The following is a 170,329-nucleotide window of genomic DNA, read 5'->3' as shown; positions in this document are numbered from 1 at the left end:
CTGACGCGCAAGCAGGATGTGCTCACGGGTCTGAGGCATCGGGCCGTCAGCAGAAGACACAACAAGAATGCCGCCGTCCATCTGCGCTGCGCCGGTGATCATGTTCTTCACGTAGTCGGCGTGGCCAGGGCAATCAACGTGAGCGTAGTGACGGTTTTCCGTCTCATACTCAACGTGCGCCGTGGAGATGGTGATGCCGCGAGCCTTTTCTTCAGGCGCGCCATCGATCTCGTCATAGGCCTTCGCAGTCGCTCCGCCAGCCTCGGCAAGCGTCATCGTGATTGCAGCAGTCAGCGTCGTCTTGCCGTGGTCAACGTGGCCAATCGTGCCAATGTTGACGTGCGGCTTGTTGCGCTCAAATTTTTCCTTCGCCATCGGCGTCGCTCTCTGTCCAATACGCAGTTCAATCGATAAAGGCTCGAGGCGGGACGCTTTCCGGCGCATCTTGCTGGTCAAGAGCGACGAATTGCTTCCCTAAGAACTTTTCAGGATTTCCGGGCGAAAGCAGCTTCCGATCCGGACATTCCGATCAGCTCCCATGATGGAGCGGGTGAAGGGAATCGAACCCTCGTCGTCAGCTTGGAAGGCTGCTGCTCTACCATTGAGCTACACCCGCGCACCGGCATTGGGCGGGACGGTGGTGGAGGAGGTTGGATTCGAACCAACGTAGGCATAGCCAACGGATTTACAGTCCGTCCCCTTTAGCCACTCGGGCACTCCTCCATCTCGTCCTACTTCACGCCGAAGCGGTCAGGATGGCTTGACCGGAAAGCCCGTCCGCGAGGGGCGAGCAATCCCGTGGCGCGTGTTATGCAGATGAGGGCCATCGGTGTCAACGCCGTTTTGAAACAGAAAATGACAAAATCGCATATCGGCAGCGCGTAGGCTGCAAATTCGGCTTGCACTCGGACAGGATAACGCAGCGTTCACCGCGTCAGAGCCCGAGAATACGCCTTTTCAAACCAGTTTGCGACCGCGCCGTCCGTCAAAGCCCGAGGCTGTGGACGAACGGAATTTCTTTCGGTTTGACAATGCACTCCTGATCTCTGGCGGGCGCTGAGCAAACTTTGTCACCGCTTCTTTGTTGCAACTACAACAAAACATGTCTAGTCATGTTGTAGTTGCAACAGCGAGGAGGCATGGCATGGAACTGGAATGGATGCGCAATGTGTGTCTGGCCCATGCAGCGCGCAGCACCGCGAATCTGGTGACCCGTCATTACAACCGGTTTCTGGCGCCCATTGACCTTGAAATCACACAGGCAATGCTGCTCGGCCTGATCGGGGCCGGTGAAGCCGACTCGCTTTCAGAGCTTGCCCGCCTCCTCGGCGTCGACCGGTCGACGCTCCAGCGAAACCTGAAACTGCTTGAGGAGGCCGGGCTGGTAAACAAGGTCAGGATCGCACCAAACCGCATCAAGCCGGAACTGAGCGCTGCCGGGCAAACAAAAATCAGGGAAGCTTCTGAGGCCTGGCAGCAAGCGCAGGACAGCCTAACGGCCGAATTGGGAGAAGCCGGGGCCGATACAATTCGGACCCAGATGAAAACCCTGCGCAAAGCCGTTCACAAAGCCGGAGCCTCCTGAGCGCACTCCCCGGCAAAACACTACATCTTTCAGAAACCTTCAAACATGATGGAGCCCTCATGAGCGACACTCTTACCGCTCCCAAAGATACCACGCGTATCCCTGACGCCCATCCTTTGGGCGCCCTTCCGCTCGACCAAATCGCCAAAATGAGCGGCATGGACATCATGCAGGCTATGCTGAACTCACAGCTCCCGGCACCTCCGATCATGGTCACCATGGATATCCTCATGTCGGAGGCCGAAAAGGGCCGTGTCGTGTTTACAGGGACGCCAGGCCGCAACCACATGAACCCGCAGGGCACGGTTCATGGCGGCTGGCTCTCCACCATCTTGGACAGCACGCTGAGCTGCGCCGTGCATACCGAGCTTGAACCGGGCGAATTCTACACAACAACCACGCTGAACGTGAATATGGTCCGTCCGCTGATGCCGAACGGCAAACAGGCGATTTGCGAGGGCCGTGTCGTGCACAGGGGACGGCGGCTGGCCACGGCCGAAGGCACCCTGGTCGATCACAACGGCAAGATGATTGCGCATGGCTCCGTGAGCTGCATGATCACTCGGATTGGAGCCTAGTCACAGGCGATAAAGCCTTCCTAAAACGCAGATTAGGAGGTAGGGATGCGCCATGACGCAAGATCCCTCCTCCAAACCCTCCTTCGCCAAAAGAGCAGGCGGAAAAAAGCCTGGATACAAGGGCAAGCCGAAGCCGCCCCCGCGCCGACCCGGCCTGCCCCCAGAAGGCCCCATTCTGCTCTACGGTCTTCATACGGTAGAAGCTGCATTTGCAAACAGTGATCGAAAGCGGAAAAAGCTGTTCGCAACGGACAATGCGCTCAAGCGGCTGGAAGAGCGCGGCGTAAAAATCGATGTGCCGGTCGAATCTGCCATGCCGAGAGCACTGGACCGCATGGTCACCAAGGACGCGGTCCATCAAGGCATGATCCTGGAGGCGGATCCCCTGCCCGCCTATGGTCCGGAACATTTGAAAAAAGGCAGGCTCATTCTGGCGCTTGATCAGGTCACCGATCCCCACAATGTGGGTGCAATTCTGCGGTCGGCCGTGGCTTTGAGCGCCGATGCTGTTGTCACGACTGAACGCCACGCCCCGGAAGAAGGGCCCGTCCTGGCAAAGTCAGCAAGCGGCGCTCTCGACATGATCAAGCATGTGCGGGTCAAGAACATGGCAAAGTTCATCGCGGAAATGCGCGAAAATGGCTACACGAGCATCGCCCTTGACAGCGACGGTCCGGAAAGCCTCGAAAACACCATGTTTGGTGAGCGCACTGTCCTTGTACTTGGGTCTGAAGGCAAGGGGGTGCGCCACGGCGTCCGTGAGGCTTGTGATCATCTGGCCCGCCTTGACATGCCAGGAGAAATCCGTTCGCTCAACGTTTCGAATGCAGCTGTGCTCTCGCTTTATGTCGCGCGCCAGAAGATGGGCCTTTAGGCCCGCTTCCTGTCCGGATTGGCCGCGTTGTCCGGCAAAACCTCCGGTGTCCAAATGCGCGCGTCAATCCGGTCTGACAATTCCGGGAACATGTTGGCATCGAAATCCGGGCTTATCCCGGCCTTTCGCTGCCGGAAATAATCGCGTGTTAGTTTGGCGACCGTCCCCGACATCAAGACAACACCGATCAGATTGATAACCGCCATAATGCCAATGCCGGCATCTGCCGCCGCGAAGGCGGTGCTTACGGTGACCGTTGATCCCCAGACAATAAGCGCGAAGACTGCGAGACGCATCAGCGTCAGAACACGTTTGCCGGCCAGCTTCAAAAACACCATCTGGCTCTCTGCATAAACATAGATTGCGATGATCGTTGTGAACACAAAGAAGCACAAAATGACTGCAATCAGACTGACACCCCAGGACCCAACGTGAACGGCCATAGCGGCCTGAACCAGCTGTGCCCCGACAGGCGCCCCCTCAAGTTCCGTCACACCTGACAACAAGATGATAAGCGCTGTCGCAGTGCACACGAGAATCGTGTCGATGAACACGCCGAGGGCCTGCACAAATCCCTGACTGGACGGGTGGTGCGGGGTTGGAACCGCGCTTGCAGCGATATTGGGTGCGGACCCCATGCCGGCCTCATTTGAAAACAGACCGCGCTGAACGCCATTGAGCAGTGCGGCGAGAACCCCGCCCGCGGCCCCGCCTGCTGCCTGATCAAGCCCGAAGGCTCCACCAACGATGTGCCACAGCAGGGCTGGCACGTCCGGCAGGTGCAAGAGAATGAGAACCACTGCAAAGCCGATATAGGCCAGCGCCATAACGGGCGCGACGACCGCAGCAACGCTTGCGACCTTGCGCAATCCGCCAAACAGCACTGCAAGAACCACCAGGCCAAGGCCGATCCCTGTGTAAATCTGCGGCACACCGAAGGCACCTTCAAGCGAATCGGCAAGCGAGTTTGACTGCACCGCCGGGATGAGCCCCGCGAAAGAAACCGCTCCAACTATGGCAAAAACCACGCCCAGCCAATGCCAGCCCATTCCCTTGGCGAGGTAGAACGCCGGACCGCCTCGATACAAGCCCTCAGGGCCTTTGATCTTGTAGAGCTGAGCGAGCGTTGCCTCGGCATAGGCTGTTGCCATCCCAACAAGGGCGACCACCCACATCCAGAAAATCGCTCCGGCACCTCCCCACGACAAGGCAACGGCAACACCAACGATGTTTCCCGTTCCAACCCGTGATGCCAAGCTGACGCTAAGTGCCTGAAATGGCGTTATGCCCGCATCGTTCTGCTTGCCAGCGCCAAACAACACCCGAAACATCTCGCTGAAATGCCGGAACTGCAGAGCGCCTAGACGAACTGTCAGATAAAGGCCGGCGCCAATCAGCCCGTATAGCAAGACATATTGCCAGATGACGGTGTTCAGCGCCGATATGATCGTGTCCATACTCTGTTCTACCCCGGGTTTCGCCGGGCGACCGCGCGAACCGCATTCTTGTTTTTAAAAACTGCTTTGTGCCGCATTGGCAATCAACGGGTGCAAGTCATGCCAAATGCACGCTCGACAAGAAAGCACGCGACGACTGTCTGGCGCCGATATTCATGAGTATCCACATGAAAGGGCGCGGACCCGAGTTAAAAATACTTAATTTCAATAACTTGAAAACTTGAAACCGAACAACATCCAGCCAGCGCATCATACCAGTGGCCACCCGGAGCCGCGGCATGGCCGCCCATGCCGCGGGCTTGATGCCGTACCTAAAGCACTTTTTCAAAACCCTCGAAGGACGGCGGACCGTCATACAGTGTCTTGTTGTTGCCAGCATTCTTGTGCGCTTGGCGAAAGTGCTCGGACTTCGTCCAGTCGACAAAATGCTGATGGCTCTCCCAAATCGTATGTGACGCGTAAAGCGTCGTTCCGTCGTCCAACGGAGCCCCTTTCAAGAGATCAAAGCTCTTGAAACCAGGAACCTGCTCCAGATGGGAATCGCGGTTTCTCCAGACCTCTTCGAAAGCCTCCTCCTGATCCGACTTCACCCGGAACCGGTTCATAGCGACATACATGCTCAGCACCTTTCTTCAATCTGCAGCGTCGCCAAGCCGTATCTCGGATATTCTGAGCTTTCAACTCATATAAAAACCGGGCAGATCGCTCCGCCCGGCAATTCGTGTGATGCTACACTTCAAACAAACGAGAAGTCGTCAGCTGTCAGGGATGCAAGCGCAACATTTTGCAGGGTTACAGAATTGTTTGCATCATAAGTGATCACCGTATCGGCACCCACCTGAGCCGCAGCGGCAAAGACCGCAGCCGCATCTGCGAAGACATCGGTCGTGAACTGGATCGTGTCTTCGTCGGTGAAATCGGTCACCGTATCGTTGCCAAAATCCTGATTGTAGTGTTGTTCGAAGTGGAACGTATCGGCCCCGTCGGCACCTGTCAGGGTATCGCTGTTTGTCCAGCCATCGATCAGGTCGTCGCCATTGCTTGCGATGATCGTATCGGCCTGACCGGCGCCTCGAATGCCATCGATATTGACGAGATTGACATCCCTCAGATTGAGGAAGTCAGGGTTTTCACCGCCGCCAGTGGGATTATTGCTCATCTCCGGCAGAAACCGGCCCATGTAAATATAGGTGGGAGCGGTTGTCACATCGCTCCGGATTTCCTCGATCCCCGTGATTGACAAGATCTCGATGGCAGCAAAAATCTGGTATGGGCCGAGCTTTGTGACGTGAATGACGTCAGTGCCATCGCCGCCGCTATACACATTGGAATTCGTAGCGGATTCAATTAAGAACGTGTCGTTGCCGGCGCCGCCAAACATGAAGTCATTGTAGAGCGAACCCTTGAAGGTGTCGTTGCCGGCGCCTCCGAACCAAAACGCGCCTTCGCTGTCGAGCGTATCAATGTACATTGCGTTGTCCTTCTAAAAATAACATGATTTTTAAAGCGGTAGCCATCGGCGCAGGGCTTCGATCCTGAACCGCTCTTCACAAACACGTGCGGATATATCCGCAAAATTGACAATTGAACGCAACTCTTGCGCGAACCTTACGTCACAACCAATTTATCCTCGGAATGCGAGACGCTGGAGGATGAAAAATGAGAGACGCATCCCAAACCGGATCTGACGACGACCTCAATCAACGGACGGTTTGCGCGCAAAGTCGGGCCGTCCATCTGTCTGACGGCTTGCGCGAATACTGCCCAGGTTTCCAACTTTTTGATGGCCGTAAAATATGAGCTCTTGAGAGCCGAAAAAATGGAAAGGTTGGCTTTCGCTCCGAAAAAGCCGGGCAGATTGCCGGAGCGAATATCAAGCAAAAACCAATGTCGGGCACGCGTGATGCGATCAGGCGGTTTTAAAGGGACAACAGAGTCGTGAGAGGTTTTTCATGGTCCGGCAAAGCCGAAAAACACGCATTTTCTGTCGCTTAGCTATTTCTCCACATGGAAAGTGCAAAAATTTCATCCCCCTATGGACATCACCGCTCAATCTGATAGAAGCCCTCCCCAGCGCCGGTATAGCTCAGTTGGTAGAGCACGTGATTTGTAATCTCGGGGTCGCGGGTTCGAATCCTGCTGCCGGCACCACCTCCCAAAAATCGGCCGTGTTCGGAGAGTACCCTGGTGTGACTTCATGCGGGCCTCCGTCGCCGCAATTCGCCGGGCTGTAGGTCCTCCGAATTTTAGGCAGCGTCGCATTGCCGGTCCAGGCTGATGGGCACTCCCCCTCTGCACCGCAGGCGCACGATACTCTCTGAGGCGCGCCGAGCTCTGGGTGTCAGCACACTTAACTCGTTCTGACTTGTCTTGAACTCGTTCTGACTAGTCTCGAAAAAGCAACCGGAGACACATTCCGAAGGGTAATTGCATTTAAACCCAAAAACGAAAAAGGCTATTCTGATATTTTCCGCAAAGGTCGACAAAGCATAATGACCTGTATGCCTGCTTGCGATAAGGTTTTTTATGGGCCGGCGTCCCACTCTCGAAGGGAAAGCGCATCATCGTTGAGCAGATTCATAAGCCGAAGGACCGGGAGCAGTGTCCTACTGTGCACCAACCGCACTGGGCAGGTGCGTGTTCCCCTGCCTCGAACGCCAACATGCCAAGCCCGTTTCAAACGGGGTATATCCTGCTTTGGAGACCGGGATGTAAAAACGGCACCGCGCAGTATGCTTGGCGCGGCCAGTTGTTGTGGCAGATGGCAGACACGCTCCTCAAGCCGATGAAAGCCTCTGACGCAGCTGGTACTCTTTTCTACAACCTTTTGCCGCCAGTCCCGCACAGAGGGGCCATCCTTACCGCCAGGACATACCGGGAGACAGCATGACGCGGTTTTTGCAGTTGCTGAGAGCAAGCTGTTTTGGAGTGTGCCTCAGTGGAACCGGAGTTGCGGCCGAACCGGTCGTGATCGGTGTTCCAGCCTGGCCGTCCGCTCAGGTCACGGCACATATCCTATCAGCGACCCTTCAAGACGAACTCGGCGTCGAGACCGAGTTGCGCGAACAGGGAACCATGACAATCCTGGGCGGGATCGGCAGTGGAAAGGTACATATCCATCCCGAGATCTGGCTGCCAAACCTGGAAGCCTCGGTCGATCGCCTGTCCGCAGAGCCTGCAAAACTTGTGCTTGGCCAGCATGGAGTTGCTGCAAGCCAGAATGTCTGCACGACACACCAGACCCGGCAGGAAACCGGCCTGACATCCGTTTCCGACCTGACAAATCCGGATATCGCAGCCCGATTTGACACGGATGGCGATGGTAAGGGCGAAATCTGGATCGGAGCGCCGACCTGGTCATCAACAGAGATCGAACGCATCAGGGCCCGCTCCTACGGCTATGATCAGACCATGACATTGCTCGAAATGCCTGAACAAGTTGCAATGGCGGCTGTCGATGCGGCAGCAGCGCTCGGCAAGCCAATCGTGTTCTACTGTTATGGCCCGCATCATGTATTCGATCTGCATGATGTGGTCATGCTGGACGAACCCGCACATGATTCTGATCGTTGGACCATCGTGAAACGCGCGGATGACCCTGACTGGCTTACCAAATCGCGCGCAGACACCGCCTGGGACGAAGGCCGGTTTCATATCGGCTTTGCCGCGTCTCTGGGGCAAGATATGCCAGCTGTCGCAACCTTCCTGAACGCGGTAAAACTGACGGCCTCCGATGCGACAACCATGAGCTATGCTGTTGAGGTGGAGGGGAAACCTGCTGATCAAGTGGCCCAGGAATGGATCGCAGCCAACAAAAGCCGCCTCGAGGAGTGGACCAAATGACGTTGTTCCAGATTTCAAAGTGGAAAATGGCCAAGCCCGCTGCGGCTGCGGCGACGCTTATAGCCTGTGTTATGGCCGGAGCAGCAATGGCACAAACCTTCGGAACCCAGATTTATGACCATGTCAACAAACGCTGGGTCCCTTACACTCCACAAGCGGCGGTTCGGTACTACCGCGCCCATGGCAAGACACCCGAGGAGTTTCAGCGTCAGCTTGTGACGTTTCGTACGGCCGAAAAACCCGGAACCATCATCATCGATGGCGACCGCCATTTTCTCTATCTTGTCCTGCCGAATTTTCAGGCCATCCGCTACGGCATCGGTGTGGGCCGCGACGGATTCGGCTGGGCCGGCATTGTTGAGGTCGGCCAAAAGCGGGAATGGCCAACCTGGACTCCGCCAGCTGAGATGATTGCCCGGGACCCGGAAGCCGCGAAGTGGAAAAACGGCATGCCAGGAGGCGAAGACAACCCGCTCGGAGCACGGGCGATGTATCTCTACGTCGATGGCCGGGACTCGATTTATCGGATCCACGGCACCACTGAACCCTGGTCGATTGGCCTGAATATTTCATCTGGTTGCATCCGGATGAACAATGAGGATGTAATCGATCTCTATGAACGGGTCGAGGTGGGCGCCAAAGTGATCGTCCTGATGCAGGGCGCAGCGCTTTATAAAGGCGTGTGAGAAAATAGTTGTGCGGTGGGGATATCTATGAAACACAGCCAGACTTTTCCGCGGACCGTGCGCATTGCGGGCGGGGCTGCGCTTCTAGGGTTGGCCCTTGCAGGGTGCAATACATCCGGTTCCGGAGGCCAGACGGCCCAACCGACCGTACGCGCAGGAGCCAACACAGCCCCAGCGGACCTACAGCTGTTATGCGCCTCAACGGCGGCACAGCAGCTGCAGGTCGAAGGGGACAGTGTGTTGCCGATCAATTCAGGTCCGTCCGGCGGCAACGCCTATCAGGTCACTCTAACAGTGCCGAACGGACAGGCCGTTTGCATCATCGACAACAATGGCATGGTTCAGTCTGTCACGCCTGCTTGACGACCGGCCACTAGGTGGAGCCGACCAGCGAGCTGCCTTGGGCATCGCCGAACCGTCTTGATCCCGCTTCTCTTAACGGGCGGGAACCGGCGCCGCCTGTGCAGCTCGTTGGTGGAAATCTAAGCATATCCGTAGAGCACAGCCCCCAAGCCGACAAGCTGCAGCATATTGAGGACAACAGAGCCACCGTGCAGCCAGGCAAAGCGTTTTTTTGCGGAGATGTCTCCCGCAAGGTCCTGATCCCGTGCGTCGTTGATACGCGGCATCAGGAGCTCCCTAGCGGCAAGCCCGGTGAGCGCCACGACAAGCAAACCGGCTGCCGGGCGCCAATCGACAAACGCCAACAGAAAGGCCGAAAAGCCGGCGCAGCCCGTGACAAACAGGTAATACCAGGGAAAAGCGGCTCGCAGGAACCGGCCGGCCGTCTCGCCATCAAGCGCATGAAACACCAACGGCGCAAACCCGAACGAATACAGCATCATGCCACCAAACAAGGTCGACACGGCAAGCAGGGACAAATACTCCAAGATCGCGTCCTCAAGTTGTTGAACTGCGAAATTTACGCATTCATTGGCTTGGCGGATGTGCCCTCGTATTTTATGTATTCTATTCAATTCAGGGGCGGTTAACCCGAACGTGCAACGGTGGCAAACTTGTTCCGGCAAAAGCTTGAGACAGACCCATGCCCTTTTGGAAAACACAGCGTGCTTGGTCCAAACTTCGCATGACTGCAGCAATTGCCGTTGCCGGATTTTTCATCTTCGGCGACGTCCCGGCCCAATCTACGGAAGCGGGTTTGAAACAGCTGACCGTGATCGATAGCACCGCGGCCCCGTGGCCTTCCATCGGCCGGGTCAACGTCGCCGGGTTCAGGCGCACCTCCATGTGCACCGGCACGTTGATTGCACCCAATCTTGTCCTCACTGCCGCGCACTGCCTTTTTTCCCGGGTCAGCGGCAAGCCGTTCAACCCCGAAGACGTCATCTTCGTCGCGGGGGTCAGGCGCGATGCCTATTCTGCCCGAATCCATGCATCCTGCTTCAAAATCCCCGAAGGCTACGTGTTTTCCGAAACACCACAGCTTAAAGACATCCACAATGATGTTGCCATTGTGGTTTTGTCCGAGGCGGCCAAGCTGCCGCTCGTACCGCAAATCGGCGGCGGTGAAGAGCAAAAAGTGACGCCGAATTCCAGCTTCATGGCGGTTGGTTATCGGCGCTCGCGCCGTTTTTTACCGACAGCCGACCCTCAGTGCCGCGTCATTGGCACCGTGAATGGAAGTTGGGTCACCGACTGCGGCACGGAGCAAGGGGCATCCGGCGGGCCGATTTTTCTTCAGGAAAACGGCACCATGAAAGTTGCCGCAGTGATGTCGGCGAAAATCGACAATGTCCGATCGGCAGTTGTGCCCCATGGCAAGTGGCAGTCCCTCCTCAAAAACCCGAGCTGCACGCCTGTCCAAGATGCCGGAGCTTCGGATTTGACCGAACAAGCGGCAGTGACCTCTGCAGAGACACCGGCACGTCCGGGGCAGGCCGCCGGTGGTTTCTCACTGCGCCCAGCGTTCGATTTGAACGAAAGCGATTAAACCGCGCGCGCCATTTCGCACCTCCCCGCTCTCCCCCTAAAGGCGAAGAATGCGTTTCAAAAAAGTCATGGCGGTCAACAACATCCTACAGTTAAAAAGGAGAAAGGCAGCAACGCTGCCGGGCTTCTTTTCATAAATGACCGTTTGAGCTTGTTGTGATGTCCCCTGCGACCGTTTCCCGCCATGCCACTGCACCAACGCGGCTGAGCTTTGTCGCCAGCGAAACAGAAGAAGCTCAATTTGCCCGGCGCCTGCTCGCCGACAAGTACGGCGATTTGCCGGCCGAAAATGCAGAGGCCATCGTGGCCCTTGGCGGCGATGGCTTGATGCTTCAAACATTGCACCGGTTTATGGGGTCCGGCATCCCGATTTACGGGATGAACCGCGGATCCGTGGGCTTTTTGATGAACGAATTTCGCGAGGACGGACTTCTGCAGCGCCTTGCCGCTGCAGACATCACGCCGATCCATCCGCTCTCGCTGACGGCCACGGTCGATGAAGACGGCATTCAGGATGCCCGCGCCATAAATGAAGTGTCTTTGTTGCGGCAAACCTCCCAGGCTGCCCGCCTTCGGATTTCTGTCGACGGACGGGTCAGGCTGGAAGAGCTGGTCTGCGATGGCATCATCGTGGCAACCCCGGCAGGCAGCACGGCCTACAACTTATCGGCCCACGGACCAATCTTGCCGATCTACTCACCTCTTCTCGCCCTCACTCCGATCAGCGCTTTCCGTCCGCGCCGGTGGCGCGGCGCGCTTCTGCCGAACCACACCCGCGTTGATATAGACATTCTGGAGCCCAAAAAACGCCCGGTAAGCGCCTCTGCTGACCATCGCGAAATCCGGCATGTCACCAAAGTCTCAATCCATGAGGACAGTGAGCTTGAGGGCCTGATCATGTTTGACTCAGACCACGGCTGGGACGAACGGATCCTGACAGAGATGTTCAAATACTGAGCTTTTCTTGAAAAGAACCTGTTAAGCATACTGGCCCATGATATTGTCATGGACAGAATCCCGCTTGTGGGCAGTCGTTGCGGGCCTGACCGACAAAACACCAAACAAGAGAGCGTGGATCGCAATGGCTGCAAAAACAGCTGAAGGTGAAGAGTATGAAGTCCTCACACCGCCGACTGACCTCCGCCAAAAGGTGCGGATCTTGACCAAGCGCGAAGCGGCGAAATTCGATCCTGTGGCTGCAGCAGAGGCCGCAATCCAGCGGCTTTCGTCAAATTTCGGCACTTGGATGGACAAGGAAACCGAGGATTTGCTTGGTGCCATGCAACACTTGCGTGACGGCGGCGCTGATGCAGAGCGGCTGGACCGACTCTACCAATCCGCCCACAACATCAAGGGACAGGCCCTGACCCTTGGCTATCCGCTGGTTGGCTCGGTGGCAGCGAGCTTCTGCCATTTGATCGAGAACCTACCCGAACCTTCAGACTTTCCGATGGAGCTGGGAGAGCGGTACGTCGAGGCTATTCGAGCCATGGTGAGCGAAGGAGCCAAGGATGCGGACAACCCGACAGGCAGCAAGCTGCTTGAGAGCCTGACCGAGGTCAGCGACGCATATCTTGAAAAATTCAAGTGATCCAGAACCCCAGCCCTTGCAACAAGACTAGGCCGCGGCCAGCTGTTTCTGCAAAGCGCCGCTGACATAGGCTCTTGCCTCTGTGCGGGCGACATCAACCGCAAACCGCCTGATGAAGGCCATGATGTCACTGTCGGTCCCGCCTAGAGCCTCATCTTGAAGGACGCTCATAACAGCTTCCGTCAACGTTCGGGCCAGAGCAATCGGCAGATCTTCACAAAAATCAACATCACCTGACCGGGCAATATCAACCGCAACCATGAAGGCCTCATGGCTACGCGCTGGAAGTCCGGCCTTGCGCAACACGGCCTGGAGCGCAGGACGGCGCACGCTTGCCAAAATGTCCCGCAGGCGAGCTTCGGGAATATTGCCCAATAGGGATAGAGAGCAGACAAAAAATCTCAGCCGGCCCGTGCAAACCGCACGGAGCAGCAAGCGCGTATTGATTTGCCCGGTCTCCCGCAGATAGGCGGTAAGGTCTGTCAGCCCCTCTCCGGTTGCTTCGGAGGCCAGCCGGAGTGTGACCTTGTCGGTCGCATCCAGCAGAAAGTGACTGCGGGCATGAGCCGGAACACTTTCCAGCACGAAGGGATGATCGATCAAGCCGTCAGCAATTTGTTTCAGCAGCGCGTGGCGGAGCGGGATTGGAAGATCGCGCCGATCCAGCATCAAGTCCCTGACCTCGCACACGTCAGAAAACCTTTGATTGATGCGATGAAAGGTAGATGCAAGCAGCGTCTGCTCATGGTTCTTCAAAAGTGCCGCACAGGCGGAAGGCAGCCCAACCTCGGAAACGGCAGCAGCGACGGTCGGAGACAGATCCTGCCGGCCGGCAATGGCGATCTGAATGCGTTCGGATGCACTCGCCACTGCATCGACCAGCTCACAGTCGCCAATCAGCGGCGACCGCGCGAAGACTGTCTCGGCCACCTCATCGACGTCTTGAGACAAGGCCAGGATCAAATGCACCGGAGCATCCGGACTTCCAGAAAGGCTGTCCGCCAAAGCTTGCCGAACGGCAACCACCGGATCATCGAGCAGGTAGATCAGCGCGGCACCAGCTCCTTGCCGGTCGTCGTCGGACAGGTTCGAGTAAAGCCAGGCGCGGGCCAAAGCCCCGGCCGCCTCAGCCCTCGGACCGTCCGGTGCTGTTGAAACCCAATTTAGAAAGTCCTGTATGATCATGACAACGCGCTTAGCCAGTGTTCTTCACCAAAACACTGGCACCAAAGGTTTAACGTTCGGTTCACTATAAAAATACTGAGGCGCGCCCGACGTGGCCAGAGGGCATTGAACTATGCCGGCGGCAGCAATTCGCGTTTCGCTTTTTCTTCGTCGTACCGCAAGAATCGGGTCAGATCGAGCGGCCCAGGGGCCTCAACACGGGCCATCTGCTGGGCAACAACCCGTGACGAGGCTCCCGACAAACCCGAATAAGGCGTTTGCTCTACTGCAGAAAAAGCAGAAGCGAACCGTGCACTGACAACTGCATTTTGTGCGCCGGTATCATTGCGGAACAGCGCCTTGAACGGATCGGCGGTTTCTGTTGCCCTGAAGGCGGACAAGACACGTTCGGTCGCCTGATCCAGCGACATTTCGCTCTCGGCAGTGGCCGTCTGGGTTGCTGGAGCTGGCGGCGTTGGCGGCGGTGCGGTCACCGTTGCCGTAACCGGTTCCGGCGCCGGGAACAGTGGCGACTGGTCCAGCCTTTGTTGCGGCGTCAACCGTTGCGCCTCTTCAGCAAGAGCCAGAAGATTCGTCGGTTGTGACGGCACGTCCGGCTTGGCATTCGGAAGTGCTGCCACTTTGGTGATGCCCTCTTCCTTCAGAGGGTTGACGCTCGCAATCATCGTCACAGCGTCATGCTTTGACACGATCACCTCATACACCTCGGCCATGGACCGCGGTGCGCCGTTTCTGTGATAAAAAATCGGCTTGTTGGCCCGCGCCTGCGCTGAGAAAAGTGCATCTGCCCGCATGTCCGCATTGCTGGCAGCGGCATCTATGAGCCGTGACGCGCCTGTCGCTCCCAGAAAATGCGCCATGTAAAGCTCACCATCGGTCGGATCCCGGCCGATCTTGCTGCGCAGATGATCTGCGTTTTTCTGTGTAAGTGCGCCAGCCATTAACGAGGAGATTTCCGGGTCTTTGCGCAGATCCAAAATCTCCCGCCGCATATTCGGGTCGGACACGCGGTATCCCCGCGACGTTCGTTCAATGGCATTAGCGTATTTGTCGAGACCGTGCTTTGGCCCGGCCTCTTTCATCGTCTCCAGCCACGTGGATTCAATGAATTGGAAAAGACCTGTGGCGCTGGACGTCCGGGCTTTCGCCGTCGGATTAAAGGACGATTCCCGCTGCGCTGTCTTCACCAGGTAGTCAAATGAAATGCCTGTATCCGTACTTGCGGACTGGAATGCCTGCTCGATCCGAGACGCGATCGAGGGGGATTCTGCAACGCGCATGATCCGTTACTCCTCGATTTTTACCGTTAACTGATGGTTAACGTCGCATTACAAAGGTTAACGAAAGGTTAACGAGCCAAGTTCATCTAGCCCCGTGAATGGATATTCCCGAAATACACAGACATCACCGTCAATATTACCGATGTCAGCCGTGGATAACTTCAGGGGCACAATGAAAAAAAGTCGCTTTTTCACAAGACAAATCAAGGAAACCCTCTGAAGAACCCGGACATCAGGTCGCGGGACGTCCCATTTCAAACACGGATTCGATCACGGCATAATCTTTATAGCCCAAACGGGCGAGCGGCTTAATCTTGGTCACATCAACCCGTCCGTTGGAAACGATGTTGTCGTCTATGTGAACCGCCACCACTTGACCGAAAACCACGTAGCTCTCGGTTTCCTCGCCCTCCAGCGATGTCATTCGGACCGTGTTGAGATGCTTGCATTCCAGAGCGGTAAGCGCATGCGCGACACGCGGTGCCTTGACCAGGCGGCCGGGTGCCATTGTCAGCCCTGCCAATTCAAACTCGGATGTATCCCGAGGCACGGAAGCAGACGAGGTGTTCATCTGGTCCTTCAGATCCCAGCCCGCCATGTTGCAGACGAATTCACCGGTCTCATCGATGTTCGCAACCGAATCCTTGTAACCGGTCGACGAGAACATCACCATTGGCGGTGTGTCTCCGACTGCATTGAAGAAGCTGTATGGAGCAAGATTGGCGATGCCATCCTTGCTGAGCGTTGATATCCAGCCGATCGGGCGCGGCGAGACAATCGCCTTGAACGGATTAAAGGGAAGGCCGTGGTCGTTCTTGTCTGTCTCGTAATACATGTCAGGCCTGTCTTTCTGTCCAATATGAAACAATTTCGGAGAGTTCGGGTCGCGCCCGCTCAGTCGGCGGCAGTGTGGGCGTTCCAATATGAATGAATCCGGCGAACCGCTCTCCTTCAGCACAGCCGAGGTATTGGGCAGCTTCCTCATCGAAGGCAAACCATTCGCTCAGCCATTGACTGGCAAATCCCGAGGCAGCGGCCGCGGAGACCATGTTCATACAGACCGCCCCAGCCGAAAGCTCCTGCTCCCAAACGGGGATCTTCGGATGGATCGCCGCGCTGCTGATGACGCCTATAACGACGGGTGCCCGGGTAAAGCGCGTCAACTCCTGGTCACGCCTTGCCTCGTCCAAAGGGCCTTCCCGCCGCTCGGCAATTTCCAGCAGCTTTTGGCCGATAGCCGGCGTTTTTTCCGGTGGGTATATTACAAACCGCCACGGAGCCAGTTTGCCATGATCCGGAACCCGGCTTGCGATCGACAGTAACTTTTGGAGGGTTTCGTCATCCGGCCCGGGCCCGGTCATCGTCTTTGACGGATGCGATCTGCGTTTGGACAAAAACGCGAGCACTTCGGGATGCGCCGTTGCATAGTCTGACATGGGAGCGGCCTTAAATTGCAAATGTAACGCTCTGGACGTAGCCGATCGGAGAATAATGTCAATGCAGGCGGGCGTCGTCTTATTGATGCCGGATTGCCAGCCAAAAACGCGCGCCGCGAAGCAGTTGCCAAGCCCATGGCAGACACAGTATTTATGCGATAGCAATTTGATTAAAAAGCAGGGAATAAACTTGAAAACACAACCGGCACTTTGGTGGGCACGTATCGTTGGAGCGCTCTGGTTTGCGCTCGCGGTAAGCTTGTCCGGAGCCGCGATGGGGCAAGACGTACCGCTTCCGCCGAAGGCAAAGCCTGATCCCAACGCCCCGATTCCCGAACCGGAAACACCGATTCAAAATCTCTTGGACCGCGAACCGGAACCGCTGTTTTCAGACACCCTTGTTCCCTATGCCCCGGCAACCGGCGGCAACACCGGTTTTTCTGGCTACCAGGACCAGGGCGCTCTCTATCTGATGGCAAAGCTCACACGCGATACTCAACCTATCGAAAGCGGGCTGATCTGGCGCATTTATAGCGAAACAATGAATACGGACGGCCGTTTGGAGCTTGTCGCAACCGCCCGCGGCGGCGATGCGGAATTCCGGCTCGATCCCGGCTCCTACTTGATCCACACCGCCTACGGTCATGCAACCGCGACAAACCGGATCGTCATCGGGCGTGATGTCCAATCTAAGATGGTGATCTTGAATGCTGGAGGTATCAAACTCGATGCCGCGCTTGCCGACGACACGCCGTTGGTCAGCCCGGAGCTGCGGTTCGACATCTACGGAACAGAATTCAATGAACGCGGTGAGCGCAATTTGATCGCCGAAAATGTGCAGCCGGACAAGATCATCAGACTTGCCCCCGACACCTATCACATTGTCAGCAATTACGGCTCTGCGAACGCAATCGTTCGCGCAGATGTGCAAGTCATACCAGGACGGTTGACTGAGGCGACCATCTATCACAACGCCGCGGACATCACCTTGAAGCTTGTCAACGAAGAGGGTGGCGAGGCGATTGCAAACACCTCTTGGTCTGTGCTCAGTCCTGGCGGTGATGTGGTTGTGGAAGCCAATGGAGCGTTTCCCGATTTTGTTCTGGCTGCCGGTGAATATGAAGTCGTTGCCCGGAACAATGGCCGACTGTTCCAACGGACATTTGTCGTGGAAGCAGGATTGAATCGCGAGGTCGAAGTGTTGGCGCGCGTTAAAAAAGACAGCCAGCGGGCTGGAGCGCGCAAGTGACTGACCGCGGCTTGCTTATTTTGATGATTTTTTCGATCTTCAGAGCCTGAACTTCAGCCCCCGGCGCTGGCGCTCGGTGGGGCGCATCTGCATCACCTTGGTCTGCAGAAAATCCATGATTTCTTTCTGGTCCTTAAATCCTGCAAGCGTTTCGAAGGTGATCGGCGTTCCAACCCGCGCTGTGATCACCGATCCGAGGATCCTGCGGAATTCTCGAACATAAAGCGACAACCGAAGTGTGAGTGAAAACCGGCTCACCAGATGGAAAATCCAGGAGTTCTGCCCGTCAAAATACAGCGGCAGTACAGTTGCTTTGGATGAGCGGATCATCTTGGCCGTGAATGTCTTCCACGGGAGTTCTTCGGCTCGGCCGAATGGTTTTGCTGCGGTTGCGACCCCGCCCCCCGGAAACACGATAATAGTCACGCCTTCGCTCAACAGCCGTAGCGCTTCCCGGCGTGTTTCCATATTTGTTTTCAAAGCTTCCTTGGTTTCTTCAAAATCAACCGGAAGCGAAAACGGGCGAACCTCGGGAACTTTAAGCAGCTCATTGTTGATCATGATCCGAAACGGCCGGCCAAGCTGTTCTGCGAGCGAGAGAATCGCCAGCCCGTCACCGATTCCGTAAGGATGGTTTGCGATCATCACCAAAGGGCCATCCGGAAGGTTTTTCGGCGGCCACTCGCCGTCGGACACCGACACGTTCAGATTGATCAGGCTGAGGAGATCGCTCCAGATGTGGTCGGAGGTCCCGACCATCGACGTTTTCCAGAGCTCATAGGTGCTCAGGAGTTTCCGCCGTCCCGACAGGGATTCAATCGACCGGATGAGCCACCGCTTGAGCGGAGGATGATCGGGATTCGCATAACTGAATTCGGTATAGTCCACAGGCGAACCGTCTATTTTTCTGGTTTGGCAGCTAAAAGGTTACACCCTTTAACAGCCGCCCTATTTCACTTTCGTGACAGGACATTGCCCCAAGGGAAACTGAAGCGCAATTGCGGCAAATTTCCCTTGGGTGTTTTAGACAGGTTTTCGCGCTTCGCGCCAGAACTCTTTTAGCGAAGATCCGGCGGGATTGCTTCCGTCTTCAAAGCGTTGATCGCCTCATCGAGGCTCATCGGCGTCTGGTCCTTGGATCCAAGCCGGCGGATGTTTACCGACCGCTCTTCTGCCTCCCGCATGCCGCAGACGACAATCACAGGCACTTTCGCAAGCGAGTGTTCACGAACCTTGTAGTTGATCTTCTCGTTCCGGAAGTCCGTTGCAACACTCAAGCCGGCGGCTTTGAGAAGGTTGGCAACCTCCTGCCCGTACTCATCCGCCTCGGTGGTGATGGTCGCAACAACGACTTGCTGAGGCGCAAGCCAGAGCGGAAAATGGCCCGAGAAGTTTTCGATCAAGATGCCGAGGAAACGCTCCAGCGACCCGCAGATTGCCCTGTGAATCATGACTGGAGTTTTCTTTTCGCCGTCTTTGTCGACATAGAATGCACCGAAGCGTTCGGGCAGATTGAAGTCCACCTGAGTGGTGCCGCATTGCCACTCCCGGCCAATGGCGTCCCGCAAGGTGTATTCAAACTTCGGACCGTAAAACGCCCCTTCACCGGGTAGAATATCGGTCTTTACCCGCCCGCCGGCCTCGTCCTCAATCTGTTTGAGCACCTTTTCCATGACAGCTTCGGCATGATCCCAAAGCTCATCCGACCCGACACGCTTTTCCGGACGGGTGGACAGCTTCACAACGATCTCCTCAAAGCCGAAGTCCTTGTAGACCGACAGAATCAGATCATTGATCTTCAAGCATTCCGCCGCCATTTGGTCTTCGGTGCAGAAAACGTGAGCATCATCCTGTGTGAAGCCGCGTACGCGCATCAGCCCGTGCATGGCGCCAGAAGGCTCGTAGCGATGGACCACGCCGAATTCCGCCATGCGCAGCGGCAGGTCGCGGTAGCTTTTGAGACCATGTTTGAAGATCTGGACGTGGCCCGGGCAGTTCATCGGCTTCAACGCGAATACCCGATCGTCTTCGGCCTCCTTGTCCGCGCATTGCACGGAGAACATGTTCTCCTTGTACCAGGTCCAGTGACCGGAGGTCTCCCACAACGACGTGTGCAGCACTTGCGGCGCATTCACTTCGTCATAATCACCTTCAAGACGGCGGCGCATATAGGACACAAGCTTCTGAAACAGCGTCCAGCCCTTGGCGTGCCAGAACACCACGCCCGGCCCCTCTTCCTGGAAGTGGAACAGGTCCATCTCGCGGCCTAGCTTGCGGTGGTCGCGCTTTTCGGCTTCCTCCAGCATGTGGAGGTAGCCTTTCAGCTCTTTTTCGCTCGCCCAGACGGTGCCGTAAATCCGGGTCAGCATCTCATTATTGCTGTCGCCGCGCCAATACGCACCGGCAACTTTCATAAGCTTGAATGCGTCGCCAATCTGCTTCGTGGAAACCATGTGGGGGCCACGGCAAAGGTCCAGCCATTCCCCCTGCTTGTAGATTTTCAGTTCCTGGTCTTCAGGAATCGCATCGACGAGTTCGACCTTGTAGACCTCGCCCTGGTCGGCAAAATACTGTCTTGCTTGATCGCGGGACCACACTTCCTTGGTGAACGGCGCTCCGCGCTGAATGATCTCCCGCATCTTTTTTTCGATGACCGGCAGATCTTCCGGGGTAAACGGCTCGTTCTTTTTGAAGTCGTAGTAGAACCCGTTTTCGATGACCGGTCCGATGGTGACCTGCGTGCCCGGCCACAGTTCTTGAACGGCTTCAGCCATCACATGCGCCGCATCGTGGCGGATCAGCTCCAGAGCGCGCGGATCTTCACGGGTCAAAATCTCGATTTTGGCATTGGCGCCAACCGGATCGGAGAGATCACGAAGTTCGCCATCAACCGCCATGGCGACCGCTTTTTTTGCCAGCGATTTGGATATGCTTGCAGCAACATCGGACCCGGTGATGCCAGGTTCGTATTCGCGCACGGAATTGTCGGGGAAAGTCAGATGTATCATCATTATCTCCAGCTCACTCCTGCAGACAAGGCAGGTAAGCGTTTTGGTGGTTTGAAACACCGCATACCTTAAGGGATTTAAATCTGCCGGGCAACCGCTGGCGGGCAAAACACGCGCGCTGTCACGAGCCCGGTACAAGCTCAATCGAGGCGGACATCCTGGGGGATGTGCGCCCCGCTCCAACGCCCGTAACGCCAAGGAAGATACCATCTGGCATGGGCCGGCAACTCGGCGGGGATCGGGTCAAACCCGGATGCCCCCCATGGATTGCATCTCAGGATCCGCGACAAACCGATCCATCCCCCGGCCCATAGTCCATACGCCTTAAAGGCTTCGGCAGTGTAATCGGAACAAGTTGGCGCGTATCGGCATCCCCTGCCCATAAACAAAGACAGCGAGTGTCTGTAGATCCAAATCAGGCCAAGACCAATGCGTGCAGGGAAACTGACATATGCCCGTTTGCTGCCAAGACTGTATTCCGGCTTTTGCGCGTGATGACAGGGATCGGAGCACATGGTGTCAACACCCGGTCAGGCGACTTCGCCGGCTGCTTTGCCGCTTGCACCTGAAGCAGCGTCAATCTGATCAAGTGCATCAACGACCGCGTCGAAGGCCAGCAGCGTCGAGGCGTGGCGCGCTTTGTATTCACGAACCGGCTCCAGGAACTTCAGGTCTGCAAAACGGCCTTCGGGAGGGTTGCCGCCTTCTTTCAGCATGGCACGCATGGTTGTCTGAAGATCACGCAGATCCCCAACCGGCGTCCCAACAATATGTCGCGCCAAAATCGAGGATGAAGCCTGACCGAGTGCGCAGGCTTTTACGTCTTGCGCAAAGTCTGTAACAACACCGTCCTCCGTCACAAGTTCGACAGTGACCGTTGAGCCGCACAGCCGCGAGTGGGCGGTCGCCGAGGCCTGGGGATTGTCCAAACGTCCGATGCGGGGAATGTTCCCGGCAAACTCCAGGATTTTGGAATTGTAGATGTCGTCGAGCATTCTCGCCTCTTCGTGAAACTTCTTGTGCAACAGCCGCATTGCGGCGGTACACCTTCTGCCTATATACATCAGTCCTCGCGGATATTCCGCAAGGGGTAGAGTGGTCGCGGACGGCTGGCAGGCGCGGTTTTGTCGCGTTTGAAATCCTCGCGGTGCATTCAGAAACTGTGCGTTCGAATTTGGGTGGACTATGTTTGGTGTCAACGCTTTAGTACAGCGAACCACATGATCCGCTAAAATGAGAATGCCGTATGACGAGTGACCAAAGCAAGTTAGCGAGGATCCAAATGGACGCTGTCCTCAAGCCGGTACAAAAAAAGGTCGACCGGAAAACTCCCGACCAACTTCAAAGGCCCAGCAAAGAAGAAGCTGAAGCGGCAGTGAAAACTCTGCTGGCGTGGACCGGCGATGATCCCGATCGCGAGGGTCTTTTGGAGACGCCCAAGCGTGTGGTGAAAGCCTTCACGCAACTCTATGGCGGCTATTTTGAGGATCCAATCGAACATCTGGAGCGCACATTTGAAGATGTGGGCGGCTACCAGGACATCGTGATGGTTCGTGGCATTCCATTTCACTCGCACTGCGAACACCATATGCTTCCCTTCATTGGGCAGGCGCACATCGCCTACTACCCGGCGGAAGGCGTCGTCGGACTTTCCAAACTGGCCCGTGTCGTAGACATCTACGCAAAACGGCTCCAGACGCAGGAAAACTTGACGGCTCAGATCACTTCAGCCATTGACGACACGCTCGCTCCGCGCGGCATGGCGGTGATGCTCGAAGCCGAACACCAGTGCATGACGATGCGCGGCGTGCAAAAACCGGGGGTCTCCACGATCACCACCCAGTTCACTGGCGTTTTCCATGACGACCCGGCCGAACAGGCCAAGTTCATGACCATGGTGCGCGGCGGGATGCGATAGATCCCGCCAAACGGCGAGGATCATTTTCCGTGTGTGACATTTGTTTCGCGGAACGCGGCGACAAGGCCGCTGTCGAGACAGGCTCTTATCTCATGCCAAAATATGACAGCGACGGCCTGATCGTCGCGGTCGTGACCGACTTTGAGACAAATGAAGTGCTCATGGTCGGCTACATGAATGGAGAGGCTCTCAAGCGTACCCTTTCGACCGGTGAGGCTTGGTATTGGAGCAGGTCGCGTCAGGCCTATTGGAAAAAAGGCGAGACGTCAGGCCAAGTGCAGACTGTGCGTGAAGTTCGCACGGATTGCGATCAGGATGCTTTGGTTCTTAAGGTGACCGTGGGCGGCAATGGTGGCACCTGTCACGTCGGCTACCGGTCCTGCTTCTTCCGCAAAGTCGACAAGTCGGTCAGTGGCGACGTCCGGCTGGTCCGGACCGAACAGGAGAAAGTCTCAGCCTCGATCCGCTCCACCTGAACATAAAAACGGCCGCGCAAGCGGCCGGTTGTTGTCCTGTATTCGGGCCATGGTGCCAGACTACGCCATCGTGATGTAACTGCGCATCTGTTCGGCTTCCTGCTCGACCTGAGCAATCTTGTGCTTGACCACGTCGCCAATCGAAATAACGCCGGCCACTTTGCCGTCCTTGACCACCGGCACGTGCCGGAAGCGTCCCGCGGTCATTTTTGCCATGACCTGACTCACGGTGTCGTCTTCCGAGCAAGTCACGACGCTCTTTGTCATGACGCTCGATACGGGCCGGGTGAGAGCAGCGGAACCATCTTCACCGACTGCACGGACAATATCGCGTTCCGAAACAATGCCTTCGATATGCCCATCTGGATCGGTAATCAAAATCGCACCGATTTTGTTTTTGCCCAGGACCTTACAGACTTCGGCAAGCTCCGTTTCGCCGCGTTCGGCGATGACATCCCGGCCTTTTTCTTTCAGGATTGCGGCAACTGTCATTTGCGAACTCCTCCCATGACGCTGCGGTGGGCGCGGATAAACTGCGCGTCGCTGCATCATGGCAAAAATTCCAGCAGACGCAAATGCTTCTATCGGAAACGCCTCGGAACCGGATCGAGCAAGGGGAACAGTGCAAGTCCTGTTATAAAACCGCCAATATGGGCCTGCCAGGCGATCGAACCGCTGCCGCCGCCGCCGACAAGACCGAAAAACAGATTCAAACCAAACCAAACTGCTGTAAAGCCAAGGACTTGTGGGTTTTGAAAACAGGCATTCAGTGGCATTGCGGGGACGCGGTAAGCCGCGTCGTCGGATCGCCGAAATGCACCAAGCGGGCCACCGAGTTCAAAAATGAAACGGATGGCAACCGCCATCTGTCCCGAAACGGCAGCAGAGGCCCCGATCATTGGCGCAGATTCGCCCCAGTGAGTCATGAGATGCAAGACAGCACCGCCCGCGGCGCAAGCTGCAGACAGAATCAGAAAGCGCGCAATTCCGAACCGCCGGGCAACCGCGCTGCCAAAGATCGCCATCCAAAGCAGATTAAAAATGATGTGCATCGCACCGCCATGCAGAAGCCCGTAGGTCACGAAACTCCAGATATCGGCACCAAATCCGCCGGGCGCGGATCCCGATAACAGCAGATCGGGCTGATAGCGCACCGGCCAGAACGCGAAGTACAGCAGGATGTTGCCATTCCAACTGTCGGGCAACAGGAAGGTGCGGGCCACATGGATAGCAATCATAACTCCGGACAACCACACGATTACCGGGGGAAGGTTGAGCGCCGGAGTGTGCGCGGGTGGCTCCGGTTGCCGCTTTTTGAATTCGTAGACGTTCATTCTTGTCCCTTCCAAGTCTTTCCTAGACATGTACGGTTCGTGACCGGACTGACAAGCCGAAACACAGCCTTGGGGCTGAGTCTGTCAAGACAGGGTGAACGCCGCCCCCCATGCCTGCACCCAATCGCAATGACTGCACCTAATCGCAATAAACCGGGAATTTGGCGACAAACCGGTGAACCGCGCGTTTCTCGGAGGCTTGCCAGCCTTTTCTGTCCCAAAGGATCTTTGGAGATACCCAGATACAAAATGAAAAAGCGCAGCCAGATCCTTCCCTGGCTGCGCTTTGCCCCCATTCACCAGCCGCGTCCCCACGCAACTCTGATCGTCAATTGCCGCCCCCTGTTGTTTTTATTGGGCGCCCGGTGTCGGCTTTTGCGCCACCAATCGTTAACGTTTCGTATATTTGCCCAATCTTGACAACCAACGCAATCTTTAGGTTTCATTAACCTTAATGTATCCTTTCGCTGCTTTGACATCCGGTCACGCCTTCGGTTTGGCATGCCCCCTGCTTTGTAAGAGGCGACACAAGCGATCAAGACCTCAGCGTCCCGCTTTGAAACAGGTTCGACAAATATCGAGACACCGGACGCAACGCAGACGGGGAACGAAATGAAAAACGGCGTTACACGGACCCTTTACAGCTACTGGGATGATTTGCGCGGATTGCGGCCTTCGCCGAACCGCAGCGAAATAGACCCAGGGCAAATCCGCGGCCTTTTGGGCGACACCTTTATTCTCGAAACAAACGGGGTAAAGGATGTCCGATACCGGCTTGCCGGCACCCGGCTATGCTCGGTTCACTGCCGCGAGCTGAAGGGTCGGAACTTCCTGCGTGGCTGGAACGACAAGGATCGCGAGGCGCTTGAAAGCCTCATCACTGCCGTGATCGAAGATGCGGCGGTTGCTGTGGTCGGCGTGAACGGCCACACGGAACGTGGCCAGCAGCTGCCTATGGAAATGCTTCTGTTGCCATTGAATGTCCCTGGTGAAGGCCGTGTGCGCATTCTCGGCTGCTCGTCAGCAATGGAGCGGCCCTACTGGATGGGGCTTCACCCTCTGCTCCAGCAGTCGATCTCCAGCCTGCGTTTGATCTGGCCGGATGAGCGCCCGCATTTTGTCGATAGCGATCGGGCCAGTCATGGCGCAGTTCCGCGTTTGAACCCGGAACGCGTTGCCATGCCTGCACAGGCGGTATTACCACAAGGTGCCGAACGTCAGGTCGGACATTTAACGGTCTATTCCGGCGGAAAGTCTTGATTGCAAGGCGATAAAACGCACTTCTTCATAAAAGGAAAAACAGATCGTTAACCCGAGCGCACTAAGCTAAATTGCCGGGACTGGTGCCAAAACCGCACCGGTAGGGTATAAATGCGGTGACGCACACTACATGGATATTCAGGCATGGATGCTGGTTTGGCCGCAGCTACCGACACACACAGAACGTTGAACGCGGCCGACAAGCGCCGACATCAGCGTGTTAAGGTCAACATTCTCGGCCGGTTTATGCTTGAAGACCGCAGGGAATACCCATGTCAGGTGGTCGATATGTCCCCAGGGGGCATGGCAATGATAACCCCTGTGCCAGGCCGGATTGGCGAGCGTGTTGTTGCCTATCTTGATCATCTGAGCCGCGTTGAAGGGCGCATCGCCCGTGTGTTCGAGGGCGGATTTGCGGTGGAACTGCGTAACACGCTGCGCAAGCGAGACAAGATCGCAAACGTATTGACGTGGCTTGCCAACCGCGACGAACTGAATCTTCCAGAAGATCGCCGCCATGACCGGTTTGTGCCAAAAAATCCAATGACGAAGATCGTCATGCCCGACGGTACCGAACACGTTTGCCGGATTATCGACGTGTCCCTGTCAGGCGCGGCGATCGCGATCGACACGAAGCCTGAAATGGGCGACAGCATCGCTATCGGCAAGATGCGGGCGCGGGTTGTCCGGCACATCGAAGGTGGTATTGCGGTCGAGTTCGCAGCCATCCAAAACCGGCAGTTGCTTGAGCAACACATTTCCGGCAGCGACGAAGATCAAGTCTAAAGCGCCCGCGAAAGCGCGGCGCTCACCGCTGTCCTTCTTCCAAAATCAACCCTGATGGTCTTCTCAGCGCAAATTGTACTGAGCAGTTTGCGTATCTGTGAGTTTTGACAAGGCGCGTATGTTGCCTGGTTCGGGCAAGCCTGCCGAACCATGCCGCGCAGGCATTTTTTTGATCAAAATAATGGGCCCAAATTACTGAGCGGCTCCGCTCGGTTATGCAATATGGGCTGCTTCGGCCGACAGTGTTTTTCAGTTTTGATTAAAGCTCTTGAAGCCATTAAACCCATCAAAACCAGCACCTTGCGGGAGATAGATAAAATTTTATGCAAATTTTCTGAAAGTTAGATTTAACTTTGATTTTCATTTAAATTAAGTTTTATTACTATTCGATTTGAATTTTATTACTTTTTGATTTTCAGAATTATTCTGAGATAAAAAACAGTATGACATCGTTACGCCAGCCTTGGGGAGGGCGTTACGATGAATTTACTTGAAACTACTCTGATTTTAACCGGAGCGATGCTTGTATCGCACCTCGGGCCGCAAACTGCAGCGGCATCGCCTTCGCGTTTCATGGAGATGGATGCCCCGGTTACGGCTCCCATCGGACACCAGCAATTCTGCGCTCAAAATGCAGCTGCCTGTGCCGGAGAAACAAATTCTCCTGTGGTGGTCAGGCTGACGGAAGAACGTTGGAATGAGCTCATAGCGGTGAACAACCGGATCAATCGCAGCATCCAGCCGGTGACCGACGAAGATCTTTGGGGCCAGCCGGAATTCTGGACCTACCCGACGGTTGGGGCAGGCGATTGCGAGGAATACGTCCTTGAAAAGCAGAGAGCTTTGTTGGCTGCGGGATGGCCGGCAAGCGCCCTGCTGATCACTGTGGCAAAGGACATCAACAATTCTGGTCATGCTGTACTGACGGTCCGCACGGACCTCGGCGACATGATCCTGGACAACCAAATCGAAGCTGTTTTGCCTTGGTATTCAACGCCTTACCGCTACATTAAGCGGCAATCGACAAAGGCACCGGCCAAATGGACCGGTATTTCAGACAAGCGGGTCACCACCGTCAGTAGCGTTGGCGGCTGATCGCGCAGGGAATTGGGATTTGCGCGCCCAGCGCGCGCAAGCGGGAAGATCCGGTCGCGTCCCCACCCTCCCCATCCCTACCACGACCGGATCCAGGGAGTCGGCCAGCCCCCGCAGGCCGGCTCCCGTTTTTTCTGGATATCCATGGTCGGGACACCGCTCTTTGTAGTGTCACACGGGTTTCAGGCCGGCCTTGAAGCGGCGCCAGTTTCGGACATACCCCTCGGCCGATTTGAGGATACCGGCGGCAGCTTCCCCTGTCAGGGTTCGGACGACTTTGCCCGGAACACCGACGACGAGCGAATTGTCTGGGATGATCTTACCCTCGGCGATCAGGGCGTTCGCACCAACGATGCAATTTTTGCCGATCACAGCCCCGTTCAGGATGGTTGCCCCCATGCCGACAAGGCTGTTCGCACCGATCGTGCAGCCATGAAGAATTGCCTTATGGCCAATCGTGCAGTCGGCTCCGATCGAGAGCGGAAACCCCATATCCGTGTGGCAGACGCAGCCATCTTGTATGTTCGATCTGGCGCCCAAATGAATGAGTTCATTGTCGCCCCTCAAAACGGCACCGAACCAGACGCTTGCGTCTTCTTCCAGGCGAACCCGTCCGATCACTTCTGCGGACGGAGCAACCCAGTAATTCCCGTTTCCGGGGAAAACAGGCGCGACATCATCAAGGGCAAAGACTGCCATGAAACACTGGCCTTGGACTGAAAATCAGATTGTTTTTGCGATGCTTACGGCGATGTGTACCACAAAGAGACCGGAGAACATGCTCCACATGCCAGCAATCGTCGAAGAGGCGACAAGCCACCCAAGCGGCCGCCCTTCGATCCGACGCCCCCGAATCGCATTGCGCATGATGATAAACGGCCCGGTGATGAGACACAGGGCGACCGATCCGATCGTTCCGACCACTGTATCCACATCAAAATTGAACCGTGGCGGCTGACTGGTGACGAGCTGATAAAGGCTGGCGATCAAGCCTGCGGCCGCAAACCCTGCGCATGCAACAAAGAAAACAAGACCTAAATCTGCCATCACCCTGTTAACCCCCTGTTAACCTTTAAGCACTGAAGCTGCTCCAGATTAATCAAAGGGTCAAGAGCAAACGCCGTGCCGTTTCTGAGTCTCGGCCGTTTATGGGCGGTTTTCTCGTGAGCATGCAGGAATTGCCAAGGGCACAGGATCAACAAGGGACAGCCACTGTTCCAGGCTGGCACAACACCATTCGTAGAGTCCGAAAGACGGTTTCAGAGTGGTGCTTGACATGATTCCGGCAAGCCATGGCCTTTTGGACACGCAGGGGCTGACAGCATTTTCGTATGTGACCAAGGTGCTTGCCGGTATTTCTGGCATCTACCTGCTTGCTATGGCCGGGAGCTGGAGCAGCATTTTAGATACAGAAGGCGGGCAAACACACCATACGCGACCTGGACCTTCGGTTGCTGTTCAGCTTCAAGCCACGCGCCTTTCAATCCCGGTACCCCTCATGTCTGCCGGTGACCAGGCCCGGCTTCAGGGAAAAGGCAGTCAAGGGCGCCGCGCAACCACCGTTACCTTGAACGCACGCTGGCCTGATATGGCGCCGATAGACAGCGCCCCACTCGGGAGCGACGGCAAGACTGCAAAAGACAGCTGGATTGAAATAACACTGGCACCGCTAGGGAAACAGGAGACAATCCGCGACCGGCTGTTTCCGGTCTATGCGCAGCTCGCCCAGAGTCCGCATCAACGCGGCCCGGCGGGCCTGAGAGAATACATACTGACCCCGCCCGGCAGCAGCGCACGGGACGGCGTTGTGTTTGAACCGGGCCAAAACGGAAGCTATGCGGCGCGCTGCACCCAGCGCAGCAGCAGCTACATATCGGTCTGTACGCGCAATTTCAGAACACCGGACGGCTTGTTCGTGAGTTACCGTTTTGACCGGGCCCTGATCAACAGTTGGGGACGGCTTGAACGAAAAGTAAACCAGCTGGTGGCAAGCCTCACCCATGACAATACGTAAAAAGCCCGCAAATCGCGGGCTTTTTATCCGGATATTTTGCGCAGCAGCGACGCTTACACGTCCTCCAGATCGATCTCCAGAATCGCCATCTGAAAGTTCCAGCTCAAGTCCTCATCTTCATCGTCACGGAAAATGACTCCGATGAATTCGTCACCAAGATAGACTTCAGCGGAATCATCTTTCTTGGGCCGCGCGCGAACCTGCAGACGGTCGTTGCCGAACAGCTTTTTCAAATAGGCTTCGAGTTTGCGGATCTCATCAGGCTTCAAAATACATCTCCTGGTCGGTCTCGTCCGTTTTTGGTGGGCGGAACCTACATGACACAGCGCACAATCCAACCGGCGGAATGCGCTTTCCCCCGGTTCCTATGTGTTTTTCCCCGAATCTGGATCGGCGAACGCGCTTGCAAGCAGCTGGTTCATGGTTCTTGCCGGCTCGGAGCATCCCGCTTTGCCGACAATTTTCGCGGGCACACCGGCCACGGTGGTGTTTTCCGGCACAGGTGTGAGCACAACAGACCCGGCGGCTATGCGGCTGCAATGGCCGATCTCGAGGTTGCCAAGGATACTTGCGCCAGCGCCGATAAGAACCCCGTGACGGATTTTCGGGTGCCGGTCGCCGCCCTCCTTGCCGGTACCACCCAGTGTGACGCCTTGAAGGATCGACACATCGTCATCGATTACGGCCGTGCCCCCCACCACCAGTCCGGTGCCGTGGTCGATGAAGATGCCGCGTCCAACCGGAACAGCCGGATGAATATCAACCTGAAACACTTCAGACGCTCGGCTTTGTAGATAGAGTGCGAAATCCTTCCGCCCCTGGCGCCAAAGCCAATTTGCCAGCCGGTGTGTCTGGAGCGCATGAAATCCCTTGAAATACAGAACCGGCTCCAAGAAACGCGTGCAGGCAGGATCCCGGTCATAAACGGCCACGATATCGACACGGAATATTTCTCCGAGTTCCGGCTCCATTGTCAGCGCCTCAAGATAGGTCTGACGGATCAAGGACGCAGAGACAATGTCCCGGCCGAGCCGGTCGCCAAGCCGATGCACCACCGCTTCTTCGAGACGTTCGTGGTTCAAGACCGTTTCATAGACAAAGGAAGACAGCGCCGGCTCGGACGCCACCATCGCTTGGGCTTCCTCGCGTAATTGCCGCCAGACAGGATCGTGCTGCGCGACCGCTGCTGCGTTTTCAGCCCGGGTAGGGTTCGCCATCTTGGTATCCTTGGCCGTGTATGCTCGTGGAACGTAACATAATGCGCACGCCGAATAATTCCAAAGTCATTCTTGCCCCTGGACGGTTCTGCTGGTTTGGTCTGGCAGTCCATTTGGCGGGAGATAAGTGTGTCATCTTCAAAAACTCAACTGACGGCAACCCTTAAAACAGAAATCCGAGGTTTTACGGGGCGGCTGATTTTTGACAATCAGGCCCGCAAAAACGCCCTGACACTGGAGATGTGGCAGGCGCTTCCGAGCGCGGTCGCCGAGCTTGTGAGCAACAAGGATGTGCGGGTGATTGTTCTCAGCGGCACGCAAGCAGGACCCTTTTCTGCTGGTGCAGACATTTCTGAGTTTGAAGAGACCCGTTCGAACGCCGAAAAAGCCGCCCACTACGACGCCATCAACGTTGCCGCATTTAAAGCCGTCAAACACTGCCGGCTCCCGACACTTGCCGAAATCCGGGGCCATTGCCTTGGTGGTGGTCTGGGCCTTGCCTTGGCCTGCGATCTAAGGATCGCAGATGATACCGCCCGCTTTGCCGTGCCCGCAGGCCGGCTAGGACTGGCCTACCCTGCCGAAGCTGTTTCGGACATCGTGGCGGCGGTCGGCAGCATGGCGGCCAAGCGGCTGCTGTTCACCGCCGAGGTTTTCGGAGCCGCGCAAGCCCAGTCACTCGGCATCCTGTCTGAGGTTACAAACGGTGATGGCCTTGCTGACTTGACGGAGAAGATTTGTGCCCAGATCGCGGCGAATGCCCCTCTTACCCTGCAGGCCGGCAAGCTGGCCATCAATGCTCTGCAGCCCGGCGCTGAAAAAGGCTTGATGGACGCGGCACACGCGGCCGCAGCGCAGTGCTTTAACAGCGCCGACTTTTCTGAGGGCCGCGCTGCGTTCAAGGAAAAACGGTCACCCGACTTCAAGGGAATATGAGCGTACTTGAATCAACGCTTTAAGTCGCGCATCCGTCTGGCTTGGCTGAATCAGACCCTCAAAATCCTCCTCTAAAACCCTGAACCATCTTTCTTTTCCAAGCACCGGACTGTCAGCGGCAACCGCTTTGAAGCTTGCCGTTGTGCGCTTAGGCGCAGGCCAATACAAGGCTGACGGGAAACACTTGAAAGACTCACCTTGGTAGGAAATCAGCGCAATATGCTGATTTGACTTTTGGTTTTCATGAGACGGCAAAAAGGTCATTCAAGAAGTCCTGCACGGCCGCCGCGAAGATGTCATTCCGGTCGCCCGCCACCATGTGCCCGGCGTTTTGGACATCGACGAATTTCGCATGCGGCACGAGCTGCAGAAACTCTTCAACATGCTCCATGGACACCAGCTCCGAATTCTGCCCTCGAACCAGAAGCACCGGAAGTTTCAGATTTGCCGCCGCATCTATGATTTCCTGCTGCAATTGCGTGCGCGCCGCCGCGTCTTGATTGTTTTTGGCTGACAGGAAATTCGGATCCCAATGCCAGCGGTAACGCCCGTCCGCGTGCAGCCTCAGATTTTTCGACAGGCCCGAAAGGTCTTTCGGACGTTTGCGGTTCGGGAGGTAAAGCGAAATGGCATCGGCCGCCTCCTCGACACTTCCAAACCCTTCCTCAACCTTGGCACTCATGAACCCGAGGATCTTTTCGACACCACTCATGTCCATCCGCGGGGTGATGTCGACCAAGACCAATGCTGCCAGTGATCCCGGGGCGAGGTGCCCCTCTGCCAGCATACCTGCGAGGCCGCCAAGCGACGCGCCAACCACCACGGGCGCGGCCCCGTCTTTTTCCCGGATCGTCTTTGCAACCACCGCCAGGTCTTTGGCAAAATCGGCGAACATGTAGTTCTGCGAGCTGACCCAGGCACTCTCGCCGTGACCGCGCTGATCCATGACATAGACCACATGCCCCTGCGCCGCGATGCTTTCGGCGGCAGCATCCCACGAGTGACGCGTTTGCCCTCCCCCATGAAGCATCAGAACCGGTTGTCCAGCAAGACCGACCCGATCTGCAATCAGCTCATTTCCTTCTGCACCTTCAAAACGCAAACTGTCGGCTGTCATGCAGCAACCTCCGATAAAAAGTCCAAAACACCCTGCTTGTAGACCTTGTCGCCAACGGCGACCATGTGGTCCCGGTTCGGGATCTCCAAGACCCGCGCGTCTTGCATCAGGGCGGCGAGTTTTTGCGGTGACCCAGCAATATCGTCTTTGGTTCCCACAGCGACCAAGGCCGGCCGGGAAATGCGTGCAACATCTGCCTCTGAAATTTTCTGCCGGGACGAGCGCATGCAAGCTGCAAGTGCCAGCCGGTCAGATCCGGTTTGATCTGCAAATGCGCGAAAAGCACGCCCGGTGCGATCCTGAATATCTTTCAGGCTGTCCGCTTCAAGCGCCGACGCAATTGGCTCGGGATCGCCGACACCTGAGACCATGCCATATCCAAGCCCGCCGAAAACAACCGATCGGACCCGGTCCGCGTGGTTCAGCGTCAGGAAGGCGGAAATACGGGCTCCCATGGAGTACCCCATGACATCGACCTGCGGCAGGTCCAGATGGTCAAGCAGACGGCGGGCGTCCTCAGCCATGATTGGCGCGCCGTAGGCGGCCGGATCATAGAACTTGGAACTTTCACCATGCCCCCGATTGTCGATTGCTATCACCCGACGCCCGTCCTTGATCAGGAGATCCACCCATCCCGGGTAGGCCCAGTTTACCGACTTGTTCGACGCAAACCCGTGGATCAGGAGAATCGGATCTCCCTCCCCTTCGTCGAAATAGGCGAGATCAACACCATCCATTTGAAACTGAGGCATCAGCTTAACCTGACTTTTACGTAAAGGGAAGTTTTCATTGGATCAAGCTTAGGATGCGGGCGTTGAGCGGTAAAGGGCACTGACGGGACAGATCGCCCAGTTTCTGTCAATCACTGCAGAAACATGCGGGACGCCCCTACCCAATTTCGCTGCACATGGCTATTGTGCCGCAAAATACGAATGAGAGATGGAAGGCCCCACCATGGCGGATCACGTTGTCCCGCATTTCCAGAACACGAGCGGCCACGATTCGGTGGCGATTGGCGCGAAGGAATTCATGTGTATTGGCGCTAATCCTCCGTTCGATCATCCGCATGTTTTCCTGGACATGGGCGATGAGAACGAGATCGTCTGCCCATACTGCTCAACCCTTTACAAGTTCGACGACACCTTGAAGGCCACTGAATCGTCGCCGAACGACTGCGTATTCACGCCAGAAGCCGCTTAGCTGCCACTGCATGCCGCATTCCAAAGACAGCGGGCCGATTATTATTTCCGGTGCAGGTATTGCGGGTTTAACAGCTGCGCTGGCAGCGCGGAAAGCAGGCTATGAAGTGCTTGTTTTGGAGCGTGCCCGCGAACTGACTGAGGTCGGCGCGGGTTTGCAGCTATCACCCAATGCGTGCCATGTGCTGCGCAAACTGGGCGTCCTTGAGGACATCAGACCCCATGCGGTGGCACCGGAAGCAATCCGCATAAGATCCGGCAAAACCGGAAAGGAATTGAGCCGGCTGCCGCTGGGACCGGCATTTGCTGAACGCTATGGCGCACCCTATTGGGTGGTCCATCGCGCGGATCTGCAGCGCGCACTGGTGGAAAAGGTAAAAAACACCGCTGGTATCGACCTGTGGCTGTCGAGTGAAATTCACGACGTGAAACAGGATGACGGCCGCCTGACCTGTTTGTTCGAGACACCGGACAGCACAGGCTGGATCGACGGCACGCTTTTAATCGCCGCTGATGGCGTTTGGTCCAAAAGCCGGGCCTTGATTCCGGGGCACAATGACGCGCGTTTCAGCGGCCGAACTGCGTATCGCACAACCATCCCCGGAAAAGCTGTCCCCTGGGAGATGATGCTCAGTACGGGCTTGTGGCTGGGACCTGGAGCGCACCTCGTCCACTATGCCATCAGAGGCGGAAAAGAGCTTAACATTGTCGCCCTTGTCGACGAAGCCTGGACGGAGCGGTCCTGGTCCTCAAAAGCGCAATTCTCGCAGCTGAGGCCGCATTTCGCGAACTGGCACTCTGACGCGAAAGAGCTCCTTGCCTTGCCTGAGCATTGGACCAAGTGGGCACTGTTTGCCGTTGATGCGAGTGGCCCATGGGTTCATGAACGCACCACCCTCATCGGCGACGCAGCCCATGCCATGCTTCCCTTTGTGGCTCAAGGCGCAGCTATGGCCATTGAGGACGCCGGGATTCTCGGCGCACTTTTGGAAGCAGCCGTTGCACCGATACCCGCTCTCTTGCTGCATTTTCAGGAGCTTCGTCAGTCACGCGTCGTACAGGTTCAAAACCAGGCCGAGACAAACGCCTATATTTATCACCTTGACGGCCCGCTGGCGTTCGGCCGCAACGCGTTTATGCGACTGTCGAAACCTGAAGGACTGCAGGGCCGCATGGACTGGATTTACAGCTGGACACCGGATCTTCCGGGCTAGGGGCAGCACCTGGCTGTGCACTTGCGGGGTTGAGCGGGCTGGCGAGCTGGGCTAAAGGCTTCCCCCATTCAATCCCAGGAGACAGCCATGTCAGAAGCAACGCCAGACACCTTTGTCACTGCTGGGTTTCTTGTGATTGGCGACGAAATCCTGTCCGGACGCACCAAAGACAAGAACATCGGGTTTCTCGCCGACTATCTGACGGCAATCGGCATCGATCTGAAAGAGGTTCGGGTTGTTCCGGATGAGACCGACGAAATCGTTGCGGCCGTAAACGCGCTGCGGGCGAAACACACATATGTTTTCACGTCCGGCGGGATCGGCCCGACCCATGATGACATCACCGCAGACAGCATCGCAGCCGCATTCGGAGTGACAATCGATATCGACCCGCGCGCACGGGCGATTTTGGCCGCGCACTATCCTGAAGGCCAGCTGACGGACGCGCGCCTGCGGATGGCCCGCATTCCGGACGGCGCCGACCTGATTGAAAATCCGGTTTCCAAAGCACCCGGCTTCCGCATTGGCAACGTGCATGTCATGGCAGGTGTTCCCGCCATCATGCAGGCAATGATGGACGCCATTGCCCCGACACTCAAGACGGGCAAGAAACTGATGTCCAGGACAGTGGATGCGGATGTTCCGGAAAGTCGTGTCGCAGATCGCATCCGCGCCATCCAGGAGAATTATCCCGAAACGCTGATCGGTTCCTACCCGCGCACCAACGATGGGCGTTTTACCACTCAAATTGTAATCCGGGCCCGCGATGAAGCTCAGCTCGAAATGGCGACTTCGGCTGTCGAGACGGCGGTCCGCGAAGTTACAGCCTGACCACCGACAAGGAAAATTTTATGGAAACCGCACCTGAAAACAAAGCCTTTCCCGTGTCTTGGGACATGTTGCACCGGGATGCACGCGCGCTCGCTTGGCGCCTGTCAAGCCTTGGCGAATGGAAGGCGATTGTTTGCATCACACGCGGCGGACTTGTTCCGGCTGGGATTGTGGCAAGAGAACTGGGCATCCGCACCATCGAAACCGTCTGCATCGCCTCCTACCATGACTACGAAAACCAGGGCGAGCTGCAGGTGATCAAACCGGTCGATCCGAAGGTGATCGATTTGGAAGGTGGCGAAGGCGGCGGTGTTTTGGTGATTGACGACCTGGTCGACACTGGCAAGACTGCCAAGGTCGTTCGGCAGATGTTGCCGAAAGCACATTTTGCAACCGTTTACGCAAAACCTGTCGGCGTACCGATGGTCGACACATTTGTCACCGAGGTCTCGCAAGACACCTGGATCTACTTTCCCTGGGACATGGGCTGGCAGTTCCAGCCGCCGCTTTCCAAAGACACCCGCGGGTAAACGGCCGCCAACGCCTGGCGCATGGCTTTCTGTAGCGCGAATGCCACAGTAAACGCACCGCAGGCATTTTTTCACTCCTACTCACTCCAAGGTGAAGGTACCGCCGCTTTTCCGGCGCATTTATCCGAATATCAAGAGCGCAGTCGGCCGCGGCAACGTGGCTGGCTTTTTTTGTCCGGTCCAGCTCCGGCCAAGATCAAGACGCTAGTGTCATCACAGAAAGAATACCCAAGGGCCAGAATGCTTTCGCGCCGAACATTCATACTCTCAGCTTCAGCCGCCGTGTTGGCGGGTTGTAACACGACCGCCAATCAGCCTGTCCCCGCGCACAATCCCGCATTTGCGCCGACCGCACCGGCCACCCGGCGGATCGCCCCCGAATACCTGCAAATGTACCGTGCGATGCCGGAAGAAAAGTTCCCAATCCCGGCAGCCAATCTGCAAAAAATCGATCCGGTCTATTACCGGCAAATGGTCGACTATGCATCCGCCGAACCAACCGGAACCATTATCGTCGATACGCCGAACCGGTTTCTTTATCTGACCATGGAGAACGGCAAGGCCATGCGCTATGGCGTCGGCATTGGCCGGGCCGGTTTCGGCTGGGGTGGAAGCGCGCGCATTGCCTATAAACGCCAATGGCCAACCTGGACGCCGCCCAAAGAAATGATCGCGCGCCAGCCCGAAACCGCACAGTGGGCAAACGGCATGCCTCCGGGCCTTGAAAACCCACTGGGAGCACGCGCGCTGTACATCTTCGAAGGCAACAAAGACACACTGTACCGGGTTCACGGCACCAACGAAGAATGGTCCATTGGCAAGGCCGTGTCATCAGGCTGTGTCAGACTTCTCCAGCAAGACATCATCGACCTTTACAACCGTGTACCGAACAATACGCGGATCGTCGTGTACCAGGAAGCGCAAGCGTATGGTTAACGAATTGTTGGCGGAGCGGTAATAGTTTGGATGCTGAACGGCCGCAGCACCGGCCGTCGGCTCGGATACCGGGGGTTTGAATGCTATCGCGCCGCCATTTTTTGCTCGCCGCCTCCAGCAGCTTGCTGTTGGGGTGCAACAACAGCTCCGGACGCCTTCCCCCGCGCCCCGGCACGCTCGCCGCACAGCAAGCCGATACGCCGAACCCGGCCCTGTCGTTCCAATCCACGGACTATGAACGCATCTATGGCGCGATGCCCAACGAGCCTTATCCGATTCCGGCGGTCGACCTGACGGAAATCGATCCGATCTACTATCGTCAAGAGGTTGACTTTGACACTGGCGAACCAGCCGGATCCATTCTGGTCGATACTCCGAACCGTTTTTTGTACTTTACCAAGCCGGACGGCAAGGCGATCCGCTACGGCGTCGGCATCGGACGGGCCGGGTTTGCGTGGGGCGGCACGGCCCGGATCGGCGCGAAGCGCGAATGGCCGAAATGGTTCCCGCCGGCCGAAATGCGCGAACGTCAACCTGAACTTGAAAAATACGCCGGTGGAATGGAGCCGGGCCTGAAAAACCCCCTCGGTGCGCGGGCGCTGTACATTTATGAAGGCCAGAAGGACACCTTGTACCGCGTCCATGGCACCCCGCAAGCCTGGTCAATTGGGAAAGCCGTGTCTTCCGGCTGTGTGCGCATGCTGCAGCAAGACATTATAGACCTCTACCAACGGGTGCCGATGAATGCCAAGATCGAAGTGGCTCAGGCCTGAGTGTCCAGCGGAACCAGCCGGTTCACAGTGATCGCCTCGGGTGTGACATCGCAGCCCACCGCATAAGCTTCAACACCCGCATGGACAGCGCGTTGAAAGGCTGCTGCGTAGTTCGGATCGATGTCACCCGCCAATGAAAGCCGAAAGCAATCCGGCCGCTGGACAAGGAAGACCATCGCCGCCCGATGGCCCTGTGTCACCATCTCGCTCATTTCATCAAGATGCTTTGCGCCCCGCACCGTAACCGAATCCGGGAACTCCGCCAGCCCGGCTGTGCGCATGAGGTGAACGTTTTTCACCTCGACATAGGTTTGCGGCGCGTTGTCATACTCCAGCAGAATGTCGATCCGCGAGTTTTTGCCGTATTTCACCTCACGCCGCAGCTTGGAAAAACCGGCGAGCTCCGGAACCTGCCCGGCGATCAGCGCTTCTTCAACCAGCCTGTTGGGATGGGCCGTATTGATGCCCACCAGTGCGCCGTCTGCCTCAATGATCTCCCAGGAATATTTGAGTTTCCGTTTCGGATTGTCCGACACCGAAAGCCACACTGCTGATCCTGGCTCTTTCAGACCCATCATGGAACCCGGGTTGGCACAATGCGCCGTCACTTCCGACCCGTCTTCATCAAGTATGATATCGGCCAAAAAGCGTTTGTAGCGCTTGACCAGTTTGCCGCGCACAAGGGGAGCGGGAAGCTTCATGGCAGTCTCTCTTCGCCGTTTCTTGACATCATTTGGACCAGAAATCCGGGTCAAGCAGCACAAGGACGGTGAACAGTTCCAGACGGCCGAGCAACATTGCAAAGGACAAAAGCCACTTGGCTCCTTCTGGCAAAGCGGCGAAATTTCCGGCAGGGCCGATAATCGGTCCAAGGCCGGGCCCAACGTTTCCAACGGATGTTGCAGCGGCGGAAACAGCCGTCACCAAATCGAGGTCAAAAAACGACAGCGCAAGTGTGATGATTCCCACCGAGCCGAGATAAACGACGAGAAACGCCAGAACCGAAAACGATAATTCGGGGGTCAGCCGGGTTCCGCCGTACTCTTCGGACATCACCCGGTTTGGCCGGACCATGCGGCGCAGATGAGCGCGAACCGTGCCGAAAAACACCAAGAACCGGAACACCTTGATCCCGCCCGTTGTGGACCCCGTGCAGCCGCCGACAAACTTGAGCAAAAGCGCAATGCCGATGACCGGCGCGCCCCACTGCGTGTAATCACCCAGCGCATACCCTGTGCCGGTGACAATCGACACGACGTTGAAGGTCGCCCGCAACAATGCCTCGTCGAAGGGAAAATGCATGGTCACACCGAGATAGACGGTGAGTGTCAGCGAGACCAGGGCCAAAAACCCGATGAGTGCGCGCACCTGCGGATCGCGCCACAAAAGCAGCGGCTGGCCTCTCAGCGCCTGAATTAAAAGAACGAACGGCATCGCGCCGGCAATCATGAAGACCACTGCAACCCAACCGGATGCTGGATTGGTGAAATAGCTGAAGGAGGCGTCGTGCGTTGAATACCCTCCGGTCGAGACCGTGGTCAGCGCGTGATTGACGGCGTCGAAGAGGTCGATGCCGGTCGCCAAATAGCCCAGCATGCACAGGAAGGTCATGAACAGATAGGACAAACCGATCAAGCGGATCAGCTCGACCGATCTGCTGACGATTTTTTCGGACCTGTCGGAGTTCTCGCTCTGGAACAGCTGCATCCCGCCGATCCGAAGGAACGGAAGAAGCACGATCGCCATGACAATGATGCCAACGCCGCCCATCCACTGCATCAGCGAGCGCCAAACGAGCAGTCCCGGCGGCAAGCCGTCCAGCCCGGACAGGACTGTGGATCCTGTTGTCGTAAAGCCGGATACGGCTTCAAACACCGCGTCCGCATAGCCAACCCCCAGCCACAGAAACGGGAGCGCGCCAAAGGCTGGCAGTGTTGCCCAAGCCAGCGTTGTCAAAATGAAGGTCTGCCGGGTATCCAGGCCCTTTTCCAACGAGCCTCCGACTGCAATGCTCAAAAGCATGCCGATCAGCCCGGTCAATAGGGCTGAAAACACAAATGCCTGCCAGTCGGCGTTCTTTTGCGCAACGTCGACAATTGCCGGCACAAGCATTGCGGTTGCCAGCCCGACATATAAAAACCCAAGAACATTCAAAACGGGGCGAAGGGAAATCAAACGGTCGGCTTCCGGCGGTTTTGGTCGATGCAAGTCCGCATTCGTCGTAACCCCTTTCAAGCTGTTTTCCAATGCTTGGGGCGAAAAGCTGCGACATATGCACCGGCAAGTCGCGAAAAACCGCCAGCCCATTTTTGCAAAAAGTATAAAAAATAGACAGCACTGTAATGTGCTTGATATTTGAGCAAACACCCGACAGACTGCCGCAACGCAAATTCTATCACTGGTGAGGGGTCCATGAAAAAACTGGTTGCAAGCGCGATCGCCATGATGATGGCTGTGCCGGCGGCTTTCGCCGACACTGATGTTAAATTCACACTGGACTGGAAGTTCGAGGCGCCGTCTGCGCCTTTCTTCATTGCACAGGACAAAGGCTACTTCGCTGAAGAGGGCGTGAACGTCACCATCGACAGCGGCGCAGGCTCACGCGAATCCATTCCCCGGGTCGCAACCGGAGCCTATGACATGGGTTTCGGCGACATCAACGCCCTGATCAAGCTGATGGATGAACAGCCGGACCTGAAGGTAAAGGCCGTCATGATGGCCTATGAAACCCCGCCATTCGCGGTCATCGGCCGCAAGAGCCAAGGCATCAGCGAAGACCCGAAAAGCCTTGAAGGCAAGACACTGGGTGCCCCGCCGCCCGATGCTGCATTCGGCCAATGGCCAGCCTTTGTCGAGGTCGCAGAGATCGACACCTCCGGCATCACGATCGAAAATGTTGGCTTCCCCGTGCGAGAACCGATGCTGGCACAGGGCCAACTGGATGCCATATTCGGCTTTTCCTTTTCATCGGTCATAAATCTGAAAGCCCAGGGTGTTCCTGAAGAGGACATCACACTGATCATGATGGGTGAACACGGCCTTGATCTTTATGGGAACGTCGTTATTGCAAACACCGACTTTGCGGCTGAAAACCCGGAGGCGGTCAAGGGTGTTATCCGCGCGCTGGTTCGCGGTTACCTCGACACCATCGCCGATCCCGCAGCTTCCGTTACGTATGTCATGAAGCGCAATGAGGTTCTCGACGAGGCTGTCGAAACCGACCGGATCAACATGGCGGTTACCGGATCAATCGCAACGGACGCAGTCAAGGAAAGCGGTTTTGGCGACGTGGACATGGCCCGGCTCGGCAAATCCATCGAGTTTTTGAAAACCTCTATGGGGATCAGCGACACACCTCCTGCCCCGGAAGATGTTTTCGATCCGTCCTACTTGCCGCCACTCGAAGAACGTAAGGTCAACTAACCGCTACCCAATTGCCGGACAGAGCGGGCATGTCCTGTCCGGCACCTTCCAGACACACCAAGCCATCGGCGGAAGATTGCGTGACCGGATTTGTCGACTTAAGGAATGTACGCTTGTCCTACGGCGGGGCCAGCAGCGCCACACTTGCGCTTGAAGACCTCACGATATCCGTTGCAAAGGGCGAATTTGCCGCTGTTGTGGGCCCGTCCGGATGCGGCAAGTCCACGCTTATGAAACTTGCAACCGGGTTGATCAGGCCAAATGCCGGTACAGTCGAGGTTGCAGGCCACGAGGTTGACGGCCCCGTATCGATAGCCGGCATGGCCTTTCAGAACCCGTCCATGCTGCCTTGGCGCACGACACTGAAAAACGTCATGCTGCCACTGGAAATCGTGCAACCACATCGCAAACGTTTGTCCCGCGAGAGAAGTCGCTACGTGTCGCTGGCGGAAAGCCTTCTGGAGCTGGTTGGCCTGAAAGGTTTCGGCGAAAAATATCCGTGGCAGCTTTCCGGCGGGATGCAACAGCGGGCAAACCTGTGCCGCGCGCTCATTCACGACCCAGCCCTCTTGATGCTGGATGAACCGTTCGGCGCGCTCGATGCATTCACCCGCGAAGAGCTCTGGCAGGTAATGCGCGATCTTCATGCGGAAAAGCAATTCACAACGATCCTGGTGACCCATGATTTGCGCGAGGCTGTCTTTCTGGCGGACAAGGTGTTCGTCATGAGCGCCAGGCCCGGCCGGATCATTGAAACCAAGGACATCACGTTTGCCCGGCCAAGGCCGATCGATCTGACATATGAGGCAGGTTTCAATGATGTGGTGCACGAGCTGCGCGAACACATCGCCGATGCGAGGGCTGCCGCATGAGCGAAGACCGCTGGATCAAGCTGGCCCCATGGATTTGGACCATCGGACTGTTCGTCATTTGGGAAAGCGCCGTCCGGATGTTCGACATTGAGGTCTTCATCCTCCCTGCGCCAACCGACATCTGGCAGGCGATCGTCAAATACTGGTCTCCAATCTGGAAGAACTCGCTTCAAACCCTTTGGACGACGAGCCTTGGCTTCCTGATGGCCGTGGTCGGCGGACTTGCGCTGGGGCTGGCGATCGGCTGGAGCCGGAACATTTATGCCGGGCTTTATCCGTTGATGATCGGGTTCAACTCGATCCCGAAAGTGGCGGTTGTACCGATCCTGGTGATCTGGTTCGGCATCGGTACGGTCCCGGCTGTTCTGACTGCTTTTTTGATCGCGTTTTTCCCGATCGTCGTCAATGTTGCGACCGGCATCGCGACCATTGAGCCGGAAATGGAGGATGTCCTGAGGGCCCTCGGGGCAAAAAAGCTCGACATCATGCTGAAGGTCGGGATTCCCCGCTCAATGCCGTATTTTTTTGGATCATTGAAAGTTGCGATTACGCTTGCCTTTGTTGGCTCGGTGATTTCCGAGACCGTCGCCGCGAATTCCGGCATTGGCCATATGATGCTCGCTGCACAGTCCCAGTTTAACGTACCACTTGTTTGGGCCGGACTGGTCGCACTGGCTGTTCTCGGTATTGCAATGTATGCGATTATGGCACTGATAGAGCAGAAAATGACCGGCTGGGCGCACAGATCAACGGCTAAGTAAGTCTGCACTCGACGTAAATACCAATGATAACTTGAATAATTGAAACTTAGGTAATCTTCGGTTTACCCTACGACAAAATGAGAGCCATCTTAAGACTATTTAGCCGGCGCCTCGGGTAGAATAGAGACAAACAGCACTTTTCTCACCCCGAACAAGGGTAAGTCGAGACCATATGACGTTTAAGGTCCGAAGCCTGAACTCTCTGGTATTTCGAGTGACCGCCATTCTCGTGACGGTTGTAACCCTTTCGATCGTCCTCATTTCTTCGCTCGGGTATCTTGAGCTTTACAACACTGCGGAAGAGCACGCCTCCATTCGCGTTGACCGGGCGGGACGCACCGCAGCGACTGCGCTTTATCATGCGTATTCCGGTCAGTTCGAGATCGAGCGCGACGATAATGGTCGGCCCGTACGGATACGCCTCACGGAAAGCACGCAAGCGGACATCCTGTCCTACACGGACGCCTATGACAGGCTGCTTGCTGACATTGGCCAAGCAAACCAGGGCGCAGCCAACTTGTTCCGCTATAACGAACAGACCCGGCATTTCGACCGTTTTGCGACCACCTTTCGGAAACCGGACGGGTCCCTGCCACCGCCCATGTCAATCACTGGCGATCACCCGGCTTACAGCGATTTGGCGAACGGGGTGATGCATGTCGGCGAAGTCCCTGTCATGGGCCGCCAGCGGCTTGCTTATCTGACACCAATCGTTACAGCCGAAAACGGGCTTGCCGGAGCACTCGCGGTCGATGTCGGCTGGGCCGATGACCTCAAACTTGCGGAAGAAACCCTGCAGAACAAAGTGCTCACCGTGTCTGCACTTATTCTCGCTCTGGCGGGCGTCACCGGCATCGTAATGATGCGGCGTGAAATGCACCGTATTCGGCGCCTTGCCGGCTATGCAAATGCCGTTGCGGCGGGCGAGGATCCTGGCGACGTGCCCTATACCAAACGCGGAGATGATGTCGGACACCTTGCCCAGGGTCTGGCAAAGGTCATTGATTTGCGCGAAAAGCTTGAAACGCTTGCCTTTACGGATCCGGTCACCGGCTGCGGCAACCGGGCAAAATACCTTCACGACCTCACGGCGGCGGTGGACCGGGCAAAAATTGGTGAGCGAACCGCTCTGGTTCACATGGACATCGATGGATTTGCGAAGGTCAACGATGCATTTGGCCAACAGCTCGGCGATAGGGTTCTAGAGCAAACCAGCAAACGGCTCAAACAGGGGTTTGGCCCGCATGCCAAGATCGCCCGGCTGTCCGGTGACGATTTTTGTATTCTCTTGCCGCTTGGTCACGATGAATCGCAGGCAGCCCGCCGGGTCAATCATGCACTCGATTTGCTGTCGCAACCCATTGTGCTGCCCGAAGCCGAGGTTTATGTCGAGCCCGCCATGGGCATCACGCTTCTGCCGGATGATGGGCCCGATGCAGACACGGCTCATCGCAAAACCTGCCTCGCACTGCGCGCCGCCAAGAGCGAGCTTAGCCCGCGGTTTTCCTTTTTCTCCGAGCACTTGAATGCCCGCGCACAGCGCGAACTTGCGCTTGAGGGCATGCTGCGCGACGCCCTTCGCACCGGCGCCCTAACCTTGCATTACCAGCCGCAAGTGTGCCTGCGGCGCATGTGCCTTAAAGGCTTCGAGGCTCTCGCCCGCTGGCCCCAAAAAGATGGCGGCTATATCCCACCATCTGATTTCATCCCGATTGCAGAAAAAACCGGCCTGATTGTTGAACTCGGCAATTGGGTGCTCGACCAGAGCTGCCGCCAAGCCAAGGAGTGGCGCGATGAGGGGCTTTCATTCGACTATGTGTCTGTGAACGTGTCGCCAATCCAGATCTGGCAACCGAATTTCGAGCACATCGTACAGGCCAGCCTCAGCGCTCATGATCTGCCGCCGAATTGCCTGGTCCTTGAGGTCACCGAAAACGTTTTCGTCGGACATGACGAAAACCGTGTTCTGGACGTATTGCGCCGGATCCGCGAGCTTGGTGTTTTGCTTTCACTGGATGATTTCGGCTCGGGATATTCATCGCTAAGCTATTTGAACCGCCTTCCATTCGGGCAGCTGAAAATCGATCGCGCCTTCGTGGCCGGGATTGATCTGGACGTGAACAAGGTCAAGTTGCTCAAGGGAATGGTCAATCTTGCGCACACGCTCGGCTTGAAAGTCATAGCCGAAGGCGCAGAGGAAGCGCCGGAAGTTTCAATTGTCCGCGAGCTTGGATGCGATGGCATTCAAGGATTCTACTTCGGGCGCCCGGCTCCGGCAGAGGAGATCCGGAGCCTCATGGACAACATTGTCACCCTCGCCCCTGCTTTCAACACCAAACACCTTCAAAGCACAGGTTAGAAAGCCCTTCGCTCCAAAATTCCATATGAAACCTTGGCAAAAACCGCAGGACAAGGCGCTCACAGAGATGCCAAGGCCCTGCTCAGGTTCTTAGAATAGGTCGGTAAATAGAAATTTGGTGCGGACGACGGGACTCGAACCCGTATGACCGAAGTCGAGGGATTTTAAGTCCCTTGCGTCTACCAGTTTCGCCACGTCCGCGATAGCTACTCCCTAGCCAAAGGCTGGGGCAACCGCAAGCGCCAACTGACTATTTTCACATGGCAGGCGCTATGCGCGTTCTGATTGCTCTGGAAATCCTGGCATGAGTTCAGTATGTGATGTCTAATGAAGGCGCATGCGGCCCTTGCGGCCGACCGGCACAGCTGGCCGGTGCACACAATTGTTCAGGCTAGTGAGTTTCGACACCCGACATGGTCACCTATATCGATGCAGCAGAGGCCCCGCTCAAGAACACCGGCCAAGTCAGGCTCTACGGCCCGGATGATTTTGCCGGCATGCAGGCAGCCGGACAATTGACCGCCCAGTGCCTTGACGATCTCACCGATCTGGTCAAGCCCGGGGTGACCACGCAAGAAATCGACGATTACGTCTATGAATTCGGCATGAAGCACGATGCCATTCCCGCGACGCTGAATTACCGGGGCTACACGAAGTCGTCCTGCACTTCGATCAACCACGTTGTGTGCCATGGGATTCCAAACAACAAACCTCTGCGCGAGGGCGATATCGTCAACATTGATGTGACGTATATCCTGGACGGATGGCACGGGGATTCCAGCCGGATGTACGGGGTTGGAAAACTGAAACGCGCGTCAGAACGTTTGATCGATGTGACGTACGAGTCCCTTATGCGCGGCATCGAGGCTGCAATACCGGGCAACACCACGGGGGACATCGGCGCCGCCATCCAGACCTATGTCGAAGCGGAACGCTGTTCCGTGGTGCGTGACTTTTGCGGCCACGGTGTCGGCCAGCTGTTTCATGACACGCCGAACATTTTGCATTACGGCCGTCCGGGAGAGGGTGTTGAGCTGAAACCCGGCATGATCTTCACCATTGAGCCGATGGTCAATCTGGGCCGCCCGCACGTCAAGGTGCTGAGCGACGGCTGGACGGCCGTCACACGCGACCGGTCTCTATCGGCGCAATTTGAACATTCTATCGGCATCACGCCGGACGGTTGTCAGATTTTCACCACTTCGCCCCAGGGCCGTGACAAGCCCGCAACCAGCAGCTAGACCCTTCATGAGCGACCAGGCGAGCGGATTTAACGATAAAGCGGCCCGCCCGGACCAAGAAGGCCATCGAGATCGCTTAAGAGCCCGTTTCAAATCCGCCGGACCGTCTGCCCTTCCCGATTACGAGCTTTTGGAACTGCTGCTGTTTTCGGCTCTGCCGCGCCAGGACACAAAGCCGATCGCCAAGGACCTGCTCCGCCGCTTTCGGTCGCTGTCGGGCGTTTTGGGTGCAAAGCCCGAACGGCTCAAGGAAGTGCCGGGTGTCGGCGACAAGGTCACGGATCTTTTGAAGGTCGTCGATGCAGTTCTGGTGCGCAGCGCGAAAGAAGAGATCAACGAACGCACCCCCTTGGACAGCTGGTCGAAGGTGACCGACTACCTGGGCATTGCCATGCAACACGCCGAGGTCGAACAGTTCCGAATCCTGTTCCTCGACAAGCGCAACGGATTGATTGCCGACGAAGTTCAGCAGACCGGAACGGTGGATCACACACCGGTCTATCCGCGCGAGGTCATCCGCAGAGCGCTGGAACTATCGGCCACCGCCCTGATTCTGGTTCACAACCACCCGTCAGGCGATGCCACGCCGTCCCGTGCGGACATTCAGATGACCCGGCAAATCGCGGATATCGCGAAACCACTCGGTGTGGAAGTGCATGATCACATTGTTGTCGGCCGCGGCCACACCGTAAGCTTCAGGGGCTTGCAGCTGTTGTAGTCTGTTTTTGATTCAAGGTCCCGGCCAACCGGATTTGGGCCGTATTTGTCATTTTAGTGAGTATTAGCGGAAATTGAGGTGTTTGTTTTTACAATTTTTGAAGTCTTTCCACCCACATTGTGCCTTTCATTAACCGGTTTTTGGCATGCTCGCCCATCATTTGAGGTGTGTGGATGCAACTGAGCGGGCGGTCTTCTGGCGGAAATCTGGCAAACGCCATCGTCATTCCGATGATTGTTGTCGTCGGGGTCGCGGTTGCCTGTGTCTTCGGCCTCATGATTTGGTCTTCCAGTGTGTCCGACCGTGCAGCTGCAGAGGGCGAGCGTCAGCTCCTGCAAGGTGCGCTCGAGCTTGAACTCGACCAGATGTCGAAACAGCAGATTAGCCGTGTGGTATCGGACCAGGCCTATTTCAAAGCCTCCAGCAGTCTGGTCGACCATGCCTGGCTTCGGCAAAACATTACCCGCCGGCTGGATGAGCAGCATGGTATGAGCCGGGCCCTGTTGATCGGCCGCGATTTGCAGCCTGCGTTCAGCTACGACCGGGCGCTTGAAAGAGACTGGATCACCAGTGAAGCAGTCTCTGACCTGGCTCCCTCCCTGGAAAACATTCGCGTCCGTTACTACGCGGCCTTCAAGGAAACACCATCCGGTCTGTTTCTGTTTGCGCCCGATGAAACAGGTCATGGCCGGACGTTCTCAGAATCAGGCCTGATCGCCATGGAGAACGGCGTCTACCTGTTCGCTGCCAGCGCGATCGTACAAGAGGTTGCAGCAGTTTCGGCCATGCGCAAGCAACCGGTAATACTCGTCAGCTTCAAGCCACTTGCAACCCGAAGCCTGGCAGAGATTGCCAGCATCTCCGGCCTCAAGGGGCTTAAATTCGTCCGCACCGAAGAAGAACTGATCGCGCAAGACAGCCTGACCGGCCTGAAACTGTATGATCCGCGCGGCACCCCGATCGGCTATCTGGCATGGACGCCAAGCAAACCGGGCTCGCAGATGCTGCACCGCCTCACACCGGTCCTGCTGCTGCTGGCACTTGCGCTGATCGGCCTGACCCTCGGTGTGATCGATTACACCAGGCAGACCGCCCGCCGCATCACCCGAAGCCAGGAACAAGCGGTCTATACGGCAAAACACGACGCCCTGTCGGGCCTGCCGAACCGGGAGCACTTTTCCCAATTGCTGAAGGCTGCACTGAAACAGCCCCAAACGGAAAAAGACAGTACGGCGGTCATTTATATTGATCTCGATCACTTTAAGGACATCAACGACACACTGGGTCATGCGGCAGGCGATGAAATTATCCGTGCTGTCGCGTCCCGGCTTCAGGGCGTCATGCCCCCCGACTCCTACGTGGCCCGAATCAGCGGTGATGAATTCGCCATGCTTCTGGCGCATTGCGACGGCCAAGAATGGATCGAGCACATTCTGACCCGCATTCAAGACCAGCTGGTGCACCCGGTCCGCGTTCATCAGAGCGAGAGTTATGTCAGCTTGTCCATTGGTGCAGCTGTGGCTCCGCGCGACGGGACGGAACCAGGAGAGTTGCTGCGCAAGGCCGACATTGCTCTTTATGACGCCAAAGAAAACGGCCGCGGCCGCTGGTCCTTCTTTGATCCGCGTATGCAGGAAGTGGTTCAGACCAAAGACAAGATGAGCCGCGACTTGCGCCAAGCCATTGATAAGGACGAACTGGAGGTCGCTTACCAGCCTCAATACGACCCTGTCGAAAACAAGATTGTTGCAATTGAAACCCTTGCCCGCTGGACGAAACCAGGCGTTGGTGCGATTTCCCCGGCCGTGTTTATTCCAATCGCGGAAGAAACCGGTTTGATCAATGATCTTGGGATCTGGATCCTGCGGCGCGCCTGCCGCGATGCGCACCGCTGGCCGGATCTCGTCGTGTCGGTCAATGTGTCGCCGACCCAGTTCCGGCATCCGCGATTTGTCGAGAAACTGATTGCGACCTTGGAAGACTTTGATTTGCCTCCGCAAAGACTGGAAATCGAAGTCACTGAAAACGTGTTCGCCGGACGTGACGACATCATTTTGCGGTCGCTGCAAAGAATCAAGGATCTGGGGGTCAAGGTTGCGCTTGACGACTTCGGCTCCGGCTATTCCAGCCTAAGTTACCTGCGCCGCTTTCCCTTCGACACACTCAAAATCGACCGGGACTTCATTCTCGGAATGGATCAAGGGAACGAGGCCCGGGCGATCCTCAAGTCGATCATCCAGCTTGGCAACGCCCTTGGCATGACCATCGTTGCAGAAGGGGTCGGAACGGCCGAACAGATCACGTTCTTGAAAGACAACGCCTGCCACCGGATCCAAGGGTTCTACATTTCCCGCCCCTTGAATGAAGAGGCTCTCATAGAGTTTTTGGCCGACTTCGATCTGGAAGCGCATATGGCATCGCTCAACCATTTTTCCGGTGACAAGCTGGCTGCCGAGAGCTGATCTGCGTTCGCGCGGCCTCAGCCGGATGCGAACTTGGCATCCAGCCGCTGTGAAATGCCATGAAAAACGGAAAACGGCTTGGCACTCCATCGGTCATGATCCGCGTCCGCCCAGTCGATTCCCGCCGATCCATAACGGGTGCGCACCATGTCCGAGACCCAGGCGCGGTGCTGGTGCGCGCGCTTTGCTCCAAGCCGGTTGCCGTCTGCCAGATAGGTTTGATGTGTGCCGACGGCAGCACAAAGATAGTCCACTCCGGTTCCGGTCTTGGAGGAAACCTCTACTACCGGAACAGTCCAGCTGGCATCTGATGCGCGGGCCAGTGACAAGGCTCCGGCGACATCCGAAGCCGCCCGTCGCGCCAGCGCCCCCATATCCGCCTTGGTAATGGCAATCACATCGGGCAGTTCCATGATCCCGGCTTTCATGAATTGCAAACTGTCGCCGGAGCCCGGTTGAATGCACAAAACGACTGTGTCGGCCGCCTGAACGAGATCGCTTTCCGATTGCCCAATCCCCACCGATTCCACTATGACCCGATCGCTTACCGCGCGCAGCAACGCAATTGCTGCAATGGCATGATCGGATAATCCGCCCAACCTGTCACGGGCCGCCATGGAGCGCACGAAGATCATCGTGTCTTCAGGATCGGTTGAAAGCCGTGTCCGGTCCCCCAGTAGAGCACCGCCCGTAAATTGTGAGGACGGGTCGATCGCCAGGACGCTGACGCGTTCGCCGCAGGCGCGGTAGGTGCGGATCAGACTGTCGGTCAGGGACGATTTTCCAACTCCCGGCGGGCCGGTCAGCCCAAGTACATGTCCGCCCGTCTGAGCAGCAGCGTGGTCGAGAAACCCAGCCAAGCGACCATTTCCGGCTTCCGTCTCCAACCGCGTTAGGGCGCGCGACAACGCCCTTTTCCCGCCCTTGCGGAGCTGCTGCAACTCCGCAGCAAATTCAGCCGTGTCTTTCGCCACCCGGACCTCGCTTGGCAAACTAAGCCTTGTTGCGCGCTTTCAATGCAGCCTGAGCTGCTGCAAGGCGGGCAATGGGCACGCGGAACGGAGAACACGACACATAATCAAGACCCACGCCTTCACAGAAGTGGATCGATGACGGATCCCCACCGTGTTCCCCGCAAATACCGAGCTTGATATCGGACCGCGTCTTGCGGCCGCGTTCGGCACCGATCTGAACAAGTTCCCCAACACCATCCTGGTCAAGCGAGACAAACGGATCCTGCTCAATCAACCCCTTGTTCTGATAGGTCCCAAGGAAGGACGCGGCATCATCGCGCGAAATTCCAAAAGTGGTCTGTGTCAGGTCATTGGTTCCAAACGAGAAAAACTCAGCCGATTTGGCGATCTCAGCCGCCTGCAAGGCTGCGCGTGGCAACTCCACCATCGTTCCGACCTGGTAGTCAATTGTCGAGGCGGTTTCATTGGCAACGGCTTCCGCCATTGCATCGATTCGGCTGCGGACCAGATCAAGTTCGCCTTTCAAACCGACAAGCGGAACCATGATCTCCGGCACGACCGGAGCTCCGGTCTTGCGGCCTGCTTCAACTGCGGCTTCGAAAATCGCCCGCGCCTGCATTTCCGCTATCTCGGGATAAGACACCAGCAGACGGCAGCCACGGTGACCCAGCATCGGGTTAAATTCTTCCAGTGACAGCGCCCGGTCGCGCAGCAGTTCCGGAGCGATGTTCATGGCCTTGGCAACTTCGTCCAGTTCTTCATCGGTCTTCGGCAAGAACTCGTGAAGCGGCGGATCCAGCAACCGGATGGTGACCGGCAGCCCCTTCATGATCTCGAAGATCTCCGTGAAGTCCTTCCGCTGCATCGGCAGCAGCTTGTCGAGGGCAGCCCGCCGTCCCTGCTCGCTGCCTGCGAGGATCATCTCCCTCACCGCAATGATGCGTTCGCCCTCAAAGAACATGTGCTCCGTACGGCAGAGGCCGATGCCTTCAGCGCCGAACTCCCGTGCAACCTTGGCATCTTGCGGGGTTTCCGCATTGGTGCGGACACGCATGCGCCGCGCTCTGTCCGCCCAGGCCATAAGGGTTCCGAAATCGCCCGACAAAACCGGCTGAAGCATGGCGACTTCGCCGGAGAGGATCTGCCCGGACGCACCGTCGATGGTGATGATGTCCCCCTTGTTGAGGGAGCGTCCGCCGACCGTCATGGTTCCGTTCCGGTAGTCAATTCTCAGACCGCCGGCGCCGGCAACACAGGGCTTGCCCATACCGCGCGCGACGACCGCCGCGTGGCTGGTCATGCCGCCACGGCTGGTCAGGATGCCTTCGGCCGCATGCATGCCGTGAATGTCTTCCGGGCTGGTTTCAACCCGGACCAGAATGACCGGACGGCCAGCAGCCTTGGCCTCCTCGGCTTCGTCGGAGGTAAAAACGATCGCACCGGATGCAGCGCCCGGTGATGCCGGCAAACCGGTGGCCAAAATGTCCCGATCGGCCTTGGGGTCGATGGTCGGGTGCAGCAACTGATCCAGCGCCCCGGGCTCAACCCGGCCAACAGCTTCCTCTTCGCTCAGGAGACCTTCGTCGACCATGTCGACGGCAATTTTCAGGGCAGCCTTCGCGGTGCGCTTGCCGGCCCGGGTCTGCAGCATCCAGAGCTTGCCTTTTTCAATCGTGAATTCCAGATCCTGCATGTCCCGGTAGTGTTTTTCGAGCTTATCGCAATAGGACTGGAACTCGGCAAATGCCTCCGGCATCAGGTTTTCAAGCGATGGGCGCTCAGAGCCTGCTTCGATACGCGCTTTTTCGGTAATGTCTTGCGGCGTGCGAATCCCCGCAACGACATCTTCACCTTGTGCGTTGACCAGAAATTCGCCGTACAGTGTCTTTTCGCCGGTCGATGGATTGCGGGTAAATGCCACACCCGTCGCGGACGTCTCGCCCATATTGCCGAACACCATCGCCTGCACGTTGACCGCTGTGCCCCAATCCCCAGGAATTTCGTGGAGCCTGCGGTAGGTCACGGCGCGGGGCACCATCCAGGAACTGAACACCGCGCCGATTGCCCCCCAAAGCTGTTCCTTGGCGTCCTGAGGAAACGGGTTGCCGAGCTCTTCTTCAACCAGCGCCTTGTATTTTTCGATAATGCCGACCCAATCGTCTGCGGAGATTTCCGTGTCGAGCGTCAGGCCTTTTAGCTGCTTATGGTCTTCAAGAATCTCTTCAAATTCATGGTGATCGAGCCCAAGCACGACGTCGGAATACATCTGAATGAACCGGCGGTAACTGTCATAGGCAAAGCGCATATCATTTGCGTCCGCGCCGATCGCCTTAACGGTCTCGTCGTTGAGACCAAGGTTCAATACCGTATCCATCATTCCCGGCATCGACACCCGGGCGCCGGAGCGGACCGAAACCAGCAACGGCAGCTTCTCGTCGCCGAATTTGCGACCTGTCGCCTCACCCACCGCATCCAGCGCCGCTTCCACCTGGGCGGTCAGCTCATCCGGATAGGATTTGTCGTGGTCGTAATACCAGGTGCACACGTCGGTGGTGATGGTAAACCCTGGGGGAACGGGCAAGCCAAGGCTGCTCATTTCCGCAAGGTTTGCACCTTTGCCACCGAGCAGGTTCCGCATGTCTGCGGCGCCTTCCGCGGCTCCATTACCGAACGTGTAGACCCATTTGGTCATGTGGGAACTCCGTTTGATGACCTCACAAGCGCTCACAATTGCGCGGGTTCTGCCCTGCCCATTGCTGCGCTGCACCTTCCTGCTACGCCCACACGTCAGCTTCAAGTTATTTTTTAGCAGTAGAACCAAGCAAATGCGGCTGAATGCGTCGATCGGACCCAACGTCATCAGAATTTAATGGGTTTAATTTCGAACCTGTGACTTTCCCCGGTTTTCCTTGCTCAGTGGCCGCAAAGTCGCCATTGTCAGCGTAATGATTAAGAACGCCGTCGACGAGGACGGTACGATTTGCGAGGTGATATGAAAAAAGCCCCCGGCGCGCGCGCCCGCTCAACAAACATTAAGAGCTGGCTCAAAACTTTTGCGCTGATCGGAATTGTGGCCGGACCAGCAGCTCACCAGGCGCATGCAGAGACGTCCGCTGTCGTGACCGAACCGAGCAGCGCGCAATTTGGTACGCCAGCTGATCTGCCCGTGACGCTTGCCGGCAGCTACCTGGCCGGGCGCCTTGCAGGCTTCAACAAGGACTACGCCCAAGCCGCAGCGTTTTATCAGGAGGCCCTGAACACTGATCAGGACAATCCGATGCTGTTGGAACGCACGTTTATTCTCAAACTGGCACATGGCGATGTCATCGAGGCAGAGCACTACGCCAATGAGATGGAGCGGGTCGGCAACGACAACTTCCTTGCGCATCTGACCCAGGCAAGCAGCGCGATGCTTCAGGGCGACTATGGCGATGCCGAAGCGGATCTTGGCAAACCTGGAAATGCAGGCCCCCTTGCCCAACTGACAATCGGAATATCCAAAGCCTGGGCTCTTTATGGCGCAGGCCAGGTTGACGCTGCACTTCAGACAATTGCGGATTTGCGCGGTCCCGAGTGGTTCGAAGTGTTCAAATCAACCCACCGGGCGCTGATTGCCTTTGCCGCCGGGCAGAACGAGCTCGCGCTTTCAGAGATCGAGGCCGCCTATGCAGCGGATCAGGGAGCCATTCGCACCGTCGATGCCTATGCCCGGCTTCTGACGGTGAACGGGCGCAAAGCCGACGCACTGGAAATCCTGGATGACTTCGACCGGCTTTTGAGTGGCCATCCGCTTCTCGTCAAAACACGGCTTGATATTGAATCCGGCGCACCGATCGATCCGATCGTGATTGATCCTGCAGCCGGCATGGCGGAAATCCTCTATGGTCTTGGATCGGCTATTGGCCGCGACGGTGCCGAAGAATTGTCAGCGGCCTATCTGCAGCTGTCTTTGCATCTCGATCCGTCGGCAGAGTTCGCCGCAATAGCTCTAGGCGGACTGTTTGAACGGCTGGAACAACCGGCGCGGGCCATAGACGTTCTCAAGATGGTGCCCGGCGACTCGCCGTTGAAGCGGGACGCGGAAATCCAGATAGGTCTCAACTACAATGCACTGGACGATATCGACAGCGCCCGGGCGCATTTGGAAGCGTTGATCGCACAAGACCCAAATGAGCTGGAGGCCATCACCTCGCTTGGCAACATCTTGCGCAACCATGAAAAGTTTGAGGAAGCCGAGAAAATCTACAGTCAGGCTCTGGCGACGATCGACACGATCAACGACGAACACTGGCTGCTGTTTTACTTCCGCGGGATCTGCCGGGAGCGGCTTGGAGAATGGACTGATGCGGAGGCAGATTTCCGCAAGGCACTGGAATTGAATAAAGACCAGCCGCTTGTCCTGAACTACCTGGGATATTCACTTGTCGATCAGGGCCTCAAACTGGACGAGGCGCTGGCGATGATCGAAAAGGCTGTCGAACTCCGTCCCAATGATGGCTACATCGTCGACAGCCTCGGCTGGGTCTATTACAAGTTGGGCCGCTATGAAGAAGCGGTGCGCGAGCTTGAACGGGCCATCGAGTTGCGCCCGTCCGATCCCGTGATCAACGACCACCTTGGGGACGCCTACTGGAAAGTCGGCCGCCGGAACGAGGCCCGGTTCCAATGGAACCACGCACGGGACCTTGAGCCCGAAGAAGACGAGCTGCCGAAAATCCGGGAAAAAATCGCAAACGGCCTTCCCGATGATCCGGAGACCAATGCGGCCCAGGCCACAGGCGACGACCAGAACGGCGGATAAGCGCTCTTTGCCATGACTTTATCTGCAATGAATCGCCCGGCGCCGCAACTGGCCAGGGCGAAAATCAACCTTGCGCTCCACGTGACCGGGCAGCGGGCCGACGGATACCATCTGCTTGATTCCTTGGTCGTGTTCCCCGAAATCGGCGACGTGTTGACATGCCGGCCGGGCCGCCGCTTGGAGCTGAGCCTGACGGGACCGTTTGCGCAGGCCCTGGCAAGTGATCAGGATAATCTGATCCTCAAGGCCGCAAGGACGTTTTCGGAAGCCGCCGGTACACCGGAACCGGACTTGGTATTTGATCTGGAGAAGAACCTGCCCGTCGCCTCGGGCATCGGTAGCGGTTCGGCAGACGCTGCAGCGGCTCTCCGGTTGTTGCAAGAGGCCATGGGCACCAGTCTCGCACCGAACAAACTGGCCGGTGTCGCGCTGTCTCTGGGCGCCGACGTTCCGGTGTGCCTGGCGTCCTGTTCTGCGCGGATGGGCGGAATCGGAGAACTCTTGACACCTGCGCCGGCCATGCCCGAAGCGGATATCCTCCTGGTCAATCCGGGTGTTGGCATTTCAACGCCCGCCGTCTTCAAATCAATGGAAAGCCGTGCGAACCCGGAGATGCCAGACATTCCGGACCGCTTTCAATCGCTCAGTGTCCTTGTTTCCTACCTGCAGCACACGCGCAACGACATGCAGGGCGCAGCGGAACGGTTGTGCCCAAGCGTGACGCAGGTGATCGAAACCCTGAAACAGGACAATCACATCGCCATTGCCCGCATGTCGGGATCTGGCGCGACCTGTTTCGGATTGGCTGAAGCAGGCAAAGGCGCGACAGCAGCGCAAAGGATCCGCTCGGTGCAGCCCGGTTGGTGGGTGGCTTCAGCCCCTTTGGGCTGACCCTCAGCTCACTCTGGCAATGCAGAAGGCGACGGCCTCGGCCAGCGCGTCCCGGTGACTTCCCGCAGGCAATCGGTCAAGCGCCTTGATCGCGTTTGCACCATAGGATTTGGCGCGCTCGACTGTGTCCGCAATCGCATCGTATTTTTTCATCAAGGCGATTGCTTCTTGCAGATCGGCATCCGTTACGTCATCGCCTTCCAGGCATCGTTGCCAGAAGGCGACCTCTTGATCCGTGCCACGCTGAATTGAGAACACAACAGGTAGCGTGATTTTGCCTTCGCGGAAATCGTCGCCAATGTCTTTGCCCAAATCTGCGGACGAACCTCCATAGTCGAGCGCATCATCAACAAGCTGGAACGCCAGCCCAAGCTCCATGCCATAGGTTCGAGCCGCGGCACGCATGGCTTCGTCCTGACCGGCAATGATTGGCCCGACTTCGGCTGCCGCTGCGAACAGTGCTGCGGTCTTTGCCTCAATCACCCGCAAATATTCTGCTTCGGATGTCTTGATGTTTTTAGCCGCGCCAAGTTGAAGGACCTCCCCCTCGGCGATAATGGCTGAGGCTTCGGAGAGAACCCTGAGCGCTTCAAGCGATCCAACATCGACCATCATCTTGAAGGCTTGCCCAAGAAGATAATCGCCGACAAGCACGCTGGCCTGGTTTCCCCAGAGCTTACGAGCTGCCAGCTTGCCGCGGCGCATGTCGCTCTCGTCGACAACGTCGTCATGCAGCAAGGTCGCGGTATGCATGAATTCTACGCTGGCCGCCAGGACTACGTGGCCGTCTCCCCGGTACCCGAACATGTTCGCACAGGCGAGCGTTAGCATCGGGCGCAGGCGCTTTCCTCCGGACGAAATCAGGTGCCTTGCGATTTCGGGGATTAATTCTACGTTTGACCCGGCTTTCGACAGGATGATCTGGTTGACGTCTTCCATACCCTTGGAAACAAGATCAACAAGCGACTGGATTCCGGGCTGTGACGGTGTTTGGTTCGACAAGGATGCAACGACGGCCACTCAAGGCACTCCTATTATGAATTGAGCGGACAATATGGCGGCTCGCAGTCTGGGGCAAGGGACCAATTGTTTGACAAACTGTTGAAAGCGCAGCACAGGCCATACCAACAGCTGTTCGCAAGTCAATTTCCTGCCACAGTGGACCGGCAACAATCAAAGAGCTCCTATGGAAGAACTCATTCGAACGAACGACCCGGTGCTGATTTCCTTTCTTGAGTCGCTGCTCGATGAGGCGGGCATTACGCACTTTGTCGCAGACGGCAACATGAGCATTCTCGAAGGCTCGCTGGCGATGATACCCCGGCGTGTTCTGGTTGACGGCGATCAGTTGCACAAAGCCCGCATGCTTGTCGAAGATGCCGGGCTTGCGCACGAATTGCGCCCGTTGCGCTCGCAAGACGGATCATGAGCGAACGGCCGGCAGATCGGGACGCAGCCACCACGCGCGATGCGTTTTTGGGGGGAAAGGTCCATATCCGGCAACCGAAGGATGGCTGGCACAGAGCCGGGCTCGATGCGGTTTATCTGGCCGCAGCCTTGCCCGAGAAAACGCAAGGCCATTTGGTTGACCTTGGCGCGGGGGTCGGCACAGCCGGATTTTGCGCCGCCGCCCGGCTTCCGGATCTGACCGTCACGCTGGTTGAAATCGACCCCGTGGTCCAGGACCTGTGTGGAGCGTCTCTGCGCGATCCTGAAAATGCGGGCTTTGCAGGCCGTGTGAACATGCTGACTGCAGACGTAACGGCAAAGGGCGCAGAGCGCCATGCCTCGGGACTGGTGCCGCGTCTTGCCGACCACGTGATCATGAACCCGCCTTATTACGAAATCGACCGCTTTCGCTCATCGCCCAAAAACGAACGCGCGAGCGCGCATATGCTGGATGACCGCGGGCTGGAACCTTGGGTGCGCACAGCCTCGGACATTTTGCGGGTTGGCGGCAGCCTGACGGTGATTTTCCGCGCAGACGGCCTGCAACATGCGTTAACTGTCCTGGAAGGCAGGTTTGGCGCGATCGACGTCATCGCCATACGACCAAGAGCGGATGCGCCCGCAACCCGCATTCTCATCCGCGCAATTCGGGGCAGCCGGGCACCGCTGCAATTGTTGCCTGGCCTGGTTCTCCACGGTGAAAGCTCTGACTTTCTGCCAGATGCCAAAGCGGTCTTGCGGGATGGCGCGGGTCTTGGCCTGACCGCGCGCCGCTGATGAGTGCTGCCGAACCGGCCAAGTTTCTAGTGAATAACAATCTCGCCATCGGCAAAGCGGTAATCGACGGGTTCGACCAGTTTTTGATGCGCAATCCGGACGGAATGAATGCGGCCCTCGATTTCCCGCTCCCAGTAACTCAGGAACTTCGTCAGTTCCGGAAAATGCGGTGCCAGATCTTCGGTTTGCCACAAGAAGCTTTGCAGCAGTTTGGGATGGTCTGGCAGTCGGTACAGGATGTCAGCCGTAAGAAGGCCGTATCCCAGGATGCGTTTTTGAAAATCAGAGCTTGCTTTCATGATCTCCTCACTTTCCCGGTGAAAGAAAAAGTTTCGCGGAGATCAGGTTAACCAAATCTGAATTTTCAGAAAACTAGTCTATTTCCCAATATGTTAGCAGCATATAATAAAGAGTGCTGCCACGCTAATGAGTCACTTGCCGTTTGCCGATTATTGGCTCTGGATAGAGGTGAGATAGCCCAAAAATGCATCAATATCTTCCGGCGCGAAGGCAAATTCCGGCATGCCGTCGTGGCCGGTTACAATACCTTCGGCAAGGCTTTCCTCGAGCGTTTCCAGGGGATAACGCTGTGAAAGGTCCCGAAACGCCGGCGCGCCGTCCTGAGCACTGACGTCGCTTTCGGAGACTGCGTGGCACGTGGCACAATGAATTTCAGCGATTTCCCGGCCACTAGCCAGACTGGCGGCATCCGAGGGATACGGCGATCCGCTGGCCAATGCGCTGCTGCTGAAAATTGCTGAAATCGTTAGTGCCAGTGCCGCGTGCCGCATGTGTCCTCTCCTTGATTCGCCATCCTTATAAAGCGAAGCCCTGCCGCGCGAAATACGCGGCACTACGATCTGGAGAAACAGGCGCTAAATGCTGGCGAACACGAAGCCTTCATCGGCCCAGCCGGTCATGCCGCCAAGCATAACTTTAACCGGCCTGCCAAGCTCCGCCAGCTTGAGCGCGGCCTTGTCGGCGCCGTTGCAGTGTGGCCCGGCGCAATAGACCACAAACAACGTGTCCTTCGGCCAAGCGGCCATTCGTGTCTCCGTGATCTCTCTATGGGGAAGATGAACTGCACCTGGAACATGCCGCTTTGCATACGCTTCGTGGGAGCCGATGACATGCAACACAATGAAACCGGTCTCCTTGTCCGCAAAGGCCGCGGCAACATCGGCACAATCGGTTTCAAACGATAAGCGGCCGGCAAAATGCTGTCTTGCGGTTTCGCTGGAGGCGGCAGGTGGGAAGCTGACGTAACTCATAGGATGTCCTTGGTGGTTTTACAGAGCAAGACTTACAGACTGGACTTCCCTCTCGCGATTGGCATGTATGACATGTATAGTTCAATTCATGCCAAATCATCGCTCCCCTCCTCCCCTGCCTCCGAATCTAGAGGTCGTTGCCCTCGCCTATGACGGCCTATGCCTGTTCGAATTTGGCATTGCCTATGAGGTTTTCGGACTAAACCGCCCTGAAATGGGCGAAAACTGGTACAGCTATTCAATTGCCGCGGTCGAACCGGGTGTCATTTCGACCGCTGTAGGACTTTCCATGAAAATCGAAAACGGCGTTGAGGCGCTTGAGAACGCAGGTACGGTCATTGTCCCCGGCTGGGCCGGGCTGGATGTACCGGTGCCCGATGCCGTCAAGGCGGCTTTGATCAAGGCGCATTCCCGGGGCGCCCGGATTCTATCCATATGCTCCAGCGTGGTCGTTCTGGCCGAGACCGGACTTTTGGACGGTCAGGAAGCAACCACCCACTGGCGCTACGCGGACACGCTTCAAGCACGGTATCCCAGACTGAAGGTCCAACCGAACGTCCTGTACACCGACAATGGCCAGATCCTTACATCTGCGGGCAGCGCGGCCGGAATCGACCTCTGCCTACATCTCGTGCGGAGAGATTTTGGCCCCAAGGCTGCCAACATGGTTGCCCGGCGTCTGGTCGTGCCACCGCACAGGGACGGAGGCCAGGCGCAATTCATCAACGCACCGGTGCCAGCGCCCCATGAAGCCGGTAGGCTCAGCCCGCTTTTTGCCTTTTTGCGCGAAAATCTTGATCAAACCTTCACGTTGGAGACGCTGGCTCAGCGCGCCGGCATGAGCCGAAGAACCTTTTTGCGAAGATTCGAAGAGGCAACCGGGACCACACCGGCGCGCTGGCTCACACTGGAACGGCTCAAGCGGGCCAAGGAACTTCTGGAGCTGGCAGACATTCCGGTCGACCAGGTGGCCCTTTCCTGTGGTTTCGGAACGGCCATGACGCTTCGGCACCACTTCCGCCAGCACGTTGGCACCTCACCGTCCGCCTACCGGAGCCGGTTCCAGCAGGTGCCAACAGCGTAGGCAGCGGCTGAAGCAGAGTTGAGACAAACGGCCGGTCTTGAGCATTTGCTGTGCCTTGCCACCTGCCCTTTGCCTGACTTAGCCTATATGTGACTGGAAGAACAAACACACGCCGTACCGGGAGCTATATCCACATGTCGACACCGCCCCTGCCCGCCTCGATTGACGAAACGCTCGGGCTGCTCGACACGGCAGGCTACGTTGCCGACCGGTCTCTGGCCACTGTGCTGCATCTGGCCTTGCGCATGAACCGCCCACTTTTTCTGGAGGGAGAAGCCGGTGTCGGCAAAACGGAAATTGCCAAAGTCCTGAGCAAAACCCTCAATCGCGACCTGATCCGCCTGCAGTGTTACGAAGGACTGGATGTGGCTTCGGCAGTCTATGAGTGGAATTATCCGGCCCAGATGGTTGAAATCCGGGTTTCCGAAGCTGCCGGCCACACCGATCATGCCGAGTTGTCGAAATCGATCTTTGACGAACGGTTTCTGATCAAAAGACCCGTGCTTCAGGCGCTCGAACCGTCCCTCAATGGCGCGCCGGTGTTCTTGATCGACGAACTCGACCGCGCGGACGAGGCGTTTGAGGCGTTTCTTCTGGAGGTTCTTGCCGACAATCAGGTGACCATTCCGGAGCTCGGCACGATCAAGGCGGAAGAGCCGCCAATCGTGATCATCACAACAAACCGAACGCGCGAGATCCACGACGCGCTCAAGCGCCGCTGCCTGTATCATTGGGTCGACTATCCCGATGCAGCGCGTGAACTTGAAATCGTCCGACGCAAAGTGCCGGGCGCCAACGCGCGCTTGTCTGAGGAAATCGTCGCTTTCGTGCAAAAGCTGCGCGAATCGGAAGACCTTTTCAAACAGCCCGGCGTGGCCGAAACACTTGACTGGGCGACAGCGCTGTCGGAACTCAATGAAATCGCGCTCGACCCGGACATGGCTTCGGACACATTGGGAGTTCTTCTGAAATATCAAGACGATATTGAGCGCGTACGCGGTTCGAAACTGCGTCAAATCATTGATGATATCCGCAAGGACGAACCGCAACCTCTTGGTCAGTCTTCCGGGCAATCTATTCCGGCCATCTAGGACCCACCATGACCCGCGCCGAATTGGCCTCCTCGGACGGCCGCATCGTCGACAATATTGTTTTTTTCGCCCGCACCTTGCGCAAGGCCGGCGTTCCAGCCGGTCCGGCCTCCGTTGTGGATGCGGTGCGGGCCGTCGAGGTCTCTGGTATCCAAAACCGCGAGGATCTGTATTGGACCCTGCACGCCGTTTTTGTTCGCAAACGCGAGCACCGCATCTTGTTTGACGAGGCTTTCCGGATTTACTGGCGCAATCGCGGTCTGATCGAAAAAATGCTGGCCATTCTGTCGCCGGTCGCACCACCGCGCGGCACGCCGGAAAAACCAAAGGCGGGTCAAACGCGCGTCTCTCAGGCGTTTCAGGCCGCGAAGGACAGGGTGAGCGAAGAAACCCGCCCTGAAGTCGAGGTTGATGCCAAATTCACCGTTTCGGGCAAGGAACTGCTGCAGTCCAAGGATTTTGCGCAGATGACCAGTGAAGAGATTGTACTCGCCAAGCAGGCCCTTCGCGATCTCGCGCTGCCCATGGACATGATCCGCCAGCGCCGGCTGACCACCGCGTCGCGCGGCCGTATCGATCCGCGCAGGTCACTAAGAGCCTCGATGCGCGCTGGTGGGGACATCATCGATCTCAAATTTCGCAAACCCGTTGAAAAGCGCCCGCCACTTGTTGCGCTGTGTGACATTTCCGGATCCATGAGCCAATACACCCGGCTAATCCTGCATTTTCTGCATGCCGTGACCGAAGAGCGCCGGGATGTACACACCTTCCTGTTCGGCACACGGCTGACAAATGTCACCCGGCAGCTGCGCATGAAGGACCCGGATGAAGCGCTGGAGGCCTGCGCGGAGGGCGTTGAAGACTGGTCGGGGGGGACCCGCATCGCTACGGCACTTCACGCGTTCAACCGGACGTGGTCGCGCCGCGTGTTGTCCGGCAGCCCGTCAGTCCTCCTGATTACGGATGGTTTGGAGCGAGACACCGACGAGGACCTAGAGCGGGAAATGGACCGGCTGCACCGGTCCTGCCGCCGCCTCATCTGGCTCAATCCACTGCTCCGGTTTGACGGATTTCAGGCCAAGGCAAAAGGCATCCGGGCCATGCTGCCTCATGTCGACGAGTTCCGCGCCGCGCACTCACTCGATGCCATTGAAGACCTTGTGGCTGCCCTGTCCGGTGCCGGAAACGGCATTGCTACGTCAAATCCGCGTACCTGGCTTAAAGCCGCCGGCTAGTTCAATGGCGCCTCTCAAGCGGATGTGAGCACAAGTGCACAGCACTCATGGCTCCGTCCTCCATTTTGAAGCGTATCATGATCATCAACAGTTTGGAGGACTTCGATGGTCAAGATATCATGCGGTGCACCTGATCAGCAGACCGTAGCTTTCAGCCGCCCGCGCAGCGCTTTTGCCGTGTTTGGACTTTGTTTTGCACTTCTGGCGGCCCCGGCATCTGCGAGCGGGCTGGGCGTCAATGGCACCTATATGCTGAACAAGCGGGACCTTACGACCCAATTTCAGGTGAAACTGCTGACCGGATCAGCGATCACGGGCCGATTTGAACAGGTCAGCGGCAAAATGGCTCTGTTTGAACGTCAGCCAGAGCGGAGCCGGATCGAGGTTGTTGTCGATCTATCCAGCGTGGTGACCAACAACCAGCGCGTTACAGACTTCCTGAAAAGCCCGGCCATGTTCGATGTCGAAACCAACGCGACGGCTGTGTTCACGAGCACCCGGGTCCGCAAAATCAATGACCGTCAGGCGGAAGTCGACGGTGTTTTGCAGTTGAAAGGCCAGACCCGCCCAACATCGTTATCGGTCTCACTGCAAGATGGCTCCACCGCGCAAAAAATTAATTTCCGCGCCGATGGCGGGTTTTTCCGGAGCTTGTTCGGCATGGCCGTCGGTCAGCCACTCTACGGGGACCGCGTCACCTTGAGCATTCAAGGTACCGGCCACCGCAGCTAAGCAGCATCATTTCTGAGAGTGCTGGATTGTGTTCTGAGCCGATGAAACGCGCTGTTTGATCGGCTTTTCCCATCCCGGCTTCTCCGGCGGCTTTACCTCGATTTGCCAAAGTTTCATAACTTCACCGTTGGGCAATTGAAGTCCGACGATTTTTGAAGTGAGAAGCCGTCCTTCGGCCCTTATTCGATGCAGTGTACCCCCGCGATCGGTCCGCCCCGGATCCAACGGCCGCCGTTTCATGATTTTATTATTGCCATAAGGCTGCGGCCGAAAAGGCTGATAGTCCATGCTGCTCAAGATGTCAGATCGGCCGCCGCCATACATTTTCAGGATGTCCTGTTCCGTGACTTTTGACGGCATTTTGTGAAGCGACGTGGCAATCTGCGTCTTGCTGATTGAGCCTTTCAGCAGTTCTCCTGGCAATGGGATCAGTGCCATGCCGCCATATTGCTCCAGCATGGCGGCTGTCATCGTATATTCCGGGATCGCCTTACCCATCAAAAGGTCAGTTTCCAGATTGGCTGTGGGCGACTTGAGGACGTGACCGGCTCCGTTAAGGATCGCCGAGGGCAATTTTTCTTCCGAACCCTTTTTGTATGCTGCATCGAACGCTGACAAATACGAGTCTTCAAATCCCTGCTGCTGGGTCCGCAGGCGCTGCTTTTCATTTAATTGGCTGACCGTTTTGTCACCGAATGAAAAGAACTTTTTCACACGGGTGTCCGTTTGTTTGAAAACATTGTCCACTGATGCCAGGTCGTTGCTTTTTCCGGACCGCTCCAGCCAGACTTTGTCGACCATGCCCTTGGCTGCCAGGGTCGCGACCAGTTCATGTGTTGCAACGGAGCCGTGCTTTTCGCCGATCATGATCACCCGGGCTTTCGGGTTCTGCTTGCAATACGCCTTCAGATCCTGATCAAGCTGTCCCCAGCCGGTCTTGAGTTTGGACAGATCCTTTGCACAAAAGGGCACGCTCTTCGCCTGTTTTGAATTTGGAGCGTAAGTGGACCAATCCACCGCCTTGGGAAACACAAACCGTGTGTGATGCGCGTCGGTTTTGGCGTTCGGAGACCCGTTGTTTTTGCCCAAGGCTATGTCATCGGCATTCAATTGATTGTTCACCACGCGCAAGCAGGTGTCATGAAGTTTCAGGAGAGCTTTCTGCGGGTCGAGGTATTTCGCAGCGAGACCGCTACCAACTTGGATCATAGGACGCATCGCAGCATCAAGTGCGTCCTTATTGTTTTGTGACGATTGCTGCTGCTTTGGATAAACGATCCGCGCACCCCCAAGTCCAGCTGCCGAAAGCAGAGCTTCGTTTGTGTTAAGCACACGATGAGCGCAAGCCTGTGGGTCCAGCTTTTTGTCCGTGAGGCCTTTCATGTCCCCAACGAGTGCTGTGGCATCCTGTGAAACAGCCTTGCCAGGTTGAAAACCGGTTATCAGACCTCCTTGGTTCTTGTTGATGCTTGGTTCAGCCTGTTTTTCTTCAAACACAATTGTCTGTGCGCTCTGCAATGGCTTGCGCTGCAGTGATGGAACGCTGTTGGCTGGCAAGCTTTTTGGCGCTGTTGGCGGGGGACCGGGCGGTCTTTTCCGGTGTTTCACTGAACCGGTGTGAGATTTCTGCGGCGTGCTGCCCGGCGGAATGGGCGGCGCCGGCATTTTGGGCAACTTGCGCTTTGTTTTTTGGCCCAGACTGTTCTGCATCAGGCTGCCAGCCCCAGGTGACGGATTCGAAGGAGGGGCCGGAGCTTTCTTCTGCTGGACTTTCTTTCGTCCAAAACCACCAAACCAAGACATACAACACTCCAGTCATCAAAAAGATTGACCGAAGACTGACGCCCCAAGTAATTTATCTCTAATACATGTATATTTTAACAATATAAAATTTAGCGATAATTTATGAGCGGATCCGCAGCTGAGTAATACTGGCTTTGCCCCGGTTCATTCCGGAACGCCTCAAGGAAGTGCGACAACTGCCGTGCGGACGCCTACGCGTTGAAAGAGATCCTGCACGTCGCGGTTGGACATGCGGATACAGCCATAAGAGACAGCACGGCCGATGGATCCGGGGCGGTTTGTACCGTGAATCGCATAGTTGCCGTTGGACAGCGTCATAGCGGCAACACCCATCGGATTGTTCGGAGCGCCCCCGCGGATCACGGCCGGAAGATTCGGGAAGTCGCGCCGGACCTCCGGCGACGGCGACCAGGACGGCTTGACGTATTTAGCAGTGATTTGCGCAGTGCCCGTCCAAGCTTTTGCGGGCCTGCCCACCGCCACCTTGTAGCGGATTGCCCGGTTGCCGCGCAGGACAAGATACAGCCGCTTTTCCGAATTCTTGATAACGATTGTGCCCGGGCGAAACCGTTTGTCAGAGAAGCCAACGAGTTCAGCCGCTTGGCCAGCACTAGGCATCGCAACGGCGAGCAATGTGAGAATGGCGAAAAACAACGTGCAGTGACGCAACACCATGACAAGCTTCCAAAACAGATCGGGAGCCTGACCTTAAACAACGGTGACCTTCGTGGAAGCCACCTGCGGAAATTCCTCGATTTAACCTTAAGCAGCGTGGTTAAGCCGGCCGAAGCGCCAAATAAAAACCCCGCCCGGAATATTCCGGACGGGGCTTGAGACAACCTGCCTCTTTGGGTTTGCTAACCCTTATTTGTAGTCGTATTGGCCATCGCTCCACTCGTACCAGACATAGCCTGGCAGGGAGACGTCGCCTTTGTCGTCGAAAGACAGATCACCGAGAACCGTGGCGAAATTGCCTTCATTGAGCGCGCCGACCACTGCGTCGTAGTCGGTAGATCCGGCTGCCTTTGCAGCATCCGCCCAGGCCTGGATCGCAGCATACGTGTAAAGGGCATAGCCTTCAGCTGTCTTGCCTGCGTCCTCGAGAGCCTTCACGACCGGAGCAGCAATCGGGTTCTTGCGCGGATCTGGTGAGAAGGTCATAAGGGTGCCTTCGCCCGCCGGGCCAGTGATCGACCAATATTCGTCAGTCACAAGCGCATCACCGGATACGAGGAGCGTTTCCATGCCCTGGTCAACCATCTGACGCTTCATCAGGCCCGCTTCCGTGTGGTAGCCGCCGACATAAAGCACATTGATGTTTTCCTGCTTCAGCTTGGACACAAGCGCGGTGTAGTCCTTTTCACCGGCTGTGTAGGCCTCGTAGAGAGTCTCATCTTTCCCAAGGCTGTTCATCACGGCCTTAGTCGCGTCTGCAAGACCCTTCCCGTAGGCGGTCTTGTCGTGAACAACGGCGATGTTCTTGTCACCATACTCTTCGGCAAGGAAGGTACCGGCAACCTGGCCCTGCTGGTCGTCACGGCCGCAAACCCGGAAAACGCCCGGTCCCGGACGCTCATCGGTGAACTTCGGGTTGGTCGATGCCGGTGAAATCTGAATGATACCTTCCTCGGCATAGACGGCAGAAGCCGGAATGGAGGAACCGGAACAGAAGTGTCCGGCCATGAACACGACGTTCTTACCGACCATTTGGTTGGCAACAGCCACAGCCTGTTTCGGGTCGCAAGCATCGTCGCCCACTTCGAGAACGAGCATTTCACCATTGACGCCGCCAGCCGCATTGATGTCGGCAACAGCCTGCTCGGCCCCGGCTTTCATCTGCGCACCGAAGGAGGCGTATTGCCCGGTCATCGGACCCGCAGTTGCGATCACGATGTCCGCAAGAGCTGCCGTGGACATCGCCACGCCGGCTACTGCAGCAACACTCGCCAAAAGATACTTTTTCATCATCTACTCCCCTGGTTCCAGTTGTCTGGACCACTTTGGACAAGAAGCCCGGCGCCAATCGTCTTGGTACGTGCTTCCGGTTTTGGCAGACCCTTGTACGCATTGTGTTTTTGTTCGCACAATGGCCTGCCGGTTCCCCATGGGCGCGCTGTTACAGGCGCCCCTGGAATTCGATCAGCCTTCAGCGTAGCGGTCAGTCTGGCCTTCGCGCAACCGCCAAGTGAAGGGCCCGGTCTTTTCGTAAAGCCACACATATTGCGTGGTCATCTGCTTTGTCCGGGTGAACCGCCATCCGGCAAGGCCGAAGCCGAGCAACACCAGATAATCAACCACCAGGAACTGAACCGACAACAGTGTTCCTTCAAACAGCGCGAAGGTCAAAAAACGGATCGCCAACGTCAAAAGGAACAAGAACCAGCACAGCACCCAAAGCGGGCGCCATGTGTTGGCGCAAGCCCGGCCCGTCATCCAGGCGGCGCCTCCGCCCAGCGCGCACAGCAGGATCAGAAAAACGCCGAAGTATGTTTCGTAAAGAATACCCATGCCGCTCCCCTTAGTGCCGTCCGCCTTCAAGATAGGCCGCCTGAACGTCCTCTCTTGCCAGCAATTCTTTGCCGGTGCCTGACATGGTGATCTTGCCATTCACCATGACATATCCCCGGTGCGCGAGCTTCAGCGCATGATAGGCGTTTTGCTCAACCAGAAAAACGGTCAGGCCGTCAGTCTTGTTGAGGTCCCGGATAGCGTCAAAAATCTGTTTGACAATCAAGGGCGCCAAGCCGAGCGACGGCTCATCCAGAAGCAGGAGACGCGGCTTGGACATCAGCGCACGTGCAATCGCGAGCATTTGCTGCTCGCCGCCGGACAAGGTGCCGCCGCGCTGGTTACGCCGTTCCTTCAAACGGGGGAACAGGTCGAAGGCCTTGTCGAGACTGCCATCGACATCGTCATTGCCCGCAGTCTCCGCGCCCATGATGAGATTTTCCATCACACTCATGCGTGGGAAGATCCGCCGTCCCTCGGGAGACTGCGCAATCGACTTGCGCATGATCTCATGGGTCGGCATGCCCGTTATGTCCTCGCCGTCATAAAGGATCTGACCCGAACTGGCGCGCGGTGTGCCGCAAATCGTCATCATCAAGGTCGACTTCCCGGCACCGTTCGCACCGATAAGCGTGACGATTTCGCCCCGGTCGACCGTCATGTCGACCCCGCGCAAGGCAATGATCTTGCCATAGTGCGTTTCAACGTTTTTCACTTCCAGGAGGTGGTTTGCAGAGGTCATATGCCAACCTCCTCTTCAACGGCGTCCACCTCTTCGTCCGGCACTCCCAGATAGGCGGCGATCACCTTTGGATCGTCCTTGACTGCCGCCGCGGTTCCGTCGGAGATCTTTTCACCATAGTCCAGCACCACAACGTGGTCCGATATTTCCATCACAACGCTCATGTCGTGTTCAATCAGAAGGATCGAGGTTTGATGTTCCTTCCGGATGTACTGCAAAAGGGCATTGAGCTCTGCGCTTTCCTTGGGATTCAGACCCGCCGCAGGCTCATCGAGACATAGCAGTTCGGGCCCCGAACACATCGCCCGGGCGATTTCCAAACGGCGCTGGTCGCCGTAAGGCAGATCTGCGGCGGGAGCATCGGCCCGGTCAACGAGCCCGGTCTTTTCCAGCCAGTAGCAAGCGCGTTCGACCGCTTCACGCTCCGCCTTGCGGAAAGACGTAAGCCCAAAGATGCCCCCGATCGTGTAGCCGGAGGCCACCATCAGCGGATTGTGCTGGGCAACCATCAGGTTTTCCAGCAAGGTCATACCGCCGAACAACCGGATATTCTGGAATGTCCGGGCGACTTTGGCATGGGCCGAAATCTGGAAATCCGGCATGCGCTCAAGCAAGAAGTGCTCGCCGTTCAGCCGGTTCATCACGATCCGGCCTTCGGTGGGTTTGTAGAACCCGGTCAGGCAGTTGAAGACCGTTGTCTTGCCGGCACCGTTCGGGCCGATCAAAGCGGTGATATCGCCGCGGCCGACATTGAAAGACAGATCATCAACCGCAACCAGGCCACCAAAGCGCATGGTCAGGTGCTCGATCGTCAAGACAGGATTTATGTCCCAGGAACTCATCCGTGGCCCTCCTGCACGAGATCTGCGCTGATGCCCTTGCCCTTCTTGCCACTGAGCGTGATCGACGGCGCACGTGTTGAGATCAGACCGCGGGGTTTCCATACCATGATGATGACCATCAGCAGGCCAAAGACCAGCATGCGGTATTCCTCAAGGCCGCGGAAAAACTCGAACCCGCCAATCATCACGATCGCAGCGATAACGACGCCGATCTGGCTGCCAAGACCGCCGAGCACAACGATCGCAAGAATCACGGCTGATTCAATGAACGTGAAGCTTTCCGGCGAAATGAAGCCCTGGCGCGTTGCAAAGAACGAACCGGCGAACCCGCCGAACATCGCCCCAAGCGCAAACGCGGTCAGTTTCGTATTCGTCGTGTTGATACCCAGCGACCGACAGGCGATCTCATCCTCGCGCAAAGCTTCCCAAGCGCGTCCAACGGGAAGTTTGCGCAGCCGCATGGTCACGAAATTCGTGATCAAGGCCATGATCAGGATCAGGTAGTACAAGAAGATGATCCGGTGGATCGAGCTGTAATCAAGCCCGAACACATCGGCAAAGCCCCCCTCGCCGCGTGTGAATTCGATTCCAAAAAAGCTCGGGCGCGGAATGCCGGAAATACCGTCGGGGCCGCCAGTAAACTCGTACCAGTTGAGCAGAACAACACGGATGATCTCACCGAATGCCAACGTCACGATGGCAAGATAGTCACCCCGCAATCGCAGCACCGGGAAGCCGAGGATGATGCCCCAGAAAGCGGCAAGAATGCCGGCCAGCGGTAGGCAGATCCAGAAGGAAAAGCCGAAATACTGGGCAAGCAGCGCATAGGAATACGCGCCGACCGCGTAAAACGCGACATAGCCCAGATCAAGAAGACCTGCGAGCCCGACCACGATGTTCAAGCCCCATCCGAGCATGACATAGGTGGTCACCAGGATCGCCAGATCGAGATATTGGCGCGATCCGCGCGCGCCATAAGCCGACATCAACAGGAACGGGAGCAAAACCGCCAGAACCAAAAAGACCGGCATGGCATATTTTCCGAGCGGCGCAAGCGAGCTCATGCTCGGCATGAGACTCCCGGCCTTTTCGGTGACCGGCGTCTTTGTTTTCCATACGAAAAGATTCAAAAGCAGCCGTCCGCCGAACACGACCGCCACGGCGATTGCAACGGCAGCCCAGCGGTACTCGATCCCAAGCCCGCCGCCGAGGCCGCTTGCGACCTCCGCTTTCATCCCGATCAGCACGCTGAACAAGGCCAGGGCAATGAGCCCGCCCATTGCAGCGTCCTTCACGCAGTCAGTGAAGAAGTTTTCCGATTTCGAAGACATGGATCAAACCTTCTCCACTTCCGGTTTGCCGAGCAAACCCTCGGGCATGAAGATCAACACGATCGCCAAGATCGAGAAGGCCGCCACGTCCTTGTATTCAACAGAGAAGTATCCTGACCAGAAAGTCTCGATCAGTCCGATCAGCAGACCGCCGAGCATGGCACCAGGCAGAGACCCGATGCCGCCCAGAACCGCTGCGGTAAACGCCTTCACACCGGCCAGAAAGCCGATGTAAAAATCGATGACACCGTAATAGAGCAGGAACATCAGGCCCGCGACCGAGGCAAGCGCCGCCCCCATCACGAAGGTGAGCGAAATCGTCCGGTCGACATTGATGCCGAGAAGCGACGCCATCTTACGGTCCTGCTCGCAGGCACGCTGCGCCCGGCCGAGCGAGGTTTTGTTGATCAGCAGCGTAAATCCGATCATCAGGGCAAGTGTCACGACAATGATCAGGATCTGAGAGTAGGACAGCTGCACGGCAAAGCCGGACCCGTCCGCACCGCCGTCGCTGAGGCTAAAACCACCCGGAATCAGAGGTTGAAGCGGCTTGTTGCGCGCCCCTTGAGAAATCTGAACAAAGTTCTGTAGAGCGATAGACGCCCCGATTGCCGTGATCAGCGGCGCCAACCGGAATGAGCCCCGCAACGGGCGATAGGCAATCCGTTCGACCGTCCACCCCCAGGCGGCCGTCAGCGCCATCGACACGATCAGTACGCCGATCAGCGCAAGCACCAGCAATGCAATCGGCATCGCGGCCGTAATGCTGAATGCAACGATAAAGATAAGAGCGATGAATGCGCCGACCATAAAGATGTCGCCGTGCGCAAAGTTGATCATTCCGATGATGCCGTAGACCATCGTGTAGCCGATGGCGATGAGGCCGTAGATCGACCCCAGCGTGACACCATTGATCAGCTGTTGAAAAAAGTATTCCATGGTTTTTGTTATTACCCCCGGAGGCTCATGCCACTTCGTACAACGAGGCTTTCCGCCTTCATTACAAAATCCTTACCAAGCTGAATGAATTGAGACAATTCATCTCGCATTTCATGGGTCAGAAAAACAGAAGATTTCAAATTTGAACACATATGAGAAATTATATTTTCGATTGCGAAATCTTTGATCCTCAGAAATGAGGAGATTTCGTCTCTGAGTGCCGTCTTGACGAAGAACAGAGTCGGGATCCCGGTTGCAGCCCCGCCCTGCAAGCCTATAAACGAGGCGGCCGACCGGTTTAAACCTCCGCTGCAGCGCGGGCATAACCTGAGCCACAGGCATTTACCGGCACGGCCGGTGCAAAACCAGAACCCAGGAACCAGCATATTGGCACCAAACTCCGCCCGAACCCCAGCCGACAGCCTGCCGCTCGAAACCGAAACCTTTCGCGAAGCCATGAGCAGGATCGCGACGGCTGTTCACGTTGTGACGACAGATGGCACGGGCGGCTGCTTCGGAGCCACCATATCGGCTTTCGCCTCGGTCACCGACGAGCCTGCAAGCGTTCTTGTCTGCGTGAACCGGAGCAGCCGGGCCCATGATGCCATCATTGCGAATAAGGCATTTTGCGTGAACACCTTAGATGCTGGTCACGAGACAATTTCTGATGCTTTCGCCGGACGCGGGAAACTGGAGATGCACGAGCGGTTTGCACGCGGAAATTGGACAAAACTGGCAACTGGCTGCCCGGGTCTGGACAACGCCCGCCTCTCGGTCGATTGCGAAGTTTTCAGCGTGACAGAGGTCGGTACGCATTCGGTCATCATCGGCAGTGTTGTGGACCTGCGCATGCGCGAGCCTGGCAAGTCGCTGATTTACATCCGGCGCGGTTATGAGAAGGTCGAGAAATAACTCTTCGACCTTTTGGCCAAGTTGGGTTTACACTCTGCGACGTCATTGCTTCCATAAAGGGTAGCAGATCTTGCCTGGCCCCAGAAACCTCATCACGGACGTCCCCGGCCTTAAAGTTGGCAACGCCTCCGACCATGCGCTGAAATCCGGTGCGACCGTCCTCTTGCCAGACGATCCGGCTGTCGCATCCGTCGCGATCCATGGCGGTGCACCGGGCACACGGGAAATCGCCTTGCTGGAACCCGAGCAAACCGTCGACAAAGTCGATGCGGTCGTGCTGGCGGGAGGGTCGTCATTCGGCCTTGATGCGGGTGCAGGCGTTCAGGGGCGGCTTGCCGAACTGGGTTACGGTTTTGCGGTTGGCCCCGTGCGGGTCCCTATTGTGCCCACAGCAATCCTATTCGATCTTATCAATGGCGGTGACAAGAGCTGGGGCGAAGCGGCGCCCTATCGGGATCTCGGGCGCGCCGCGCTGGACGCGGTCAGTGAAGACTTTGCCCTTGGATCAGTGGGCGCCGGCGCAGGGGCAACAACAGCAAACCTCAAGGGCGGATTGGGGTCGGCCTCCATCGTTCTGGAGAATGGCGTCACGGTTGGCGCGCTCGTCGCGGTCAACGCCCTTGGCAGGGGGACGGTCGGCGACACGCGTCATTTTTGGGCTGCTCCTTTTGAACAGTCCAACGAATTCGGAGGTTATGGCCTGCCCTCGCCGCTACCGCTCGATGCCACCCATGTGCGCACGAAGCTTGACGCGTTGAAGGCGGGCGCAAACACAACGATCGCGGCCGTTGCCACCGATGCTGTTCTCACCAAGGCGGAAGCCAAGCGCCTGGCCGTGATGGCGCATGACGGGCTGGCGCGGGCGCTCTGGCCGGCTCACACCCCTTTGGATGGCGACCTGGTATTTGCGCTCTCCACCGGTCAAAAGAAACTGGATCGCGCCTTGGAAGACATGGTCCAAATCGGCGCGGCCGCAGCCTCTTGCCTGGCAAGGGCCGTCGCACGCGGGATCTACCATGCAACGGCTGCCGAAGGCGACCCGGTCCCAACCTGGCGGGGCCGGTTCGGATAGGCGGCAGGCCTACTCTGCGGCTTCAAGGAAGTCGCCGCCCTCACTCTTGCCGTTTGAATCACCACCGGACGATGACAGCTGATTCAGCAACGCTTCGCGCTTTTGAGCGGCTTTTTCCATGTTGGCTTCCTTGACCGGACCGAACCCGCGGATCAGATCCGGGATCCGTGCCAGTTCGACGAGCAAACCGTAATTGGCACTGCCCATGCGGCTCAATATCCGGTGCAAATCCTCCTGATACCGGGTAATGAGTTCCCGTTCGGCACGCCGTTCTGCGGTTTTCGAGAATGGGTCAAACCACTTGCCGCGGGCCCACTTGAACTTTGACATCAGGCCGAACGCCTTGAAGATCCAAGGACCGAAGGCGATTTTCATCGGGCGCCCGGTTTTCGGGTCGATCTGCCGGGCGATGAGCGGCGGGGCCAGATGCACTTTCAGTTTCTTCGGGTCGGCGAAACGGGCTGCAATTTTCTCCCGGAAGGCTGGCTCCGAATAAAGCCGTGCGACTTCGAATTCGTCCTTGTAGGCCATCACCTTATAGAGCATGTCGGCCACGGTCTCGCTCAACCGCATCGTGCCGGCCCCTTGTTGCTTGTCGGCCTCTTGGATACGTTTGACCAGCCCTGTGTATCTAGCTGCGTAGGCAGCATCCTGGTAAGCGGTCAGTTCATCTGCATAGAACGCGATTTTTTCGTCCAGCGTCCGCTCTACCGGTTTTTGCTCGCTCGGCAGAGCCTGCAGGATCTTGTCAGCATCCGCGGCCAGCACGCGGCCTGCACGGAAGGCCTGTATATTGTTTTTGACCGCTGCGCCATTCAGCGTCAGTGCGCCCTCAATCGCATCGGCTGAAATCGGCAAGGCACCCGACTGATAAGCCATGCCGATCAACAGCATGTTGGCATAGATCGCATCCCCCAGAAGTTTTTCGGCAATCCCGGCCGCATCCATCGCAAGGTAATGAGCGGACGCCTCGTTCAACGATGTGTTCATGCGGATTTCATCGAAAGACAGCGTCTGTTTCAGGACGAACTCAGCCGTCGGCGCAACGCGCGTGTTGGCGAAGGTTTTCGTCGCCTTGCGGTTTGCAAGAGCAAGCTGTTCGGCATTGGTCGCAACGACCATGTCACTGGCGATCAGCACATCCAGACTTGCCGTAGGAACCCGTGGCCCTTCGATGCTCTTGTCGCTGGCGGCAAAACGCACATGGGATGTTACCGGACCGCCCTTTTGCGCAAGACCGGTCATATCCAGTGTCGAGGCCTGCTTTCCATCGAGATGCGCTGCCATCGCGATAACGGCACTGATGGTTGTCACCCCCATACCGCCAATACCGGCAACAAGCAGGTTTTGCGTGCGGTCAAGCGGTGCCAGCCTGGGTTCGCTGAGCGCCGCGGCCAAGGCATCGATGTCAACCGATGCCTTTTCGGCCTTACGCAGGGCCGCACCTTCGATTTCAACAAACGAGGGACAAAATCCCTTTACGCAGGAATAGTCCTTGTTGCAGCTCGACTGGTTGATCTGCCGTTTTTCGCCGAACGGAGTGGCCAGCGGCTCGACGGAAAGACAGTTGGACTGAACCGAACAATCGCCGCAGCCTTCACACACCCGGTCATTGATGAACAGACGCTTGTCAGGGTCCGGAAACTGTCCGCGCTTGCGGCGGCGCCGTTTTTCAGCAGCGCATGTTTGATCGTAGACGATCACAGACACGCCCGGGAACTTCTGGAAGTCCTCCTGAACATCCATCAGATGATCGCGGTGGCGGACTTTGACACCCGGCGCCAGATTGCTCCAGCCGCCATAAACTTCTGGGTTTTCGCTGACAATCGCGATCTGCTCGACACCTTCGGCCTCAAGCTGGCGGGTGATCTGCGGCACTGTCAAAGTCCCGTCCACATCCTGACCGCCGGTCATCGCAACAGCATCATTATAGAGGATCTTGTAGGTGATCGGCACTTTCGACGCCAAAGCCTGGCGGATCGCAAGAATGCCCGAGTGGAAATAGGTGCCATCGCCCACATTGGCGAAGACATGCTTGTCCTTGGAAAATTCGCTTTGGCCGACCCAAAGAACGCCTTCGCTGCCCATGGCGATCTGTCCATCGCTGACGCGTCCTGCCAATTCGGCCATGGCATGGCAACCAATCCCCGGCATGGCCCGTGAGCCTTCCGGAACAACAGTTGAAGTGGAATGCGGGCATCCCGAGCAAAAATAGGGCGCGCGGGCGGCCCGCTCGGCGTGTCCTTGTGCCCACATCACCTGTTTGGTCATGCGATCTGCGACAGCGCGCATATCAGAGGTGACCGATTCTTCCGGCAGCCAGTTCAACAGCCCCTGGATGATTTCAGCAACAGAGAGTTCCAGAACATCCGACAGGAACGGCGCGCCGTTCGGGCGCCTTTTGCCCCAGATTTCCGGTCGGCTGCCCTCCGGCCAGTGATAGGAAATGTCCTTGATCTGCGGCTCGAGGAAGGCGCGCTTGTGCTCAACAATCATCAGGCGCTGCGCACCGCGGGCGAATGCGGACAGCCGCTCTGGCTCCAGCGGCCAGGGCATCGCGACCTTGTAGACCGCAAGACCCAGCTCGCGGGCACGCTTTTCGCTCAGCCCCATCAGATCCAGGGCCTGGCGCAAGTCCCGATAGGCCTTGCCAGTCGCAACGAGGCCCAGCTTGACGCGTTTTTCAGACCCGAAGGTCACATGGTCCAACTTGTTGGCGCGCACATAGGCCTGGGCCGCCGGCAGCCGAAGCTCGCGGACGAGCCGCTCAGTTTCCAGCCGGTTGCCCAGCAGGAGGTCGCGGTTTTGGCGATAATCAAGCCGCGGATCAAATTCGTTCGGGCGGATGAAGCTCAGTCTGTCATCGGAAACGTTGATCGTCGCCGAGGCGTCCATTGTGTCGGCAACACAAATAAAGCCCGTCCACAAGCTAGCGAACCGGGACATTTCCAAACCGTGCAGGCCGTAGTCCAGGACATCCTGGATGTCGCTCGGATTCAGAATCGGCATTTCCGCATGCTGGAAAAAGAAGTCGCTCTGGGCCGGCAAAATCGATGACTTTGCGAGGTGATCATCGCCAGCAAGCGCCAATACACCGCCGTTGCGGTCCGTTCCGGAAGCGTTTGCCTGTTTGAGAACGTCGCCGGCCCGGTCTACCCCCGGCGCCTTGCCATACCAAATGCCAAACACGCCGTCATAGCCATCGAACGTCTTGTTGACGGCCAATTTCTGGCTACCCATAACCGCGGTTGCGCCCAGCTCTTCGTTGACACCGGGCTTAAAAACAATATTCCAGTTCGCGAGATGGCGCTTAGAGCGCATCAGTTCGGTGTCATATCCACCCAGCGGCGATCCGCGATAGCCCGATATAAAACCTCCGGTTTTCAGAGATTTCAGCCGATCAAGGCGGGCACGATCGAATGTCAGGCGAACAAGTGCCTGGATGCCGGTCAGGTAAACTTGCCCGCTGGTCGCGACATACTTGTCGTCGAGCGTCACTGTCGGCACATGTACATTCATCCGTTTTCCCTCCTCACCGAAAACATGATGGCATGCGGCCACGTTCCAGACCGCTTAATATAAGACTAATATCATCCTTCCTGGCGGCAAATTCTGTGCTATCGTCCTCCCAAACAGGATAAACAACGCAGAATTATTTCCTTCCAGAGCTATGACCGAAAAATATCTTCTCGACCCTTCAGACATCCGCGTGTTGCGCGTTCTCCAACGCGACGCCTCTCTTTCAATTGCCGAAATCGCAAAGGAAGCGGGGATGAGCCAGACCCCGTGCTGGCGGCGCATAAAGAAGCTTAAGGAACAAGGCGTCATCAAGCAAATCACGGCCGTGATAGACCGTGAAACCGTCGGCTTGGGTTTTGTCGCTTATTCGTTCGTCAAACTTGCCGTGCCCAGCCGCGAAAACATGGAAACCTTTGACAAGCTGGTGCATCGTTGGCCGGAGGTCGTGACATGCGAGCGCATCACGGGTGCAGTCGACTACCTGATCAAGGTGGTGACGGACGACATCAAGACCTACGACAATTTTCTCCGGCTGAAGCTGCTGGACAATACGCTGGTGTCCGATGTGCAGTCACGCATCGTGGTCAACACGGTCAAAGACACGGTTGCCCTGCCGTTGCGGGAAAATTAAGGATGGAGCGCCCGAAGGCTATAGACGGCGCAACAGCGCCGCCCAAGCAGACCTTCGCGCAATTCAGGGAACTGCCCCGCACTGTAAATAGGTTCGTAAATTCCTGGCGCAGACTTTTCGACATACGGCCTGATCACGTCGACATGTGCGGAAAACTCATCTCTGTCGCGCCATTCGTTATAGGCGGCAAGGCTCTCGAAAACGGCGGGATTGAATCATGCCCGGCGGCACCGACGCTGCGCCGCCACCGCAGAGGTTCGGGCGGTCAGTCCGTGTCAACCTTCACGACAGATCCCGTGTTCCGGTCGATATCGAATTCCAAGCGTTTGCCTTCCAGAGACGCTTCGACTTCCACAACATTGCTTGACACATCAATTTCGCGGATCTCGTAGCCCTTGTCCTCAAAGGCTTCTGCAATCTCCGAGACAGTCGTGCCGACGGCATCACCAACTCCAAAAGCCAATGCGGGACCGCTGGCCATCACCACGGTCAATCCAACGCCCGCAGCGGCGCTTGAGCGGATCCTGGCAAGTAGTTTCATAGTGTTTCTCCACACGGGTTTAGTTCAAGCCCTTCACCAAGGGATTTGACCGGGAGATTGTGGCATAAAGAAGCAAAACTCCCTTAAGTTTCGGTAATGTAGACAGATGACCGCTTGGCAGCATGATGGCCTGTCCTGTTAGGTATGCGTCTGCCCACGTAGAGCAGAACGGCTGCCCTTCGTGCTGGCCAACCCGACAGGGAGGCGGCCTCGACCGCTGCGCCAATGACCGAAGGCCTTAAACCTCTCCTTCCAGCAAGGTTTAGAACCGCGGGTTGATGGATTTCCGGCAAATCCGGGCGCTTTTACTTTCAAGCGCTGTTCAAGCGAGAAGGCAACCGCACACTGACACAGATCGTTTTGTCGAAAGCGCGTCATTCCAAAACGCAGCAAGGCAGGGCGGCATATTGCTGCCCTGCTGGAGTCTCGAAGATGAGACCCACCCGGCCTCAGTCAAGCCCGCGGTTTTGCAGGTTTTCCATCGCAATTTCGGCGATGTAGCCCAGATCGTCATTGTCGACCACATCCTCAAAAAGCGTGTAGAGGTGTTTCGCCTCAATATGCGGGTTCTGGGCGAAAGCCGCTTTCGCCTCCTCAGGCACACTTGGATCGCGGGCTATAAAGTCCTTCACTGACGAAGATGGAATCTGGACGCTGTCCAGGCCGAACGAATTCGTAAAACCGCCACCCAGGACAATGGTTCCATCATCATCTTCAAATGCGCCGCCGAAGGTTTCGGTCAGCCCGGGCGAGTTCATCACATTCCGAACAGTATCGGGTGTCGCATTCTTGTGGAACGTGAGTTCACGTTTCACCTCATCGGGAACACTGCTATTGTTCGCAAGATTTTCGAGTGTTTTCGTGTCGCAATGCGGGCTCTTGAGAATGCTTCTGAACAGGCCGCTGCCATCAGTCTTATGCTTCGCCGCCTGATCAACAACATTTTTCTGCAGGCCTTGGTCAAGGCTAGAATATTTGTCAGATGCAAAAATCTTCGCAGCCTCATTTGGTTCGACAGAGCCAAATTTTACATACTGGTTACTTGTAATATTGTACCCCTGTTTCGAGGTCTGACTCAGACTTATCGTATCTTTCATATTTAAATACGATGCTGACTTGCTCTGAACATCATTCGGCAGCGTCTTGTCTGGATCAGTTCCGATCAGTTTGCCGTAGGTCTCCGCATCTTTTTTAAATGCGAAGAGTTTTGACTGCGCACCGAGCTTGCCTTTTTGCGGCTTGTTTTCATTCGGCGAAAAAGCAGAAGATTCCGGCGCTGAATCTGAATTTTTATTTGAGCTATACTGCATCCCGTTGGGATTAACACCCTTAAGACTTGCCATTTTTAAATTTCCCATCATTGAAACTCGGATGGGGTATAAATCAAAGTCTTCTATTCATTGAAATCAGATTTCTTTATTGCTTGATACGTCGTGTGGGCGCACCGGCGCACTCATCGGAGCGTTGAGGTTGTTCTGCTGCGCCATTGACCAGATGGCGGGCATTGCATTATCCGGGCACTTGACGGACTAAAGCTACGCCAAAACCGCCAGTGTCACGACCGAGAGTGTCGTTGAGATCAAAATCGCGCGCATCAAACGCGTGGCATCGATTTTGTACCGCAACGCGAGCACAAAGGGCATGGCGCCGCATGGGCCTGCTGCCACCAGTAAGACCGCGTGATCCCATACCTCTCCGGACAGACGTACAGCCTCAGGCAAAAACGCCGCCAGCGCGGCTGCGAACAGGACGGGATGCAGAAACAGCTTGAGCACGACCGGCCACAGGCTGGCCCCGTCTATCTCGCGGATGCGGACCGCGGACAACATGATGCCCAGACCAAACAAAGCAGCGGGTGCCGTTGCGCCTCCAACAAAATCGACGTAGCGCGCCAACCCTTCTGGCAACGGCAGCGCGAGAAGATTGACGGCCGCCCCCGCGGCGAGCGACAGGATCAATGGATTGCTGCCGATCTGCCTACCGATTTTGACAAGCGACCCGGAGCCTGCGGTCACGACATCCAGCAACAATATCGTCGCGCCATACAGCACGACCGCGTCCATCGCCATGATGGCCGCAACCGGGAGGGCCGCTTCCGGGCCGATTACCTTCACGGCAATCGGGAACACGAAAAACACATGGTTGGCGAAACAGCCTGCCATCCCGAGAAGGAGTGCTTCGGTCGCCGGACGCTTGAACAAATAGCGGGCAAGACAAAAGCCCAGCGCGTAGACAAAAACCTCGCTGGCCAGATAAAGCATCATGACCCGCATATCGAAATCATTCAGCGGCGCCCTCGCTACGAGCCCGAACAACAGCGCCGGCAGCGCGGCAAGGATCACAAACTGATTGATCGATGCCGCGTCCCGCGGAGCCAGAATCTTCCGCCACCCGAGCACGTACCCGAGCAGCAAGGCGGCAAAAACCGGCAAAATTGCCGTTTGCAGCGCGTCCAGAACAGATGTCATCAAATAAATCTCAAAGGGGAATAAGGCACCGGATCAACGCAACATGGCTGACCGGTCATGAGCTCTGCAAGCAAGCGGCCGGTGGCCGGCCCGAGCGTGAATCCCGCGTGGCCATGGCCGAAATTAAACCACAGGCCCTCCGTACGCGGTGACAGGCCGATGACCGGCAGGCCATCCGGCATGCAAGGACGGCAGCCCATCCACGGATCTTCGTCGAGTGCACGGCCAAGTGTGAGAAACGAACTGGCTGCGCGCTTCGCCTGTATCAGCTGCACCGGTGTCGGCGGCGCATCACGCTGCGCAAATTCCACACCGGTGGTCAGCCGGATTCCCTGGTCCATCGGCGTAAGGGCATATCCGTTGTCCATATCGACCACCGGCCGGGATAGCGAACCACCAGAGACCGGCCGGAAATGCTGGTGATACCCGCGCTTGACCGCCATCGGATAGTGCTCATCCATCTGCGCGAGCCAGGTTCCAGACCAGGGTCCGAGCGCCACCACAAGTTCCTTGGCATCGATCACGTCCCGTGTTGCCGTCAGCCGCCAATGACTTCGCTTGGCCTCCAGCCTCTCACCATCGCCATAGAAAAACTGGCCGCCGATCTGTATAAAATACCGCCAAAAGGCGTTTGTTACGGCGCCGGGGTTGGACACCGATTCCGTCTCGGGCCAATGAACACCGAGCATTTTGCCTGCCCGGATGCCCGGCTCGACGGAATTGATCTCGCCGGCCGAAAGCTCCTGATACTCGACGCCAAAAATCCTGGCGTAGTGCCGCTCAGCCTCATCGGCGTTGAAGCTTCGCAGCGAGCGGTAAAGGCTGAGCCAGCCGGTGCTGCGGTAGAACCGGTCCGCATTGGACGGACGGGCAAGCGCGCGATGCTCATCCAATGCGACCTTGCGCAAAGCACCTGCCGCATGCGCATAAGCCTGCACTTGCTCCTTGCCGCCCTGCTTGTAGAGCTGCCAAAGCCATGGTGCGCGCTTGAAGACCGTGCCCAAATCGTAGTTGGCTGCAATTGATTGCTTAAAAATAATTGCCGCCAAAACACTTGGCGATCTGGGAAACCCATGCGGCACAAACCCGTTGCGTTCGATGATACCGGCGTTTCCGTAAGATGTCTCTTCACCGGGATGTGTACGGTCGACAAGTGCAGTGCGAACACCGCGTTTTTGCAGGTGAACGGCCGTTGAGACGCCGACTATTCCAGCGCCGAGAACGATGGCGTCGAATTTCTGCACGTTGCCCTCTTGGAAAAGACCAGTATTCGCTCTTAACCTAAACGCCCTTAAAACAACAATCTTTCGCTGCGTCATCAACAGAACACCGCAGAAAAAGAGATCTCCAGGCTCCGGAGCTCATGATTTACGCCCCTTTGCATCTGCTTGGCTGGATCGGCCGCCGTGGAACTGCGGCTGTTGCAGCCAGCGTTCTGATCGGCATGACCTTGCCGTCTTTTTCAGCGCTGGCCCGCCCTTATCTGACCGAGGCGGTTTTTGTTCTTCTGGTGCTCGCGTTTTTGCGGGTTGATCCGGTGGCGGTTGCCGCCAGGCTGCGCAAGCCGATGCTGCTGGCCGCCGCCTCGGCCTGGATGATGATCGGGCTTCCGGCCTTCTCCGTGCTCGGTGCCCACGTGGTTGGCCTGACCGAACTCGGGCCCGACATCATGCTGGCGGTGTTTATTGCCACCGCCGCGCCATCGGTCATGTCGGCGCCAGCCTTCATCTACCTGATGGGCCTGGACGGTGCGCTCAGCCTGACCATTCTGATCGCATCGGTCGTTGCAACGCCCCTGACCGCACCTATCCTCGGCGAGTTAATGCTTGGGGCGGCCCTGCCCATCAACGGGCCCAAACTGGCCTTGCAACTCGCTTTGCTTTTGGGCGGCGCCTATGTCGTTGCGGCGCTCATCCGCAAAATATCCGGTCCGCAGCGCATCGTCGCCTACACCCACCAAATTGATGGCCTCAACGTTCTTGTGCTCTTGTTCTTTGCAATTGCCGCGATGGACAGTGTGGCTGCCAATTTCGCATCGCGGCCGTTATTCTCGGCCGGCCTTGCAGCGCTTACCTTTGCCGTTGCTCTTGTTCAGATCGGCCTCACCCTGGCGGTTTTTTACCCGGCGGCCCGGGCGGACGCCTTTGTCATCGCCCATTCGGCCGGCGCCAGGAACATGGGACTGATGGTGGCAGCCCTTGGCGGAACCCTGCCTGAATTTGCTTGGCTCTGGTTCGCCCTCGGCCAGCTTCCGATCTATATGCTGCCCATGATCCTGAAGCCGGTCGCGCGGCGGTATTTTTCACCCGCGCCCGCGCCGACGCTCTAAGCCCGCCTGACAGCCCGGCCGAACCGGGCTAGACTGCCACGTCACCGGATTTGGGAGGTGGAAGATGCTCATCAAAACCCTGTTCCGCAGAGTATTCGGTCTTGGCGCCGCATGCCTGCTTTCAGCCATGCCCGCGGCCGCAGGCGATCAGGCAACACTCGAGGTGCTCGGGTTTTCGCAAGACGGCCGGTATTTCGCCTTCGAACAGCACGGCATTCAGGACGGTTCTGGCTTTCCATATTCGGAAATTTACGTGATCGATGTCCACGCCGATAGTTGGGTCAGTCCCTCGCCGTTCCGGCAAAGGGACAAGATCGACGACAGCCAAGGCTATGACCCGGTCGCGTTGTTGAACAAGACCCGCGGTGAAAACCGGCTTGCAGCGCAATCGCTTTTGGCAAGCACGGCAATCGCGGGGTTTGGCGCGACGGTTGGCAGCAACCCCGTGACCGAGCTGTCGGCCGATCCTTTCAACATGACAGTCAATATCAGGCCAGTTGTTCCGCCAATTGACGGTCCCATGGAAATTGAGCTCGCCGAATTCGAACTGCCCGATGCGACATGTGCAAGTTATGGCGTTCAAACCAAGGGGTTCCAGCTCAACACCGTCTATGGCGGAGAGGCCCGGGTGCGCCACTTCGACAAGTCGCTTCCAAAAAGCCGGGGCTGCGCAACCGGATACCGGATCGAACGTGCGGTGTCTTTTTTCCCGGATGGCAAGCCACCGGTGATTGCGATCATCGTTCATATTGCAAAGCATGGATTTGAAGGGCCGGATGGGCGATTTCTTGCCATAACGGGGCGGTTATAGACCGCTAAACCGATTTGGAGCCGCAGCCGCATCTTGTCCTTCACGCGGCAGCGTGATAGCGCGCTGACAAATAGCCTTCGCACGCTTTTGGAGCCCTGCCTCAATGACCAAAGACCTCTTGATTGCCCCGTCCATTCTTGCCTCTGACTTTTCCAAACTGGGCCAGGAAGTTCGCGACGTGGTCGAGGCCGGCGCCGACTGGATCCATCTTGACGTCATGGACGGCCATTTCGTTCCCAACATCACCTTCGGCCCGGATGTCATTGCCAAGCTGCGACGGCACACGGACAAGATATTCGACACCCATTTGATGATCGCTCCGTGCGACCCGTATTTGGAAGCCTTCGCAAAAGCAGGCTCGGATATCATCACCATACATGCAGAAGCCGGGCCGCATCTCGACCGCTCGCTTCAGGCAATCCGCAATCTGGGCAAGAAAGCCGGCGTCTCTTTGAACCCGTCCACGCCGGAAAGCGTTTTGGAATACGTTCTGGATCGTCTCGATTTGATCCTTCTCATGACGGTCAACCCGGGTTTTGGCGGTCAAAAATTCATTGAAGCCGTTGTCGACAAGGTCGCCCGTGTCAGGGACATGATTGGTGACCGGCCGATCGACATCGAGATCGATGGCGGCGTAACACCCGAAACCGCTCCGCTTGTTACCAAGGCAGGCGCCAATGTTCTTGTGGCCGGTTCCGCGGTTTTCAAAGGCGGAACTGTCGAAAGCTACCGCGCCAACATAAATGCGATCCGGTCTTCTGTGGCGTAACAGTTTTTCACGCTTCCAAAATTCGGCAGATCGCTGTTTGATGCGGGAATCCGGGTGGCCTCTCGTCGCCACTGGACAACTCCGGGAGCCGCTTCTTGGCCCATATGCAGCGTAGCATCGGTCTGTTAAGCCTGACCTTTATTGCCATTAGCGGCATTTTGGGTTCCGGATGGCTGTTCGCACCGCTTCTTGCCGCAAAGGCAGCAGGTCCATCTGCCCTCATCGCCTGGATCATAGGCGGTTTTGCCATGCTTTTGCTGGCGGCCACATTTGCGGAAATCGCCTCGATACTGCCGGTCGCGGGAGGGATCGGCCGTGTACCGATGTTTTCACATGGCTCGGTCGTCTCGATGGCCATGGGCTGGACGGCCTGGGTCGGGTACAGTACGACTGCAACCATCGAGGTCGAGGCCATTCTGCGGTATTCAGCCGGACTTGCCCCATGGCTCTACGCCGATGGGCACGATCTGACCGTTTGGGGGCGGGTCACCGCGTGCCTTCTGCTGCTGTTTTTTGTCGTTCTCAATGCGTTTGGCGTGCGCCTGTTTGCCCGTTTGAATACCGGCCTTACCTGGATAAAGATCATTGTGCCGGCACTGCTTGCGCTGGTGATTTTATCCGCCGAATTCCGCTATGCGAATTTCAGCGCCTATGGCGGCTTCGCTCCGGAAGGGCTGAAGGGCATTCTGGCCGCGGTTTCCAGCGGCGGGGTCATCTTTGCGCTGATCGGCTTCCGCCACATCATCGATATGGCCGGCGAAGCGCGCAACCCACAGGTCAATGTACCGCTCGCGCTGGTTCTAAGCCTGGTTGTTTGCGTGGCAATCTACGCCGGACTGCAAATCGCGTTTGTCGGCGCCTTGAGTGAAAAAGAGCTGGCCGATGGCTGGGCAGGACTGCATTTTTCAAGTGAGCTTGGACCAATGGCCGCGATCACCACTGCGGTCGGCGCGCTATGGCTTGTCAGCATCTTGAACATCAGCGCGCGCATTTCCAGCTTTGCGTCCGCACTTGTCTCGGTCGGATCGAACGCCCGGCTTGGTATGGCCATGGCGCAAAACGGCCTGTTCCCGAAATTCATGCAGCATTTGTCAGACCGTGGTGTTCCGATGTTCGCGCTGTTCATCAACTTCCTCGCGTCCGCCGCGTTTTTCTTTGCCCTGCCCTTTCGAGAAGTGATAGCGCTCAACACCGTTTCGATCGTGTTGTCCTTCATTGTAGGGCCAATCGCGGTCGTCGCCTTCCGCAGTCTGCTCTCGGACACAAAACGTGCATTCAAGCTGCCTTATGTGCATGTGACAGCATGCGCGGCATTCATTGTGGCAACACTGATCATCTACTGGAGCGGCTGGCATACCATGCTTCATTTGAGCATCTGCATTGCGGTTGGTCTGCTCTTGTTGATGTACAGGAAACTGCGAGGCAAACTCGAAGAGCTCGACTGGCGGGAAGCGGCTTGGCTTGTTCCTTATCTGGCCGGGATTGTTGGCCTGTCATATGCAGGCTCCTTCGGCGGGGGAAGCGGCATGATGCCGGTCGGCCCGGATATGCTGGTCATCGCGGCATTTGCAACCGCCATTTTTGTGCTGGCGGTCAGATCCAGTCTGTCCCAGGAAAAGTTCGACCACTACATGGCCGAAGAAAAAGCGGACGAGATCGACGAATACGGAGCGGATGGCGGCGGTCCAATCGAAACCACAGGCGTTCAACGGTAGGCGCACAGGGTTCGGCGGCCGATGCATTGAGATAAACCCGCCCTTCTGATACATCCGCGCCAACATCTCCTTAAACAACGAGGACGGTAGATGATTCCGCGCTATTCGCGGCCGGACATGGTCGCAATCTGGTCTCCTGAAACGAAATTCCGCATCTGGTTCGAAATCGAAGCTCATGCCTGCGATGCGCTGGCGGAACTCGAGGTTATCCCGAAGGAAGCGGCAAAAACGATCTGGGAGAAGGGCAATGCCGCCACATTCGACATTGACCGGATTGACGCAATCGAGCGCGAAACCAAGCACGACGTCATCGCCTTCCTAACCCATCTGGCCGAAATAGTTGGTCCTGATGCACGGTTTGTGCACCAGGGCATGACATCGTCAGATGTGCTCGACACCTGCCTGAACGTCCAACTGGTCCGGGCAACGGATCTTTTGCTTGCTGATCTGGATGACCTGCTTGCCGCGCTCAAGCGGCGGGCGTTTGAATACAAGGAAACGGTCTGCATCGGACGCTCGCACGGCATTCACGCCGAGCCGGTCACATTCGGCCTTAAAATGGCCGAAGCCTATGCTGAGTTCGACCGTTGCAAAACCCGGCTTCTGAACGCCCGGGAAGAGATCGCCACCTGTGCAATTTCCGGCGCTGTCGGCACCTTTGCCAACATTGATCCGCGGGTAGAGGAACATGTCGCCAAGGCCATGGGCCTGAAAGCGGAACCCGTATCGACCCAGGTGATCCCGCGTGACCGGCATGCCATGTATTTCGCAACACTCGGCGTCATCGCCTCTTCGATTGAGCGGGTGGCAACCGAAGTACGCCACCTACAGCGAACAGAAGTGCTCGAGGCGGAAGAGTATTTCTCAAAGGGCCAAAAAGGCTCATCTGCGATGCCGCACAAACGCAACCCGGTCCTGACGGAAAACCTCACCGGCCTTGCCCGTCTGGTGCGCATGTCCGTGACACCGGCCATGGAAAACGTTGCCCTGTGGCACGAGCGGGATATCTCACACTCCTCAGTGGAGCGCATGATTGGACCGGACACGACCGTCACCTTGGACTTTGCGCTGGCACGCCTGACCGGGGTCATCGACAAGCTCCTGGTCTACCCGGAGCGGATGATCGGCAACATGGACCGGCTTGGCGGTCTGGTTCATTCCCAGCGGATTCTACTTGCCCTCACCCAGGCAGGCTCTTCACGCGAAGACGCCTATCGCCTGGTGCAGCGCAACGCCATGAAGGTTTGGGACAGCTACCAGGTATCCGGTGATGCCAAGGTGGACTTCCTCACCGAGCTCTTGAATGACGAGGACGTACGCGAATACCTCTCAGAAGAGGAAATTCGCAGCCGTTTTGACCTTGGCTATCACACCAAGAATGTCGATGTGATCTTTGAACGCGTTTTCGGAGAGAGCTGATCACTTCATGAAAATCGCAGTTGTTTCCGACATCCACGGCAATCTTCCGGCCTTGGAAGCTGTTCTCGACGATCTGGCCCGGGAAGCGCCGGATCAGATCGTCAATCTCGGCGATTGTGTGTCCGGGCCTTTGTGGCCCGAAGAAACGGCTGCGATTTTGCGCGAAACCGGCTGGCCAACGGTCCGCGGCAACCATGATCGTATTGTGGTGAGTGACAAGCCCCTGCCGCGGCGGACCGCAGACGGTTTCTCGGCCCTTTTGTTGTCCGAAGAGAGCAAAGCGTGGCTCCGTAGTCTGCCCGCCACGATTCGCCTCAGCGACGATATTTTTCTTTGTCATGGAACGCCCACTTTGGACGACGTCTATTTGACAGAGGAAATCACCGGACCCAAAGGGCACCTGCCGGACGAAGAAACGATTCTCGAAGCCTTGGCAGGAGAACAGTCTCCCATTGTCTGTTGCGGGCACACCCACATCCCGCGTGTGGTGCGGCTATCGAACACCGGTCAGACAATTCTCAATCCTGGAAGCGTTGGCTTGCCGTCTTACGACGATGCCCATCCGCTGAAACACAAGATGGAAATCGGCAGCCCGCATGCACGCTACACGCTGATGCAGGAATCGCCCTCAGGCTGGTCTTTCAGCGAAAAAGTCCTCCCCTACGACTGGGACAAGGCAGCCAACAAGGCGGCAAAGAACGAACGCCCGGACTGGGCCAGATCGCTGCGTCACGGCTTTTTCGGCCCATTGTCTTGAGATCCGAACGCAAGTTCAGCTGAACAAGGGCAGCTTCAGACAAGCCTCATCCTCTAGGTCTGAAAGCAATCGTCAGAACCTGAGGCCCGGTCTTCGCATCACTCGGCGACCGTGCATGTCACTGGTTCTGGCGGACTTTTGATCCGACCGGAGGAACGCATGCCGTCGAAACAGTTCTGGCTCGCCCCCTTTGCCGCTCTGGTGCTGCCGGCAGTCCAAGCGGTCTCGGCCCAGGCTGCGGACCTTCTGGCCAACCCGCCGGCTCCGGCCCCTGCACCGCCGCCACGCGTTGTTTATGTGCAGCCACCGCAGCCTAGGGTCTATATTCCGCCCGCATATGACCAGCCGGGCGTCCGCTGGCGCAACGGCTACTGGGGACACGGGTGGAAACGCTATAATGGCTGGTGGTTCCCGCCCCAAGGCTTCACGTTTAACACCGTGCCGCCAAACTATGCCCCTGCCCCGCCGTTCAACCCAGGGCACACAGCACAGCAGCCTTCGACCACCACCGTCATTCAGGAAACCGACGTTGTAACTGTCGCTCCGATTCCTGCGCCCGGCCCGGTCTATGCCCAGCCGCCGGCGGCACCGGTTCAACCGCCGGCATTGACCGGCGATGTTCGGGTGCAGCACGTCAATTGGTGCCTTGAGCGCTACAGGTCCTACCTTGTTGCGGACAACACCTACCAGCCCTACGAAGGGCCTCGTCAGATCTGTAATTCCCCGTTCTGGCCCTAGCCGGCTGGATCGCGCCCGCGCGGCGCTCCCCTCCCACCTTGTGACCGGGCCCGGATATTTGTTCCTGCCCGGTCTTTTTTTACCGGTCGCGTTTGACATGCACGGGCCCGTTCTGCGAGGAAGCAAACGAAGATCCTGATAAAACGAAAGCCGCTTCCCGTGAAGATTTCCGATACCGATATTCTGCTCGTCCCCGGCTATGGAAACACACCCGAAGGCCACTGGATGAAACGCTGGCAGGCCAAGATGGCAAATGCCTGGGTCGTGGAGCAACGGGACTGGTTTCTTCCAGTTCTTAAAACCTGGCAAGATGCCCTCACCGAGCGCATGGAAAAAACAACTCAGCCGGTCGTTCTGGTCGGACATTCACTCGGGTGCATCCTTATTGCGCATGCGGCGCATCACATTCCCAAGGACAAGGTGGTTGGCGCTTATCTGGTGGCTCCGATGGATTTGGAGCGCGACACCCCGGCCTTGGAATTTGACGCAAGCAGTTTCCTGCCCGCGCCAAAAGCTCCCCTGCCGTTCCGGAGCCACGTCGCCGCAAGCCGAAACGACCCCCATTGCAGTTTTCAGAAGGCCGAAGAACTGGCGAAAGCCTGGGGCGCGACCTTTCAAGATGCTGGCGAAGCCGGACACATCAATATGGCAAGCGGCCATGGGCCATGGCCGGAAGGCATGATGTCGTTTGCAGGTTTCATGAAGCGTCTTGGCTAAACCGCTGCCGCTTTGCGCCGGGTCTTCACGGATTCCGGCGTAAACGTTATTTTACAGTCACATAAATCGCTGCAATCTTTCCTTTGAAGCATGACAAGATGGGAGCGCGCGGCGTGTTCAGACTTCTGATTTCATTAAGCTTTTTGGCGGGTGCCACACTCCCCGCCCTGTCCGCTACTGGAGAACGTGTTCAGATCACCGGCGAAGTGATCGATACCTGGTGTTACTATTCCGGCGTGATGGGCGGGCCCGACGCGGTTACCGGTACAGCACACCACACATGTGCGCTGTGGTGTGCGGCTGGCGGAATACCTGTCGGCATGCTGACCGAGGACGGCAAGGTGTACATGGTCCTCAAGTGGGAGGGCCATGATCAGGTCGGCGACGGCAAGACGCTGCTGTCCGTTCAAAGCCACAAGCTGGTTGCTGACGGCATTCATTATGAGCGTGACGGCATAGACTACATTCTCGTTGAGAACATCGTCTCCGATGAAGGAATCACACTCCGCAATCATGAGGATTACGGGTTTGTCCCACCCTTCGCAGAGCCCGGCCAGTAGGAGACGCTACAATGAAAAAGATTGCATTCACATTGGCCGCCTGCTGCGTTGCCACGCTCGCTCATGCGCAGGATGAAGGGCCCTACTCGGCGAACAGCCAAGCAAATGAGTGGGGCTTGTTTGGCGAAGAAAAAGCCCGCTTTGAAGCCCGTGTCACGGACGCGCTGTGTGCCCTGACCGGCGATTGCCCGGACGACTGCGGCGCGGGTGAGCGCCCAATGGTCGTCATCCGCAAAGACGACGACCGGATGCTTTTGGTGAACAAGTCCGGCGCGCCAAACTTTACCGGGGCCAATCACCGGTTGGCAGAGTTTTGCGGACAGGATGTTGAAGTCGACGGTTTGCTGGTCGGCGAGCCGGAGTTCACACCTGGTATCGGCGCCAAGGTTTACCAGGTGCAACTGATCCGCGCTGCCGGTTCAGATGACTGGGTGAAGACGGATGCCTTCGTGCCTCAATGGCAGGAAAAATACCCGGATGCTGACGGGGAAGGTCCATGGTTCCGGCGCGATCCGAATGTAAAGGCCGCGATCGAGAAAGACGGTTATTTCGGCCTTGGTCCGGACGTTGACAAGAAATGGCTGGAGGAAAACGCCCAATGAAGCGTTTCCTGCTTGGGGCAGTCTTGCTGATCGGTGCCACCTGTACTGCCGGCTGGGCACTCGCCAAGCTTCGCGCGGAACCGGAAATCGACAGCGCTTCGGCGGCGGTTGCCCATCTTCTGGCACTGCCGTCCTGCGAGATCCACCAGGCGAGATCTGAAAAAGCGCTTGATCGCGCGGCCATCGAATCCAAAATGAACGCGCGGCGCGACGCGATGAGCACTGCCTTGCCCGGCTTTGCCGAGATGTCTGCGCATGGTCCATCGCCGGTCACACCGGATGCCCCGTTTCCGATTGCCTTAAAAGCGGAATTTGATCTGGTCGATCAATATGGCAAGCGCCGGACGGAACAGGAATTCCTGGGGCAGACCTATGCGGTTTTCTTCGGGTATGCCAGCTGTGAGGCGATCTGTTCCGCCGTGTTGCCGGACATTGCCAATGCCATGGACCAATTGGCAGCCGCGGGACATGACATCGAGACCGTCATGATCAGCGTGGACCCTGAGCGGGACACTCCGGATGCCATGGGGGCGAACCTTGCAAAATGGCACCCCAACCTGACAGGCCTCACCGGCTCACCAGAACAGCTTGAGGCGGCCCGCCGACTGTTTCAAGTCGCCGTGTCGGAAGTTGGCAAGGACGATATCGGAGAGCCGATCTACGCCCATGGCAGCTTGATCTATTTGGTCGGGCCAGATGGAACTTTGCAAACCATATTGCCGCCGGTTTTTGCCCCTGAGCACCTGGCCAAGGTCATCAAGGGCTATATCGAACGGTCGCAGACGGAAAATCGCAAGGACACCCGAGGCAATATCAGGGTTTGCAGGCTTTCAGCGCGTCCGTTGCTGCTTGGGAGAACAGACCCATGTCCATCCCATAGGCCATGAGCTGGAAACCTGCCTCGCGCGATTCATGCACTTTTTCCGCAGTCAGACAGAAGATGGACGCGATTTTGCCCGCTTCACGTGCGCGAGAGGCGATTTCGGCCGCGATCTTTGCCGTTGCCGGGGAATTCGGCTCAAGCGCGGCTCCGTTTGACAGCGTCAGCGACAAGTCACTCGGACCGACGAAAACGCCGTCGATCCCATCAACGGCCAGAATATCGTCCAGAGCCTCAATCGCCTCTTTGGTTTCGATCATCGCAAGTGCGAGGAGATCCTGATTTGCCCTTTGGAAGTAGGTTTCGACATCCTGCCCGGCCAGCATGGCTGCCCGGTGTGGAGACCAGCTCCGTCTCCCCATTGGCGGAAACTTCATGAAGTCGGCGAAAGCCTGAGCTTCTTTTGCGGAGTTGATCATCGGGGCAATGATTGCCTCTGCACCGAGATCCAAGAGGCGGCTCGCCGTCGCAAAATCACCAACCGGGATACGCGCAATACGGTGGGCATTCAAACCGCTCATGGCCGCGAAGGCGTCGCGCGCGCTGGCAAGGTCGTGCTGGCCATGCTGGAGGTCCATGGTCACGGCCTCATAGCCGCTACGTGCCAGCAGTTCCGAGAGAATTGGGACTGCAAGTCCGGACCAGGCAGTCACGATGGTTTGGCCATTTTTCAGTTTTTCGGCGAGCGATGCCATGGTCTTCTTTCGTTTGCAGGAAGGAGCAGTGCAATCAAATCAATTGTACGTTCCCGTGCAAGCCCTGTTCCCGTCAATTCCGGTGATGACAACAGCCGATTAGACACAAAAAACCCCCGGGGTCACCCACGGGGGATCTTGCTCCCAAGCCCGGAAAGCGCGTTGTTCGCTCAGCTGCCGCTCTGGATCTGTTGAGCCGCGGTGGCCAACAGCTCTTCCATTGTGCGCCGGATCTGGTGGTCCGACTGGTCGATGTTGTTTGCGTCAAAGTCAGAGCGGATCTTGCGGAACACGTCGTCGTCGCCCGGTTCTTCGAAATCGGCCCGAACAACTTCCTTGGCATAGTCTTCGGCATCCGTGCCGGTCTTCCCCAGAAGCTCTGCGGCCCACAGCCCCAAAAGCTTGTTGCGGCGTGCGATGGCCTTGAACTTCAGCTCCTCGTCATGCGCGAACTTGTTTTCAAAGCCCTCTTCGCGCTTGTCGAATGTGCTCATTCTGGTGTCTCCCAAACTGCGGATGGCGATGTGCCATTGATATAGGAATGATCTCGGCCATTCCATATCCCCCGAACCGCCTCAAATCAACGAATGATCGCATTTTTGCCCTGAAAGCGTACCTGGACCTGAAATGCAAGAACAGCGCCGATTGTACTTTGGCTGCTCTTCGGGTAAGTTCCGCGCCGCGAATGCGGGGCTAAGGCAGTGTTGCCAACCCGAGCAGCGCGGCGAACGCGCCTTGGGAGGAACAACCGAATGCCAAGGACAAACCCCGATCGATGGATTTTCTCAAACACTCACGGTACGTGCCAATGAACCGCCGCCGGCGTATTTATGAAGGCAAAGGCAAGATTCTTTACGAAGGTCCTGAGCCTGGAACTTTGATCCAACACTTCAAAGACGATGCAACCGCATTCAACAACAAGAAACACGAGATTGTTGATGGAAAAGGTGTGCTGAACAACCGGATCTCCGAGTTCATTTTCAATCATCTGAACAATATCGGCATTCCGACTCACTTCATCCGCCGCATGAACATGCGTGAACAGCTGATCCGTGAAGTCGAAATCATTCCGCTTGAAGTGGTTGTACGCAACGTCGCTGCCGGGTCGATCGCCAAGCGCCTCGGCCTCGAAGAAGGCACCCAGCTGCCCCGCTCCATCATCGAGTTCTATTACAAGAACGACGAACTGGACGACCCAATGGTCGCAGAAGAACACATAACCGCGTTCGGCTGGGCCAACCCGCAGGAACTCGATGACATGATGGCGCTTGCCATTCGGGTCAACGATTTCCTGTCCGGCCTTTTCCTGGGCGTTGGCATCCGTCTTGTCGACTTCAAGATCGAGTGCGGCCGGCTGTTTGAAGGCGACATGATGCGTATTGTTGTTGCCGATGAAATTTCACCGGACAGCTGCCGCCTCTGGGACATCGAAACAAACGACAAGATGGACAAGGACCGGTTCCGCCGGGATCTTGGAGGCATGCTTGAAGCCTATCAGGAAGTCGCCAAGCGCCTTGGCATCTTGAACGGCAACGACCGGCCGACGGCAAGCGGGCCGACCCTGGTCCAGTAGGACGTCTGCGCGCAGCACTCGGACTATTGTCAAAAATACCTAAATCCTCTATGGCGGCCACATCGTCACAGGGGATTTTTTTATGCGTGGATACGTCAAACAGCTTCGAGCACTGACGCTCGTAGCAGCTGCTTCTTTGGCATTGGCAGCCTGTCAGACGGCAGGGCTTAAACCTGGAAGCATTCAAACCAGCTTCCCGCCAGCGGGATGGAATACCGAGCGCAAAGGCAACGAAATCGCGTACGTGTGCTCGCCAAACACCTGCAGAACGAAGCAGGCCGTTTTCGTGAGCCCAATCAAGGTGAAAGGCGACGCCGAGGCAGCAGTGCGCTCCGATATCTTCAGCGCCGGTCTGATGCGGGAATTGGGGAAATCCCTGAACAGGGCAAGCAAAGGCGGAATCCAAACGCTCTCGACCCAAAAGGTAACCACTTCAGCCTATTCCGGGTTTGACTTTGTCTATCGGATCACACCGAACTTCGGCGAACCTCAATACCTTGCCGCGCGCTTCATCATCCAGGCAGACCGCGGCGTTGCGATTGGCTCGATCTCGCCGTCACGGCAGACGGCCCAAGCCAATCTGCGCAAGTATCTGGCCAGCACAACGGTCCGCCGGCTGCCGTAATTCCCGGCTTCCGCACATTCTGCTCTTTTTTTGCTGGGGTTCCTCGTGTAAGTGAGCCCCAACAATTTTCCATAGTCCGAGATGGCAGTACCGCTGCGGAGACCCAATCATGAAAGCACGTGTAACCGTCACTTTGAAAAACGGTGTTCTTGACCCTCAAGGCAAGGCAATCGAAGGCGCTTTGGGCGGTCTCGGCTTTGACAGCATTGCGGCCGTCCGGCAGGGCAAGGTTTTCGACGTGGAATTGGCGCATACCGATGCAGGCGCTGCGAAAGCGGATCTCGAACAAATGTGCGAAAAGCTTCTGGCCAACACGGTGATTGAAAACTTCGCCATCGAAATCGTGTAACCCAGACATCCGGAGGGTCCGGCAATGGATGAAGATGCTGCCAAGGCCCTGCGTTTCATGGCCATCAAGGCCGCCATGTTCATTGCTCTTCCAGCCGGCGCCGCACTGCTCGCGGTCTACTTTCTCTTGTGACTGACAACGGGACGCTCCTCATGAAAACCGCCGTCATCGTTTTTCCAGGCTCCAACCGGGACCGCGACATGTTCCATGCGCTGGAACTGATCACCGGCTCGCGGCCGCAATCAGTCTGGCATACCGAGGCCACGCTGCCGGATGTTGATCTCGTCGTTGTGCCCGGCGGTTTTTCCTACGGAGATTACCTGCGCTCAGGCGCGATCGCAGCCCGCTCGCCGATCTTGAAGGATTTGGTTGCGCAGGCAGACAAAGGCATGACTGTTCTCGGCGTGTGCAACGGGTTTCAGATTTTGACCGAAGCCGGTCTGCTGCCCGGCGCTCTAATGCGCAATGCCGGGCTCAATTTCGTCTGCAAGGAAGTCATGCTGGAAACTGTGAGCGACGGCACGCGGTTTTCGTCAAAATTTGAAAAAGGCCAGGTCTGGCGCTGCCCGGTGGCCCACCATGACGGAAACTACTTTGCCGACGGGGATACCTTGAAGGCTCTGGAAGACAACGGCCAAGTCGTGTTCCGCTATGCAAACGGCACCAATCCGAACGGATCGATCAACGACATCGCAGGCATCACCAACGCGAAGGGCAACGTTCTAGGCATGATGCCGCATCCCGAGAACCTCGTGGAACCGCTTCATGGCGGAACAGAGGGGCGGATACTGTTCGAAAGCCTTCTGGAGGCTGCGGCCTGATTGAGGAGACGCCCGTGTCAGAGCTCAAATTGTCCCGCGAACAGAAGGTTGCTCTTGCAGCGAATCTGAAACGGTTCTTGGAAGATGAGCTCGACACGGAGATCGGCAACATGGATGCTGAACGGCTCGTGGACCACCTCGTCAAGCGCTTTGCGCCGCGGTTTTACAACCAGGGCATTCGCGACGCTCATGCCCTCCTCAGCAAAAAAATCGATGATTTGGCCGACGATTTTTATGGTCTCGAGCAGCCCGAAATCGACTGATTCCCCGCTCCTTCAAGCGGAAACGCGGCGCTCTTGTGTCGGTGCATGGCCATATTGGCGGGTAAATGCGCGGGAGAATGACGCCGCGCTGGAAAAGCCGCACATCTTGGCGACCACCTTGACCGGCGCCCCGTTTTCCAGCTCGATGCGCGCTACGTCCAACCGCCAGCCGGAGAGATAACCTCCCGGCGTAACGCCCACTACATCCTTGAATGTCACGGCAAACTGGGTCCGCGACATACCGGCAACGGAGGCCAATTGCTCGAGCGTCCAGGTCCGGTCCGGAGCCTCGTGCATGGCGACAAGTGCGGCAGCCAGCCGCGGATGCGCCAGACCGGCAAGCAAACCGACATCGGCCGCCCCGGTTTCAAGCGCATGACGCAAGAGCCGGATGACCACCACTTCGCACAAGCGATGAAAGACGGCCTGGCCGCCGCACCGCGGCCGAACAACCTCTTCCACCAGTGGCGCGACCACGTTTGCAAGATCGGGAGCGTCGCGGAGTGAAATCTCTATCCGTTCTGGCAGCGCGCAAACAAGGTGGTTGCCAGCCCCGGAGATCTGGATATCCGCTGCAACCAAGGTCGTTGCCATAGCATTCGGGACCGAAATCCCGTCCACCTCCTGCACAGCCCCCCCATGCGGCAGAAAAACGAGCTTCAAACTCTCGTCCGGCATTGCGAGCACAAAGAAATTGGAAGAAATCGCGCCCTGAACGTTCCCATCAATGGGTCCAAGAACAGCGTGAACCCGGAATCTCTCGATCAGGGAAGACAAACGATCAAGCCTTCCAGAGAAGCTGGTTCGCAGAATGCTGTCCATTTACCGTACCCTCGATCATGAATATAGAACAAAACAACACTGACCGTTCGATACAGTATCGTCAATACCCTGAGCGGCCAGAATGCCGCCCCCCGAAAGGACAACAGATGTTAACGCCACGTCAAGCAGTTCCCACACTCCGGGTCTCCACATTGGAGCACGGATCATTCGATCTGGGAAATGATCAGGCCGAATTCGCGACACTCGTCGTGTTTTATCGCGGTCTGCATTGCCCGATCTGTGCAACCTACCTCAAGGAGCTGGAACGCCTGACACCGGAATTTGCGGAACGCGGCGTCAAAACGATCGCGGTTTCTTCAGATGGCGAAGAACGTACGAAGCAGATGGCGGAGAAAATCGGTGCGCACAGCTTGCGCTTCGGTTATGGGCTGCCACTTAGTCTTGCCAAGGAGTGGGGCCTTTACATTTCAACCAGCCGGGGCACGACCTCAATCGGCATTGAAGAACCCGCTTTGTTTTCCGAACCCGGCGTTTTCTTGGTCAAACCGGACGGCACACTCTATTTCGCGTCCGTCCAGACCATGCCGTTTGTCCGGCCGCATTTTAAAGAAATGGTCGGTGCACTCGATTTCGTGATCAAGAACGAGTACCCGGCCCGCGGCGAGTACACCGGCGCCGTCTAGTCGCACGGCCCCAGCAAAGACAATTGACCCCGGCTCTGCGCCGGGGTTTATTTTTTCTGCGACCTTGCGAAGGCGTGTGCGGCTGTCCATCTGCGCAACATACCTCCTTCAAAGGCTCTGCCGTGCTTTATCTTCAAGTTGTTTTGGGTCTCGTTCTGCTGGTCGCAGGCGGTGACACATTGGTTCGCGGATCTGTCGGGATTGCGCGCCACTTCGGTATGTCCCCCCTTCTCATAGGTCTCGTTCTGGTCGGCTTCGGCACATCCATGCCGGAACTGATGACCAGTATTCTGGCCGCGTTAAACGACGCGCCCGGCATCGCTGTCGGCAACGTGGTTGGCTCCAACATTGCGAACATTTTGCTTATTCTCGGCATTTCGGCGGTAATCGCGCCACTGGCAACCGATCCGGCGGCCATGCGCCGCGATGGCGCCGTCGTGACACTTGCAGCCATCGCCGTTGTTGCCCTTGCCCTGCTTGGCGAAGCGGGACGGATATCCGGCAGCATGCTGCTCGCCGGCCTGGCTGTCTACCTTGTTGTCACCTACCGGATGGAGACCGGCCAAACCACACCTTCAGCGGAATTTCACCGTGCGGAAGCGGAGGCCAGCACGGCGCAGCCTTTTACTGAGAAGCTGCCGTTTTTGATCTTCCTGACGATCGCAGGCCTCGCCATGACACTTGGCGGCGCCCACTATCTGGTAGCAGGGGCAACGGGGCTTGCGCGACAGGCCGGGATCAGCGAGGCAGTGATTGGTCTGACGATTGTCGCGGTTGGCACATCGCTTCCCGAACTGGTGACGTCAGTGGTCGCTGCATTCAAAAGGCAATCCGACATCGCACTCGGCAACGTGATCGGCTCGAACATATACAACATCTTGGGCATTTTGGGCGCTACAGCCTTGATCAAGCCCATCGCAATTCCTGCTGAAATCATGGACCGGGATATTTGGGTTATGCTGGCGGCAACGCTCGCACTGGTGTTTTTCGCTTTTACCGGTTGGAAAATTACCCGGCGCGAAGGGGCTGCGATGTTGTTCGGATATGCGCTGTACATGGGCTATCTAGCCACGATCGCGCATTAATCAGGTTCCGTGCCACCATCAGCGGAAAGGCACGAAACAAGGCTCCCAATCCGGCAAACGATCTGCTAAACCGGCGCCAAACTCCCAAAGGCGCACGCGCCGCAGATTCCCGGACCGACATGATCCAGAACGACATCAAGATCACGCCCGAGCTCATCGCATCCCACGGCTTGAAGCCGGACGAATACGACAGGATCCTCGAGCTGATCGGCCGTGAGCCGACCTTTACCGAACTCGGCATCTTTTCCGCCATGTGGAACGAACACTGTTCCTACAAGTCATCAAAAAAATGGCTGAAAACCTTGCCCACGGACGGACCCCGGGTATTGCAGGGGCCGGGCGAGAATGCCGGCGTTGTCGACATCGGCGACGGACAGGCCGTGGTCTTCAAAATGGAGAGCCACAACCACCCGTCCTATATTGAACCCTATCAGGGAGCCGCAACCGGTGTCGGCGGCATTTTGCGCGACGTCTTCACCATGGGCGCACGCCCCGTCGCGGCGATGAATGCGTTGCGGTTCGGAGAACCCGATCATCCGCGCACCCGGCATCTGGTCTCCGGCGTCGTGTCCGGGGTTGGGGGCTATGGCAACTCTTTCGGTGTTCCGACAGTAGGCGGTGAAGTGGAGTTCCACGCCCGCTATAATGGCAATTGCCTGGTCAACGCGTTTGCAGCCGGTCTGGCAAATTCAGACGCGATCTTTCTGTCCAAGGCCGAAGGTGTCGGTCTGCCGGTCGTCTATCTTGGCGCGAAGACCGGCCGCGACGGTGTCGGCGGCGCGACCATGGCGTCAGCCGAATTCGACGACACGATCGATGAAAAACGTCCCACTGTTCAAGTCGGCGACCCGTTCACTGAAAAATGCCTGCTCGAAGCCTGTCTTGAATTGATGGAAACCGGCGCCGTGATCGCCATTCAGGACATGGGGGCGGCAGGTCTGACCTGCTCCGCAGTCGAGATGGGCGCCAAGGGCGATCTGGGTGTGGAACTCGATCTTGACAAGGTGCCGGTGCGCGAAGAGCGCATGACCGCCTACGAAATGATGCTGTCGGAAAGCCAGGAACGCATGCTTATGGTGCTGCGTCCGGAAAAGGAAGCGGAGGCGGAAGCCATCTTCAAGAAATGGGGCCTCGACTTCGCTATCGTCGGGGTTACGACCGATACGTTACGGTTTGTGGTCAAGCACCAGGGCGAGACTGTCGCCGATCTTCCGATCAAGGAACTGGGCGACGAAGCGCCCGAATATGACCGGCCATGGGTTGCACAGGATCCGCGCCCTTTCTTGACTGCCGAAGATATTGCCGAACCAGACGACTACGCCGGTGCGTTGAAGGCGCTGGTCGGCTCAGCCAACGGCTGCTCCCGCCGCTGGGTTTATGAGCAGTATGACACCCTGATCCAGGGCAACACCGCTGCCTCTCCTGGCGGAGATGCCGGCGTGATCCGGGTTGAAGGCATGCGCAAGGGCCTTGCCTTTTCCGTCGATGTCACACCGCGGTATTGCGAAGCCGACCCGTTCGAAGGCGGCAAGCAGGCTGTCGCCGAAGTCTGGCGCAATCTGACCGCCGTTGGCGCCGAGCCGCTTGCGGCCACGGACAATCTGAACTTCGGCAACCCGGAAAAACCCGAAATCATGGGTCAATTCGTCGGCTGCATCAAAGGTATCGGAGAAGCCTGCCGGGAGCTGCATTTCCCGATCGTTTCCGGCAATGTCTCGCTCTACAACGAAACACATGGCGAGGCCATCCTTCCAACCCCGGCTATTGGCGGCGTCGGCCTTCTGCCCGACGTGACGGTACGCGCCGCGGCAGCCTTCGCCAATGAGGGCGACGAAATCATCCTGATCGGCGGCAAAGGCACGCATCTCGGTGCGTCTATGTATCTGGCGGAAATCCTCGGCCGCGAAGAAGGCGCTCCACCACCGGTCGATCTGGCTGCGGAAAAGCGGCGAGGCACCCTCGTTCGCCAACTGATCGGCGCAGGCCGCGTTACATCAGTGCACGACGTATCGTCGGGTGGACTTGGTGTTGCACTTGCCGAAATGGCCATTGCCGGGAACCAAGGCGCAAAGATCAAAGTGGACGGGCCCGCCCACGCAGCTCTCTTCGGCGAAGATCAGGGCAGGTATGTCATTACCGTACCGGCCGGAGATCTGGATGGCACCTTGGAAGACATTCTCGACGAAGGCGTTGAAGCCAATCACATCGGCACGGTCGGCGGCGAGCAATTGACTGTTGAGGGCATCCTCACCATATCCGTTGCAAACTTGGCCGAAGCACACGAAAATTGGTTTCCGTCTTACATGTCGGTTGCCTAACCGTTCGGGAACACAACAATAATTCTTTGAGGGACAGACCCCATGCCAATGAACGCAAACGAGATCGAGACCCTGATCAAAGAGGCTCTGCCGGACGCTCAGGTTGAGATCCGCGATCTTGCAGGAGATGGCGACCACTATGCGGCCAGTGTTGTCTCCGAAGCCTTCCGCGGCAAGAGCCGCGTTCAACAGCACCAGCTGGTTTACGAAGCTTTGAAAGGCAATATGGGCGGGGAGTTGCACGCTCTCGCCCTGCAAACCAAAGCGCCGGAATGAGAATGCATCTAGAGGAGGTTTGCTCCGCTACGTAGTTTCGCGTAAAACCGGATCAAACACGCGGTCGAAGGGCCGGCAATCGAATTTGGAAAGGACTGATCCCATGAGCATCCAAGAGTGGATCAAGAACGAAGTCGACACAAATGACGTCGTGCTCTTTATGAAGGGTACCCCGAATTTCCCGCAATGCGGATTTTCCGGTCAGGTCGTTCAGATCCTCGACTACATCGGCGTACCATACAAGGGCATCAACGTTCTTGAAGACGACGAATTGCGTAACGGCATCAAGGAGTTCACCAACTGGCCGACAATTCCGCAACTCTATATCAAGGGTGAATTCGTCGGCGGCTGCGACATTATCCGCGAAATGTTCCAGAATCAGGAGTTGCAGTCGGCGTTCTCCGAAAAAGGTATTGCGACCAGCCAGACCGCGTAACAGCGAGCGGCGTCTTCGGTTAACCTTGAGTTAACTTATCCAAAGGCGGTCCGGTTTCCGGGCCGCTTTTTGTGTGTTCAGCTCGGCAAATTTTGCCGAATCGCCTAACCTGAACGCAAGGTGAATGCCGGATTCAGGGACAGTACAACCGCGTACCGCCATTTTCCGACCATGACGTAACGGCGCACCGCCGCAATGGATTGGGACTGGGGATGATGAACAAACTACTGATCGCTGCCGCTGCATTCGTTGTTGCTGGCATTTCTGTCGCGGCCACGACGCCGAAACCGGCGGAGGTTGAACTCCGTCGCGTTGACTGCACCGACTTGACCGTTTTCGCACCCGACAATGGCAAGACACCCAAAGACCTCTGCAAGTCCTATGGCGGCCTGGCCCGGGCCGGGGGCACACCAAATTCTGAAGGTCTTGTGATTTTGGTGCGCAATCAGCCTGTGGGCGGATTTGAGGGGCAGTCCGCGCTGCAATAGCGCTGTCCCGCCTAGCTGCCGACTTGCACTGCGAAGGCCTCGACCGGCGCCCGCACATTGTGCAGTTCCAAGCGGCCCAAAGGCAAAGGTGGGCGTTCCGGATCCTGACAGACATCTTCTGCAACCACGATCGGATGCCCTGTCCGCTTACCGTGATCTCCTAACCGGGCGGCAACATTGGCCGCACTGCCAATCACCGTGAAATCCAGTCGTTCGCGTGAGCCGACATTTCCGTAAGTCACCTCACCAAAAGCAATTCCGATGGCGCACTGTATTTTCGGCTGATCCCCCTCATCCGGTGCGGCGAGCGTTTCAACAATCCGCCGCGCACTGGAGACAGCCCGGCTGCAGGCCTGCGCCCGGTCATCGGTTGCCGGAAAGATCGCCAGCACCGCGTCGCCGATAAATTTAAGCACTTCCCCGTCATTCTCATTGATCAGATCGGTCGTCACTTCGAAGAACCGGTTGAGCAGCGCGACATAGTCGGGACGGCTCAACTCCGATTCCAGGCGCGTCGATCCGCGCAGATCGCAAAACAGGATCGCTGCTTCAATCACATCGCCGTCGCCTCGCCGGATTTCCCCGCCCAGAACCCGGGCGCCAGTGCGCTTGCCCAGATAGGTCTCCAGCAAAGCGGTCGCATTGGACCGTAACGCGAAAACCTCGTATAGACGGCTGATCATCGGGGCGCATTCGAACACGAGGCCGAGATTGGCCGTGGTGAAACCGTCCGGGTGATCGCTCGCCATGGTCAACACGTTGATTTGCCCATTGGAGAAGGGCAGCGGCATCGCAACATAGTCGGTTGCCCCTTGCGCCCGCAAATCCTCCATAATGGGAAAATTGAACTCGTCCGGGTTCGCATCCAGTCTTTGCCGGACGCCGCCAAGACCGTTGGATACATGTTGAAGCGGGCTGTTTACAAAGGCGGGATTCTGAAAGATCCCGTGAGAGGGCGAAGCGACTTTCACGTGGTTGTCCGTGCGCGTCCAGATATAGTGCCTCCCGGCAATCATCGGATGGAGCGACCAGATCAACACGCTGAAGCGGCTGACGGCTATCCCGTCTTCCACCAGCCGTCGGCCGATGGCAGCCGTCAGATCTTCCGGGTTCAGCAGGGTCCAGGCCTCTCGCAGCAACCAATCGACCGTTGGTCCGGAGATGTTGCCGCTCGGGGATGCGTGAAGGTGCAGACCGCTCAGTTCGTAATCCGTTACGGTATCCGGCATGAAGGCAACATATCCATCAACTGCCCTGCCCTCCGGTAGCGCGTTCTCATAACACCAGACGGCGTTTTTAAGTGTGGTATCGCCAATTTTTAGATCGGCATAGCTGGCTGTACCCTTAAATGGACAGAACGTCCGGTGATCGGGCGCAGGCACCAAATCGGCAATCACGTCTTCGCGCGGGAAATAGATGACTGGCGGCAAACGGGTTTCATACATGACCTTGGCCCTATCGGACCGGGCAATCACCGTATCACCACGCCGCGCGGTCACCGGGCCATCGAGCGGCTCGACCAGGATTTGGTAGTCATTTGCTGTGCGTTGTTCGAGTATCTCCATTCCGAGACGTTACGAACGGTTCTTAAACCTGTCCAGCTTGGTAAAAAACCGCAGGACGCTTGGTCATTCGGCGGCAAACAGGTTCGCCGTCATAGCCAGACTGGCGCCGCAAGGCGCCTCTGCCTCCCCCTCACTGTTTGAGGCTGCACCAGGGCGCAGGTTCACAAAGTCGTAGAGTGTGCGATCGAGCAGATGTGAGGGCCTCGTATGGGCGAGCGCACGGGCCATGACGCCCAGCCGTCCCGGAGTTTCCTTCTCCCAGGTCTGTAGCATCTGCTTGACCTCTTCGCGTTGCAGACCGTCCTGCGAACCACACAGGTTGCATGGAATGATCGGAAAATTCATACCGACCGCAAACTTGGCTATATCGGTCTCGGCCGCATAGGCCAGCGGACGCAGCACCAGAAGGTCGCCTTCATCATTGATCAGTTTCGGTGGCATGGACGCGAGCCGCCCACCGTGAAACAAGTTCATGAAGAAGGTTTCCAGAATGTCCTCGCGGTGATGGCCCAGCACAACCGCCTCGCAGCCTTGTTCCCGGGCAATCCGGTAAAGGATCCCGCGCCGCAGGCGCGAGCACAGCGAGCAATATGTTTTGTGAGCCGGGATCTTGTCGGTCACGATCGAGTAGGTATCTTCGCGCACAATGAGGTGCTCGATGCCGTTTTGTTCAAAAAACGCGGGCAGAATATGCGCAGGAAAACCCGGCTGGGCCTGATCGAGATTGCAAGCAATCAGATCCACGGGCAAAAGCCCGCGCCATTTCAACTCGATCAAGACAGCGAGCAGTGTGTAGCTGTCCTTGCCGCCCGACAGACAGACAAGCCATTTGGGTTTTTTCGCCGGCTCCGCTGCGTCACCGAGCATGCCGAAATCGCTGATCGCCTCACGCGTCTGGCGCAGCAGCCGCTTGCGCAGTTTTTTGAATTCGACACTCGACGGCGCACCGCGCAGGAGAAGCGGAACATCGATGTCGTTCTGATCTGCAGCAATATCGTTCATGGGAGTGGCTCGGCGCTCGCGATTTTTGGAATCTGCGCTGACATAGCGGATTGCCGCTGCAGAGCCAAGCAGCGATGACATTTTGGAAAGCTCGCCGAGAATCCAAATCGCTCACACCAAGCAATGATCCTCATCTGAACATAAACATTCATGGTGAATTATTACAATTTTTAGTTGCATGTAAAATATATACACTTCAACGGCCTGCAACCCGAATGGTGTTAGGCGCAAGGACACTAAGATTTTGGGAGACTGTGATGACAGATGCCGCCTTGATCGTAGATCATTCCGAAACCCAAACCGAGAACGCACCTTTTTTGCCTGGAAGTCCAGCACTTGGTTTTGGATATGACGTTAATGGAGAATACGCTGAGCCGGAGAGTATTTTGGACGGCGCACTTTTTGATTTTCCTGACGAAACCAAACCCGTAAACATTGGCGGACAAGACTATATAATAAATAAGTTATTTAACCATCACATGATTGAACGGTCCGATTACTATGAAGTATTTGGAAATACGATTGACATCTACAGAGAGTCCCAAAATCATGAAATCAGCGTTGAAGGAAAATACAAACTGTTTTCGGGTTCACTCAGCACATCTTTCAGTTCAAAATCCTTGAGCCAAGAGGAAACAACGTATTCCACAATCCGGCAAATACACAAACTTTGGTCTGTTAATCTGCCACGGACCAGCGACATTCTACAGTATTTGAAACCGTCCGTCGCTGCTGAGATCAACAACAAAAGTATTTCTCCAAATAAAATATTCGACAAGTATGGGGCGGTGTTCCTTGGCGAGGTAATCGTAGGCGGCCGAATTGATTCCAACAGCGCAACCAAGTCCCTCAAAGTCGATAGATCAATGGACATTCGCGTTGTTGCAAAGGCTTCCTATCAAGCACTTATCGGTGAAATCCACGTAAAGTCTGACAGCCATCTTGCAAAAGAGATTGAGAGCTACAGGGCTAATTCAGAATTGAGTCACCATGTTATTGGTGGCGATCAGCAATATGTATCCGCAATATTTAAAGGTGATACCGAAGCTTATGCGGCATGGGCAAAAAGTCTCAGTGATCGCGCTGTTATGATGGATTTCACCAAAGAAGGCCTTCGGCCTATCTGGGAACTCGCGACAGAGAGCACGCGCAGATCGGAGCTCGAAAATGCCTTTGCCGATTGGGTGCTCAGCAAGGAAACTAAAATTGTCAAAGACAAAACCGTGCTTGCTCTCAACCAGTTCCCAGCCATGCAAAATGTCGGAACTGACTCAGGCTCGGGCGCAAAAATGGACCTGTCGGTATGGCGGCCAGTCATCGCGGAGCACGACAGCTATTTCTACGGTGGGCAATGGGGTCAGCACAACCATAATCCTACCGCCGATGGCCGCGCAGCTGTCTTTCGGGACCTGGAAGACCTTGGGCTGCTGAAAGAACCGGTGAGCTTTATAAAAATCTGGGACGATGCAGGCTCAGGCAAGAGCCACGACTATTCCTGCTGGCGACCTGCTCCCCCACAGGGCTATCGCGCCCTCGGAGACTTCATGGTGCTCAGGGAATCGAGCGGCCACTTTCCGGACCATCTCGCATACAAAGTGATGTGCGTGCATGAAAGCTTGTGCAGGGATGTCACTCAAGATGACTTTGGAAGCAGCTACATGTGGCAAGATCATGGAACCCACGCCAACAAAGATCTTAGTCTTTGGCGGCTTGAACCGGCCAGCACCACTGGCGGTGTAAATGTTGGCTCGTTTATCGGATCTCCCTATGAGAACAGCATCCCGCACTCCGTCATAGACGGCCTTAGAGGAGTCGTGGGCGTGCTGAAAGATGACTTTATAAAGGCCTACAAAAACCCGCTTCATTTGGTCAGATAGGATGGAAGAGGTCATCCCCTCGCCGTTGTGAGTGAGGGGATGACGTCAACCTGTTCGAGTTGTGATTACTGCTATAGATGGATGTAGAATGATATAAACGCTGCCCGGAGCGGTGGCTGTAAGTATTGAAGGCTTATGTCCCGGCATCAGCCTGCGACCTGCTTGGCAGTAAGATCCATATCCTGCACAGTCCGGTTCCGGCCGTTTGTCTTGGCATGCATCAAGGCAACGTCCGACCGGGTGCGGACTGTCGAAACCGAACCGCCGTTCCGGGTATCTGCCAAGCCGATGGAAACCGTGATCGTGCCGAGGATTCGGCCCGAATGCGACAATGCCGTCGTTGCCGTCCGGGTGCGGATATGCTCTGCAATTTCAAGCGCTTCCTCCCGGCTAATATCCGAAAACAGAACCGAAAACTCCTCGCCACCGAACCGATAACACAGGCCACGCTCGCCAACGATCTCCGCCAGAATGCCCGCGAACGTTATCATTACGGCATCACCGGCATCATGGCCGAATTCATCGTTGAAGCGTTTGAAATAGTCGATATCGATCATCATGCAGGTGAGTGGAACGCCATCGTTTTCACGGCTGAACGTTGCCAGGGATTCATCAAGCGATCTTCGATTCAAAAGACCGGTCAGCGGATCGCACACCGCCATTCTGGTGAGCCGGTCACGCAGCTGCAAATTGGCCAGCGCCAGGCCAACGTTTTCCGCAATCATTCCAAGATAAGCGGTGTAATCGTCCACGGGGGTGGCGTCGTTCGAAAGGCTCGAAAACACGAGCAAGCCAAGCGCATCGCCATGCGCCATGAGCGGGATGCAAAGACCGGCCGAGCGGGGATCTGGAAAGTGCTGGCATTGAACATCTTCCTTGTCTGGAAGGCTGTGATGAGCCCGCCCACGCCGAAGGCTCCAGCACGCTTCCGGATCGAACCGCTCGGGAAAATCTTCAGGCATTTGCCAGGTTGAGGCCCGCCAAAGAACCGTCTTCGTTTCGTTCAAAATGAAGAACGCGCCGCCGAGATCGGCGAACACCTGCGGCCCAAAGCACGCCACGACCTCTGCAATTTCCTCTGTTTTCTGGCAGGCCTGCATCCGGCGCATCATTTCAAGAATGAGCCCCTTCATCTTCAGATCGCGTTTGCGCTCGGCATCGAGGCGTTCCCGCTCAAGGCCGTTTTCCCGGAAGATGCGGATCGCGTTGGTGAGATCTCCGATTTCATCCCGGCGGGTGTCGGCGGGAACCTCAACTTCAAAATCCTGTTTCGCAAGGCGCCGGACGACTGAAGACATATGTGTCAGCGGCAGCGCAACACGGCGGCGCAGCACAAAATAAAGCACAGCGAGGAAAACAAGGGCTGTCACCCCTAAAAGAACACGGGCAATCACGTTGTAGAGTTCGCTTCGGATCTGCGCCTGCTGCAGAGCCAGCGCGGTTCGTGCCGTCACTTCGTTTGTGAATGCTTTTATCTGGTCGACCAGCCGGACATGCATGGTGTAGTGCTCATCACCAAACAGGATCTCCCGGGCTGCTTGCGGGTTTCCGGATTGATAGGCCGTGATCGCCGCCACCTCCAGCTCTTCAAGACCATCAATCAGGGTAGTGATGCCGGCAAGCAACGCCAGCTCAGCCTCTGTGCCGGCCAAATCCTTCACATGCCGCGCCTGCTCCTCCAGCCGGTGCTCTTCTTCGTTGATGGTCTCAAAGGCTGCCAAGTGCTTGAGATCGCCGCGCATCACATAAAGACGGGCTTCATCGGTTCTCAGTTCAGCATCGAGTTCAAGCTGTGCGCCGAGATCTGCAAGCGCCAGATGCACCTCAACCGCTTGCCGTTCTTCATGTGCCATCCGGATCGACAAAATGAAGGCAAGGCCGGAGAAAAAGGTCAGGGCCAGGGTGATTCCATAGGCCAGATTCGTGAGGGTATTTATCTTCATCTCAATGACCCAAAAGGCCGCGACACGGCCCGGCAGGAGGCAGACGTCAGGATCAAAAGGTGCGATTCAAAGCAAGATAACGCAGCGGATTCGGTTGTTTGGCTAATACTATCATATTCAGTGGCCACGTAGCTGACCAATTGGGTGGGACGAAGGGTATTTCCGCTACATGCGTCGACTTTGCAGGACAAAAAAAAGCCGCCCGGAGGCGGCCTTTGAAAGTCCCGTGAGACTGGTTAGCGCGAGTAGAACTCGACCACCAGGTTCGGTTCCATCTGTACCGGATACGGTACGTCGGAAAATGCCGGAACGCGGTTGTAGGTTGCGGTCATCTTGCTGTGGTCAGCTTCGATGTAGTCTGGAACATCACGCTCAGCGGACTGAACGGCTTCCAGAACCAGTGCCATCTGCTTGGACCGGTCGCGAACTTCAATGACATCGCCCGGACGCACGCGGTAGCTCGGGATGTTGACACGCTTGCCGTTCACCTTCACGTGGCCGTGGTTGATGAACTGACGGGCAGCGAAAACAGTCGGAACGAACTTTGCGCGGTAGACGATCGCGTCGAGACGGCGCTCCAGAAGACCGATGAGGTTTTCAGACGTATCGCCCTTCAGCCGGGACGCTTCGTCGTAGACCTTGCGGAACTGTTTTTCGGAGATGTTGCCGTAATAGCCTTTGAGCTTCTGTTTGGCGCGCAGCTGCACACCGAAGTCTGACAGCTTGCCTTTGCGGCGCTGACCGTGCTGGCCTGGTCCGTATTCACGGCGGTTCGCCGGGCTTTTCGGACGGCCCCAGATGTTTTCGCCCATCCGGCGGTCAATTTTGTATTTAACGCTATGGCGCTTTGACATCGCGGTTTCCTTTGTGTAACGCGTTGTTTTTTATCAAGGAAACGCGCCCTCCTTTATCCAGTCGGATCTCTTTAAGACCAAACGGGATCGACAGGGACCCAGCTAGACGGCGCCGGCTGAATGCCCACGGGTGCGTGACAACCAAAAACAATATGTCCTTGGAACGCGCGGTAGTTACTGAAATCCCGGCTAAAAGTCAATCGCCAGACAGCCTTTCCGCAGCCGAGGCGCACATTAAGATCGGACCGGTTTCGTCTCTACGTCAGCAGCCCTATGGGAACGGTTAACAACCCCTTATACCCCAACGGCAGATTTACAATAAAAACAATGTATGCATTTAGAGATTTTTAATGCGGGATTTAGCAGTATGCACCCCGTAGAAATAACGGTTGATAAAAATCGGGAGCGGCATGGGGCACGCTACCCGTTTGTCTTTGCAGCAAGCCCTCCGGAGGGATTTAAATGGGCCCAGCCCGCCATCCCGCAGTTTTTACCCCGCGCAATCTGGAAGATGCCCTTGCTGTCGGCTGCCCGGTCGATCATGTACTGACCGTGATCGACTACGCTTTCCAGCCCATTGTCGATATGGCAACCGGCGTTGTCTACGCCTACGAGGCGCTTCTGCGAGGGACCGAAGTTCTCGGTTTCAAAACCCCTGCCGACCTCTTTGAGTTCGCCTTCGACAAGGGTTTCCTTGCTGAACTCGAGGCCCGCCTCGCATTCGTCGCACTTTCAAAATTCGGCACGCTGACACTTGCCCGCGGCACCAAGTTCTTTTTCAACCTCGACGGACGCGGCCTTGGCCTCGATGATGATCCGCGCATGGGTCTGCCGCACATCATCAAGTCGGCACGTCTGTCACCGAGCCAAGTCTGCATCGAACTGACCGGCCGCCACCGCGACACGTTCTGCGATATTACGGAACATGCCCTTGAAACCTTGCGTCAAACTGGTGTGCTTTTGACCCTGGATGACTTCGGCCGCGGTTTTTCCGAACTCCGCCTGCTGCATGACCTTGCGCCCGACTACATCAAGATCGACCGGTTTTTCCTGAACGGAATCGACACCGACCCCCGCCGCAAACTGTTTGTCACCACCGTCGCAAATCTTGCACATGTGCTTGGCTCACGCGTGATCGCCGAGGGTGTTGAAACCGATAGCGAATACAAGGCCTGCCGGGACGCGGGGTGCGATCTGATCCAAGGCCATCACGTCGCACGGCCGTTCCAGCAAAAACGCGAAGCAAAACTCTTCTACGACCACATTCGCTTGCCGATGTTCGGCTCAAAGCGCAAGGACGAAGAGGCACGGATCCGCAACGAATTGATCCCGCTGCGCACCACGACCTTCGACGCGTCCATGAAGAAGGTTTTGGACCTGTTCATGACCGCGCAGGACGTCAGCATCATCCCGGTGCTGGATTCCAATCAGGAGCCCAAGGGCATCATTCATGAACGCGATCTGAAGGCCTATCTCTACGCAGGCGGTTCGGACGAGGCCGACTACAGTGCAGCTCTGGACCTCCCTCTGCGCAGTTTCGTGCGCCCCTGCCCGATCGCCGACATCGATTCGAATGCCGATATGCTGCTGGTGACGTTCGCTTCATCATTAAATTCCGATGGCATCATCATCACGCAGAATTTCCGCTATGTGGGCTTCCTGTCAGCCACATCGCTTTTGAAGATCATCCATGAAAAGCGGATCGAAGAAGCCCAGGACCAAAACCCTCTGACCCGCATGCCTGGAAATGGTGCTGTATCCAGATTTATCTCGGAGGCGGGCCGCAAAAAAAATGCGTCGCGTCACCTGTGCTATTTCGACTTCGATAATTTTAAACCGTTCAACGACACTTATGGCTACCGCCAGGGTGACCGGGCCATCATCCTGTTCGGAGAGCTGCTGCAAAGGCATGTTTCCGGGAACAGCACGTTCCGCGGGCATATTGGCGGCGATGACTTTTTCGCCGGCTTCATGTCCGGCGATCAGACCGACGTTGCGGCGCATATTCTCGCACTGAAGCGGGCCTTCAAAACCGATGTGGAGAGCTTTTACTCCGCCGAACACAGAACCCAGGGATACATGGAGGCCGCCGACCGGTTCGGCGCCACCCGAAAGTTCCCGCTGCTGGATTGTTCGATCTCCATCGTCACTGTTCCGGAAGGGATTTGCGTTCACCCGGACCGGCTGAATCGTGAAATCGCGGACCTTAAGAAAGAAGCCAAGCGTTCAGATGACGGGCTGGTGGTCAAAACACTCACAGAGGCGGACGCCGCCTAAACCTCGAGCCCAAAACCGGTCATAAGCCGCCGGGCATCGGCATCCTTTCGCCCGGATGTAAACACCGCGGTATCGGCTGCGGAAAGCGGCGCTGAAAGCACATCCGAGCCGAGCACCCGTACAACTTGCCGGGCAATTGCCTCGGCCGGGTCCAGCCAGTCCACCGGCCAGGGAGCGACTTTTCGCAAGCGATTTGCCAGAAACGGATAGTGCGTGCAGGCGAGGACGACAACATCGGTTCGCCGGCCGTCTTTTTCCAGAAAGCAATCCGCCACCTCTGCAAGCAATTCGCTATCTGAAACCGGTTCGGCACGTATATGTGCTTCAGCCAGGGCAGCCAGGCGTTCAGACCCGACCAGCCGGACATGGCAGGAAGACGCATATTGCTCGATAAGATCGCGGGTATAGGCGCGCCGGACAGTGCCGGGCGTCGCCAGAACGCTCACAAGCCCCGAGGCGGTGCGTTCGGCGGCCGGCTTGATTGCCGGAACGGTGCCGATAAACGGAGTTTCGGGATAGGCTCGGCGCAGCGCCTCACCGGCCAGCGTGAACGCAGTATTGCAGGCGATGACAACCGCCTTAGGCTGGCGGGCTCCGATCAGCTTTCCGAAAAGCGCCACAAGATGCGACTGAAGCTCACCATCCTCCCAGTTTCCATAGGGAAAGGCCGCATCATCTGCCAAATAGACCAGAGGTTCATACGGCAGAAGCAAACGCAGTTCGCGCAAGACCGTCAGACCGCCAATACCGCTGTCGAACACCAGAACCGGTCGGTCTTCCTTGCGCATTCTGTTTGCCTCACTCTTCTTCGGACTTCTCCTGACGCCGTGGCCGCGTTTCGCGTTTTTCCAAAGCCGCCACAACGCCGCGCAACGCCCGCACCTCCTGCTCGGTCAAGGAGGCCTTCTGGAAGATGTTGCGTAAAGTTCTGACCATATGAGGGCGGCGTTCGGGCGGCCGGAAAAAAGTCGCCTCGTCCAGCGCACTTTCCAAATGCTCGAACAGGCGCAGGACATCCTCTTTGGTTGCCGGGGGATGTTCCTCTTCGTCTAGGCGGAACGGTAACTCGCCCTGGCTTGCCGTCTTGCGCCACTCATAGGCACACACCAGCACGGCTTGGGCAATGTTGAGTGATGCGAAATCCGGATCGACAGGAAGTGTCACAATCTCGTCGGCCAGCGCAACTTCTTCATTGTTGAGGCCCCAGCGCTCCCGGCCGAAGATATAGCCAACTGCAAGATCTTTCGTGCCAAGTTCAACCGCCTTCACCGCAGCCTCGTCGGGACCGCGCACGGGCTTCGGCACTTCACGCGAGCGGGCCGTGGTCGCGAACACGAAGGTCAGATCGGCAATCGCCGCTTCAAGCGTCTCGAACACCTGCACATTGTCGATGACGTGATCCGCCCGGCTTGCTGCGGCGCGCGCCTTTTCGCTGGGCCAGCCGTCCCGCGGATTGACGATGCGCAGGTCAACCAGGCCGAAATTGGCCATGGCCCGCGCCGCTGTGCCGATGTTTTCGCCCAGCTGCGGCTCGCACAGGATCACCGCCGGCGCGCGCCCGCGTACCCGGCGGGCCTCTTCTCTGATTTTTGCATTTTTGCTCATGGGGCGGGGATTTAACCGACCGGCCGCCGATTGAAAAGCCTTTTGCCCGGCGGTTGGCTTCATCCGGGCAGCTGCTTGTAAAACAGAGTGGTTGCGTCCCAGCCGCCATGGGCCGAGACCGCGTATTTCGGAATGACGCCGGCCCTTGTGTAGCCCAGCTTTTCATACATCGCTTCGGCCGTATCGCCAGTGACCGTATCCAGCACCAGCAGCGGACGGTGCAGCTCCAGTGCCAGGCGCTCGGCTTCCGCCAGCAACGTGCGTGCAATGCCCCGTCTGCGGAAATCCGGATGGACCATCAACTTGGCGACTTCCGCGCGGTGCTGGCTGTTCTGTTTTCCGGCTAGCATCAGCATCACGGTCCCGGCGATCCGGGCGCCGCTGCGGACGATGACCAGATGGGCACTGCCGGTTTCAAGCCCGGGTTTTTGCTCCAGCCAGAAATCCGCCGCGGCCCTCTGTGTGATCGGCAAAACAAAACCGATGCCCGCCCCGTCCTCGACACAGGCTTTCAGCACCGCGCCGAGCTCACGGGCCTCTTTCTCAAGATCGGAAGCAAACAGTTTCTTGATATGCAGGGACAAAGGCTCTTTCTTGGTCATGGAGCCACCACGCACAACACATATCTGGCAGGATCCCGGCCAGGGGCATGGTAGGAATTGCCCTGATCAAGCCGGAAACGCAGGCAGTCTCCGGCGCGAAGTGTGTGGATTTCATCGCCCTGGCGCATTTCAAGAACGCCTGAGAGCATCACCAGGTGATGTTCCAGGCCGGACAAGGGCGGCGCGTCGTAGGATACGGATTGACCTGCAGGAAGTTCCCCTTCGATCACCGAGGCTTTGAACCCGGGTGCAGGCGGGGAAACGCTGCGGCGGACAAAGCCCGAGCCAGGATCAATCCAAACCGCTTGATCCGCGCGGGGAAGATGGTTTCCTGCCGCGATTTCAGACGCGCCGAACAACTCGGCCATCGGAACCGCAAAAACATGTGCCAACTGGCCCAGAACCGATGCCGTCGGGCTGGTTTCAGAACGCTCGATCCGGGACAGGGTCGCGCGGCTGATGCCGCTTGCCGCGGCGAGCCCATCCAATGTGAGCCCGCGCGCCCGACGAAGCTCGGTAATCCGCAAGGCAAGTGCCTTGTCAAAGTCGGTCATATTAATTCCCTATTTAGATCTTAATTTCTCATATTTGGGAATTTGCTGTTTTGTCAAGTGCGATCGGCGTTCGAGAAAACGGCACTTGCGTTCACGCCGCCAAAACCGAAACCGTTGCTGAGGACATGATCGACGTGCCGTTCGATCCCGACATCCGGGATCAGCTCGAATTCGGCCGCCAAAGGATCAGGGATTAGCAGGTTGCGCGAAGGCGGCAACATGCCGGTTTGCAGGGCCATGACGCAGGCGATCGCTTCAACGGCCCCGGCCGCGCCGAGCAAGTGACCGGTCATGGATTTGCTGGAGGACAGCGCCAGGTCTTTTCCGCGGCCGCCAAACAACGTGTTCAATGCTGCAAGTTCTGCCGCATCGCCGACCGGTGTCGAAGTTGAATGGGCATTGACATAACCGATGTCTTTCGGCGCCAGTCCGGCGCTTTTCAGCGCGAGCTGCATCGCGCGAAGACCACCTTCGCCGTTTTCCGGTGAGGCTGTCACGTGGTGCGCATCTGCTGTCGTGCCATAGCCGCTAACCACGGCCAGAGGTTTGGCGCCGCGGGCCCTTGCGTGGCTCTCGGTTTCCAGCACGAGGATACCTGCCCCCTCGCCCATGACAAATCCGTCCCGGTCCCGGTCAAACGGACGGGAGGCATGCGCCGGGTCCTCGTTGAATTTGGTCGACATGGCGCGCGCAGCGCAAAAACCGGCATAAGACACGCGGTCGAGACAAGCCTCCGCCCCGCCTGCGACCATCAGATCGGCTTCGCCGCTGCGAAGATATCGCACGGCATCGCCGATCGCCTGAAGACCAGCCGCACACGCTGTCACGGGCGCACCGAGCGGACCTTTCAAACCGTGACGGATCGAAACCTGGCCGCTCGCAAGGTTTGCCAGAAAGGACGGCACGAGAAAGGGCGACACCCGCCGGGGGCCCATTTCATCAACAAGCCGGGTTCCGGCAGTCATCGCCGGGAAGCCGCCAACCCCTGAAGCAATGATCGTTCCGGCCCGGGCTGGGTCGGAATCGGTTCCCTGTCGCCACGCCGCTTGTTCAAGCGCTTCTTCAGCGGCGGCAAGCGCAAAGTGAATAAACCGGTCCGATCGCTTTTGGTCCTTTGGCTCCAAATAGCGGTCCGGGTCGAAACCGGCCGGGTCTTCTGAAATGTCCGGCACTTCTCCCGCAATGCGGCAGGCCAGATCACCCGCCTCGAACTGGGTTATTGCGCGAATGCCGTTTTCACCATTTTTTAACCGATCCCAAAACCGGTCAACTCCGACGCCGAGGGGTGAGACCACTCCGATGCCGGTCACCACAATCCGTTCTATCATCGACTACTCCTGTTATGTGTAATTGCACACTATAAATCACATGACGCTTTCTGCGATCATCCGGTCAGCTTTAGACGGAGGAAAGCCGCTTCAAGACTGCCAGTGTATGTGCGAAGTTTTCTGGCCCCATCTCGGCTTCGAGGTCCTGTTGCGCCTGGCGCCAATGTGGCGTCATCTCTTGGATCACCAGATCACCCATGGCTGTGAGCTCGTAGGTCCGGCCAGCGCCCTTCTCGAAGCGCTTCGGCGCAACCAATCCCTTTTTTTCCAGAAGAGTAAGATTCCGTAACAGGGTCGTTCGATCCATGCCGGCAAGGATCGCCAATTGGGTCATTGTCTCACCGGAGTGCCGCTTGATCAGGCCGAGGATCGCAAATTGGGCGGCCTTGATGCCGAACGGCTTGGCCAAGCGGTCGTACCGCCGGCTCACCGCCCGCGCAGCCTTGCGCGCGTTGTTCATCATGCAGAGTGAAAAATCATCTTCAGCAGCCATGCCGGCGTTAAATCGTGTAATTACACAAATATCAACCCCCCTCGCACAATCGGGCTTTGAAACCACAAATCCTCATCGATATTTGGCACCTGTCACAGGGCTTTTGCAACGGCCGGCTTATGCCTATGATGCACGCCATACCTTTATCAATTACGGAGACCGCCATGTCACAGGCCGCACCGAATATGGACGACATTAAAGCCAAGGTTCAGGATAATTGGATTTGGTTCTTGATTCTGGGCATCGTTCTTGTGCTGGGTGGCATGGTGCTGATCGCGGCACCGCTTGCCTCCTCCGTCGCCGTCACACTCTTGATCGCGGCCGTGTTTTTTGTCGGCGGTCTCGTGCAGATCTACCATGCCTTCAAGACACAAGGCTGGTCCGGCTTCCTGTGGAACCTGATTACCGGCATTATCGCGGTAATTGGCGGTATCGTGATTTATGTGAACCCGCTGGCCGGGACATTTGCGCTAACGTTGGTGATTGCGGCGATCTTCATTGCTCAAGGCGTCAGCCAGCTGCTGCTCGCCTTCAAAATCAAACCGCATGATGGCTGGGTGTGGGTTGCGATTGCAGGCGCCGTGTCGCTGGTGGCCGGCATCCTGATCTGGATCGACCTTCCTGGCTCTGCGGTCTGGGCACTTGGTCTGATCGCCGGGATTTCCGTCCTCATGAACGGATGGAGCTATATCGCCATCGCGCTGGCGGCTCGGGCCTCAAAAAAGGCCTGACTCCGACACTATGCTCTCTGGGCGCGCTGAGCACGGTTTCAGCGCACCCATTTTTGATGTAGCTTACCAACAAGTCCGCAGGCTCGCTTCGGCGCGCCTTAGGTAAATCGAACCTAGAGGGTGGTCATGGTCGCTGGCCTTGGCAGAAATCAGGGACAGCCCCACGCCAAAGCCCACTGGTGGTGGCCGCCACCCCGATTTGCGTGAACTGACGGCTTGAGCCGTAACTCAATCTGACTTCAAAACGCAAATCGGACTTCAAAACCATGACATCAGTATCCCTGCGCGGTGATCACCGCGCCGTATCCGTGCGGCTTCCAAACGGCACCTACGCGGACTTCCCCGCTCTTTTCCTGCGGGACAACTGCGCAACCGGCTTTCACCCGCAAACCCTGGAACGGGAATTCGATCTCACGAGCGTTCCGGCCGGCATTTCGATCTCATCTGCTGAGATCGAGGGCAATGAGCTTGTCATTTCCTGGGCCACGGAAGACCTTCAAAGCCGCTACACGCTCGACTGGCTTTGCGCCCATACACCCGGCAAGACCATGACCGATCCGGCCAGTGTCGAGCCGATCGTTTGGCGCGGCGACCTTCAGAAAAACGATCTGCCACGGGCGGCTGCGTCCGACCTTCTGTCAAACGATGCTGCTCTTCTGGAATTCCTCATCGCAACCAAGAAAACCGGACTGGCCATTGTCGAAGGCATGGCCGACGACGTGGACGCCGGCATGACCGTGGCGCGCAGGATCGGCTTTTTGCGCGAGACCAATTTCGGCGTGACCTTCGAGGTCATGTCGAAACCGAACCCAAACAATCTGGCCTATACCAGCCACGCTTTGCCGCTGCATACGGATCTGCCAAACCAGGAGCTCGCGCCCGGTTTTCAGTTCCTGCATTGCCTGGCGAACGAAGCGCAAGGCGGCGGGTCGACCTTTGCCGACGGGTTTGCGATTGCCGAAGACCTGAAAACCCTGGACAGGGAAGCCTTCGACCTCCTGGCCAAAACCCCGATCCCGTTCCGCTTCCAAGACGGCGAATATGACATCCGCAAGCACCACACGGTTATCCAGCTCGACCATTTCGGCACGGTGAGCGAAGTGCGCTTCAACGCGCATATTGCCTCGGTGTTCGATATGCCGGCAGATCAAATGGATGCTTATTATCGCGCCTATCGCACGATCATGGCGATGACCCGCGATCCGGCCTATGTCATGACCACCAAGCTGAATGGCGGCGAGATGGTCATCTTTGACAACCGCCGGGCGCTGCACGGCCGCGCGGCCTTCGACCCGTCCACCGGCTTCCGCCACCTGCGCGGCTGCTATGTCGACCGGGGTGAATTCGACAGCCGGATCCGGGTGCTCGCCCGCGGCGTCGAGGCTGCGAAGGCGGCCTAACCTGGGCCGCACCCTCGTTCAAAAGCACTCCAAACCGTCCCGGCTTCAGACCGGGACGGTACCTGCTTGTTTTTTAAGTCCCTTGATCCGCGGGCATTCCCACCACCGGGGTTCCGCTATCGGCCTCCGTACCTCGTCACGATGGTCATCCGTGCCCTGTCCGGCGCTGACGCCCCACAGATGCATCTGCCACACTGTTCAAGCCGGGATGGGACTTCACAGCTATCGAACACCTTGGCCAGTATCCTGCGAACCGCAGAGACGGACGTCCGCTTTGCGCTTGACCGAATCGACCAACAGTCGTCAGAGTCTTCAAGAGCACGCAAAAGATGAGTCGGCCATGCCAATGCCGCAGACATATTTTCTCGCGTCCCGCGAGTTTGATACGTTCATTCAGGACGTGCGCGACACCTGCATGCTTCAAAGCCACCATCAGGCCTATCATACGCTGCGCGCCGTGCTGCACACTTTCCGGTCGCATTTGACCACGGCAGACGCGCTGCGTTTTGCGGATATCCTCCCTGCTGTTACGAGGGCGATCTTTGTCGAGGATTGGAGGCCATCTGATGTGCCCCTGCCGTTCCCGGACCGGGAAGCGCTTGTTCGGGAAATGAAGTCGGTGCGCAAGGATCACAACCTGGCACCGCAAACCGCCATTGAAGACGTTGCTGCCGCGCTGCGCCGGTCTTCGATCTACGAACGCGAGCTCGACCGTGTGCTGCGAAACCTTCCGGAAGGTGCAGCCGCGTTCTGGGCGTGATCCCTGCAGACGCTCTCGCTCAGTCGATTGCGTTTTCTCCCGCCTTTGCTAGAACTCACCGGCGTCCGCCGGCTTCGCCTTTGTGAGGGCTGGCAATTGATTGCGTACAATTGTATACGCTTTTTGGATTTTCAATCGGGGCACACCGTGGCCCTGTCCGCACCTGCCAGACCATGAGGAAAAGGGAGTACCATGGCCGATATCATCTACACCAAGGTCGACGAAGCGCCGGAACTGGCGAGCGCCTCTTTCCTGCCGATCATTCGCTCCTTCACCAAGGCGGCGGATCTGACCGTCGGCACCAAGGACATTTCCCTGGCCGGCCGGATTCTGGCAACCTTTCCGGATTTCCTGACCGAAGACCAGAAGCAGTCGGACGAACTCGCGCTTCTTGGCGACATAGTCAAGCAGCCGGACGCCAATGTCATCAAGCTGCCGAACATCTCCGCGTCCCAGCCGCAGCTGAACGCGGCGATCAAGGAACTGCAGGGCCAAGGCTACAAGCTGCCTGACTACCCGTATGACCCGGCAACGGACGCGGAAAAGGACATCAAGGCCCGTTACGATGGCATCAAGGGATCTGCCGTGAACCCGGTGCTGCGCGAGGGCAACTCCGACCGCCGCGCGCCGAAAGCGGTCAAGGAATACGCCAAGAAGAACCCTCACCGGATGGGCGAATGGGTGTCTTCCTCCAAGACCCACGTTGCCACCATGGGTGAAAACGACTTCCGCTCCAATGAGAAGTCCATCACCGTTTCCGCAGCTCAAGCCGGAACCGCAAAAATCGTCTTTGCCGGCAAAGACGGCAGCGAGACTGTTTTGAAAGCCGACTGGCCGCTGGAAGACGGTGATGTCATCGACGGCACTTACATGAGCGTCAAGGCACTCAGCGCGTTCCTCGAGAAGGAAGTCCAGAACGCCAAGGACCAGGGCATCCTGTTTTCGCTGCACATGAAGGCCACGATGATGAAGGTCTCGGACCCGATCATCTTCGGCGTCTGCGTGAAGGCATTCCTCAAGGACGTGTTTGAAAAGCACGCGGCAACACTGAAAGACCTCGGCGTCAATCCGGACCTCGGGATCGGCGATCTGGAAGCCAAGGTCGCCACCCTGCCTGCAGACAAGGCCGCCGAAATCCAGGCCGACATCAAGGCGGCACTCGACGCCGGCCCCGACATGTACATGGTGAACTCCGACAAGGGCATCACCAACCTGCATGTATCGTCCGACGTCATCATCGATGCCTCGATGCCGGCTCTCATCCGCGCGGGCGGCAAGGGTTGGGGTCCGGACAACAAGGAACACGATGCGAAATGCGTGATCCCGGACAGTTCCTATGCGGGCGTCTACTCTGCGGTCATCGATCATTGCAAAACCAATGGCGCGCTCGACCCGGCCAAGATGGGCACTGTGCCGAATGTGGGCCTGATGGCGCAAAAGGCCGAGGAATACGGCTCGCACCCGCAGACCTTCAAGGCGCCTGCCGATGGCACCATCAAGGTGGTCAGCGCCTCCGGCGACACCCTGATCGAGCATGCTGTTGAAGAGGGCGACATCTGGCGCGCATGCCGGACCAAGGACGCGCCGATCCGCGACTGGGTGAAGCTCGGCGTCAACCGCATGCGCCTGTCCGGTATGCCAGGTGTCTTCTGGCTCGACAAGACCCGCGCCCACGATGCGCAGCTGATCAAGAAGGTGGAAGCCTATCTGCCGGATCACGACACGTCCGGTCTGGACTACCGCATTCTGGCCCCGACCGAGGCCGCGAAATACTCCACCGAGCGCATTGCCCGCGGTGAAGACACGATCTCCATCACCGGCAACGTGCTGCGCGACTACCTGACAGATCTCTATCCGATCCTGGAAGTCGGCACCTCAGCCAAGATGCTCTCCATCGTTCCGCTGATGAATGGCGGCGGCCTGTTTGAGACAGGTGCTGGGGGATCTGCACCGAAACACGTCCAGCAGCTGCAGGAAGAAAACTACCTGCGCTGGGATTCCCTTGGAGAATTCTGCGCACTTGGTGCCTCGCTCGAGCACCTTGCCAACGTCAAGGGCAATGCGAAGGCCCAGGTTCTGGCCGATGCGCTCGACAAGGCGATCGAAGGCCTGCTCGACAATGACAAGTCGCCTGCCCGCAAGGTCGGCGGCCTCGACAACCGTGGCAGCCACTTCTACATCGCGCTCTACTGGGCTCAGGCGCTGGCAGCTCAAGATCAGGATGCCGATCTGAAGGCCCAGTTCGCTCCGATTGCCGAGGCGCTTTCTTCCAACGAAGACAAGATCGTTGGCGAGCTGAACGGCGTCCAGGGCGCCCCGGCCGATACCGGTGGCTACTACCACGCCCCGCAGGCGAAGGTCGACGCCGTGATGCGCCCAAGCGCAACGCTGAACGGCATCATCGGCTAAGCCACACAGACTTTAGAAAAAGGCGGTCCGAATGGCCGCCTTTTTTGTCTTCCGGCTTGAGAGATCGAGATGTCACACACCATCAAAGCCATTCTGTTCGACAAGGACGGGACCTTGCTCGATTTCGACGCCACCTGGGCCAAACCTCAGGAACAGGCCGCACGCTGGGCCGCTGATGGCAACGCGGCGCTGAGCGAGGTTTTGCTTCGGGCTGGCGGTATGGACCCGGCGACACGGAAGACCGCAGCGGGCAGCCTGTTCGCAGCGGGCAATGCCGAGGAAATTGCCAAGGCCTTCATTGCCACCGGTTCGGCTAAGGATGAGCAGAGCCTGACAACAAAGCTCGACGAGATTTTTGCGGACGGAATGAAAAACGCTGTTGTTCTTGCCGGTCTGAGCGCAGCCGTGGCGCGGCTGGGCGGCGCCGGATATCGCCTCGGCGTTGCCAGCAGCGACAGTGAAGCCTCAATCCGGGTGTTTCTCAAACATGCCAGACTGAACAGCTGCATGCGGTTTGTCGCCGGTTATGACAGCGGTTACGGGCCGAAGCCGGAACCGGGCATGGTCCATGCGTTCGCGGATGCCCTGCGGCTGCCCATGTCCTCAATAGCCATGGTCGGCGACAACACCCACGATCTGGAAATGGCGCGTGCGGCCGGTGCCGGTCTTGCCATCGGTGTTCTGTCCGGCACCGGGACCCGGGATGATCTGACCCCGCTCGCGGACGTCATTCTGGACAGCGTGGCCGACCTGCCGGGCTATCTTTCCCGGACCTAGCATCAGCCAACCTCCAGCATCCTGCCATATTCTTGCTGTAGCCAAACCTTCATTCGTTCAGCTAAATCTCAGGCATCTTATGTTTGGACGCATCGATATGCCCAGTTCGCGCTCTCTTGTTGCAGTAACCGCCGCGGTTCTGATCTCTCTTGTGACGCCCGTTTCGGCCACGCCGTCGCTTGTGATTGATATGGAGACGCGTGCGGTTCTCCACGCCGACGACGCTGGTCATCCCTGGTTTCCGGCCTCGACGACAAAACTCATGACGGCTCTGGTGACCTTCAAGGCGATTGAAAGGGGGGATGTCACGCTCGACACTCCGGTGGTCATGTCGAAAAACGCAGTGGGCCTGTCTGTGGCAAATTCAGGGCTCGGGCTGGGCCGGACCATGCGTCTGGAAGATGCGCTTTATGCAGTTCTCGTTGGATCGGCAAATGACGTTGCCGTCGCGCTCGCGGAAGCCGTTTCCGGAAGCGAGAAAGCATTTGTTGCGCGTATGAATGAGGAGGCCGCCCGCCTCGACATGTCGGCCAGCCGGTTTGTCAATCCAAACGGTTTGCATGCTAGGGCACAAACGGTCTCAGCGCGCGATCTGGCGATCCTCGGGCTCACCCTTTATGAAAACTACCAGCAATTCCGGCCAATTTTCCAAACGTCCGAAGTTTCGATCGACGGCAAGGAAATCCAGTCATTCAACACGCTTTTGACCCAGTTTCCTGGAACGGTCGGTATGAAAACCGGATTTGTTTGCGCATCTGGCCGGAATATCGTGGCACTCACAGAGCGCGGCGGAAAACGGTTCTTGACGGTTGTTCTTGGCGCGACCACGGGGCGCGAGCGCAGTGAACGCGGCGCGAAACTGATGACAGAAGCATTCGAAGGCAGCTTGATGCCGACAGGGACAACGCTGAACGACCTTGCAAACGAACCGGAGATCAGACCGCAGGACATGCGCATGCGGCTGTGCAGCGACCAAACCGCTCCCTACGAAGCCAAACAGCAGGCCCTCTATCCCATGGGGCTGCCCAGGCACACGTCTTATTTGAAAGACCCTACCCCGCACGTGGGCCGCGTGATCACCACCTGGCAGACGGATTTAAGTCCGGTTCCGCCGCGCCCCGCGCCCAAACCTGCGTTCGCCCGGCGTGCGCCTCCCCCTGCTCCTACGGACGCCGGTTGGAGCTCGGTCCGGCCGGCCCCGAAGCCCGCCCTCTAGGGATTAAAGGCGGGTCGCTTGGTATCGGCCCCGGCGAGCAACCACTGCCGGAAAACCTGCATGGCTGCTGTTTCACGGCGGGAATGAAGCCATGTGATCCAGTAGCTACCCAGATCAACACTCAACGCCAGCGGCTGAACGACATACTGTGCCGCAAGTTGCCTTTCAAACATGTCGAGAGGAACCAGCGCGACCCCCGCCCCTAGGGATGCTGCTTCCACAAGAGCATGGGACGAGTCAAACATCACACCGCTCGGGCGCGGCGCATCCAAACCGGCTGCGTGAAACCAAGCGGACCATTCGTCCCGCCGATAGGATCGCAGCAAGGGCAAACTGGCCAAATGTTCGGGTGAGTGGATATCAGTTGCCAGGCATTTTGAGCAGACCGGAGCGAATCGCGGGGTCAGGACTCTTTCGGCCGCGGTGCCGTGCCAGGCGCCATCACCAAACCGAATGAAACAATCAAGTCCGTCTCCCAAAAAATCGGCCCGATTGTTGTTCGTCTTGATCCGGAGATCAATTTCCGGATGCGCCTTTTTGAAGGCTTCAAGCCGCGGCATAAACCATCCAAGCGCAAAACTACTGACCATGCCGACGGTCAGCACCTGGCGAAAGTCTCCACCACGGAACTGAGTAAGCACGGTGCTCATGCGCCGGAACGCATCGTTTAATACTGGAAGCAGCGCTTCACCTTCGTCGGTCAGTGTCACCCCTCTCGGCATGCGTTTGAACAATTCAACGCCCAACATGTCTTCCAGCGCTTTGACGTGGTGGCTCACTGCAGTCTGGGAGACATGCAATTCAAACCCTGCACGGGTGAAGCTCTCCAAACGGGCGGCGGCTTCAAAGGCACGCAGCGCATTCAGCGGCAATTGTGGAATATCCATCCGCTTCCTCATGACCAAGTTTTTCTCATGTCTAATAGCATAAATGAATAATTGTCTGATGCGTAATTCGCGGCAATATGTGCCCTGCCCGCAAGCGGGTGTCTGGGTAGCCAACAGCCAAACGCTTGCTTTCACTCACATTTGGAGAATGAATTGAATTTCGCTCTTAAAGTCCAAAAGCTGCGTTCTGTTGTCTTTCAAGCCGCGGCCGCCGCTGTCATTGCCTTTCCCATCGCACCTGCGGCATATGCTCTCGATGAGGCTGCCCTTGAGAACAAACTCAACGAGCTCGAACAACGTGAAGATGCTCGGATTGGGCTGGCACTGATCGACACACAAACCGGCACAGAGTTTTCTTTCCGGGGGACCGAACGATTTGCGCTGAACAGCACCTTCAAGGCATTCGCATGCGGTGCCTTGCTGTCGCAGGCCGAGGCGGGCGGGCCCAATTTGAGCGAAAGCCGGTCGATCCGCGAAGATGACCTGGTTTCATGGTCACCGGTTACAAAAAACCGCGTCGGCACCGACACCATCACACTTCGCGAATCCTGTGAGGCGACAATGGTCTATAGCGACAACACTGCTGCAAACATTGTTTTGCAGGCGCTTGGTGGCCCGGCGGCGTTCACAGCCTTCATGCGGGATATTGGAGACAGGAGTACACGTCTCGACCGGATGGAACCGGACCTCAATGTCGTGCCCGCCGGAACGGATCAGGACACAACCACCCCAGAAGCCGCGGCCAACAGCTTGAAGGAGCTGATAACCGGGGAGCTGCTGGCCGCACCATCAAAAGCGCAGTTGATCGCATGGCTGTCGGCCAACACAACCGCAAAACATATGCTCCGCCCTCACCTGCCCGAAGGCTGGACGATCGGCGACCGGTCGGGCGCTTCCCGCGACCGCAAACGATCTGTGATTGCTGTGATTTATCCACCCGATCAGGCGCCGGTCTTTGTAGCCGTCTATTTACATCTCGAAAAGCCGGCCGGGATCGCCGAACGCGACGCAATCATCGCAGAACTGGGCAAGAGCATTTTCGACAGTCTCTAGCGCGGCATCGATCCTGACGGTTTGCCTCAAAGCCTGAAGCCGCCGAAAACCGGCGGCTTCAGCATGGAATTGCACCGAATATCGGAGCATCTACCGCCTGTCCCTGTCGTTTGGTCCAAGGGCATCAAAAAGCGGCTGCAGCGGATTTGTTGATGCAAAGCCGTCCCTCGCAGAAGGCAGTCCAAACAGGCTGCCTCCCTCTTGGACCGCCAACAGCTCGGACCTGAAGTGAGATGCAAAGCCGGTGTTCACCTTAGACATCAGCCTCGCCTCGACCTCGGGCTTGCTTATTTTTCCATCGCCATCCGCATCGAACTGGGCAATTACTTCCGAAGCAGCGGAACCACCGGCAGAACTTGCCGCTGCGGAGATTCCAGTCTCTGCCGCGAGCGTGAACGCGCTGAGCGAAAACCCTCCATCGCGCCCACCATTTGCGGTTCCATAAAGGTCCGCTAAGCGGTTTTTCAGCTGTGTCTGCATGAATGACGGGTCAAAATTGGCCATCAACGCATTGTTCAGCGACATCTTGGATGCTCCTTTACTCAACGACCGGCCTGAAGTGCGTCACGGGCTCCGGTCCTACTTGTCGAGCTAAGTTTGGCAAATTACGTGCCAAACTGGGCAAACAGGATTGTATCAGGACTGAAAGACGCTTGTTTCGGCCTCCTTGGGCCCTAACAAAAGGGGACCCGGAGGTCTCCTTCAAACACTGTGTCATGCACCTACCGTCATGCGGCCCGGTGGTGCAGCCGATCGTAGAAAATCGGATTCTTGGCAAACGGGGCCAATGCCTTTGCTCCGGCCAGAACAGCGAGGTCCAGCAAGGGTTCTCCCAAGACAACGAGCATGTAAGCGATGCCAAAGGATCCGACGGACGACAGGTTTTCTGCGCCAAAGCCCTGGCCGTAAAAAGCCCAAAACGCGACCCAGGCAACAATGCCGCCCTGATAAACCGTCGAAAGCGCCAACGCCTGTTTGTAGCTTACGTCAACATAGGCCGTATTTGCCGGTATCATTTTCTTGGCCAGCACGCTGACGGCAAACAAGGGCACAATCAACGTTGTAACGTTCATGCCGTATTGTGGCAGATCGAAAGGCGCGATCAGAGCCCCTTGCAACAGGAGCCCCAACGCCAACCCGATTGCCGCGGGCCCAGCGCCAAAGACCAGATAAAGCGTCGACCCGAGAATGAAATGAACCTCAGAGACACCAACCGGATAGTGCGGCAGGATTTCAAAGAAACAAAAGACAAGCGCGGTTGTGATCAAGCTGCGCAGAATAAGTGCCGAGCCCCCCCCATCCGTGCGGACAGTGTCCAGCGCCATTTTTCCCAAAAGGCCGAAAGACGCAGCTGCGGTTGCGTAGCTCAAAGCGATTTTGGCACCGTCAACGATGCCCGGTTCAATATGCATGTTTACCCCCAAGCGCACCCTCCGTGCGCGAGATGTTTTCAAAAGGATGCCCGAACTGGGCCCATGCATACGGCAGGTCTCCTGGCTTGCGTGTCTCTGCTTCTCCCCGCCTTCCCGGCCAACCGGCCAGTGGCTTTGTGGGGTATCGCTCGCCGCTCACAGTTGCGGGGGCAGCCACGGATTTGGTCCCTGTTGGGTACGCCGCACCGTGTTCCCATTTCATCCGCCGGCCCATTCGCTCCGGCGAAACCTATGCATTCGGGCAGTCTTGCAGGGTTTAAGCCCGCTCCACAAGACGTATTGTCACCTATTCAGTACAGAATATACGTTATTGATCAAAGCCCTACGTCAACCAAAGCGGGCAGCTGACCACTTTAGGACAGACCATGGACAGGGGAAGCCGCCAGCGGTAGCCTTCCAAATCTACGGTCATTTTTTTATGGCAGCCCACCAAAACGGATCCAGCCCAATGCACGCAATTGAAGTCGATGCTTTTGCAGCCCTGACCCTTGGCATCGTCGTCTACTTCATTGGGAAACATTTGACCGGGCGGGTCAGTCTGTTGCGCGATTTTTCCATTCCGGAGCCCGTCAGCGGCGGGCTGCTTGTAGCCTTATGCGTGCTCGTTATTGTGGTGCTCAGTGGCCGCGAAGTTTCCTTTAACCTGGCAGCCCGCGATGCACTGCTTGTCTATTTCTTTACGACCGTTGGTCTGAATGCGCGGCTATCGGATCTCATCAAGGGTGGGCCATTGCTGGGCATCATGCTGGCGCTGACCGTGGTCGCCATGCTGTTCCAAAACGGTGTCGGCACCTTGGCCGCCGTCCTATGGGGGCTGCCGGCACAAGCCGGGGTCATGCTGGGCACTGCGTCCCTCATTGGCGGCCACGGCACCGCGATAGCCTGGGGGCCGGTTGTTCAAGACCAGTATGGCGTCGCAGGAGCTGCCGAACTCGGCATCGCAACGGCAACACTCGGTCTGATCGCTGCAAGTTTACTGGGCGGCCCGATCGCGCGGTATTTGATCACCAAGAACCAACTGACCGCGGACACTGCCGACGCCCAGTCCGCAGCCGGCGCCGAAACCGATGAGGCCACGGCAGACGACCCCATAACGAATGATGGCGTTTTGCGCAGCCTTTTGTGGCTTCATGTCGCCATTGCTGTCGGGTACTCCGGGCACGAGGCTCTACAGGCGGCCGGGGTCATGCTCCCGCTGTTTGTACCGTGCCTGCTTGCTGGAATACTGATTTCAAACAGCGTCCCGCGGATTTTCACCCGCCTTGCCTGGCCCGCCCACACTGCTTCTCTGGCCCTTATTCAGGAGATCAGCCTGTCCGTTTTCCTGGCCATGTCGCTCATGAGCATGCAGCTGTGGACCCTGGGGTCCAGCGCGGGCGTCTTGGTAACGGCGTTGCTGCTCCAAACTCTCTTTGCGACGCTGTTTATCGTGTTCGTGCTGTTCAAGGTCATGGGCAGCAACTACTTTGCGGCGGTTCTTTCCGCAGGGTTTGCCGGTTTTTCGCTCGGCGCAACACCGACAGCGATTGCCAACATGACCGCAGTCACGCAAAAATACGGTCCCTCGCCGCTGGCTTTCATCATTTTGCCGCTTATCTCCGCCTTTTTTGTCGATCTTGCTAACGCGGTCCTGATCCAATGGTTTATAAGCCTTTAGATGTCACTACCTGTCCCGGCAAATGAGGCAGAGCGCTTAAAGGCCCTGCACGACCTTGAAATCCTTGGAACGGAGGCGGAGCCCGCTTTTGATGCCCTGGTCGAAGCCGCGCGCGAGATCTTCAAGGCACCAATCGCACTGGTGTCGCTGGTCGGTGAAGACCAGCAGTGGTTCAAGGCCAAATGCGGCTTGAGCGTCGACAGCACATCCCGGGATCTTGCGTTTTGTGCCTACACGATCATGGACGACCGGATCACAATTGTTCCCGATGCGACGAAAGATCCGCGTTTCAAGGACAACGCGCTGGTCACCGGAGATCCGAATATCCGGTTTTATATCGGATGTCCGATTGCACTGAAACAAGGCGAGGCGCTTGGCAGTCTTTGCGTGATCGACAGGGTTGCCCGCATGCCAACGCCGCATCAGGTCCAGCAGCTCAAACGCCTTGCTGTTGTGCTTGAGGGATTATTGCGCGCCCACCACGATGTAAAAAATGCAGAACGGCTGCTCGCATCAGCAAGATCGGACGGCCCGGCGGCTTGAGGCAGCCGGGTCGTCAAATTCCGAACATGCGTCAAAGATCAGCGTAGGTGATCTTTTCGCCGAACCCGCCGGGTTGGGTCACAGCACCGTCCTTCGCAGGGCCCACCGTCTGCGCGAATTTCCAGATCGCGCCTGAGCCATACCCGGTTTCGCGGGGCTGCCATTTGGCGCGGCGGGCTTCAAGCTCTTCATCGGAAAGCTGGACCGCCAATGTGCCTTCAACCGCGTCGATTTCGATGATATCGCCGTCCTGCAAAAGCCCGATCGGCCCGCCGACCGCCGCCTCCGGCCCGACATGGCCAATGCAAAAGCCGCGTGTCGCACCGGAGAACCGGCCATCGGTGATCAGCGCAACCTTGTCGCCCATGCCTTGGCCATAAAGTGCGGCCGTTGTTGCCAGCATCTCGCGCATCCCAGGGCCGCCTTTCGGCCCCTCATAGCGGATGACCAGCACTTCGCCTTCCTTGTAATCTTTGTTCTTCACCGCCTCGAAACAGGCCTCTTCCTTGTCGAAGCAGCGCGCCGGACCGGTGAATTTCTGATTGGCAAGCCCTGCCACCTTCACGATGGCTCCATCCGGTGCAAGATTACCCTTCAGGCCGACGACACCACCCGTTGGGGTGATCGGCGTGCTCGCCTTGCGGACAACGTCCTGGTCATCGTTCCACTTCACACTGGCCATGTTTTCCGCGATTGTGCGGCCGGTCACGGTCATGCAGTCGCCATGCAGGAAGCCCTCATCCAGCAGGGTTTTCATCAGCAAGGGAATGCCGCCCGCCTCGAACATGTCCTTGGCGACATACCGCCCGCCCGGCTTTAGATCCGCGATATACGGCGTCTTTTTAAAAATCTCCGCCACGTCGAAGAGATCAAACTTGATGCCGCACTCGTTGGCGATGGCAGGTAGGTGAAGCCCGGCATTGGTCGATCCGCCAGATGCTGCCACAACGGTGGCTGCATTCTCCAACGCCTTGCGGGTGACGATGTCACGCGGGCGGATGTTGCGCGCGATCAACTCCATCACCTTTTCGCCCGACATGGCACAAAACTGGTCGCGGAATTCATAGGCCGCAGGCGCCCCGCAGGAATAAGGCAGCGCCAGGCCGATGGCCTCGGCAACGGTCGCCATGGTGTTGGCTGTAAACTGGGCGCCGCAGGACCCGGCCGACGGACAGGCTACCTGCTCCAGCTCCTCCAGATCCGCATCCGACATGTTGCCGACGGAATGCATGCCGACCGCCTCGAACACATCCTGGATCGTGACCGGCTTGCCCTTGAACTGGCCAGGCAGGATCGAGCCGCCGTAAATGAAGACTGACGGCACATTCAGCCGGCACATGGCCATCATCATGCCCGGGAGAGACTTGTCACACCCGGCAAGCCCCACCAGCGCGTCATAGCCATGGCCGCGCATGGTCAGCTCGACCGAATCCGTAATCACATCGCGGGAGACAAGCGAGGACTTCATGCCTTCGTGCCCCATGGCGATGCCATCGGTCACCGTGATGGTGCAGAATTCACGCGGCGTGCCGTTGGCCGCGGCCACTCCGTGCTTGACCGCCTGCGCCTGGCGCATCAGGGAGATGTTACAGGGCGCGGCCTCGTTCCAGCAGCTGGCGACACCGACGAACGGCTGGTTGATCTGGTCGCGCGTCAGCCCCATCGCATAGTAGAACGAGCGATGCGGGGCGCGCTGCGGCCCCATGACCACATGCCGGCTCGGCAGCTTGCTCTTGTCGATTGCTTTCTTGTCCATCCCGCTCTCCCTCGGCATGCGTGATCACGGATTCCGGCCACGTCAGTCTCCTGGTGCGCAGATCGTAGAGCGTGGCGGACGGAGTGCAAGCGGATTTGAAAGAGCTGTTTCTTTCGCCTGCGCGCATACGTGAGATTGGTCCAATGTCCGCCATTTAGTGTTTACAACATGGTAATGCGCGTCCTCAGGGAAACAGCTTCACCACCGTCTTCAACCAACAGCTGGTTACCGACTAGACGTACTTGAGTTTCGTTAACATCAACCCCCGCTCTTTCCGCTCGCGCACCACCTCGCCAGACCTTGACTTGGTCCAATTGGAGATTAACCCCGGTAATCGCGTTACGAATGGTATCGAGTTGAGTTCTCCGCACAGACTTGTTAACGTTATTCACGGACAGGTTAGCGCGAAAAAAGTCGAAGCTCGCCGTAAGTATGCTCCCGAGTACTCGGACCGTATATATTTGACCGGTCAAACTGCCGGAAACCTGCAACAAGCCCCCCACAAAAACATCCAGCGAACCGGCGATCGTGATGGATTTCAGATAACCCTCCGTGTACGAGTTGATATGACCTTTGACATGAGTCGTGCGATCTCCGGCAATGTTCGTCTGAACGTGACCTATTAGATCCTCATCAAGATTGTTGGCCTTCAATTCGATGTCGCCGGTCTGATCCGAGGCGTTGAGGGTGATTTTCTGCTCGCCGCCACTCTTGACGGACACAGCTTCGCCGGCTGTCACTGTCACGCTTCCCGTGGCATCCAGCTTGTAGTTACCGTGGACCTTCACATTCTGATCGCCGCTTTCGACATACATCTTTTCGCCGGATTTCAGCAGCACCCGGCCATCGCACGCCAGAAGGATGCCGTGATGCTTGCCGCTGTCGGATCCGGCCGCGTTCTTGTAGATCGCCTCGTTGCCAAGCCCGCCTTCATCCTGAATGTGCTGCAAGGGATAGTAGTGTTTTTGATCCTCTTGCAGCCGGTGGGCCTGGCTTTCGAGATCCGAGTAGGAACCAAGCCGCAGAATGGCCCCCAGATCGATGTTGTCCGAGACCTCGTCCGAGTTGGCCGGCACCCGCGGGACATAAAGATAGGCATGCAATGGCAGCTGATTGCGCCGCGCTGGTTCTTTGGCATCCTTGCGTCCACCCGGCGGTATGTTGTGTTCAACCATGCTTGCCGTCTCCTCTTCCGGACTGCGTCCGGCCTGACCTGATTGACGTTACGGTACATAAGAAAACCGCCCGTGGCACTCCTTCCCTGCACACCGCGCCTTTCCGCCGCCCCTGTCAGCCGTTGACTGCAAAAGCCGAATAGTTGCCTTAGGTTGCATTTATTCCGCTCTTTACCCTTTTGAGTGTTGAGTCTGATGACCCGAACCCAATACGGCTCCAGCAGCAAACTCGCCGCCCGCGCAAACCTGCACAGCAAGTACACGATCACAGAAACACCCTGGTTCGACTGGGTGGCCGGTCAACTGCCCCTTGAGCCGGACCAGGCCATTCTCGACATCGGCTGCGGGCCCGGATGGTTCTGGGCATCTGTTCCGGAGTTTCTGCCGTCCGGTCTGGCCCTCACGCTTGCCAATCAATCCTCCGGCATGGTCGAAGAAGCCCTCGACAACTGCCAAAGCGCCCCGTTTGCAAAGATCGAAGGAAGAGCAGCGGAGGTCAGCGCCATGCCGTTTGAAGACGGCACGTTCGACGGGGTCCTCGCCATGCACATGCTGTATCACGCATCAGACCCGGCCAAGGCCATCGCGGAATGCCATCGAGTGCTCAAACCCGGCGGGTGGTTTGCCGCGACCACGAACGGGGCCGGGAACATCAAGGCGCTTTATGAGCTGGCGCGTTCAGTGGGCGGCAGTGGAACGGAACCCGTTGCAGCCGTGTTCGGCTTTGATCATGCACACCAGCTGATAACCCGGACCTTCGGCACCGTCAGGAACCACGTGCACGATGCACGGCTTCGCATCACCGACCCGGAAGACGTGTTTCTGGCGCTGACCTCCTTCCTGCCGGGCGAAACCGCCTCAGAACAGCAGCGCAAGATCTTCCGGACGGATCTGGAGACCGCGTTTGCGGAGAATGGTGGTGTTCTGGAGGTCGGGAAGCAAATGGGCCTGTTTCTCGGCCATAAACCTGTTTGACGCTTTTTGGCCGCTCCAACCGGCCAGTCCAACCGGCCGGTCCAAACCCCGTTCCTTCCACCTGCCTTGCGCTTTTGGTCCAAATTGTATACAACCGCGCACAATTACCGCCTTCAGCGCCAGTGATGGCGAAAAGCACCGGATCTGAAGGTAAATTCGGCCTGTTCTGTTCTGAAGGACAAAGTCCAGCCGGATTTATCGTACTGACATCGTTCTTTAAACCGAACGCGGTAGGCACACACTGCTCATTCAAAAACGAGGCGCGTGGCACACATGGCGAAAATCAAGGTCGACAATCCGGTCGTTGAACTCGACGGCGACGAGATGACCCGCATCATTTGGTCCTTCATCAAGGACAAGCTGATCCACCCCTATCTCGACATCGATCTCGACTATTATGATCTTGGCATGGAAGAGCGCGACCGGACCGACGATCAGGTGACGGTCGACGCCGCCAACGCGATCAAGAAACATGGTGTCGGCGTCAAATGCGCGACGATCACTCCGGACGAAGCGCGCGTCGAAGAGTTCGGCCTTAAAAGGATGTACCGGTCGCCAAACGGAACCATCCGAAACATTCTCGGCGGTGTGATCTTCCGCGAACCGATCATCATGTCCAATGTCCCACGGCTTGTGCCAGGCTGGACCCAGCCGATCATCGTTGGCCGTCATGCATTCGGCGACCAGTACCGGGCAACCGATTTCCGCTTTCCGGGCAAGGGCAAGCTGACCATCACCTTCACCGGTGAGGACGGCGAGGTCATCGAGCATGAGGTCTATGATGCGCCAGGCGCAGGCGTTGCCATGGCCATGTACAATCTCGACGATTCGATCCGCGATTTCGCCCGCGCCTCGTTGAACTATGCGCTCCAGCGCGGCGTGCCTTGCTACCTCTCGACCAAAAACACGATCCTCAAAGCCTATGACGGCCGCTTCAAGGATCTGTTCCAGGAGATCTATGAGGCAGAGTTCAAGGACGCCTATGAAGACAAGAAGATCTGGTACGAGCACCGCCTGATCGACGACATGGTGGCTTCCGCCCTAAAATGGTCGGGCGGCTATGTGTGGGCCTGCAAGAACTATGACGGCGACGTTCAGTCCGATACGGTGGCGCAAGGCTTCGGGTCCCTCGGCCTGATGACCTCCGTTCTGATGACGCCGGACGGCAAGACCGTGGAAGCGGAAGCGGCCCATGGCACGGTGACACGCCATTACCGCCAGCACCAAAAGGGTGAAAGCACCTCGACCAACTCCATCGCCTCGATCTTTGCCTGGACGCGCGGCCTTGCCCACCGCGCAAAGCTGGACGGCAATGACGAACTGGCAAAGTTCGCAAGCACACTGGAACAGGTTTGCATCGATACGGTCGAAAGCGGCTTCATGACCAAGGATCTGGCGCTGCTGGTCGGGCCGTATCAGAGCTGGCTGACCACCACAGGCTTTCTCGACAAGATCGACGAGAACCTGCAGAAAGCGATGGGATAGCTTCCTGCCGTTTCTGAGATTTCATTTTCAAGAAAGAGGGCGTCCGCACACAGCGCGCCCTTTTTCTGACAGCTGCGTCACAACACCCCGCGGGAAATACGGTATCCTTGAGGTGATCAAACCTTCAGGAGGTGTCAATGCGCTTGCTCCGCCCGTTCCCGGCCCTTTTGGCCCTGGTGTTTGCCTTCACATGGATGAGCCTTTCCAGCCCGGGCAGCGCGGCCCCCGCCTATGAACCGCCGCGCGGGTCCCAGGAACGCCGGGACATCCTCAACGCCCTCCGGCCTCTGGTCGAGGCCCGTCTCAATCCGCCGGTCGAGTTCGTGGTCAACTACATGCAGGTCTCAAGCGGCTGGGCGTTCTTGCATGTCTCCCCGCAGCGCCCGGGCGGCGCGCAGATCGACTTGCGGACGACCACCTTCTCTGAAGACGCGGACTACATGGACGGAGCAGAGACCTACGCGCTCCTGCGCTACCAGTATGACCGCTGGAACATCGTTGATTACGCCATCGGCCCGACAGACGTTTTCTGGCAAGGTGACCCGCTTTACCAGACCCTTCCGGCAGGCGTTGCCCCGCGCTAATAGTAGGGCACAATTATCTGCACCTTAAACAACCTTGACGGGTGCCACACGAAGGCACTAGACCAAAACGGAACGCTTTTGGGGGCCGGAATGACTGATCTTGTTTTCTATACAAATCCCATGTCTCGCGGGCGCGTGGTCCGCTGGATGCTGGAAGAAATCGGACAGCCCTACGAGACCAAAGTGATCTCCTATGGCCCAGAGATGAAGTCTGACGCGTACCGGGCGATCAATCCGCTGGGAAAGGTTCCGGCACTCGTCCACAGTGGCAAGGTCATTACAGAATGCGCGGCGATATGCGCCTATCTGGCCGACGCGTTTCCCGAAGCGGGATTGGCCCCGGCCCTGGATGCCCGCGCCGACTACTACCGGTGGCTGTTCTTTTCTTCCGGCCCCATGGAGACCTGCCTGGTCAACCGCTCCATGGGTTTCGAGGTATCGCCGGAACGCCAGCGTCAGGCCGGATATGGTGTTTACGAGGATATGCTCGATGTTGCCGAAATGGCGGTCAGCGGCAAGACCTACATTGCCGGCGGTTCGTTCTCTGCTGCCGATGTCTATTTCGGGATGAACCTAGAGTGGGCAATGCAATTTGGAACTGTCGAGCCACGTCCAGCCTTCAAAGCCTATGTCGCAAACCTGAATCAGAGACCGGCTTACAAACGAGCGACGGAGCTCGATGATTCCCTCATCCCGGCCGATGGCGCTCAACCTGCCTGAACAGTCCCGGTTCTCTGGCCGTCGTTTTGTCTGGCTGAATCGCCCTTATGCCGTTTTCGATTGCATCTTCGACACCAATTTCAGCATCAACCGGCGCGGCACCAGAGGCACGATCCAGTTCATTGCCAGGTTCAAACCCATTTCATTAATCGCAACGAGTTTGCCTTGCATCATGGCGTCGTAGCCGATCTTGGCAACGCTTGCGGCCGTGGCGCCTGACTTTGTAAGCTGAGTGCCCTCAAGATCAGCCACTTTAGCGAATTCGGTCTCAACATATCCCGGGGCAAGAACAGTAACCGTAATCCCCTTGGAACGCAGCTCTTCGTTGAGGGCTTGGGAATAGGAATTCACAAAGGCTTTGGTCGCGAAATACACTGCTTGTTTTGGACCCGGCATAAAACCGGCAGTCGAGCCGACGTTCAAGATCTTGCCGCCGCGGCGCTCTGCCATGTCTTTTGCAAACAGATGTGTCAGCGTGACCAATGCCATTACGTTCAGGTCGATCATCGCCTGCTCACTGGACAGATCGCGCTCGATATGATGGCCGCGCCCGCCAAACCCGGCATTGTTGATCAGGATGCCCACTTCGATGCCAGCCGACTTGACCTGATCATGAAGACTTTGGGCGGCTTCCGCAGACCCGATGTCTTGAGCGAACACATGCACAGAGACGCCATGGGCAGCCTCAAGTTCTAACTTCAGCGCGTCAAGCGGATCTTTACGCCGGGCTACAAGCACCAGGTCGCCCCCATTGGCGGCGTGATAGCGGGCGAGCTCCGTGCCGATGCCGGCGGATGCGCCGGTGATCAAGGCGGTGGCGGTCATGAAACTGTCCTTTTCTCCAAATGCAAGCGAACACCAATCAAGTAAACTCACCAGTTTACATTGGACAGGAAGTGTTGGCTCGACCGGCTGGTTTCAAGAGCCAACGCTTTTTTTCTTCGCAAGTTTTAGCAGGCTGATCGGATTGGCCCCAACCACGCCGCCCAAAGCGTTGAACGAAGCAAGCTGTATGGAGCCTTCACGGCTGATCAGCGGGCTTTTTGGAGGTAGGTTCGGCGAGAGGGTCTTTGCCCGGTGCGTCCGGCTCGAACAATCCTGGTTCCGCATCCGCATCCGCTGGAACGATATCCGCCTGTGCCAATTCTTCCTGGGCAAGATCACCGAGAACCTTCAGGTTTTCCGCTACACGGTTTTCCGCTTCGTTGAGGATTTTCTTCGTAAGTTCCGGGTTCCGGTCCATGAGCTTTTGCAGTGCTGCCGCTTCCAGAACCAAAAGCTCGCAGTCCTTGAACGCGCGGACGGTGGCGGTGCGCGGTTTTTGATGGATCAGTGCCAACTCACCGAAAAAGTCTCCGTCATCCAGGTAGATCGTTTGATGTTCGAGGCGGATTTCCGCCGCCCCTTCCGAGATGAAGTACATCTTATCGGCAACATTGCCTTTTTCCGCGATGATCGTGCCGGCACGCACCTTTTGAGCCTGGAGCAGTTTGGATACCTCGGCGATTTCTGACGCCGTCAAATCCTCAAACAGCGGCACCCGGGCGACCATGGACCAGGTCACCACAAAATCACGGCTGTGAATTTCGCGCGCAAACGCAGATGCAATGATGCCGACCGGGAGCGCGATCAAGCCATAGCCCAGCAACATTACAAACCCACCGATCGACTTGCCGAGGTTTGTGACCGGGACGACGTCTCCATAGCCCACCGTGGTGATGGTTGTGATGGCCCAGTACAGCGCATGCGGAATACTGCGGAACTTGTCCGGCTGGGCCGTGTTCTCGATCAGGTACATGACCGTCGCGGACAAGAGCACGATGCCGCAAATAATCACCGTTGACCCGATCAACGCGTGACGCTCCGAAGCGATTGCCGAGAATAGGGAGCGCAGTGCCGGCGAATAACGTGCAAGCTTCAAAAAGCGCAAGAGGCGCAACACGACAACAGCAGTGAAGGCTGTATTGGGCAGAAAAAGAACAAGCAGCAGCGGGAGTGCCGCCAAAAAGTCTATAATAGCGTCCGGGTGCAGCGAGTACCGCACTCTGGCCATGACAGGCCCGTAGCGGCGCAAGGGCGGGTGCAGGTCGGCCACGTAAAGCCGCAAGCAGTATTCGGCCAGGAACACAAACCCGGACATCAACTGAAACAGGTTGAGCAAATGGCCTTGACTGGCCTTGATCTCCGGAACCGTTTCCAAAATCGCAAAGACGATGTTCAAGACAATCAGGAAGACAAGAAAATGGCGAACGGAGCGTGCCGTGACGCGGTATCGGCCCGCATCCTCCAGGACGTCATAAAGATATCTTTTCACCGTCGTGTGTTCCACGGTTCCCTCTCAGCGCCAGGCCGCAAAAGGCTAAGGAATTCAGCATTATGATTAGCGTGTTCCCGCCCCTGATGTCCAATCGCCCAAGTTCGATGCTCTCTGCTTTGTGAACTCGCGGTAGGCTGAGGTGAATTGTCGCAGCCTATAGCTGCCCCATTTAAGACGTGTGGGCGCAACGCCCTTGCATCTACGGAGGACATGAAATGGTTTTCAAGACAGACGCCGTGCGCGGTGGTGAAACGACCAAACGTCATATCGTGTTGAAGATGCTGGTTGTCTCAACGGTGCTCGCGGCATGTGCGCTGGCGATTGTCGCCGGGATCAGCTAACGCAAAAAGGCGGGCAAATTGCTTTCGCTGCCCGCCTTTGAAGGGATTTTCAACCGCCCTAGAGAGCTGCCAGGTGGCTTTCTATCGCAGAAACTGCGGCGTCAGCCTTATTTCCGTCCGGTCCTCCAGCTTGCGCCATATCGGGTCGTCCGCCACCGCCCCGTCCACCGAGCGCCTCTGACCCAAGCCGAACCAGGTCAACAGCGCTGACCTTGCCGGTCAAGTCGCCGGTTACGGCGGTCACGATTGCAGCCTTTTGTTCTTCACCTACGCTGATCAGCACAACAATTCCGGACCCGAGCTGTTTCTTCGCGTCGTCCGCCATGCCCTTGAGGTCTTTCGGATTGATGCCCTCTACCACCCGGGCCATCAGCTTGAACGGGCCGACCTCTTTTACCGGGGCGCCGGCACCATCTGAACTCCCGCCGCCCATCGCCAGCTTCTTCTTGGCGTCCTGAAGTTCTTTTTCCAGCCTCCGCCGCTCATCGACCAGTTGCGCGACGCGCGCGAGCACATCATTTGCGCTCACCTTCAAGAGTCCGGCAACCTCACGAACGCGCTTGTCCTGCGTGTCCAGATAGGCCCTCGCTTCAGCCCCGGTCAGTGCTTCGATCCGGCGCACACCGGCGGCAACCGCGCTTTCATTCACCAGAGTCACCAGGCCGATATCGCCGGTCCGGCGCACATGGGTGCCGCCGCACAGCTCCAGAGAATACGGTTTTCCTTCCTTGGCGCCATGAAGCGCGGTGCCCATGGAAACGACTCGCACTTCCTCGCCGTATTTTTCGCCGAACAGCGCCATTGCCCCGGCTTCAATGGCATCGTCGACCGCCATCAACCGGGTATCGACCGGCGCGTTCTGCAAGACAATTTCATTTGCATAGGTTTCAACGGTTGCCAGCTCTTCATCCGACATGGGTTTTGGGTGCGAGAAGTCGAACCGGAGGCGTTCGGGCGAAACCAGCGAGCCTTTCTGAGCCACATGGGTTCCCAGCACTTCGCGCAGTGCCTCATGAACCAGGTGGGTCGCCGAGTGGTTGGACCGGATCGCCCCGCGCCGGGTTTGGTCAACGGTCAGTTCCAGCGCCAGATCCCGCGTCACCGTGCCTTCTTCCACCAAGACACTGTGGACGAACAGACCGTCAGCCTTCTTTTGGGTATCGGTAACCCGGATTTTCACACCCGGTGCGCTCATCGTGCCTGTGTCGCCAACCTGACCACCGGATTCACCATAAAACGGTGTCTGGTTGAGGATCACAAAGCCTGATTTGCCAGCCTCGAGGGCATCGACTTCTTTGTCTTCGGCGACAAGACCCGTCACAACGCCTTCCGCGTTTTCAGTCTCGTATCCGAGAAAGTCCGTGGCTCCGGTTTTTTCCTTGAGCGCAAACCAAACCGCCTCGGTCGCCGCACCGCCCGATCCGGACCAGGCAGCGCGCGCTTCGGCTTTCTGGCGTTCCATTGCAGTCGCAAACCCGTCCGTATCGACGGCAATGCCCCGGGCGCGCAACGCATCCTGGGTCAGGTCCAGCGGGAAGCCGTAAGTGTCGTACAGCTTGAAAGCGGTTTCGCCATCGAGCTCACCGCCTTCGGACAGGTTTTCGGTGGCGCTGTCCAACAGACCGAGCCCGCGTTCCAGAGTTTTGCGGAAACGGGTTTCTTCGAGCTTTAGCGTCTCACTGATCAGGGCTTCCGCCCGGCCAAGCTCGGGATACGCGCGGCCCATCTCCCGGATAAGAGCCGGCACAAGTTTATGCATCAGCGGCTCGTGTGCGCCCAGCAAGTGGGCATGGCGCATGCCGCGCCGCATGATCCGGCGCAGCACATAACCGCGGCCTTCATTCGACGGGAGCACGCCGTCTGCGATCAAAAAACTGGTCGAGCGCAGATGATCGGCAATCACCCGGTGGCTGTTGAGCGCCGCCCCCTCCGCATCAACGCCGGTTGCATTCACCGAAGCGGCGATCAGCGCGCGGAACAAATCAATGTCGTAGTTGTCATGAACGCCCTGCATAACGGCGGCGATGCGCTCGATCCCCATTCCGGTATCGATTGACGGGCGCGGCAGATCCAGGCGCGCCTCGGGTGTTTGCTCATACTGCATGAAGACGAGATTCCAGATCTCGATGAACCGGTCCCCGTCTTCGTCGGCAGATCCTGGAGGACCGCCCCAGATGTGGTCACCGTGGTCGTAAAAGATCTCCGAACACGGACCACACGGTCCGGTATCTCCCATCGTCCAAAAGTTGTCGGAGGTCGGTATCTTAATGATCTTGTCGTCGCTGAGACCGGCGATTTTTTTCCAAAGCCCAAACGCCTCATCGTCTTCGGAGTAAACGGTCACAAGGAGTTTGTCCTTCGGCAGACCGAATTCCTTCGTAATCAGGGTCCAGGCAAGCTCTATCGCGCGGTCCTTGAAATAGTCTCCGAAGGAAAAATTGCCGAGCATCTCAAAAAATGTGTGGTGGCGCGCGGTGTAGCCAACATTGTCCAAATCGTTGTGCTTGCCGCCGGCGCGGACGACCTTCTGAGCTGTCGCGGCCCGGCTGTAGTCGCGCTTTTCAAGGCCGGTAAAGACATTCTTGAACTGGTTCATCCCTGCATTGGCGAACATCAATGTTGGGTCGTTGCGCGGGACGAGCGGACCGGACTCGACGATTTCGTGGCCGTTCTTCTTGAAATAATCCAAAAAGGAAGATCGGATTTCATTTACACCGGTCATTCGGATCTCGCTCTGCCTGTCAGCCGGGCAAAGGGCTGACGATTGTCTTGTCCAGTCGCTATGGGCTGGGCCCGCCCAGCGCCGAGCAAGCCTTTTATCTTTCACCCGCACGGCTGTCCAGACGAACGGATATGACCAGACCACGGTTCCGCCGCACTTTGGGTTGCGTCAAATGAAAAACGCCCCCGCCGGAAACCGGCCAGGGGCGCCATGTAAAGTACATCTCGACGCTAAACAGCTACTCAGCGTCATCCTCACCGCCGGACGGATCAATAATCGCCTCGGCGATCAGCCCGGCGTTTTGGCGGATCGCAAGTTCGATTTCATCGGCAATCTCAGGATTCTCGCGCAAGAACGTTTTGGCGTTTTCCCGCCCCTGACCAAGGCGCTGACTGTTATAGGAGAACCAGGCGCCCGACTTTTCGACAATGCCGCCTTTTACGCCAAGGTCGATCAACTCGCCCATCTTGGAGACGCCCTCCCCGTATACGATGTCAAACTCCACCTGGCGGAAGGGAGGCGCCAGCTTGTTCTTGACTACTTTCACGCGCGTCTGATTGCCAACAACCTCGTCGCGGTCTTTGATGGCGCCGATGCGGCGAATATCAAGCCGGACAGAAGCGTAAAACTTGAGCGCATTGCCGCCCGTCGTGGTTTCCGGCGACCCGAACATCACACCGATCTTCATACGGATCTGGTTGATGAAGATCACCATGCAATTCGATTTTGAAATCGACGCGGTCAGCTTGCGCAGCGCCTGGCTCATCAAACGGGCCTGCATACCCGGCAGGCTATCGCCCATTTCCCCTTCGAGTTCGGCTTTCGGCGTCAAGGCCGCAACCGAGTCAATGACCAGGACATCGATAGCGCCGGAACGCACGAGCGTATCGGCAATTTCCAGCGCCTGTTCGCCCGCGTCGGGCTGCGAAATCAAAAGATCGTCGATATTGACGCCGAGCTTTCTGGCGTAAAGCGGGTCAAGCGCATGTTCCGCATCGATAAATGCGCAAATACCACCGGTTTTTTGCGCTTCTGCCACCGCATGCAAAGCAAGGGTCGTCTTGCCTGACGATTCAGGGCCATAGACCTCAATGATCCGGCCGCGTGGCAAACCGCCGATTCCGAGTGCAATGTCCAGCCCGAGAGACCCGGTTGAAATTGCCTGCACCTCGACGGCCTGGCCCTGCCCCATCCGCATGATGGAACCTTTGCCGAAAGACCGTTCGATTTGCGAGAGCGCTGCATCCAGCGCCTTTGTCTTGTCCATCTGGCTGCTTTCTACGAGACGAAGTGAGTTTTGAGACATGGATCCCGCTCCTTATTCCATGATGGACGCGCTGTTTCAATTGAACGCTTTGTACATGATATGTTCTCTTTTTTCAATGCAATTTAACCACATGTTTTTTCTGAATAATTTCAATATGTTCTTCTATTGTTCCAAACTGACGAACCCATTTCTGACCATGGGGAATAAATTATCGAGAATAGGCAAACACGAGAATCATCGCCGAAGTTGAAAAATCGGGGGCACCCTGCTACGGGCCAATCTTCTCAAGGCTGAGGAGACCCGTACTTGACACCCCAAGAGATCCCGACTGCCAACGCTGCTCATCCCGCCATCGCATGCTTTGGCGCTGTGCATATGGACACGATCACCCATGCAAGGCGGCCAATCCAGGCCGATACATCGACACCCGCAACGATGAGCGACACGCCCGGTGGGGTTGCCACAAATGTTGCGCGAGCCCTCGCCCGTCTGGATGTCAATGTTCAGCTCTTTGGAACTTGCGGAGACGATCCGGCCGGCCAGTCCCTGAAGATCTTGCTTCAAGACGACGGCGTCCGAACACTACTGACGCAGCGGCCGGGCATGACAACCGGCCGGTACATTGCTTTTCACAATCCAGATGGCGGACTGATATCAGCCTGCGTCGACGACCTTATCCTTGAGACAGCGCCCGCTCACCTGTTCGATGAAGCCATGCAGACCGCAGCCGGCCTGGCTACTGCAGCGTGGTGGTTTGCGGACGCGAACCTGCCAGCCGCCCTGCTCGAAAGGCTTTCGCAGATGTGCCCAGCCGGAAAACTCGCGGTTGACGGCGTATCGCAAGCCAAGGCCGGCCGCCTTGTTCCGATCCTGGATCGGATCGGCATCTTGTTCTTGAACGTCGCAGAAGCCCGCGCGGTTCTGGCGGCTGCGACCAAGTCTGATTTTCATGATGTCGATCGATGTGATCGGAAAGAACTGGCGGCCCGTCTTTTACAACTCGGACCCGATACCGTTTTGATCACCGACGGCGCTTCGGGCGTCTATTGGACCACCACCAAGCAAGAAGCTAATCTTCCGGCGGAACCAGCGAAAATCGTCGACACAACGGGAGCCGGAGATGCGTTAATCGCAGGGACACTTGCCGGGCTCGCTCATGGCGCCCAGTTTGCAGATGCGGCTGTGATGGGAATCGGGGCTGCCCGGCAAACGCTGGCGAGCGCCGGTGCGGTGGCTCCAACCTTGTCTCTGTCCAGCCTGAAATGACGGACAATTGACCGCAGTGTTATAATTTGGAAACCATACGGGCCTACGGTACTGTTCAGCCTGATCACATGGTGACACGTTAAGGAGCGGCCACTGTTTTCTGTCTGTCTTCATAAGTCAGCAGCTCTAAGCGCCGGCGCAGTCGTCCTGCTTTGCTGCCTGGCGTCGGCGACCTTGGCGAATCCGGCACAAGCCTCCTCGCAAACTTCGGAAGCCGCGTCATCTGCCTCCAGCTCTGGCAGCAGCGCTTCTGAACCCAACCGGCTCCACGGTCTTCTCCAACAGGTTCCCTCTGAAAAGCGCTGGAATCTCCTGTTTTTTGGAGGGAGATTGAGTTCGGAAGCTTTGGGCGATGTCCTGTTGTTTAATCAAGCCTATGAAGATGCTGCTTTTCTCGGCGGTGCAGTCGGTTATGAGCTCTACCGCAACAGCCTGTTTTCTGTGGAGCTTGAGGCGGGTACCGGCGCTCTGATCGGTGACAGCAACGGCCCCCAGGTTTGGGGCGCGCTCTACGGCAGATGGAACAGCTTTCCTTGGAACGACACTGTAAAAACATCGATCGCGCTGAGCACCGGTGTCAATTACACATTCAAACGCATGCAGTTTGAGGTGGACAACGCCGCACCGGACCAAAACCGGAAGCTGCTGCATTATTTTTCACCTGAAGTGACATTTGCGCTGCCCGATCATCCGGATACCGAGCTGGTCTTCCGGGTTCATCATCGGTCCGCGGTATTCGGTCTTTTCAATTGCTCCCGGTGTGGCTCGGACACACCTACCGTCGGATTGCGGCATCGGTTTTAGCACGGAACAAGAAGAGGTCTGCAACACCTAGCGCTGAGCGAGGCACTAGGATATGAGCGCACGGGATTGAACACTGACAACCCCGAAAGACCGGAAACGCGCTCGTGACCCTCAATGCCCTCATTTCCCCGACCGACGAAGTTCAAACCGCATTGACCTCCGGCAAGCCCGTTGTTGCTCTTGAATCCACAATCATCACGCATGGCATGCCGTTTCCGAAAAACATAGAAACGGCCCGGCAGGTCGAAGCCGACATCCGCGCAGAAGGTGCTGTTCCGGCGACAATCGCCGTGCTTGACGGCCGTATTCGTGTCGGCTTGACCGACGAGGACCTCGACCGTCTGGCGCAAGCCGAAGACGTTATGAAATGCTCCCGCGCCGATCTGGCCTTTGCAGTTGCGACAGGCCGCCCGGGCGCAACAACCGTAGCCGCCACGATGATGGCTGCTCATGCTGCCGGAATATCCGTTTTTGCCACCGGCGGGATCGGCGGCGTTCATCAGGGCGCGGAAGAGACATTCGACATTTCCGCTGACCTGGATGAGCTTGGGCGCACACCGGTCTGCGTCGTCTCCGCAGGCGCCAAAGCCCTGCTCGACATTCCAAAGACGCTTGAAGTCCTGGAGACCAAAGGCGTTCCCGTGATTTCTTATGGTGTTGATGAATTGCCGGCATTCTGGTCGCGGGAAAGCGGCATTGCAGCTCCATACCGCCTCAATACGCCGGCGGAAATCGCCTCCGTCATCATGACCCGCAGTGTGTTTGCCGACCATGGCGGCGTTTTGATTGCAAACCCGGTTCCAGAGGAAAATCAAATCGCCCGGGACGAAATGACTGGATACATTGACGCTGCAAATGCCAAGGCCGCTATGGAGAATGTTCGCGGTAAGGAGGTGACGCCGTTTGTTCTGTCCAAAATCCTTGAACTGACGGACGGGCGCAGCCTCGACACCAATATTGCGCTGGTGCGAAACAATGCCCGACTCGCAGCAAGAATTGCTGGCGAACTTGCGCTCGGTGCGTAGATCAGGTTCTCATAAAAGCGACCTATCTAATTGGGAATTGTCAGCGGCAATGAGCAGCGACGACGATGCGAAGGACCTGGCGACGGAACACATGGTCGACTACGACCGCCATTCCCACATGCAGAGCAACCTCGTTCGCAGCCGGAAAGAATGGTTGAAGTTTGCTGTTTCCAAGACCGGGCTACAGTCGCCGGAGTTCCGGCTACTCGATCTGGGGTGTGGCCCCGGGCATACTGCAATCGAAGCTGTAAAACCTTCTATTGAGGCATACAGGCAATTGTCTCCCGATGGCACGATCGCCGTATGCCACGGGGACCAGCCACACAATGACTGGAACGCGCTTTTCGCGTTGATTGGCGGTAAGTCCGGGTATTTGATCGACAAGAACATCCGGACAGAAGCATCGGTTGGAAGCTTTTACGACGTCATGGCGTCGCCGGGCTCAGTCTCGATCGCGACCTGCTTTGTGGCGAGCCATTGGCTTAGCCGCGCCATGCTCATCACCTCTCCTGGAACCGTTTGGTATGCCGATCTGACTGGGGATGCGCGTTCGGCATTCATGCAGCTTGCGCAGTCCGACTGGACACGTTTTCTGCGCAGCCGGGCAATTGAACTTACCTCCGGCGGCTGTGTGATTGTCTCGACACTTGCAAGTATTCCTGACCCTAACGAGACGAATGGCATCCGGGGGTCTGCCCGTCATCTTTATCGAGCCATTCACAAGGTGGCAGCGGGCATGGTTGACGATGGGCTGCTGAGCAAGGAAGCGCTGGATCGCTTCATCTTTCCCTTGTGGTTTCCGACTGTCGATGACGTTCTGAACCCAATCCTTGAAAACGACGACCTGGCAGCGGCATTCGACGTCCTAGAAGCATCTGTTGAAGATGCTGCGGTGAACCCGCAGGATGCTTACGGTGATTATCTGGCTCAGCCGGATGAATACGCCGAACTTTATGCCGGCTATGTGCGTGGCTTTGGGGAGTCGAGCCTTCGCCTTCATCTGTTTGACCGCTGCGCAGCGACACAAGAAGAATCTGACCGACTTACACATGCATTCTTTGAACGTTTTGAAGCGCTTTACCGAAAGGAACCGGGCCGCTACGCCTCGGAAACGCTTACTCTCACACTGGTCCTGCAACGCCGCTGACACAAATGAAGGCCGTCGACTGTCGCAAGGCGGTAACAGATGCATGCTTAAGGCCTTAGTGAGGCCTTAAGTCGTTGACACCAAGAGGCTGGACTGTCCTATGTTGAAACGTCGCGCCATGGACGAGAAACAACGTCCAGCCGCGGCCAGCAGAATTCTGCGAACCAGTTGGAGGTGTTCGTGATGGTAGATGCATCTGTTCCGCAAACCGGTGAAGCAGCGCCGGCAAGTTCGGCAAGCCTGTCGCCGCTGCAATATCTCGACCGGGCTCTCGGCAAACTGCGCGACATCGGCATCACGCCCGAAACCGAGGCAGATGCGCCGATCAATGCGCTTCTCGAACAGATCTCCGACCTGTCTCCCGACAAGGTTCTGGTGATCACCCGCACTTTGGGTCAAGCCTCGCAGTTCAATGAGGTTGTCCGTTCCCAGGTCCAGCAGATGGATATCGGTGAGCGGTACGAAGCGATCACAGAGTCTTTCAACTCCATTCGCGACGATGCGAAGTCTCTTGTGGACCAGTTGGCCGACGGCAAGATCTCGCTGATGGAAAACCTGTCAAACAAGTGGCGCGACTTCCGGCGCGGTACGATTTCCGACCGGTTCGACGACATCCGCAACACCTACAAGGATGTTGCAAAGGCGACCAAAGACCAAATCGAGCGCGAACAGACCATTTTGGAGGCCTATCGGGATTTCCGTGGAGCCCTGAAGCAGGCCGAAGTGACGGCGCTGGAATTGCTAAAAACTGCAACGGACAAGCTCAATGCGGCCAAGACTGCGCTTGAGAACGCATCCAACGAAGTAACTTCTTTTGCCGGTGACGATGCCGCTGCCAAGGCCCGGCTAGAACTTGCGCGTGACGAGCGGTTGCGCGAAATGCAAGATGAGGAAAAGCGCTACCAAATCGCCAAGGATCTCTCCGACAACTTGACAATCGGGTACAACACCTCCGAGATCATCATGGCGCGACTGATGCAGACCACCAACGCCAAAGAGCGGGTCTACGCCCAGTCTGTCAGCTTCTTTTCGACAAACGAGTCAGTGCTGACCGCATTAAATGCGTCGTTCACAGGTCTGCAGGGTCTTCACGAGTCGACCGAAACGCTCAACGCCATGAAAGACGGTGTGAACAAGAGCCTCGAGACGCTCGCTGAAATTGGCGATGCAGTCCAAAAAGAAGCCTTAAAGGCCGGTTACGGACCTACTGTTCAGGCTGCTTCGGTCAAAAAGCTGGTGGACTCGGTGGTCAACTTCCAGGTTCAGTCCCGCGAAATCATCAATGAGATGCGCGAGATGTCGACCAAGAACTCCGAGGAAATCCGGACCGCAGTGGAGGACGGAAAGCGCCGTCTTGCAAAGCTTGCGGCCGAAGGGAATGCGCTGAGAAGCTAAAGAACAAAGCTGTCACGCCGCTCCCGGCCGTGGCAGCTTCGAAACAGGAAGTCGCTGGATGGCGGAAAAAGCGGACGCTCCGCTCGACGATCTGATGATGGCGATGGATGTGGTGGATACGCTCCGCCACGACGAGGCGCTGGTCGAAAAGGAATTGGGCGTCGAGGACCGGGACGCCCGGATGATCGAACGTTTGCGGCAGGTTTATGCCGCTCAAGGCATTGATGTGCCAGACCACATCCTGAAACAGGGTGTCGAAGGGCTTAAAGAAGACCGCTTTACCTACACACCGCCGAAAAAGGGCATTTCCATTCTTCTTGCCAAAGCCTACGTCACACGGATGGCGTGGTCGAAATGGCTCGGCGCTGCCCTTGTCGCGGTTATCGTTGCTGTAGGAGCATGGGAGTTCCTGGTGGTTCAGCCCCGGGAACGTGCAGCGATCGCCCTCCAGCAAGAACTTCAAGAAACAATCCCTGCCGAAATCAGCGCTCTGAAAACACGGATCGCGGACCTGACAGCCCTTCCCGAGGCCCTGTCACAGGCGGACAGGCTTGCCGATAACGGTCTGACGTTTGCCAGTGCTGGAAACGCAGAATCGGCCCGCAAGGCGCTCAGCGATCTGCGGGCACTTGCCGCCAACTTGGCGGCCGTGTTCGAGGTACGCATTGTGTCCCGCCCCGGTACACCGACAGGTGTCACGCGCATACCGGAGGTCAATCCCAATGCGCAAAACTACTATATCGTGGTGGAGGCAGTTGCACCGGACGGCAGTGTTGTGCCGCGTAAGATTGTGTCAGAGGAAAACGCGGAGGCCCGTGAGGTGACCATCTGGGGCCAGCGCGTGCCGCAAGGAACGTTTGAATCAGTGCGGCGCGACAAGGAGGAGGACGGTATCGTTCAAGACGCGGTGCTTGGAGAAAAAGCCCGCGGCGACCTTGAAATCGACTGGTCGATGCCTGTCGAGGAAGGAGCCATTACACAATGGTGAGGTGCGAAACCAGGCAAGGTGGTGTTATCCGCGACGCAAATTGTGAGGCCTCGCCATGCTGACCGGTCGCCAAACTCTCGGATCGATTGAGCATGCGCTTGCCGACCTGCGCCGCGAAGAGGCCGATCTTGGCAACCGGATCGAGCGGGCAACGCGATCCGTCACTGACCTGCAGCAGCGCCAGGGCGAAGCATATCGGGACCTGGCCAGATTCCGGCTTGAAAACCACGCAGCTGAAACACTTAGCACGCGGCTGGACACTGCAGCGCGAGAGGCGGCCCGCCTGCTGGAAAAGCGCACCGCGGACCACAAGGTGCTGTCGGAGGACCTGCGGAAAAAAGAAAAACAACGGTCGGAGTTGCAGGCCCAGCGCGATACGCTTGCCAAGGAGCAAGAGGCTGCAGAAGCCCGCATGGACAGCCTGATGGAAACGGTTGACGCGGAACTCGAAACCGACACCCTGTTTCTGGAACAGAAGCAGCGCGCGGAACAAGCGGCGGAAACCGCAGAAGCCGCTGCCAAGAAAGCTGCAACGTCGCAACAAGACCGCCGCCTCAAGGGAAAGGCGTATGAAGACGACCAGCTGTTCATGTATTTGTGGCAGCGGGGCTTCGGAACACCAGACTATGACAAGCGGGGCCTGGTTCGTGCGCTGGATGGTTGGGTTGCGAAGCTGATTCGATTTCACGATGCCCGCGCCAATTATGCGATGCTGACGTCGATTCCCGAGCGGATGGAAAAACACGCTCACCGCTGCGCCGATATTGCTGCCGAAGAAGAGTTCAAGCTTGCCGAACTGAGCCGGGCCGCCATGACGCGCACGGCCGGCGAAGACATTTCAGCGAAAATCGATCACCTGACCGACCAGCTGCTATCAGTCGACGGCGAGCTGGCTGCCTTGGACAGCAGCATCGATACCCTGAACGACGCTCTCCGGGAATTTTCAACCGGATCCGATACCGGCTACCTAAAAGCCGAGGAAAAGCTCTCCAAGTCCTTGAAAGACGATGATTTGGACGAATTGTGGCGGCAGGCGCTCGCGACCCCTTCGCCGGAAGACGAGAAAATTGTCCGCAGGATTGAAGACCTTGGCGAACGCATCGAAGAATTTTCCCGCGAGATACGGCAGGATCGGGAGCTGCAAAGGGATATTTCGCGGCGCCGTGGGGAACTGGCTGACGTTGCAAAACGTTTCCGCAGCAAAGGATATGACAGTTGGGAAACGACATTTTCTGACGACAGCCTGACAACCGTTCTCTTGGGAGAGCTTGTTAAAGGTGCGATTACCGGCGCGGACTATTGGGCCAGGGCTGAACGCGCGTACCGCCGCCGCCGTCCGCGCGGCGGCAGGGTCGGGTTTCCCCGGGGCGCGGGGCTGCCAAAATCCATGGGGGGCGGCTTCAGCGGCCGCGGCATGGGCGGATCCAGATCCTCTGGTCGCTTCGGATCCGGCGGCTTTGGCGGCGGCGGGTTCAAATCCGGAGGCGGCTTCGGCGGTGGCGGGTTCAAAACCGGCGACACATTTTAGAGCAGCTGCTGCCCCGGCGGGCTTTTTTCAAAGCCGGGACGGCGGCAGACCAACAAGGCGGCGTCAAGCGCAGCCACGACACGGAATACGGATAGACCAAGATGCGCACATTCATTGCTCCCCTTCTTCTCGGGCTGGCGCTTGCCGGTTGCCAATCAGGGTCTTCTCAGCAGGCGTCGATTCCCAATCAGCCAACCCTGGACGTTCCAGCCGGCGCGCAGAGCGTCACGATCGCCGCCGATCCGCCCGCTGTACGCAATGCATTGGTTCAAAGTGCAACAGAACGCGGCACGTTGGTGGTCCAGAACCAGCCAAACATGGTGGTCATGGAACGTACCCTGACCGGCGCCAACCCTGCTCTCGATGCGGAGTTCGGTCCGTCGGATAATGGCAACCGGGTAATCCGGGTGCGCGTCCGCTTCACTGGAGGCAACTGCCAGACGCTCGCCGTGCAGGACGTTGCCGTGATCAACAATGCCCGCACAGCGCTTGAACAAAGTTTTGTTTTGCCGGGCAATCCGAACACGATGCAAAGCCTGCGCGGTATGAAATCCCGCGCAGAAAGCGCAAGCACTTGCCCGCGTGTGAGCTGAACGCGGGTGCGCCCGGCGCTATTCGTTAAGCTGGAATGGCGTCCGGCGCATATTGCATGAGAAAATCAGCACTTGGCGGAATTGGCTTGATCACATCGATCAGCACGCCGTTTGGATCTGCGACAATAAAATGCCGTTGCCCAAACGCTTCATCGCGGATGTCCTGAACCACTGGCAGCCCGGCCATCTTCAACCTTGCATACTCGGCATCAACATCATCGACCTCGAAATTGATCAATAGGCCGCAGACAGTGCCGCGGCCTGTTTCCGGGATGGTGTTATGGCTGCCGTCGAGCACTGCCAAATTCACTGCCGGATCTGATTTTGATTGAAGATGCACGTACCAATCAGCCTCAAATGCAGTTTTGAAATCGAAATGGGTCCGGTAGAAGTCGGCCGTCTCCATAACCTTTGCGGTCATGATAACGGGGTAAAACTGGTTACATTTCATGGCTGGTCTCCCAAAGCAAATCAACATACACTCTGTATGTAATAGTCAATTAACATACAGGCTGCATGTATGCAAGTAGAGAAGCCTCGTCGAAGCCAAGCCGAACGCCGGGCCGAAACCAAGGCCGCCCTGATGAACGCTGCCCGATCGCTTTTCGTTCAAAAGGGCTATGCCGAAACGGGAACGCCGGAACTGGTAAAAGAAGCGAATGTAACCCGCGGTGCGCTCTACCATCACTTTTCAGACAAAGCGGACATTCTGCGCGCGGTGATCCATGCAGAATCCCAGGCTGTCGCCGATGAGATAAGCGCCAAGACCGATCCCGGACAAGCGCCGCCCGACGCCTTCATGCATGGCGCGAAGGCCTATTTCACCGCCATGAAAACCCCCGGACGGGCCCACCTGCTTCTATTGGAGGGCCCAAACGTGCTGGGTCTTGAGGAGATGGCGGAGATCGACCGGCAAACCGGCCAAGGCACCTTAATCGATGGATTGCAGCATGCGGCCGCGCACGGACAATTGCCGGCGGGCATTTCCATAGACGCCCTTGCGGATCTGCTCTCAGCCCTGTTTGACCGGGCCGCCCTGGCGATAGCATCCGGTGCCGACGAAGGGGCTTATGTCACCGCCACTCAGACACTGCTCACAGGCGTATTGAAACCGACGTGAGTCCGGCCCATCATCCCAGTATCTTGTTCAGTGATTGATATTCATGCCAACAATTTATCAACTCAAATCCAGATTTCAGGATATACTACGGCCGCTTTGCCGGCATTTGGCAACAGCAGGTGTGACTGCCAATCAAGTGACGGTCGGCGCTGCTTTGCTTTCGTTTTTGAGCGGCCTCGCGATGCTGCTTTTGCCCGGCAGCAGCTGGCCCTGGCTCCTCCTGCCGCTGGTGTTGCTGGTTCGTATGGCGCTGAATGCTATCGACGGTATGCTGGCACGCGAGCACGGCCAAAAATCAAAACTCGGGGCGATCCTCAACGAACTCGGCGACGTTGTGTCGGACTGTTTTTTGTATTTGCCCTTTGCCTTCCTGCCCTTTGTCAGCGCGGAACTTGTCACAGGACTTGTTCTCCTTGCCATTGTCGCTGAAATGACCGGGGTCATTGCCGTTCAGATCGGCGCGTCCCGCCGCTATGACGGCCCGATGGGCAAAAGCGACCGCGCAGTCCTGTTCGGCTTTCTTGGTGTCGCGGTTGGCCTCGGCGTAACCATGCCAGTGCCGTTTGCCGCTCTTTTGGGCCTTGCCTGTGTGCTTTCGGCCGCCACCATCTTCAACCGGGCGCGCGCGGCCCTTCGCGAGGCAAGCTGACATGACCCTTTTCCCGCTTCACGGCGCCCTTTTGGGCATTTGGGCGATCCTGGGAGCAGCCATCGTTATTGTATTCTGGCTGTCCCGGAAAAACACTGGGAAGGACTATAGCGAACTGGTCCAGCGGACGAAAAGCTGGTGGGTGATGATCGCGATCTTCACCCTGTGCTTTCTCGTTAGCGAATTGCTCTCGATTATCGTGTTCGCTTTGATTAGCTTTCTGGCGCTGAAAGAATACTTTTCGATGATCCCGACGCGCCGGGCAGACCGTCGCGTGTTGTTTTGGGCGTATCTGGCGATCCCGGTGCAGTATTTTTGGGTAGCAGATGCATATTACGGCATGTTTGCGGTATTTATCCCCGTGTACATGTTCCTGTTTCTGCCATTTGCGTCGCTTCTGTCACAGCAGACCGAAGGCTTTTTGAAGGCAGTCGGCACGCTGAATTGGGGCTTGATGCTGTGCGTGTTTTCCATCAGCCACGCAGCGTTCCTCTTAATCCTGCCGCCAACGGGAACCAACAGCGCAGGCGGTGCAGGGCTCCTTTTGTTTCTTTTGTTCCTGACCCAGTTCAATGACGTGGCGCAATACACGTGGGGCAAGCTGTTCGGCAAACGCAAGATTATCCCTGGCGTCAGCCCGAACAAAACCTGGGAAGGCTTTCTGGGCGGGGTTGGCACCACACTGGTGCTCGCCGTCCTGACTGCTCCGATTTTAACGCCGTTCAGTTGGGAATATGCGGCCGCTGCCGGGGTCCTGATCGCGCTGGCCGGTTTTGTGGGCGATGTTACGGTATCTGCACTTAAGCGCGATCTCGGGATCAAGGACGCCGGCAGCTTGATCCCGGGCCACGGTGGCATCCTCGACCGGATCGACAGCCTGACCTTCACCGCCCCGCTGTTCTTCCATTTCACCCGCTATTTCTTCTACTAGGACGCGGCCCGGCTCATGCTGCAAAAGCTCTTCTACATATTTGTCAAGATCGGCGTACTTTTCCTGCTTGGTTTGAACGTCCGCCGAAAAGAGCTGCTGCCAGCCTCCGGCCCGGCCATCATCGTTGCCAATCACAACAGCCATCTCGATACGATGGTGCTGATGGCCCTGATGCCGCTGTCAAAACTAAAGGACATCAAGCCTGTTGCTGCCGCCGACTACTTTTTCTCAAACCCTCGCAAAGCCTGGATTTCTGAGCATGTACTCGGCATCATCCCTGTAGAGCGCGAGCGTAAGGACAAGACCTGGGATCCCCTTCAGGGCTGTTATGACGCGCTCGAAAAGGGTCAGGTCCTGATCCTGTTCCCCGAAGGCTCGCGAGGCGAACCGGAACAGATGACCGGATTGAAAAAGGGCGTATCTTTCCTTGCAGAAAAGTTTCCGCAGGCACCCGTGGTACCGGTATTTACTCATGGTCTCGGCAAGGCGCTACCGAAGGGGACGTTTCTTCTCGTGCCGTTCTTCTGCGACATCTTCATCGGAGATGCACTCACCTGGACCGGAGACCGGGCAAGCTTCATGGAAGCACTGAAAGACAGGTTTGCCGCACTATCGAAGGAAAAGAATTTTGCGGCCTGGGAGTAACGTTGCCGCATTCTGCTGGGGTCTTGCCGAGGCGACCGTTTTTTTCATCGTGCCAGACGTTCTGCTTAGCGCCTATGGGTTGTCGTCCCTCAAAAAAGCTGTTCTGGCATCGGTCTTCGCAGCGCTCGGTGCATCTATCGGCGGCTTATGCGTTGCGTTGGCTGTTCAACAGCATCCAGAAACAGCCTTCCGCCTTCTGGCGGCTGTGCCAGGCATTTCGGAAACAAGTTTCGAACGGGCCCGGGAGCTTCTCTCACAAGGTCTGTTTCCCGGATTGATCGCAGGGGCTTTTTCCGGTCTTCCCTACAAGATCCTGGCGGCCGAAACCGCCGTTACCGGAACCTCGGCATTTCTGCTTGCCGCTCTTACTCCATTCGCCCGTTTGCCGCGCTTTCTTCTGGCAAGTCTTGCCAGCTATACGATTTCAAGAGCTGTTGGCAGACGGCTTTCATTGCGCTCCAAGCTTGCCATTTGGGCCGCCTTCTGGGTGGTGTTTTACGTTTTTTATTTTTACGCCGTTGGTTTTATCGGATAGCGGTCCGGTTCTTCAAACACGTCGATGACCCGTGTACCGGCTTTGATGACAGCCCCGTGCTGAGCACCTGCAGGGATGGAATAGATCGATCCGGGGCCCAGCACACGCGTTTCACCCTCGATGGTAAATTCGATCTCGCCGCTCAGCACAGTGCCCCATTGCGCAAGGTGGGAATGTGGCGGCAACTCCATGTCCCGGATGAAGTCAAAAAACACCACCAGCCCGTGATCTGACCGGATTGCATAGGACTTCACAACTTCATCGGGAAACGGAATGTCCAATGCTGGAAAGCTTTTGATGAAATCAGGCAGGTCCATGAAAGGCTCCGTTGAATAGGGGCGATGCTCAAAGTTGAGCTGGAATTGGAACTTCTTTCCGAAAAAACTCCGGGTTCGGAGCGATCCTGCGCCGCTTACGTCTACTAAAAATAACTCATCTTCCAAACCTGATGAGCTCTGAGTAATTGAGCCCAGAGGCCGGCAAATTTGACGTATCCGGCAGTAAATTTGTAGCCCGACCTTCGTTTGCATCCGATGTTTGATCCAAAACACCCAGCCGGTCCAGATAATCCGGCACATGCCCGGACAGGATCACCCGCCAATCAAGAGGCATTTCTGGCCATAAACTGTCAGCCAGATTGAACACGACAGTGGTGCAGTTCGCGGTCAAGGTGTTGTAGAATGAGGGAGTATCAGACAGGTCTTGTGCGAGCCGGACATAGGGCAAGAACAAGTCCTTCATCTGAGTGTGTGACAGCGCCACCGGATCCATGCGAACACGTTCCTGCCGTATGTAGGTCCGGAGCCTCAAGATATCGCGCTCCGTAGCGGCAATAAGGACCAGTTCAAACTGCCTGAAAAATCCGCCTATCGTATTGAAAGCCTCATGGGCTTCTCTGCGCGTTTCAACGGAAAACACCACATTTTCACCGTCGTGGAATCCGAAACCGACCATCAAATGGGCGATGTCTGGATTGTCCCAAACCGAAGTGATCACATCTACACTCTTCAAGCGTGTCAGATCATAGGTTCCGCTGATCCATCTGTGCGTCGCAGAGTTTGAAGTTTGCCAGTCAAAGTCGCGAATGTTTTTCAAACGGACCGTATTTGCTTTTACGCTCGCCGTTACGCCCCTCGAAACATCATTAGCCCAAGCCTTGTTCTGTTCCGGGGTGATGGTTTGATACCAAGCGAAAACCCCGGTAGCGCAGAGCGCTGCGGCCAGCAAGGACAGTGCGCGCGCGGAACCGCAACCAAGTCAGGCCACCTGAGGCCACTAAAAATCACTGTGACCGCAAAAAACCAAGCAGTGTCTGAAAGGTGAAATCGCGTCGCGGTGATGCTCCAAAGAGCGCCTAAAATGACCACGGCCGCAAATGCTATGTGTTTGAAAATGTTTGTCAGTTGAAACAAGATCTGGTCCTCGAAAATTGTGCCGGAAATTGGCAGCGTCGAAACGCTGCCAATTTGCTGATGCGTGCCTGATTTTTGCAATTGCGTCGGGCCGGCGGTCGAAAATACAGCGCGCCTAGGCGGGATCCTGGGCTGATACTTCAGCCAGCAACCGTTCGGTCTTCGCATCCTCGATTTTGTTGTAAATACGGTTGTTTTCTTCCTGGTCGCGCACCGCTTTGGTGATCGAAGCCGTAGAATAGACCAGCATCAGGGCTGCCATTGCGTAGTAGCCTTTTGCCGAAAAGCTGGCCTCAAGCGACCAGATACCACCCGCCATCATCAACGCAGCGACAGCAAAATTGAAGTATGTGAAAAGGTTCCAAGCGTTGGAGGGTTTTGATGTGAAGTTTGGCATTTGAAGGTCTCCTTGTGAGATATGGCCCAGTTTTCGGGCAGATTGACTGTATAAAAAAGAAAAATTGGGACTCTGATGAGTTTACGAGGTTTGATCTGCCGCGTTTGCTTGCAATCTCTGCAAGACACGTGAAGCATCTGTGGTCACAGACCTTCCGCACCCTGCCCCTGCAAGCTTTTCGACAACATGTGTTGCGGACGCTGTTGCATTCAGATCAACCATCGCAATCTCAACCTGTTCAGCATGAGATTGACGCTCCTGCAGTCTTTGCAGCGTTTCTTCCGCATCTCTCAAACTTGCGAGGACTCCGTTTGGAACCGAGCCCCGAAGTTTTTGCGTTTGCTGAGCGGCATCGGCAATCTGTTTTCCACGCTGGAGTGTGCGTAGCCGCTGCTCTGACAAAGCCACTTGGTCGCGCAATTGTGCGGCTTGAGCTTGGTAGTGTCCCAGCGCCTTTTTTGTCGCCGCGTGTTCCTTTTCGAGGTCCGCAATCACGGCTGCTGCTTCTGAGGCTAGATCTTCACGGCCTAGCCGGATGGCCTCCATTGCGCGTGCCTCCAGATCCGCCAAACGTTCGGCCTGCTCTTCTTCTCGTTTTTTTTCACGTGCGGCATAAGCCATAACGATTGCGACCGACTTTTTTGCCGAAGTCAGACCATCAGCTGCATCGCGCAATTGCTGGCGCAGAATGGAAATCGTGTTGGTATCTAAAAACGCCTCTGCGGCATCATATGTCCGCCCCCGAAGGAGCGTCGTCATCAACTTGAACATTTGGCCCTCCATTGATATGAACAACGTTCACAAGATGACTCTAATAACACTGTGAACAATGTTCAACATTCTTTTGAACGCCGTTCATTCTTATGGTTAATGAAATGTTAAAACGAGAAACGAAACGTGCAGAACTGCGGGAACGGATCATCGCCGCAGCTGAGGCGGAACTGATCGAAAAAGGGCTTTCCGGCCTAAAGGCGCGAGATATCACGTCGCGCGCTGGCTGTGCCCTAGGGGCTCTTTACAATGTCTTTGATGATCTTGACATGTTGGTGCTAGAGCTGAATTCCCGCACATTGGCGGACTTAGGAAACGCCCTTTCGTCGTCCGTACCAGTCGAATCATCTTCTGGCCGGCAGGTGCTGCAAGCACTGGCTGCCGCTTACACCGACTTCGCCAGAGACCATCAGCATCGTTGGATGGCCCTGTTCGAACACCGGCTCCCTGAAGGGAAATACAAGCCAGAAGAATATCGTATGGAACAGACAGTCCTGATAGACGCAATCGTTCCGTCTCTAAAGGAGCTTTGGCCGGAACTTTCAAAAGAGACACTGGCTATGCGTGCACGAACGACGTTTGCCGCCGTGCATGGTGTGGTGTTGCTGTCGCTCCAGCAACAATTTGTCGGCGTTCCTTTGAAGGAACTGAAGTCAGAGGTCGAGGCCTTGGTAGAGCTGCTGTCCCGGCAGTGACTGCCCAATCTCACCCGTTCAGCACGTCTTTCACAGTCGTTGCAAGCTGCTTGAGGGTGAAGGGCTTGGGCAGGAAGAAGAACTTTTCGTTCTCCGGCAAATTTTCCTCAAAGGCATCTTCGGCGTATCCGGAGACGAAAATGATCTTGAGGTCAGGCCGTGTCTTTCTCAGCTCCACCAGAAGCGTTGGCCCGTCCATCTCCGGCATGACAACGTCCGATACGACCAGATCAACCTTTCCGTCGGTCTCTTCCATAACGTCGAGCGCCTCGGTCCCGGAAGCCGCTTCGTGGACCGTATATCCCCGAGAGGCAAGCGCCCGGGCCGCGAAAGCGCGGACGGCTTCCTCATCCTCGACGAGCAGGATCGAGGCTGACCCGGTCAGGTCTGCGACTTTTTCCGGCTCGCTCTGAACCTTTTCAACCGGCTTCTCTTCTTCCACCTCGGGGATGTAACGCGGCAAGAACAGCCGGAAAACTGTCCCGGCACCAACCTCCGACGTACAGAAGATGAAACCGCCGGTCTGCTTGACGATGCCATAGACCGTTGACAGCCCAAGCCCGGTCCCCTTGCCCACTTCCTTGGTGGAAAAGAACGGGTCGAAGATTTTTTCCATCACATCCGGCGGAATGCCGTGTCCGGTGTCTTCAACCTCGATCAGGCTGTACTCGCCCGGCGGCATGCCGCGTGTGTTGTCAAACTGGGTAGATTCGGCTCCGGTCACATTGGAAGTGCGGATCGTCAACCGCCCGCCATCGGCCATGGCGTCGCCCGCATTCACCGCGAGATTGACGATCACCTGCTCAAGCTGGTTGAGGTCGGCCATGACAGGCCACATGTCCCGGCCATGAATGACCTTCAGCTCGACCTTTTCGCCAAGCAGCCGGTCGAGCAAGATGGACAGATCCGCCAGAACATCGTTGAGCGCCAGTTTTTGCGGCCGCAAGGTTTGACGGCGTGAAAACGCCAGAAGCTGACGCACGAGCCCGGCCGCCCGATTGGCATTCTGCTTGATGTTCATAATGTCCTGGAAGGACGGATCGGTCGGTCTGTGGCTGGCCAGCAGAAGATCGGAAAACCCGATGATCGCGGTCAACACATTGTTGAAGTCATGCGCAACACCGCCTGCCAACTGGCCAATGGCCTGCATCTTCTGGCTCTGGGCGAACTGAGCTTCCAACGCGCGCTGCTGGGTCGTCTCAAGCGCATAGACAATCGCCGTCTCGCCATCGCCTTCGCCATCTTGAACAGCCGAGACATAAAACGTGGCAGAGCGGGCATCGTTGTCTTCATTCAACGGGATATCGATCGGCGCGATTTCGCTAATGCCATGGGAGGCCGCAGCAAGCGCCTTGTCGAGATCGCTGCGCGCGTTTTCTGCAACATAATCGGTGAGCTTCGGAGATTCACTGGACAAATCCACAGCCGAGAACAGCCGCAAGAAGGGCGCGTTGGTACGCAGCACCCGGCCCTCATGGTCGAGCGAAGCAATCGCGATCGGCGTGTTGTTGAAGAAACGGGCGAACCGAACCTCTGCCGCGCGCAGCGCTTCGGACGCTTCTTCCCCGCGGGACCGGTTGAGAACCAGCGTCCGGCTGTCGCCCGGATTGCCATGTTCGCCGAACGGAACACGGTGCAGCAGACGCACCGGAAAACTCCGTCCGCTGCGGGTCACGAAATCGAGATCGAAGGTCTCGCTTTTCACTTCACCGGCATGGCCTTTCAGAGACCGGATCAATTCCGTCCCGTCACCGCGGACAATATCGGCCAGATCCAGCTCGCCGGCTTCAAATTGCGCAAGGTCATAGCCCAGCCAGTCGGCCAGAGTTGCGTTCAGGTACACCACACGGCCTGCGCCATCACACGAGAAAAAGCCGGCGGGAGCATGATCCAGAAAATTGATCACCCGCTGCAATTCTTGGAAGGAATCTTCCTGCTCGGCACGGTCACGCGTGATGTCGGCAATCTGCCAGATACACAAGGTTCGGGCACTGCCGCCTTCGCTTTTTGGAACGGCAAGCGGGCGTACCGAAACCCGGTACCAGCGCGCGGTTCCATCGGAAGGGCCGAGCGCCTGCGTCATGCGGATTTCTTCCTGGGCGCGGCGCCCCTCGCGCATGGCCTGTGAGAGACGGAAAATTGCGTCCGTTGCGTCCGGATCGTTGGAAAACACCCGCTCAACAACCCGCACTTCTGCCTCGGACGCCGCCCCGGTCAGATCGGCATAGGCCTGGTTCACATAAATCAGACGCCCGTCGAGATCGGTTACAAGTGCGCCGTCATCCATGCTGTTCAAGAACGCAGTCGCGATCGGGTTGGATGTGTTCCGCGCGGAAACCCGCAGGAATCCGATTGCGCCGGCAAACAGGCAAAAGACGCCGATAACGGCCAATACACCCAAGAAGCCGAGAACATATGGCTGCGCGGCGGCCTTTTCCATCATGGCAAAGCCAGCCGCTGCGCCAATCAAGAGGATTGCCAGCGCTATCAAAAGCCAGATGTTGCCGGACCGTTCCGGCCGGTCAATGACAGGCTCCGCCGGTGCGCCGTCCAGTTCACTCATTCCATACTCCCCGGCCCGAATCGCTTTCTAAGGCCATGAACAACTGTTTGACGCGGGGCTGCCAAGATCAACTGCTTAGCCCTCAGTTTGCACGCCATCCAGCCCTTTTGCGCATTTTAAAGACAAAGCCAATAAGCTCAGCTACCGCTTTGTAGTGCTCTTCAGGAATTTCCTGATCGATTTCCACATTTGCATAAAGCGCGCGCGCCAGCGGCGGGTTTTCGATCACCGGAATTTCCGCATCCTTGGCGACCTCCCGGATCTTCAAGGCGACAGCATCAATCCCCTTGGCAAGGCAAAGCGGTGCGCCCATGCCTTCCTCGTATTTGAGCGCAACGGCATAGTGCGTCGGGTTGGTCACAACCACGGTCGCGTCAGGCACGGCAGACATCATGCGTTTGCGGGCCCGTTCCATGCGGATTTGCCGGATCTTACCCTTGACCAGGGGATCCCCTTCTGTCTGCTTAAACTCTTCCTTGACCTCGCGCAGCGACATTTTCTGTTTCTGAAACCACTTGTGTTTCTGATAGATGAAATCCAGCCCGGCAATAATGGTCATGAAGGCAAGAACGGCGGCCAGCAGCTGCAGGACAAGAATTCGCGCCTCTTCCAGGATGATCATCATATCGGCAAAGATCATGATCTCCGCCTCGTCGCGGCGCGGCCAAAGGACAGCGACCATCAGCGCACCGACAATCGAGATCTTCAGCATACCCTTTGCGAAGTTCACGAGGCTTTCCGAGGAGAACAGCCTCTTGAAGCCGGACAGTGGCGAAACCTTGGACAGTTTCGGCTTGATGGTCTCGGTCGTAAACAACAGCTGATGCTGAACCAGATTGCCTGCCACCGCCATCGCAACCACCATAAGCAGCGGCAGCCCGACCAGCAGCGCAAGCATCCGCCCCGTGTCCCACCACAACATCCCCAGCGCGCTGCCGTCTACCGGGATCTGATGGGCGTGTTCCATGTATCCCTTTAATTCGGACCCGAGCGATCCGGCAATGCCGGGCGCGAAAAAGGCAATCAGCATGGTCGCCCCGGCCAGAGTGAACCAAGTGCTGACTTCCTGAGATTTTGCGACGTCCCCCTTTTCATGCGCCTCTCTGAGGCGTTTTTGCGTGGGGTCCTCAGTTTTCTCCGAGTCGTCGGTCTGATCAGCCATCTGCGCTCCCTAGCCGGCAAGAAACTTGCCGAGCGCCTGCTGGAAATGGTCAAGATAGAACGTCATCAGCGACGAAATCAGAACCACAAGAAGCAACAGCCCGAGCGTGATGTTGACGGGCATTGCGATGAAGAAGATCTGGAGCTGCGGCATCAGCTTGTTCAAAAGGCCCAGCCCGAAATAGAACACGATGCCTACAACAATGAACGGGGCACTCATGCGCATGGCGACCGAAAAAACATCGGCCACCGTTTGCACAGCATATTGGGAAAAGTCGCTGACCGGGATCAGCGTGCCGGGCGGAAACAGCTCGAAACTATCATGCAGCGCCGCAATGACGAGGTAGTGTGTGTCGGTTGAGAACACCAAGGTGATTCCCAGAATCGATAGATAGTTCCCGAACAAAGCACCCTGCTGGCCCTGGTTTGCGACATCGGTGCCCAGCGCAAAGGCCATACCCGATTGGCTGGCCATGATCATGCCGGCCGTGGTCAGTGCGGACGTGATGAGCTTTGCGCAGAGCCCGATTGCAAACCCAATGACCATTTCCATGGCGAGCAAGGCCAACAGGAACGGCAAGTTCCCCATGAGGTTCCCCGGATACAGGGGCGCAGCCATCGGATAGAGCACAAGCGTCACCGCCAACGCTATGGTAAGCCTGATCCGCGTGGGAATTGAACTTTCACCAAGCGCCGGCAACAACATAATCATTGTGCCGAGCCGGGCGAACATCAAGAGAAACACCGCGGTGACCTCTGGCAAGAAAGACAGGTTCACCGTCATCTAGGCCCCCGGCTCAAGAGCTGGACAGGATCATTTCCGTGATCCGCGCCATGAAGGCCGATAGAGTTTGACCCATGAAGGGCAGGCTGATCATAAGGGTAACAAAGATCGCGAGGATCTTGGGAACGAACACCAGGGTCATTTCCTGGATTTGAGTAAGGGCCTGGAACAGAGCGATAACAACACCGACGAGCAGACCGATCACCATCGCCGGGGCCGATATGACAATCATCGCCCAGACGCCTTCGCGCGCTATGTCGAGTACTTCACCGCCTGTCATTGCCCGCCCCCGTCTGACTGCCTAAATCGGCATGCGCATGATTTCCTCATAAGCGGAAATCACCCGGTCCCGCACAGTCACCATCGTTTCCAACGCTACTTCCGTTTCGGCAATTGCGGTCACGACGTCAACGACGTCAGTCTTGCCTTCCACAAGTCCGACGGCTTTTTGGTCGGAAGCCCGGCCTTGGTCCACAACAGTTTCAACGGCCTGTTGCACCATCTGGCCAAAATCGGCGCTGTTGCGGGCACCGAGAGCGTCCTCGGCAGGATTTGCCTGCTGGGTGAGTCGCGCCGCCATTTGATAGGCATTGCTGGCAATTGTCGGCGTAGACATGGTTCAGGCCTTCTCCGGGTTAGTAGGGTGTGGCACGCAGGTCTCAGGCGCGCAGGATATCGACGGTCCGCTGCAACATCTTCCGCGTCGCCTCAATCACGTTCAAATTTGCTTCGTAAGACCGCTGCGCCTCGCGCATGTCCACGGTCTCAATCAGCGTGTTGACGTTCGGGATCCGCACAAAGCCGTTTTCGTCGGCCGCCGGATGCCCTGGCTCCAGACGGGTTTTGAAATCGGATTTGTCTTCGGCAATCCGCCCGAGTTCAACCATCTCTGCGCCGACCTGCTTGTCAAACTCACTGCGAAAGGTCGGGATCTTGCGCCGGTACGGGTCCTCCTCCGGGTTCCGGCCCGTCGAGTTGGCGTTCGCAATATTCTCTGCGATCACCCGCATGCGTCCGTTTTGCGCCTTCAGGCCGGATGCTGAAATAAACAGCGATTTGATCATGTCCATCGGACAGCTCCTATGGGTTCAGCCGGATCACCGGCCTTTCGACAACGCGGTCCGGATAAGGCTCAGGCTTTTGGTGTAAAGCGTCGTCGCGGCCTGATAATCCATCTGGTTTTCGGTCACTTTCATCATCTGCTCTTCGAGGATGACGTTGTTGCCGCTTGGGGTAATCTCGAACATATCCCGCTCAACGACCTTGCCTGGCGTTCCTGCAGAAATCATGCCGGTCAAATGCCCGTTATCGGTTCTGACGGTCTGCAGGCCGAAATACTCACGCCCCATGTGGTCCTCGAAAGAGTAGCTTTTCAGCTCCTTCGCTGTGTATTCCGGGGTGTCCGCGTTCGCGATATTTTCCGCAAGAACCCCCTGGCGCACCTGGTGCCATTGCATCTTCGACTTCAGCGCCTGAAAAATCGGCAGGTCTGTAAAGGCCATGCGAGTCACCATTTGTTAACCAAGTAGGCAAACCTTGCCGCCCAGAAGGTTAATGAATGGTTAACGAATACCTCTGAGACAGCCGAAGGGCGTCTTTACGGCACGAATCCTGGGTACTTCTTTTGCAAAACGCAATTCTTGCGCGCTGCGCGGTGGGCAGATTTTGCCGCATTCTGTTAACTTTACCGACAAGAGAGATTCGTAAGTCGCGCTGGGTTCACAGGATGAGCACACCCGGCCTGCGCGGCAAGGCAAAACGGCCGGTTCGATGCAACGGGCCGCCGAAGAGGTTTTTATGTACGAGTGGATTTCGAGCACATTGGGAGTTGGGGACGGTGTTGCCCGGGCGGCCAGCTTTGTCGTATCTCTGGGCGTCGTTTTGGCTCTGGTTGCCCTGTTCTTTTTCATACTGAAGAAGCTCACCGGCGCTCGGATCAACACGACCCGGGGCCGACAGCCGCGCATCGCGATCATGGACGCCGCCAGCATCGACACGCGCAGACGTCTTGTTCTGGTCAGGCGGGACAATATTGAACATCTGATTCTAATCGGGGGCCCCACCGACGTTGTTGTCGAACAAGGTATCATCCGGGGGCAGCCGCTTGGAGCCAACATGCCAAGGCCGCTCCCCGGAGCACAAGCACCAGGTCCCGGGGCACTAGAGGCAGATGTCACACCTGTCCCCCCCGCGCCGCCGGCTCCAGTTGCTCAGCCGGTGCCAACGACACAGCAGCCCGCAGCTGCTGCAGTCCAAACCGCTCCCTCGCCAAAAGCCCCATCGGCACAGCCGGTTGGCCCAGCCCAATCCCGTTTCGGCACCGACACACCACCGACCGGCACGGCCCCGGCCGAAGCTTCAGCCCGGCCCACACCCCCCTCACATGTGGCCGCCAAGACCGACCCTGCCGGGCTGTTCGAACCCGAACCTGAGCAATCCCAGTCTTCTTCCGCCAAAGTGAACGCCGGATCGCTGATCCGGGCGGCCGCGAAGAATGCTCTTGGCGCCGCTGCAAGCGTTCGGGACCGGACAGCAACAAAGACACCGCCCGAGCCCCAGGTGAAAGCCGCTGCAAAGCCAACAGCGGCCTCGGATGACGGCAAAGGTGCGGATTTGAACGTGGCGCCCGCCCCGATCGCTGCCCCTGCGCCAGATGTCAAGGGACCTGCACCAGCGCCAAGCGAGCGGAAAAGTTTCGTTTCGGGCTTTGCGGATTCCATCACCAAACCTCTGGCGAACAGAATGCAGCCCAGCAGCGACAAACCGCGCTCTGTTTCGCCGCCATCCTCAGGTCCGGCCGCGCGCGCAAGAACAGCTCTCTTCCGGTCCGCCGCTGCCGAGAAACAAGAACCGGCCGCCCCCGCCGTGAAGGCCCTTGGTGCGGAAGCCGGGAATGCACGAACAAAACCTGTCGAGCCCGCGGCAAGTCCGCTCGAGCCAACCGCTCTCGCCAGCCAGGTACCGCAAAAACCGGCCCCAGACCCACACGTTTTAAGCGGCTCACCCTCTCAATGCGACAGCGTGGCTCAATCAGACAGCGCGGCAAAACCAGACGAGCCCCCCAAAACACCCGTTGACACGAACAACGGCGAAAAAACGTCTGAAAGTCAGCAGCCAGAAAAGCCCGAACAGGACCAGCCCGCGCTGGCGGCCATGGGCACAGAGCAAGACATGCAAAATCAAATCCAGGCACAAACGACTGTGTCGACAGGAGCATCTCTGGTAACTCATAGCCCGCAAGAAGAAGCAACAACTGACAAGCTGGCATCGGGGCTCGAAGCAAGCCTTTCAACACCGGTTGTTGAGGATAAGCCCGCTTCCGAAAGCACGCCGGTCATAAAAGCCGTTACAACAGAACCAGCACCTTCAGGGAGCAAGGCTCCCCATGTTCCGCCGCCGGTGAAGAAATCACCGCTCGACGACAAGAACCCGCTCGAGGATGAAATGGCAAAGATCCTCGACGAGATCCACGGGTCAGCGAAATCATGACAGCAACGCTGCGCCGCCCGGGCGGGTGGCTGGCACTAAGCATCGGATTGTTTCTGTGCATGGGCGGCATTGCCTTTGCGCAGGAAATCACGCTCGACTTCGCGGATGACGCGACGCTGACCGAGCGCGCTGTTCAAGTCGTCGCGCTGCTGACTGTACTGTCGCTCGCGCCATCGATTTTGGTCATGGTGACGAGCTTCACCCGGATCGTGGTTGTCTTGTCACTTTTGCGCTCTGCCATCGGCCTGCAGACAGCCCCGCCGAACATGGTCATGATCAGCCTTGCCCTGTTCCTGACGGCTTTCATCATGGCGCCGACCATTGAACAGGCCTATGACGAGGGTGTTCAGCCGCTCGTCGAGGGCACGATCGAGTTAGATCAGGCATTTGAGCGTGCATCCGAGCCCTTCCGGGACTTCATGCTTTCGCAGGTCCGCGAACAGGATCTGGCTCTTTTTCAGGAAATGTCCGGCCAGGAAGCACCCGAAACGCCGCAGGACCTATCGTTGCGCATCCTAGTGCCCGCCTTCATGATCAGCGAGCTTCGGCGCGCATTCGAGATCGGCTTCTTGCTCTATCTCCCTTTCCTGATCATCGATCTGGTCATCGCCTCGGTTCTCATGTCCATGGGTATGATGATGCTGCCGCCGGTGGTGATCTCACTGCCATTCAAATTGATCTTCTTCGTCCTTGTGGACGGCTGGAACCTTGTCGCGGGGTCATTGATCCAAAGCTTCGGGGTTGGTTAGCCCAGCGAGGCTCAACCAGCATTCCCAACCCTGGCACTTCAGACCAATAGCAGGGTCTCAATGGCCGTCGCCACCCGCCGGGCTTGGTCGAACCAGGCTCACAAGCGGCAACAGAACCTTGCCGACAAACGGAATGAGGGCAAGCCCGAGGGCCAGCCCGAACACGCCGTCGAGCGTTGCCGTCACTGCCCAGGCAACGAAGCCTTGCGCTTGATCCAGACCGTGGGCCACCGCCTCCGCGATATGGTGGATTGTCTCATAAAGGGGTTTGAAACCCAGCACATCCAGACCGTGTATCACGATGGATCCGCCGACCCACAACATGGCGGCGGTGCCGATGGTCATGAGGACTTTCAAGAAACCCGGCATAGCCTTGACAATGCCGAGCCCCATCGCCCGTGTCACCGCGAACCGGCCCTTGGTTGACATATGCAGACCCACATCGTCTGCCTTCACGATCAGCGCGACAGAGCCATAGACCATGACAGTAATCCCGACGGCAACGACGGCCAAGGTCGCCGCTTCCATCCAGATATTGCTGTCCGGTATCTCGGACAAAGCGATGGTCATGATTTCGGCGGAAAGAATGAAATCGGTCTTGATCGCGCCGGAAACCTTCTGCTCCTCCAGATGCGCCGGGTCCTTGACGATATCTTTCGGCTCATCGGCATCATGATGATGCGGGGCAAAGAGGTGATAGACCTTCTCAGCGCCTTCGAAACACAAATACGCCCCCCCCAACATCAACAGCGGGGTGATCACCCAAGGCAAGAAGGCGTTCAACAGCAGCCCAACCGGCAACAGGAAAATCAACTTGTTCTTGAGTGACCCTCGAGCGATGCGCCAGACGATTGGCAGCTCACGTGCGGGACTGAACCCGGTCACGTATTTCGGGGTAACCGCAGCATCGTCAATCACGGCACCTGCGGCCTTGCTTCCCGCTTTTGCAGCTTGACCAAGAACGTCATCGACAGATGCCGCAGCCACCTTCGCAATCGCCGTTACATCGTCCAGGAGGGCAAGAAGTCCACTCATCTCGGTGTCCCGTGTGTTTGTGTAAACCAGTCCGGCCGACAGCGTAGAACCACTCAGCCCTGCGGAGGATTATGCGTCGTCGTTGCCATCCCGTGATCGTGCGAGCAGGTAAACCAGACCGCCAAACGCGATCAAGGCCCAGGTGTTTTTCGATCTACTAAGCTCGGGCAGGATCGAGAAAGCTGCTGCAAGCCCCAACCTCTGAGCAGCTTTTTGCTTTTCGCGCCGCTTTCGGTCTCTTTCGGTGAGGTATTGCACACGCGCAATCAACAATCCGCTGAATACCAGCATCAGCGCGAAAATGGCAGCCGCGGCCCATACAGGCCCCATATACATACTCAGAAGCGCCCAAACTCCCGCAACTGCCGCCAAATAAGCCGTGAATAGGCACAAGAGCGCGGCAGCCAGCAGGACCACATTGCGTTTCAACCGTTGAAACGATGCCTTGAAGTCCTGCGTTACTGTAGACAGGACCGGCCCTGCGGACTTGATCATCGGCGATTGACCAGCAATGCCACCAGAAAGCCGATGCCTGCGGCAACACCCAGCGCCTGCAGCGGGTTGCGCCGAACACGTACGGCCAGTTCTTTTTCCAGTTCACCAAGTTCCTCGTTTAAGGAGCTCAGCGCTTCGTCTGCTTTTTGATGGAGCTCGTCTCCCGCAGCCGCGGCGCGCGCGCGGTACTCGTCGGATTTTCCCGCACCGTATCGCTTCAATGTTCCCGCCAGCGCGGCGATGTCTTCACGAATCCGCCGAATGTTCGCTTCAATTTCTTCAGCGCTGACATTGTCCGACTCCGAACCGTTTGATGATTTTGCAGTGGCCATTGTCACCTCTCCG

176 protein-coding genes, 4 tRNA genes and 1 riboswitch are annotated in these 170,329 nt (G+C 57.2%); of the genes, 97 read left to right on the top strand and 83 right to left on the bottom strand.

Annotated features, from left to right (window positions below):
• The 3 genes from JM93_RS07550 to JM93_RS07540 all read right to left on the bottom strand — a co-directional run.
• Positions 1-375: GTP-binding protein (locus tag JM93_RS07550; protein WP_208994999.1), on the bottom strand; the 375-nt coding region annotated here is incomplete at its 3' end.
• A 167-nt stretch (positions 376-542) separates the two neighbouring features.
• Positions 543-616: transfer RNA gene (locus tag JM93_RS07545), tRNA-Gly, on the bottom strand.
• 22 nt (positions 617-638) lie between these two features.
• A tRNA-Tyr gene (locus tag JM93_RS07540) sits at positions 639-723 on the bottom strand.
• A 421-nt stretch (positions 724-1,144) separates the two neighbouring features.
• Here JM93_RS07540 and JM93_RS07535 point away from each other — a divergent pair.
• The 3 genes from JM93_RS07535 to JM93_RS07525 are packed head-to-tail and all read left to right on the top strand — an operon-like array spanning position 1,145 to position 3,037.
• Positions 1,145-1,585 (top strand): MarR family winged helix-turn-helix transcriptional regulator, encoded by a 441-nt coding sequence (locus tag JM93_RS07535; protein WP_208994996.1) that lies wholly within the window; start codon positions 1,145-1,147, stop codon positions 1,583-1,585.
• Positions 1,586-1,644: 59 nt separating this feature from the next.
• Positions 1,645-2,163 (top strand): PaaI family thioesterase, encoded by a 519-nt coding sequence (locus JM93_RS07530; protein ID WP_145341833.1) that lies wholly within the window; start codon positions 1,645-1,647, stop codon positions 2,161-2,163.
• Positions 2,164-2,215: 52 nt separating this feature from the next.
• The gene (locus tag JM93_RS07525) at positions 2,216-3,037 is read left to right on the top strand and encodes a TrmH family RNA methyltransferase (protein WP_145341831.1); all 822 of its coding nucleotides are present in this window, start codon (positions 2,216-2,218) and stop codon (positions 3,035-3,037) included.
• On the opposite strand, the gene JM93_RS07520 is transcribed toward JM93_RS07525, so the two are convergent.
• The 3 genes from JM93_RS07520 to JM93_RS07510 form a co-directional block, all read right to left on the bottom strand.
• On the bottom strand, positions 3,034-4,494 hold the full coding sequence (locus JM93_RS07520) for an alanine/glycine:cation symporter family protein (protein WP_145341829.1): 1,461 nt from the start codon (positions 4,492-4,494) through the stop codon (positions 3,034-3,036). The two genes, JM93_RS07525 and JM93_RS07520, sit on opposite strands and share 4 nt — an antisense overlap.
• Positions 4,495-4,805: 311 nt before the next feature.
• Positions 4,806-5,111 carry a heme-degrading protein HmuQ gene (hmuQ, locus tag JM93_RS07515; RefSeq protein WP_145341826.1) on the bottom strand — a complete coding sequence of 102 codons (306 nt, stop codon included), beginning with the start codon at positions 5,109-5,111 and terminating at the stop codon, positions 4,806-4,808.
• 119 nt (positions 5,112-5,230) lie between these two features.
• A complete protein-coding gene (locus tag JM93_RS07510) occupies positions 5,231-5,965 on the bottom strand; it encodes a hypothetical protein (RefSeq protein WP_145341824.1) in 735 nt (244 codons plus the stop codon).
• A gap of 604 nt (positions 5,966-6,569) precedes the next feature.
• On the opposite strand from JM93_RS07510, the gene JM93_RS07505 reads away from it, so the two are divergent.
• The 4 genes from JM93_RS07505 to JM93_RS07490 all read left to right on the top strand — a co-directional run bounded on the left by JM93_RS07505 (position 6,570) and on the right by JM93_RS07490 (position 9,386).
• Positions 6,570-6,645, top strand: a tRNA-Thr gene (locus tag JM93_RS07505).
• A 735-nt stretch (positions 6,646-7,380) separates the two neighbouring features.
• Positions 7,381-8,337: an ABC transporter substrate-binding protein gene (locus tag JM93_RS07500; protein ID WP_145341822.1), complete on the top strand. Its 957-nt coding sequence runs from the start codon at positions 7,381-7,383 to the stop codon at positions 8,335-8,337.
• Positions 8,325-9,023, top strand: coding sequence for a L,D-transpeptidase (locus JM93_RS07495; protein ID WP_425280812.1), 699 nt, complete (start codon positions 8,325-8,327; stop codon positions 9,021-9,023). The genes JM93_RS07500 and JM93_RS07495 overlap by 13 nt, the downstream gene beginning before the upstream one ends.
• A 27-nt stretch (positions 9,024-9,050) precedes the next feature.
• Positions 9,051-9,386 (top strand): hypothetical protein, encoded by a 336-nt coding sequence (locus JM93_RS07490; protein ID WP_145341820.1) that lies wholly within the window; start codon positions 9,051-9,053, stop codon positions 9,384-9,386.
• A 119-nt stretch (positions 9,387-9,505) separates the two neighbouring features.
• Here the strand turns inward: JM93_RS07490 and JM93_RS07485 are convergent, their stop codons facing one another.
• Complete coding sequence (locus JM93_RS07485; RefSeq protein WP_145341818.1) at positions 9,506-9,913, bottom strand: DUF4149 domain-containing protein; 408 nt, start codon at positions 9,911-9,913, stop codon at positions 9,506-9,508.
• A 155-nt stretch (positions 9,914-10,068) separates the two neighbouring features.
• Between JM93_RS07485 and JM93_RS07480 the strand changes: the two genes are divergently transcribed.
• The 3 genes from JM93_RS07480 to JM93_RS07470 all read left to right on the top strand — a co-directional run bounded on the left by JM93_RS07480 (position 10,069) and on the right by JM93_RS07470 (position 12,564).
• Positions 10,069-10,974 carry a trypsin-like serine peptidase gene (locus JM93_RS07480; protein WP_145341816.1) on the top strand — a complete coding sequence of 302 codons (906 nt, stop codon included), beginning with the start codon at positions 10,069-10,071 and terminating at the stop codon, positions 10,972-10,974.
• Between the two features lie 158 nt (positions 10,975-11,132).
• Positions 11,133-11,930, top strand: a complete 798-nt coding sequence (locus JM93_RS07475) for an NAD kinase (RefSeq protein ID WP_145341814.1) — start codon at positions 11,133-11,135, stop codon at positions 11,928-11,930.
• A gap of 37 nt (positions 11,931-11,967) precedes the next feature.
• A complete protein-coding gene (locus JM93_RS07470) occupies positions 11,968-12,564 on the top strand; it encodes an Hpt domain-containing protein (protein WP_208994994.1) in 597 nt (198 codons plus the stop codon).
• Positions 12,565-12,591: 27 nt separating this feature from the next.
• On the opposite strand, the gene JM93_RS07465 is transcribed toward JM93_RS07470, so the two are convergent.
• The 4 genes from JM93_RS07465 to JM93_RS07450 all read right to left on the bottom strand — a co-directional run bounded on the left by JM93_RS07465 (position 12,592) and on the right by JM93_RS07450 (position 16,465).
• Positions 12,592-13,749, bottom strand: a complete 1,158-nt coding sequence (locus tag JM93_RS07465) for a DUF2336 domain-containing protein (RefSeq protein ID WP_145341812.1) — start codon at positions 13,747-13,749, stop codon at positions 12,592-12,594.
• Between the two features lie 110 nt (positions 13,750-13,859).
• Positions 13,860-15,029, bottom strand: coding sequence for a transglycosylase SLT domain-containing protein (locus tag JM93_RS07460; protein ID WP_145341810.1), 1,170 nt, complete (start codon positions 15,027-15,029; stop codon positions 13,860-13,862).
• 232 nt (positions 15,030-15,261) lie between these two features.
• Positions 15,262-15,864 (bottom strand): flavin reductase family protein, encoded by a 603-nt coding sequence (locus JM93_RS07455; protein WP_145341808.1) that lies wholly within the window; start codon positions 15,862-15,864, stop codon positions 15,262-15,264.
• A gap of 1 nt (position 15,865) precedes the next feature.
• Entirely contained in the window at positions 15,866-16,465 is a 600-nt protein-coding gene (locus tag JM93_RS07450; protein WP_145341806.1) for a nitroreductase family protein, read from the bottom strand.
• A 190-nt stretch (positions 16,466-16,655) separates the two neighbouring features.
• Here JM93_RS07450 and JM93_RS07445 point away from each other — a divergent pair, with 190 nt between their 5' ends.
• Entirely contained in the window at positions 16,656-17,714 is a 1,059-nt protein-coding gene (locus JM93_RS07445; protein ID WP_208994992.1) for a hypothetical protein, read from the top strand.
• Between the two features lie 39 nt (positions 17,715-17,753).
• On the opposite strand, the gene JM93_RS07440 is transcribed toward JM93_RS07445, so the two are convergent.
• The 4 genes from JM93_RS07440 to JM93_RS07425 all read right to left on the bottom strand — a co-directional run bounded on the left by JM93_RS07440 (position 17,754) and on the right by JM93_RS07425 (position 21,717).
• Positions 17,754-18,602, bottom strand: coding sequence for a lysophospholipid acyltransferase family protein (locus tag JM93_RS07440; RefSeq protein WP_145341803.1), 849 nt, complete (start codon positions 18,600-18,602; stop codon positions 17,754-17,756).
• Positions 18,603-18,772: 170 nt separating this feature from the next.
• Positions 18,773-20,722 (bottom strand): threonine--tRNA ligase, encoded by a 1,950-nt coding sequence (gene thrS, locus JM93_RS07435; protein ID WP_145341802.1) that lies wholly within the window; start codon positions 20,720-20,722, stop codon positions 18,773-18,775.
• Between the two features lie 140 nt (positions 20,723-20,862).
• Entirely contained in the window at positions 20,863-21,237 is a 375-nt protein-coding gene (gene yidD, locus JM93_RS07430; RefSeq protein ID WP_145341800.1) for a membrane protein insertion efficiency factor YidD, read from the bottom strand.
• Positions 21,238-21,252: 15 nt separating this feature from the next.
• Positions 21,253-21,717, bottom strand: a complete 465-nt coding sequence (locus JM93_RS07425; protein WP_145341798.1) for an iron-sulfur cluster assembly scaffold protein — start codon at positions 21,715-21,717, stop codon at positions 21,253-21,255.
• A 287-nt stretch (positions 21,718-22,004) separates the two neighbouring features.
• Between JM93_RS07425 and folE the strand changes: the two genes are divergently transcribed.
• Positions 22,005-22,640 (top strand): GTP cyclohydrolase I FolE, encoded by a 636-nt coding sequence (gene folE, locus JM93_RS07420; protein ID WP_145341796.1) that lies wholly within the window; start codon positions 22,005-22,007, stop codon positions 22,638-22,640.
• Positions 22,641-22,669: 29 nt separating this feature from the next.
• Positions 22,670-23,116: a phosphoribosyl-AMP cyclohydrolase gene (hisI, locus tag JM93_RS07415; RefSeq protein ID WP_145341794.1), complete on the top strand. Its 447-nt coding sequence runs from the start codon at positions 22,670-22,672 to the stop codon at positions 23,114-23,116.
• 60 nt (positions 23,117-23,176) lie between these two features.
• Here the strand turns inward: hisI and JM93_RS07410 are convergent, their stop codons facing one another.
• Together JM93_RS07410 and JM93_RS07405 are read right to left on the bottom strand one after the other, a co-directional pair.
• Entirely contained in the window at positions 23,177-23,608 is a 432-nt protein-coding gene (locus tag JM93_RS07410; protein WP_145341792.1) for a CBS domain-containing protein, read from the bottom strand.
• Between the two features lie 89 nt (positions 23,609-23,697).
• Complete coding sequence (locus JM93_RS07405) at positions 23,698-24,450, bottom strand: rhomboid family intramembrane serine protease (protein ID WP_145341790.1); 753 nt, start codon at positions 24,448-24,450, stop codon at positions 23,698-23,700.
• A gap of 612 nt (positions 24,451-25,062) precedes the next feature.
• On the opposite strand from JM93_RS07405, the gene JM93_RS07400 reads away from it, so the two are divergent.
• The 3 genes from JM93_RS07400 (at position 25,063) to JM93_RS07390 (ending at position 27,591) form a co-directional block, all read left to right on the top strand.
• Entirely contained in the window at positions 25,063-25,710 is a 648-nt protein-coding gene (locus JM93_RS07400) for a PAS domain-containing protein (protein ID WP_145341787.1), read from the top strand.
• 144 nt (positions 25,711-25,854) lie between these two features.
• Positions 25,855-26,496 (top strand): PilZ domain-containing protein, encoded by a 642-nt coding sequence (locus JM93_RS07395; protein ID WP_145341785.1) that lies wholly within the window; start codon positions 25,855-25,857, stop codon positions 26,494-26,496.
• 480 nt (positions 26,497-26,976) lie between these two features.
• Entirely contained in the window at positions 26,977-27,591 is a 615-nt protein-coding gene (locus JM93_RS07390) for a transglutaminase-like cysteine peptidase (RefSeq protein WP_208994990.1), read from the top strand.
• A gap of 171 nt (positions 27,592-27,762) precedes the next feature.
• Here JM93_RS07390 and JM93_RS07385 read toward each other — a convergent pair whose 3' ends face one another.
• Both JM93_RS07385 and JM93_RS07380 read right to left on the bottom strand, forming a co-directional pair.
• A complete protein-coding gene (locus JM93_RS07385) occupies positions 27,763-28,290 on the bottom strand; it encodes a gamma carbonic anhydrase family protein (protein WP_145341783.1) in 528 nt (175 codons plus the stop codon).
• 24 nt (positions 28,291-28,314) lie between these two features.
• The gene (locus JM93_RS07380) at positions 28,315-28,638 is read right to left on the bottom strand and encodes a DUF6949 family protein (RefSeq protein ID WP_145341781.1); all 324 of its coding nucleotides are present in this window, start codon (positions 28,636-28,638) and stop codon (positions 28,315-28,317) included.
• A gap of 229 nt (positions 28,639-28,867) precedes the next feature.
• On the opposite strand from JM93_RS07380, the gene JM93_RS07375 reads away from it, so the two are divergent.
• Positions 28,868-29,605 carry a hypothetical protein gene (locus tag JM93_RS07375; RefSeq protein WP_145341779.1) on the top strand — a complete coding sequence of 246 codons (738 nt, stop codon included), beginning with the start codon at positions 28,868-28,870 and terminating at the stop codon, positions 29,603-29,605.
• Positions 29,606-29,658: 53 nt separating this feature from the next.
• Here JM93_RS07375 and JM93_RS07370 read toward each other — a convergent pair whose 3' ends face one another.
• Together JM93_RS07370 and cysE are read right to left on the bottom strand one after the other, a co-directional pair.
• Complete coding sequence (locus JM93_RS07370) at positions 29,659-29,874, bottom strand: DUF3126 family protein (protein WP_145341777.1); 216 nt, start codon at positions 29,872-29,874, stop codon at positions 29,659-29,661.
• A 96-nt stretch (positions 29,875-29,970) separates the two neighbouring features.
• Entirely contained in the window at positions 29,971-30,822 is an 852-nt protein-coding gene (gene cysE / locus JM93_RS07365) for a serine O-acetyltransferase (protein WP_145341775.1), read from the bottom strand.
• Positions 30,823-30,951: 129 nt separating this feature from the next.
• Here cysE and JM93_RS07360 point away from each other — a divergent pair, with 129 nt between their 5' ends.
• Entirely contained in the window at positions 30,952-31,758 is an 807-nt protein-coding gene (locus tag JM93_RS07360; RefSeq protein ID WP_145341773.1) for an enoyl-CoA hydratase, read from the top strand.
• Here the strand turns inward: JM93_RS07360 and JM93_RS07355 are convergent.
• From JM93_RS07355 to JM93_RS07345, 3 genes are read right to left on the bottom strand one after another with little or no spacing between them, the layout of a single operon-like run.
• Entirely contained in the window at positions 31,735-32,022 is a 288-nt protein-coding gene (locus tag JM93_RS07355) for a hypothetical protein (RefSeq protein ID WP_145341771.1), read from the bottom strand. The genes JM93_RS07360 and JM93_RS07355 overlap by 24 nt on opposite strands.
• A complete protein-coding gene (locus JM93_RS07350) occupies positions 32,000-32,875 on the bottom strand; it encodes an alpha/beta fold hydrolase (protein WP_145341769.1) in 876 nt (291 codons plus the stop codon). Before JM93_RS07350 ends, JM93_RS07355 begins: the two co-directional genes overlap by 23 nt.
• Positions 32,872-33,627 carry an alpha/beta fold hydrolase gene (locus JM93_RS07345; RefSeq protein WP_145341767.1) on the bottom strand — a complete coding sequence of 252 codons (756 nt, stop codon included), beginning with the start codon at positions 33,625-33,627 and terminating at the stop codon, positions 32,872-32,874. The genes JM93_RS07350 and JM93_RS07345 overlap by 4 nt, the downstream gene beginning before the upstream one ends.
• Before the next feature lie 202 nt (positions 33,628-33,829).
• On the opposite strand from JM93_RS07345, the gene JM93_RS07340 reads away from it, so the two are divergent.
• From JM93_RS07340 to JM93_RS07315, 6 genes are all read left to right on the top strand, one after another.
• A complete protein-coding gene (locus JM93_RS07340) occupies positions 33,830-34,075 on the top strand; it encodes a zinc-finger domain-containing protein (RefSeq protein WP_145341765.1) in 246 nt (81 codons plus the stop codon).
• A 10-nt stretch (positions 34,076-34,085) separates the two neighbouring features.
• On the top strand, positions 34,086-35,288 hold the full coding sequence (locus tag JM93_RS07335) for an FAD-dependent monooxygenase (protein ID WP_145341763.1): 1,203 nt from the start codon (positions 34,086-34,088) through the stop codon (positions 35,286-35,288).
• Between the two features lie 87 nt (positions 35,289-35,375).
• Positions 35,376-36,119 carry a competence/damage-inducible protein A gene (locus JM93_RS07330; RefSeq protein ID WP_145341761.1) on the top strand — a complete coding sequence of 248 codons (744 nt, stop codon included), beginning with the start codon at positions 35,376-35,378 and terminating at the stop codon, positions 36,117-36,119.
• 20 nt (positions 36,120-36,139) lie between these two features.
• Entirely contained in the window at positions 36,140-36,649 is a 510-nt protein-coding gene (gpt, locus tag JM93_RS07325; protein ID WP_145341759.1) for a xanthine phosphoribosyltransferase, read from the top strand.
• A gap of 240 nt (positions 36,650-36,889) precedes the next feature.
• Positions 36,890-37,585, top strand: a complete 696-nt coding sequence (locus tag JM93_RS07320) for a L,D-transpeptidase (protein ID WP_145341757.1) — start codon at positions 36,890-36,892, stop codon at positions 37,583-37,585.
• 80 nt (positions 37,586-37,665) lie between these two features.
• Positions 37,666-38,358: a L,D-transpeptidase gene (locus JM93_RS07315; protein WP_145341756.1), complete on the top strand. Its 693-nt coding sequence runs from the start codon at positions 37,666-37,668 to the stop codon at positions 38,356-38,358.
• Here the strand turns inward: JM93_RS07315 and sfsA are convergent.
• Positions 38,349-39,059, bottom strand: coding sequence for a DNA/RNA nuclease SfsA (gene sfsA / locus JM93_RS07310; protein ID WP_145341754.1), 711 nt, complete (start codon positions 39,057-39,059; stop codon positions 38,349-38,351). The two genes, JM93_RS07315 and sfsA, sit on opposite strands and share 10 nt — an antisense overlap.
• A 28-nt stretch (positions 39,060-39,087) precedes the next feature.
• Complete coding sequence (locus tag JM93_RS07305) at positions 39,088-40,512, bottom strand: TrkH family potassium uptake protein (protein ID WP_145341913.1); 1,425 nt, start codon at positions 40,510-40,512, stop codon at positions 39,088-39,090.
• 258 nt (positions 40,513-40,770) lie between these two features.
• Here JM93_RS07305 and JM93_RS07300 point away from each other — a divergent pair, with 258 nt between their 5' ends.
• From JM93_RS07300 to JM93_RS07285, 4 genes are all read left to right on the top strand, one after another.
• Positions 40,771-41,781: an ABC transporter substrate-binding protein gene (locus JM93_RS07300; RefSeq protein ID WP_145341752.1), complete on the top strand. Its 1,011-nt coding sequence runs from the start codon at positions 40,771-40,773 to the stop codon at positions 41,779-41,781.
• Between the two features lie 80 nt (positions 41,782-41,861).
• On the top strand, positions 41,862-42,653 hold the full coding sequence (locus tag JM93_RS07295) for an ABC transporter ATP-binding protein (RefSeq protein ID WP_208994988.1): 792 nt from the start codon (positions 41,862-41,864) through the stop codon (positions 42,651-42,653).
• On the top strand, positions 42,650-43,414 hold the full coding sequence (locus tag JM93_RS07290) for an ABC transporter permease (RefSeq protein WP_145341748.1): 765 nt from the start codon (positions 42,650-42,652) through the stop codon (positions 43,412-43,414). The genes JM93_RS07295 and JM93_RS07290 overlap by 4 nt, the downstream gene beginning before the upstream one ends.
• A gap of 172 nt (positions 43,415-43,586) precedes the next feature.
• The gene (locus JM93_RS07285) at positions 43,587-45,773 is read left to right on the top strand and encodes a bifunctional diguanylate cyclase/phosphodiesterase (RefSeq protein ID WP_145341746.1); all 2,187 of its coding nucleotides are present in this window, start codon (positions 43,587-43,589) and stop codon (positions 45,771-45,773) included.
• Positions 45,774-45,889: 116 nt separating this feature from the next.
• Here the strand turns inward: JM93_RS07285 and JM93_RS07280 are convergent.
• A tRNA-Leu gene (locus JM93_RS07280) sits at positions 45,890-45,974 on the bottom strand.
• Between the two features lie 212 nt (positions 45,975-46,186).
• Here JM93_RS07280 and map point away from each other — a divergent pair.
• The 3 genes from map to JM93_RS07265 all read left to right on the top strand — a co-directional run bounded on the left by map (position 46,187) and on the right by JM93_RS07265 (position 50,194).
• Entirely contained in the window at positions 46,187-47,014 is an 828-nt protein-coding gene (gene map / locus JM93_RS07275) for a type I methionyl aminopeptidase (protein WP_145341744.1), read from the top strand.
• Between the two features lie 7 nt (positions 47,015-47,021).
• The gene (radC, locus tag JM93_RS07270; RefSeq protein ID WP_145341742.1) at positions 47,022-47,732 is read left to right on the top strand and encodes a RadC family protein; all 711 of its coding nucleotides are present in this window, start codon (positions 47,022-47,024) and stop codon (positions 47,730-47,732) included.
• Between the two features lie 173 nt (positions 47,733-47,905).
• Positions 47,906-50,194 (top strand): putative bifunctional diguanylate cyclase/phosphodiesterase, encoded by a 2,289-nt coding sequence (locus JM93_RS07265; RefSeq protein WP_145341740.1) that lies wholly within the window; start codon positions 47,906-47,908, stop codon positions 50,192-50,194.
• Positions 50,195-50,211: 17 nt separating this feature from the next.
• On the opposite strand, the gene JM93_RS07260 is transcribed toward JM93_RS07265, so the two are convergent.
• Together JM93_RS07260 and ppdK are read right to left on the bottom strand one after the other, a co-directional pair.
• Positions 50,212-51,168 carry an ArgK/MeaB family GTPase gene (locus JM93_RS07260; protein ID WP_145341738.1) on the bottom strand — a complete coding sequence of 319 codons (957 nt, stop codon included), beginning with the start codon at positions 51,166-51,168 and terminating at the stop codon, positions 50,212-50,214.
• Positions 51,169-51,187: 19 nt separating this feature from the next.
• Positions 51,188-53,860, bottom strand: coding sequence for a pyruvate, phosphate dikinase (ppdK, locus tag JM93_RS07255; protein ID WP_145341736.1), 2,673 nt, complete (start codon positions 53,858-53,860; stop codon positions 51,188-51,190).
• A gap of 300 nt (positions 53,861-54,160) precedes the next feature.
• Between ppdK and JM93_RS07250 the strand changes: the two genes are divergently transcribed.
• Positions 54,161-55,969, top strand: a complete 1,809-nt coding sequence (locus tag JM93_RS07250) for a tetratricopeptide repeat protein (protein WP_145341734.1) — start codon at positions 54,161-54,163, stop codon at positions 55,967-55,969.
• A 12-nt stretch (positions 55,970-55,981) separates the two neighbouring features.
• Positions 55,982-56,860, top strand: a complete 879-nt coding sequence (locus JM93_RS07245; RefSeq protein WP_208994986.1) for a 4-(cytidine 5'-diphospho)-2-C-methyl-D-erythritol kinase — start codon at positions 55,982-55,984, stop codon at positions 56,858-56,860.
• Between the two features lie 3 nt (positions 56,861-56,863).
• Here JM93_RS07245 and JM93_RS07240 read toward each other — a convergent pair whose 3' ends face one another.
• Complete coding sequence (locus JM93_RS07240) at positions 56,864-57,880, bottom strand: polyprenyl synthetase family protein (RefSeq protein WP_425280811.1); 1,017 nt, start codon at positions 57,878-57,880, stop codon at positions 56,864-56,866.
• 166 nt (positions 57,881-58,046) lie between these two features.
• Between JM93_RS07240 and JM93_RS07235 the strand changes: the two genes are divergently transcribed.
• Positions 58,047-58,289: a putative signal transducing protein gene (locus JM93_RS07235; RefSeq protein WP_145341732.1), complete on the top strand. Its 243-nt coding sequence runs from the start codon at positions 58,047-58,049 to the stop codon at positions 58,287-58,289.
• Positions 58,286-59,086, top strand: a complete 801-nt coding sequence (locus tag JM93_RS07230; RefSeq protein WP_145341730.1) for a tRNA1(Val) (adenine(37)-N6)-methyltransferase — start codon at positions 58,286-58,288, stop codon at positions 59,084-59,086. Before JM93_RS07235 ends, JM93_RS07230 begins: the two co-directional genes overlap by 4 nt.
• Before the next feature lie 26 nt (positions 59,087-59,112).
• Here JM93_RS07230 and JM93_RS07225 read toward each other — a convergent pair whose 3' ends face one another.
• From JM93_RS07225 to JM93_RS07215, 3 genes are all read right to left on the bottom strand, one after another.
• Positions 59,113-59,385: an usg protein gene (locus JM93_RS07225; RefSeq protein ID WP_145341728.1), complete on the bottom strand. Its 273-nt coding sequence runs from the start codon at positions 59,383-59,385 to the stop codon at positions 59,113-59,115.
• A 150-nt stretch (positions 59,386-59,535) separates the two neighbouring features.
• On the bottom strand, positions 59,536-59,877 hold the full coding sequence (locus tag JM93_RS07220; RefSeq protein WP_145341725.1) for a c-type cytochrome: 342 nt from the start codon (positions 59,875-59,877) through the stop codon (positions 59,536-59,538).
• Between the two features lie 84 nt (positions 59,878-59,961).
• Positions 59,962-60,357, bottom strand: a complete 396-nt coding sequence (locus JM93_RS07215; protein WP_145341723.1) for a rhodanese-like domain-containing protein — start codon at positions 60,355-60,357, stop codon at positions 59,962-59,964.
• Between the two features lie 88 nt (positions 60,358-60,445).
• On the opposite strand from JM93_RS07215, the gene ftrA reads away from it, so the two are divergent.
• The 4 genes from ftrA (at position 60,446) to JM93_RS07195 (ending at position 64,499) form a co-directional block, all read left to right on the top strand.
• The gene (gene ftrA, locus JM93_RS07210; protein ID WP_145341721.1) at positions 60,446-61,441 is read left to right on the top strand and encodes a transcriptional regulator FtrA; all 996 of its coding nucleotides are present in this window, start codon (positions 60,446-60,448) and stop codon (positions 61,439-61,441) included.
• A gap of 134 nt (positions 61,442-61,575) precedes the next feature.
• Positions 61,576-62,532, top strand: coding sequence for an AAA family ATPase (locus tag JM93_RS07205; protein WP_145341719.1), 957 nt, complete (start codon positions 61,576-61,578; stop codon positions 62,530-62,532).
• A gap of 8 nt (positions 62,533-62,540) precedes the next feature.
• Entirely contained in the window at positions 62,541-63,767 is a 1,227-nt protein-coding gene (locus JM93_RS07200; RefSeq protein ID WP_145341717.1) for a vWA domain-containing protein, read from the top strand.
• Positions 63,768-63,872: 105 nt separating this feature from the next.
• Positions 63,873-64,499, top strand: coding sequence for a YceI family protein (locus JM93_RS07195; RefSeq protein WP_145341715.1), 627 nt, complete (start codon positions 63,873-63,875; stop codon positions 64,497-64,499).
• A gap of 6 nt (positions 64,500-64,505) precedes the next feature.
• Here the strand turns inward: JM93_RS07195 and JM93_RS07190 are convergent, their stop codons facing one another.
• From JM93_RS07190 to JM93_RS07155, 8 genes are all read right to left on the bottom strand, one after another.
• Complete coding sequence (locus JM93_RS07190; RefSeq protein ID WP_145341713.1) at positions 64,506-66,017, bottom strand: hypothetical protein; 1,512 nt, start codon at positions 66,015-66,017, stop codon at positions 64,506-64,508.
• Positions 66,018-66,461: 444 nt separating this feature from the next.
• Positions 66,462-66,977 (bottom strand): L,D-transpeptidase, encoded by a 516-nt coding sequence (locus tag JM93_RS07185; protein WP_145341711.1) that lies wholly within the window; start codon positions 66,975-66,977, stop codon positions 66,462-66,464.
• Positions 66,978-67,166: 189 nt separating this feature from the next.
• Entirely contained in the window at positions 67,167-68,267 is a 1,101-nt protein-coding gene (locus JM93_RS07180; protein WP_145341907.1) for a branched-chain amino acid ABC transporter substrate-binding protein, read from the bottom strand.
• 174 nt (positions 68,268-68,441) lie between these two features.
• A complete protein-coding gene (locus tag JM93_RS07175) occupies positions 68,442-68,810 on the bottom strand; it encodes a DUF6867 family protein (RefSeq protein WP_145341709.1) in 369 nt (122 codons plus the stop codon).
• 10 nt (positions 68,811-68,820) lie between these two features.
• On the bottom strand, positions 68,821-69,552 hold the full coding sequence (locus JM93_RS07170) for an ABC transporter ATP-binding protein (RefSeq protein WP_145341707.1): 732 nt from the start codon (positions 69,550-69,552) through the stop codon (positions 68,821-68,823).
• Positions 69,549-70,394, bottom strand: a complete 846-nt coding sequence (locus JM93_RS07165; protein WP_145341705.1) for an ABC transporter ATP-binding protein — start codon at positions 70,392-70,394, stop codon at positions 69,549-69,551. The genes JM93_RS07170 and JM93_RS07165 overlap by 4 nt, the downstream gene beginning before the upstream one ends.
• A complete protein-coding gene (livM, locus tag JM93_RS07160; protein ID WP_145341703.1) occupies positions 70,391-71,725 on the bottom strand; it encodes a high-affinity branched-chain amino acid ABC transporter permease LivM in 1,335 nt (444 codons plus the stop codon). Before livM ends, JM93_RS07165 begins: the two co-directional genes overlap by 4 nt.
• Before the next feature lie 3 nt (positions 71,726-71,728).
• A complete protein-coding gene (locus tag JM93_RS07155) occupies positions 71,729-72,664 on the bottom strand; it encodes an ABC transporter permease subunit (protein WP_145341701.1) in 936 nt (311 codons plus the stop codon).
• A gap of 387 nt (positions 72,665-73,051) precedes the next feature.
• Between JM93_RS07155 and JM93_RS07150 the strand changes: the two genes are divergently transcribed.
• Both JM93_RS07150 and JM93_RS07145 read left to right on the top strand, forming a co-directional pair.
• Positions 73,052-73,576 carry a flavin reductase family protein gene (locus tag JM93_RS07150; protein WP_208994983.1) on the top strand — a complete coding sequence of 175 codons (525 nt, stop codon included), beginning with the start codon at positions 73,052-73,054 and terminating at the stop codon, positions 73,574-73,576.
• Positions 73,577-73,646: 70 nt separating this feature from the next.
• A complete protein-coding gene (locus JM93_RS07145; RefSeq protein ID WP_145341699.1) occupies positions 73,647-74,648 on the top strand; it encodes a P1 family peptidase in 1,002 nt (333 codons plus the stop codon).
• 9 nt (positions 74,649-74,657) lie between these two features.
• Here JM93_RS07145 and JM93_RS07140 read toward each other — a convergent pair whose 3' ends face one another.
• Positions 74,658-78,167, bottom strand: coding sequence for an indolepyruvate ferredoxin oxidoreductase family protein (locus tag JM93_RS07140; RefSeq protein WP_145341697.1), 3,510 nt, complete (start codon positions 78,165-78,167; stop codon positions 74,658-74,660).
• 151 nt (positions 78,168-78,318) lie between these two features.
• On the opposite strand from JM93_RS07140, the gene JM93_RS07135 reads away from it, so the two are divergent.
• A complete protein-coding gene (locus tag JM93_RS07135; RefSeq protein ID WP_145341695.1) occupies positions 78,319-78,798 on the top strand; it encodes an Lrp/AsnC family transcriptional regulator in 480 nt (159 codons plus the stop codon).
• Between the two features lie 265 nt (positions 78,799-79,063).
• On the opposite strand, the gene JM93_RS07130 is transcribed toward JM93_RS07135, so the two are convergent.
• The 4 genes from JM93_RS07130 to JM93_RS07115 all read right to left on the bottom strand — a co-directional run bounded on the left by JM93_RS07130 (position 79,064) and on the right by JM93_RS07115 (position 83,051).
• Positions 79,064-79,339 carry a PepSY domain-containing protein gene (locus JM93_RS07130; RefSeq protein ID WP_145341693.1) on the bottom strand — a complete coding sequence of 92 codons (276 nt, stop codon included), beginning with the start codon at positions 79,337-79,339 and terminating at the stop codon, positions 79,064-79,066.
• A gap of 449 nt (positions 79,340-79,788) precedes the next feature.
• Positions 79,789-80,682, bottom strand: a complete 894-nt coding sequence (locus JM93_RS07125) for a hypothetical protein (RefSeq protein WP_145341691.1) — start codon at positions 80,680-80,682, stop codon at positions 79,789-79,791.
• A gap of 192 nt (positions 80,683-80,874) precedes the next feature.
• Positions 80,875-81,807, bottom strand: coding sequence for an AEC family transporter (locus tag JM93_RS07120; RefSeq protein WP_145341689.1), 933 nt, complete (start codon positions 81,805-81,807; stop codon positions 80,875-80,877).
• Positions 81,807-83,051: an NAD(P)/FAD-dependent oxidoreductase gene (locus JM93_RS07115; RefSeq protein WP_145341687.1), complete on the bottom strand. Its 1,245-nt coding sequence runs from the start codon at positions 83,049-83,051 to the stop codon at positions 81,807-81,809. Before JM93_RS07115 ends, JM93_RS07120 begins: the two co-directional genes overlap by 1 nt.
• Positions 83,052-83,170: 119 nt before the next feature.
• On the opposite strand from JM93_RS07115, the gene JM93_RS07110 reads away from it, so the two are divergent.
• From JM93_RS07110 to JM93_RS07060, 11 genes are all read left to right on the top strand, one after another.
• Positions 83,171-84,136, top strand: coding sequence for a sodium:proton symporter (locus tag JM93_RS07110; protein ID WP_145341685.1), 966 nt, complete (start codon positions 83,171-83,173; stop codon positions 84,134-84,136).
• A 64-nt stretch (positions 84,137-84,200) separates the two neighbouring features.
• The gene (locus tag JM93_RS07105; protein WP_145341683.1) at positions 84,201-84,947 is read left to right on the top strand and encodes a DUF2259 domain-containing protein; all 747 of its coding nucleotides are present in this window, start codon (positions 84,201-84,203) and stop codon (positions 84,945-84,947) included.
• 103 nt (positions 84,948-85,050) lie between these two features.
• Positions 85,051-85,716, top strand: a complete 666-nt coding sequence (gene rpe, locus JM93_RS07100) for a ribulose-phosphate 3-epimerase (protein WP_145341681.1) — start codon at positions 85,051-85,053, stop codon at positions 85,714-85,716.
• 104 nt (positions 85,717-85,820) lie between these two features.
• Positions 85,821-87,431, top strand: coding sequence for an APC family permease (locus tag JM93_RS07095; RefSeq protein WP_145341903.1), 1,611 nt, complete (start codon positions 85,821-85,823; stop codon positions 87,429-87,431).
• A gap of 90 nt (positions 87,432-87,521) precedes the next feature.
• Entirely contained in the window at positions 87,522-88,850 is a 1,329-nt protein-coding gene (gene purB / locus JM93_RS07090) for an adenylosuccinate lyase (protein WP_145341679.1), read from the top strand.
• A gap of 7 nt (positions 88,851-88,857) precedes the next feature.
• On the top strand, positions 88,858-89,607 hold the full coding sequence (locus JM93_RS07085; RefSeq protein ID WP_145341678.1) for a metallophosphoesterase family protein: 750 nt from the start codon (positions 88,858-88,860) through the stop codon (positions 89,605-89,607).
• Between the two features lie 159 nt (positions 89,608-89,766).
• Positions 89,767-90,345, top strand: a complete 579-nt coding sequence (locus JM93_RS07080) for a BA14K family protein (protein ID WP_145341676.1) — start codon at positions 89,767-89,769, stop codon at positions 90,343-90,345.
• Between the two features lie 159 nt (positions 90,346-90,504).
• A complete protein-coding gene (locus JM93_RS07075; protein WP_145341673.1) occupies positions 90,505-91,062 on the top strand; it encodes an RBBP9/YdeN family alpha/beta hydrolase in 558 nt (185 codons plus the stop codon).
• Between the two features lie 113 nt (positions 91,063-91,175).
• Complete coding sequence (locus tag JM93_RS07070) at positions 91,176-91,622, top strand: hypothetical protein (RefSeq protein WP_208994982.1); 447 nt, start codon at positions 91,176-91,178, stop codon at positions 91,620-91,622.
• 11 nt (positions 91,623-91,633) lie between these two features.
• The gene (locus JM93_RS07065; RefSeq protein WP_145341672.1) at positions 91,634-92,224 is read left to right on the top strand and encodes a hypothetical protein; all 591 of its coding nucleotides are present in this window, start codon (positions 91,634-91,636) and stop codon (positions 92,222-92,224) included.
• A complete protein-coding gene (locus tag JM93_RS07060) occupies positions 92,221-93,111 on the top strand; it encodes an SCO family protein (protein WP_170230566.1) in 891 nt (296 codons plus the stop codon). Before JM93_RS07065 ends, JM93_RS07060 begins: the two co-directional genes overlap by 4 nt.
• Here the strand turns inward: JM93_RS07060 and JM93_RS07055 are convergent.
• Complete coding sequence (locus tag JM93_RS07055; protein ID WP_145341668.1) at positions 93,038-93,799, bottom strand: HpcH/HpaI aldolase family protein; 762 nt, start codon at positions 93,797-93,799, stop codon at positions 93,038-93,040. The two genes, JM93_RS07060 and JM93_RS07055, sit on opposite strands and share 74 nt — an antisense overlap.
• 170 nt (positions 93,800-93,969) lie before the next feature.
• On the bottom strand, positions 93,970-94,293 hold the full coding sequence (locus JM93_RS07050) for a DUF1476 domain-containing protein (protein ID WP_145341666.1): 324 nt from the start codon (positions 94,291-94,293) through the stop codon (positions 93,970-93,972).
• A gap of 281 nt (positions 94,294-94,574) precedes the next feature.
• Between JM93_RS07050 and purC the strand changes: the two genes are divergently transcribed.
• The 6 genes from purC to JM93_RS07025 all read left to right on the top strand — a co-directional run bounded on the left by purC (position 94,575) and on the right by JM93_RS07025 (position 97,430).
• Positions 94,575-95,372: a phosphoribosylaminoimidazolesuccinocarboxamide synthase gene (purC, locus tag JM93_RS07045; RefSeq protein WP_145341664.1), complete on the top strand. Its 798-nt coding sequence runs from the start codon at positions 94,575-94,577 to the stop codon at positions 95,370-95,372.
• An 82-nt stretch (positions 95,373-95,454) separates the two neighbouring features.
• A complete protein-coding gene (locus tag JM93_RS07040; protein WP_145341662.1) occupies positions 95,455-95,997 on the top strand; it encodes a hypothetical protein in 543 nt (180 codons plus the stop codon).
• Positions 95,998-96,103: 106 nt separating this feature from the next.
• Entirely contained in the window at positions 96,104-96,346 is a 243-nt protein-coding gene (gene purS, locus JM93_RS07035) for a phosphoribosylformylglycinamidine synthase subunit PurS (protein WP_208995011.1), read from the top strand.
• Between the two features lie 24 nt (positions 96,347-96,370).
• Complete coding sequence (locus tag JM93_RS22095) at positions 96,371-96,478, top strand: phosphoribosylformylglycinamidine synthase-associated small membrane protein (protein ID WP_196220749.1); 108 nt, start codon at positions 96,371-96,373, stop codon at positions 96,476-96,478.
• A 20-nt stretch (positions 96,479-96,498) separates the two neighbouring features.
• Entirely contained in the window at positions 96,499-97,167 is a 669-nt protein-coding gene (gene purQ / locus JM93_RS07030; RefSeq protein ID WP_145341658.1) for a phosphoribosylformylglycinamidine synthase subunit PurQ, read from the top strand.
• A 14-nt stretch (positions 97,168-97,181) separates the two neighbouring features.
• Positions 97,182-97,430: a DUF2164 domain-containing protein gene (locus tag JM93_RS07025; RefSeq protein ID WP_170230564.1), complete on the top strand. Its 249-nt coding sequence runs from the start codon at positions 97,182-97,184 to the stop codon at positions 97,428-97,430.
• 12 nt (positions 97,431-97,442) lie between these two features.
• On the opposite strand, the gene JM93_RS07020 is transcribed toward JM93_RS07025, so the two are convergent.
• Positions 97,443-98,252, bottom strand: a complete 810-nt coding sequence (locus tag JM93_RS07020; RefSeq protein WP_145341654.1) for a helix-turn-helix transcriptional regulator — start codon at positions 98,250-98,252, stop codon at positions 97,443-97,445.
• A gap of 107 nt (positions 98,253-98,359) precedes the next feature.
• On the opposite strand from JM93_RS07020, the gene JM93_RS07015 reads away from it, so the two are divergent.
• The 6 genes from JM93_RS07015 (at position 98,360) to JM93_RS06990 (ending at position 103,499) form a co-directional block, all read left to right on the top strand.
• Positions 98,360-98,896, top strand: coding sequence for a peroxiredoxin-like family protein (locus tag JM93_RS07015; protein ID WP_145341652.1), 537 nt, complete (start codon positions 98,360-98,362; stop codon positions 98,894-98,896).
• Positions 98,897-99,018: 122 nt separating this feature from the next.
• Positions 99,019-99,981, top strand: coding sequence for a calcium/sodium antiporter (locus JM93_RS07010; protein WP_145341650.1), 963 nt, complete (start codon positions 99,019-99,021; stop codon positions 99,979-99,981).
• Between the two features lie 119 nt (positions 99,982-100,100).
• Positions 100,101-102,299 (top strand): phosphoribosylformylglycinamidine synthase subunit PurL, encoded by a 2,199-nt coding sequence (purL, locus tag JM93_RS07005; protein WP_145341648.1) that lies wholly within the window; start codon positions 100,101-100,103, stop codon positions 102,297-102,299.
• A 42-nt stretch (positions 102,300-102,341) separates the two neighbouring features.
• Positions 102,342-102,575: a BolA family protein gene (locus JM93_RS07000; protein ID WP_145341646.1), complete on the top strand. Its 234-nt coding sequence runs from the start codon at positions 102,342-102,344 to the stop codon at positions 102,573-102,575.
• Positions 102,576-102,678: 103 nt separating this feature from the next.
• A complete protein-coding gene (grxD, locus tag JM93_RS06995; RefSeq protein ID WP_145341644.1) occupies positions 102,679-103,011 on the top strand; it encodes a Grx4 family monothiol glutaredoxin in 333 nt (110 codons plus the stop codon).
• Between the two features lie 212 nt (positions 103,012-103,223).
• Positions 103,224-103,499, top strand: coding sequence for a hypothetical protein (locus tag JM93_RS06990; RefSeq protein ID WP_208994981.1), 276 nt, complete (start codon positions 103,224-103,226; stop codon positions 103,497-103,499).
• Between the two features lie 11 nt (positions 103,500-103,510).
• On the opposite strand, the gene JM93_RS06985 is transcribed toward JM93_RS06990, so the two are convergent.
• The gene (locus JM93_RS06985) at positions 103,511-105,064 is read right to left on the bottom strand and encodes a DUF427 domain-containing protein (RefSeq protein WP_145341642.1); all 1,554 of its coding nucleotides are present in this window, start codon (positions 105,062-105,064) and stop codon (positions 103,511-103,513) included.
• 63 nt (positions 105,065-105,127) lie between these two features.
• The gene (ttcA, locus tag JM93_RS06980; RefSeq protein ID WP_145341897.1) at positions 105,128-106,066 is read right to left on the bottom strand and encodes a tRNA 2-thiocytidine(32) synthetase TtcA; all 939 of its coding nucleotides are present in this window, start codon (positions 106,064-106,066) and stop codon (positions 105,128-105,130) included.
• Positions 106,067-106,323: 257 nt separating this feature from the next.
• Here ttcA and JM93_RS06975 point away from each other — a divergent pair, with 257 nt between their 5' ends.
• Positions 106,324-107,943: a Vps62-related protein gene (locus tag JM93_RS06975; RefSeq protein WP_170230562.1), complete on the top strand. Its 1,620-nt coding sequence runs from the start codon at positions 106,324-106,326 to the stop codon at positions 107,941-107,943.
• 146 nt (positions 107,944-108,089) lie between these two features.
• On the opposite strand, the gene JM93_RS06970 is transcribed toward JM93_RS06975, so the two are convergent.
• Positions 108,090-109,886 (bottom strand): diguanylate cyclase, encoded by a 1,797-nt coding sequence (locus JM93_RS06970; protein WP_145341638.1) that lies wholly within the window; start codon positions 109,884-109,886, stop codon positions 108,090-108,092.
• 236 nt (positions 109,887-110,122) lie between these two features.
• A complete protein-coding gene (gene rpsD / locus JM93_RS06965; RefSeq protein WP_145341636.1) occupies positions 110,123-110,740 on the bottom strand; it encodes a 30S ribosomal protein S4 in 618 nt (205 codons plus the stop codon).
• A 462-nt stretch (positions 110,741-111,202) separates the two neighbouring features.
• Between rpsD and JM93_RS06960 the strand changes: the two genes are divergently transcribed.
• The gene (locus tag JM93_RS06960) at positions 111,203-113,017 is read left to right on the top strand and encodes an EAL domain-containing protein (protein WP_145341634.1); all 1,815 of its coding nucleotides are present in this window, start codon (positions 111,203-111,205) and stop codon (positions 113,015-113,017) included.
• On the opposite strand, the gene murI is transcribed toward JM93_RS06960, so the two are convergent.
• The 6 genes from murI to JM93_RS06930 all read right to left on the bottom strand — a co-directional run bounded on the left by murI (position 113,014) and on the right by JM93_RS06930 (position 117,599).
• Positions 113,014-113,805 carry a glutamate racemase gene (gene murI, locus JM93_RS06955; protein ID WP_145341632.1) on the bottom strand — a complete coding sequence of 264 codons (792 nt, stop codon included), beginning with the start codon at positions 113,803-113,805 and terminating at the stop codon, positions 113,014-113,016. The genes JM93_RS06960 and murI overlap by 4 nt on opposite strands.
• 10 nt (positions 113,806-113,815) lie before the next feature.
• A complete protein-coding gene (locus JM93_RS06950) occupies positions 113,816-114,622 on the bottom strand; it encodes an RNA methyltransferase (protein ID WP_145341630.1) in 807 nt (268 codons plus the stop codon).
• Positions 114,623-114,681: 59 nt separating this feature from the next.
• Complete coding sequence (locus tag JM93_RS06945) at positions 114,682-115,224, bottom strand: GNAT family N-acetyltransferase (protein WP_145341628.1); 543 nt, start codon at positions 115,222-115,224, stop codon at positions 114,682-114,684.
• Positions 115,221-115,778, bottom strand: coding sequence for a helix-turn-helix domain-containing protein (locus JM93_RS06940; RefSeq protein ID WP_145341626.1), 558 nt, complete (start codon positions 115,776-115,778; stop codon positions 115,221-115,223). The genes JM93_RS06945 and JM93_RS06940 overlap by 4 nt, the downstream gene beginning before the upstream one ends.
• A 53-nt stretch (positions 115,779-115,831) precedes the next feature.
• Complete coding sequence (gene fabF / locus JM93_RS06935) at positions 115,832-117,103, bottom strand: beta-ketoacyl-ACP synthase II (protein WP_208995009.1); 1,272 nt, start codon at positions 117,101-117,103, stop codon at positions 115,832-115,834.
• A gap of 73 nt (positions 117,104-117,176) precedes the next feature.
• Entirely contained in the window at positions 117,177-117,599 is a 423-nt protein-coding gene (locus JM93_RS06930) for a MarR family winged helix-turn-helix transcriptional regulator (protein ID WP_145341621.1), read from the bottom strand.
• A 164-nt stretch (positions 117,600-117,763) separates the two neighbouring features.
• Between JM93_RS06930 and JM93_RS06925 the strand changes: the two genes are divergently transcribed.
• From JM93_RS06925 to JM93_RS06900, 6 genes are all read left to right on the top strand, one after another.
• On the top strand, positions 117,764-118,330 hold the full coding sequence (locus tag JM93_RS06925; protein ID WP_145341620.1) for an HdeD family acid-resistance protein: 567 nt from the start codon (positions 117,764-117,766) through the stop codon (positions 118,328-118,330).
• A gap of 266 nt (positions 118,331-118,596) precedes the next feature.
• Complete coding sequence (locus JM93_RS06920; protein ID WP_145341618.1) at positions 118,597-119,730, top strand: TauD/TfdA family dioxygenase; 1,134 nt, start codon at positions 118,597-118,599, stop codon at positions 119,728-119,730.
• A 346-nt stretch (positions 119,731-120,076) separates the two neighbouring features.
• A complete protein-coding gene (locus JM93_RS06915) occupies positions 120,077-120,490 on the top strand; it encodes a DUF2267 domain-containing protein (RefSeq protein WP_244300776.1) in 414 nt (137 codons plus the stop codon).
• A gap of 192 nt (positions 120,491-120,682) precedes the next feature.
• On the top strand, positions 120,683-122,899 hold the full coding sequence (locus JM93_RS06910; protein WP_145341614.1) for an NADP-dependent isocitrate dehydrogenase: 2,217 nt from the start codon (positions 120,683-120,685) through the stop codon (positions 122,897-122,899).
• A gap of 69 nt (positions 122,900-122,968) precedes the next feature.
• Entirely contained in the window at positions 122,969-123,676 is a 708-nt protein-coding gene (locus tag JM93_RS06905) for an HAD family hydrolase (protein ID WP_145341612.1), read from the top strand.
• Between the two features lie 97 nt (positions 123,677-123,773).
• Positions 123,774-124,892, top strand: coding sequence for a D-alanyl-D-alanine carboxypeptidase family protein (locus tag JM93_RS06900; protein ID WP_145341610.1), 1,119 nt, complete (start codon positions 123,774-123,776; stop codon positions 124,890-124,892).
• On the opposite strand, the gene JM93_RS06895 is transcribed toward JM93_RS06900, so the two are convergent.
• Positions 124,889-125,779, bottom strand: coding sequence for a LysR family transcriptional regulator (locus JM93_RS06895; protein ID WP_145341608.1), 891 nt, complete (start codon positions 125,777-125,779; stop codon positions 124,889-124,891). The genes JM93_RS06900 and JM93_RS06895 overlap by 4 nt on opposite strands.
• A 153-nt stretch (positions 125,780-125,932) precedes the next feature.
• On the opposite strand from JM93_RS06895, the gene bla reads away from it, so the two are divergent.
• Positions 125,933-126,832, top strand: coding sequence for a class A beta-lactamase (gene bla, locus JM93_RS06890; RefSeq protein ID WP_170230560.1), 900 nt, complete (start codon positions 125,933-125,935; stop codon positions 126,830-126,832).
• 90 nt (positions 126,833-126,922) lie between these two features.
• Here bla and JM93_RS06885 read toward each other — a convergent pair whose 3' ends face one another.
• Complete coding sequence (locus JM93_RS06885) at positions 126,923-127,357, bottom strand: hypothetical protein (protein ID WP_145341604.1); 435 nt, start codon at positions 127,355-127,357, stop codon at positions 126,923-126,925.
• Positions 127,358-127,560: 203 nt separating this feature from the next.
• Positions 127,561-128,244 (bottom strand): energy-coupling factor ABC transporter permease, encoded by a 684-nt coding sequence (locus JM93_RS06880; protein WP_145341602.1) that lies wholly within the window; start codon positions 128,242-128,244, stop codon positions 127,561-127,563.
• Positions 128,245-128,297: 53 nt separating this feature from the next.
• Positions 128,298-128,513: riboswitch (cobalamin riboswitch) on the bottom strand.
• 200 nt (positions 128,514-128,713) lie between these two features.
• On the opposite strand from JM93_RS06880, the gene gltS reads away from it, so the two are divergent.
• Positions 128,714-129,922, top strand: a complete 1,209-nt coding sequence (gene gltS, locus JM93_RS06875) for a sodium/glutamate symporter (protein ID WP_145341600.1) — start codon at positions 128,714-128,716, stop codon at positions 129,920-129,922.
• Positions 129,923-130,465: a GAF domain-containing protein gene (locus JM93_RS06870; RefSeq protein ID WP_145341597.1), complete on the top strand. Its 543-nt coding sequence runs from the start codon at positions 129,923-129,925 to the stop codon at positions 130,463-130,465.
• A gap of 31 nt (positions 130,466-130,496) precedes the next feature.
• Here JM93_RS06870 and ilvD read toward each other — a convergent pair whose 3' ends face one another.
• Positions 130,497-132,221 carry a dihydroxy-acid dehydratase gene (gene ilvD, locus JM93_RS06865; protein WP_145341595.1) on the bottom strand — a complete coding sequence of 575 codons (1,725 nt, stop codon included), beginning with the start codon at positions 132,219-132,221 and terminating at the stop codon, positions 130,497-130,499.
• 161 nt (positions 132,222-132,382) lie between these two features.
• The gene (locus JM93_RS06860; RefSeq protein WP_145341593.1) at positions 132,383-133,396 is read right to left on the bottom strand and encodes a hypothetical protein; all 1,014 of its coding nucleotides are present in this window, start codon (positions 133,394-133,396) and stop codon (positions 132,383-132,385) included.
• A gap of 195 nt (positions 133,397-133,591) precedes the next feature.
• On the opposite strand from JM93_RS06860, the gene JM93_RS06855 reads away from it, so the two are divergent.
• The 4 genes from JM93_RS06855 (at position 133,592) to JM93_RS06840 (ending at position 137,160) form a co-directional block, all read left to right on the top strand.
• Positions 133,592-134,371 carry a class I SAM-dependent methyltransferase gene (locus JM93_RS06855; RefSeq protein ID WP_145341591.1) on the top strand — a complete coding sequence of 260 codons (780 nt, stop codon included), beginning with the start codon at positions 133,592-133,594 and terminating at the stop codon, positions 134,369-134,371.
• A gap of 273 nt (positions 134,372-134,644) precedes the next feature.
• Positions 134,645-135,856 (top strand): NADP-dependent isocitrate dehydrogenase, encoded by a 1,212-nt coding sequence (locus JM93_RS06850; protein ID WP_145341589.1) that lies wholly within the window; start codon positions 134,645-134,647, stop codon positions 135,854-135,856.
• Between the two features lie 137 nt (positions 135,857-135,993).
• Positions 135,994-136,440 (top strand): hypothetical protein, encoded by a 447-nt coding sequence (locus tag JM93_RS06845; RefSeq protein ID WP_208994980.1) that lies wholly within the window; start codon positions 135,994-135,996, stop codon positions 136,438-136,440.
• A 90-nt stretch (positions 136,441-136,530) separates the two neighbouring features.
• A complete protein-coding gene (locus tag JM93_RS06840) occupies positions 136,531-137,160 on the top strand; it encodes a glutathione S-transferase family protein (protein WP_145341587.1) in 630 nt (209 codons plus the stop codon).
• Positions 137,161-137,205: 45 nt separating this feature from the next.
• Here the strand turns inward: JM93_RS06840 and JM93_RS06835 are convergent, their stop codons facing one another.
• Positions 137,206-137,985, bottom strand: coding sequence for an SDR family NAD(P)-dependent oxidoreductase (locus tag JM93_RS06835; RefSeq protein WP_145341585.1), 780 nt, complete (start codon positions 137,983-137,985; stop codon positions 137,206-137,208).
• 196 nt (positions 137,986-138,181) lie between these two features.
• A complete protein-coding gene (locus tag JM93_RS06830; protein WP_208994979.1) occupies positions 138,182-139,489 on the bottom strand; it encodes a cyclic nucleotide-gated ion channel in 1,308 nt (435 codons plus the stop codon).
• 203 nt (positions 139,490-139,692) lie between these two features.
• Here JM93_RS06830 and JM93_RS22250 point away from each other — a divergent pair, with 203 nt between their 5' ends.
• Complete coding sequence (locus tag JM93_RS22250; protein ID WP_280114410.1) at positions 139,693-139,818, top strand: hypothetical protein; 126 nt, start codon at positions 139,693-139,695, stop codon at positions 139,816-139,818.
• A 58-nt stretch (positions 139,819-139,876) separates the two neighbouring features.
• Here the strand turns inward: JM93_RS22250 and alaS are convergent, their stop codons facing one another.
• On the bottom strand, positions 139,877-142,540 hold the full coding sequence (alaS, locus tag JM93_RS06825; protein ID WP_145341583.1) for an alanine--tRNA ligase: 2,664 nt from the start codon (positions 142,538-142,540) through the stop codon (positions 139,877-139,879).
• Positions 142,541-142,778: 238 nt separating this feature from the next.
• Positions 142,779-143,846 (bottom strand): recombinase RecA, encoded by a 1,068-nt coding sequence (recA, locus tag JM93_RS06820; RefSeq protein ID WP_145341581.1) that lies wholly within the window; start codon positions 143,844-143,846, stop codon positions 142,779-142,781.
• A 267-nt stretch (positions 143,847-144,113) separates the two neighbouring features.
• On the opposite strand from recA, the gene JM93_RS06815 reads away from it, so the two are divergent.
• The 8 genes from JM93_RS06815 (at position 144,114) to JM93_RS06780 (ending at position 152,553) form a co-directional block, all read left to right on the top strand.
• Positions 144,114-145,073 (top strand): PfkB family carbohydrate kinase, encoded by a 960-nt coding sequence (locus JM93_RS06815; RefSeq protein ID WP_145341579.1) that lies wholly within the window; start codon positions 144,114-144,116, stop codon positions 145,071-145,073.
• A gap of 330 nt (positions 145,074-145,403) precedes the next feature.
• Positions 145,404-145,877, top strand: coding sequence for a hypothetical protein (locus tag JM93_RS06810; protein WP_145341577.1), 474 nt, complete (start codon positions 145,404-145,406; stop codon positions 145,875-145,877).
• A gap of 104 nt (positions 145,878-145,981) precedes the next feature.
• Complete coding sequence (locus tag JM93_RS06805; RefSeq protein WP_145341575.1) at positions 145,982-146,902, top strand: pseudouridine-5'-phosphate glycosidase; 921 nt, start codon at positions 145,982-145,984, stop codon at positions 146,900-146,902.
• Positions 146,903-146,951: 49 nt separating this feature from the next.
• The gene (locus JM93_RS06800; protein WP_170230558.1) at positions 146,952-148,049 is read left to right on the top strand and encodes a class I SAM-dependent methyltransferase; all 1,098 of its coding nucleotides are present in this window, start codon (positions 146,952-146,954) and stop codon (positions 148,047-148,049) included.
• A gap of 183 nt (positions 148,050-148,232) precedes the next feature.
• On the top strand, positions 148,233-149,444 hold the full coding sequence (locus tag JM93_RS06795) for a cell surface protein (RefSeq protein WP_145341892.1): 1,212 nt from the start codon (positions 148,233-148,235) through the stop codon (positions 149,442-149,444).
• A gap of 58 nt (positions 149,445-149,502) precedes the next feature.
• Positions 149,503-150,432 carry a DUF6384 family protein gene (locus JM93_RS06790; protein WP_145341571.1) on the top strand — a complete coding sequence of 310 codons (930 nt, stop codon included), beginning with the start codon at positions 149,503-149,505 and terminating at the stop codon, positions 150,430-150,432.
• A gap of 55 nt (positions 150,433-150,487) precedes the next feature.
• Entirely contained in the window at positions 150,488-151,960 is a 1,473-nt protein-coding gene (locus tag JM93_RS06785) for a hypothetical protein (protein ID WP_145341569.1), read from the top strand.
• 101 nt (positions 151,961-152,061) lie between these two features.
• Entirely contained in the window at positions 152,062-152,553 is a 492-nt protein-coding gene (locus tag JM93_RS06780) for a hypothetical protein (protein ID WP_145341568.1), read from the top strand.
• A gap of 25 nt (positions 152,554-152,578) precedes the next feature.
• On the opposite strand, the gene JM93_RS06775 is transcribed toward JM93_RS06780, so the two are convergent.
• Positions 152,579-153,004: a VOC family protein gene (locus JM93_RS06775; RefSeq protein ID WP_145341566.1), complete on the bottom strand. Its 426-nt coding sequence runs from the start codon at positions 153,002-153,004 to the stop codon at positions 152,579-152,581.
• 69 nt (positions 153,005-153,073) lie between these two features.
• Between JM93_RS06775 and JM93_RS06770 the strand changes: the two genes are divergently transcribed.
• Genes JM93_RS06770 through JM93_RS06750 form a run of 5 tightly spaced genes read left to right on the top strand, consistent with a single transcriptional unit; the run spans position 153,074 to position 156,433 of the window.
• Positions 153,074-153,673: a TetR/AcrR family transcriptional regulator gene (locus JM93_RS06770; RefSeq protein WP_145341564.1), complete on the top strand. Its 600-nt coding sequence runs from the start codon at positions 153,074-153,076 to the stop codon at positions 153,671-153,673.
• 43 nt (positions 153,674-153,716) lie between these two features.
• Positions 153,717-154,322: a CDP-alcohol phosphatidyltransferase family protein gene (locus JM93_RS06765; protein ID WP_145341562.1), complete on the top strand. Its 606-nt coding sequence runs from the start codon at positions 153,717-153,719 to the stop codon at positions 154,320-154,322.
• 1 nt (position 154,323) lies between these two features.
• Positions 154,324-155,253 carry a phosphatidate cytidylyltransferase gene (locus tag JM93_RS06760; protein ID WP_145341560.1) on the top strand — a complete coding sequence of 310 codons (930 nt, stop codon included), beginning with the start codon at positions 154,324-154,326 and terminating at the stop codon, positions 155,251-155,253.
• 15 nt (positions 155,254-155,268) lie between these two features.
• The gene (locus JM93_RS06755) at positions 155,269-155,898 is read left to right on the top strand and encodes a lysophospholipid acyltransferase family protein (protein ID WP_145341558.1); all 630 of its coding nucleotides are present in this window, start codon (positions 155,269-155,271) and stop codon (positions 155,896-155,898) included.
• Positions 155,882-156,433, top strand: a complete 552-nt coding sequence (locus JM93_RS06750) for a hypothetical protein (RefSeq protein WP_145341556.1) — start codon at positions 155,882-155,884, stop codon at positions 156,431-156,433. The genes JM93_RS06755 and JM93_RS06750 overlap by 17 nt, the downstream gene beginning before the upstream one ends.
• On the opposite strand, the gene JM93_RS06745 is transcribed toward JM93_RS06750, so the two are convergent.
• The 4 genes from JM93_RS06745 to JM93_RS06730 all read right to left on the bottom strand — a co-directional run bounded on the left by JM93_RS06745 (position 156,409) and on the right by JM93_RS06730 (position 159,013).
• Positions 156,409-156,750 (bottom strand): cupin domain-containing protein, encoded by a 342-nt coding sequence (locus JM93_RS06745; protein WP_145341554.1) that lies wholly within the window; start codon positions 156,748-156,750, stop codon positions 156,409-156,411. The genes JM93_RS06750 and JM93_RS06745 overlap by 25 nt on opposite strands.
• Positions 156,751-156,865: 115 nt before the next feature.
• Positions 156,866-157,528, bottom strand: a complete 663-nt coding sequence (locus tag JM93_RS06740; RefSeq protein ID WP_208994978.1) for an Lnb N-terminal periplasmic domain-containing protein — start codon at positions 157,526-157,528, stop codon at positions 156,866-156,868.
• Positions 157,529-157,960: 432 nt separating this feature from the next.
• A complete protein-coding gene (locus JM93_RS06735) occupies positions 157,961-158,242 on the bottom strand; it encodes a YiaA/YiaB family inner membrane protein (protein WP_145341550.1) in 282 nt (93 codons plus the stop codon).
• An 81-nt stretch (positions 158,243-158,323) separates the two neighbouring features.
• Entirely contained in the window at positions 158,324-159,013 is a 690-nt protein-coding gene (locus tag JM93_RS06730) for a PspA/IM30 family protein (RefSeq protein ID WP_170230556.1), read from the bottom strand.
• A 104-nt stretch (positions 159,014-159,117) separates the two neighbouring features.
• Between JM93_RS06730 and JM93_RS06725 the strand changes: the two genes are divergently transcribed.
• Positions 159,118-159,708 (top strand): TetR/AcrR family transcriptional regulator, encoded by a 591-nt coding sequence (locus JM93_RS06725; RefSeq protein WP_145341546.1) that lies wholly within the window; start codon positions 159,118-159,120, stop codon positions 159,706-159,708.
• 10 nt (positions 159,709-159,718) lie between these two features.
• Here the strand turns inward: JM93_RS06725 and cckA are convergent, their stop codons facing one another.
• From cckA to flgB, 7 genes are all read right to left on the bottom strand, one after another.
• A complete protein-coding gene (cckA, locus tag JM93_RS06720; RefSeq protein WP_145341544.1) occupies positions 159,719-162,271 on the bottom strand; it encodes a cell cycle histidine kinase CckA in 2,553 nt (850 codons plus the stop codon).
• An 82-nt stretch (positions 162,272-162,353) separates the two neighbouring features.
• Complete coding sequence (flhB, locus tag JM93_RS06715; protein ID WP_145341542.1) at positions 162,354-163,433, bottom strand: flagellar biosynthesis protein FlhB; 1,080 nt, start codon at positions 163,431-163,433, stop codon at positions 162,354-162,356.
• A gap of 9 nt (positions 163,434-163,442) precedes the next feature.
• Complete coding sequence (gene fliR, locus JM93_RS06710; RefSeq protein ID WP_145341540.1) at positions 163,443-164,216, bottom strand: flagellar biosynthetic protein FliR; 774 nt, start codon at positions 164,214-164,216, stop codon at positions 163,443-163,445.
• Between the two features lie 13 nt (positions 164,217-164,229).
• Positions 164,230-164,496: a flagellar biosynthesis protein FliQ gene (fliQ, locus tag JM93_RS06705; RefSeq protein WP_145341538.1), complete on the bottom strand. Its 267-nt coding sequence runs from the start codon at positions 164,494-164,496 to the stop codon at positions 164,230-164,232.
• A gap of 21 nt (positions 164,497-164,517) precedes the next feature.
• Complete coding sequence (gene fliE / locus JM93_RS06700; protein ID WP_145341536.1) at positions 164,518-164,832, bottom strand: flagellar hook-basal body complex protein FliE; 315 nt, start codon at positions 164,830-164,832, stop codon at positions 164,518-164,520.
• Positions 164,833-164,875: 43 nt separating this feature from the next.
• On the bottom strand, positions 164,876-165,286 hold the full coding sequence (flgC, locus tag JM93_RS06695; RefSeq protein WP_145341534.1) for a flagellar basal body rod protein FlgC: 411 nt from the start codon (positions 165,284-165,286) through the stop codon (positions 164,876-164,878).
• Positions 165,287-165,313: 27 nt separating this feature from the next.
• The gene (gene flgB, locus JM93_RS06690) at positions 165,314-165,718 is read right to left on the bottom strand and encodes a flagellar basal body rod protein FlgB (protein WP_145341532.1); all 405 of its coding nucleotides are present in this window, start codon (positions 165,716-165,718) and stop codon (positions 165,314-165,316) included.
• 295 nt (positions 165,719-166,013) lie between these two features.
• On the opposite strand from flgB, the gene JM93_RS06685 reads away from it, so the two are divergent.
• Complete coding sequence (locus tag JM93_RS06685; protein WP_170230554.1) at positions 166,014-167,705, top strand: flagellar biosynthetic protein FliO; 1,692 nt, start codon at positions 166,014-166,016, stop codon at positions 167,703-167,705.
• A gap of 59 nt (positions 167,706-167,764) precedes the next feature.
• Positions 167,765-168,454, top strand: coding sequence for a flagellar type III secretion system pore protein FliP (gene fliP, locus JM93_RS06680; RefSeq protein ID WP_170230572.1), 690 nt, complete (start codon positions 167,765-167,767; stop codon positions 168,452-168,454).
• Positions 168,455-168,511: 57 nt separating this feature from the next.
• Here fliP and JM93_RS06675 read toward each other — a convergent pair whose 3' ends face one another.
• From JM93_RS06675 to JM93_RS06665, 3 genes are all read right to left on the bottom strand, one after another.
• A complete protein-coding gene (locus JM93_RS06675; RefSeq protein ID WP_145341526.1) occupies positions 168,512-169,489 on the bottom strand; it encodes a DUF808 domain-containing protein in 978 nt (325 codons plus the stop codon).
• Between the two features lie 69 nt (positions 169,490-169,558).
• Positions 169,559-169,984: a hypothetical protein gene (locus tag JM93_RS06670; protein WP_145341525.1), complete on the bottom strand. Its 426-nt coding sequence runs from the start codon at positions 169,982-169,984 to the stop codon at positions 169,559-169,561.
• The gene (locus tag JM93_RS06665; protein WP_145341523.1) at positions 169,981-170,316 is read right to left on the bottom strand and encodes an ElaB/YgaM/YqjD family protein; all 336 of its coding nucleotides are present in this window, start codon (positions 170,314-170,316) and stop codon (positions 169,981-169,983) included. Before JM93_RS06665 ends, JM93_RS06670 begins: the two co-directional genes overlap by 4 nt.
• Between the last annotated feature and the right edge of the window lie 13 nt (positions 170,317-170,329).

This window comes from Roseibium hamelinense (assembly GCF_007830545.1).
Classification (GTDB): domain Bacteria; phylum Pseudomonadota; class Alphaproteobacteria; order Rhizobiales; family Stappiaceae; genus Roseibium; species Roseibium hamelinense.
Note: the sequence above shows the minus strand (reverse complement) of the source record. Positions and strands in the feature narration are given on the sequence as shown.

Excerpts from the sequence above, each read along its gene's own strand:
- JM93_RS07535 (WP_208994996.1), top strand. The coding sequence starts at position 1,145 with ATGGAACTGGAATGGATGCGCAATGTGTGTCTGGCCCATGCAGCGCGC.
- JM93_RS07530 (WP_145341833.1), top strand. The coding sequence starts at position 1,645 with ATGAGCGACACTCTTACCGCTCCCAAAGATACCACGCGTATCCCTGAC.
- JM93_RS07525 (WP_145341831.1), top strand. The coding sequence starts at position 2,216 with ATGACGCAAGATCCCTCCTCCAAACCCTCCTTCGCCAAAAGAGCAGGC.
- JM93_RS07520 (WP_145341829.1), bottom strand. The coding sequence starts at position 4,494 with ATGGACACGATCATATCGGCGCTGAACACCGTCATCTGGCAATATGTC.
- hmuQ (WP_145341826.1), bottom strand. The coding sequence starts at position 5,111 with ATGTATGTCGCTATGAACCGGTTCCGGGTGAAGTCGGATCAGGAGGAG.
- JM93_RS07510 (WP_145341824.1), bottom strand. The coding sequence starts at position 5,965 with ATGTACATTGATACGCTCGACAGCGAAGGCGCGTTTTGGTTCGGAGGC.
- JM93_RS07500 (WP_145341822.1), top strand. The coding sequence starts at position 7,381 with ATGACGCGGTTTTTGCAGTTGCTGAGAGCAAGCTGTTTTGGAGTGTGC.
- JM93_RS07490 (WP_145341820.1), top strand. The coding sequence starts at position 9,051 with ATGAAACACAGCCAGACTTTTCCGCGGACCGTGCGCATTGCGGGCGGG.
- JM93_RS07480 (WP_145341816.1), top strand. The coding sequence starts at position 10,069 with ATGCCCTTTTGGAAAACACAGCGTGCTTGGTCCAAACTTCGCATGACT.
- JM93_RS07475 (WP_145341814.1), top strand. The coding sequence starts at position 11,133 with ATGTCCCCTGCGACCGTTTCCCGCCATGCCACTGCACCAACGCGGCTG.
- JM93_RS07470 (WP_208994994.1), top strand. The coding sequence starts at position 11,968 with ATGATATTGTCATGGACAGAATCCCGCTTGTGGGCAGTCGTTGCGGGC.
- JM93_RS07465 (WP_145341812.1), bottom strand. The coding sequence starts at position 13,749 with ATGATCATACAGGACTTTCTAAATTGGGTTTCAACAGCACCGGACGGT.
- JM93_RS07460 (WP_145341810.1), bottom strand. The coding sequence starts at position 15,029 with ATGCGCGTTGCAGAATCCCCCTCGATCGCGTCTCGGATCGAGCAGGCA.
- JM93_RS07455 (WP_145341808.1), bottom strand. The coding sequence starts at position 15,864 with ATGTATTACGAGACAGACAAGAACGACCACGGCCTTCCCTTTAATCCG.
- JM93_RS07450 (WP_145341806.1), bottom strand. The coding sequence starts at position 16,465 with ATGTCAGACTATGCAACGGCGCATCCCGAAGTGCTCGCGTTTTTGTCC.
- thrS (WP_145341802.1), bottom strand. The coding sequence starts at position 20,722 with ATGATACATCTGACTTTCCCCGACAATTCCGTGCGCGAATACGAACCT.
- yidD (WP_145341800.1), bottom strand. The coding sequence starts at position 21,237 with ATGTGCTCCGATCCCTGTCATCACGCGCAAAAGCCGGAATACAGTCTT.
- JM93_RS07425 (WP_145341798.1), bottom strand. The coding sequence starts at position 21,717 with ATGCTCGACGACATCTACAATTCCAAAATCCTGGAGTTTGCCGGGAAC.
- folE (WP_145341796.1), top strand. The coding sequence starts at position 22,005 with ATGGACGCTGTCCTCAAGCCGGTACAAAAAAAGGTCGACCGGAAAACT.
- JM93_RS07410 (WP_145341792.1), bottom strand. The coding sequence starts at position 23,608 with ATGACAGTTGCCGCAATCCTGAAAGAAAAAGGCCGGGATGTCATCGCC.
- JM93_RS07405 (WP_145341790.1), bottom strand. The coding sequence starts at position 24,450 with ATGAACGTCTACGAATTCAAAAAGCGGCAACCGGAGCCACCCGCGCAC.
- JM93_RS07400 (WP_145341787.1), top strand. The coding sequence starts at position 25,063 with ATGAAAAACGGCGTTACACGGACCCTTTACAGCTACTGGGATGATTTG.
- JM93_RS07395 (WP_145341785.1), top strand. The coding sequence starts at position 25,855 with ATGGATGCTGGTTTGGCCGCAGCTACCGACACACACAGAACGTTGAAC.
- JM93_RS07390 (WP_208994990.1), top strand. The coding sequence starts at position 26,977 with ATGAATTTACTTGAAACTACTCTGATTTTAACCGGAGCGATGCTTGTA.
- JM93_RS07385 (WP_145341783.1), bottom strand. The coding sequence starts at position 28,290 with ATGGCAGTCTTTGCCCTTGATGATGTCGCGCCTGTTTTCCCCGGAAAC.
- JM93_RS07380 (WP_145341781.1), bottom strand. The coding sequence starts at position 28,638 with ATGGCAGATTTAGGTCTTGTTTTCTTTGTTGCATGCGCAGGGTTTGCG.
- JM93_RS07375 (WP_145341779.1), top strand. The coding sequence starts at position 28,868 with ATGATTCCGGCAAGCCATGGCCTTTTGGACACGCAGGGGCTGACAGCA.
- cysE (WP_145341775.1), bottom strand. The coding sequence starts at position 30,822 with ATGGCGAACCCTACCCGGGCTGAAAACGCAGCAGCGGTCGCGCAGCAC.
- JM93_RS07355 (WP_145341771.1), bottom strand. The coding sequence starts at position 32,022 with ATGACCTTTTTGCCGTCTCATGAAAACCAAAAGTCAAATCAGCATATT.
- JM93_RS07350 (WP_145341769.1), bottom strand. The coding sequence starts at position 32,875 with ATGACAGCCGACAGTTTGCGTTTTGAAGGTGCAGAAGGAAATGAGCTG.
- JM93_RS07345 (WP_145341767.1), bottom strand. The coding sequence starts at position 33,627 with ATGCCTCAGTTTCAAATGGATGGTGTTGATCTCGCCTATTTCGACGAA.
- JM93_RS07340 (WP_145341765.1), top strand. The coding sequence starts at position 33,830 with ATGGCGGATCACGTTGTCCCGCATTTCCAGAACACGAGCGGCCACGAT.
- JM93_RS07335 (WP_145341763.1), top strand. The coding sequence starts at position 34,086 with ATGCCGCATTCCAAAGACAGCGGGCCGATTATTATTTCCGGTGCAGGT.
- JM93_RS07330 (WP_145341761.1), top strand. The coding sequence starts at position 35,376 with ATGTCAGAAGCAACGCCAGACACCTTTGTCACTGCTGGGTTTCTTGTG.
- gpt (WP_145341759.1), top strand. The coding sequence starts at position 36,140 with ATGGAAACCGCACCTGAAAACAAAGCCTTTCCCGTGTCTTGGGACATG.
- JM93_RS07320 (WP_145341757.1), top strand. The coding sequence starts at position 36,890 with ATGCTTTCGCGCCGAACATTCATACTCTCAGCTTCAGCCGCCGTGTTG.
- JM93_RS07315 (WP_145341756.1), top strand. The coding sequence starts at position 37,666 with ATGCTATCGCGCCGCCATTTTTTGCTCGCCGCCTCCAGCAGCTTGCTG.
- sfsA (WP_145341754.1), bottom strand. The coding sequence starts at position 39,059 with ATGAAGCTTCCCGCTCCCCTTGTGCGCGGCAAACTGGTCAAGCGCTAC.
- JM93_RS07300 (WP_145341752.1), top strand. The coding sequence starts at position 40,771 with ATGAAAAAACTGGTTGCAAGCGCGATCGCCATGATGATGGCTGTGCCG.
- JM93_RS07290 (WP_145341748.1), top strand. The coding sequence starts at position 42,650 with ATGAGCGAAGACCGCTGGATCAAGCTGGCCCCATGGATTTGGACCATC.
- JM93_RS07285 (WP_145341746.1), top strand. The coding sequence starts at position 43,587 with ATGACGTTTAAGGTCCGAAGCCTGAACTCTCTGGTATTTCGAGTGACC.
- map (WP_145341744.1), top strand. The coding sequence starts at position 46,187 with ATGGTCACCTATATCGATGCAGCAGAGGCCCCGCTCAAGAACACCGGC.
- radC (WP_145341742.1), top strand. The coding sequence starts at position 47,022 with ATGAGCGACCAGGCGAGCGGATTTAACGATAAAGCGGCCCGCCCGGAC.
- JM93_RS07265 (WP_145341740.1), top strand. The coding sequence starts at position 47,906 with ATGCAACTGAGCGGGCGGTCTTCTGGCGGAAATCTGGCAAACGCCATC.
- ppdK (WP_145341736.1), bottom strand. The coding sequence starts at position 53,860 with ATGACCAAATGGGTCTACACGTTCGGTAATGGAGCCGCGGAAGGCGCC.
- JM93_RS07250 (WP_145341734.1), top strand. The coding sequence starts at position 54,161 with ATGAAAAAAGCCCCCGGCGCGCGCGCCCGCTCAACAAACATTAAGAGC.
- JM93_RS07245 (WP_208994986.1), top strand. The coding sequence starts at position 55,982 with ATGACTTTATCTGCAATGAATCGCCCGGCGCCGCAACTGGCCAGGGCG.
- JM93_RS07235 (WP_145341732.1), top strand. The coding sequence starts at position 58,047 with ATGGAAGAACTCATTCGAACGAACGACCCGGTGCTGATTTCCTTTCTT.
- JM93_RS07230 (WP_145341730.1), top strand. The coding sequence starts at position 58,286 with ATGAGCGAACGGCCGGCAGATCGGGACGCAGCCACCACGCGCGATGCG.
- JM93_RS07225 (WP_145341728.1), bottom strand. The coding sequence starts at position 59,385 with ATGAAAGCAAGCTCTGATTTTCAAAAACGCATCCTGGGATACGGCCTT.
- JM93_RS07220 (WP_145341725.1), bottom strand. The coding sequence starts at position 59,877 with ATGCGGCACGCGGCACTGGCACTAACGATTTCAGCAATTTTCAGCAGC.
- JM93_RS07215 (WP_145341723.1), bottom strand. The coding sequence starts at position 60,357 with ATGAGTTACGTCAGCTTCCCACCTGCCGCCTCCAGCGAAACCGCAAGA.
- ftrA (WP_145341721.1), top strand. The coding sequence starts at position 60,446 with ATGCCAAATCATCGCTCCCCTCCTCCCCTGCCTCCGAATCTAGAGGTC.
- JM93_RS07205 (WP_145341719.1), top strand. The coding sequence starts at position 61,576 with ATGTCGACACCGCCCCTGCCCGCCTCGATTGACGAAACGCTCGGGCTG.
- JM93_RS07200 (WP_145341717.1), top strand. The coding sequence starts at position 62,541 with ATGACCCGCGCCGAATTGGCCTCCTCGGACGGCCGCATCGTCGACAAT.
- JM93_RS07195 (WP_145341715.1), top strand. The coding sequence starts at position 63,873 with ATGGTCAAGATATCATGCGGTGCACCTGATCAGCAGACCGTAGCTTTC.
- JM93_RS07185 (WP_145341711.1), bottom strand. The coding sequence starts at position 66,977 with ATGGTGTTGCGTCACTGCACGTTGTTTTTCGCCATTCTCACATTGCTC.
- JM93_RS07180 (WP_145341907.1), bottom strand. The coding sequence starts at position 68,267 with ATGAAAAAGTATCTTTTGGCGAGTGTTGCTGCAGTAGCCGGCGTGGCG.
- JM93_RS07175 (WP_145341709.1), bottom strand. The coding sequence starts at position 68,810 with ATGGGTATTCTTTACGAAACATACTTCGGCGTTTTTCTGATCCTGCTG.
- JM93_RS07170 (WP_145341707.1), bottom strand. The coding sequence starts at position 69,552 with ATGACCTCTGCAAACCACCTCCTGGAAGTGAAAAACGTTGAAACGCAC.
- JM93_RS07165 (WP_145341705.1), bottom strand. The coding sequence starts at position 70,394 with ATGAGTTCCTGGGACATAAATCCTGTCTTGACGATCGAGCACCTGACC.
- livM (WP_145341703.1), bottom strand. The coding sequence starts at position 71,725 with ATGTCTTCGAAATCGGAAAACTTCTTCACTGACTGCGTGAAGGACGCT.
- JM93_RS07155 (WP_145341701.1), bottom strand. The coding sequence starts at position 72,664 with ATGGAATACTTTTTTCAACAGCTGATCAATGGTGTCACGCTGGGGTCG.
- JM93_RS07140 (WP_145341697.1), bottom strand. The coding sequence starts at position 78,167 with ATGAATGTACATGTGCCGACAGTGACGCTCGACGACAAGTATGTCGCG.
- JM93_RS07135 (WP_145341695.1), top strand. The coding sequence starts at position 78,319 with ATGACCGAAAAATATCTTCTCGACCCTTCAGACATCCGCGTGTTGCGC.
- JM93_RS07130 (WP_145341693.1), bottom strand. The coding sequence starts at position 79,339 with ATGAAACTACTTGCCAGGATCCGCTCAAGCGCCGCTGCGGGCGTTGGA.
- JM93_RS07125 (WP_145341691.1), bottom strand. The coding sequence starts at position 80,682 with ATGGCAAGTCTTAAGGGTGTTAATCCCAACGGGATGCAGTATAGCTCA.
- JM93_RS07120 (WP_145341689.1), bottom strand. The coding sequence starts at position 81,807 with ATGACATCTGTTCTGGACGCGCTGCAAACGGCAATTTTGCCGGTTTTT.
- JM93_RS07110 (WP_145341685.1), top strand. The coding sequence starts at position 83,171 with ATGATTTACGCCCCTTTGCATCTGCTTGGCTGGATCGGCCGCCGTGGA.
- JM93_RS07105 (WP_145341683.1), top strand. The coding sequence starts at position 84,201 with ATGCTCATCAAAACCCTGTTCCGCAGAGTATTCGGTCTTGGCGCCGCA.
- rpe (WP_145341681.1), top strand. The coding sequence starts at position 85,051 with ATGACCAAAGACCTCTTGATTGCCCCGTCCATTCTTGCCTCTGACTTT.
- JM93_RS07095 (WP_145341903.1), top strand. The coding sequence starts at position 85,821 with ATGCAGCGTAGCATCGGTCTGTTAAGCCTGACCTTTATTGCCATTAGC.
- purB (WP_145341679.1), top strand. The coding sequence starts at position 87,522 with ATGATTCCGCGCTATTCGCGGCCGGACATGGTCGCAATCTGGTCTCCT.
- JM93_RS07085 (WP_145341678.1), top strand. The coding sequence starts at position 88,858 with ATGAAAATCGCAGTTGTTTCCGACATCCACGGCAATCTTCCGGCCTTG.
- JM93_RS07080 (WP_145341676.1), top strand. The coding sequence starts at position 89,767 with ATGCCGTCGAAACAGTTCTGGCTCGCCCCCTTTGCCGCTCTGGTGCTG.
- JM93_RS07065 (WP_145341672.1), top strand. The coding sequence starts at position 91,634 with ATGAAAAAGATTGCATTCACATTGGCCGCCTGCTGCGTTGCCACGCTC.
- JM93_RS07060 (WP_170230566.1), top strand. The coding sequence starts at position 92,221 with ATGAAGCGTTTCCTGCTTGGGGCAGTCTTGCTGATCGGTGCCACCTGT.
- JM93_RS07055 (WP_145341668.1), bottom strand. The coding sequence starts at position 93,799 with ATGGCATCGCTCGCCGAAAAACTGAAAAATGGCCAAACCATCGTGACT.
- JM93_RS07050 (WP_145341666.1), bottom strand. The coding sequence starts at position 94,293 with ATGAGCACATTCGACAAGCGCGAAGAGGGCTTTGAAAACAAGTTCGCG.
- purC (WP_145341664.1), top strand. The coding sequence starts at position 94,575 with ATGGATTTTCTCAAACACTCACGGTACGTGCCAATGAACCGCCGCCGG.
- JM93_RS07040 (WP_145341662.1), top strand. The coding sequence starts at position 95,455 with ATGCGTGGATACGTCAAACAGCTTCGAGCACTGACGCTCGTAGCAGCT.
- JM93_RS22095 (WP_196220749.1), top strand. The coding sequence starts at position 96,371 with ATGGATGAAGATGCTGCCAAGGCCCTGCGTTTCATGGCCATCAAGGCC.
- purQ (WP_145341658.1), top strand. The coding sequence starts at position 96,499 with ATGAAAACCGCCGTCATCGTTTTTCCAGGCTCCAACCGGGACCGCGAC.
- JM93_RS07020 (WP_145341654.1), bottom strand. The coding sequence starts at position 98,252 with ATGGACAGCATTCTGCGAACCAGCTTCTCTGGAAGGCTTGATCGTTTG.
- JM93_RS07015 (WP_145341652.1), top strand. The coding sequence starts at position 98,360 with ATGTTAACGCCACGTCAAGCAGTTCCCACACTCCGGGTCTCCACATTG.
- purL (WP_145341648.1), top strand. The coding sequence starts at position 100,101 with ATGATCCAGAACGACATCAAGATCACGCCCGAGCTCATCGCATCCCAC.
- JM93_RS07000 (WP_145341646.1), top strand. The coding sequence starts at position 102,342 with ATGCCAATGAACGCAAACGAGATCGAGACCCTGATCAAAGAGGCTCTG.
- grxD (WP_145341644.1), top strand. The coding sequence starts at position 102,679 with ATGAGCATCCAAGAGTGGATCAAGAACGAAGTCGACACAAATGACGTC.
- JM93_RS06990 (WP_208994981.1), top strand. The coding sequence starts at position 103,224 with ATGATGAACAAACTACTGATCGCTGCCGCTGCATTCGTTGTTGCTGGC.
- JM93_RS06985 (WP_145341642.1), bottom strand. The coding sequence starts at position 105,064 with ATGGAGATACTCGAACAACGCACAGCAAATGACTACCAAATCCTGGTC.
- ttcA (WP_145341897.1), bottom strand. The coding sequence starts at position 106,066 with ATGAACGATATTGCTGCAGATCAGAACGACATCGATGTTCCGCTTCTC.
- JM93_RS06975 (WP_170230562.1), top strand. The coding sequence starts at position 106,324 with ATGACAGATGCCGCCTTGATCGTAGATCATTCCGAAACCCAAACCGAG.
- JM93_RS06970 (WP_145341638.1), bottom strand. The coding sequence starts at position 109,886 with ATGAAGATAAATACCCTCACGAATCTGGCCTATGGAATCACCCTGGCC.
- rpsD (WP_145341636.1), bottom strand. The coding sequence starts at position 110,740 with ATGTCAAAGCGCCATAGCGTTAAATACAAAATTGACCGCCGGATGGGC.
- JM93_RS06960 (WP_145341634.1), top strand. The coding sequence starts at position 111,203 with ATGGGCCCAGCCCGCCATCCCGCAGTTTTTACCCCGCGCAATCTGGAA.
- murI (WP_145341632.1), bottom strand. The coding sequence starts at position 113,805 with ATGCGCAAGGAAGACCGACCGGTTCTGGTGTTCGACAGCGGTATTGGC.
- JM93_RS06950 (WP_145341630.1), bottom strand. The coding sequence starts at position 114,622 with ATGAGCAAAAATGCAAAAATCAGAGAAGAGGCCCGCCGGGTACGCGGG.
- JM93_RS06945 (WP_145341628.1), bottom strand. The coding sequence starts at position 115,224 with ATGACCAAGAAAGAGCCTTTGTCCCTGCATATCAAGAAACTGTTTGCT.
- JM93_RS06940 (WP_145341626.1), bottom strand. The coding sequence starts at position 115,778 with ATGACCGACTTTGACAAGGCACTTGCCTTGCGGATTACCGAGCTTCGT.
- JM93_RS06930 (WP_145341621.1), bottom strand. The coding sequence starts at position 117,599 with ATGGCTGCTGAAGATGATTTTTCACTCTGCATGATGAACAACGCGCGC.
- JM93_RS06925 (WP_145341620.1), top strand. The coding sequence starts at position 117,764 with ATGTCACAGGCCGCACCGAATATGGACGACATTAAAGCCAAGGTTCAG.
- JM93_RS06920 (WP_145341618.1), top strand. The coding sequence starts at position 118,597 with ATGACATCAGTATCCCTGCGCGGTGATCACCGCGCCGTATCCGTGCGG.
- JM93_RS06915 (WP_244300776.1), top strand. The coding sequence starts at position 120,077 with ATGCCGCAGACATATTTTCTCGCGTCCCGCGAGTTTGATACGTTCATT.
- JM93_RS06910 (WP_145341614.1), top strand. The coding sequence starts at position 120,683 with ATGGCCGATATCATCTACACCAAGGTCGACGAAGCGCCGGAACTGGCG.
- JM93_RS06905 (WP_145341612.1), top strand. The coding sequence starts at position 122,969 with ATGTCACACACCATCAAAGCCATTCTGTTCGACAAGGACGGGACCTTG.
- JM93_RS06900 (WP_145341610.1), top strand. The coding sequence starts at position 123,774 with ATGCCCAGTTCGCGCTCTCTTGTTGCAGTAACCGCCGCGGTTCTGATC.
- JM93_RS06895 (WP_145341608.1), bottom strand. The coding sequence starts at position 125,779 with ATGGATATTCCACAATTGCCGCTGAATGCGCTGCGTGCCTTTGAAGCC.
- JM93_RS06885 (WP_145341604.1), bottom strand. The coding sequence starts at position 127,357 with ATGTCGCTGAACAATGCGTTGATGGCCAATTTTGACCCGTCATTCATG.
- JM93_RS06880 (WP_145341602.1), bottom strand. The coding sequence starts at position 128,244 with ATGCATATTGAACCGGGCATCGTTGACGGTGCCAAAATCGCTTTGAGC.
- gltS (WP_145341600.1), top strand. The coding sequence starts at position 128,714 with ATGCACGCAATTGAAGTCGATGCTTTTGCAGCCCTGACCCTTGGCATC.
- JM93_RS06870 (WP_145341597.1), top strand. The coding sequence starts at position 129,923 with ATGTCACTACCTGTCCCGGCAAATGAGGCAGAGCGCTTAAAGGCCCTG.
- ilvD (WP_145341595.1), bottom strand. The coding sequence starts at position 132,221 with ATGGACAAGAAAGCAATCGACAAGAGCAAGCTGCCGAGCCGGCATGTG.
- JM93_RS06860 (WP_145341593.1), bottom strand. The coding sequence starts at position 133,396 with ATGGTTGAACACAACATACCGCCGGGTGGACGCAAGGATGCCAAAGAA.
- JM93_RS06855 (WP_145341591.1), top strand. The coding sequence starts at position 133,592 with ATGACCCGAACCCAATACGGCTCCAGCAGCAAACTCGCCGCCCGCGCA.
- JM93_RS06850 (WP_145341589.1), top strand. The coding sequence starts at position 134,645 with ATGGCGAAAATCAAGGTCGACAATCCGGTCGTTGAACTCGACGGCGAC.
- JM93_RS06845 (WP_208994980.1), top strand. The coding sequence starts at position 135,994 with ATGCGCTTGCTCCGCCCGTTCCCGGCCCTTTTGGCCCTGGTGTTTGCC.
- JM93_RS06840 (WP_145341587.1), top strand. The coding sequence starts at position 136,531 with ATGACTGATCTTGTTTTCTATACAAATCCCATGTCTCGCGGGCGCGTG.
- JM93_RS06835 (WP_145341585.1), bottom strand. The coding sequence starts at position 137,985 with ATGACCGCCACCGCCTTGATCACCGGCGCATCCGCCGGCATCGGCACG.
- JM93_RS22250 (WP_280114410.1), top strand. The coding sequence starts at position 139,693 with ATGGTTTTCAAGACAGACGCCGTGCGCGGTGGTGAAACGACCAAACGT.
- alaS (WP_145341583.1), bottom strand. The coding sequence starts at position 142,540 with ATGACCGGTGTAAATGAAATCCGATCTTCCTTTTTGGATTATTTCAAG.
- recA (WP_145341581.1), bottom strand. The coding sequence starts at position 143,846 with ATGTCTCAAAACTCACTTCGTCTCGTAGAAAGCAGCCAGATGGACAAG.
- JM93_RS06800 (WP_170230558.1), top strand. The coding sequence starts at position 146,952 with ATGAGCAGCGACGACGATGCGAAGGACCTGGCGACGGAACACATGGTC.
- JM93_RS06795 (WP_145341892.1), top strand. The coding sequence starts at position 148,233 with ATGGTAGATGCATCTGTTCCGCAAACCGGTGAAGCAGCGCCGGCAAGT.
- JM93_RS06790 (WP_145341571.1), top strand. The coding sequence starts at position 149,503 with ATGGCGGAAAAAGCGGACGCTCCGCTCGACGATCTGATGATGGCGATG.
- JM93_RS06785 (WP_145341569.1), top strand. The coding sequence starts at position 150,488 with ATGCTGACCGGTCGCCAAACTCTCGGATCGATTGAGCATGCGCTTGCC.
- JM93_RS06780 (WP_145341568.1), top strand. The coding sequence starts at position 152,062 with ATGCGCACATTCATTGCTCCCCTTCTTCTCGGGCTGGCGCTTGCCGGT.
- JM93_RS06775 (WP_145341566.1), bottom strand. The coding sequence starts at position 153,004 with ATGAAATGTAACCAGTTTTACCCCGTTATCATGACCGCAAAGGTTATG.
- JM93_RS06770 (WP_145341564.1), top strand. The coding sequence starts at position 153,074 with ATGCAAGTAGAGAAGCCTCGTCGAAGCCAAGCCGAACGCCGGGCCGAA.
- JM93_RS06765 (WP_145341562.1), top strand. The coding sequence starts at position 153,717 with ATGCCAACAATTTATCAACTCAAATCCAGATTTCAGGATATACTACGG.
- JM93_RS06760 (WP_145341560.1), top strand. The coding sequence starts at position 154,324 with ATGACCCTTTTCCCGCTTCACGGCGCCCTTTTGGGCATTTGGGCGATC.
- JM93_RS06755 (WP_145341558.1), top strand. The coding sequence starts at position 155,269 with ATGCTGCAAAAGCTCTTCTACATATTTGTCAAGATCGGCGTACTTTTC.
- JM93_RS06745 (WP_145341554.1), bottom strand. The coding sequence starts at position 156,750 with ATGGACCTGCCTGATTTCATCAAAAGCTTTCCAGCATTGGACATTCCG.
- JM93_RS06735 (WP_145341550.1), bottom strand. The coding sequence starts at position 158,242 with ATGCCAAACTTCACATCAAAACCCTCCAACGCTTGGAACCTTTTCACA.
- JM93_RS06730 (WP_170230556.1), bottom strand. The coding sequence starts at position 159,013 with ATGTTCAAGTTGATGACGACGCTCCTTCGGGGGCGGACATATGATGCC.
- JM93_RS06725 (WP_145341546.1), top strand. The coding sequence starts at position 159,118 with ATGTTAAAACGAGAAACGAAACGTGCAGAACTGCGGGAACGGATCATC.
- cckA (WP_145341544.1), bottom strand. The coding sequence starts at position 162,271 with ATGAGTGAACTGGACGGCGCACCGGCGGAGCCTGTCATTGACCGGCCG.
- flhB (WP_145341542.1), bottom strand. The coding sequence starts at position 163,433 with ATGGCTGATCAGACCGACGACTCGGAGAAAACTGAGGACCCCACGCAA.
- fliR (WP_145341540.1), bottom strand. The coding sequence starts at position 164,216 with ATGACGGTGAACCTGTCTTTCTTGCCAGAGGTCACCGCGGTGTTTCTC.
- fliQ (WP_145341538.1), bottom strand. The coding sequence starts at position 164,496 with ATGACAGGCGGTGAAGTACTCGACATAGCGCGCGAAGGCGTCTGGGCG.
- fliE (WP_145341536.1), bottom strand. The coding sequence starts at position 164,832 with ATGTCTACGCCGACAATTGCCAGCAATGCCTATCAAATGGCGGCGCGA.
- flgC (WP_145341534.1), bottom strand. The coding sequence starts at position 165,286 with ATGGACATGATCAAATCGCTGTTTATTTCAGCATCCGGCCTGAAGGCG.
- flgB (WP_145341532.1), bottom strand. The coding sequence starts at position 165,718 with ATGGCCTTTACAGACCTGCCGATTTTTCAGGCGCTGAAGTCGAAGATG.
- JM93_RS06685 (WP_170230554.1), top strand. The coding sequence starts at position 166,014 with ATGTACGAGTGGATTTCGAGCACATTGGGAGTTGGGGACGGTGTTGCC.
- fliP (WP_170230572.1), top strand. The coding sequence starts at position 167,765 with ATGGGCGGCATTGCCTTTGCGCAGGAAATCACGCTCGACTTCGCGGAT.
- JM93_RS06675 (WP_145341526.1), bottom strand. The coding sequence starts at position 169,489 with ATGAGTGGACTTCTTGCCCTCCTGGACGATGTAACGGCGATTGCGAAG.
- JM93_RS06670 (WP_145341525.1), bottom strand. The coding sequence starts at position 169,984 with ATGATCAAGTCCGCAGGGCCGGTCCTGTCTACAGTAACGCAGGACTTC.
- JM93_RS06665 (WP_145341523.1), bottom strand. The coding sequence starts at position 170,316 with ATGGCCACTGCAAAATCATCAAACGGTTCGGAGTCGGACAATGTCAGC.